A 230,686-nucleotide genomic window follows, 5' to 3' on the forward strand; every position below is an offset into this window, starting at 1 on the left:
ACTCGATTAAGCTTCCGTCTTCAATATGGGCATAGGTCTCAAGCGAGAAACACGGTGTTTCAGGTTTGATGTTTAGCAGTTCACTAATTTCTTCTTCAGGGAACCCTATTTCTAAATGCTCCACTGTCTTTTGGATTTTTAATCTGTATTGATTCTGCAGCAAATGGTATAAGGATTTTTCACAGGCCTCCCGGTTCAAGCTGGGGGTCTTTTTCCACGGCAGGAAGGCTTTTTCATATTGAATTGGTTCTTCATCAGCAAACCTGATTCGTTCGAGAACATTAACCGGGTCGCCTTCTGACAGGTCAAAGACTTCTGCTAAGAAGGAGTCGGCAGGGATGACTTCCAGGTTTATGACTTTTATGAGCGGGTTCTTTCCCTGCATCGCCATTTGCTTTGAAAAGTTTTCCACTGTAGAGGTCAGGCGCTGCTTCACTTTATTGCTTGATACAAATGTGCCTCTGCCTTGCTGGCGATAAATATGGCCTTCTATGCTCAGCTGCTGGAGTGCTGTTCTAATAGTCGTCCGGCTGACTCCGTATTTTTCACAAAACTCCGCTTCTGTCGGCAATTTGGTATCCGGTTTGTATTCACCGTTTCTGATAAGTTCAAGAATGCTTTCTTTAACCTTTAAGTGCAGGGCGCTTTCCTCGGCAAAACCGTCTTTCATTCCCGTTCCTCCTACTCTGTTCTTCTATCTATTATTCCATAGAATATATTGTCATATCAATTATAAAATAATTTGTAATAACAAATTTTAAAAATGTATTGAAAAATAGAATATTTGTAATTACAATTAATTTCAAGCATAAGGTATTAAAAGGAGGTGATGACTTCAAAAAAGAAATATCTTTGAATTAAATTGACTGAATAATCTGTTTTATTGATGGTACTATTAAGTTAAGCAATTATTTTATTTTTTTGAGATCGCTTACAGAAAAAAAAAGGGGGGTAATCATGAATATTTTGTTGTGCTGTTCGGCTGGAATGTCTACAAGTCTCCTGGTGACAAAGATGAAAGCTAGCGCTGAAAGCCAGGGGATCGACTGTAAAATCTGGGCTGTTGGCAACGGGGAGGTTCGAAGCCATATTGATTCGGCAGATGTCCTGCTGCTGGGACCGCAGATTCGATTTATGACCGAGCAATTAAAGAAGGAGGCAGGAGGCAGAATTTCGGTAGCTCCCATAAACCCGATGCATTATGGCTTATGTAATGGCGAGGAAGTATTAAAGCAGGCTATCTCATTGATAAAGGGTGAATAGTGATGATGACATTTATTGAGAAATATATCATGCCTTATGCTGTGAAATTCGGCAATAACAGGCATTTGCTTGCTATCCGGGATGCCTTGATCGGGATGATCGCCATCACAATGGTGGGATCGTTTGCTGTTCTATTTAATAATTTGGGGGAAATCATTAAGCCGTACGGCAGACTCATGGAAAGTATTTTCGGCGAATCCTGGAAAACACTTGGCGGAGATATCTGGTGGGGCACCTTTGCCTTCTTAACCATATTCGCTGTATTTGGCATATCCCACAGGCTTGCCAAATCGTATGGGGATGATGGATTCGAGGCGATGCTGGTTGCCGCAGCCTGCTTCTTCCTCTTAATCCCTCAGGTAGGCCAGGTGCCGGATGCGGAAGGTGCCTGGGGCTTCATTGGCTATGGATACTTTAATGCAACGGCTTTATTTACTGGAATTGTGGTGGCACTTCTTGCGACCGAATTATTTATCCGTCTGACCAGGGTAAAAGCCTTCATTATCAAACTGCCGGACGGAGTTCCACCAGCCGTTGCAGGGGCTTTTGCCAAACTGGTGCCGGGCATGCTGACGATTTTCCTATTTGGAGTGGCAGGCCTTCTGTTCAGAAAAATGACAAATGGTGAATTTTTGAATGACTGGCTGAATACAACCCTTGTAGCACCTTTGACAAATGCTGCCGATTCACTGCCATTTGCGATCCTTATAGTCTTTCTGGTACATGGTTTTTGGTCGGTTGGCCTTCATGGACCAAATATTCTTGGGGGTGTTACAACGCCTTTATTTACATCTCTTGGAACCAAAAATACAGATTTATATGCTCAGGGAGTGACGGATCTTGATAAGTATGCCATTCTCGCAGGGCCATTTCTGGATGCCTTCGTATATCTGGGCGGCTCAGGAGCAACTCTCGGACTTATCATTTCCATGTTTATTGCAGGACGTAAGCGGCATAAGCAGCTGCTTGCATTAGGAACGCCGCCTGGTATTTTTCAAATCAATGAACCATTATTATTCGGGCTTCCAATTGTGTTAAATCCAATCTGGCTGATTCCGTTTATTTCAGCACCAGTCATCATGACGGCAGTAGCGTATCTGGCTATTAAATGGGGCCTTGTTTATCCAGTGGTTGTGGCAAGCATCCCTTGGGTGACGCCTGCAGGAATTGGCGGCTATCTTGCAACAGGAGGACATATCTCCGGTGCAGTGCTGGCACTTGTGAATTTAGCCATTTCCATTGTCATTTACCTGCCATTTGTCTATATAACAGGGAAAATGGATGAAAAGAAACTGAAGCAGGTGCAGCCGGAACAAACACCAACAATTCAAGGTTAGGCGGGTTAAAGAATGGATAAAGAAAAGCTTTATCAAATTTCATTTCAGCTTATTTTGCACAGCGGGAATGCCAGAAGTCTCGCTATGGAATCCATCCGGGAAGCAAAGGCAGGCAAGTTCGATGCGGCGGAAGCTAAAATCCGGGAAGCCGAGGAGGAATTTGTGCTGGCACACAGACATCAAACGGAGTTAATTCAGGGCGAAGCTTCCGGAGCTCAATTCGATCTGCCCATCATTCTTGTCCATGCCCAGGATCATTTGATGAATGCACTCACTGTCAAAGACATGGCACAGGAATTCATCGACCTATACAAGAAACTAGACTAAGAGAGGTAACAGAATGGCACAGCAACCAGATAGTATAAAGATTGCCGTGATCGGCGGAGGTTCAAGCTATACACCTGAATTAATTGAAGGATTTATCAAAAGACATCAGGAATTGCCTGTCAGGGAAATTTGGCTTGTGGATGTGGAGGAAGGACGAAATAAGCTCGAGATTGTAGGGCAATTAGCGAAACGGATGGTTGAAAAAGCCGGTGTTCCCATAGAGATTCAGCTTACATTGGATAGGAAAAAAGCGCTTAAGGGTGCCGACTTTGTTACAACCCAATTCCGTGTAGGACTTTTGGCTGCAAGAGCGAAGGACGAGAGAATTCCGCTGAAATATGGAGTGCTGGGCCAGGAAACCAATGGACCGGGGGGGTTTTTCAAGGCCCTCCGAACCATTCCAGTCATTATGGAGATCTGCCGTGAAATGGAAGAGTTGTGTCCAAATGCATGGCTCATCAATTTTACCAATCCAGCAGGGATAATTACAGAAGCAGTCATGCGATACAGCAGCATCAAAAAAGTGGTTGGTTTATGCAATGTGCCGATTGGAATGGAGATGGGGGCAGCACAGTTAATGAATGTGGACCACAGCAGAGTAAGGATTGATTTTGCCGGACTCAATCACCTTGTCTATGGACTTGATGTCTATGTCGATGGAGTGAGCGTCAAGGAAGAGCTGCTGAAAAAGCTTACAGACAAAGAAAAATCAATCACAATGAAGAACATCCATGCGATGGGATGGGAACCGGAATTCCTGCAGGCATTAAATGTGCTTCCTTGTCCTTACCATAATTACTACTATAAGACCCGTGAAATGGTGGAAAAAGAAATTAAATCAGCTTCAGAAGGCGGTACACGGGCTGAAGTGGTTAAAATGCTGGAGGATGAGCTGTTTCAGTTATATCAGAATCCAGATCTTGCTGAAAAGCCTTCCCAGCTTGAAAAAAGGGGAGGCGCTTATTATAGTGATGCGGCATGCAGACTCATTCATTCGATATATACAGATAAAAGGGATATACAGCCGGTTAACACCCGGAATAGTGGTGCTATTGCAGGCCTTCCGTCAGATTCAGCCGTGGAAGTCAGCTGCATTATAACGAAGGATGGGCCAAAGCCGTTAGCGATCGGAGAACTTCCAGTTTCAGTCAGGGGACTGGTTCAATCTATTAAATCCTTTGAAAGGGTGACCATAGAAGCGGCCTTGACTGGTGATTATAATACTGCTCTGCTCGCACTGACAATAAATCCGCTGGTGAGTTCCGACAAAATAGCGAAAAAAATACTTGATGAAATGCTCGAAGCCCATCGTTGCTATTTGCCGCAATTTCAATAAAATTTTGCAGGGCAGCATTATTTTCAGGCTGCCTTGCATCTATTTAACCGGAGGCCTCTAAATATGATAAAACTCATCGTCAATGCAGATGATTTTGGATATAGTCCCGGCGTGAATTATGGAATTTTGCACAGCTATTTATATGGAATTGTCAATTCCGCCACCATGATGATGAATATGGCCGGAACCAGGCAGGCCCTGGCTATGGCTAAACAATATCCGGGGTTACGAACTGGCGTTCATTTAGTCCTCACAAGCGGGAAGCCGTTATTAACAGATTTAGTGACCTTAACTAATAAAGATGGGTACTTTAGATCTCAGGGGGATTTAGAGGGAATCTCTCTTGAAGAATTGGAACTGGAGTGGTCTGCACAAATTGACCGTTTTATCGGGGCTGGTCTTACGCCTTCCCATTTGGATAGCCATCATCACGTTCATACACGCGAAGAGTTTCTCCCAGTAGTTCAGAGCCTGTCCAATAAATACGGTCTCCCCTTCAGAGTCAATGGCAATTTTGCGCTTGAAGGGGTCAAAAGCCATACGGACAGGTGCTTATTCGATTTTTACGGAGATGGCATTCAGGAAGACTATTTCAGCACGCTGGCAGAAAAGGCTGAAGACGGGGAAACAGTGGAAGTCATGTGCCATCCGGCATTTGCAGATCAATTGCTTATGGAGGGGTCTTCTTATAATTTAATGCGCTTAAAGGAACTCAGAATACTATGCTCTGCAAAACTTCCGTCTAATATAAAACTGATATATTAAAAAAACAGTGTCCGTCTCGGGACACTGTTTTTTAGTCAATTACTTCTTTATTTTCTTCATCTCATCTGCAACAAACTCAACGTCTGTTCCAACAATGATCTGCAGGTTCGTTTTGCTTAATTTCATGATTCCTTTAGCACCATGTGCCTTCAGTGCGCTTTCCTTCACTTTTTCCATATCCGCAATGTTTAAGCGCAGGCGTGTCGCACAGTTATCAATAGAAGTAATGTTGTCAGCACCGCCAATATCTTTAATAAAATGGCTTGCCATAACTTCATACTTGCTGTTGCCCGTTGAGACTGGTTCATCTTCATCTTCCACGATATCTTCGTCCTCTTCACGCCCTGGCGTTTTCAGGTCTAATGCTTTAATTAGTGCATAGAAGATAACGAAGTACAGAATAGCGTAGATGACGCCAATTCCCAACAGCAGCAGCGGCTTTTCAGCGATATTAAAGTTCAGTGCAAAATCGAGTGCTCCTGCTGAGAATGTGAAGCCATCTCGTATGCCCAGTAAGGATGTTACCCACATGGAAACCCCGGTTAAGATGGCATGCACTCCATATAAAAGAGGTGCGATGAACATAAAGGAGAACTCGATCGGCTCTGTAATACCAGTCAGGAATGAAGTCAGCGCAAGACCGATGAACATTCCGGATACCGCTTTTCTTTTTTCAGGCTTAGCAGTTGCAATGATCGCAAAAGCTGCAGCCGGCAGACCGAACATCATCACAGGGAAGAATCCAGTCATGTAAGCTCCTGCTGAGGGATCTCCTGCAAAGAAGCGGGCAATATCTCCATTAACTCCTTCAAATTCGCCGAACTGGAACCAGAATAAACTGTTCAATACATGGTGCAGACCCAAAGGTATTAAAAGACGGTTCATAAAGCCGAATAGTCCTGAACCTAAAGCGCCAAGACCAATAATCCAATTGCCCAGTGCATCGATTGCGCCCTGGATAGGAGGCCAGGCAAAACCAGCAATTGCAGCCAGAAGAATCATAGTGACGGAAGTGATAATCGGAACGAAGCGTCGTCCGCTAAAGAATCCGAGCCAGTCCGGAAGCTTAATATCATGGAAGCGGTTATACAATAAACCAGCAATAATACCAGCAATAATTCCGCCCAGTACTCCCATATTTATATTTTCATCGATGGCAATTGCACCCTCGGTCAGCACCAGAAAACCGATGGCGCCGGAAAGGGCAGCAGCCCCGTTATTATCCTTCGCAAATCCCATCGCAACCCCAATGGCAAAAATAAGTGCCAGGTTCGCGAAAATAGCATTGCCGGCATTCGCGATGAACGGAATACCCAATAAATCATCCTGTCCAAAGCGGAGCAATAGACCAGCGGCAGGCAGGACGGCAATCGGAAGCATTAATGCCTTACCAATTCTCTGTAGAAATCCTAACATATTGATCTCTCCTTAATAAAAATAATGAATAAGAAAGCGTTTTACTAAACTGTCGTAATCATACCAAAATATAAATATAGTTGTCTATACCATTTTTAAAAGAAAAAATTTATATACTTTTTAAAATTAGGTTTAACAGTGACTAAATTGGTATAGACAACTATACTTTAAGGTGTTACGATATAATGTATAAATGGGTTTATTTTATTCCAATATTTTGCCTTCTATAGTGCAAATATATACTTAATCAGCTTATTGCAGGGAGGAACTCATGATGGAGATTATTAAAGTAAACAACTATGAAGAAATGAGTAAAACCGCAGCAGAATACATCACCAGGAAGGTATGCCAATTTCCTGAAGCTACACTCGGATTGGCAACCGGGAGTACACCTGTGGGAACATATAAACGTTTGATTGAAGATCACCGGGATAACGGAACATCATATAAAAAGGTGACAACCTTTAATTTGGATGAGTATATCGGCCTTTCTGGAGAAAACCCGCAAAGCTACCGATATTTTATGGATTCTCAATTGTTTAACCATCTCGATATTCTTAAGAAAAACACTTTTGTCCCAAGCGGTACGGCCGAGGATATGGAAGCAGAATGCCGAAATTATGAAAGTAAGCTTAAAAACCATGGCGGCATTGATCTGCAAATTTTGGGCATCGGCAATAATGGGCACATTGGCTTTAATGAGCCAGGCACGCCGTTTTCATCTAAAACTCATATTGTTGATTTAGCAGATTCCACTATTAAAGCCAATGCAAGGTTTTTTAATACGATCGGAGAGGTGCCGACCCAAGCCATTACCATGGGAATCGCTACGATCTTACAGAGCAGGGAGATCCTCCTGCTTGCTTCAGGTGAAGCTAAAGCCGATGCGATTGGGCAGCTTCTTGGAAATGGACTTAATGAGCAGTTTCCTGCATCAGTATTAAGGAATCATCCGAATGTAAAAGTGATTGCAGATAAAGCAGCACTAAGCGCATCCAAAGTCAGGGTATAAATGGGGTAGGAAGTATGCTGGAGAATTATCTGAATGACATAAAAGATTTATTGTCCCTTGTGGAAAAAGAGGAGGGACAAAAACTGAAGAAAGCAGCCCGTGCAGTGGCTGAATGTATCCAAAACCATGGAATTATTCACGTGTTTGGCTGCGGGCATTCTCATATGCTCGGAGAAGAGCTGTTTTACCGTGCAGGGGGTCTTGCCCCCATTAAACCCATTTTTGTGGAGGACTTAATGCTGCATAAGGGTGCAGTCCGTTCTTCTTCCTTGGAAAAGGAAAATGATTATGCCGGGGGATTTATGGAGAATGCTGATATCCGGCCGAATGATGTTGTGATTGTGGCATCCACTTCAGGCCGGAATCCAGTACCGGTGGATGTAGCTGAAATTTCAAAAGCCAGCGGGGCATTCGTGATAGGAATTACTTCCCCGCGCTATGCTGAAACTCAATTCTCCCGCCATAAACACGGAAAGTATCTGTTTTCATCAGTGGACCTGACGATTGACAACCATATCGAGCCAGGAGACGCATTGATGCAGCATTCATCAATGGGGATTAGTTTCGGCTCCGCCTCATCTATTATTGGCTTTGCGATTGTAAACAGCCTAATGGTGGAAGCAGTGGAAGTGATGGTTGAAAACGGGTTCGAACCGCCTATTTTTAAAAGTGGAAATGTAGATGGAGCAGATCAGCATAACCGTGAGCTGGTGAAAAAATATAAATCCCGAATTCCGCTTCTGGAAGGATAACGGAATGGATTTATCAAAGGCGATTGAACTGACCAGGCAGGCAATGATTGAAAGCATATATTCTAAGGGGCTAACAGATGTAGAGACCTTGAAATTAAGCCAGGAACTGGATAAGTTAATTGTTGAATCACAGCGATTGAAACGAGAGGCTAAAAAATTGGACCCTTATGAGGTTATTTGCAAATAGGTATGAAGAAATTGCAAATAAATAAGATAATTTGCAAATAGCGTGAGTAAACCTGCAAATAAATTGGAAAACTTGCAAATAGAATGGGAAGACTGCAAATAAAAAGAAATTCTAAAAACAAGGAGAGACCATTTTGCAACTAAATGCTGTAATTTGCAAATAAACTAGGAAAACTTGCAAATAGACGCAGAAAACCCGCAAATAGCCTCTGCCAATCGATAACGAAGCCAAATTCCAACACATAAAAACCGCTCAGGCCATCATACCTGAGCGGTTTTTCCGTCCTATAGTGCATCTTTTATCACTTTTTTCGAATAGATCACAGAGAGTATTCCGAAAATCGAATAAAGCACCGTATAAAGCGCCATTACCAGGATCATCGGCATCCAAAGCTCGCTGCCGAAGAAGAACCATCCGGATTTTACAGCAAAATAGCTGTGGATAAGGCCGACCACCAGCGGAATTCCAAAGTTGAATGCCATTTTGGATCGTATTCCGCGCAGCAGGTCTCCTTGTGTAAAACCTAGTTTCCGCAGGATTTTGTAATTTGGCTTTTCATCCTCACTCTGATCCATTTGCTTGAAATAAAGGATGCAGCCCGAAGTGACCAGGAAGGTCAAGCCAAGAAAACCGACAATAAACATACCAAGCCCCATATTCATTTTCTGCCTTTTGCTCATTTCCATCTGGGACTCGGCACCTACGCTGAATTCCATATCCTTAAAAAGTGCATTCGCCTTTTCGACATCGCTGTCCTTTTTCATATCCACACCGATGAAAAGTGAATGCACCAGCTGGATCTCTGGATCAAGGTCAGCTTTCAGCTCGCCATATACCTTTTCATCCACAATGGCCACTGGCAGTCCGCCAGATGTAAAATAAAACGGAATGACAAAGTCTTTATTCAATCCTAAATATTTTTGTTCAATGGCTTTTGTTTTTCCTTTGAACTCAAGCTTTCCTGAGTCCTTGAGCGTCATGAACTTCTCCAGTGCATCGTTATATCCTGTCAGAACAGTTTCTTTCGGAGAAACCTCCACGCCGGAAATGGACTTTTCGCTTACAACAGGCAGGTGCATGCTTGGCGAATCAAAACCCATTTCGTCCAGATTAACATCCAGGATGTCCTTCATATCGGCTTCCACCTGTAATACTTCAATGGTTTGATCCTTATAGTCTAATCCATTTTCTTCAAGCCTATCCGCAAACTTATCTGCATCCTCCCGGCTTGTGAATGAAAAGTGGGAAGGAAGACTGTCCTGGGCTGATTTTTCCGCTGAGTAGTAGGAAATATAGCTTAATGACAGCAGCCCGATCGCAAGGGCGGACACAGTTGTAATGATCGTTAAAAGCAGGGCACTCGACTTCATGCGGAACATGATGGAGGACAATGAAAGAACTTCATTAACATTCAGGTATCCATCTTTCCTTTTGCGGATCAGGCTCGCGATAAAACTTACCGATCCTTTGTAGAAAAGATAGGTTCCAATGATAACGGAAGCAAGAATGACGACCATCGCGAAGAACAGCTCGTTCATGGATGTGAAATCCCCGCCAAATAATAGGGAAGAGATGTAATAGCCGGCAATGATCAAGGCTAAACCAAGCACCCCCATGATCATTTCCCAAATGGACAGCTTTTTCACTTTTCCCTCGGCAACGGAAACCACCCTGAATAAAGATAGAATGGTTTGCCTCTTGATAAAAACAAAGTTCATCAGCATGATGAAAATATAAATAACCGTAAAGACGATGACAGTCTGCAAAAGTGCCTCACTTGAAAAGTGCAAGGAAGCAATTCCTTCAACACCTGTCAATTTAAAAAGGACCATCAGTATTAACTTTGAAACTGAAAAGCCAACAAAGATCCCAATGATCAAGGACCCAAAATACAGCATAAGATTTTCCAGGCTAAGCAATCTGAAAATCTCATTCTTGGTCATTCCGATCAGCTGAAACAGCCCGATTTCCTTGCTTCGCCTTTTGATAAAAATCGTGTTGGCGTACAGAAGAAAGATTGAAACAATCGCAACGAGCAGAATGGAGGCCGTTTTGATGGCAGCCGCGCCTTTAATCGAACCCTTTGCTTCAGACATGGAGGGATCATATTGCAGGGTGACAAAGGCAAAATAGAGCGCGACACTGAAAATGAGCGCGAAAACATAGAGATAATAATGTTTCAGGTTCTTTTTCAGATTTCGGAGGATGATGGTATTAATGCTCATGCTGCACACCGCCCAAAACGCCTTGTGTCTTCATAATATCATTGAAAAAAGCCTGTCTTGATTGATCACCTTTATTCAGCTGCGTATAAACCTGACCATCCTTGATGAAAATAACCCGGCTGCAGAAGCTTGCCGCCACAGGATCATGGGTAACCATGATGATGGTTGCTTTCCTTTTCTGATTTAAATCACTTAACTTATTTAACAAGTCTGAGGCTGACTTCGAATCCAGCGCACCTGTCGGCTCGTCAGCGAAAATAATGCTTGGCTCATGAATAAACGCACGAGCTGCAGAAGTGCGCTGCTTTTGCCCGCCGGAAATTTCGTTCGGATATTTATCTTTTAATTCTAAAATCCCAAGCTCAGCCGCAACAGCTGCAAACTTCTCATCTGCCTCTTTTTTTGGTGTTTTGCTGATGGAAAGCGGAAGAAGGATATTTTCCTTCACTGTCAATGTATCCAGGAGATTATATTCCTGAAAAATAAATCCGAGATGCCTCTTGCGGAACTCAGCGAGCTGTTTTTCCTTCAGTCTTGTCATTTCCTTTCCTTCAATGTTGATTTGCCCGCCGCTTACACTGTCAATAGACGAGAGCACATTGAGAAGTGTGGTCTTCCCTGAACCGGAAGCGCCCATAATGCTTACAAATTCACCCGTTTCAATTTTCATATCAATTCCTTTTAATACTTCCTGCCTATTAAATTTATTGCCGTAGCTTTTATGAATCTTTTTGGCTTCAAGTACAGTCATGTGTAACCATCCTTTCTTTTATAGCTTAATTATAGAAGGGTACGTCTATGTAAATCCTTCGATTGGACGAACAAACAGCAAAAGCATGTGACATTTTTGTCACATGCCTGTTATGCTGACGAAATCATTTCTGGTAGGGAAGACAAGGGTCATGATGGTGCCTTTGCCTAAAACAGACTCCACAAGGATTTTTATTTTTAGCTGGTCTGCGGCTTTTTTGGCTAAATACAACCCCATGCCTGTTGCTGCGTTTTCATGATGATTTGCAGTAGATGTGAACCCCTTCTCAAAGATCCGCGTCAGATCTCTCTGATCAATTCCTCTGCCAAAATCTTGAATCCTTAAGGATATTTTACCGTCATGTGTGGAGCTTGAAATCAAAATGTCAGATTCCTCACTATATTTCACAGCATTAGTTAAAAGCTGGCGTATGATAAAGCTGAACCATTTGGCATCGCTCAAAGCCTCTGTTTCTTCCATTTCCATTTCAAAGCCAATGCCTTTTTGCATGCACCAGGACTGCAGAGATTTGATTTCACTGAACAGTATATCTTCGAGATGAATCATTTCAATATACAAGTCATTTTCCATCGAAGGAATTCGCTTTTGATGCAGCTGCTGATCAAGAAGAAGGTGGATGCGCAGCCATTCATATGTAAGGGCAGATTTAAGATTTTGATCCTCGATCCGGTCAATCATAAGATGCATGGCCGTCAAGGGTGTCTTGACTTCATGAATCCAGGAGAGCAATTCATCTTTTTCCTGCTCGAGCTGTGTCCAGTTCCGGGTGTACTCCTGTTTAAACCGCTCGGTTTGGCTGACCAGGCCTGACTCTATTATTTTTTCAAAAGGACTTTCAGATTCCGGTATGCTCGACAGATCTAAATTATCTTCCCGCTCAGCTATTTCTCTGTAAAACTTTGTTTCCTTTTGATAACGAATTAAAAAGAATCCAGTAAAAATGATTGAAGATAAAAAGACGTAATAAAGGAAGGGTTTAAGGGATAGGGCTGAATCGATATATACTACAAAGGCAGCAAGCACCTGAAGGAAACCAAACAGCAGGATCCAGCTTAACCGTTCCCTGATATATTTCCTAAACATGCGAGGCATCCTCTTCAATTGCTATATATCCCTGGCCGACCTTTGTTTCAATCCTTGCGCCAAGCCCAAGTTCATCAAGCTTTTTCCGCAGTCTGTTAACATTGACCGTCAGAGTATTGTCACTAATGAACCGTTTGTCATCCCATAGGCTATTAATGATCTCATCCCTGCTGACTATTTGATTTTTTCTTTCTATCAGAAGCTTTAATATGTAGATTTCATTTTTCGTTAATTCTATAGAACCACTCTCATTTGAAACGGTATTCTTTTCGAAATCAACCGCCGCACCGCACCAGGTCTTGAGATTATTCTGAACGGCACTATAGTTATAGACACGCCTGAGGATTGCCTGTATTTTGGCAATCAGGACTTCGAAGTGAAAGGGTTTTTGGACAAAATCGTCAGCGCCAAGCTGCATGGACATGACCTGGTCTGTGGGGTGATCGCGCGATGACAGGAAAATGATCGGCACATTCGAGTGTGAACGGATCATCCGGCACCAATGAAACCCGTCGAACTTAGGAAGCTGGATATCAATAATGACCAAATCTGGCTGAATGCCGGCAAACTCCTTCATAACATCACTGAAATCCTGAATTCCATGAACTTCATATGACCACTGGGAAAGCCGGTCTTTGATTTCAGTAAAAAGGGAGGCATCATCCTCAATTAAAAGCACTTTAAACAATTTGCTCACCACACTTTTGCATATTCCTTCCATTATTGTATAGGAAAAGCCCAAAGTCTGCCAGAATGTTTCGTGGCTGTGTTAAAATAAGGTAAAAAGCAGGTTTTTTGCATGGAAATCTTTATCTACATCCTTATTATTTTAATTGCATCCATCTTACAGACAAGCACGGGATTTGGCTTCTCAATCCTGGCCACGCCGTTTTTGCTGCTTCTTTTTGAACCTAAAGAAGCCATTCAAATCAATTTGATTTTATCTTTAATTATTTCTGCTGCCTTATTTTCAACAATCAAGAAGGATACAGACTTTGGAGTTCTGAAAAGGTTCGCAATTGGCAGTGCAGCCGGGCTGCCTATCGGTATGGGAATTTTTTTGTTTTTGGACATTTCCCGGCTGAAATTAGCTGTCAGTTTCATTATTTTGCTTTTAACACTCCTTTTGATGGCGAATTTCCGTGTGAAAGAAACAAGCCGGAGGGATTATTCAGTGGGCGGATTGTCAGGATTCATGACAACCAGCATTGGCATGCCCGGTCCTCCGCTTCTGTTGTATTTTTCAGGAACGGATACTGAAAAAGAGCGGCTTAGGGGAACTACTTTGGCTTTTTACTTGTTTATCTACTCGGCCAGTCTGGTATTTCAGATTATCTTTGCAGGGACCAATAAGACGATTTGGCTTTCAAGCTTGTATGCTTTGCCGCTGGTTCTGCTGGGTCTATATCTGGGACAAATTTTATTTGTTAAAATCAATCAGCGTTTTTTTAAGCTTTTTACATATATTATATTGATTTTCACGGGGGTTTACCTGCTGGCAGCGAGTGTGGAGTAGGAAGTAAACATGAAAAAAAGTCAGGCTAATTAGTATTAATCAAATCACGAAAAGGGTGTCTGCTCTTGAGTAAAAAAATGATCTTTTGGATTCTGTGCTTCCTGTTTTCATTCTTTGGTTTTTACCTTATAGAACATGTTTTTACGGTAAAGCCGCATGTGATTTCCGGCAATGGAAATTTAGGCATCCTCGTAATTTTACTTTTTACACCTGTCTTTATTTTCAGTTGGATCTATACTTTTAAACTGGTAAAAGCAAAAATTGTGATAGATAGTAAAATGACTATAGGTATTTTACTTTTTGCATTTGCCGGCTGTGCTTTGCTGATTTTTGCAATTAATCATTACACAAATGAGCTGATCATGGCTCTTGGAGGTACGCCTGATAAGCCTGCCTCAAGAATTTACCGTTTTGGCTGGTTCAATCAATACACGAATAGTCTTTATTTTAATGTTTATACCTTTTTCTTATCGCATATCATAACCGTCATTTTAGGTATCCTGTCAGCTATGAAGAGGACAAAGAAATATTAAAAAAACTCGCCACAGCAGTCATGTGGCGAGTTTCTCTTTATTTTAGAAGGTCATTTTATTGAACACCAACAGCATCATATGCTGCCATGACGGCCTTTACCTCAGCTGAAGTCTGTCCGTTCCGATCCGGATGCAGGTCTCTTGCTGCCTGGATTGCTGCCTGGCGCATTTGGCTGAAGTCGGAGCTTGCTGTAAGGTAATGAGTAAGAGCTCTGAAGAAAATCTTCTCGGCTTTTGTTTTTCCGATGCCTGTAACCGAAACACCGTAATGAGTGCCTCCATCTGTAATCAGGTGGGCAGCTTTGTTGTTGATGCTGCTGTTGATATGGACACCGCCTTTATCAAGCTCTCCTATATAACGTTTGCTGTAGTGATCAGGGTAGTAGCCTGATTCTGTATAGCCGCCAATATAGACGGAACCCGGGTCACTCATAGAACGAAGACCGTCACCTGGTGTATTTGGCGTCCAAATATCTTCACCTAATAACCAAAGATCTTCGCCTGTTTTATTTTCAGCGAAAGCCCCTAAAATATCTGCAATGGATTCATTGATCGCACCGGATTCATTTTCATAAATTAAATCTGCCGTATTGGTGATCACACCGTGTGTCATTTCATGCCCAATCACATCAAGACCGCCAGAGAGCGATATCATGCGAGTCCCGTCACCATCACCGTATAGCATCTGCTTGCCATTCCATGCAGCATTATTCCACTTCGAACCGATATGGACAGTTGAAACTAATTTCATCCCTTCGCCATCAAGGGAATCCCGGCCATGAACCTTTTTATAATAGTCATAAACTTTTCCTGCGTTCACATGGGCAGACACTGCAGAAGGATCATAGAAGAAGTTATTTCTGCTTTCCACCTCGAATCCGGTCATTCCAAGCAGTCCTGAAAGGATAATAAACGCGTTTTCAGGCATGCGGTTCGCTTTGAATGTATGGACACCTTCAGATCTTGTCCCATCGAATAAATAGTGCGTTCCTGTTTCCGGGTCTTTAACCGCCTGGAATGATTGCAGTGTCCCGAAAATATCCACTCCTCTTGCCTGAACAGGTTCTGAAACATTCGGAAGTGCTTTCGGTGCAGGCTGGGAAGAAGCCGTCTGCTGTGCCTCAGGTTGTTCAGGTGAAGATGGAGTCAGTTCTGCGATGGCATTATAGCTATGAATAATGTTTCCAGTTGCAGCATCTACAAAATAATGCCAATACCCCGGTGCAGGTGCTGAGGTGGATGCTGTTACATAATAAGCCAGAAGCTTTTGCCCATTATGCGGATAAATAACAAGTTCTCCTTCTATACCATCATAGCTCTTTACTTCTCCGATTTTATCTTCAATGCTTTCCTTTACCTTTTCCAGTGCTTCATCTTCGGCCAGTTTTGCATCAGTTGGAATAATGGAACGTGCCAGATTTGGTGTAACCTTACCGAAGAAGGCTGTCACATTATTACTTTCGTCCAAAGCAGTGGTCTGCTGTGATCCGTATACAGGTATTCCGTTGTATTGCTCTACTGTTCTGAAATGGTGTGTGTTCGTTTGCTTATCATTAAATTGATCAATGATTTTGAATTGGTCCTTGGCCTCGTAGCCCGCATTTTTAAATAAGTTTGCCTTTGATTGAAGGAACTCATATACAGCTTCTTCCTTACTCAGTCCTTCAGGAGCTTGCCAGGTCCCAATTATGTAGGAAGGCGTCTTTAATTCCTGATGATACTTAACGATTTCTTCATTTGCCAGCACATTTTTGGCTGGCAGTGATAGTCCCGAGATGGAAAACGAAGCTGCCAGAACCGCAGGGAGGACTTTCTTTTTCAGCTGATTTCTTTTCAAACTGATCACCTCTTAGTTTGGATTGGTATTTCAAGGTCCATTATTCTGAAAATTCCACAAATGGTCAATTGGGATATAGGGATCAGCGATATGGCTGTCTTTCGTGAATTCGGAAATCAAAATAGCCTGTATTTTAACCTTGGAATAGCGCAAAATAACCCAATTTACTTTGTACATGGCCTCTCGTATGCTTGTTCCACAGACACCTTTTCGAGAGGAGAGCAGGAGATGAAGAAGGGATTGAATAAACTCATTTTGCCTTGTCTATGCTGTCTGAGTTTTTATACGGGCACTCAGCTTGTCGGGAAAACAGAAGCTGCCTTTACAAGCCAGGCAGAGGCAAAGCCTATTATAATCTCCACTGCTTTTGTTTTCCCATCATATATTCACGGGCTTGAGGAGAAAGCGAGGATAAGCAGTGAACAAATAGTAAAAGAGCAGGCGGATTTAGAAACATCTGTGAAGAACGGGCTCTTAAATGGGACCGCAGATCCGCCCTCTGAATTTTTGAGAAAAAAAGAACAGATCACAGCCAGCTTGGAGGAGCTTCATAGAATAAGAGATGAACTGGAAAAACTGGACCGGCAAGCAGATAAAAAGGAAGGATATGAGTTTGTAAGTGAAGGTTTTCTAAAAGTAGACAAGCTTCTTATGAGAATGAATGATTCTCTTTATCTTCAGGAGCTGGAACAGCTTTTTAACCAAAAATGGCAAGAGCAGAAAAAAGAGCAGCAAGAAGAGGATAATAAAACAAACAAAATGGGTGAGGGTGGAAAAATAGAAATGACTATCAGCGAGTTGGAAAAACAGAAAATTGAACACAAACAGCCATTGGAGGAAAAAGCCAATCCAGTGGAAGAACAAGCCAATCCAGCGGAAGAACAGACTGTCAGCAAGGACAAAACGCTGAAGGTTGATGAGGAGGAAACCGCCATTGAAGAAAACCCTGAAAATACTGAGTAAATGTATCAGTGCAGCAGGATTAATGCTCCTGTGCCTGCTTGCTGTTTGGGTAATATCCTCAAAAGCATCCGGAGGAGAACCGTCCCTTATAGGTTATCAGGCAAAAGCTGTTTTATCGGGATCGATGGAACCGACTTTCATGACAGGATCCATCATTGTAGTGAAACAGCCGGACAGTAAAGAACATTTAAAAACGGAAGATATTATTACATTTAAATCAGGAGATAAATTAATTACCCATAGAATTGTCGAAGTAAAGAAAACGAAAGCCGGGGTTTTATATCAAACGAAAGGCGACAACAATGACGCACCGGATATGGAATATGTGCAGCCTGAAAATATAACCGGTAAATATGCGGGTTTTACCATCCCATATGCAGGCTATGCGGCTGAGTTTGCAGCATCCAAGGAAGGAGCCGCACTCCTGCTGTTTATCCCGGGACTGCTCCTGCTGCTATCTGCAGGGAGGACTATTTTTCTGGCTCTTAAAGAATACGAAACTAAAAACGCTTAATATTTCGGTTATGCCTCTTATCTGCCACAGGTAAATAAGAGTTAAATAAATTTATAGTATTCAAAGGAGGAAGTAACACATGGGATTTGCAAAAAAGGTAAGTAAAGGACTTTTGACAGCTGCTTTAGGTTTTTCATTAATGGGTGGGGGTACATACGCTTATTTCAGCGATACCGAGGTTACAAATAACACGTTTGCAGCAGGTACACTCGATTTGGCGGTAAATCCTGAAACAATCGTCAATATTGGCGATTTAAAACCTGGTGACGAGGTTTCACGTGAATTTACCATTACAAATAGCGGTACTCTTGATATTTCCAAGATTTTGCTGCATACAAACTATCAGGTGGAGGATGCAAAATTAAATGGGGCTGCAAATGCAGATGATTTCGGCAAGCATATTAAAGTCACAATCCTATACAATCAGGCTAACGCAACCGTACAGGTTGCAGAGACGACTTTACATGACCTTCAGACACAAACTCCGGATTTAACAGCCATTGATAATTTTGTAGGCGGTGGAACAGTGCCGGATGGCCTGGCCCCTGGGGAAACCGATAAAATTATAGTGCTGTTCGAATTTGTGGATAACGGAGAGGACCAAAACGAATTCCAGGGAGATGCACTGCAGGTGGAATGGAAATTCAATGCAGAACAGGCTGAAGGAACAGTAAAATAGAAAGGACGGAAAATCCCTTGAAGGAAGATTCAAGGGATTTTTCTACACATTAATTAATTCTTTGCCTTCAAGCTGCCTGTTCAGATGAATGGCTTTTTCATGATTTCCTGTCTCGATGTAATATTCATAAAGCTTTTTACCATACCTGCGCATGAGAATCATATGCTTAATTTTAATAAATTCAGGAAAGGCCTTTTCTTCCAAATACTTAAAATATTTCTCGCGCTGGTGGTAAAGCTGATACTTAGAAAGTTTAAATAATGATAAGTATAAAGTGCTTTTAAGCTCCTTTGACACCTGAATTCCTTCACAAGCTTTTTTAAGAAGGGCTGTTTTACCGGATAATTTGCCTTCTATACAGGAATTAAGGTAAGAAAATAATCGCTGAAGATAAATGATTGTATTCCTGTCAGCTAAACGCAGGGCCTGTTTATAGCAATCCTTTGCCTCAGCATATTGTTCCCTATTGAAATACTCAAATCCTAAATTATTGTATAACAGGCCTTTATAGTCTTGAAATCCAATACGTTCACAGTCCCAAATTAAATGATGATAACGTTCTGCCAGTTTATCCATGTCGGTTAAGATATCACTGCTGATCTGCAGGAGGATAATGGATTCCGCTTTTATCGCCATCGTGTAGTTGTTCGTGTTTTTGAAATGCTGCAATGATTTTTCCGCAAACATGTAAGCCATTATTTTTGAATCGATATAATGATAGGCAATTGCCAGGTGATAAAAGTATTCTTCATTGCCATATTCATCAATATCGATGTTTTTTAATACCTGAAGCGCTTTTTGCTGATCCGGATTATCAGGTTTTATTGCTTGGTTAATATAATACATCCCTTGAACATGGTAAAATAAATTTCTCTCAAAAGGGGAGAGGTTTGGAAACTCATTGCTAATTTTCTTAATGATCCGGGATGTTTCCTCTAATTCCTGATGCAGTAAATGATGTCTTGCCTTTAAAAGAAGATAGTGGGCTGCATATTTAGAAGATTGAATAAAAGGCGAGCTTTCCAATTCATTTTTGATTTCCTTCGCCCTGGCTACTCTATACATGATGATGGCTTTATGCCATTCCTGCAGGCGCTTTTCCAGATCCCGGAAGTATTCAATTTCCTTTTGAATGTCAATATTTAAAACGGCAGAGAAAAGTGAAATAATTTCCGGTGAATACGCAGTTTTCCCTCTTTCAATTTTGCTTACATGGGTAGGAGTACAAATTCCTTCACCTAACATGGCTTGTGTGAGCCCGGATTTTTCCCGGTAGTATCTAATAATTTCCCCTTCAAGCATGTGATCCTCTCCTTATCTATTAATAATCCAGGTGAATATGCCAGGCAGCTGTCTCTTGAATACTTAATTGTCTTTAATCTAAGATTTTCCTTTTTGGGGGAATTTTTAGGGTCAGAAGACATAGCTCCTTTTGGGGGGTGAACCAAAAATAAGGCCAAAAGGCTTAACTGGGAGAGAGTGGAGAAATAGGACAAAAAGAAAAATCTTCTATGGGATTATAGAAGATTTTCTTCTCGCAATAATGTTTAATGAACTTGGGGTTCGAAGTATTTGGCTGCAAGCCCGCTTGCTTTTTCATGCTGTGACGACTTCCTGTAATAATGAAACAGTTCTTTTTCATAGAGAGTGATTAATGTGCTATTCCCTAATTCATAAAGGTGGGGAAGGAATATGTTTTCTAAAAAGAAATAGTAATCATTTATGTCTTTATCTTCTAAAGGGTATCGAGCATATAAAAAACATATTGATAGGTTTTATTTTGAAATTGTTCAGCTAGCCTGCGGCCATCGACCAGCAAGGATCTGAGATTTTGTTTATTATAATGTCCAGATTAAGGCAGCAATGAACATAACCTCTTATAGCGCTTAATTTTAAAGGCGGGTTTGGATTAACCTCGCATTGTTCCAATAGCTTTTTGTATACTTCGCTTGCTTCTGAATAAAAGCCTTTTGCAAAGTATTCAACGGCAAGATTATGCCAAAGGTTTATTTCCCTGGCTTCTTCTTTATGAGTCCGGCAGGATTTGATTAATGTATGATACTGCTTTACGGTTTCTTCAAATTGGCAAAGGTCGTATGTACCCATTTGTATCTGTAAAACGGTTTCTGTATCAAGAATTCTTTTAAAATTATTGGTTTCCCGAAAATGGGATAGTGCAAGAGTACCATAATGATAGGCTTTTACTTTGTCATTCCTCAAATGGGAAGAGGTTGCGAGGTGAAAATAAAATTCATGGTTATTATAATCTTCAGGATTAATATTCTTTAAATGGGCGATAGCTTCTTTGCAATTCTGTAAGTTAAGAAAATAAATGCTCCAAGTATGTTCGAGAAGATTCCGTTCAAAACGATCAAGAGTGTTCCAAGCTTTTTGGCAGCTGTCTAACAGCGATTTTCCTTTATCTTGCTCTCCTTGCATGAGGTGGTAGCGAGCCAAAAGGATTGAATGAAAATATTTTGTTTCCGAAAAATGCAGGTAAGGATTTTGGGCTAATTCCTCTTTAATCAATTCTATATCTTCTTTTTGCTGTTTAACCATGGCATCCAGCCATTCATGAAGTTTAGTCTCCAGCATATTAAACTTTTCAAGCTCTCTTATAAGATCTATATTCAGCCGTTTACAGATCAGATTTGTGATTTCAGACGAATATTGTGTATGCCCCCGCTCTATTTTGCTTATATGAGTCACTGAACAAATGCCTTCGCCCCGCTGCGTTTGGGTCAATCCAGCCCGTTCCCGGTAATATTTTATATTAAACCTTCCTTCAAAACAGCATCCCCCCTGTGGTTCTGAATAGTATCGTAGCATACCTTATCAGTTAGAAACAGATAGCCAGGAAATGTCAGATGTCTGTTTTTTCCAATGTCTAATGAGATTTTATTCCTAAAAGGTTTTTAAAGATTTCAATTTGGGGTAATTCGAAAAAGCCTTTTTTACCAGAAAGTGAGAAAGCTAATAGAAAATAGGTTAGGGAACGTGTCTTTTATACTATTTTAATAGGTGAAGATCCTGAGATCTGAATATAAAGTTCTGAAATTAAACAGATGCCTCCTTTTAAATTCCCCCAATATACATCTCTCAGCCCCGGTCCTACAATTAATTATGTGAAAAGTTAAAAAATATAGATTTTTCATTGGGAAAGGGCGGGAGAGAGAAATGAAAGTGAAAAAAGGGGTACCCTATAAGGTGCTGGCTTCTGCATTGGCAGCAGCAATGCTATTCGGGGGAACTGTCTCGGCACAAGGAGCTCAGGATGATGAGATCAAGACTCCAAGTGTTGAGGACATTGTCAAACAGGGGCAGAAAATATTTTTGGACCAGCAATACCAGGCTGAAGCAAATGCAGTGGACAAGCTGGGCTATAAAGATCTGAAAGAAAAAGGGTTAACGAAACCATATGAGCCTAATGAAGTTTTACGTGTAATTGTTGAAGTCGAACAGCCGGATGATATTGAAAAAACGAAACAAAGCAAAAAAAGTAAAATGAAAGCAAAACAAGACGAGGTAATTTCAGCCCTTACCAAGAAAAAATCCTTCAAGAAAGTGAAGCATCGCTTTTTTGAAGGGTTTAATGGGTTCAGTTTGGAAACCGAGTTTCGCAATGTAAAAGAAATTCAGGATATTCCTGGTGTCACCAACGTACATATCGCGAGAACATTCCAGCCATCCATGGGTGCCAGCAAGGAATTAGTACAGGCACAGAAAGTCTGGGAGCGGCATGGCTATGAAGGAGAAGGGCTGCTTGTTGCTGTGGTTGACTCAGGATTGGATTATACTCACCGGGATATGACGTTAACGGATGAAGGGAAAGACAAGCAGAAATGGTCTGAGGGAGGAATCCAGGCAAAACTCTCTGAAACGGCTATTAATGATGTCTGGTATAGTGACAAAGTGCCGACAGGCTATGACTGGGCCGATGAGGATACGGATGTCATCCCCCGCGGACAATATGGAAGTCCGCATGGCATGCATGTCGCCGGTACAGTAGGTGCTAATGGCAATGAAGAAAAGGATGGGGTCAAGGGGATTGCTCCCGGAGTCCAGTTATTAGCTGAAAAAGTCTTTTCTGATAACGGCGGGGGAGCTTATGAAGATGATATTATTGCCGGAATTGAACACGCTGTTACTATGGGGGCAGATGTCATTAACATGAGTCTTGGGTCAGATGCCGGCTTTGTTGGAGAAGAAAATGACCCCATCCAAAAGTCAATCCGGGAAGCAACTGAGCAGGGTACCCTGGTAGTAGTGGCTGGAGGCAATTCATCTTACAGCACAAAAAATAATATTATGGAGGCCTCTGCCAAGCCTTATGCAGAAAATCCGGATATCGGCACAGTCGGGGAACCTTCTGTCAGTCCATTTGCGCTATCAGTAGCATCCTATGAAAATACTAAATTGCATATGAATGCACTTAGTGGTGAAGAAGGTTTGCAGCTTCCATACCAGGATCAGACCCATGTTAACCTCAAACTCTCAAATGTGTTAACAGCAGGTGAAAGCTATGAAATGGTATATGTAGGGGAAGGGAAGACGGCTGATTTTGCCGGGAAAGATGTTGCAGGCAAAATAGTCGTAGCAAAACCAAACCAAAAATATGGTTTATATACCTATGTCCAATCGGAAGCCAGAAAAAATGGTGCCAAGGCGGTTATCCTTGTACCGCCTCATGATGAAGCGGATTTTCCTTTCTTGTATTTTAGTCCATACTTAACCCCTGCAGCTACTACCAGCAAAGAGGATGGGAATTCCTTAATTTCACAGCTGTCCAAGGGACAAACAGTGAAAATGCAGATGAGCAAAGGTGTTTGGGTCGATAATGCTGATAAAGATAACATGTCAGACTTTTCTTCTTTTGGAACGCCGCACACGCTTGACTTCAAGCCTGAGCTATCAGCACCGGGCGGAGGAATCTATTCCACTGTTCCCGGCAATGATTATGAAATTATGAGCGGTACGTCCATGGCAGCGCCTCATGTCGCAGGCGGATCAGCTTTGCTGCTGCAGGCTTTATATGAAAAAGGATTGCCGCAATCCAAAGAAACGGCATTAAAAGCGAAGATCGCATTAATGAATACGTCGAAAATCATTCAGGATCCGCGTTCTAGCAGTCAAGTCCCTTACTCACCACGCGTTCAGGGATCCGGATTAATGCAAATACAAAATGCCATCAAAACTCCTGTACTTGTGACTAATAAAAACGCTCCTTTGGAACAGGCAGGAGCAGTTGCACTTAAGGAGATTAATGAGAAAGCACACTTCAAACTGAATGTTGAAGCACTTCGGGATGCAGATGTGAAAGATTTGGAATATAAAGTGTTCGTTGATGTTTTAACAGACGAAACAGAAACAAAAGAGTTTGACCTGGACAACGACGGTAAGTTGGATGCCAAGGAATATTTAACAATGGCCAGCAAGCGGATTTCAGGTGCTTCCGCCATCGTAAATGGTGAAAAAGTGACAGATGAAAAAGGAAAAACACTTAAAATTAAGCCGGGACAAAACAAAAGTCTGGATGTACAGATTCAATTGCCGGATAGCCTAAAAAAGGACACATTTGTCGAAGGATATGTCCGTCTTGTGCCAACAGGAAAAAACAGTGATGACGCTGTGCCGCTGACAATTCCATATATGGGCTACTTTGGTGAATGGGACAAGCCGCAAAACCTCGACCCGGCTGCATGGGAAAAAGATGCCTTCCTGGGATATACAGTCCTATGGAACGATGAAGGAGCACAGTTCCCAATGGGTTATGACCCGTATACCGGAACCTTTAATATGGACCGTATCGTCATTTCGCCGAATGCTGTTTTGCCGGGTGTTTTCCCAACTTTTACAGCTCTCCGCAATTTACAAAAGACTGAAATGTACGTGGAGAATGATAAAGGGGACATGATCAATTATTTAGGCGACTTCAGTGAATTTACAGGCAAGCCTTGGAAGTTCCGCAAAAATATCATGGCTTTCCGTGACTATATGATTAACGGCTATTTATGGGACGTTAAGGATCAAAACGGGAATTTCGTTAAAGATGGCACTTATCAATATGTGATCAAGACAACACTTGATTACAAGGATGCCAAGCCTCAGGAAGTAAGGCTTCCGGTTCACGTAGATTCTGTTGCACCAATCGTCTCGGATATTCAAGTACAGCCAAAAGACGGGCAATATGAAATTTCCTTCAAGTCAGAAGATAACGAAGGGGGAAGCGGCTATAATGGTGCAATCATCTGGTATAACGGGAAATATATGCCGCTCGAACCTGGAAAAACGTCAGCCCTTGTAAAAGAAGAACCGAAGAGCGTTGTTGTATTGGGCATCGACCATGCATTTAACCAAAGCTATGCCGTATGGGGGGATCCTTCCTATATTAATGAAGGAATGCTGGTGAGCTACTTCAGTGTTTATCCTAATAAAAATGTGAATGCAAACACACCTGCCGGTATAAATGCATTTGCAAATAACCGCGTTAACTGGACAGTGAACATTAAAGATGAAGCAGGAAAAATCGTTGACACAATCAATGTGGAAAACGAACATGAAATTCATCTGAAATGGACTCCAGACGCAGATCTTCCGAACGGGACTTACACCATTAGTGCGGATGTATCAAACAAACAGGGCTTTAAAGTGACTACGAGTCCTAAAACGGTTACTGTATTTCAGAACTGAAACATCAAAAGCCATGGGCGGTAAAAAGGTCCATGGCTTTTTAATATTTTGCAATGCCTTAGGTTCAAGCTGAAACAGATGTGTTCAATTTTTTTAGGGCTGCAGATTCCTTCTTCCCATGAAGGAAATAATATAAAATGGCTGATAATAAAACAAAGATTGCCATCATTCCATATAATCTGCCATAGCCTGTAATCGGAATAATGAATCCCAGCAAATAGGGGCCAAATCCCAAGCCTGCATCAAGAAAGATAAAGAACGTTGATGTCGCCAATCCCATCCGATGTGCCGGTGTCAGCTTGACGGCCACGGCCTGGGTGCAGGACTGCATATTTCCAAAGCCCAGCCCAATTAACGCTCCAGCCATTAGCAAGGTGAAACTGCTGGTTGCTGTACTGAGTACAAACATGCCTGCCGCAAATAAGAGAAAAGCGGGGTACATCACATAATTTGCTCCTTTAAGATCCATCAGCCTCCCGGTAAATGGACGTGAAACCAGGACAGCGGCCGAGTAGATCAGAAAGAAAAAGCTCGCAGCCTTGACTAAATCGATTTCTATCGCATAAAAGTTGATAAAAGAAAGGACGCCGGAATAAGCAAATGCAATCGCCAGGGTGATAATTGCTATTTTAATCGCTTTTGGCTCGATAAAGCTGGAAATCTGTATTCCTGGCTTATTCACATCTGAGATTTCAACGGCGGGAACATATAAAAAGAAGGATGTAATCAGGGCAATGATGCCGATGGCCAGACAGAAGGCAAAAATCAGTTGGAAAGAAACCTTTTGCATCATCAATAAGCCAATAAATGGCCCAACAGCTGTTGCCAGTGTTGTACTCATGCTGAAGTAGCCAATTCCTTCCCCCTTGCGTGCTGCAGGAATAATTTGTGCCGCGATGGTTCCAGTCGCTGTGCTTGCCACTCCTAAAGCAATGCCGTGTATAAACCTGGTAATCAGCAGAAAAGCAATTCCAATGTTTACGAAATACAAAAGAGTCGTCAGCGTAAAAAAGATCAACCCGATAAAAAGTGTTTTCTTGCGTCCAATTTTATCAATGGCCCGCCCGATATAAAGCCTGCCAATGAGCGTTCCAATAATAAAGATGCCCGTAACAAGCCCGGCCTGGCTGGTTGTGGCACTATAGTAATCCACTGCAAAGACAGCAATGGTCACCATCAGCAAATAGAATATCAATGTTAATAAAAAATTAACCGATGAAACAATAATAAAATCCTTTGTCCAAAGCTTCGAATTCAATTTATAACTCTCCCTGCATTAAATTTTTGCGGATTAGGCTCATCATACGAATTCCCTCCAGCTGTTCCTCCTCTGAAATTCCTTCTAAAATTTCCTGTTCGAATTCATCGATTGTGACTCGGACTTCCTGATAAACCTTTCTGCCGGCATCGGTCAGATGCATTCTTTTTTCCCGTTTGTCTTTAGTCGGAACAGGTTCTAAATAGCCCATTTCCTCCAATTTTGCAATCGTCCTTGTCACCGTTGGTTTTTCAACACCAAGGTAATGGGAAAGCTCAACCAATGTAACGGAACCATCATTATACATGTAATACATGATGGACCATTGAGCCCGGTATAATTGATGCTTGCTTAACTCAGTATTCAGCCTATTTTCAAATGGTCGATACAATAGCACGAGCTGATGAAAAAAACGCTGGAATGTTTCGATCTTAATAACCTCCTAAATGGTTACTTTGAGTAATAGTTATCTAGAGTAACTAATTATCTATCCATTATACATCTCTAATCGGGGACATGTAAACAGGCCAAATCTTTATTTACAGACAGCTATTCATTCAATAAAAGAAGGCAGATTTGTGACATCGTGTCATATTCAGTTGACGTGTGACACGATGTCATATACAATTCAATTGTAAGGATGACACAGTGTCACATAGAGGTGAAAGCATTGACTAACATTCATTTGCTAATTTCTAAATTGCGGGAACAGGGAGTAAATGCAGCAATCTGCAAAAAACCATCAAATTATAGACCACCCAAAAATAAGGCTAAACTTCAAAGGAGTCCATATGTCCACAAATACGCCTGAGCAAATTACACTGAGGGAACTAAGGACTGATCTAGTGCGTTTTATGATGTCCTACAAGTTCGCATTGGAAGAAATAAACACCAAAATAAATATCCTGAAAGAAGAATTTCAGTATGTGCATGACTATAATCCGATTGAGCATATAAAATCACGAATTAAATCTCCAGAAAGTATATTTAAAAAGCTGCAAAGAAAAAAATTGGAGATTTCCTTAGAATCCATTAAGCAAAATATCAGGGATATTGCGGGCGTCCGCATTACATGTTCCTTTGTTTCCGATATCTACAAGATCAAAGACATGCTTGAAAGCCAGAAAGATATAACCGTGCTCGAATGCAGGGATTATATTCAGCATCCCAAGCCAAATGGCTACCAAAGCCTTCATCTGATTGTCCAGATCCCCATTTTTATGTCTGACAGGGAAGAGCTGGTTCCTGTGGAGATTCAAATACGGACGATTGCAATGGATTTCTGGGCGAGCCTGGAGCACAAGATTTACTACAAGTACAATAAAGAAATTCCGCAAAGAATAGTGAAAGAACTGAAAGAGGCAGCTGACACAGCTTCACGCCTCGATCGGAAAATGGAGAATCTCCATGATGAAATGATTGCTTTAAAACAGCTGGATGATGATGAAGCCATAACTTTTTCGCCTGAAAGCCTGCAATTTCTGCTGGGCCATAAAGGGATTAAAACTTAAAGGAGACGAAATAAATGCAAGTGTGGACAGATATGCCGAATTTCGTAAAAAGAGAGCTTGAGCAGCTTGAAAAAATAGTATCTCCCATCATGAAAAAAGCTTCCAGATATATTTTTTGGTCTACACCCTTGATTATTCTGTCACTAATCAATCTCATGACCTTGTTTTTCACCGTTCAGGATGAGAAAACATCGCCGGCAGCCATTCTGATTTACGCGATTATTGGTGCGCTCGGTTTCGCACTTTCTAAAGAAGGGAAGCATCAGCAGCTGGAAATTCAAAAACTGAGCTCTCAGTACATGAAAGAACGGATTTCTAAAAGCCAATGGGCTTCTGACCCTATTAAAACGAGGTATCAAGCATTGATCAATGAGAACCCCAGAAAGGCTGTCCCTTATTTTATCCAATTCTTAAAGGAGGAAAAAAGAGACTGGCAATAAGGAGGAACAAAATTTGCCGAAAATTACTTTTTTCAATTTGCCTGAAGACAAACGGGAAAACTTAGTCCATGCGGCCAAAAAGGAATTTGCCCGCGTCCCGCTTTATCAGGCATCCATATCCAATATCATAAAAGATGCCAAAATCCCGCGCGGCAGCTTTTACCAGTATTTTGACGACAAAGAAGATGCGTTTTTCTACTTATTAAATAGCCATGTGTCTGCTTATAAGATGCACTTTCTTGAAACGCTCCAAAAAAATAATGGTGATATTTTTGATGCGATGATTGATTTTTATACAGCCATCATTACAGAAGAAAAAGAAAATCTGCAGTTTTTGAGGAATTTGTTTCTTAATATGACGCACCGGATCGAAAATGTTATGGCAAGAAGCTTCGGGGAAAATGACCTGAATGAAAATTTTAAGAAAATCAGCAATCTGATTAATAAGGATCGGCTGAATATTCAGGACGAGCAGGAGCTTTTTCATATGATGCAGATTATTTCTTCTGTAACGTTTCATAATATCGTTAAAAAATTTGCGGGGGAGCTGCCATTCGACGAAGCTGTCCATAATTACAAAAAAGAAATCTATTTACTGAAAAAAGGGTTCGTATCAGAATGATTTTCAGAAAGCCTGTCTCTAAAAGGATTAGAGACAGGCTTTTTTGGGAAGGTAAAAAATAGCATGGAGCTTATTCCTTATTAGGGGAATAAATAAAACAATATTCAGGGAAAGGGGTTATTTATGACGAACAAGAACAGATGGCTGATTGCCCTTTCAGCCGTCGCCATTCATTTATCAATTGGTTCGGTCTATGCATACAGCGTTTATCAAAATCCATTGAAAGAAACGCTAGGCTGGGAAAAGACCGATGTCTCACTGGCATTTACCATTGCCATTTTTATTCTGGGAATTGCGGCAGCCTTTTTTGGCCGGTTTGTAGAAAAGCGGGGGCCAAGAGTGTCAGCCATGATTGCTGCTGTCTTCTTTGGAATTGGGATTATTGGATCCGGGTTTGCCATTCAATTGGAGAACTATATCCTGTTCCTGATTTTCTTCGGTGTCATTGGGGGGCTGGGTCTGGGCTTTGGCTATATTGCACCTGTCTCCACACTGGTAAAATGGTTTCCTGACAGAAGGGGACTTGCCACAGGGATGGCAGTTATGGGCTTCGGTGCAGGGGCCCTCATTACAAGCCCGATTGCCAGCAGATTAATGATTGCCACATCGATTCCGACAACCTTCTACATCCTTGGAATCAGTTATTTTGTACTGATGATTTTGGGAGCGCTTTACATCGCTAAGCCGCCTGAAGGATGGGCACCTGAAGGAATGGAAGAGAACAAGGAAGAGAGGCCGGTAAAAGCGGACCTGGCACAGATGACTGCCAATGAAGCAATTAAGACGAAGCGTTTCTGGCTGCTTTGGTTTATGATGTTCATCAATATTTCTGCAGGCATCATGATTCTCTCCGTTGCCGCACCAATGGCACAGGAAATCACTGGAGCCAGCGCAATCACCGCAGCAAGCATCGTTGGCATAATGGGTCTCTTTAATGGAGGCGGAAGAATTGGCTGGGCATCTGCATCCGATTATCTTGGAAGAGGAAATACATATATGACCTTCTTCCTGATCCAGGTGGCAGCATTCTTCATTCTTCCATTCATCACAAACTCGTTTATCTTTTCTGTTTTCCTCTATATCATTGTTTCATGCTATGGGGGCGGATTTGCATCGCTTCCGGCCTTTATCGGAGACCTGTTTGGAACGAAACAGCTTGGCGCGATTCATGGCTATCTGCTTACATCGTGGTCGATCGCCGGTGTGGTCGGACCTATGCTTGTCTCGAGCATCTATGAAAATACGCAAAGCTATACGATTACCTTCTATGTATTTGGCACCATGCTTGCTATCGGTTTCATTGTCTCCCTGCTGATGAAGCGCGATATCAAGAAAATCAGAACGGCGAAGAAAGAAAAAAGAACAAGCGGCCAGCTTGTGACTGAATAAAGAGAAAAGCTCCTGCCGGGTCAGCTGGCAGGAGTTCTTTTTTATTTTTCGAATGAAAATGGATGAACGCGGTCATTAGAACAATCCGGGCAGATAACCAGCATATCAAGATTGTATTCCTCTTCTTCCGTTTCCTCTAGGTGCCCGCAGATTTCACAGACCTTTGCCAAAGTAAAACCCCCTTAATCATCACTTGATAGAATATTATATCCGCAGTCTTTAATAGCCTGTTCAAAATCTATGAAGGAAGCAGCATCTTCATCAAATGAAATAACTGCTTCACCACTCATGGAATTCAGCTTAATCTTCCGTACACCCCAGACATCATACAGGGCTTTGCTTAGTTTTTCTTCATCCGTCTGATTCATGTTTTCAATAGATACTGTTCGAGTAATCATTAAAAATCACTCTCCTGTTTTATAATGACTGTGCTCTTTGCCCATTTCCCTGCCCATCCCTTTGAGAAAACCGAGCATAGAATTGATGGCCAGATTAATATCAGGATCACGCAGTGCTTTCATAAGCCCGAGCACACCGGTCTTTTTGTTCCTTTTCATCACTTCTGCCGATTCATCAAGGCCTTTTGTGACAGCACTCATCATGATATTCATCTGCTGGGGATCGAGGGAGCCCAGAAAATCGACGGTATTAAAACCGTTGCGGATGATATTGTGCATGTTCGGCTGGTTAACCTGGTCAATCGCAATGGCAGCCACTTTTTCTTTCGAATGCAGAAATCCCTGGATAATATCAAGTATTCCAGACTTTTGCAGCTGTCCGATGATATCGATGGCACTTGAGAGGGCCTCACGATTCTGGCTGAGCTGGGTTAAAAGACCCGCTATATCCTGTGCTTGCTCTTCCTCGGCTGAAGGCTGAACCAGTTCAATTTGCTTGATCGCTTTCGCCATCGTAGATACCCTCCTTTTTCAGCATTTGCGGAATGGAGATGAAGTCGTCCCGGCTCCATTTTTTCTCTGTTTCGACTCCAATATGCGGCTGCGGGTTGCCAAACCGGAAGTTGTGATGAGGAAGCGGTGAATCGCCGTCCCGTTCCAGCACTTCCATTTTCACCTGCATTTCCTTGTAGTTCGGCGTATGGGTAATTTTGTCATGATAGCTGCTGGTCAGCTTATTGACTGCTCCCATTCCTTCAGTTGTATGCATCGGCAAATACAGTTCTTTCCCCTTAACCTGATCTGTCACCCATACTTTTACTTTGACATGGCCGTAAGGGGAGGAGAGTCGCACAAGACTGCCGGTTCTGATGTTCCGCTCGTCTGCCAGTTCAGGAGAAACCTCCAGCCATAGCTCCGGCACCTTATAGGAAATTCCTTCGGATTGATAGGTCATATTGCCTTCATGGAAATGCTCCAGGATTCTTCCATTGTTCAAATGAAGGTCATATTCCTCTCCGGCTTCAAAAGGAGGAGTCCAATCCACAGAAATTAAGCGGGCTTTTCCATCCGGAAAATGAAATTGATCCTTGTAGAGTAAAGGTGTATCCGTTCCATCCGGAGCAACAGGCCAAACAAGACTATCCCAGTTTTCAAGTCGCTTGTAGCTGACACCGGCAAAAACAGGCGAAAGCTTAGCGGCTTCATCCATAATTTCACCTGGATCGTTATAATGCCAGTTTGTCCCAAGCTTGTTGGCCAGCTCCTGAAAGATGAGCCAATCCGGTTTACTGTCCCCGAGCGGCTCGAAAACTTTATTAAATCGCTGGATCCGCCGCTCTGTATTCGTGAAGGTGCCGTCTTTTTCAAGGCTTGGCGCTGCCGGCAGAATCACATCTGCAAATTGGGCCGTCTTGGAAAAGAAAATATCCTGCACGACAAAGAAATCCAGTTTTTCAAAGGCTTCGTGAACATAATTGATATTCGAATCCACAAGGCCCATTTCTTCGCCAAAAAGATACATGGCCTTTACTTTGCCAGCCTGGATGGCTTCTACAATCTGATGATTGTTGAGACCAGGGTTTATTGGAAGTTCTGTGCCCCAGGCTTGTTCAAAGCGGGTGCGTATTTCGTCATTTTCTATTGGCTGATATCCCGGAAGCCAGGTAGGCATTGTCCCAAAATCACTCGCACCCTGCACGTTATTGTGGCCGCGCAGAGGGTAGGCGCCCGCACCCGGCTTGCCAAAATTGCCTGTAACTAAAAGCAGGTTGCAAATTGCGGTGCTTGTATCCGTGCCGCCTAAGTGCTGGGTAACACCCATGGCCCATAAAATGCATGTGCCTTTAGCATCATGAATCATTTCAGCCATTTTGATCAGTGTTTCTTTTGCCATCCCGGTTGTTTCTTCCGCATAATCCAGCGTGAATTTTTCAAGGGACTTTTTGTATTCATCCACTTGATTCACACGCGTGTTAAGAAATTCTCGGTCTTCCCATCCCTGGTCAAAAAAGTATTTCGTTACAGCTGAAAGCCATACAAGATCCGTGCCCGGTTTCGGATGGATATGTAAATCAGCCCGGTCCGCCAGATCATTTTTCCGAAGGTCAGCAACAATCAGCTTCTGGTCTGCCAATTTATGCGACCGTTTGATTCGGGTTGCGAGAACAGGATGTGATTCTGCAGGGTTCGCTCCGACAACAATGATTAATTCAGAGCTTGCAATATCCTTCATCGTACCGGAGTCTCCGCCAATGCCGACTGTGCGGATAAGACCCATGGAGGCAGGTGTCTGACAGTATCTGGAACAATTATCAATATTGTTCGTTTTAAAAATAGCCCTGGCAAGCTTCTGGAACAGATAGTTTTCTTCGTTGGAACACTTGGAAGATGCGATAAAGCCGAGGGCATCCGGCCCATTTTCTTCTTTAATGCCAGTGAATTTCTCTGCAATCAAAGAAAGGGCCTCATCCCATGTCGCTTCATAAAATTTTTCTCCCTTTCTGATTAGGGGCTTGGTGAGGCGCTCTTTGCTGTTCACAAAGCTCCAGCCGAATTTTCCTTTTACACAAGTTGAAATCCCATTAACAGGGGCTTCAGGTGACGGCTGGATTTTGAGAATTTCCCGGTCTTTCGTCCAAACTTCAAAGCTGCATCCGACTCCGCAATAGGTGCAGACCGTTTTGGTGCGCTTAATACGGGCTTCCCGCATTGCTGCCTCTACATTGGATATAGCAAAAATCTCTTTATAGCCTGGCTCAACTTCTTTTGTTAAATCAATCATCGGCTCAAGAAGCGGCTTTGGAATATTCGTAAGATAGCCTGCTTTGCCGAGCATCGATTTCTCCATTAATGCATTGCATGGGCACACCGTCACACAATGCCCGCAGGATACACAAGAGGATTCATTAATCGGCACATCATTATCCCAAATCACACGCGGCTGCTCCCGGTCCCAGGCAATGCTCAGCACCTCGCTCACCTGCAGATCCTGGCACGCTTCCACACAAAGACCGCAAAGGATACACTGATCCGGTTCATACCGGTAAAAGGGATTTGAGTTATCCTGAGGGTAGGGCTTTGGCTTAAATTCATACTTCTGATGCTCAATCTTAAAATGCTCGGCAGTATTATGCACCACACAGTTTCCATTATTGTTATCACAAACCGTGCAGTATAGCTCATGATTTTTTAAGATGCGGGACATTCCTTCAAGCTGTGCTTCCTTTGCCAGCTCCGACAATGAACTTACTTTTAGATCCGGCTCGGCTTTAGTCGCACAGGACCTTTTCAATTCGCCATCAATCTCCACGTAGCAGGTATCGCACGTCTGAATGACGCCAACCCCTAAATCCGGCTGGGAAGAACAAATCCCCGGGAGAAAGTGTTTATGATCCCGCGCCGCCTCAAAAATCGACTGTCCCAGCTTTGCTTGGATTTCTTTTTCATCCAGGTAAAAGGTGAATTTTTTTTCGTCCACCATACACCACCGCCTATTCATTTCATTCTATTTAAAAAGTATTTGTTAAAAGTGGGAAATGTATTACAAAATGGGCTGAATTGGCAGTGGGATCTGAGGAGAGAAATGGCTGCTAATGAGGAGCGCTTATTTTCTTTGTAAACCATTTTTCGCACTTTAAAAAAACCTGAGCATGCCCATTGAAAAATTACTCCGTATCCTTTAATATATAAATACAAGCTGCATTGTGCGTAATCATAATAAAGTTTTAACCTTTAAGCTGTAATAGGGAGTTTTACATTGAAACGGGAATGACAGGCCTCCGTCTATATGACAAGGAGGACAGGCAGGAATGTTTCTGCGAACACCCACTTTGAGGAGTGGTGGTTTAAAACTTTCTTATCATTATTTACGGCAATGGCGGCTGTACATACTGTAATCAAACCAGTTCCTGATGGGAGCTGGTTTTTTTGCGTTTAGAAATTAAAATTATGGTTAAACCAAGATAAAGTGAAACTTCACTCAGTGGGGGTTTCCTTATTCCCCACTGAGTGTTAGTCGCGTTCTAGTGTCGCTAAGATCTCCGCTAGCGCTTCGATCAATCGACACTACAAACCCGATTGGTTCAACTAAGCCTCTGCCTGCGCGTCAGCAAGTTTCACTGTATCTCACCAATCGGGCCTTTACGGGCAGTTGACCCCCACTTATCCTCTTTTAATTCCTCTGAGTCTTGAAGTGGGGGTCTTACTGCCCGTTAGACTGCGATAAACGACACATGAACAGGAGATGGAATAATGAAGGAAGTTACGGAAAAGAGATATTGCGAAGTCTGCGGAAAAGAAACGGTCCACATCGCCAGGGAAGATGCACTGGAAATTGAATACATCTGCAAGGAATGCAATCATGAGGAAGACATTATTAAATCCTTTTTCTAGGACCCCGGGTAATATTGACACCAGCAAGATACCGTGATAAAGTAAAATTATCTCGAATTAAAGATATTTTATTTTAAGATAGATAACAAAGGGGAGGAAGTACACTTGAATCAATTAAAAGGCATTCACCATGTTACAGCCATCACCAGCAGTGCGGAAAAAAATTATGAGTTTTTCACATATACATTAGGAATGCGTTTAGTAAAGAAGACCGTCAATCAGGATGACATTCAAACCTATCACTTATTTTTTGCAGATGATACAGGAAGTCCAGGAACGGATATGACATTTTTTGATTTTCCCGGTATTCCGAAGGGCACTCACGGAACAGATGAAATATCGAAAACGTCCTTCCGGGTTCCGACAGATGAAGCGCTCGATTATTGGGTAAAGCGGTTTGACCGCTTAGAGGTTCCCCATTCCGGCATCCAGGAGCAGTTCGGCAAGAAGACTCTGTCATTCACAGATTTCGATGATCAAAAATACCAATTGATCTCGGATGAAGCCAATAAAGGAGTACCATCAGGAACACCTTGGCAAAAGGGGCCAATCCCGCTCGAATATGCAATCACGGGTTTGGGGCCGCTATTTGTAAGGGTTGCTCAATTTGATTATTTTAAGGAAATGATGGAAAAAGTGCTGCACTTTAAGGAAATCGCTCAAGAAGGAGATTTCCACTTATTCGAAGTGGGTGAAGGCGGAAATGGTGCACAGGTGGTTGTGGAATATAATCCATCTCTTCCGCAGGCGCGCCAGGGTTACGGAACCGTCCACCATGCTGCATTCCGCGTGGAAGATAAATCTGTTCTTGACGAATGGGATCAGCATTTGAGAGGCTTTGGTTTCCAGACTTCAGGTTTTGTCGACCGCTTCTTCTTCGGTTCTTTATATTCCCGGGTTGCTCCGCAGATTTTATTTGAATTCGCAACAGATGGACCTGGGTTCATGGGTGACGAGCCTTATGAAACACTTGGGGAAAAACTGTCACTGCCGCCATTCCTTGAGCCGAAAAGGGACCAGATCGAAAGCTATGTCCGTCCGATCGATACAGTAAGAAGCACGAAGGATCTTGTAAAAGAATAACCAGGCCAAAGGCCTCTGTTATTCCACTGCTTGAACGCATTGGAGGACAGAGGCCTTTTTTTGCGTTATAATGGAGGGTATTATTTTTAGAAATAGGAGCAGAGAGCAGTGGAGAAACATAACAGCAAATACAGGTGGCTCGTCTTTGGCGCGGTTTTATTTGCTTACTTTTTGATCGTGAGCCAAAGGACAGCCCCTGGTTTAATTACAGATCAATTAATGAAGGATTTCGGCGTGACAGCTGCGGCCATTGGGCTTCTGACGAGCATCCAATTTTTTGCCTATGCCAGCCTTCAGGTTCCGATTGGAATATTATCCGACCGTTTTGGCCCTAATGTATTCTTAATCGCCGGAACTCTTCTGAATGGAATAGGGACGTTATTATTCAGTTTTGCTGCGAATGAATACATTCTTTTCGCGGCAAGGATGCTGGTTGGAATAGGGGATGCAACGATTTGGATAAATGTTGTCATCATTTTGGGCAGATGGTTTAAAGTAAATGAATTTGTAAAGCTGCTTGGCTTTGCGGGCATGTCCGGGAGTTTTGGATTTTTGCTCGCGACTGTCCCATTTTCCATTTGGATTTCCATATGGGGCTGGCGCATTCCGTTTTTGGCAGTCGGCATTATTTTGACCATCCTTGCCGTATTGCTGTATATCATATTAATCTGGCAGCCTTCGCGATTGGGCGTAGAGCCTAAAAAAACGAAAGGTAAGAAAGAGCCAAAAGAAAAAACAGCAAGCATATTAAAAAGAATTTTTTCTGACCGCCAGGCATGGGCCACGTTCTTCTGTCATTTCGGCCTGGTCGGCACTTATGTCGGTTTCATCGGCTCGTGGGCTGTTCCGTATGGCATGGATATGTATGATCTGAGCCGTTCCGATTCCAGCCAGCTTGTCATGATCGGATTGTTTGGTGCCATCATTGGTGCTCCGTTAATGAGTTTTATATCAGGCCGGATGGGCAGCATCAAACGCCCTTATCTTTTTGCCCACTCAATCGCCGTCCTTGGCTGGGCAACTTTTCTGTTATTTCAGGGTAAGCCTCCATATCCGCTCCTGATCGTTCTTTTCCTGATTATGGGTTATGGTAATGGGGCAAGTACGCTGACGTTTGCGATTGTCAGAAAATCATTTGACATTCGGGATGTAGGTGTCGTTTCAGGATTTGCCAACACCGGCGGATTTCTGAGCGCAGTTCTGCTGCCATTTATCTTCGGAAAGGTTTTGGATACATTTGAAGCAGGCTACCAGTATGGATTTATTATACCGGTCATCTTCTCACTGATGGGACTGATGGGCGCTGGGTTAATAAAGGAAAAAATACGCGCACGGGCTGTAAATTAGCAATAAAGTAGGCTGACAATTGCGTCAGCCTACTTTTTTTATTTCAAAAACGGTTTCATATTTGATTTCTTCGGATCAATGGTAAAACGGTATATCGGCAATTCCTTCCCAACTTCAGAAGGGATATAGCCAAATGTCGTATAACTGTCTACAAAATTGCTATGCGAATTGGTGTGTTAAAAACGGTAAAGAGGTTTCTGGATATTTGTGTTGAAATGATAGAGAGGCTTATTTAGCGAACGAGTAGTAATGTTGAATAAGATAGGTATTTAGGCTTGTGCTAGTAAAATTCTTTTTCAGAATGGGGCGGTGTCCAAATGAATATTGCAGAGGAAATCATAATTTCTCCATTAAAGGATGAATTAATTGAGGACATCAATAAAACAAATGATTATTTTAAAGTGTTTGGTAAGGTTGTACCCAGTTTTCAATCAGGAAAATGGTCTTTTGAAGAGAATCTATTTGATGAAACTAAAGAAATTCGGTTCCCAGATGATCAACTTGATTGGAGCCTTTATATAAACCGTGAAGATAAAGCTCTATTTCTAGCTTATAAGAATAATAATTGCATTGGGCAAATTAGAATAATTAAGGATTGGAATCGCTTCTGTTATATTGAAAATATCGCTGCAAAAAAAGAATTTAGAGGATATGGAATCGGGAAACTGCTCTTAACTAAAGCGGAAGAGTGGGCAAAACAAAGAAAACTTATCGGTATGTCTCTAGAGGCTCAAGATAATAATCTTGGAGCTTGCAGGTTTTATGTGAAACAAGGATTCATACTAGGTGGAGTTGACACATTGAAGCAGTCATATAATCCAAATATAGAAACCACTTTGTATTGGTATAAGTTATTCAAGTAAACGTGTGCTAATCTTCAACAAAGTAATACGATAAAAAAGCTCGAAGCATAATGCTCCGAGCTTTTTTGCGTGCTAATCTCACTGCTAAAGTGTCTGCTAATTCAACTGCGAAAAGTATTGATATTTCGAATTTTGCACTTCAAAACCGAACCCGTTAGTTTGAGGCTGAGCTGTTAAAATAAATAAATTCCTTCCTGCTTCCTTCATAAAAACAGTACTACTTTGGATGGTGAAAAAAATAGATAAAAATATAAATTTTCAGAAAATTAGTTGATTAATTTCAGAGATTGTTTATACTAAACTTGTAACATACCGACCGGTCAGTTAGTGGAGGAGGGACAGGAATTTGGATTTCTCATACTCACCAAAAGTGCAGCAGCTCATAAGGAAATTAAATGTGTTTATGGAAGAAAACGTTTATCCGAACGAAGCTTTATATGAACAGCAATTGAATGAACAGGAAAATCGATGGTGTGCTATTCCGCCGATTATGGAAGAGCTGAAACGCAAGGCGAAAGCTGCAGGGTTATGGAACTTATTTTTACCGGAGAGCGAGTATGGCGCAGGACTCACGAACGTGGAATATGCCCCGCTTTGTGAGATTATGGGGCGATCAATGATTGCACCGGAAATCTTCAACTGCAATGCACCTGATACCGGCAACATGGAAGTGCTCGCAAGATACGGCACGGAGCAGCAGAAGAATGATTGGTTAAAGCCGCTGTTAGAAGGGGACATCCGATCCTGCTTTTCGATGACAGAGCCGGATGTGGCCTCCTCTGATGCCACAAATATTGAAGCGCGGATTGAAAAGCAGGGTACAGAATATGTCATCAATGGACGGAAGTGGTGGTCTTCAGGTGCGGGAGATCCGAGGTGCCGTATAGCGATCTTTATGGGAAAAACCGATCCGGACGCAAACCGTCATGAACAGCAATCCATGATTCTTGTTCCTATGGATACCCCCGGAGTAAAAATAGAGAGGATGCTTCCGGTGTTTGGCTATGATCACGCTCCACATGGCCATGCTGAAATTACATACGACAATGTCAGAGTTCCTGCTGAAAATATCATTTGGGGTGAAGGGAAAGGGTTCGCCATTGCACAGGGCAGGCTGGGTCCGGGACGCATCCATCATTGCATGAGGCTGATCGGGGCAGCAGAGCGCGCTCTTGAGGAATTATGTAAGCGTGTACAAAATCGAACTGCTTTTGGCAAAACGCTCGCAAGCCAGGGTGTCATCCGTGAATGGATAGCGGATTCCCGGATTGAAATTGAGCAGGCAAGACTATTAACGCTTAAAGCTGCCCATATGATGGATACTGCCGGCAACAAAGTGGCGAAAACCGAGATTGCTATGATCAAGGTCGTGGCGCCATCCATGGCCCTTAAGGTAATTGACCGGTCAATCCAGGCGTTTGGAGCAGCTGGAGTGAGTGAGGATGTACCGCTTGCCGCACTGTGGGCAAATGCCAGAACGCTGAGATTGGCAGACGGTCCAGATGAAGTCCACCGGGCACAGATTGCTAAGCTTGAATTGAAAAATTACCAATAGGAGCTGAAAAATCATGAAGGTAATGGAACTATTTGACCTAACCGGAAAGACTGCACTGATTACTGGAGGCGGGCGAGGGCTGGGTGCTCAGATTGCCGAAGGATTAGCCGAAGCAGGGGCAAATGTCGTGCTTTGTTCAAGAAAAGTGGAGGCATGTCAGGAAACCGCTGACCGCCTTGCAGCACTTGGTGTGAACACATTAGCGCTTTCCTGTGACATCAGTAAACAGGAGGATGTCCAAAAAGTGGTTGAAGAGACGGTTCAGGAATTTGGGGCTATCGATATTCTGGTCAACAACAGCGGGGCTACCTGGGGAGCTCCCGCTGAGGAGATGCCGCTTGAAGCATGGCAAAAGGTCATCAATGTAAATGTGACAGGGACATTTTTAATGAGTCAGGCTGCAGGCAAGGTCATGATCGAACAGGGATCAGGAAAAATCATTAATATTGCCTCTGTTGCCGGCCTTGGAGGCACGGACCCCAGGGTGATGGATACAATCGGCTATAACACCAGCAAAGGGGCAGTCATTACGATGACAAAGGACCTGGCTGTAAAATGGGGCAGGTATGGCATCAATGTGAATGCCATTGCTCCAGGTTTTTTCCCTACAAAAATGTCTTCGGCGATTATGGAGCAGGGACGAAACCCCATTCTGGATGCAACACCGCTCAGACGCTTCGGTTCTGAGGATGATTTGAAAGGGGCCGCTTTGTTCTTGGCTTCCAATGCTTCAAATTATGTGACGGGAGACGTATTAATTGTTGATGGCGGAACACATGCAATGTAAAACGGCAAATTATATTGGAGGGATTTCAAATGACAGATAAAAAAACCTGGCATGCACACTATCCTGAATCCATTGCAGCTGAAGTAACCATTCCAAGTAAGTCGATGCCTGAGATGCTTCAGGAAGTGACAGCGATGTATCCGCAGAATATGGCACTATCTTTTTATGGACGAAAGATGAATTACGCGGAACTTCAAAAAGCCGTCTATGGATTTGCCGCATCCCTGCAGAAAAATGGTGTTCAAAAAGGCGACCGTGTTGCCATCATGCTTCCTAATTGCCCGCAATATGTGATTGCTTATTATGGAATACTTGCAGCAGGCGCGATTGTTACTCAAGTAAACCCGATGCTGGTTGAGCGCGAGATAGAGCATATCATGAATGACTCTGGTTCTGAAACTCTTGTCGTGTTTGATGCCCTATATCCCCGGGTTAAGGGTGTTCAAGACAGAACGAAGGTTAGAAATATAGTCATTGTCAGTCTGCAGCCAACAGAAGCAGATTTTTCACCTGACAAAACATTCGAAGGTTTTATACAGGAAGCCAGTGGACAATACACCCCGGTCAACATTGAGCCCCAGCAGGATATTGCCGTTCTTCAATATACGGGCGGAACAACTGGACGGTCAAAAGGAGCCATGCTGACTCATTACAATGTTCTCGCAAATGTGGTACAGTCTTATGAATTTTTTAAAGATAGAACGGAAATAGGCGGGGAAAAATTCTTAACCGTCATTCCGCTGTTCCATGTTTTTGGCATGACTGCCTGCATGAACTTTGCCATTTATACGGCCAATGAATCGATTTTATTGCCGCGCTTTGATGTGGAGGAAGTGTTAAATACAATTAAAAATGAGCAGCCATCTGTATTTCCTGGTGTTCCAACTATGTATGTGGCCATCACCAATCATCCGCATGCAGAGGAATATGGCATTGACAGCATTGATACTTGCAATAGCGGCAGCGCGCCTATGCCTGTCGAACTGCTGCGGGATTTTGAAAAAAAGACGGGAGCAAAAATTCTTGAAGGTTATGGTTTATCAGAAGCTTCCCCGGTAACACACTGCAATCCGCCATTTTCAGAAAGAAAGCCTGGAAGCGTTGGAATCGGTTTTCCTTCAACTGATTATAAAGTAGTCGATTTGGCCGCAGGTACTGAAGAGGTCCCGAATGGAGAACTGGGTGAGGTCATCATCAAGGGCCCGCAGATTATGAAAGGCTATTGGAATATGCCTGAGGAGACGGCAGTTACATTACGGGATGGATGGCTCTACACCGGTGATATTGCGAGAATGGACGAAGATGGGTTTCTATACATTGTCGACCGCAAGAAAGACCTGATCATTGCCAGCGGCTATAATATTTACCCGCGCGATATTGAGGAAATGCTCTATGAGCATCCTGCAGTTCAGGAGGCTGTCGTCATTGGTGTCCCGGATCCTTACCGGGGTGAAACAGTTAAAGCTTTCGTCGTGCTGAAAGCCGGTAAAACGGCGACCCAAGAAGAAATCATTTCATACTGCAGGCAGAACCTGGCTGCCTATAAAATTCCATCGGCCGTAGAATTCCGAGAGGAGCTTCCAAAGACCAATGTCGGAAAAATCCTTCGAAGAGCTCTGAGGGATGAAGTCCGGAGTTAATCGTTTTGTGATATAATGCTGTCGATATTTTCTAACAGAAGCGGGGACTGACATTGAAAGAAAAAATTACTGAAAAGAGCATCCGGCTATTTGATCAGAAAGGTTTCAGCGAAACATCAATTCAGGATATCGTCGACAGCCTCGGTGTCACGAAAGGCACGTTTTATTACTATTTCTCGAGCAAAGAACAACTGCTGATGGACATCCATCTTCGCTATATAGATGATATGCTGGCCAATCAGCACGAAATCCTCGGGGATGAGTCCAAATCCAGTAAAGACAAACTTCTAGAGATTGTTCAAATGCTGCTGGGCAATATCAAAACCCAGGGAGCAAGCGCAAAAGTCTTTTTCAGGGAAATGCGCAACCTTAGTGAAGAAAGCTTATCGAAAATCATTCCAAAAAGGGATCAGTTCAGGCTGAATATCGAAAAATTAATAGAAGAAGGCAAGCAGAACGGAGAGTTCCGAGCTAACCTCAACTCTCCGATTATCGCTTTTGGCATCTTAGGCGTCACCAACTGGAGCTATCAGTGGTTCAATCCGGAGGGAAGCATATCCGACCGGGAAGTGGCAGAGATCTTTACAGAAATGATATTAAAGGGGATAGAGATGTAGCTAGAAATTGGTGAGTTTTTCAATTTATCGGCGAAATTTAAATTTTATCAGCGAATTCTTGAGAAACCTGAGAAATTTTGATTTCCCGCAAAACATACCAACTGGTCAGTATAAGGAGGATAACCGATGAATGCAAAGGATGTTAAGCAAATTACCGTTATAGGTGCCGGACAAATGGGCCACCAGATCGGAATGCTCTGTGCTCTTGGAGGCTATGAGACGATTATCCAGGATTTGAGCGAAGCCGCATTGCAGGATGCCGAGGCTAAGCTGCAGATGATTATGTCAAAATGGGTTGCCAAGGGGAAGCTGGATGAAGATGCGAAAGCCGCTGCTTTCGGAAAGCTTCGTTTCTCCAGCAGCCTTCAGGAAAGTGTCCGAAGCTCCGACTTAATCATTGAAGCTGTAACGGAAAAGCTTGGTGTGAAAAAAGAGGTATTCAAGAAACTGGAAGAGTTCGCGCCTCCTCATGCCATCTTCGCAACCAATAGCTCTACAATCGTTAATAGTTTAATAGCCGGTGAAACTGAGCGGCCTGAAAAAGTCGTTAATATGCATTTCTTCTTTCCGCCTCTTGTGATGGAATGTGTGGAAGTAGTCATGAGTGAACAGACGTCTGAAGAAACCGCACAAATTGCGATGGAAGTCTGTGAAAAGATTAATAGAACAGCTGTCCTTTTGAAAAAAGAAATTTCCGGCTTCGTCGCAAACCGCATTCTCGGTGCACTCCAAAAAGAGGCAGTGGCTCTGTATGAACAGGGGATTGCCGACTATAAAGATATCGATATCATCTGCCGGAAAGCCTTGAACCACCCAATCGGCCCGTTTGAACTCATGGATTTATCCGGACTTGATGTGGCCTATTATGTAATGGATCAGCGTTATCGGGAGACAGGAGATCCTGCAGATAAGCCATTTGACTGTGTTGCCGAAAAAGTGGCAAAGGGAGAATTGGGGAGAAAGACAGGTAAGGGCTGGTATGAGTATTCTTCCAATAAGGTGAAGAGTTAAGGGGTGCCATCATGCATGAAATGCAGGTAACAGTAAGGTTTTGCGAAACTGATGCTCTTGGCCATATCAACAATACAAGTTATTTTATTTACCTTGAAGAAGCACGGGTGAAATACTTCGAGACACTTGGCTACAGCATGGATGTGAAAAAATGGAGTTTTATCCTGGCCTCCACAAAATGCGACTTTCTAAGCCAGGGATATTTTAACCAAATCCTAACGGTGAAAACCTGGGTATCAAGGATTGGCAGCAAAAGCTTTCAGCTCGATCATGAAATTGTATGCACTCAGACAGGAAACCTTATTGCCAAAGGGAGCGCCGTAATCGTCTATTTTAATTTCGCCAAACAGGAAAGTGCTGTTATACCTGATCTTCTAAGGGAAGGTCTAAACCAAAATGTAAGAGAAACATAATTTAATTTTCCTATAAAAAGGAGGACCACATGCCGAAGCAAATGAGCCAGGATACCATTCCCGTTAGAAAAGGAGAGCAATTGAATACCGCTGAATTGGAAAAATTCCTGCGGAACGAGCTGGCTAATCTTCCAAATCAACCGCTTGAGATTCTTCAGTTCCATGCTGGGCACTCCAATCTTACCTATCAGCTGAAAATGGGAGAGTGGGAAGCCGTGCTGCGCCGGCCTCCGCTTGGACCTGTCGCACCGAAAGCTCATGACATGGAGAGGGAATACAGGGTGATTTCTGAGATACATCCCTTTTTCAAAGAAGCCCCGAAGCCGATCCTGTTTACGAATAATAGTGAAATCACAGGAGCACCATTTTTCATTATGGAACGGCGGCATGGAATTGTTTTAGATACCTCATTCCCTGAAGGAATGGAACCGGACGAGGAAATTTGCAGAAGACTGTCTCAAATTATGGTTGATAAGCTGGCAGAACTTCATTCCATTGACTATAAAAGGACAGGTCTAGCGGAAATCAGCAATCCCGATGGATTTATGGAAAGGCAGGTGCATGGCTGGATTGGCCGGTATGAGCTGGCAAAGACAGATGAAGTTTCTGAAGCGGATACGCTGAAAAAGTGGATGACCCATCATATCCCGGTTAGTCCTGAGCCATCCGTCATCCATTATGATTACAAGCTGAACAATGCAATGTTCAATGAGGACTTAACAGAAATGACGGGCCTTTTCGACTGGGAGATGGCAACGGCAGGCGATCCGCTGGCAGATCTTGGTGCCGCGATGAGCTATTGGATTCAGGGAGACGATCCCGATCTGCTCAAGTTTGGATTAGGAAAACCCCCGGTAACCGTTCTAAATGGCTTTTACTCCCGCAGAGAATTTATGGAGGCCTATGCTGGAAAAACAGGCCGTGATCTCAGCAGTATGAATTTTTATTTAACATTTGCTTACTTCAAACTGGCCGTCATTTGCCAGCAAATCTATTACCGTTACAAGAAAGGTCAGACAGCAGATCCGCGTTTTTCACAATTCAATAGATTCGTTAAAGTACTCCTGAAACATGCTGTACAGGCGGCAGATGAAAAAATTTAAGATGAAGAGATGCTGAGGAGAGTGAATCCGTACATGGAAAAAGTAAATACAGCCAATACTGGTGCGAACTTTTTGTTCACAAAGCTTGATCCTGAAACACTTTTCACACCCGAGGAATTTACAGATGAGCATATCTTAATAGGAAGAACAGCTAAACAATTTACTGAAAAAATGGTTCACCCTGAAAAGGACCGGATCGAAAACCAGGAATTCGAGCTGGTAACGGATTTACTGAGGAAGGCAGGCGAACTTGGCCTGCTTGCCCATAGCATCCCCGAAAAATACGGCGGTCTTGGCCTGGATAAAATCAGCAAGGGGATCGTCGGAGAAAACATTGCCTCATCAGGCGGTTACGGGGTAGCCCACTCAAACCATACCTGTATTGCAACCCTGCCGATCACTTACTTCGGAACTCCTGAGCAAAAAGAAAAGTACTTGCCGAAGCTTGCTTCAGGGGAGTACATAGGCGCTTACTGCCTGACAGAGCCGAACGCAGGATCTGATGCTCTATCCTCCCAGACTACCGCCGTTTTGAATGAGGATGGGACCCATTACATTTTAAATGGCACGAAAATTTATATTACGAATGCTGTATTTTCAGATACATTTATTGTATATGCCAAAGTGGACGGCCGGCATTTTACCGCATTTATCGTCGAACGGGACACACCAGGATTATCCCTTGGCCCGGAAGAAAATAAGATGGGCATTAAAGGATCTTCAACCAGATCGGTCATTTTTGAGGATTGTCCTGTGCCAGCAGAAAATCTGCTTGGGGAAGTGGGCAAAGGCCATATCATTGCTTTGAACGTCTTGAATTTGGGCCGTTTCAATTTAGGTTCAGCCTGCATGGGGGCAGCAAAAACCGGCTTGAAGAAAACACTCCAATTTACAGGGGAAAGAAAGCAGTTTGGGAAGTCGATCGCTGATTTTCCGGCTACCAAGGAAAAAACGGCGAAGATGGCAGGAAGAATCTACGCCGCTGAATCACTGCAATACCGCACCGCAAGCCTGCTGGAGGAATCATTGGGAGACTTATATGAATCAACTGATGTAAAACTTATTGGAAAAAGAATGAGCGAATATGCCACAGAATGTGCGATCTGCAAGGTGTTTGGCTCGGAAACACTTGATTATACGGCAGATGAATCACTGCAGCTTCATGGCGGAGCGGGATTCATCAAGGAATACGGTGTGGAACAAATGTATCGGGATTCCCGCATTAACCGTATTTTTGAAGGTACAAATGAGATTAATAGATTGCTGATTCCTACTCACCTTTTCCGAAAAGCGCTGAAGGGTGAAATCGATTTAGCAGCAAGAGTGGAGGAAGCGATTGTTCGCTTGAGCAAACCGGCACCAATCGGAGAGGCGATTTTTGAGAAAGAGAGAGCAGCGGTTGATACTATAAGAAACCTATTCATGCTGAATGCCGGACTCGCCTATGAAGCATTTGGCGATACCCTTGTTCATGAACAGGAAGCCCTAATGAAGCTTGCGGATCTCGCCATTGCCCTGTATGCAGCAGAAACAGCAGTTTATCGGACATACAAAGCCATTCAGAAAAATGGTGAAGAAAAAGAAGAATTGAAGATTCAACTGACCAGGACTTTTCTGGAAGGTGCAATATGGGAAGCTGAAAGGCTATCCCGCCAACTAGTGTCCGAATTGTCATCAGATGAGAAAAAGGATGCGCTGATCGGATTAATCATCCGGGAATGCAGCAGGTTCAGCTCCTTTGGGAAAGAAAATGCAAGGAACCGGAGAATAGCTGAGCTCATTTATGAAAAAGGCGAATATTGCTGCTAGAAATATAGAAAAGGAGTGTTTGAAAATGAAAGCCATTCAATTCAAAGAATATGGGGGACCTGAAGTCCTTGATGTAATCGAACTGGATCGGCCGCAGCCGGCCGGACGGGAAGTTTTAATCGAAGTACATGCGATCGGAGTGAACTATGCCGATACCGCAAGAAGAGAAGGGCAATATGTTGTGCCGACACCTCTGCCGTTCATTCCCGGTGCAGAGGTGGCAGGTGTTGTCGCAGCCGCAGGTGAAGAGGCGAGTATTCCAGTTGGCACAAGAGTGGTGACGCTAATAGAATCAGGCGGCTACTCAGAGTATGTCACAGCCGATGAAAGGGGTTTGATTCCGCTGCCGGAAGGACTGGATTTCAATCTTGCTGCGGCACTGCCCCTGCAAGGACTGAGTGCCTATCATATTTTGAAAACGATGGGCCGGCTTGAAGCTGGTGAAAGCGTCCTAGTCCATGCAGCTGCGGGAGGAGTGGGAACAATTGCCGTTCAGCTTGCAAAATTATTCGGGGCCGGGACTGTCATTGCTACCGCCAGCACTGATGAAAAACTGCAGCTTGCAAAAGAAATGGGAGCCGATGTCCTAGTCAACTATACAAATGAAGGCTGGGAAAATGAAGTACTCGAAGCAACAGGCGGAAAAGGTGTGAATGTGGCACTCGAAATGGCAGGCGGCGAAATTTTTAATAAAACCCTGAAATGCCTTGCCACCTTTGGCCGCCTTGTTATTTATGGTGTGGCAAGCGGGGAGCAGAGCCGGTTTTATCCTTCTTCCTTAATGGGGCGGAATCAATCGGTCATCGGATTTTTCCTGCCGCAAATAATGAGGAAACCGGAATTGCTGCAGCCGAGCATGAAGGAATTATTATCCTATACAGCCCAAGGGAAGCTGAAGCTGACTATTGGTGAAGTCCATCCTCTTGAGGACGCTGCCAAAGTACATGAGCGAATGCAGTCTAGGCAAACAAAAGGGAAGCTAATTCTTGTGCCTGCCAGATAAACAGCAGCCTGCCATTTCACCAAGTGGCAGGCTCTTTTTCTATTAATCTGACAGGATTATAGGGATTTGTATAGAAACTAAATAGTATAGGTGAATTTTTGATGGTGGTGATTACATATGGAAAAGGAAGAGATAAAGAAAAAGGTACAAAAAACATTCGGTAAAAACGCAGAAAAATATGTGACAAGCAAAATTCATGGAGATGCGGCAGAATTACATCAGCTCGTTCAAACCCTGAATCCGCAGAAGGATTGGGTGGTGCTGGATATTGCGACAGGCGGCGGGCATGTGGCCAAAAGTCTGGCACCCTCTGTTTCCCAGGTCTTCGCAGCTGATTTAACAAAAGAGATGCTGGCAAATACCGCACGCCATCTGGAAAGCTATAAAAATATCTGGTATATCGTTGCAGATGCGGAAACTTTGCCATTTCTGGATGGGTCCTTTGATGCTGTCACCTGCCGGATTGCGCCCCACCATTTTCCCCATCCGGAAAAATTCATTGCTGAAACTGGCAGGGTTTTAAAATCAGGGGGGAGATTCCTGTTAGTTGATAATGTATCACCCGATGAAAAAGAGCTAGCAGACTATATGAACACAGTTGAGAAAATGCGGGATGACAGCCATTACCGGTGTTTGTCAACGGCAGAGTGGAGAAAGCTGTTTGTCGCTTCCGGACTAAATGAAACAAACGCAAAGAGCAGGAAGAAAACCTTTGAATTTCCTTCCTGGGTGAGGCGAACGGCTGAAAGTGAAGAACAGATTAAGGCAGTCGAAGAGTATATTCTGCAGGCTGATCAGGCTGCTGCGGATTATTTTCAAATTGAACTACATGAAGGCAAGGTCCAATCCTTTAAAGTGGATGAATGGATGGCACTTTGCGTTAAAAAATAGGAGGAAACGATCATGGATTTAAACCTGAAAAATAAAAAAGCGCTTGTCGTGGCTTCAAGCCAGGGCCTCGGAAAAGCCATTGCAGCACAGCTTGCAAAAGAAGGAACCAAGGTCATGATAACAAGCAGGGACGAAGCAAAACTAAAGAGCGTTCAAGAGGAATTCCGTGACCAATTCAATGCCGATGTTGAGTATTGCCGCGCAGATGTTACGGACCCTGAGGATATAAAGAACCTGATTCAGCATACAGCTGAAACCCTTGGGGGAATTGATATATTAATCAATAATGCCGGAGGGCCTCCCGGAGGCACGTTTGAAAACCTAAAAGATGAAGACTGGGAAAAAGCATTTCAGCTAAATCTATTAAGCCATGTCAGGCTGATCCGCGAGGCACTTCCTGAATTAAAGAAAAATGGCGGCAGGATCATTAATATAGCATCATCAAGCATTAAGCAGCCGATACCGGGCCTGCTCTTATCCAATACATTCCGTCTTGGGATTGTCGGACTGACCAAAACACTCTCAGAGGAATTGGCAGCTTATAATATCTTAATTAATACAGTAGCTCCGGGAAGAATTGCAACCGACCGCGTTGATTATCTGGATCAGCATAACGCGGACCGGCAGAATATCACCAAAGAAGAAGTCGCAGAAAGAGCCAAAAGCAAAATTCCGCTGGGCAGATACGGGACCCCGGAAGAATTTGCGAACGTCGTCACCTTCCTTGCATCTGATGCCAGCAGCTACGTGACCGGAAGCTCCATTTTAGTCGATGGCGGGATGGTGAAAGCTTTATAAGAGGAATTACTGTTCCGGCAGTTAGAGTATGAGATCGAATTTGGTGCAGCTTCGGACAGAGAAATTGGAAAAACTAAAGTGTAAGGCCGAAACTGGCGCAGCTTCGGACAGAGAAGTCGGAAAACCAGGAGTGTAAGTCCGAATCTGGTGCAACTTCGGACACAAAAAGCAGAGAAACCATGATCTGAGTCCGAATCCGGTGCAACTTCGGACAGAGAAAGCAGAGAAACCATGATTTGAGTCCGAATACGGGTCAACTTCGGACAGAGAAAGCAGAGAAACCATGATTTGAGTCCGAATACGGGTCAACTTCGGACACAGAAGTCGGAAAACCAGTACTGTAAGTCCGAACCTGGTGTAACTTCGGACACAAAAAGCAGAGAAACCATGATCTGAGTCCGAACTCAGCCCAACTTCGGACACTGACCGCGAAAGTCACAAGCTCAAAGTCCGAACCCACCGCACCACCTGAAAACTCACCCAAAATAAAAAGACGATTTTCCGCATCTCCCGGAAAATCGTCTTTCGCATTAACCCCTTTTTGTCACCAGAATCCAGATATACAGTAGAATTGAAATCACTACCGATCCGGCTGCTGTCAAATAAATGGTGCTATACCCAAACAAATGAGCGATTTGCCCAAACACGATGGCGCCAATCCCTACTCCAAGGTCAAAGAAGGAAAAGAACGTAGCATTGGCCATCCCGCGCCGATTAGCAGGCGCTTCTTTTACAGACCAGGCTTGAAGAGCAGGCTGGACTGATCCAAATCCGAGACCATAAAGAATCGCAGCTATATACATAATCAAGCTGCTAGGAAGCCACGCCAGCAGGAACATGGCTGCCAAAATCAGCACTGCTCCTGGTAAGAATACAGCCTGGTGACCTCTTTGATCATATAATCTGCCGGCAAAAGTCCGGGAAAGCATTAAGGCTATGGCAAACAGCAGGAAGTACCAGTGGATGCCGCCTATCCCTTTTTGGGCTGAGTAAATAGGCAGAAATGATGCAATGCCCCCGAAGGTAACGGTGATGAAAAATAAAAGAAATGAAGGCCTTAAAGCACTTTTTTCATAGATGTCCCAGCGCTTCTGGGGAACAGTTTGTTTTTCAGCCTGCTTGTAGTTGATCCTCGATGACAACACCAGTGCAGCTAAACCCAGCAAAGCACAAATTAAGAATAAGAGTTTGAAAGAGATGACCCCGGCGAGCGCCAGTCCGAGGGTGGGGCCGAATGCCAGGGCAATGTTCCCGGAAAGCCCGAAGTATCCCATTCCTTCTCCCCGCCGCTTTGCAGGAATTAAATCCGTGGCAATGGTTCCCGAGGCTGTAGTGGAGAAACCCCAGCCAAATCCCTGGATAATCCTTAAAACAAATAAGAAGATTAAACTATTAATAAAACCAAATGACCCAACCGAGAGCACGAAAATTGCCAGGCCAGTTAAATAGACAAAGCGCCTGCCTTTGGTCTCCAGCGTATGCCCTGCATAAGGACGCAATAGCAGAGCCGAAAATGTAAAGATCCCGACTACTATCCCGATCAGCTGGTCATTCCCGCCCAATTTTTCCACAAAAAGAGGGATAGTGGGCAATGTCATTTGAAATCCGAGAAAAATAAAAAAGTTGGACATCAAGATCAGAACAAAATCCCTTGACCAAATCTTTTCGGAACCTGCAGTCTGTTTTTTTGCTTCTCCTGATAAAGTATCAGCCATATAATTCCTCCCGCAATGGTGTAAAATGATTAGGTAATCTAAATATTTTACTATTATAAAGGAAAACAAAGGGAAATTCTATTTTAAGGAGCGCCAAGATGAAGATTAGAGAAAGAGGAGTAACAATTGGAACACTGAGACCTGGAAAAAAGAATTGCATTACAGATATAGATGGAGTCATGGCAGGCCACATCACTCTGGACTATCCTCTGGATGATGACCAATATGTCTGTACGGGCGTAACGGCCGTTTTGCCGCATGGAGGAAATCTCTTTCGTGAAAAAGTCCCGGCAGCCTCCTATGTCATCAATGGCTTTGGTAAAACGACGGGTCTGGTGCAGGTGGAAGAACTGGGTGTGATTGAATCTCCGATTATGCTGACAAATACATTTGGGGTGCCGGCAGTCACACAGGGAACGCTGGAATACATGCTAAAAACCACGCCGGAAATTGGAGACACAACCGGAACTGTTAATATCGTCACAGGAGAATGCAACGACGGATATTTAAATTCAATTCGGACACTCCCTGTAAAACCGGAACATGCAATAGAAGCCATTCAAAATGCCAAACCGGTAAAAGTGGAAGAAGGTGCGGTCGGAGCTGGTACAGGCATGGTGTGTTTTGGGTACAAAGGCGGCGTGGGTGCTTCTTCACGAGTAATCACTGAGGAACAAAGCACAAATGAATACAAAATCGGATGTCTGGTGGTCACGAACTTTGGCAATCGAGACGAATTTCCGTTCATTAAATACGGACTGTCAGAAATTCAGCCGAAAACAAAGGACACGCCTGATGGCTCAATCATGATTATCCTGGCTACAGACGCACCTGTCAGTGACAGGCAGCTGAAAAGGCTTGCGAAGAGATGCGGCATAGGCCTAGGACGAACAGGAAGCCATTTCAGCAACGGCAGCGGTGACATTGTTATCGCTTTTTCCACCGCAAACAAGAGCATTCATGAAAGCAGCAATATGATTGAAACTGCCTATTTTATCAGAGATGATCATCCCATCATGAATCAGCTTTTTCAAGGTGCGGCCGAGGCAGCGGAGGAAGCGATTCTTAATTCGCTGTCACAGGCAAAGACCACAAATGGGCGGAACGGAAGAGTGGTGGAGGGGATGTTTTCCCAGTAATAGTTTAAATTGTCTCTTGATCGGGTACATTGTAGTTAACAAGCTTAGCAGCTGCTAACAAAATTTCCAGCAAATAATGATTTGAATAATCTGAAAATTTCTGTTACAATAGAAAAAAGGTCAAGGGGTTGATTGCAAATGGAAAAACGTCTACTTAACTCGCCGCAACAGTCTGAGGAAAACGTGTCATTGTTAGCAGAACAAGTCCTAAATCAAGCTCTTAAGGAATACCGAATTGAAAAGCTTCGCGAAAAAATTGATGAAGCTCTCACTAGCCGGAACCAAAAAGAATTCATGCGCCTTACGGATGAATTAAAGAAAATCTCTTAAGCAAAGCAAATAATACTTATGTTAAAAAGGCAGCCTGTTCGAAAGAACGGGGCTGTCTTTTGTTGTTTCTTGATTTTTGAAGTAACTAATTATTGCGAAAGTGATTGAAAAACTGCAGCATATTTGCTCACAAAATCAAGTCCAGGAAGGAAACAATAGCAGTCAACCACTCTAACTAAAGTCGAAAAAAAGAGCTGTAATGGCAGTTAATCTGATGGAATAACGGCGAAATGGAGTGCAGTAAAGCGAAAATGTAGTTAATCGCACAGAATAACGCCGAAATGGAGAGCAGTAGAGCGAAAATGGTAGTCAATCGCATGGAATAACGGCGAAATGGAGTGCGGTAAAGCAAAATGGTAGTTAATCGCACAGAATACAGACGAAATGGAGAGCAGTAGAGCGAAAATGGTAGTTAATCGCATGGAATACCGCCGAAATGGAGAGCAGTAAAGCGAAAATGGTAGTTAATCGCACAGAATAACGCCGAAATGAAGAACTTAAAGTGAAAATGGTAGTTAATCGCACAGAATAGTGCCGAAAGCTGTAAAGAGAAAAAGGTTATAGTCACATAAATCAACACCTGAATAGAAGACAGATAAAAAATCATTCATTAAAACCGCTGCCAAAAATCCGAAATCGATTATATCCCCAAAAAACCATCTTCATTACCCACCCTCCCAAAAGAAGAAGAACCCATTTCATCACATGAAAATTTTCTCACACCGCCAGCTGTTCCACCCATCTGTTCCACATCGTTCCAAAACGAAACACTGAAACACTCCCCAAACAACAAAACCTTTGTACAAAAGGCAATCAACCTTGGCACAAAAATTGCAAAATAATTCATTAGCAAGATATAAATCGAAACGATAAGGGGAGGAAGCTATGTTTGAAGAAAAATTGGATTTAAGATTGCCGGGGCCAGTTCAGGTTCCAAAAGAAATACAGCGTGCCATGCTAAGGAGTTTCGATCATCCCATGATGGATTACCGGAATCCAGCCTTCCAGGATGTACTTCAGGAAACGACTGAAAAGTCTAAAATGATATTCCAGACTGAAAACCTGGTGATCCCGCTTACCTCTAGCGGAGCATCCGCTCTTGAAACAGCTATTATTAATACGGTTGGTCCCAACGATACGATCATTCTTTGTGTAGTCGGCTATTTTGGTGAGTACCTTCAGGGAATTACAGACCATATCGGCTGCAAAACCGTCCGGATCGATGCTGATTGGGGAAATATTGTCGATCCTGAAGATGTGAGAAAAGCATTGAAGGAAAATCCTGAGGCAAAAGCTGTTTTTGCGACACACTGTGAAACATCCACCTCTGCAATCAACAACATTCAAGAGATTGCAGCAGTTGTAAAAGAATCAGATGCCATATTCCTCGTTGATGCGGTCAGCTCGATTGTCGGCACGCCTCTATACATGGACGAATGGGGCATTGATATTGTGGCAACTGGAGGTCAGAAAGCATTAATGCTGCCGCCTGGCCTTGCGTTAATTACATTAAGTGAAAAAGCCTGGAACACTGTGAATAAGCATCAGTGCCCATCCTTTTACTTTGACCTTAAGCTCTATAAAAAAGGATTGGAATCAGGTGCCGGCACACCTTATACACCGAATATATCACTTGTTTGCGGGCTTCTTGAAGCCTGCAATATGATAGAAAAAAGCGGAGGAATAGAAGCTGAATACAAAAGGCATGCTGCACTTCGGGATATGACTAGAGCTGGAGTGCGGGCATTAGGTCTTGAATTGCTGGTGGATGATTCGGCAGCCAGCCCAACCCTGACAGCTGTAAAATTAAAAAATGCAGATGAATTCAGAAGGATTTTGCGGGAAGAATTTCATATCGCATTGGGAGGCGGTCTCGGAAAGGTGAAGAATCAGATTCTGCGCCTGGGACATATGGGATATACAGATGCTGCTGACATGCTGAAAATGTTTGCTGCGATGGAGCTTGCTTTAAAGAAGACCGGATACGAAGTGGAACTAGGTGCTGGAGTTTCTGCGGCACAGCGGCATTGGCTCGAAAATCCGAACTGTTAAATTACTGGTTCAAAGGAGACGTGAGCCAGAGTGAATATTATTGAAAAGCGAATCGCCGAACTGGCAAATCTTCCTTCAGTTTCTCCTGGAGATAAAATTGAATTGACACCGGATTGGAAACTCATCAGCGGGAAAAGTTCACATTCTGTCTTTAAAGCATATTGGAACCAAGGCTATGAAAAAGTGACAAATCCAGCCAAAACCTTCTTTTCAGTTACGGGAACAGAAGAGGAAACCACCCTTAAATTCTGTAAAGAAAAAGGCATCAAGTTAATAGATTGTGAGCCTGAAGATTATTTTCGAAAAGAAGGCTTCAAGCAGAATGGTACAGTACTTGCGGGGATTGACCAGCAAATTAAGTGCATGGGAGGAAATGGAGCCATCGCAATTGTGATTTCACCAGCTGCGATGGCGGATTGTCTGGCAACTTCATCATTTAGCCTGGTTATACCCGACACCATGTATATTGAAATTAACGGACCATTAAGTAAGCAATATACCGGGGAAACACTCTGCAGTTATCTGCTCGATTCATTTAATGACAGCTTAATAGGCAATGCAGTGATTTTAGGAGGAGTGGTTCTGGATCAGTTAAATATTCAGGATCGAAAGAATCTATCATACTTTTTTCAGCTGTCCGGCGCTGCAGTTGGGTTAATCTCGGCAGAAGGGCCATTGGGCCAGGTTGAAAGCGTGATTAAAATAAAATTGTAACCAGGACCAAAAAAACTGATGATTATGAAAATTCACCGAAATTTCTCTTGGCATTTGTTAAGATTAATTTAAAATAAAATTAAAATTGTCCAAGAGAAAAAGCTATATGAGGTGATGTGATGTCTGAAATTGCAATTCTGACTCCAATTGACGGGCTGATACAGGTTTCAAGGGAAGCCGCGAAAAAAACAGGAGAAGAAGTTACAGTAAAGAAAGTGAGTTTTCGGAATGCGGTCGAAGCGGCAAAGGAATTTGAAAAAAACGGTACAGAAGTAATCATTAGCAGAGGGACCTTGGGATTAAAGCTGTTAGAATCTGACATCAATTTACCTGTTGTACAGATTCCCATAACTGGATATGACTTGCTTCGAACAATCAAGGAAGCACAGAAGCTCGGAGAAAAAATTGGGATAGCAGACAACGAAGAAATCTTACAGGGAATCGAAACAATTGAATCTGTGCTGGGCTTATCGATTGAAAAGCACTGTGTATCAATGCCGGAGGAAGCTGAAGCAGCTGTGGAGTCACTCTGCAAAAAACAAATAGATGTGCTGATAGGCAAAAGCATTTTTACCAACAAAGTAAAAAAAGAAACGATTAGAACAGTCATATTAACGTCCGGTGTGGAATCGGTCATTCAGGCAATCAACGAGGCAAGAAGCCTAATCAATGTGAGGCGCTCGGAAATAAAAAGAACAAAGGAACTTCAGGCAATTCTTGATTTTATTGCAGATGGTGTGATAGCAGTGGATGAAAAAGGGGTGATCACAGTTTGCAATCCTTCCGTCTACAGCATACTAAACCTTCCCTATGATTCAGTAATCGGCAAGTCCATAGATGATATTCTCGTGCATTCGCGAATGAGCAAAGTTCTTTCGACTGGCAAGGAAGAGCTGAACCGCATCCAGGATGAAAATGGGGTGAAAGTAGTCGCAAACCGAATTCCCATTCGGCACGAGCAAAAGGTGCTTGGAGCAGTCTGTACATTTCAAGAGATTAATAGAATTCAGCAGCAGGAACAGGAGATCCGCAAAAAGCTGCTTCACCGAGGCCATGTAACGAAATATAGTTTACATAATATCGTCGGTGAGAGTGAAATGTACAAAAAAGCGATTCAAAAGGTGAAGAAATACTCACAAGTGGATTCGACCATTCTCCTTACAGGGGAAACGGGTGTGGGAAAAGAGGTGTTTGCCCATTTGATCCACAGCTTCAGCAAGCGGTCGGAAGGGCCATTTGTTGCAGTGAACTGTGCAGCTATCCCTGAAAACTTACTGGAAAGCGAATTATTCGGGTATGTTGAAGGAGCCTTCACCGGGGCGAAAAAGGGCGGGAAAACGGGTTTGTTCGAATTAGCACACCAGGGGACCATTTTCCTGGATGAAATCGGCGAACTGGCTGAATCTCTTCAGGCTCAGCTTCTGAGGGTCCTTCAGGAGGGAGAGGTGATGCGGCTCGGAGATGAAAGGGTCATCCCTATTAATATACGTGTGATCGCTGCTTCAAACCGGGATTTCGAAAAGATGGTAGAAGAAGGACGTTTCCGGGCCGATTTGTACTATCGCCTTAATATCCTTGATATTCCTATCCCATCATTGCGTGAACGGATTGCTGATATACCGCTGTTATGCAATTTTTTTATAGAAGAACTGGAGCCTGGAATCCGGAGAAATATTAGAGGATTTACTGCTGATGCGATGAAAATCCTGCAAAACTATCATTGGCCAGGAAATATCCGTCAGCTCAGAAACATTGTTGAAAGAGCTATGATTCTTTCTCCCGATAAGGTGATTGATTCTGATACTGTTTTAGCTGCTGGGGGAAAAGACTTTCTAGGTATGCAAGAACTCAAGGCACATCATGAAAAAGATGATGAAGGTGATGAAACAAAGCTTTATCACCTTGAGAAAGAATATATTTTGAATGTGCTCAGACAGGTAAACGGCAATAAAACAGAAGCGGCAAAGATACTTGGGATCGGCAGGACGACCCTATGGCGAAAAATTAATAGTATGTGAGGAGGAGATAGAATGAATGAAACAAAGGCGCCCCCTCCGTTGGATGAAAACATCATATCTCAATTAAGGGATATCTTCGGAGAAGACCGGATTTTAACCAATAACACCGACATGATGACATATTCTTATGATGCTTCCTTTGAAACACAGATTAGTCCAAAACAGCCTCAAGTGGCTGTCATTGCCTTATCCACTGAAGAGGTAAGTTCTTGTGTTAAGCTTGCCAATAAATACAGCATCCCTTTATATCCAAGAGGAGCAGCAACTGGCCAGACAGGCGGAGCTGTTCCGGTTAAAGGCGGCATCATGATGGATTTATCAAAAATGAACCGAATCCTGGATATTGACCATCGGAATATGCAGGTAATTATAGAGCCCGGTGTAATCCAAAATGATCTAAATGAGGCTCTAAAACCATATGGATTGAGGTTTCCGCCTGATCCTGGCAGCGCAAATATGTGTACAGTTGGAGGAATGGTATCGAACAATTCGAGCGGTCTAAGGGCAGTCAAATATGGAGTCACCCGCCATTATGTACTCGGCATGGAAGTTGTGCTCCCTACTGGTGAAGTAATCGTTACTGGCGGAGCTAAATCGAAAGCGCTTAAGTCGGTTTCTGGCTATGATCTCGCTCATTTAATGATTGGGTCTGAGGGTACCCTTGGTATTATCACCCGTCTTCGCCTGAAATTATTGCCTCTGCCAGTTACAAGAGGGATTGTTCTATGTTCATTTGAACGGCTGGAAGAAGCCGGTGAGGCTGTTAATGCAGTTTTCTCTTCAGGCCTGCAGCCATCTGCCATCGAAATTATGGACTTTAACTGTACAAAAGCTGTCAATATGATGAAGCCCGAGCTTAGTCTTCCGCTGGATAATGAAGCTATTCTCGTGTTTGAAGTGGATGGAGCCAAGGAGGAGGTTACCTCACAAGTTAACCGATTAAAAACTGTGGTTGAAAAGTATACAAATTATATAAAGTTTAGCGATGAACCGGAGGAATGCGAAAAGCTCTGGCAGGCCAGAAAGCTTGTTGGTGCAGCTGTTGGCCTATTAAAACCTGGCGGGTTCAGGGTATATGGCGGAGAAGATATATGTGTGCCAATTTCAAGGCTCCCGGAAACTTTGCGGGAAATTCATAATATTGCTGATCGATATAACATCATCTGCGGAATATATGGCCATGTGGGCGATGGGAATATGCACACAGGTCCAGTAGTTAATATGAATAATCAAATTGAAATGGAAAATGTGCAAAAAATGATCGACGATATCCATGAGCTTGCAATCAAAATGGAAGGAACAACGACAGCGGAACATGGAGTAGGAATTGTCAGGGCAAAGTATATGGATGTTGAACACGGACCCGCAATGGAAGTAATGAGGGCGATTAAACGGACTCTGGATCCAAACAATATATTGAATCCAGGCAAAATGGCACTGCCAAACTAGGATGGAGGTGACGAGTAGTTGAAACTTCTTACCGCGGAAGAATCTATGCGAACATGTGTGCGATGCGGAGCCTGCCGCAATGTATGCCCAACCTTAAATATCACGGGAAGGGAAGCTGACGGTCCAAGGGGAAGAGTATTAATGGCAAGGAGTCTGCTTGAAGGAGATATTCCTGTAAACCAGGAGATTAAAGATCAGCTGGATCGATGCCTGCTTTGCTCTGCATGTGTGGATGCATGCCCTATAGATGTTCAGGTCCCGGATATTGTCATGCTCGCCAAGGAGCGAATAGCAGCAGCTGTTGAAACACCTGTGCAGGCTGCGCCGCCTGTTCAAACGGATATTAAAAAACAAGCCTATACGGCACGCACTTTTAAGGACTACTTTTTTGATCATATTCTCGCGAATCAAAAAAGGCTTAATTCGGTGGGCAATCTACTTTGGTTTTATCAAAAAAGCGGACTTCAATCCCTTACAAGGGGGCTGGGCATATTAAAATTTTTCCCTGAACAGATGAGCCAGATGGAACGAATTACACCTGCGATTTTGCCTCCTTCAAAGCGTAAATATCATCAGGAGTTTACACCAAGCGCATATGAAGAAAAGAAGGCCAAAGGACGGGTAGCCTTTTTCCATGGATGCATCATGGATGTTATGTTCAGAGAAACCAATGATAATTCTATTAAACTGCTGTCAAAGGCCGGGTTTGATGTTGTCACTCCCAGAGCTCAGATGTGCTGCGGAGCCCTGCATCATCATAGCGGGAAAAAAGACAAAACCATCGAATTGGCAAAGGCGAATATACAGGCTTTTGAAGAAGCAGCTGTGGACTATATTATTACAAATGCGGGCGGCTGCGGTGCTGCACTTGCTGAATATGCAGACTTGTTTCGTGATGATCCAGATTGGCTGGAACGGGCAAAAACCTTCTCCGCCAAAATAAAAGATATCAGTGAAATCATTTATGAAAAAGGTGAAATGCCTGCCGTGTCAGGAAGAGGAGAAAGAGTAACCTATCAGCCTTCCTGCCATCTGCAATATGTGATGAAAGTTAAGGATGCACCTGCGAAATTGGTTAAACAAATTCCGAACTCGGAATATGTAGAGCTTCCTGAGAAAAAATATTGCTGCGGTTCTGCCGGTATTTATAATTTATTGCAGCCAAAGCTTGCTAATGAAATATTGGATAAAAAAATGAAGAAAGTGAAAGAAACTGAATCAGCTGTGCTAATTACAGCCAATCCAGGATGCTATCTTCAAATGAAACTTGGTGTTTACCGGGAAGGCATGGAAGAAGAGATTGAAACAAAACATGTGGTTGACTACCTGATGGAATCCATTGAAAGGGCAGAAGCTGAAGCTGCAAATAAATAGTTTCAAAATGGAACGGGATAGAGGGATACTTTGTTTCAAAAAAGAACTAAAAACAAATGAATGACAATTCAAAATGTAATGGTGTTCCAGACCAAATAAAACTATGTATGTACGAGTTTCTTTGAAAAGGCTTACATTCAATCAGATTTAAAAAGAAAATTTCACAATTTCTTAGTGCATTTTTAGCCTTTCGGCACAAAAATTGCATCTTTGAAATATGAAACATGACACATACAGGGGGGTGACAATACTGCTGCAGCGGTGTAAGAGAATAGGAAGGGTTCCATAACCTATTTGTTGTGTAAAAGTGAATACTTACAAGTAAGATTAATTTTCAGGATTTTAAAATTTTTCTTAATATGGGGGAAAATTAAGATGAAATTAAAGAGGTTTTCGTTTTTGTCTCTTGTAATTGCATTAGTATTCATTTTGCAGGCATGTAGTTCTTCACCTCAAGAAGCAAGCTCGGAAGAAAAGAAAAGCGGCAGTAATTATCCTGAAAGGCAAATTGAAATTGTTGTAGGATTTGGTGCAGGCGGAGGCAGTGATAATTTTGCAAGAGCCATAGCCAAAGAGCTTAAAGACATACTAGGCGTGAATATTAATGTTGTGAACATGCCTGGAGCATCTGGGATCAACTCTGCTGACCATGTAGCAAGACAGCCGGCTGATGGCTACACAATATGGTCTGCTACATCCAATCACCCGGTAAATATTGCGGCAGGTGCTGAAAAAAATGACTTGAGCAAATTAACTGCGGTTGGCAGGGTTCAAAATGACACCATGACGCTTCAAGTTAAAAGCGACGGGAAGTTTAAAGACATTGAAGACTTAATTGCGCAGGCGAAAGAAAAGCCTGGAGAAATAACGATTGGCGGTACAGGTTCTGCAGGCTTTGATGAACTGGTGATCAAACAATTTGAAAAAGCAACTGGAACCAAATTCAATTATATCTCTTTTGAAGGTTCCGGGGAAATGACAGCAGCCCTTCTCGGTGGACATATTGATGTAATTGCAGAGGAGCCGGGACCTTCCATTGCCCAGCTGGAGAGCGGAGATATCAAGATGCTTATTGCATTTACCGAAGAAAAGATGGAAGGTTTTGAAGATGTTCCAATTTCAACTGAGATGGGAATCGATGTAACGGATGGCCAGGGAAGGGGATTCATGGTTCATGCGGATACGCCTCCTGAAATAATAGAGGTGCTAGAAAATGCGCTTAAAGAGGCAAAAGACCAGGCAGGTTATAAAGAATATGAAAAAGCAAGTTACTTGCATCTGCGTGATGGCTGGTTAAATGCGGAGGACTATAATGCTGAATTTGAAAATCTGATTGATACTTACGGTACTCTTTTAAACGATATGAAGTAATCATAAAAGCAGAAAGGCAGGAAATTTTGCCTTTCTGTCTATTTTTATTGGAAGTTACATGCTTAGGCTGAACGGCCTTGTGTCGAATTTTGACTAGTTTTACATAACTGTGAAAAATTTATTTAAAATATTGACACTTTTCAGAATATTAATTATTATCAACATAGACGCTGTATACTGGATACAGCATTCAGCATTCAACCCCGTTGTGATATTTACGGAGTTAGAAAGGAGGAAAAGAATTATGGTGCAAAGCCTGCAATTTTCACAGCCGCTTTATCAGCAAATATATGACATTATCAAAAGTTCAATCCTGGCAGGTGAATTGAAACCAGGAGAGAAAGTCAATGTTTCACAGTTAGCAGAGAAGTATAACATCAGCCGGACCCCGTTAAGAGAAGCTCTGCGCCAGCTGCAAATTGAGGGGTTACTGGTCCAGGATCATCTGGGGCTAAGTGTCGTCAAGCTGGAAGAAACAGATTTTAAGGATTTATACGAATGCCGGCTGATGCTGGAGCCCAAAATCATGGGCCTAATTTTGAAAACGGTTGCAAATGAGGAATTGGAGGAGATTGAGAAGGTACTCCTGAATGCAGAGAGCGCATTTAAAGAGGGAAATCTTCTGCAATTATTAGAGCTTAATGCACAATTCCATGATTGGCTCTTGGAAGCCAGTCCGAATAAACGGGCATTACACTTGCTTCAGCAGGTACGTTCATTTCTATTGCTTTACAGGGCCAATATCCTGAAAAATAATGAGCATAACAGAGAGATCCTTAAGGAACATCGCCAAATCCTTAATGCTCTAAAAGCTCGCGACGAGGCAGCGGTTATACAAAACGTGGAAAATCATCTTCGGAATGATTTGGAACGTGGAACCAATATGATTCGTGAATAAAAAAAGGGGAACATCTCCACTCGCCAAAATAGAAATGTTCCACCCTTAATAAATAAATCGACCTTAATTATACCATATAAAAATAAAAATTGTATAGAAATGAACAACTGCCGGTATGATCGGGCTCGCTTCTGACACACAAATTTTAGATGGGGTGTTTGAAATGGGACCTTTACAAGGAATGAAAGTCCTTGATGCTTCTCAAATAATGGCTGGGCCATATTGTACGATGGTTTTAGCTGATTTAGGCGCAGATGTAATGAAAGTTGAAAAAGCCAACGGCGGTGATGACTCCCGGCAAATGGGACCATATGTGAATGGGGAATCCACTTGTTTCTTTCAAATTAACCGAAACAAACAAAGCATTGCCCTTAATCTTAAAAATGAAGAAGGCAAGGAGATTTTCTATAAGCTCGCAAAGGAAGCGGATGTAGTTGTAGAGAACTACCGCCCCGGGGTGACTAAATCGCTCGGGATCGATTATGAAAGCTTAAAGAAAATCAATCCTGGTCTTGTCTATTGTTCAATATCAGGCTATGGACAGACTGGTCCGTATTCTCATAAAGGCGGTTTCGACCTTGTTGCCCAGGGGATGACAGGTTTAATGAGCATGACAGGGGAAAAAGGAATGAGGCCAATGAAATCTGGCATTGCAGTTTATGATATTGGTGCAGGCATCACAGCTGCATACTCTATTCTTGCTGCCTATATTCATAAAATGAAAACTGGTGATGGACAGCATCTGGATATCGCTCTTGCTGAAATAGGACTGCCTTGGTTTACATGGGAAGCAGGTGCCTATTTTGCAGAAGGGACGATTCCGCAGGCAACTGGCTGGCGCCATAGAGTTTCCGCTCCCTATCAGGCTGTTAAAACAAAATCAGGTTATATGATGCTCGGATGCGCAAATCAAAGAACATGGGAAAGGTTTTGCACTGAGGTTATCGAAAAGCCTGAATGGATTACTGATCCGCGATATGAAACAAACTTATTAAGAAATAAGCATGTTATTGAACTCGAAGAAGATATTGAAGATGTATTAATGCTTCACGAAACAAAGTTTTGGATTGATCGCTGCGAAAAAGCAGGAGTTCCTGCCGGGCCAATCAATAATTTTGCGGAAGCTGTGCAGGACCCACACTATCAGGCAAGAGGGATGATCGAAGAAGTTGAGCATCCTGTTATTGGAAAAATGAAAATGATCGGCATACCAACTAAATTCTCTAAAACACCAGGTAAAGTAAGAACTGCCTCTCCGCTTTTCGGACAGGATACCGCGGCCGTGCTGAAAAACCTGGGCTACGATCAAGAATATATTGCAAAGCTTTCAGAATCAGGTGCGGTGAAAGCTTTGGAAGAAAGTAATTTATTGAAGAAAAATTAAGAGAAAGGTTGAGAAATAATGTCTAAAAACCTTGAAGCAATAAATGATGAAAAAACTTGCCGCGATCCGGTTTTTTTGGAAAGAGCAGGTGAAATCGCATACATTTGCTTTAACCGTCCGGAAAAACGGAATGCCCTAAGCTATGATATTTGGACGAAAATTCCTGAACTAATAGAAGAATGTGAACTCGACTCCAAAATAAAAGTGATCATCTTTAAAGGGGAAGGATCAGTTGCCTTTTCTGCAGGAGCAGATATCAGTGAATTTAAGACGCTTAGATATACCGCTGAAGGTGCCGAAAAATACAACGAAGCTACAATGGTAGCAGAAAAAGCCATAATGAACGCCTCCAAGCCAACTATTGCCATGATTCAAGGATTTTGTGTAGGTGGAGGCTGTGAAATTGCTGTTGCCTGTGATTTCAGATTCTCAGATGAGAATGGGAAGTTTGGAATTACCCCTGCGAAGCTCGGACTTGTATACAATACACCAGGAACCAAAAATGTTGTAGACCTATTAGGACCATCTAAAGCAAAGGATATTCTTTTTACCGGACGATTGCTGGATACTGAAGAAGCTTTTCGGATCGGTCTCATTGACCGGATTATCCCGGCGGTTTCCATTAAAGAAGAAACTCTGGCGTATGCTGAGTTAATTTGCAAGAATGCTCAAGCCTCAGTCAGAGGATCCAAGAAAATTATAAATGAAGTACTGTCAGGGGCCGAGGAGGATTCACCCGAAGCATCAAAGATTATCATCGAATCCTTCCTCTCAGACGATTATAAAGAAGGTGTCCATTCTTTCCTGGAAAAACGGAAACCAAATTTCAAATATTCATAGAAAAGCAACCCTTTACTTTCTGTGAGGTGCATCAAGTCATAAGGGCGGCGTAAGACATTTATTGAGGAACTACCATTGTTTCCTACTAATAAAAAAGGACGGAGAATAAATGAAATTTAACAAGTTCTCACTATTATCGCTGCTAATCATACTGCTTTTGGTCCTGCAAGGCTGCAGTTCCGGTACAAGTGCAAAATCAGATTCAAAGAATGGCGCAGGCAATTATCCCGAAAGAGATATTGAAATCGTTGTTGGATGGGGTGCTGGAGGAGGTACAGATACCTTTGCCCGTTCAATCGCCAAAGAAATGAGCGATACATTAGGTGTTAACATTAATGTGATCAATTTACCTGGTGCCTCCGGTGCAAATGCAGGAGACCATACAGCCAGACAGCCTGCAGATGGTTATACGATCTGGGCGATTTCATCTAACTATCCAATTAACGTTGCACGTAATACCACTCCGCATGATTTGAGCAAATATACAGCGATTGGAAGGGTGCAGCAGGATACCATGTCCCTTCAAGTTCTTAAAGGGAAAAAATTCACTGACTATGAAGATTTTATAAAACAGGCTAAAGATAACCCAGGCAAAATATCTGTAGGAGGCACTGGGGCTGTAGGCTTTGATGAATTAGTCCTCCGACAATTTGAAGAAAAGGCCGGAATCAAGCTTAATTATATTTCCTATGAAGATGCCGGTGAAATGCATGCAGCCCTGTTAGGCGGACATATTGATGGCATGCTAGAAGAAATCGGTCCTAGCATTGCCCAAATTGAAGACGGCTCCGTTGAGATGCTCCTGGCATTCACAGACAAGAAATTGGAAGGTTTCGAAGAGACTCCGATTTCAACTGAAGAAGGAATTGATCTGACGGATGGACAGGAACGAGGATTGCTGGTGCACGCCGACACACCTGATGAAATCGTTGAGACTCTCCAGAAGGCATTGGAGAAAGCGAAAGACAGTGAAGAGTATAAGAAGTATGAGAAAGACAGTTATCTTCATTTACGTGACGGCTGGCTGAGCGGGGAGGACTTCAAAAAGAATCTTGAGAAGAACATTAAAACGTACCAATCAATTGTTGAAGGCCTTTAGTATAACAAGTCATCGGGAGAATGCTTTCTCTCGATGATTTTATAAAAGTCAGGGGGGTAAAAGATGCTTCTGGAACGTAATCTTTCGATCATAATGATTGTATTTTCTTCTTTTTTTCTGGTCATGTCCTTACAAATTGAAAATAGGACAGGAAATATTATTGCACCGGGAACCTGGCCTGCTGCTCTTATGATATTAATGCTCATTTTATCTGTCTTCTTATTGATTAGGACATTTAAGAACAAAAATAGTCAGAATTTACAGAATAAAGGGCCGGAAAGTGATGCAAGTGAAGCGGATGAGGAAAAACTGGTTTACCCAAAAAGGTTTATCCTGCTGCTGGGGACTTTAGCCATCTATACATTCATTCTGGGATATGTTGGTTTTATTGCTGCTACTATTCTCGGGATTTTTGTTCTGGCATTTCTCTTTGGCATGAAGAGCTGGGTGCGTGCACTTTTAACTGGCGTATTATCAACAGCCGGGTCTATTGTATTATTCCCTATTCTGTTGAACTTGCCCTTCCCAAGGGGAGTAGGAATTTTCCAGATGTTCAGTTTACTGTTTTATTAATAGCCAATTCTAATAAAAGAGGTGAAACACATTGATTGAAGGACTTTTCGGCGGTTTTGGGAATCTTTTTGAACCATTCAATATGTTCGTATTATTGGTCGGTGTCCTGCTTGGATTTATTGGCGGAGGTATACCGGGAATAAGCGGAACCATGCTGGTCATTATTCTTCTGCCGGTTAGCTATGCGATGGACCCGACAGCTGCCTTCTTGCTGTTAACTTCCATATATGCTACCTCGGTATTTTCCGGTTCCATCAGCGCCATTTTATTTCGGACCCCTGGGACACCTGAAGCTGTGGCCACCATATTTGACGGATATCCCATGGCCAGAAAAGGGGAAGGGGGAAAAGCACTCGGTATATCCATATTCAGCTCTGCTACTGGAGGTGTATTTGGAACTATTGTCTTAATTTTTTTAACACCTCTTCTCGCATCTTTTGCGCTTAAGTTCTCTTCTCCCGAGTACTTTGCTCTGGCGCTTATGGGGCTTACCGTTGTGGCTTCGCTGAGTGCTGGAAATCTTGTAAAAGGGTTCATTGGCGTTTCATTTGGTTTATTTATTGCTACGATCGGAATCGATACAATGACAGGGGTTCCGCGATTTACCTTCGGCTCAGGCCAATTAATGTCAGGAATAGATTTCATTCCTGTCCTGATAGGATTATTCGCCATTTCTGAAGTATTGCGACGGGTTCAGCAAGTCCACAAGGTGAATTCAAAACAAAAAGTAAGGTCTGAGCTGCCAAACTGGAATGTTATGAAACGAATTTCAGGTGTCATTGGCCGTTCATCATTATTAGGTGTATTCATCGGAATATTGCCGGGTATTGGTGCAACAACTGCTGCCATGCTCAGCTACAGTGAAGCTGCACGCTGGTCAAAAAATTCCAAGGAATTTGGAACTGGCATTCCAGAGGGGATTGCAGCACCTGAATCAGCCAATAATGCAGCTGCTATGGGCGCCATGGTTCCATTGCTGTCTCTTGGTATCCCTGGGAGTGCTACAACCGCCATCTTGCTGGGTGCTTTTATTCTTCACGGAATACAGCCAGGACCTCTAATGTTCTCGACGCAGGGATCCCTGATTTACACGATTTTAATGGGACTTCTTGTCGCCAATCTATTAATCATTGTTATTGCAAAACCGTTTATATCTGTCTTCTCTAAGATTCTCCAGGTTCCATATACAGTGATTGGCCCGTTAATTGTGCTCTTTTGTATTGTGGGAACCTTTGCTGTTCGAAACTCCATCTTTGATGTTGGCATGATGCTTTTGTTTGGCATTATTGGCTACTACTTGGAAAATGCTAAATTCCCTTTGGCTCCAATTGTTTTAGGAGTGGTACTTGGCCCGATTGCCGAAGATCAATTTAGAAGAGCGATGCAAATGTCCAACAATGATATTTCGATCTTCTTCACAAGGCCTATCGCATTAACCTTTATCATCCTGTCAATCATCAGTATTTTGTACCCGCTTCTAAATAAATGGATTAAGAACAGGAAAAACCGATTAAATAACTCCGGCAATACAATCGCCTCATAAATAGAATAGGAGATGTTCTAATTGATATATGATTTTGAAGGCATGACGCCTGCTGTCCATGAATCGGTATTTTTAGCACCAAATACGTATGTGATTGGAAATGTTAAGCTGGAAGCTGATGTATCCATATGGTTCAATACAGTACTTAGAGGGGATAATGACTCTATTAAAATTGGAAGCGGTACAAATGTTCAGGAGGGAACCATGATTCATGTTGATGAAGGATATCCCGTCAGCATAGGCAAAAACGTAACGATCGGACATAACTGTGTTATTCATGGGTGCACAATTGACGATGGAGCTCTTATAGGCATGGGAGCCATTGTCTTAAACGGAGCACATATTAAAGAAGGTGCTGTTGTCGCAGCTGGTGCTGTTGTAGGAGAAAATAAAGTAATCGAAAAAAATACACTTGCTGCGGGTGTCCCTGCAAAGCCATTAAAACCAGTTAATGAGGAACTGAAAGTACGCATCATGGAAGGGGCAAAATTTTACCAGAAAAACGGGGTAAAATTCCGCCGAAACGGCATCGTTTCTGAGCTCACCAGCTCTGTTTAGACAGATAATTCGCTGAAATCTGAAAATATTGAGCTGAGACACAGGATTTCCTTCATCCTTTATGGAAATCAATTTATAGTGTCTTCAGCTCTCTTTTGATTTAAGACTATTAGATAGATCCATTTTATAACAAAAGGAGAATCATGATGAGTCATATACAATGCAGCAGTGTCATCTCTCTGGATCAAATTATCTGGAAAAGGAATGGAAAGAAAATTCTGGATCATGTATCCTGGGATGTACAAAAAGGGGAGCATTGGGCCCTCCTAGGATTAAACGGATCTGGAAAAACAACAATTCTTAATATGATTACCGGCTATAAATGGCCTAACGGGGGACATGTTTCGGTATTGGGAAATGTCTTCGGCAAAACCAATATTCCTGATCTTAGAAGGTCTATTGGATGGGTCAGCACCTCCCTGGATGATAAATTTCAGTTCCGTCCTGCTGATACGGCGCTTGAGATTGTATTAAGCGGTAAATTTGCATCTATTGGTTTGTACGAGAACATTACGCAGCATGATTTAGATCACGCAAAAGACTTAATGAAGCAATTTGGCATCAGCCATGTAGAAAACCAGACACTTACATCGCTTTCTCAGGGCGAGAAACGAAAGGCAATGATTGCGAGGGCGCTAATGTCTTCACCGCGGCTACTAATATTGGATGAACCATGTAATGGACTTGACATATTTTCCAAAGAAGAATTGCTGGCAGCTATTGAAAAGATGATGGCCATTCCAGATGGTCCTACCATCATATATGTGACCCATCATATTGAAGAAATTGTTCCATCCATTTCCCATGTAATGCTTCTGAAGTCCGGAAAAGTTGTTGCACAAGGAGAGAAAAATACAATTGTTACAGACAGGAGACTGGAAGAAACATTTTGTGTTCCTTTGTCTGTGGAGTGGGAAAATAGCCGTCCCTGGATTCGCGTAAAATCAACGCAATCAATCATAGGCGCAGGCAAGTAATCAGCATAAGGAGGAAATATACCTTGGAAATCAAATTGGCATATGGGAAAGAAGGACTTCTTGTCAATCTTCCCGATCATACAGCAGTCATAGAACCTGTCCATATTCCTGGCCTGGATGACGAAAAGCAAAAAGCATTTGAAGCCATGAGGAATCCAATTGGGACAAAGCCATTAAAAGAAATGGTGAAAAGCACGGATACTGTTTCGATTGTCATTAGCGATATGACAAGACCCACCCCAAATCATAAGTTGGTTCCATGGATTATGGAGGAGTTAAAACATGTTCCGGCAGAGCAATTTATCATCATTAATGGCACTGGCAGCCACCGTGATAACACGAGAGAAGAGCTTATTCAAATGCTTGGAGAGGACATTGTAAACCAAGTCCGGGTCATTAATAATAATGCATTTGACCAATCCACTCAGACCTACTTGGGGACAACCTCGTATGGGGGTGAGGTTTACCTTAATAAGGAATATTGCCAAAGTGATTTTAAAATTGTTACAGGATTTATTGAACCGCACTTTTTTGCAGGGTTCAGCGGCGGACCCAAGGGAATCATGCCTGGAATAGCCGGGATTGATACAATAATGCATTTTCATAATGCCAGAATGATTGGAGATAAAGACAGTACATGGGGAAAAATTGAAGGCAACCCGGTTCAGGGAGAAGCTACAGAAGCAGCTCTTATGGCAAAACCGGATTTTATGCTGAATGTAACTCTTAACGGAGACAAAGAGATTACAAACTTTTTTGCAGGCGATGTCATTTTGGCGCACAGAACTGGTTGTGAATATGTCAGAGAACATTCGATGGTCGCGTGTGAAGAGCCATTCGATATAGTTATTACAAGCAACAGCGGATATCCTTTAGACCAGAATCTGTATCAGGCTGTTAAGGGGATGAGCGCTGCACAAAAAATTGTGAAAAAAGGCGGTGCCATTATTTGCGCGTCAGAATGCAGTGACGGCCTGCCCAACCATGGCAATTACGCTGAAATACTAAAAATGAAAGCAACACCGCAAGAAATATTAGACATGATCGAGGATCCCGCCTTTTCCATTTTTGATCAATGGCAAGTACAAAAACAGGCAATCATTCAGGTATGGGCTGACGTATATGTATATTCAAGCCTAGCGGACGAAGACGTTAAAAATGCCATGTTCCTTCCTTCTTCCTCTATCGAAAAAACAGTGGAAGAGCTGCAGCAAAAGCACGGAAGAGATTTAAGGATTGCCGTTATGCCTCTTGGGCCATTAACCATCCCATACACTAAGGAATCTGTTAAAAGCTGAATTTGAAAAATTATTAAACAAACCTAGGGGAGACAAAATGATTCTAATTGCAGATGTTTTTAAGAGAGCAAAAACTGATAGACATCTTTTATTCACTCATCCAAATAAAAGAATATCATCATTCAGCTATTAGTTATCGTATTAATGAACGAAATATAATATTTCAAGCAGAAGAAAATCAGGACGAGCAGCTGGATGATGAATGGGTGCAGGGCTTATTATTGGACGACTAATTTGCAGGCAACTGGGAAGAACTCTTGGCTGCGACCTCAATTGTTTCTTGGCTTAATCATCACCATTCGATAAAATTGTAGAGTTTTCCTCATGAGGTTCCACTCACGGTTTTAAAGGAGAACCTACGATTAGATTCGCTGGAGCGGTCATTTACAAATGAACCATACGAAATAGAAAGAGCTTCATTAATATTCTAAATTCACTAATATGAATCAATTAATCAAATACATAGAGTAACAATGGAAGTCAGGGAAATTACAGACTTCCATTTTTATTTCTTGCTTTTTCTTTCATTTTCCTTAAAAATGAGAGAATAATTATCCCACAATAGAAACTGGAGGAAATGATTTTGGTTCGTTTTGGCGTTGTAGGCACTAACTGGATTACAGAAAGATTTTTAAAAGCAGCACTGCAGGCTGAAGATTTTCAGCTGACGGCTGTTTATTCCCGCACCGAGGAAAAAGCAAAAGAATTTGCAGGCAAATATGGTGTGAAGAGGACTTTTACTGATTTACAGATGATGGCCGCAAGCGGCGAAATCGACGCTGTTTATATTGCAAGCCCGAATTCCCTGCATGCAGAGCAGTCCATCCTTTTTATGAAAAATAATGTTCATGTTTTATGCGAAAAGCCTATTGCTTCTAATACAAAGGAGCTTACATCTATGATAGCTGCGGCCAGGGAAAACAATGTTCTTCTTATGGAAGCCCTTAAGTCTCCTTTTATGCCTAATTTTTTGGCTGTAAAAGAAAACCTTCATAAAATTGGAAAGGTGCGCAGATATTTTGCAAGCTATTGCCAATACTCTTCCCGTTATGATGCCTACAGGCAGGGAACCGTGCTGAATGCATTCAATCCGGATTTTTCGAATGGTTCACTAATGGATATCGGAATTTACTGTGTTTATCCGCTTGTGGCCCTATTCGGTAAACCTGAGGAGATTAAAGCAGCAGGCTATATGCTGGAATCAGGAGTTGATGGGGAAGGAAGCATGGTCCTTAAATACCCTGACATGGATGCGGTCATCATGTACAGTAAAATAACCGATTCCAGTCTTCCTGCAGAAATTCAAGGGGAAGAGGGAAATATCGTTATAGATAGAATAAGTGCACCTGAGAAAGTTGAATTGCATTATCGGAACGGGGAGAGGGAGGACCTCACTCAGGACCAATTAAGTGATTCTATGTATTACGAAGCCAAAGAATTCATCCGTTTGGTTCAGGCTGGAAAAACTGAATCTGATATCAACTCCCACGCTAACTCGATGATAACAATGGAAATCATTGAAGAAGCCCGAAGGCAAATAGGTGTAATCTACCCGGCAGACCTGAATTAGAACGAAGGATCGGACATTTTATATCCGATCCTTTTTAGTTCTTTTTACACCTGAAAAAGGGATTTTTTGTAACCCTGTATCTGAAGTGGTAATTTTGGATTATTTTTACACGATAAATCATTAGTAAACTCCTCTATTTATACTTATTTCGGTATGCGAAATTTGTCAAAAGAATAGGTATCATACTCTATTATCACTCTTAAATTAATTCACTAGAATTAATAGTGAAAGATAAGTATTAATATGGGGGTATGAATTTTATGACATTGAAGAAAAAAGTTCTATCAGTATCACTGACAGGTTTGATGGCTTTAGGTGCTGTTACAGCAGTTGGTATGCCTGCAGGTGCCGTAGGGAATGGGCCTGGCACAGGAAATGGATCCATTCAGACTTCCATTCTGCATACATATGCCAGTTTAACAGATTATTTGAAAACACAGGATGCCAAACAGGAGGCTATGCAGCTTGAAGTCATCGGCCAGACGGTAAAAGGCCGTGATATTCACATGGCAAAATACATATCCAATCCTGACAATCCAACGGTTCTATTTCTGACTCAGCAGCACGGGAATGAGCAGCTGACAACTGAGGGAGCCTTGGAGTTTATCAAGCACCTTGGTACCGGCAAAACAAGCGGAGTCCTTAAAGATGTCAACATTCTCGTCATCCCGATGCTTAACGCAGATGGAGCAATGGGGGATGTGGACTTCTCACTTGATGATTATCTAGCCGATGGCGATCGCCATTTAACCCGCTATAATGCCAATCGTGTGGATTTGAATCGGGAACATGCTAAAGAAACAAGCGAAATGGAGCCGGAAGCGCGTGCTCTCCATGAAAACGTGTTCAAGAAATACAATATCGATTACATGATTGATCTTCATCATCAGGGCACATTAAGTGAAACTGAAGGAAAGCTTGTGTCAGGAAGCATTCTGTATCCGACAAACAGCAAAGTAAAGCCTGAGGTTCTTGAAAAATCCAAAAAGCTTGGATCAATTGTGTTTAACTCGCTTCACCATACTGGCTGGGGCCATATTGGAAAATATGTCGGCGGCACAGGTGAAAACATTGGCCGGAACGGCGCTGCTGTCCGCTACGACATTTCCACGCTTCTATTTGAAATGCGCGGAATGTCCGACCACAATTATGAGCCATACGCCCTTGGACAAAAGAGCAACGGCTATCTCATCAAACAGACAATCACAACGCTTGATGCGACAGTAAAAGCAATAGCAGACGGTTCAATCAATTCTGCTGACACCAGCTTCTGGGATACACTGCCTGAACAGACAACAAGGCAAAACGAAGAAGCGGACGAATAAAAGTAATGCACCTCCGGTAGTTGCCGGGGGTGTTTTTTATGCCAAAAAACCTAAGCGTCAAAGGCTGGATGTCATATCTCTCGACAAAGCAATAGCAACCAGTGTCAACCTAAATCATCTCTATTAAAAGGTAAAAAAAGCTGCATCAATCCCCTTGATAGTCACCATATCTTTAGCAAAAGGAAAAGAAGCTGCATCAATCCGCATGTTAGATACCGCATCTTCAGCAAAAGGTAAAAGAAGCTGCATCAATTTGCATGTTAGATACCGCATCTTCAGCAAAAGGTAAAAGAAGCTGCATCAATCCGCATGTTAGACACCACATCTTTAGCAAAAGTCAAAAGAAGCTGCACCAACCCCATCATGAACACCACATCACTAACAAAAACCAAAAGATCTTGCATAATACCCAATTACAAAACCTAATATCCTCAAAAAATCTCAGGGGAATTCAACGTGAATAGGTACATAAAAAAACTGGTACTTTACCAAAAAACCAAGTAAGGTTAACGGTTTTCAGTGAAGATAAGCCCATTTATCAGATTTTTAAAATTTTCTTTAAATAAGTTGTTGACAATTCCTATGTGTATGGTAGGATTAATCTCAACATCACAAAAAACAAACTAAAAAACGTATCCTTTCCTCAACAAAAAAAAGGAGGCGAGCCTCACTGAAACAGGCAGACTGGGAAGAGTTATCTGCTCATTTGATGCAGATGCTTCAGAGCATTAAATTCGGATCGATCACGCTGGTCGTCCAGGATGGCAAGGTCATACAACTCGAGAAGAACGAAAAGGTTCGTCTTCAACCAAATAAGCGCGCTGACTAGACAAACTAGAGGCGGTTTTTCCTACTGAAGTTTTTTCAGGCGGGAAGACTGCCTTTTTTGATTTTAAAAGATTTCAAGAATATGAAAGGAGTACTGCAAGATGAGCAATGCAGTAACATATGAAAACTGGAATCAAATCTCAGATTCGTTCCCAATTGATGACAAATTAAAAGGCGCAAGCACAGTGTTGAAATGGGCTTATGAGAATTATCCTGAAGACAAAATTGTCTATGCATCGAGCTTCGGAGCGGAAGCCATCGTGCTGATTGACCTTATTCAGGAAATTAAGGCAGATGCCCATATTGTCTTTTTGGACACCGGGCTTCATTTTCCGGAAACCTATGAAGTGATTGATAAAATCGAAGCGCGTTTTCCAAGCCTCAGGATTGAGCGGAAAGAGCCCAAGCTGACATTGGACCAGCAAGCGGCAGAATACGGTTCGGCACTTTGGAAAAGGGAACCCAATTCGTGCTGCCAGATCCGCAAAGTGATTCCATTAAGAGAAGCGTTAACACCAAAGCAGGCCTGGGTCTCCGGCCTTCGGCGGGAGCAGTCGCCCACAAGAGCGAATACTCAATTCCTAAACAGGGATGAAAAATTCAAGAATATCAAAATTTGCCCGCTGATTCACTGGACATGGGATGAAGTTTGGGCCTACATCAAGGAAAAAGACCTGCCTTACAACACTTTGCATGACCATGGCTATCCAAGCATTGGCTGCTTTCCCTGTACACAGGCAGTCGATGAAAATGGCGATTCCCGTGCGGGCCGATGGTCTGGCACAGGCAAAACTGAATGCGGCCTTCATACGAGCTAGAAGGAGGGTGATACCATGCTTACGATCATAGCGGTCACAGTCGGTTTATTTTTCGCCATGAATATAGGGGCAAGTGGAGCAGCAGCGTCCATGGGGATCGCGTATGGCTCAGGTGTCCTGAAAAACCGTATGATAGCTCTTATTCTTTGCGGCTTGGCCGTATTCTTCGGAGCATGGCTTGGCGGAGGAGAAGTGGTAAAGACGATGGGAAGCGGTATTGTTCCTAAAGAGACCTTCACGGTTGCCATCGCGCTGATTGTGATTGCATCTGCAGCATTATCGCTGTTTCTGGCGAATGTATTCGGCATCCCGCTGTCTACCAGTGAGGTGACAGTAGGTTCTGTTGTTGGTGCCGGAATCGTCTACCAATCCTTATTTGCCGGAAAGCTTGCCTGGATCGTTATGTTCTGGCTGCTTACTCCATTTGCCGCATTTTTAATTGCCATAGCGGCAGCCGCTTTTTTAAAGAGAAAGTTCATACAGAACCTGATTAAAAAGCCTAAAGCAACTCCGATCTTAGCCATACTCGTCGTCTTCATGGGTGTGTTTGAAGCATTCTCGGCAGGCATGAATAATGTTGCCAATGCAGTCGGCCCGCTTGTTGGTGCAGGCATTATGAGCACAGGCAGCGGAATCTTCTGGGGCGGCCTGTTTGTCGCTATAGGAGCCGTTCTGCTGGGAAAAAAAGTCCTCGAGACGAATGGCAAAAAGATTACCAAAATCCGGCTTGAAGAAGGCTGTGTCATTTCTGGAACAGGAGCCGGAATTGTTACGATTGCTTCCGTTTTTGGAATTCCTGTTCCTTTAACACAAATCACCACTTCCTCCATCATTGGAATCGGATTTGTGAAGCAGGGACGGTCAGTCTTCAAGAAGGACATTGTCGTGCAGCTATTAGTCGTATGGGTCGTCTCACCCGTTTTATCGATGGTCCTGTCCTATACGCTCATCCAGCTGCTCATTGAACAAAATGTATATCCGGTGATTGCAATGGCCGGTGTCCTTATCTCCGTTTTCGGAGTGAAATTCTTAATGAATCAGGCACCAGCCAGTGTAAGGCCGATAACTGAAAAAAAGTAAATTTTAAAAAGAAAGGTTGATGAAAAATGGCTCTGCCGAAACCTCATGGAGGAAAATTAATTCAAAGTTACAATCCCAATTATGACCTGACAGGAATTGAAAAAGAAATCTTAATAGATGCCATCGCACTGAGTGATCTGGAACTTATAGGTGTTGGCTTATTCAGTCCTCTGACAGGTTTCCTAGCTAAAGCAGACTATGAATCTGTTGTTGAAAAAATGAGACTGGCAGACGGAACGATTTGGTCCATTCCGGTTACACTTCCTGTTCAAGCGGAAAAAGCCAAAGAGCTTGCAGCCGGTGATAAGTTTAAGCTGGTTCACGAAGGTGAAGTATACGGAGTCATCACGGTATCAGAATGGTATGAGCCGGACCTGAGCAAAGAGGCACGTGAAGTCTACAAAACGGAGGAGCAGGCACATCCCGGTGTAAAAAGGCTTTTTGAACGCGGTCCGGTTTATGTTGCCGGTGAGGTAACGCTGATTAAAAAACCTGGCAAAGGTGTAGCAGAGGATGTATGGTTCGAGCCTAAAGAAACAAGGGCACTGTTTGAAAAAAAGGGCTGGAAAACAGTGGTTGGCTTCCAGACTAGAAACCCTGTGCACAGAGCACACGAATACATTCAAAAAGCTGCGCTGGAAACGGTGGATGGGCTATTTTTGAATCCGCTTGTGGGTGAAACAAAATCAGATGACATCCCTGCAGATGTCCGTCTTAGGAGCTACCGGGTTCTCCTGGAAAATTACTATCCAAAAGAGCGCACACAGCTGGCTGTCTATCCTGCAGCCATGAGATATGCGGGGCCGCGCGAAGCGATCTTCCATGCGATTGCAAGGAAAAACTTTGGCTGCACACACTTCATCGTTGGAAGAGATCATGCCGGTGTCGGCAATTATTATGGCACATATGATGCGCAGCATATTTTCAGCCATTTCACAGAAGAAGAGCTAGGCATCAAACCGCTGTTCTTCGAGCATAGCTTCTACTGCAATAAGTGCGAAGGCATGGCATCAGACAAAACCTGCCCGCACAGCAAAGAAGACCGCGTCATTCTATCCGGCACAAAGGTAAGGGAAATGCTCCGGAACGGAGAACTGCCGCCATCCACTTTCAGCCGCAAAGAGGTTGTCGAAGTGTTAATAGAAGGCATGAGAGAAAAAGAAACGGTATAAGGGGAGGGTAAACATGACAAAGGCAACCAACATCACCTGGCATGACGCTGCAATTACGAAGGAAGACAGACGGGCACAGAACGGCCACGGAAGTGTGGTCCTCTGGTTTACCGGCCTATCAGGCTCAGGCAAATCAACGATTGCAAATGCAGTATCTCACGAACTATTCCGCCAGGGCATCAATGAATACGTCCTGGACGGTGACAATGTCAGACACGGCTTAAATAAAGATCTTGGCTTTTCAGAGGAAGACAGAAATGAAAATATCAGGCGCATTGGGGAAGTCGCGAAGCTGTTTGTGGACAGCGGCAAGATCGTTACAACAGCGTTCATTTCTCCTTTCCGGTCGGATAGAGAAACTGTCAGGGCCCTGTTTGAAGAAGGGGAATTTATTGAAGTCTTCATCGACTGTCCTCTCGAAGAATGCGAACGGCGGGATCCAAAGCAATTATACGCAAAAGCCAGACGCGGGGAAATTAAGGACTTTACAGGAATCGATTCCCCGTACGAAGCACCTGAAAGCCCTGAAATTACGGTCCGATCCGACCAGTACACAGTAGAAGAAGCAGTCGGGCAGATAGTAACACATTTACGGGAAAAGAATATTTTATAAAAAACCGGGAGTCTCTTATAATAGGAGACTCCTTTTCTGAAAAAATAATTCCTACTATTTCACCCCGAAAAATGGTATTATAGAATACAATTAGATTATCAGCCTAGGAAAAGCGTTAAAGTGCATATATTATAAGACAATACAGAAAGGGCGGGCATGAGTATGACAGGAAAAGTTTATTTAGTAGGTGCCGGACCGGGCGACCCGGACCTGATGACCGTTAAGGGAATGCGATGCCTGCAGGAGGCAGATGTTGTTCTGTATGATCGGCTCGTAAATCGTGAACTATTAAACTTTGCGAAAAAAGAAGCCCAGCTGGTATATTGCGGCAAGCTCCCCAATCATCATGTGATGAAACAGGAAACCATTAATCATCTGCTGGTCAAATATGCGAAAAAAGGTCATCAGGTCTGCCGGCTGAAAGGCGGAGATCCATTTGTATTCGGCAGAGGCGGGGAAGAGGCAGAAGAGTGTGCCAATCATGATGTGCCATTTGAAATTGTGCCTGGAGTCACTGCAGGGATTGCGGCATCTGCTTATGCGGGGATTCCGGTCACACACCGAACCTTAAGCAAAAGTTTCGCCTTTGTCACAGGACACCAGGCAGGAAACGAAGAAGCTGAGCACCAGTGGGCCCATCTGGCGCATGCAGTAGACACGATTTGTGTTTATATGGGTGTGTCCCATTTGCCGAATATTGTGAAAAACCTTATTCAAAATGGGAAATCACCTCAAACACCGATTGCCCTCGTTCACTGGGCCACCCTTTCAGAGCAGCGGACCGTTGCTGGCACGCTTGCTACTATTGGGAACAAAGTGAAAGAATCCAACATCACAAATCCAAGCATGATCGTCATTGGAAATGTAGTCTCCATGCACCATAAAATTAATTGGTTTGAAGAAGAAATTGTACCAAATCTGCCTGCTGTGCAGGGATAAACGTCGGTTTTATAAAAGGAGGGAGCCTGACTAATGAAAGCAGTCCTATACATCGGCCATGGCACACGTTCCAAAAAAGGAGCTGCCGAAGCAAACCTTTTTATCGAAAGTGTTATGAAAAAAGTCGATGCTCCCATTCAAAAGCTCTGTTTTCTGGAATTAACAGAGCCAGATATTGAAACCGGCTTTGAATACTGTGTGCGGAAAGGCGCCTCCGAAATTGTCATTGTGCCTTTATTTTTACTTGCAGCCGGCCATATCAAGCAGGATATTCCTGAACAACTTGCCCCTTTACTTAAAAAATACTCCGGCATCAATGTAAAGATGGCAGATCCATTTGGAGTCCAGGATAGTATACTTGACGCCATTGCAGAGCTAATTACTGCAGAAGCGGAACCAATCAGTACTGATGATTCTGTTTTAATTGTGGGAAGAGGCAGCAGTGATCCTTCCATTCTTAGAGCTTTTGACTCTATCAAAAACGGAATCAGCAATCGTCTCCGTGTGAAAAATGTGCAGGTCTGCTATCTGGCAGCCGCTTCTCCGTCCTTCCAGGATGGTCTTGACTCCATATGCCAAAAGGCAAGCGGCAATGTGACTGTCATCCCATATCTACTATTCTCGGGGCTTCTGCTAAGTGAGGTAATAAGAGAGGTAAATAAGAAAGTAAAGGCAGGATATTCTGTGAATCTTACTGATACGCTGGGGAAACATGCGGCAATTCAAAACCTGGTCGCTAAAAAAGCGAATGGAGAGGTGAATGAGAATGCAGCCGTTATTCATTGATCTAACCAACAAGAGAATCGTTATTGCTGGCGGAGGCAGAATTGCTTTTCGAAAGGCGAAAACACTAGATGGAGAAAATGCCCATATCACATTTGTTGCTCCTGATTTTACAGATGAGCTTCTTCATTTAGCCCATCAAAGAGGCTATGAACTCATTCAGCGGGAAGCTTCCGCAGATGATTTTAAAGATGCTTTTTTATCGATTCTGGCCACAAATGAACGTGATGCTAACCATGCACTGGCTAAATCGCTGGATTCAGGTCAGCTTGTTTGCGTGGTCGATAAAGCAGGAGAAGGAAATGTAATCTTCCCGGCAGCTGTAAGGCGCGGTCCTCTTCAAATTGCTGTCACTTCCAATGGGGCAAGCCCAAAGCTGACCCGGATGCTCAAAAAACAGCTGGATGAACAATTTGATGAAAGCTGGACGGGATATTCAGAATTCCTTGGAAACTGCCGCGATTATATTAAAAAGCTTTCTATCCCTCCGTCGGAAAAAAATGAGCTGCTTGCCGAACTGCTGGATGAGCGTTACCGCCTTTCAGAGGATGAGCGGGAGCACAAATGGGCATACCTGCAGTCATTAGCATAAACCACTACTTAACCGTGTCCTGTCACACGGTTTTTATTTTGAAATAAGAAAGTATATCTTTGAACTTCGATAACTGTCTAGCTTCAGCGCCTACCCCCTCGAGGTCACAAGCCAAGCCTCCCAAAAAGGCAAAGAACGCCTTTCCGGGAGGCTAGACTTGTGTTTGAGGCCCCCAGGACAAGGAAGGCTTCGTCAGCATAAACATCGCACGACCAAAGGCGACAGCTTTTGGGAGGATGGGGGTCATGCAGACGTTGCCACAGGACAAGGAAAGCTACGGCAGCGATACATCGCACGACTGAAAGCGGCAGCTTTTGGGAGGACGTGGTGTTCTTAGTCTGCGTTCCTTCGTGGGCAAGGCGCTTGCGCTTTTATTTTGTTTATTGTGCAAATTCACTATGATACATTGTAAGTAATCAATCAGGAAGGCGGAGTGAATGGTGCAATTTTTATCCTATGAACTCGCTCAGGAAATAGTGGAGCGTACGATGAAAATTCTTAATAAAAACATAAATGTTATGAATGAGGATGGCATTATAATCGGATCAGGTGAGAAGGAAAGGATCAACCAGGTTCATGACGGCGCTTTATTGGTCCTTAAAAAAGGCAAAAGTGTGGTAATTGATGAAAAAAGTGCTGCCGGACTGAAAGGAGCCAAGCCGGGAATCAATTTGCCCATCCAGTTTAACAATCAAATTATTGGTGTAGTTGGCATCACGGGGGAACCCGAGCAAATCCAGAATTATGCGGAGCTTGTTAAAATGGCAGCAGAACTCGTTCTGGAGCAGTCTTTTTTGCTGGAAAGAGTACAGTGGAAGCAGCGTCTCCAGGGCGAGATTGTAAACCTGCTTATTTCTGGAGAACCTTTAAATGAAGCCTGGCTGGAAGAGAGGGCCGGGTTTTTGGGATACGATCTTAAAATCCCGCGGACAGCCATTGTGCTGAAGCTGCCGGAAGAGCTGGGTACTGAGAATCAAAAGCTTATTAATGCCATTCATTTTGAATTGGGAAACCAGGATTTAACAGGGGTAACGTTCGACAATGAAATTGTGATTTTAAAGGCAGGGGGACAGTCTGAACAGATCTCCGCTTTAAAGAGGATTGACAGCCTTTCAAAAAGGAAAGCGGTTATTGGGATAGGGAATACTTCTGAGAAGATGAACGGCTTAAAATCGTCTTTTCGGCATGCACGGCTGCTTACTGAACTTGGACCCAGGATTCACCCCGACGCAGGCTATTACAGTTATGATAAATACTGGCTCGAAGCTGAGATATGCACGCTAGGTCTAAAGGACACTGAGGCAATCTCTTTCTATGACCGGCTCATGGAGCAGGATAAAAAAGGAGAGCTGGCTCAAACTCTTGATGTTTTTATGAAGGAAGGCGGAGACCTTGGCAAAACAGCAGACCGCTTATTTATCCACCGTAATACTCTGAGATATCGCCTGGATAAGATAACAGAAGTAACTGGAAAAGACCCGCGGAATATGAAGATGATGCTTGAACTGTATGTAGCGAAATTAATCAAATTGCATCAATAATTGTGCATGTGCACAATAATATTAGAATTCTAACCGCTTCTTTTCATCAGCATACACAATGAAACAATACGCGCAAACGCTTACAATGGGTACATAAGCAAATCATCACAGGAGGGCTCATAAAGGATGTAACTGTAAGCGCTTTAGGCGCGATTTCAGCTATAGTCATTGCCATACTATTAATCTTGAAAAAAGTTCCGCCTGCTTATGGAATGGTCGCAGGTGCTTGAATTGGCGGCTTAGTCGGCGGTGCGGATATCACAAACACAGTTAATCTTATGATGTAAGGAGCTAAGAACATCATACCGGCTGTGCTCAGAATCCTGGCAGCCGGCATATTACCCGGTGTCCTGATAGAATCTGGCGCCGCTTCCTCCATTGCTGAAACCATCGTAAAAAGATTTGGAGAAACCCGGGCGCACCTTGCCTTAGGGGTGGCAACGATGATCCTGACAACGGTCGGTGTATTTGTTGATGTGGCAGTCATAACCGTATCACCAATCGCCCTGACAATCGCGAGAAGAGCGAAACTGTCCAGAACAGCCATTTTGCTGGCGATGATTGGCGGAGGGAAAGCAGGAAACATCATGTCCCCAAATCCGAATGCCATTGCCGCTTCAGATGCATTTGGCGTACTCCTTACTTCGGTTATGGCGGCAAGGATCATCCCGGCCATATTTGGACTTGCTGTCACGTATCTTATTGAAAAAAAATTAGTAAATAAGGGATCTATGATTTCAGATGGAGAAGTCGAAGCAAAGAGCGATACTAAGCTGCCATTATTTTTAACGGCGATGATTGCTCCTCTCGTTACCATAATACTATTGGCACTACGCCCGCTATTTGAAATCAATATTGATCCGATGGTGGCACTGCCGGCCGGAGGAATCATCGGGGCCATTGCCATGAAAAAGACCAGAAAAATCAATGAATACGCTATTTCCGGCTTGAATAAAATGTCAGGCGTTGCCATCATGCTTCTTGGTACAGGGACCCTGGCTGGAATCATCGCAAACTCAAGCCTAAAAGATGTGATCATTAATGCGTTAACATCCTCAGGTCTTCCAGCGTATCTGCTGGCGCCTGTGTCAGGTATTTTCATGTCAGCTGCAACGGCATCCACAACAGCCGGGACAGCGGTGGCAAGCGGTGTCTTCGGCAGCACGATTTTAGGATTGGGAATATCAGCTTTAGCAGGAGCAGCCATGATACATGCGGGGGCTACCGTACTGGACCATTTGCCGCATGGAAGTTTTTTTCACGCAACCGCAGGAAGCGTCAATATGGATATGAAAGACCGATTGAAGCTAATGCCATATGAGTCGCTTATCGGTTTAACTCTTGCTGTTATTTCAACTCTGATATTTGGAGTCTTTAAGCTTTTTGGCTAATTACATACAAGATAGATACCTTTTATATGGACCAAAGTGGTAATAAGCCGCCTCTAAATACAAGATAGGCACCTCTTATTGAGCAAAAGTGAAAATAAGCTGCGCCTAAACACAAGATAGATACCTCTTATGGGGCCAAAGTGAAAGCATAAGATAGAACCCTTATATTGGGCCAAAGTGAAATAAACTGCGTCTAAATACAAGATAGGCACCTCTTATTGAGCAAAAGTGAATATAAACTGCACCTTAACACAAGATAGATACCTCTTATTTGTACAAAGTGAAATTAAGTAGCGTCAAAGCATAAGATAGAACCCTTATATTGGGCCAAAGTGAAAATAAACTGCGTCTAAATATAAAAAAGACACAGTTTATGGAGCATACAAAAACCAAACTGCGTCCAAGTCCAAAATGATACCACTTATACAACAAAAGCAATTTGAATTTTAGTGAAAACAGGAAAGGAGAGATCAAGTATGAAAATCGTTATTGCGCCGGATTCTTTTAAGGAGAGTTTATCGGCACTTGAGGCAGCGAATGCCATTGAGCGAGGGTTTAAATCGATTTTTCCCCATGCCCAATACAAAAAAATGCCGATGGCGGATGGCGGTGAGGGAACGGTGCAATCGCTGGCTGATGCAACAGACGGAAGAATTATTGAGTGTACTGTCACGGGTCCGCTGGGAGAACCGGTGCAGTCTTTCTTTGGCTTAATGGGGGACGGAAAGACAGCTGTCATTGAGATGGCAGCTGCATCCGGCTTGCATCTGGTTTCTACTGAAAAACGGAATCCCTTACTGACATCAACAAGGGGAACTGGTGAATTGATCACTGCCGCAGTGGACACAGGAGTTCAGCACATCATAATTGGTATCGGCGGAAGTGCGACAAATGATGCGGGAGCGGGAATGATACAGGCATTAGGCGGAAAGCTTTATGATAAAACGGGCAGGGATATCGGTCCGGGTGGAGGGGCGCTTGCTGAGCTATCAGCCATCGACATGTCAAACCTCGACCCACGGCTTCGAGACATCCATATTGAAGTAGCATGTGATGTTGATAACCCATTAACTGGTCCAAGAGGTGCTTCCGCTATCTTTGGGCCGCAAAAAGGGGCGACACCAGAAATGGTACAGCTGCTGGATCGGAATCTGGGCCATTTTGCAGATATTGTTGAACATGCACTCGGCAAACCATTTCGCGATATAGAGGGGGCAGGTGCGGCCGGAGGGATAGGCGGAAGTCTGCTTGCATTTTTAAATGCTGACTTAAAAAGAGGAATTGATATTGTCCTTGACGCGGTTAACTTTGAGGAGGAAGTAAAAGGTGCTGACCTTGTCATTACAGGCGAAGGCAGGATTGACAGCCAGACAATTTATGGAAAAACGCCAATTGGGGTGGCAAAAGCGGCAAAGAAGCACGGAATACCAGTAATCGGTTTTGCAGGTTCCTTATCAGACGACAGCCAAATCGTCCATGACCATGGTATTGATGCGCTTTTCAGTATAGTTCCAGGCGTGATAACCCTTCCGGATGCTTTTGAGAAAGCAGCACTTTATATGGAAAGAACAGCGAGGAACATAGCGGCCATTATGAAAATGAATAGGATATGAAAATTGGAAGCTGTGAGATGCAGCTTCCTTTTAGTAAAAAAATAATAATGTTATGTAAACAAAATAAGATAAATAAAAAAGGACTGCACGCAGCCCTTTTAATTCCCACTGAATAAAATAAGCACAAAATATCCAATCATCGTGACCAATCCAAAAGGCACTCCGAATACGGCCCACTCTTTACTCGTAATCTGCAGTTTACCGGCAGCAATAATATTGGGAATATTTCCGGGGATCAGCATTCCGCCGCTGATCAGGAGTCCCAGAAGAATCGATTGAACGGTGAAATGGTCCATAGATGGACTGATTTCAGCTGCAGCAAGGGTAGCATTGTCAAGTACAGCAGAAATCATATTGATCCAATATAACAGAAGCGGATTTAAACCGATTAAAAAGTGATTGATCAGCGGTTCAAAACCGGCCCCAAGCATCGTCAGGCCCATGACAAAAAAGTAAATCTTCAAAGCCCTGACAAAGATTTCTTCATAGTTTTCACTGGCAGGCTTTTTGGTAAAGGAAGCTTTGCCAGAACTAGGCGGTTTAACAGCTATCGCTGCCATGATGCCGAAAAACACGAGGGCAATAATAATTTGCGGTCCAACCAAATCCATCAAAAAGAAAAAGTCTTCTTTCATTTTACTGATGGCAATGGTGGAAAGCGGTTCGCCAATTGGCGTCAGTGCTGCGCCAAGACCAATCGAGAAACAGGCGAGTACTGTCAGCCTGACTTCTGAGGTTCTATCAAGCCTTAGGGCACTAATAATTAACACAAGAACCAGTGCAGCAATAATAGCGGTAATAACACTTGAAATTAATCCAAGGAAAATGACCATCAATGCTGCAAATAATCGAAACGGCATGCGCCGGCTTACTGAAAGGATGCTTTTTTCCAGATTTGCCTGAAACCACTTAAACAAGAGGCCCGCAATAAAGACAGCGAGTGTAATTTTTACAGGCTCCTGTGCCGCTTGTACAAAAAGACCGCTGTTTAGAACTCCGCTTGCGAGTGCTGCGGAAAGCCCCATTACAAATAAAAACATCTCCAGATTTTTTTCCACAAACTCAGATAGAAACGGCATGACAAGAACAATTATGAAAATAACCACTAATAAATAAATCATAATCCTGCTCCATTTGGTTATTTTCCCAGCTTAATCACAAGGAATATTACATGCATATGCATCCCCTCGGACAAACTTTCCATAAAGTGAAACTTCAATCAGTGGGATTTTCCTTATCTCCACTGATTGTTAGTTGAGGCCCACGGAAGGTGGGTCACAAAGACGTTGCCACAGGACAAGGAAAGCTGCGGCAGCGATACATCGCACGACCGAAAGCGGCAGCTTTTGGGAGGAGGTGGCGTTCTTAGTCTTTGTTCTTCTTTTCGGGCCTTTACATTATAAAGCGAGGCGACTTACCCAGGGGTGACAAGCGAGCCCCCAGGAGCCGCAGCTAGATTGGGCAGTTTGGCCCCCACCTATCCTCCTTTATTTCCTCTGAGTCTTGAAGTGGGGGTCTTACTGCCCGTTAGACTGCGATAAAAAAATCCCTGCTGGAGACCCGCAGGGATTGTCGCTTAATTATAGTCGTTTAAAACGGTTCCAGTCAGATCGAATTCAGGTTCCATGCTTTTGATGGCATTTGTGTCAATAGGAGTTGTACCGGCCGGCTGTATTTCTTCTATTCCAGGTGGGGTCAGAGGGGATAATGTATGACCTTTCTTTGCTTGATTGTCCAACAAATGAATCAACTCCTTTACAGTATTTGTTAATTACATTCCTATTTTACTGTTATATTCAAACATGTAATTTATGGAAGTTGTCTTAAGGAAGTATTTTTATTTTTTCCCAAAAAATGATTTTTATTTACAATAACGCACTTTTTATTTTTAGATTATTCTATCCTTTGAGCTTGCACGGTCAGGTATGTTAAGATGTTATTTTATTGAAATGAAGATAATCGCTAGGATAATAGAGAGGAAGTTCAGCTTGGATAAACGCATCTATTTATTGGCAATCATATCATTTGTCGTTGGAATGGTGGAATTAATTATCGGCGGTCTGCTGGATCTTGTCGCTTCAGATCTGGGTGTCAGCTTGGGGCAGGCGGGCCTGTTAATTACGGTATTTTCGCTTGCCTTTGCCATCGCAGCGCCTGTCCTGCTCACAATGACAGTTAAAATGGAACGCAGCCGTTTAATGATGATATCATTGGCTGTATTTTTGGCCGGGAACATTGTGGCTGTATTCAGTCCGTTTTACGGTGTTTTATTAGTCGGCCGAATTCTGGCGGCAGCAAGCGGCTCACTGCTCATTGCCTTGTGCATGACAATGGCATCATACATCGTTTCAGAAGAATTTCGTGCACGTGCGATCGGAATCGTGTTTATGGGAATCAGTGCATCCCTTGTACTTGGTGTTCCCATTGGATTAATGCTTGGAAATGCTTTTGGCTGGCGGGCCCCATTTGTACTGATATCAGCACTTACACTCTTATCAATGGCCGGGGTGTACTTCTTTCTTGGAAAGGTTGCTCCAAAGCCTGCTGTGCCGATTGGCGTACAGCTTAAAACACTAAAAAGCAGGAAAATAGCGCTCATACAGATAACATCCTTTTTACTAATGACAGGCCACTTAGCTTTTTACGGATACCTGACACCTTTCCTGAAAATGAATATGGGTCTTGATGGAAGCTGGGTCAGTATTGTCTACCTGATTTTCGGGATTGCGGCGGTAATCGGTGGCGGCCTTGGCGGCCATCTGGCAGACCGTTTCGGTGCAAAATCGGTTATTTTAACGCTCGTTGCCATGTTCGGAATTACACTTTTTGCCTTGCCTTTTGCAGCTTTTTCCCTGCCGGTATTCCTTTTCACAGTAGTCATTTGGAGTATGCTCAGCTGGGCGATAACACCTGCCATACACAGCTACTTAATTGAAGTAACACCGGAAACTTCGGATATTCAGCAGACATTGAACAATTCTGCAGTTCACATGGGAATGGCATTCGGCAGCATGATCGGCGGAATCATGATTGAGACAACCTCAGTTGAATACAACGCAGCTGCAGGAAGTATTTTTATCATTATTGCTCTTGGCACAGCAGCTCTTTCCATGGCGAAAAAAGGGACAAGGACTGCTGCAGCAGAATAATCTGGTGGAAATGCCGGCTTCTTTGGAGGCTGGCATTTTTTTTAACAAAAAGTGACAAACTATTTCAATTATTTAAAAATAATTCTACAAAATATATTGATATATCTTCCTTTTATCTACTATAATCAAATAGTCTATTGGTATAACATGAGATTATAGGGGGAATTTGGAATTTATTTTAGTGAAATAATAATAAAGGAGTCTGTTACATGAGCCAGCTTAACTATATTCTCCGTACTTTATTCGTCATTATTCCTACTGTATTGATCATCAGCATTGCAGTATGTGTTGGTAACGGGCTTGAAGGCAGTGCTTTTTGGTTGACCATCGGGTTTATTGCCATCCTTGGAACACTGGCGGGAATATTATCCGCATTTATAAACTACCGCAAGTTTATTGCACCTATCAGCAAAATTAATGCCTACATTGAAGAACTTGCAGAAGGAAACATGTCCACAAGACTGGACGAGAAATCTGTTGGCCAGCTTGGGTCCATTGCTGCTGCATTGAATCATACAGCCTCCGCCTGGCAGGATGTGCTCAATAAAGTGGTTCTGGCTTCGGACGAAGTCACACATTATGCCCAGCAGCTATCATCCGGTGCACAGCAGACAAATATGGCAACAAGCCACATTGCTGAGGTGATTGAAGAGATTGCTGCAGGCGCCGATAATCAGGTCCACGGTGTTGGAACGGCCTCCAATGTGATTATGCAAATGTCTGAAACACTGACACAGGTGGCGGCAAATTCAGAACAAGTTACAGAACAAATCAATGATTCACTGGAAAAAGCAAATCATGGCGATGCATCCATTTCAACAGCAGGCTGCCAGATGAATTCCATTCATGTGAATGTTCAGGACTTATCCAAGGTGGTAAAAGGTCTTGGACAGCGTTCACAGGAGATCGGAAAGATTATCGAAGTGATTACCGGCATTGCTGCTCAAACGAATCTTCTGGCATTGAATGCTGCCATTGAAGCGGCCCGGGCAGGAGAACAGGGCAAGGGCTTTGCCGTTGTAGCGAACGAGGTCCGAAATCTCGCTGAAAAATCGGCGGAATCCACTCTGCAAATCAGCCAGCTGATCTCAAAAATCCAGGAAGAAACCCATCAGGTTGTCCAAACCATGGATACGGTCAATCATGAAGTAACAGAAGGCATGGAAGTCATGAAGGGTGCAGGGGATTCATTCAAACAAATCCGCCAGTCTGTCAGCAAGGTAACCAATCAAATGCAGGAAGTCGCTTCAGCCATTCAGCAAATGTCTGCCGGTTCCCGGCAAATGGTCCAGTCCATGGATGAGATAACCCACGTGGCAAATGAATCCGCCATGGCTACACAAAGTGTATTGGCATCAACTGAAGAACAAGCTGCATCCATGGAGGAAATATCCCTTTCCGCTGACCACCTTACGGGCATGGCGGAAGATTTGAAAGAGTTGATCAGCAGGTTTAAGTTATAGAGTTTAGGTCTAGAAGCCTAGACTCTTTTTAATAAAAGGAGAGGAGTGATGCAGTTTGATAAAAAAGGAAAGACAAGTATCCGGCTTCATCGTTAAACTTGAAGCGTTAGTAAGGAGACTGCCTGAAATGGAACCTGGAAGGGAGAGGGCAATCTCCCAATTGAACAAACGCAGAGCTGGATATTCAGGGGAACAAAAACTTGATTATTATTTAAGTTTTTTGGACGAGAAAGAGTATTGGCTATATCATGGACTCCGGCTTTCAAATGGTAGTCAATTTTTCCAACTTGATACCCTGCTTCTAACGAAAGGAACCGCCATAATCCTAGAAGTGAAAAACTGGAACGGAACCCTCATCTTCGAACCCGAATTCCACCAGGTCATCCGAATCCATAACGAAAAAGAGGAAGCTTTCCACAACCCCATTTCCCAGGCTGAACACCAAAGCAGACAATTAAAAAAGTGGATGGCAATACATGGCTTCCCGGATATCCCCGTTGAATTTGCCGTTGTGATCAGCAGCCCTTCCACCATCATCAAATCCCCATCGGAACAAACCTCAAAAAAAGTTATGCATGCCCACCGCTTGTTAAGCAAACTTAACTCCATTAAAAAATCATATCCGACTGAGAGATTAAACGAAAAACAATTAAAAAAAATGAACCAGACACTTTTGAAAAAACATGTCGACCATGAAATTGATGTAATGAAATTTATAAAAGTAAATCCAGATGTCATCCTTACCGGTGTGCATTGCCCAAAGTGCGGCTCGCTGCCAATGATTTACCATTGGGGAAAATGGAGATGTACTGTATGTAAAACTACTTCGGATACGGCACATCATCAAGCAGTAGAGGATTATTTTTATCTCATTAAACCGTCAATAACAAATGCTGAATTTCGCAAATTTACCCATTTAACATCTGTTTTTTCTGCCTCAAGATTACTTGGCCAGATGAATCTTCATCTAGGTGGTGAAAAGAAGAATAGATTTTATATAAAACCTTCTTAATTGTGAACTTTGCAAATAAAACAGTAATCTTGCAAACAAATCTAAAAATATGCAAAGAAAAACACCAAACTAGCAAACAAACCTAAAATTCTGCAAACAAATCATTAAAATCTGCAAACAAAACCTCCATCCGCCAATTTTCCCACAAAAAAAGCCATCCCACAGATGGCTTTCCCTCAATTTAAGCTATTCCTGCTTTCATTAACATCCCATCCAGCGGCCGTTCCATCACTGTTTCCATCCACTTGGCTGTTTCGAGGACAGAAGGAAGATCTGTCCCTGTATCCACACCCATACCGTGGAACATATTGATCATATCTTCTGTACAAACATTCCCGACTGCTTTTGGTGCGAAAGGACATCCGCCTAATCCGGCGATGGATGAATCAAAGCGGCGGACTCCCGCATGATATCCCGCCAATACATTAGCCAGTCCCAAACCGCGCGTATTATGGAAGTGAAGTCCAAGCGAAAGATCCATTCCAAAAGTATCAAAGAATATTTCTGCCACTTTTTGGACCTGGACAGGATTGGCCATACCTGTTGTATCAGCCAGAGTGATTTCAGTACAGCCGGCTTCTATAAATCTTTCTGCCGCTTTCAGCACGTTTTCTAATGGAACTTTTCCTTCAAACGGACATCCAAATGAGGTGCCCAATACTCCAGATACACCTTTGCCTGAAGAGGCACTGTCTTTAATTACCAGACTAAGTTCTTCAACAGCCTGCTCAACAGTCCTTTTCGCATTCCGTAAATTAAACGAATCACTTGTCGTGGTTACAACATGAAGAAAATCCACATCGGTCTTAAGTGCACGTTCAAGCCCGGACCGGCTTAAAACCAGGCCGCCATAGCGGACCCCATTTCTTTTAGGCAGTGATTTCAGAACTTCTTCTGCATCGGCCATCTGAGGAACAACCTTCGGATTGACAAAAGAGACGGCTTCTATATTGCGGATGCCGGAATCAAGTAATCTTGTAATCAGTTCAACTTTGGATTCCGTTGAGACCATTTTGCACTCGTTCTGCAACCCATCCCGGGGGCCAACTTCACAGATTTCAATCATTTTCCTTCCTCCTTCAGCAGATGAATGTTTTTGATTTGCTCCAGATGCTTCAAAACATGATCACGGCCCTGGTAAATATGTTCGTGCATCGCAATGCGGGCACGTTCGGGCTCCCGATTTTTGATCGCTTCCAGGATGGTTTTATGTACCTCAAGTGATTGCTTTAGCTGAAAGCTGTTATACCAATAGAAGGACCGGAACACAATTGGAACGACGACAACCTTGGAAATGTGGAAATGAATATGCTCATTTTTGGAAGCTGCGACAATCGCTTCATGAAATTTCTGGTTTACCTGAACAATATCTTTCAGGCTTTCCATATTGGATTCCACATGCCGGCTAATTGCTTCTTCATATAAAATATTGGCACTTTCCATTTTAAGAAGGTCACTTTCTGTCCGATGTATCGCCGCCTGGCTGGCAGCGTATCCTTCGAGCAGAGTGCGCAGGTCATAAATTTGCCGAATATCATCTTTTGTAAAATGTCTTACGCTGACCCCGCGCTTTAAAGGAATAACTAGTCCTTCTGCTTCAAGCTGCCTAATTGCTTCTCTAATAGGAGTGCGGCTAATATTCATCTTTTTAGCCAATGACTCTTCAGCGAGCCGCATACCAGGGACAAATTTCCCTTCAATAATGGCATCTTTTATATACTCGTATGCATCCATAACAACACCTCAACTGTATTGTATACAAACGGGAAAATTATTACAACAAATATTCTGAAAATTTATATTAAACTTAATTAAATCAATGTTTATGAAGAGATTTCAGAAAATTTTAAAATTGTTATTGACTTATTGTATACAAACAATTAAATTTGTATACAAGATTGAGAAAATTTAAACATAAAAGCGCATTCAAGAAATAACAGGAGGGAATTACATGTCAGAAAAACAGCTTCCACTGCAAGATATAAGAGTTCTTGAGCTTGGAACACTATTAGCTGGACCATTTTCAGGACGTCTTCTTGGGGACTTTGGTGCTGAAATCATTAAGGTTGAACCCCCGGGAAAATCAGATCCCATGAGAAACTGGGGAAAGTCAAAGGATGGAGTTGGGCTATGGTGGCCGATTCAATCGCGAAATAAAAAATCAATCACATTAAACCTGCGTGAAGAAGAAGGGCAGCAGGTTTTAAGAGAACTTGTTAAAGAAGCCGATGTTGTCATTGAGAATTTCCGCCCGGGCACAATGGAAAAATGGAATCTTTCCTACGAAACATTGTCGGAGATTAACCCCAGATTAATTATGGTCCGGACTTCCGGATATGGACAGACTGGGCCGTATAAGCATCGTGCCGGCTTCGGCAGTGTCGGTGAAGCAATGGGGGGGCTAAGAAATGTAACCGGTTTCCCTGACAGGCCGCCATCGCGAATAGGTGTATCCATTGGCGATACATTGGCAGCACTTTTTGCCACAATCGGCTGCCTGGTTGCTTTACATGAGAGGGAGCGTTCAGGAAAGGGGCAGGTAGTTGATACCGCCCTCTATGAATCTGTATTTTCTGTGATGGAAAGCATTATTCCGGATTATCTTTTAGCAGGATACATAAGGGAAAGAATGGGCAATATTCTGCCAGGTGTTGCGCCATCCAATATTTATTTTACAAAGGATAAAACATATATCGTGATCGGCGCCAATGCGGATGGGGTGTTCAGCAGATTATGTGAGGCAATGGAGCAGCCGGAATTGGCGAAGGACCCAAGATTTTCAACACATCATGCAAGAGGGGAGAACATGAAGCTGCTTGACTCCATGATCGAAGAATGGACTAAGACTCTCCCTGCTAAAGAAGCGCTAAAAATCCTTGAAGATAAAGGAGTGCCTTCTGGGCTCATCTATTCAGCTAAAGATATTCTGGAAGATCCCCATTATAAAGAACGGGACATGATCATCAAAGTTGATCATCCGCAGCTGGGGGAGTTCCCAATGCCTGGCATTGTTCCAAAATTAAGCAGGACACCAGGAGAAGTGAAGCATGCCGGCCCTGAAGCGATGGGCAAGCATAATAACGATATTTACTCAGAACTCCTTGGGTATTCTGAAAGCAGATTAGAAGAATTGAAGAAAAAAAATATCATTTAGGAGGGTTTCAACATGGGGCGGACTCTATATGAAAAAATTTGGGATAAACATGCAGTGCTTGAGCAGCAGAATCAGCCTTCCCTTTTGTACATTGATCTTCATTTAGTTCATGAAGTCACATCCCCGCAGGCTTTTGAAGGCTTAAGAATCCATAATCGCAGAGTAAGAAAGCCTGAGCTGACGGTTGCAACCATGGACCATAGCATCCCAACAACAGATCGTACATTGCCCTTCAGGGATGAAATCGCAAAGAAGCAAGTTGATGCATTAGAAAAAAACTGCAGGGATTTCGAAATACAGCTTTTTGACTTGAACAGCAGGAATCAGGGAATCGTACACGTCATTGCTCCTGAACTGGGATTAACCCAGCCAGGGATGACCATTGTATGCGGCGACAGTCATACATCTACACATGGTGCGTTCGGAGCACTTGCCTTTGGCATTGGTACAAGCGAAGTTGAACATGTTCTTGCCACCCAGACATTAAAGCAATTTAAATCAAAAACACTGGCAATAAATATACATGGACAATTGCCGCCGGGGACTACTGCCAAGGATCTGATTCTTTCAATCATTGGAAAATATGGACATGATTTTGCAACAGGATATGTGGTTGAATATCGCGGCGAAGCCATCCGGAAATTAACGATGGAAGAGCGCATGACCGTCTGTAATATGAGCATCGAAATGGGAGCGAGGGCTGGACTAATTGAGCCTGACAGCAAAACCTTTGAGTTTTTGAAAGGAAAACAGGCGGTTCCTGAAGGAGATCTATGGGAAGAAGCTCTTGAAGAGTGGAAGCAATATTATACAGATGAGGATGCGAAATTTGATTTGACCGCTGATTTCAATGCTGCTGAAGTCATCCCGCAGGTTACCTGGGGGACGAATCCAGGCCAGGTTGCCGGCATTACAGAAACTATCCCGACACTTGAAGATATGTCTGAAGATCACGTGCGGCCGGCAATAAAGGCACTGCAGTATATGGGTCTGGAACCGGGAACACCGATCACCGAAATAGGAATCGACAAAGTCTTTATCGGCTCCTGTACAAACAGCCGAATTGAAGATCTCCGCAAGGCTGCTAAAATCGCAAACGGGTATAAAGTTGCAGAACAGGTGGAAGCCTTAGTTGTTCCCGGTTCACAGCTAGTAAAAAAACAGGCAGAGGCTGAAGGGCTTGACCAGATTTTTATAGAGGCCGGTTTCCAATGGAGAGAAGCGGGCTGCAGCATGTGCCTGGGAATGAATGAGGATTTGGTTCTTCCTGAAGAGCGCTGTGCATCCACCTCAAACCGGAACTTTGAAGGCAGGCAGGGAAGGAATGCCAGGACCCATTTGGTCAGCCCGGAAATGGCAGCGGCTGCAGCGATTGCCGGGCGGTTTACAGATGTGAGGGAGTGGCCAGTTAAGGAAAGAAAGGAGGTCAGTTTACAATGAAATCTTTTACGAGATTTACAGGCATCGTTGCTCCGCTTGATGCGGCAAATGTTGACACAGATGCCATTATCCCGAAGCAATTTCTTAAAAGTATTGAAAGAACAGGGTTTGGCAAATTTCTTTTCTATGAATGGCGATATGAAAATGACAGGGAAAAATCGGATTTCATTCTAAATCGCGAACCTTACCGAAATGCGCCTATACTGCTGACCCGCAAAAATTTTGGATGTGGCTCATCCAGGGAGCATGCACCATGGGCGATTGCAGAATATGGAATAAAAGTAATCCTGGCTCCATCATTCGCAGATATTTTCTATAATAATTGTTTCAAAAATGGGATCCTGCCAGTCGTTTTGCCCGATCAGGATATAGAAATTCTTTTTCGGAATACCAGAGAAATACCCGGCTATCAGATTAGGGTCGATTTAGAGAATCAGAGAATAGAAGATTCTTTTGGATACATGTCAGAATTCGAGATAGGCTCCTATCGAAAAGATCAGCTGTTACAGGGATTGGATGAAATTGGAGCGACCCTTCAATCATCTCAAAATATAGACTCCTTTGAATCATCACATAAGATTTACTACAAGCTGGGTGCCAAAAATTAATAATAGGGAGGCAGTCGAATGGAAGACAGAACGATAAAAGAACCTATTCGCAAGAAATGGATTTGGGTAGTCCTCGCCATCATAACACTTGGCGTAGTACCCTGGTATTTTCCGGATGCTGCAGCAGAGCCTTATATTCTCGGGTTTCCGTTATGGGCATTTATCTCCACAGCTTTTTCCATTATCATGTGCGGGTATTTAAGCTGGCTATGTGTTAATGAGTGGAATATCGTGGAGGACCAGGAAGAAACCGAAAGAGCAAAGGGGGATAAATCATGAATGATTTAGCATTTGCAGGCACAGATGGGATCATTATTTTATCTGCCTTTGCGATAATCATGCTGCTAATTGGTTACCTGTCCGGAAGAGGCGAGAAGAACCTTCATCACAGTCTTTCAGGATATTATCTTGCCGGAAGAAACCTCGGTTTCATTGCACTCTTTTTCACCCTATATGCGACGCAATATAGCGGAAATACTATTGTCGGCTATGCACCGACAGCATATCGGACAGGCTTCTCATGGATACAGTCCATCTCGTTTATGACAATTATTATCGGAATCTATTTACTGTTTGCACCAAGGCTTTATGTCATTGCAAAAAAAAGAAATTTTGTAACACCTACTGACTGGATCGATCACCGCTTTAAATCAAAGGCAGTCACAATGCTTAGTATCTTTCTCATGCTTTGGGGGCTTGGAAACTATCTATTAGAACAGCTGGTAGCAATCGGACAGGCTGTATCCGGAATGACGGGCGGAACCATTCCATACCAGATTGCTGTTATTGTATTCGTTGCTGTCATGCTTGCCTATGAATGGATGGGCGGAATGAAGGCGGTTGCATTCACAGATGTTATGCAGGGCATTGTTCTAATGATCGGCATCATCGTCTTTCTCATTGGAGGATTGTACCTCGTCGGAGGAAATTTCTCTGATGTTACTAGGTATGTAGCAGAGATTGAGCCTGCAAAAACGGCAGTTCCTCCAATGGAAGTGAATATTAATTGGTTAAGTATGCTCCTGCTGGTTGGACTTGGAGCAAGTATTTATCCACATGCTGTTCAGAGAATATATTCTGCGCAAAGCGAGAAAACACTGAAAAAATCATTTGCCCGCATGGCATGGATGCCGCCTATTACAACAGGACTTGTATTTATGGTGGGCATCATTGGAATCATGCTTTTTCCCGGCCTTGATAAGACAGGTTCTGAGCAGCTCGTAGGTTTGATGGCGAATGAAATAGCTGCCATTAATCCATTTTACTACTGGGTAATGATCATTTTCTTTGGGGGAATAGTGGCCGCCATTATCTCAACAGCGGATTCAGTTCTGCTCAGTTTTTCATCGATGCTCTCAAATGATGTATATGGGAAATTCATCAATCCTAAGGCATCTGAACACAAGAAGGTTATGGTTGGGAAAGTATGCGGAATTATCGCCATCATCTTTCTTCTGTGGATTGCCTGGAATCCTCCGGGAACCCTTTATGAAATTTTTGTATTGAAATTCGAATTGCTGGTTCAGGTTTTCCCTGCTTTTGTACTTGGATTATATTGGAAGAGATTATCAGGCAGGGCTGTATTCTGGGGAATGCTTGCAGGCGCCATATTAGCCGGATTGCTTACATTGACAGGCTATAAGACCATCTATGGAATTCATGGCGGCGTTCTGGGACTGGGGCTGAACTTCTTAATTTGTATTGCGGGAACCCTTTTAGCTCCAGCTGTTTCAAAAAGCAAAGTGCTGGAGGAAGATTTATCAGCAATCAATTTAAAGGCCTAAGAGCCAAAAAAGAGATGATTGATTATGAGCAATTCACTGGCAAAAAAAGAGTTTGCCTTTACTGAAAATCCATGGCGAATGCTATTGTTTCTATTGATCTCACAGCTGATGGTAGCATTTGTCGGCCGCAGTATTGGTCCGCTGGGCGTATTAATAGGGGAAGATCTTTCCCTGACAAAGTCACAAATCGGCATGCTCCCGGCGGCATTGTTTTTGGGCCAGGCCATTATTTCCGTGCCTGCCGGCTTTCTGACAGACCTGGCAGGATCCCGTAAATTACTGGTGCTCGCATCAGCTTTAATGGGCTTAGGCTACCTTTTCATGACTATGCTCCATGAATTTTGGCTTGTCCTGTTATTGATTGTCATCGGAGGAATAGGGTATGGATCCATGCATCCGATAACAAACAGGGGCATCATTTATTGGTTTCCGCTTAAACAGCGGGGGACCGCGATGGGAATAAAGCAAACAGGCATCACGGCAGGATCGGCTCTGGCAAGCTTGATCCTGCTTCCTCTTAGTGTCTCTTTCGGCTGGAGATTTGTATTGCTGATCGCTTGCCTTCTATTATTGGCAGGAGGTTTTGTCTCCTATCACTTTTATCGTGATCCGCCGGAGCTGGAACAGGCAAAAAGCAGCAGGATGAGTATACTCCAATTTTACAGATCAATGTTCAAAATGTTTAAAAATAAAGCCTTGATGCTTATCAGCTTCAGTGCTCTGGGCCTAAATGGAACACAAATGTGCTTAAATACGTATATCGTTTTGTTTGCGTATGAACAGCTGAAGATTCCAATCATTTTATCTGGACTGCTATTGGTTATATCAGAAGTATTCGGAACGATCGGAAGGCTAGCATGGGGTATAATCAGTGACCGGCTGTTTGATGGCAAGCGGGTTATCATTCTAATGATCATCACTATTATTACAGCATTGGCCAGCGCGGCAGCGGCTTTCATCAGCTCAGCCCCATTTTGGGTAATCGCGCCTATAACTGCACTGTTTGGATTTGCTGCATCAGGCTTCAATGGCATTTGGATGAACCTTGCAAGTGAGCTGGTTCCAAAAGAACAAGCTGGCATCTCAAGCGGAATTAGTATAACACTGGGTTCAGCCGGGGCCATAATTATTCCCCCGCTGTTTGGCTATATCGTGGATCAGACTGGTCAATTTTCTTCAGGCTGGCTGCTAATTACGGGCATGATGGTTTTTGTGTTTACCTTGTTGACCACCTTATCTATTATGAATAAAAAGAATAACATTGTCATTTAACGGAAAAAAGGAGTGATTCCAAGTGGAATTTACACCATCAAAACTTGGAGAAAAAGATGTTTATAAATTATTAACCGGATCGGTTGTGCCAAGACCAATTGCCTGGGTATCCACTGTGTCGGCGGAAGGAGACCTGAATCTGGCACCTTTTAGTTTTTTTACCGTAGCCTCCAGGAACCCTCCAATGCTATGTATTTCAATTGGTCCTGGCGTAGGGGACCGCGAAGGGACAGAGAAGGATACACTGGTCAACATCCGGGCGACAAAGGAATTTGTCATTAATGTGGTTCCCGCACCATTAGGAAATTCTATGCAAAAAAGTGCAGAGAATCTCCCTAGAGGTGCAAATGAATTTGCTATAGCAGAACTTACGCCGGCAGAAAGTCATATCGTAGTTCCTAAAAGAGTTAAGGAAGCACCTATCCATATGGAGTGTGAACTGGAACAAATTATACAGCTTGGAAGTGACAACCTGGTTATTGGCCGAATGGTTCATTATCATATAGAAGACGAATACTACCTTGGGAACTATAAGGTGGATTTAGAGAAGCTGCAGCCGCTTGGCCGTTTGGCAGGCAACTACAGTGAAAGCAGGGATTTCTTCAAACTGCCAAGATAATCATCAAGTGCCGAAACCAGTGTTCGGCACTTTTTTTATTGAACCGCTCCGGGGATTGGGAACTTTGATTTCAGCTCTTTTCCCTTACACCGTATTTTTCGGCATATTCTGGATCCTGCTGATTATTGTCTGGTATCTGCTGGGTATACCTGTGGGGCCAGAGGGACCAATTCATTTGTAAAGCTGCCACCCGGGGAAACCCGGGTGTTTTTTACGTTGAATAACATACCTATTAGTGTATTTACACCCGCCAAAATGATACTATATCCATAAACAGAACCCCATTTGGAGGTATTCCATGGAAAATTACGGCGATCTCATACAAAAACAAAGAAGTTTCTTCACCTCAGGTAAAACAAAGGATGTCTCATTCAGACTGGAATCCCTAGCGAAGCTGCGTACAGTCATAAAGCAGCATGAGCAGGAGTTAATGGATGCGTTAAAGGCTGATCTCAATAAAAGTGAATTCGATGCCTATTTAACCGAAATCGGAATTCTGCTTGAAGAGATCCGCTTTACGATGAAGCACCTCAAAAAATGGGCGAAGCCAAGAAAGGTGAAGTCGTCGCTTGCACAGATCGGTTCAAAAAGCTATATCTATCCGGAGGCATACGGAGTTGCGCTTATCATAGCGCCCTGGAATTATCCTTTCCAGCTTGCGATCGCACCGCTGATTGGAGCGATCGCTGCAGGAAACTGCGCAATCCTGAAGCCATCGGAATTAACACCGCAAACTTCGGCATTGCTGTCAAAGTTGATCAGCAGCCATTTTCCTGAAGAATATATATCAGTTGTTGAAGGCGATGCAGAAACAAGTACAGCTCTTTTAAATGAAAAGCTGGACTATATTTTCTTCACAGGCAGTGTCCCTGTTGGAAAAATCATTATGGAAGCGGCTTCGAAAAATCTTACACCTGTTACGCTGGAACTGGGCGGGAAGAGTCCATGCATAGTGCATGAAGATGCTAATCTGAAGCTTGCTGCGAAGAGAATAGCCTGGGGAAAGTACATTAATGCCGGCCAGACATGTGTAGCTCCTGATTATCTTTATGTTCACAGCAGTGTAAAAGAAGAATTTCTTAAAGAACTAAAGCAGGCCATACAGGAGCTTTATGGAGAAAATCCGATTGCATCCGGCCGATTTACGCGAATCGTCAGTGAAAAACACTTCAGCCGGCTCGCTAAATTTTTAACCAATGGCACTGCTATTCACGGAGGCAGGCATGATTTAAGCGCTCTAAGCATCGAACCGACTGTTCTCGGCAATATTACATGGAATGATGAAGTTATGCAGGATGAAATATTTGGGCCGATTCTCCCCGTGCTTGAATATGCCGACTTGTCCAAAATGATTGGAGAAGTTACAGCACGACCGAAACCTTTGGCCCTATATATCTTTACAGAAAGTGAGAGTGTCCAAAGCCAGATTCTAAGCAGTATTTCCTTTGGAGGGGGATGCATTAATGATACTGTTTATCATTTGAGCTCACCATATCTTCCTTTCGGAGGGGTAGGGGAGAGCGGGATTGGCGCTTATCACGGAAAGGGCAGCTTTGATGTGTTTTCCCATGAAAAAAGCATACTGAAGCAAACCACCAGATTTGATCTGCCATTCCGGTATCCGACTACAAGGGATGCTTTAAAGAAGGTAAAGATGTTTATTAAATAAGCCGTCTCTCTAATGGACGGTTCTTTTTATGCATTATTCTTCGGAAGCTTTTTGCCTTTGCTTGAATCCTGGATGGCTGCTTCCGTCTTCTTGGAAAGATTTTTCGTGTAAGGGGAAAGGGAAAAGGATGGGAAGTCAATATTTTTCACTTTCTTCGTCAGCTTTTTCATTTAGATCAGCCCTTTATATAGGAGTTGTTCCTTTATTATATGTCCCGATAAAATGAACATGAATAAAGGCGTGGAAGAAAAACCTTCCACGCCATATAGTATGCTCCGTTTACTTTTTTGTATAAACGTTTATCAATCTTTTATTCTCTTTAATAATTCGTTCAGTGTGCGGGCTTACTTCAAAATCGGGAAGGTTGATTCGAGACTTTTTTTTCATTACTTTCATGGTGCTTTTTGTTTTTAATTTAGGTTTTTCACGGTCCGTGGGTTCCTTCATGGTCTTTGTCCTCCTGTTCAGCTGGGAGCATTAGATCGTATATTGAAATGAGTGAAGTGAATAGCAGATAGTCGAACTCTGTGACAAATTCTTCGGAGGAAAGTTTAATAACATAAGAGTCTTCAAGGATAGAAAAGGGAATGAGCGCCAGCTTTTCATCGGCATCATAATAAACTTCTTTCCGGTCCAGCCGACTGTAAATAAGCGCTTTATCAGGATAATGCTCAAGCAGATGATCTTTATCTTCCTGAGTTGTATATTTGCAAAGAGCAGCCTTCATATCCACCTTATCGGCATAATCAGCTAAAAGCTTTTCAATGCCGGCAATATAGGCTTCCCTGTCTCCATAATACACATCAATCGGTTCATTTTTCAATAAATATTGAAACGACTTCAGCTTATTCATCTGGGAGTTCAGCAGATCACTGTTTTCTTCAAGCAAATCCCTCGTATCCGTCGCCAGCTCATTATTCCCGACCCGTTTTAAATAGGAGCCCAGGAATACAAACGCATCGATTAATGCAAAAATGATCGCTACGATTAAATAATTCAACCAATCCGTAAAAATGGAGGCCGGCTCCTTCGTCCAGTATATCACTGCACCAAGTACATAAAGGATATACCAGGTTTTCCGGATCGCAAACATCCGTTCCTTAACTTCCTTTTCCCATCTCCAGACAGAAAAAACATAAAACCCGAGACAAGCTACAATCATCCATACCGCAATCTTAAAGAAAAGGAGCAAAAGAATCGCCTCGTCCACTTAAAATTTTAAATACGGTTCAGAAAATTTGCAATATTTTCCTTATATATACATTATAACAGAAATTATGCCAGGAAATTGTCATTAAATTTGGGCAGGAGGAAAAATGTGCGGAAATACCTATTTATCATACTTGCAGACTTGATTGTCCTTTCCATCATCAATCACAGAAGCATCGACCAAGCTGTGGAAATGGTGAGTAGGGGAAGGGGGAGACGTTTGTTGAGAAGGATTTGTTTGAGTCTGGGGTGTAAAATGTGACAATCTAATTAATCGCTAAAATACGAAGAGGAGATTTTCAAATCTCCTCAGTCAACTTTTTTAAATTACTCAAATTTCGGATGAATTCTTTCCTTAATAATTTCCATCATTTCCATTTTACTTCTATGTGCACGGCAATATCTGCTTGCTAATAGAAAATTACTCCTGTACTCATCACTTCCTTTTACATATGAACTTGGATGCCAAATATGATAAATATTGTTATTGATTCTTTTAAATCGCCCACAGATTGTGTTCATTGCTGCTGCAAAGGCATCGTCTTCACCACCCCAGCCTTTGAAACGCTCATCAAATCCTCCAACTGTAATAAAATCTTTTTTTCTGACAATATTGATACCGCCAACCGGAATGGCATCGCCTGCTTTTCTAATATTCATTTCGAGGTTGTGAGGTAAGGGCCACTGAGGCTTAGAGTTTAGTAAGGTTTTACTGCTTTCCTCAGTTAGGTCCAGTACTTTTTTAAAAGGAATTACCCAGGTGTATCTATCTAATAAATGTAGAGAAGTATAAATAGCTTCAGGACTGCAAATTATATCGGCATCTAAAATGATTAGAATTTCACCTGATGCGTTTTTTACTGCACGGTTTATGGAACTGGATTTATTAAAAGGGGCAGGAGAACTTCCTACTATAAATTCTGCATCTGGCAAAATCGTTTTATAGTAATCGATTATCCAGCGAAATGCTTTTTCTCTTGGCCCATTATCACTGCGAAATGGAATTATTAGGGATATTTGACTCATTCTGCTTCACATCCACTCTTTTCTATAAAATTTGTTTTCCTAGTTACTTCATAATATGTATTAACTTATGATAGGTTTTTATTTACTATTTAATTGGTCGTTTTATTCAAAGCTTTAGGCAATTCTTAGACCCAAAATTCCTTTTTCCTTTTTTATTGGATGTTTGTCCATTCCAATATGGTGCATTATTCATACGATAAAATATCTGAAGTCACCATAAGAAAGGAATGGTATCATGGAGCCACTAAATAAAGTACCTGATAAGATAGCAGTAATTGGCTTAGGGTTTGTTGGCCTTCCTCTTTCAATGAAATTAGTTGAAAAAGGATTTAAAGTAGTAGGCATTGATACAGATAATAAAAAAATTCAACAACTAAAAAAGGGACTCAGTCATATACCTGATATCCCACATGAACAAGTAGAGGAAGCAATCATAAATAAAAAATTTTTGCCAACTAGTGACTATGCAAGCATCAAAGAAGCAGAAGCGGTATTTATATGTGTTCCCACTCCACTGTCTAAGCATAAAACACCAGATCTAACCTACGTAATGGAAGCTGCAGCACAAATCTCCGATTATCTTCAAAAGAACCAGCTTATAGTCCTTGAAAGTTCAACCTATCCTGGTACTACCCGGGAGGTCGTACTGCCAATTCTAGAGAAAAGCGGGCTGAAAATAGAAGATGACTTTTTCCTTGGTTATTCACCTGAAAGAATTGATCCTGGAACAAAAATTGGTGTGGATGAAATTCCTAAGATAGTAAGCGGAATTTCAACTAGCTGTTTAAAGAGGATTGAAGCTCTTTATAAAAAAATTTATAAACAAGTTGTCACCGTCTCAACCCCAGAAACTGCAGAAATAACTAAGCTGCTGGAAAACACCTATCGTTTTGTTAATATATCTTTTATTAATGAATTTGCCTTTATTTGTGATAGTTTGGGCATTGATGTATGGGAAGTAATAGACGCGGCCAGTACAAAGCCATATGGTTATACTCCATTTTACCCTGGACCTGGCATTGGCGGACATTGCATTCCAATCGATCCGCTATATCTTCAATGGAAAATTTCGAATTATGAAATGTCCAGTATGTTCATTGATGCAGCAGACAATGTCAATAAGGAGACAACTCACTATTTAATAAAGAAACTGAAAGAAATCTTACCAGAGGGAAAACCGCTCAATCAGGCAAATATCCTTTTATATGGTATCACATACAAAAAGGATATTAATGATATTAGAGATTCAAAAGCTGTTGAATTATTAAGGTATTTAGCAGAAATGGGAACAGACGTGAGTTATCACGATCCATGTGTTCCATCTTTCACGCTGGACAAAAAACAGCTGGAAAGTACTCCATTAACACCTGAAACCTTAAAGGACTATGATTGTGTTTTAATCTTAACCGATCATTCAACTATTCCCCTTCAAATGATACTTGAAAATGCACCACTTGTTTTTGATACCCGAAATGCTGTGAACAGTCATAAAGGGAAAGCGAAGGTTGTAAAATTTGGAGGTGGAAGTCAGTGAAAATATTAGTGACAGGCGGAGCCGGATTCATTGGTTCGCACCTATGTGAAAGGCTTGTTGAAATGGGACATGACGTCACTGTTCTGGATGATCTCTCGAATGGAAATGGCTTATACCTTAAAGGTATTCCTCAAAATAAAGTCCGATTTATTAAGGGGACAGTTACAGATCGTTCATTAATTGATCAGTTAGTAAATGAGCATGAAGCCATTTTTCATATGGCAGCAGTGTTAGGTGTGAAAAATACAGTCGAGGATCCGTTAAAAGTCATTCATGGTAACATTGACGGAACTCGAAATGTTTTAGAAGCAGCATTTAAGTCGAAAGTTAAAGTCATATTTGCATCCACTTCCGAAGTTTACGGAAAAAATACACAACTTCCTTTTTCGGAAACATCTGACCGTGTTTTAGGTCCGGCTGAAACAAACCGCTGGTGTTATGCTACAGCAAAGTCCTTGGATGAGCACATGTGTTTTGCCTATGCCCAAAAAGGACTGCCTGTAACGATTGTTCGATATTTTAACGCATATGGACCGAGACAAACATCTTCACAGTACGGAGGAGTAGTACCCAAATTTATTGTTGCTTCCCTAAAAGGTGAACCGATGACCGTTTATGGAGATGGAGAACAAACAAGATGCTTTACCTATATTTCGGATATGGTTGATGCCACAATTGCATGTATGAACCATGAGGTCAATAATGAAGTATTTAATGTGGGAACAACTGACCAAATAACTATAAATGAACTCGCAAAAAAAATAAAAGAATTAACCAAATCTAAATCCAGGATCATTCATATTCCATATGAAGATGCATACGGAAAAGGGTATGAAGATACTCCAAATCGAGTACCTGACTTGTCCAAGTCTAATGAGCTGCTTGGTTATAAACAAAGTATTTCATTGGATGAAGGATTATTAAGGACTATTGGATGGTATGAAAATACTTTATAAAAGGGGGGAGTGTATTGTCAGAAGTTACTGTAGTAATTCCTTTATACAATAAGGAATTGTTTATTGAAAAAGCCATTAATAGTGTTTTAAACCAGACTTATGCTGATTGGAAATTATTAATTATTAACGATTGTTCTACGGACTCCTCGGTACAAAAGGTAAAACCATATCTTTCTGATCCAAGAATTAGTCTATTATCTTTGCCCCATAATATAGGTTTAAACCAAGTGCTGAATTATGCTTTGACTCTTGTAACTACACCTTATTTCGTTCAGTTAGATGCAGATGATTGGCTTGATAGTAAAACCATAGAAATCATGTTAACGACAGCAAAAAGAAATCCAAATGTTGCTTTTTTTTATGGTAATCACATTGAGTACCAAATAAAAAATGGGCAAATAAAAGAAAAGATCATTAGAAAAGAAAAACAGTATACGAATAAGTATGCTTTCTTATCAGAATTATGTTATGCGCAGGTTCCTCGTTTCTATAAAACTTCCGCTGTAAAAGATACAGGAGGTTGGTTAATCAGTCATATCGGAGATGCATTAGCAGAAGACAACCAAATGGCATTAAGATTAATAGGTAAATATAAATATTTATGGATAGATGAAATTCTATATCATCGGACCTTCTATGAAGAAAATAAAAAAAGCTTTGATAGATCTATTCCCATAAGAAGAAATTATGTGTACCTTTTATTCAATCAAGTATTAAAGGAATGGGGAAATGAATTCATTGCGGTTTGGGGAAAGTATGGCAAATTTCTGGAGTTAGAGCAGCTCAAAAAGAATCCAAGCATAAAGGAGGCTGATGAAGATTGGAATACACCATTGTAATACCAGTTTATAATAAACAGGGTTATCTAGAAAGGTGCATTAATAGTGCACTTAACCAATCAATAACTCCTACTTCAATCTTAATTATTGATGATGCTTCCACAGACAATTCAATAAATGAAATAAGGCCATTTCTTAAAAACCGAAGAATAAAATTAATCGAAATGGAAAATAACGTAGGAACTGCCAAAATTCTTAACAATGCATTAGAGTTTATTAATACCCCATACTTTTTACAATTGGATGGAGACGATTGGCTTGAACCAAACGCTGCAGAAGAACTGGTTACTGCAATTCATCTTAATCCCAAAGTAGGATTTGCCTATGGAGATCATTATTTTTATTGGTATAACCAAAAAAGTGAGTTTATGTCTGTTGAATCAATTCAATCTCCTGAGTTCCAAAATAAGTATGATATGATGTTAAAATTAGGTTATATGGTAAACCCTCGCTGTTTTAGAACAGAATCTATTAAGGCTATAGGTGGCTGGATCACAAACTACCCTTTTGATTTATGGAAGGGAAGGTACTTTGAAGATGTTCAAATTATTTTAAGATTGGCTAATAAATATTCCTGGGTACATGTCAATAAATTTCTTCATAATATTACCATGAACCTGCAAACATCCCATCATGATGGAAAAATATCGCTAAATATGTTTAACCATTTGAGAATTTCCATGTACACCTACCTCCTTAAAGAATGGGGAAATGAATATCGCCCAATATGGAAAAAGGCCCCCACTGGCAGATATATTTTAAAAGATTTAGTTCCAAGAAAATATCTAAGGGGTTAAATTTATATGTGTAACTTAATCATCTTTATATCATTGATTTTAGGGGGAGAAATTAATGTCGAGTGATATAACGATAGTATTACCGTTTTACAATAATGAAAAATATATCGAGCGAGCAGTTACTAGTGTTTTTAAACAGATATATACTAATTGGAGATTAATATTAATAGATGATGCCACAACAGATAATAGTGTTAATAAAATAATTAAGTATACGGAAGACCCAAGGGTAACTTTAATCAGAAACAAAAAAAATATCGGCATATCAAATTGTTTAAATCTTGCATTAAAACAAACTACAACCCCATTATTACTTCAGTTAGATAGTGATGATTTCTTATATCCTCATACACTAGAAGTTATTGTAAACGAATCAAAACAGCATCCTTCAAATGTAGGTGTTTTTACTGGAAATACTATGATAAATTTTGAAGATTATAATGGTACAAGGATATTAACCAGAGTTCATAAAGGCAAGGGGTTTAATGATCGTCTAGAATTAATCCTGTCAAACCATATATTCATGCCAAGGTGTTATCGCACATATGCATTACAAAATGTGGGAGGATGGCCTACTGATGACCCCTATGAAGGGAGATATCAGGAAGATAAGAGAATCATTTATAAATTAATAGATAGCTACAGCATTCATTGCATTGACCAAATGTTATATAATCACACCAGGCATGAGTTTAATGTAACAAATAGCCCCAAAGTTTATAATGAAGTATTTGAGTGGATAATTCGAAATGCTGTCAAGGGTTGGTATCCAGGTAGAGAATTTCTATTCTATAAAAATTCAAAGGGCTATAAAAAGATAAAGGGAATTGTTTAATTATCCCTTTAAACTTGAGAAAAACTAAAACAATATATTTTAAATTTATAAAACGTTAGAGTTTTTTTCTAACGTTTATTTTTTTGCCCAATTTCAATATTTGAGGACAATAATCTAAACGATTTGCTTTTTGTTTCATACCATAATAAAGACGACTATTTACTTTATAAACAGAGAATTAAATACTAACTAAAAAAAATTTTAAAAGTCCATTTCAAATAATTTTTTCCACAAGGAAATCTTCTCAAAAAAGGTCTTAATTTAATAATTACAATAAGGGATGTGATTGAATGAAAGTATTAGTTACAGGTGGTGCAGGTTTCATAGGTTCTACCATTGCTGATCTTCTTTTAGAAAAAGGATATGAGGTTGTAATAATTGATAATTTAAGTAGTGGATCAAAAAAGCTAATACCATCAAAGGCAGTTTTTTATCAGGAAGATATTACATCTAAAAGACTAGATGATATATTTCAAAAGGAAAAACCAGAGTATGTTATTCATCAAGCAGCACAAGTAGATGTTAATAGATCTATAAATGAGCCGAGTTATGATGCTGAAATAAATATAATCGGAACAACTAATCTTCTGGAAAATTGTATTAAACATAATATTAAAAAATTTATCTACTCATCATCTTGCGCAGTTTATGGAGAAACAAAACTCCAAAGTGTTAAAGAAGATTATCCTGTAAATCCAAAATCATTTTACGGTTTGTCAAAATATACTGCGGAGGTTTACATTAAAATTTTTGCTGAGCAGTTTGGTTTGGCATACACTATATTACGATATGCTAATGTTTACGGACCAAGGCAAAACGCAGGTGGAGAAGGCGGGGTAGTATCGATATTCTCAAACAAGTTAATAAGCAACCAAGAAATAACTATATTTGGCGATGGAAAACAAGGTAGAGACTTTGTATATGTAAAAGATGTAGCATATGCAAATTTTCTATCATTGAACAAAGGCAATAATGAAGTATTTAATATTGGAACCAATCAAACTTGCACAATAAATAATTTATATAATATGTTAAATGATATTATACCTAATACAAATCCTCCAAAATATGCTGCAGCCCGTCCAGGAGATATTAAACATAGCACATTAGATAATACAAAAGCATTGAAATTATTAGGATGGAGTCCTAGATTTTCATTAAATGAAGGGGTACTGCTAACCACTAAATATTACAAAAAGTTTTAAAGGACCCTTAGATAAAAGAAGAATCATTTCCTTTTTAATAAAGGAAATGATTCTTCTTTTAAATATCTCTGCATAAATACATAAATTCAAACCATTTTTGAGAAATAACTTCAGGATGATGCAGTCTGCTTTGATTTATAGCATCAGCCATTTTTGTATTATACCAACTTTTATCTGTTAAAAGATGATCTAGTGCAGCTGCATACTTTTCTAAAGACTCAATACTCCAATTTTGTGTGGATTGATCAACTTTCATATCGCTAAGTAAAATCTGAGTTGGAGCGATTTCTGGTATTGCACCAACAGATGCAGATATTACAGGAATACCAGAAGCCATTGCCTCAATAACCTGATTTGGACATGATTCCCACTTGCTTCCTGTTATTAAAACATGCCAACTTCTCATTATATTTGCCAGTTCGTGATGCGGAACCTGGTAACGAATTTTTATATTTGGTAAATTTTCTCTTAACCAATCTTTTTGATATTTAGGCTTAACACCGTGAATCATTTCAAAATTTATATGCGGAAACTTTTTGGCTAAATAAGGAATCACTTCAACACCTTTTATCCAGCGAGCACCTTCGTAAGGACCATTATCATATCCTAACCATCCTACAGTTATTTTTCTATTTTTTTCACCAGGATAGAACAAATCAGGATCGAACATATTGTGTATTGGTATAATGTATTGACCATTTAAATTCCATTTTTCTAAAATTAACTCCTTAATAGCATTAGAATATACCACAATAGGGACACCTGACACAGGTTTTTCGGAAAAATCGATATTGGGTCCAGCACTCCACTTCTTATGCCTTTCATCTGATAGCGTATTAAAAACATAATGGTTCCAATACCCTGGAGAATATTGATTTACCACCTTAACATTTTCAGTGTAAATCGGGCTTTCGCCATTTTCAGAAGCAAAAGCAATTTCAATATCATCTGGACTTAATTTAGTAAACCATTTGGCTCTTAAATTATTTTCCACAATAGGGCCATAATAATATCCTGTATTAAACCGGTCGGTAATTATCTTAAATTTAAACACCTGTTTCCTCTCCTAAATAGTATTTTTAAAAAATAAGACAACCTATTGTATTGTATGACTCAATTACATAAACGGACCGGTAGACACCTAGTTTAAGAAAAAAGTATTATATGATATTTTGAATAAGCTTGTAATGTAAAAAATACCTTTGGTCATTAAAAATGAATATTAAACTTTTCAAAAAACCAATCATCCTCATATTTGCGCTTAGAAAAAAAATGATTTCGAATATCCAGAACACCATTTTTAATCATCACAGATTCAATATTCCTCGCTTTTTTTTGTCTAATCATATTCTTGCATTTTTGAATCCGTTTAGGGTTGAAGTGCAGGTATGCCATTCTCAGCAAATTATATTTAAAATCTTCAGAAGTAACTAAATAGGGGTGAGAGATCCTGAATAGGTGAAGAATTTTAACTTTCGGCTGGACATGGCATCTGTAGCCAAATAACCATAATCTTATGGAGAATTCAATATCTTCATTACCAGATTTGGTGAAACCTCCTTCAAATCCTCCAATCTCATGAAAAGTTGATTTTTTTACCGCGAAGCAGCCTCCTGGAACAATTGCCGTTTCAAACAGATTATTTTGTTTTGGGTTCCATTTCGCTTTTAAGGTAGTAGTTAAGGTTTGCCCATACCCAATGACAGTAGGGTTCTCTGCAGATGCAATACCAGGTGTAGTAACATCTGTTTCATTATTTATCAATGGTTCTAGTAAATAATCGATCCACCAGTCTTCAAAAGATAAATGAGCATCACAAAAAATCAAATATTTTCCGCTGGAATTTTTTGCACCAAGGTTTCTCGCACTGGCAGCGCCAATTCCCGTTGTGTTAATTAGCAGAATTTTTTCCTTTTCTCTATATCCTTTTAAAAAATCGCAACAATGATCAGTAGAGCCGTCATTTACAATGATAACTTCGAAATTATATTCCGTCTTGCTTTCAAATAAAGAATCCAGCGTGGAATGAACATTATTCCCTTCATTTTTAGCTGGGAAAATAATGGATACAAGTGGAATTTTTCTCATCTAAAAAGCTCCTTTATTGTTTAGGTATCTCTTATTTAATATATTGTCATTTTTTATGTCGGTGAAAAAGGTAAGAAACTTTTCAAAAAAATAAAGTAAATAAGAAAATACGCATTTGACTACGACACTCGTCCATTCCTGTTTGTCCCCGGATACATATATATAAGTAAAGCCAAAAGAAAACAGGGCTCTATACAAGAGAGTTCATTTTCTAGGGCTAAAAAATTCAAGGAGTGGATCTTTTTATGAAGAAGAACACAGGCTGCGGCTGCGGCGGTCATGACAAATGTCCTTCAGCACCATCTTGTGACGTAGCAAAGTCTCACAGCATGTCATGCGAAGTTGAGCAATTTTCTCCGTCAGGCAATGTTGAAGAAACTGTAGTTTTAGGGGATGTATTAATCCAGACTCTTGCAGAAGCTGATATTAAACTTCCTTCTTATGCTTCTGACATTAAACACATCAAGAAGAATGTACATCTAACTCAGTGTAAAGCAATCCCGGTAGTTGGAAATCCTTTCTTCGTGAAATTGTTTGTAGAAGGATATGTTCACAAAAATATTCAGTATGCTGAAGACTGCCATGGATGCATCAAGGATTACAGTGTGAACGTACCATTCAAGTGCTATCATCAAGTAGAACTTGCTAGCCCTGTTGTATTTCCTTTCGGAACAGAATTCAGCGTTAAGAACAATATTCTTGAAAGAAGAGAAATTGCAAAAGACGGCATGAGTGCTGACAGATGCAACTTTGGTTCATTCACATTTGAAATTAATAATGAGCCAATTAAATGCAAATTGCTTGCATCAGCTGTAAACCAATGGGATATGACTCATAACTATGATAACTGGGGCCGTTTCAACAAGATTACTGAAAAGATGGAAGTAATTCTTGTTGTAAAATTAACTCAGAAGCAGCAAGATGAATTCCCATTCCCAACACTACCTCCAAATGGAGACGATGATTTAGGGGCAGCAAGCAGAGGACCTCAAAGTGTATACGGTGCTTTCAGACGTCTTATCGGCGGCTAATAATGAAATGAAGGGTGTCGAGTTATGTGACACCCTTCATTTATTTAATCATTAAGATCTACATACTGCTCCTGCAGCAAATCAATCTCCAATATCGCCCTTCCTTGAACCTCAAGACCAGGTTTTTCTGTACCTGTTATGTCATTATGCCAGACAAAGTGAATGGAGCGGATATGTGACTTGATTTTTTCTGTAAATGATTGACTGGATTCAAAATGTGAACTTAATACGTCACATCCATCACTTTTAAACATAAACTCTTTTTGAGTTTTTGCTTGTGGCATATCAGGTGGAAATAACCAGCAAACTTCAGAAGTTTTATTAAATGAAATGGGAATCTTAGCTGAATGAAGTGACGTTTTTTCTCCAGAGTTTACATATTCAATATCAGCTATTAGTGTTCCTTTAATAAAAATTATCTTAGAAGGCAGCACAGTATGTGTTTCCAGTGATTGAACGGACCATTCCACCTTGGAAATGTTTTTAATTGGTTCATCCAATGGAAAAATATCAAATATATCAAGATCGATATCCAGTTTTCCTACAAGAACAGGTATTTTTACTGTCGGCATCGGAATTTTGGATTCACAATATTTATTTTCAAATGACTCATCTTGGGAGATCTCTTCTTCAGCCAACAATTTTTGCTCAAACACATCTTGCAGGTTTGCTGATTCTTCTTCATGACTTGAGGAGGATTCTTCAAAGCTAGAACTCTCTTCAAGTATTAATAAGGAATTTTCGTTCTCATCACAGTGGTGTTCAAAATCATAAGAAGAATCCTCTGTTTCCAAAAAGCCCTTCTCGGTTATTGAAGACTCTTCTGAGCTGCATAAATTATCCATTTCAAGTGCTTCTTCTATGGTGATCTTGCTTAAACTTTCACAAATATTTGGTTCACTGGTGCAGAGATTAACAGGATCTGAAGAAGATTCAATTTCAGCAAGGCAGCAATTTTCTGCAAGAGTGGAACTTCGTTCATCAATCAGATGCTCTCGCTCATTTGAATCATTTAGCATGATGGAGAAACTCTTCAATAATTCCGAAACCTTATTTAGGCCGCTATCGCGCCAGTCAATGTCTTTTTCGACTTTATCTAAGGACTCAAACGCTGCATCAATAAGATTTGAAAAGAGATCCTGGTTAGTAGGGGGATCTTCATGAGAGCTTTCGAGTTGAATACCTTCGGGCTGACTGACCTCTAAAATAGCATACGCTTTTTCAAGCATTTTGGAAAAGTCACCTTTAAAATAGCTTATGTCTCCATCTATATTTTCGTTTTCTTGCATGTATTTATGTTTTTCCGGGCTCACTAAATCAATTGAAAGATGTTCTATAAAAGATGAAGTTTCCTCGTGATCATCATCAAAAAATTGATCAGTTTGTTCAAAAAATTCCTTGTAACCTGAAGAGGAGGAAGATTCCTCTATATTATCAATATCCTTCATCAAAGTATCATTTATTTCCTGGATTGAAGACTCTTCCTGTTCCGAATAAAATTCTGACAACACTTCAAAGGTTTCATCTTGATTTAATTTTGAATCTACATATGAATCTTCCTCTGATGAGGACTCTGTAAGCATGTGATAAAAGGTTTCTTCAAGGTACAAGGAATCATCATCAATAATAGAAAAATCATTTTGGAAAGACTCAGATTCATTATTTAATGCAGTCGAATGAGAGGATCGATTGGACTTTCGAGAGTCTTCTTTATTTTGATCTATAAATTTAGTCTGAGCGTCACCTTGCAACTGCTGTATGAAATCTTCCTCAAGGGTTATAGCATCCCCACTTGATTCAATGTCCATTATTTGTAAAGGTTCTGCAGCGCCGTTAGCAGAATACTGTTCCATCTCAAGGGGTATGTCTTTTGAGTTGTTCATATCTTTGCTTCCGTCCGTTTGAAGGGTCTTAACATCTGTCATTGTTTCACGACTGTTAACAGTTTCTTCATATATATTAGAATCTGTCTCTTCCAGCAATAAGGAATACTCATCTTGAAGGGAAGGAGTGTTCCTTAGGGGAGCGGAATCTTTATCGTCATGGGCGATTTGTTTATTCAGCTTTTTAACAGCAAAATCATATTCTTGTTCTTTCCCAAGAGAGGACACTAGACTACCCAAATAATTGAATTGTTCAAGGGTTTTCGCTGATTGATTGGCTAAAAAAAATTGTGTTCGAATACTTGGATTTTTACTGGGCAGTGATGGAGACCACTTGAGCATTGGAGAGAATGGCGTCAATAGATAGGAAGCCTTTAAATTTTCAATTCTTTGTTTTTCTGATAAAATCTTACTTTCTTTTAGCTTACTTTCTTCAGATTCATTACTTGTAATTTTTTCATTTGCAATCTTTTGAGTTTTTGAAGTTCTGAAAATCTGCCGAGCTTCTGTTACAGGCGGCGGCAAAATGAATGGTTTGGATTTGCTTTTCTTAGAACGGGTATTTGGAACAGAAAACTGTTCCCTGGTATTCCCGTCCTTATTGTTCAATGAATCCGAAGTTATTTTTATATCCTGCTTCACCTGTGAAAAATCAATTGGCACTGGATTATTATTCTGCTCAGTAATTGATAGATTGTCAATATCATTTCTTCCATGAAATTGATATATACGATTATACGCATCATTCATATTACTCATATCTCTCGGAAGGTGCTGGTTTCAAAACCATCCTCTCCAATCCCCTCCTTACATTAAGATTAGTATGGATTTAATCGCAAGGATCGCAGCAGTCATCATTTGTAGTAGAGGCAACTCGAACCTGCTGTTTTTGGAGTACTTTCAGGCAAATATCGATTACCATTTTTTCCTCCACTTTAGTAAAATAGCCTTCTCCTATTGGAGAGCAATGTGGCAGTGGTTTTCGATCGATGGCTTCATCCCATTCAATTATCTTGCTTGAAACTAACTCACAGAATGGCAACTCATTATAAAACTGAGAGCTCTCCTGGTGAAATTGCGAAAGATCGCTTGATTGGAATTCGTCTTTTTCTGGATGTCCTGACGGAAGAGGCTTAGAAATTAGGAAATCAAATTCGCAGCGGTGATTCGTCTCTGGCATAACTGGCTTCGTAATAAAATGCTTTATTTCTGTTATGCACTGAAATGGGATATCAGCAGTAAAGGAATGAATATCTGAAGCGACGGTCTTTTCTGTGCTTGGTTCAATTTCCATACATGGGCTTGCGTATTGAATGTTTTTCCTGACGAATCCTTTAACAAATAATTTATTTGTTGGCAACAAAAGTCTGCATTGAGTTAATTTAATAATTTTCTTTATATCTTTAATTTCCAAAACCGGTTCCGGAAAATTTATTAAAGCATCAACATTAATTTGAAGAGATAGTTCAGCCAAAACAACTGGAACTTTAGCGACAATTTTTCCAATGCAGACATGCGGATGATGGTGTGAGTGGCTTTCACAATCACAACTTTTAGTTGTTACAAGGCATTCATGGCCGTTATGTTCTTTATGTGTATCAGACATTTGGGCTCCTCCTGAAATCAAGATATTGCATCGTATGCATGACATTCGTCTATGTTTGGGCGCATGCCTAAGGGAATTATTCTTTTTAGCCTGTGGAGCAGATGGTGAAAAAAAGGGAGAAAAACCAATGTCATTTTATAATGGAGTGAATAGAATATATTTGACATATCTATATATTTTTATAATTAAAAAAAGGCAACATCAGGAATCCAGGAGAATTCCCAATATTGCCTTAACACAATCCTTGACTCGCCAAAGTACCAAGGGTTCGGTTCTTAAGGTAAAGCAGTAATTCTTACTTGCTGATTTTGTAAAATTTTTACTCTGAATTGTATGAACATTTTCTCAACAATTTCGTAGAAGGTTCCTTCTTCAAAAGGAGCATTGCCAGGAAGTGGTTTCCGGTCAATAGCTTCATCCCATTCCGTAATGTCACTTCTTAATAATTCACAAAATGGTAATTGATTGTAATGTTGAGTACTAATTTGATGGAACTGTGATAGGTCGCTGGAAAGAAGTTCATCTTTTTCCGGGAACCCCTTGCCTAACTCTTGTGCTCTAAAAAAGTCATATTCTGAACGTGTGTTAACGTTTGGTAATTGCACGTCGTCTACTAAAACATTAGTTACACACTCAAAAGGAACATCTACTGTCAATGAACGGATTTCAGAAGAGACGCATTTACCAGAAGAATTCGGACATGGAGTTGCATATTGAATATTTTTACGAACGAATCCTTTTATAAATAAGGGAATGGTCCTATCTTCAAAATTCAAATTAGTGCGTGCAGGAAGTAGAAGTCTGCATTGAACAATTTTCAGTCTCTTTTTAATATCCTTAATTTCTAATACTGGATCTGGAAATTTAATATTAGCTACAAGGTTTGTGCTAACGTTTATTTGTGCGAGTTCAACAGGTACTCTTATAATTCTTGGACCAGATGGAGTTACGATTGGTGTTGCAACTGTATTCTCGCAGTCTCCTACAGTTGCAGATTCATTTAAATTAATACAGCTTTTCTCTTTATCCATATCAATGTTTTCCTCCCTTAATTTAGGTTCAAGATATCCTATGCGTTTTTACAGTCATATGCAGTAGTGCAAACGTGGAATTTTGGACAATTTTTCATACATCAGTCTAAAAAAATTTAGAAAAGTACGGGCACAACTGGACTGGTGCCTAGCATAAGATTCAAAAGGAGGAGTGAGGGAAAAATGGATAGAAAAAATTTTCTTGCCGTTGATATAGGAAATAGCTGGTATAAGGCCTTAGCTTCTGATAGCGGAATGGTATCCGAGTACCAGCTTCCCAATGCGATTGCCCTTTTTGATGAGGAGTTTTACGAAATACCATACGAAGATGAAGATGTTATTTTTGAAGAGAACCTGATTGTTGAAGTGAAGAGTCAGGCCGTAAAGGATCGAAGAGAAATCTATTATCTTGGAAAAGGCGCCGCCAAACAGAAGGACGTCAGCTTAACAGCCTTTAACAACCAAAAGGTAGATGAAGATCGAACGTACCTCTTGTTATTTGGATTGGCAGCTTATCATGCAGCGCTTCAGCACACAGATGAACTGGATATTGACTATACCATCGATCAATTGGCAGTGTCACTGCCGACAACACAGTATAAAGAAAGAAAATCCAGATTAAAGGAGCGCCTGATTGGCACCCATACTATCATCTTTCATAAGGTACCAGGCCTGACAGAACCAAAGGAGCGTACAGTTAAGCTTCATATCCAGGATGTGATTGTTGGGGCAGAGGGGGCTTGTGCTTACCTTGGGCTTACCCGGGATCAAGATACGTTAGAGATTAAGAACGAAGATCTTGTGAAGGAAACAAAGAAAGGGATCATTATTGGGGATCTCGGAGGGGACTCTGTTGACTTTGTAGGAATCAAAAACAACAAACCGGTTGCGTCTGTCGAGGGTGAGTCCTTTGGAATTAATCAGTTTCTGGACAATATTATCCAAAAGGTCAGCAAGAATGAGTTATACCGGTTCGACTCCCGGGCAGAACTTGAAGAAAAGCTTGCAGCAGGACAGTCTGAATGGTACGTAGAACCATTTGCCGGTGTGAAAAAGGATATTAGCAAATATATTATCCCGCAGCTCAAATCAATGGCATTTAAATATTTAGAGCACTTTGACAGAGTAAGAAGCAGCTCGGGAGAGGTAAAAGGAGCAGTGCGCTACATTGCAGTTGGAGGAGCAGCTAAACTTGCACAAAAGCAGATCAGGGAAGCTTCTGTAAAGTGGTCTGAGAGAGGACGCCCGATTGAATTGACGTTTCCTGAGGATATGGAGAAGCTGAACGTTCTGGGATTAATGATTCTCGCCAAAATGAACCAAATTAAAAAAGAACAAGGAAATAGCCACGCCGTTTCCGTTAAAGGTTAGGGATGATGCATATGTCCAAAACATATACGGACCATTTCAATAAGACAGCAATAACATTGACTGATTCTTTTATTGATGTTAAAACCGGGAGCAGTATTCCGATATCTCCAAAAGTACATGAACAGATTCAATACCACGCAAAAAATCAAACTTTGAATCATTTAATTTTATCGGCTCTTCACAGTTACCTGCACTCCAGAACTGCAGCCGCAGGGAGCCATGATTTAATTTTACAGGAGATCTCAGAGCTTAAAATGCTGGTGCAGAGCGGCAGCTTTGCAATCCATTCTGCTCCTAAGCCAGAGACTTCAATATCTTACAGGGAAAAAGTTGCATTGGATTTAAATGAGGTAGAAAACGTGCTTGAAGCATTTGGGGGATAAAAAGAAAAAGGTGCACCTTTTTAGGTACACCTTTTTTGAGTACTTTTCGCATTCAAGCTGTAAAAACACCTTTGCCTCCGAAAAGGGCCATCATTTTATAAATGGACGGCCGGAAGGCATGTAATGGCGCAGAAACAGGAAAGATCAACATTGATGCAAATGCCAGTAGGAATTAAGTCTTTTACATTTTCACAATCAATTTGGCTGCAAGGTGAACAAAAGTCTTTGGATACACTCTTGAAAGGATCTTTTGAAGACTTACAATGTTTGAAAGCTAATAATTCTAAAACAGCGCATTTGCCATCAAAATCTTTGATTCTGAAAATAAAAGAAGTTATGCAGGCGAACTTTTTCTCCTTAGAATGATGAGAAAAAGTTGTTACTCCAGTTGCTTTAAACGGTTCGCAGCCTCCGCAATAAAGGATAAATGGAATTGTATTCTTCTTTGGTTTTTTGGAACTCACTAACAGCTCATCAATCGAATGGCTGCATGATGTTTTGCATTCGTCTTCTTTTTTGACCTTTTTCTGCGCTTTAAAAATGGCCTCCAGAACTTCTTCTACACAATTCTCGTGATGTTTGTGATGATGTTTTTTCTCTTCATACTCATCTTTCTTTGGCCAATGGCAATCGCATTCAAAGTCATGACTTTCGCATACGTCATAATGCTTTTCGTAATCCTTATGTTTTTTCTTGCTGCACATACCCACGATTTTCCCACTCCCCTTAAATATCGTTCACCATTAGCATACGGCTCAGCCTGTTTTTTGAATGAGAATCTTGCCTATTAAAAGGGAAAAAAGTTTATTTTTTTTGATTTTCATAAATGTATAATTAGCAGAAATCAAAAAAAAAGCAAGCCCTCATTGGCTTGCTTCATCTTTTTTAGATTACATACATAAACACACAAAGAAAATGAGCCATGCTTCCCATCATGATGAAAATATGAAAAATCTCATGAAAACCCATATGATTGAACTCAAGGAATTTTGGTTTAACAGCATAAATCACTCCGCCGATCGTATAAAGGATGCCTCCAAGCAAAAGAAGCAGAACGCCTGCTGAGCTTAATGATTCAGAAAGAGGTGAGAAAGCGAAAACGATAATCCATCCCATCGCAATATATAACGCTGTTGAAAGCCAGCGCGGGCAGTTGAACCAGATCATTTTAAATAGAATGCCTGACAAAGCAACAGCTGTGACAATTCCAAATAGAACCCAGCCGGTCACACCATTTAAGGTGATGAGGCAAAAAGGTGTATACGAACCTGCAATCAATACATAAATCATAGAATGATCAAGCTTTCTTAAAAAGGCAATGACTTTATCTTTAGCGATGACCATATGATAGGTAGCAGATGCTGAATAAAGGAGCATCAAACTGATTCCAAAAATAGCAACAGCCGTAATGGCAATTGGTGAAGATGTTGTCAGTGAGGCTTTGATTACCATGGCAAGTAAGCCAGCAAAGGATAAAATGGCACCTGCTAAATGGGTTAGTCCGTTGATGGGCTCCCGGATGTACGAATTCATTATATCTCCTCCTAATGTTCTTGTATATAGTTTTAATAACTACTTATTATAATATATACAAAACAACACATAGTCAATATTTACAATCTGTGTTTTTATAGGTAGAATTTATATAACGACAAATGAGGGGTTTGATGGATTGTATGGAATTGAAAAAGCTCATTGCGGATAACCAAATTCAATTGGAAGATATACCGCAGATTGACCTATACATGGATCAGGTAATCCAGCTATTTGAAAATACTTTTGGCAGCACGACGAGAAATGAAGAGGAAAAAGTGCTGACCAAGACAATGATAAATAACTATGCTAAAGGGAAATTGTTTTTTCCTGTGAAAAATAAAAAATACTCAAAGGAGCACCTTATATTAATTGCTTTTATCTATCAGCTAAAAGGGGCTCTGTCTATAAACGACATTAAATGCCTGCTGGATGGCGTCAACTCGAGGACGGCAGAAGGAAAGTTGGATCTGGACCATTTTTATCAGCTTTACCTTGATTTGGCGAAACTGAATGCCGATGCATTTATGAATGATCTGGAAAATCAGGCGGGCAGGGCGGCAGAACTAAATAAAGGGAAGCCAGCCCAGCTCGAAAAAGTCCTGCTGGCATCTTCACTGGTTCACATGAGCAACTTGTACCGCAAAGCAGCTGAACGCATTGTGGATGAGGTAAAGGAGACAGAGGATGAGGATGGCAAATAGAAAATTCATTAAAAAGAAAGAAAAACGAAAACCAGGACTGTTTCGAGAAATCATGTCCGAAATCCTCGATTCAATTGTTGTGGAATTCTTTCTTCGGATCATACTTTGGATACCACGGTTAATTATCAGCTTCTTTAAAAATGTGTTTTGATCTTGAGCTTATTGGATCGGACATAAATAGGGGAAATCCAGCCCAATGTGTCCGAACCTGAAGCAGCTTCGGATACAAAAAGCGAAAATCCGGGAGTAAGAGTCCGAACCTGAGGCAACTTCGGACACAAAAAGGGAAAATCCCGGGTTCAGAGTCCAAACGTGAGGCAACTTCGGACTCAAAAAGCCAAAATCAGTGAGTTTGAGTCTGAACCTGAGGCAACTTCTGACACAAAAATCAAAAATCAGGGAGCCTGAGTCCGAACCTGAGGCAACTTCTGACACAAAAATCAAAAATCAGGGAGCCTGAGTCCGAACCTGAGGCAACTTCGGACTCAAAAAGCCAAAATCAGTGAGTTAGAGTCCGAACCCGGTGCAACTTCGGACTCAAAAAGCCAAAATCCCGGAATCTGAATCCGAACCACCTTCCCATTATACAAATCCTCACCATAAACAAATCTGTAATCAGCGGAAATCAAACAAACAAAAACCCGGGCCGCCAAAGCCCGGGTTCATTTTTATAGAAATACAAAATAGATAACCCCCGCCAGTACAATCCTGTAAATGGCAAAAGGTATCAGTTTAATCTTGCCGATAATTTTCAAGAAGAAGCGGATCGAAACTAATGCAAAAATAAATGCACTGATGAATCCTGCAATAAAGAACGGAAGCGCTTCGACTGAGAAGTATTCAAGATTCTTTATTAATGAAAGAAAACTTGCACCGGCCATGATCGGCACAGCCATAATAAAAGTAAAATCAGCTGCAGCCCTGTGTGACAGGCCAAGCAGCACGCCCCCGGAAATGGTGGAACCCGAACGCGAGAATCCAGGCCATAGGGAGAAACACTGTATCAATCCAATAGATAAAGCCTGCTTATAGGTGATTTGATCAACAGATACAGTCTTCGGGTTTTTGCCTCCAAAAATATCAGCAAAAATCATTAGAAAAGCACCAATAACCAAACCAATCAGTACCGTTTCAGTTGAAAACAAATGTTCATCAATATAATCCTCAAACAAAACCCCAAGAATCCCTGCTGGAATTAACCCGACAATGACTTGAGATAGTTTCAGGCGGCTTTGTTTTTCTTCAGAGCTTTTACCCCGGCCCCCAAGACCGAGCATTTCAATGAATCGGTCTTTAAAAATGATCACAACCGCTAAAATGGAACCGAGCTGAATAACGACTTTAAAGGTATTGGCTTCATATTTGGATAAGAACTCTTTTGTATTAAGCCACATATCATCCACAATAATCATATGTCCTGTCGATGACACTGGGGCAAACTCAGTCATTCCTTCAACAAACCCCAATATAATTGCTTTTAAAATCATAATAAAATCCATAACTGTTACATTCTCCTTTTAATCTGATGCATACAACTCCATTTAATGATTATAAACCATTTGAGATAGATAGGAACACTATTTTACAAAGTAATATAGTTGTAAACTGTCTATTAATTCAGCGGAAAATGTCCTAAAAGTGATTTGCAGCACTGGTCAATACCAGGCAGAAATCCCCGTTCAAAATCTAATAGGATCTTAGTAAAAAATAGTTCGATCACTAATTCACAAACTCTTCACAGAATTCCAAAGTCTTGTGAGAAAAATCACCAATTTCAGAGCTGATTTACCATATGATAAAAGCAGATAAACCAATCGATTATAAGGAGGAAATCAAAATGAAAAAAGGAGTAAAATATCTGCTTACTTCCGCAATCGGCATAGGCTTGCTAACTGGATGCAGCCAGGGGGCAGCACCGGAAAATTCCCTTCAGCCTGAGGAAAAAGTCCTTGCAGCAGAAACAAACCAGCCAGAAGCAATCGCACCACACAAAGATTTAAATCAGGAACCTATTCCATTGAAGATTGAAAGAGTCGGGGCGAATGAAGTGAATGTCGAAATGACTTCCCAAATTACAGATATTGAAATTGACAAAGGTAAATTCTATAAAGCATGGACATTTAACGGGGAAGCACCGGGACCGGTAGTGGTTGTCAATGAAGGGGACACAATAAATTTCACCTTAAAAAACATGGATCCGGCAATACCGCACAGCATGGACTTTCACGCTGTACACGCAGCTCCTTCAAAAGACTTCTCGAACGTCCAGCCTGATGAAACGGGAACATTCAGTTACCCTGCCAATAAACCGGGTGTGTTTATGTATCACTGCGGAACTTCACCGGTTTTATCACATATCGCAAACGGAATGCACGGAACGATCATTGTAAAGCCAAAAGACGGCTATCCGACTGATAAAGAGATTGATAGAGAATATACAATTATTCAAAACGAATGGTATAAATACAACGACCTTGATGATTTTACAAATGGTGTTCCGAGTCATGTGGTTTTCTCAACAAAGGCGTTAAAAGAGGGAGACCCTAATACAAATGGAGATACGTTCACACTTAAGGATAATCCGCTTCTTGCTAAAGTAGGGGATAAAGTGAGGATCTATGTAAACAATGTGGGACCAAATGAAGTAAGCTCTTTCCATGTGGTTGGCACAGTGTTTGACGATGTATACATTGACGGCAACCCTTTTAACCATTACAAAGGTCTCCAGACGGTCATGCTCCCGGCGAGCGGCGGAGCTGTTGTGGAATTTACCGTTACGAAGGAAGGCAGCTACCCAATCGTGACGCATCAATTTAACCACGCACAAAAAGGAGCCGTCGCCATTCTGAAGGTAACTGAGACCGGTGAAGACGACGGCAAGGCTACAATGAGCCATTAAATATAAATAAAAACTCAACTTAAACTAAATTATACAAGAGAAAAAACAAAAATGGAATCCTTTTTCCGGCTGTCTTTTAAAAGATAGCCGGAACGCATACTTCCGGGCAGGTGATCGCTGAGTGTATAAAAAAATCGGATGGTTTCTATTATTTTTCAGTTTGATCCTGGCCGGAAAAGCTTCCGCTCAGGAATTCTCTGCAGCATCCTCAGAAGAGCTGGGAGAAGCCTTGACGGATCCGAATGCATCAGTCATTAAATTACAATCTGGGATATATGAAGGCAATTTTTTAATAGATAGAAAAGTCCATATTATCGGGGCTAAAGGAACAAGAATCATAGGATCTGAAAATGGCCATGTGCTGACAATTGCAGCGGACGATGTCATCATTGAAAATCTGGAAGTGGAAGGCGGCGGATCACAGAATGCCGGAATCTATGTGACAGGAGACCGTGCTTATCTTCACCATATTGCGCTGAGGAATGTTTTTCACGGCATATATGCAAGGAATTCATATGGGCACCGGTTTGAAAATAATCTCATTACCAGTTTCCAGGGTAAGGACCGGCACAAGGGCTTTGGCATCTATTTGGTCGAAGCCCCAAATACAGCGGTTAGAAATAATTACTTCTATCACACGCAGGACGGTGTTTATGTGTCCTATTCTGATTTTTGTGAAGTCACGGGGAACACCATGTCCAAAGCACGCTATGGCGTGCACACAATGGATTCCCGAAATGTATTAATTTCAGACAATAGGGTGACTGAAAGCATCAACGGGCTCATGATCATGCAAAGCTATGAAGTATTTATCCTAGATAATTATTTTTATAAGAACACAGAAAATGAGGGTGCCGGGATTTTTATGTATGACACATTTGATTCCAAAATTGCTTCTAATATTGTGAGGGGCAATTACAGGGGAATGATTCTTGAAAACGCGCAGCGGAACAGACTTGAATTTAATCAGGTTCAGGAGAATGATACCGGCCTGGAAATGGGGAAGAATTCAAATGATAACACCATTTATTTAAATAACTTCTCGGGGAATACAAGGCAAATCATTTCCGAAAAAGATAACAGGAATCTATTCAGTAAGGATACTTATGGCAACTATTTTGATGATCATCATTTATTGAATTTGGATCATGACCATAAAGTGGACTTTGCCTATAAAAGCGGTGATGTTTTTTATCAAATGGCAGATAAAGAACCTTTACTGCAGATCTTTTATCAAAGTCCGGCCGTAGAATTGTGGAATATGATTGAACAATATACTCCGATTCCTTCAGATGCTTTTATCATAGATGAGTCACCGCTTACTGAAGCTGCGCCTGTAAAACAGAAAGAACTCAAATCAGAAAAAAGGAATGTCTCTCCAAGCCGTGATTCTTCTTTAATCCTGTTCTTTTTCCTTATCGCTTTAACAAGTTTGCTTATCTTGAATTATGGGAGGAAGCACAATGAAACATAGACCTGTTCTCCTAATGGCTGTTCTCGCAATATTGCTGAGTGCCTGTTCTTCAGCAACATCAGAACCGGCTGAAATTACACTGAATCAGGATAACTGTGCTAACTGTAACATGGGAATCGCTGATTTGGAATCAGCTGCACAGCTCATTTTAAAAAGCGGTGGGCCTGTATTGTTCGATGATATTGGGTGTATGACACAATATTTACAGACAGAGAAGCCTGAATATGAGGCAGCCTTTGTACATGATTATCTCAGCAGGGAATGGATATTGTTTGATGCTGCTGCATTTATACAGAACAGCGATATTGATAGCCCCATGAGCTATGGAGTAGCAGCTTTTGAATCATTGAAAAAAGCCGAGGAATACCGAAAGAAGCACGGTGGAACTGTGTACTCCAAAGACGAGCTTCTGGAAGCTGATATGAAGAGCTTTAAAGGAGACGGAAAGAAGCACAGTCATTAACGAGATAAATACCTTCAGTACGAGGAGGAATCAATATGAATACCCGCCTTTTGTATTCTATGACAAAACATGAACTTCAGCTGCTTTTAAGAAGCAAATGGCTTTTTAATTTTATGATTTTATTTTTCTTTCTGGCCGTTCTCCTTTATTTGTATGGCCTTCAGTCTGTAAAATCCGATCCCGCTGAAGTAACGTATGGGCTGGAGGGTGTTCATGACAATATTGAGACAATGGGTGTGAACCCTGAATATTACGGCCTTAAAGAAATAAAGGCGGAAGAGGGCAATGCAGCCGGTTTCAGCCAGTCTGCCTACAACCGTTCGATTGCCATGCTGATCAATCTATCTCTTTGGATGATTCCGGTCATCTGCATGATTCTTGGCGGGAGTTCCATTATTGCCGATAAAGAAAATGGGAGATTATCCTTATACAGAACTTATCGGGCATCTTCAGGATATTATCTGATCAGTAAATTCCTGGCTTTAGTCCTCTCGTTATTCTTTGTAGCAGGTATTTCGTATGGGTTATTCGGCTTGATTTTCTCTTTGGCTGGAAGCTCTTTTGCAGCCCATATTTATCAGGTTTTTCTGCTGGTGAATATGCTTTTAATCCTTGTATTTTCAGCGGCATCCTTACTGATTGGAGCCCTTTCCAAAACAAGGATGCAGGGACTGTCAGCTGCCATTATATTCTGGATTCTTATGGTGTTTGTATACGAATTTATCATCTTTTCTGTCATCGGGTGGGTTCCATATGCATTCAAGCAAAACAGCCTGTTCTTGTTTATTCTTATGAACCCGGTTGAATCCGTCCGCGTTTGGTCGATCTCTAAACTGAATTCTGAATATGTATTTGGACCTGAATACCTCATAATCGAAAAGTGGGGGACAAATGGGTCTTTAGCAATTGCCCTTACAGTATCCATCTCACTCATAATTCTAATCACCATCCTATCTTCAGCCCGGCTTTTAACGAAAAGAGGTGTATAAAATGATAGTGGAATTGAAGGAGTTATCCAAAGCATATAAAAAGAAGACAGCATTAGCACCGCTGAATCTCCACATTGATCAGGGGGAATGTATCGTATTGTGCGGGGGGAATGGAGCGGGAAAAAGTACGATGATAAAAATGCTTACAGGTGTTGAAAGTCCCACTACTGGAAGTGTTTTTTTCCATTCGAAACAGCGGAAGCCATTTGCTTACATGCCTGACCAAATGATGTTCCCAGCAGAGCTTACACCCTATGAAATCCTTGATTATTATGCTCGATTCTTAAACAAAGACAAGGAAGCGATCAAATTAGTTTTAGAAAAAACAGGCTTATGGAGCGAACGGAACCAGAAAGCTGGAGGATTTTCAAAAGGGATGATTCAGCGGCTTAATCTGGCTCAGTGTCTGCTCGCCGATACGGACATCTATATCCTTGATGAACCGACAGACGGATTGGATCCCTATTGGGTTATTCAGCTTAAAAAGATAATAATGGAGTTGAAAGAGAAGAATAAAACGATCATTATCAGCAGCCACATTATGAGGGACGCCATAGAAATCGCCGACAAACTTATTATCTTATTTAACGGGAAAATAAAATTTCATGGAACGCTTGATCAAGCTTACAAAGAATATAAATGTACCTCCTTAGAGGAGGTATTCCTTACTATACACAAAATAGAACACCAAACGGACTGAAACAAAGAGCGATTCCATTTAGGAACCGCTTTTTTGACCACTGTTTTCATAAAATGAATATTGTTCAACATCCTTTGCCCATACCTTCGCATTTTTCCCACTAAGCTCAGCAACCCATATGTCTCCTTTTTGCCCGGCAAGCTTTTTTCTGACCCAAGTTAATTTGCCGGCCGTCTTTATATAAAGAGGGTTATAATCGCCAATTGAATTTTTGGGATAAGTGATTCTCGTCTGCTGGGCCTTGTTGAGCTGAATCAGACATAGTGTTGGTTCGGGCCGTCTTTGCGGATCGTTTGACCATTCACTTTCATCCACGCGTGAAGCTACGAGCCTTTCATTATCCACCCAAGTAAAGCCCATTTCCGCAAATTTAGCAGGGGTAAGGTTCAAGGTTTTAAAAGCTGGCAATTCAGCCACCTTCAATTTTTTGTTTTTGAAGCCCATGACAATTCTGCCCCCGCCCGCAATGTAGCCCAATAAATTCCTTCCCGGCGCCCACTTAGGAACGTCCAGATGAAGGATCATCTCATCAAGAACTTCAAAATTCTTCCCATCAGAAGAAATGACACAAACCATATCACTGTCCATGGCCAGTGATGCAGTTGGACTTACTATGAAAGAAATCCATTTACCGTCTGGTGAGAATTCCAATGTGGTAGCGTTTATAGACATAATGGATGCCTTGCCGTTGCCTATTTCCTTAGGTATAGTAAAGATCGGTTTCACATGCTGAGTTAAATTCATATCCCCAAGTCGTTCCGGCAGCGGAATTTTATATAGAATGGGGCTGGTCCAGCCGTCTGGCTTTAAGTCGGCGCTTGAAGATAAAATAAATCCTTTTCCGTCAGGATACCAATTATAATCATCTACTCCTAAAGCGATATTATAGAATTGATTCATATCCGATATGTTTAAGACTCCGTTGCTGGTGAAAGCTATCCTGTAATCGGAAGGTGCCCATTTGGCATTCCCGCCTCCTTGAAAAATCCTTTTATGCTTCTTTGACTTTACATTGTATACCCATATCTCTGTGCTGTTTTCCATATCAGGCGAATGTGGTTCCTGCCAATTTTTTTCATATAGGAGCCATTGGCCATCATAAGACCACTTTGGCGTATTTGTGAATTTTCCAGGTTCAGCAGTAATCTGTTCTTCAGCCGCTCCGGTCTTGATCCACAAATAGCCATTTCGTATAAAAGCTGCCTGCAAATGGTTTTCTGCCGTATCTCCCCATGCATCTGACGGGATAATAAGCAGGAAGCAGCAAAGCAGCAAAATCAGCTTGCGCATATCCTTCTCATCTTCCTTCAAGTTACTTAATCATGCTTATTATGGACAAAGAGAGTTATTTTATCGCAGTCTAACGGGCAGTAAGACCCCAACTTCAAGACTTAGTTGAATCAAAGAAGGATAAGTGGGGGTCAACTGCCCGTAAGGCCCGATTGGTTCAACTAACAATCAGCGGGGGATAAAGCCCCCACTGATTGAAGTTTCACTTTATTGAAAGCAAATGAAAAGAGCAGATTGAATAAATGCTTTAAATTTTCGATATGATTTCAATTACTTTATAATGATGGTTTAGCAGACAAAATTGCCCAGCTCCGTTTTTTCGGATGTCAATGGGGTAAAAACAATTAAAAATGGATTAATATTGGAGGAAATCAACTTTGTTCATTGCTATTTTGTTTTTTATGTTCATGTCCTTTTTCCTGTCGGGAAGTGAGACTGCCTTAACTGCTGTTAACAAAATGAAATTAAAATCCAGAGCAGATAATAATGATAAGAAAGCACAAAGAATTTTGGATGTGGTGTCAAAGCCTGATGAGATGATTACATCCATATTGATTGGCAATAATATTGCTAATATTATGCTGCCTACACTGGTTACCATAATTGCGCTTGATTATGATTTCAATGTAGGGGTGGCAACGGGAATTCTGACTGTAGCATTAATTTTATTTGCGGAAGTTCTGCCAAAGTCCATCGCAGCAAGCTTTGCCGACAAAATTGCTTATCTTGTATTTCCGGTCATTCGAATTCTTATGCTGATTTTAAAGCCGGTCACTTTTCTAATATCCAGATTCACGAGGGTAATTATTAAATTTCTTTCTAAAAATAATGTGGATTCAGTATCAGTATCTAAGGAAGAACTCATTACCATGGTTGATATAGCTACAAGCGAAGGAACCTTCCATGAAGAAGAAACACAGCGAATTAAAGGGATCATTGATTTTTATAATTTAGATGTCAGCGATGCGCTAAAAACGCCGCGAATGGAGATTGAGGGAATTCCATATGAAGCAACGATAGAAGAAGCAAAGAATATAGTGTTGGATAATCGTTTTACAAGGTATCCGGTGTATAAAGATAATATGGATAATATTGTTGGGGTTTTCCATGCTAAGGTATTGCTCTCCTGGTCCAATCAGCCTGAGAAGTCCCTAAAGGATTTCACTGATTTAGAGCCTTTATTTGTATATGAATTTCATAGCATTGACAAGGTATTCAAAATGATGATGAAAGAAAGGAAGCACCTTGCCATTGTTCTTGATGAATACGGCGGGACTAAAGGCATCATCACACATGAGGATATTCTTGAAGCGATGCTTGGCCAGGAAATTGAAGATGAAACGGATGAAAATGCGGAAGTGCTGATCGACGAATTAACGGAAAACCACATTATTGTTCACGGCAAACTGGCAATCCGCAGAATCAATGAAGTCTTTAAAACAAAAATCCCCGAAGAGGAAGACATCCTTGCAGGATTTTTACTAAAAGAACTGGGTCATTTTCCTGAAGAAGGGGAAACATTCGAATACCATCATCTGCATTTTGAAATAAAATCAATTGTAGACAACAGAATTAAGCTTGTCGAAATTAAGAAAAAAACACCTTGATATATATGAGCATTATTTCCGCGTGGGAATAATGCTTTTTTATTATCAATAAATAAACCAGGGTATATTCGGGAACAATAGGTACAGGAAAATAAATAAATAATTTTTATTTTTCTGAAAAAATAGGTCCTTTTTAGTATATAATATAATAAAAACAATAAAATTAGAGGTGACCTTAGCATGGAAAACAAACCATTTCATTATGATGGAAGCGTACAAATGAACTACGAAACAGACGGTGAAGTAACTTCAAGCATTCCTTTTGAACTAACAGATGAAATGAGAAAAAACATCGGAACCAACCCGTATTCACCTAAAGAACAAGGATAACTAAGGACCCGATTAGGGTCTTTTTTTTATGGATTATCATTCATCTCTTTTGGGTAATAAAAAATAGATGAGCAAATCATTTGAAAATCTTTTTTCTTTTGAATATGATTATCTCGGATTAAGAATAAAAATGATCATACTGCAGGATGAATACATATTTTACTTCTGATTCAAACTAAGTTGAAAACTCAAAAATGGAAAGGTGATAAAATTATGGCTCAGGTTTTATACATTACAGCACACCCTCATGATGATAAGGTGTCATACAGCATGGCAGCAGGAAAATCATTTATTGATTCATACAAGGAAGCCAATCCAAATGATGAAATTGTCCATATTGATTTATACAAGGAACATATCCCGGCAATTGATGTAGATGTATTCAGCGGATGGGGCAAGCTTCAATCAGGCAAGGGTTTTGAGGAACTGTCTGATGATGAAAAGACAAAAGTAGGCCGCTTATCCGAACTAAGCGAGCAGTTTGTTGCAGCTGATAAATATGTGTTTGTTACACCGCTTTGGAACTTCTCGTTCCCTCCAGTAATGAAGGCGTATCTTGATTCAGTGGCTGTAGCCGGCAAGACATTTAAGTATACAGCTGAAGGCCCAATCGGGTTATTAACTGACAAAAAAGCGATTCACATCCAGGCTCGTGGGGGCATCTATTCCGAAGGGCCTGCTGCAGAGATGGAAATGGGTCACCGCTACTTAACAGTATTAATGCAATTCTTCGGTGTTCCTTCATTCGAGGGTCTGTTTGTGGAAGGGCACAACGCAATGCCTGATAAAGCGGAAGAAATCAAAGCTGATGCCATTGCCCGTGCAAAAGACAAAGCGAAAACATTCTAAACAAAAGCAGCGGATTTCCGCTGCTTTTTCTTTTTGAATAGGCATATATAAGGAGAGCTCTTGTCCCGGAAGAATAGTATAATACAGGAAGTATATAAGCTGGGTACGAAAGGGGGACATTTTGTGAAAATCTCGGAATTCAGCCCCAGCCATTTAAATGAGGATGATGTTTCCAAGCTGCTATATGAGGGGATTGAGGATAATCAGCAAAAAGGTGATTTAATTTTTGTGCCTGGAAGCAGCAAAGCAGCAGAATATCGATTGCCAGAAGCGATCAGGCTTTATGAGGAAGGAAGGGCAAAAAAGCTGCTTTTGTCAGGTGGTGTAAAATGGCCGGGCAATGAAATGACTGAAGCAGAAATGTTAATGAAAAAAGCCAAATTGTACGGAATTCCTCCAAATGACCTCTTCATTGAAAATAAATCTCTTCATACAAAAGAAAATGTTCTTGCCTCCATGCTGGTTATGGACCGGATGTGCGGGCTCGAGAACATCTCCAATATCATCGTTGTAACAGCTCCATTTCATATGAGGAGACTTCACTTGACATTATTGACGTATATGCCGAATTGGATTAACTATTCTCTCGTATGTTCTAATGATGGTTCAACCGGTAAAGAGCAATGGAAGCAGCATCCTTATGCGAGAAAAAGAGCGTTTGATGAAGCAGGGAAAATAATTGATTACGTGAAAAAAGGCATTTTGAAAGATCAGGAAATATAATGACAAGAAAAATCCCCGCCAGTATCCAAATGGCAGGGATTTTTTTAAAATGTATTATAAATATTCTCGCATTCCTCCGCTGTAGGCTCGTAAAAGCAATGCAGTTTAAATCTTCCAACTAAGGGCTGATTGTACCATGTAGGCGGACATTCGCCGGGAGGCCGGAAATACCATAGTGCAAATTTGGATGGCCAGATACGCTCACCCCTTACAGCCCTTTGTGCGAGTCTTCTTTCCACTTCCCTAGCCCGCTGATAAAAATAGCCTTTTTGGACAGCTTCAAAAGCATGCGGCTGGTAAATCATTTGTGGTATAGTGCGAATTCCTTTGAAATCAGAACAATTTCCCCTGATTCGGTTAATCCCTACATTTCCCACCATCAACATGCCCTGCTGGCCTTCCCCTTCAGCCTCTGCCCGCAGAAGGCGGGCCAGTAAATCTATATCCTGTTCGCGTGCCTTCACAACTGCCATACTGTCTCACCACCGCCCCTATAAATTTTAGATAGGCTGATATAGGGTATGCACAAAAGAGGGGGATGTGCATTTAACAAGAGAAAAAGCTCCGGCAGAAGCAGGAGCTTTTAGTTGGCATAAAAATTTTCCGTATAATAAGGCTGTGATTTTGAATTAAAAGCGACACCGACACCCAAAAATTCATAATCCGCACGCAGAATATTTTTGCGGTGGCCGAGTGAATTCATTAATCCTTCGTGAGCAAATATACTGCTGAATTGACCGGAGGCAAGGTTTTCCCCGGCTAACATAAATGAAACTTCATCCGCCTGCATTCTGTCAAAAGGGGAGAGGCCCTGCAGATTGGTATGGTCAAAATAATTGTTCTCTGCCATATCGCTGCTGTGCTTACGCGCCGTTTCCTTAACAGTATCATCCCACTCCAGAACGGGCACTCCATGGTTTACTCTCTCGGCATTGGTAATATCGAAAAGCTGCCATTCAAATCCTTCTTTCAAAACACTGCTGGTATTTGCATAAAAGGATTCTTTTTGCTTTTCAAGTGATTTGCTGATTATTTGAATGGATGTGACCGTATTGTCACGATGCTTATCATAAAAAATGGTTACGTAATTCCCATCCACTTCGTATAAGTCATAATCGCGATTTTCTTCAAGCTGAAAGATGACCAAGTCTTTTCTCATTCTGTCCAGCGGCTTTCCAAGCTGCTCCGCCACGGATGACTTTGGCGTCCCGTAGGCAATCTCTTTTGTGGAAGAAATCAGATCCTGATTTGTATAGATGCCCGCTGCTTTTTCCTGCTTGTCATAAGCGACCATGACGAAATTTTGATAGTGATCATGATAGGCATGCCAGTCTGTTCCATATTCATTCGCAGAGATACGGATGGAGGGACCGAGATTCTTTTCGATTTCAGCCTTATCCTCACCTATTTCTATGTTATGAATAGAAAAGGTTTGTTCCTCAGGGGCTTCCAAAACAGGTTTTTCGGCTTTATCTTCAGGAGAATTTCTTTCCCCGGTATATTGCCCGATTGTCAGGAGTAATTGATCTGCCCAGTTTTGCGCCTCCTCCATAACTCCAATTATTACATTCTGGAGGTCCTTATTGTCTTTAAAAAGCTGAATATCTGTTTTTATATTATCCATTACAGTTCCTGACTTAGAATCATCTGCTGATTTTTCATCAGGCTGTGAAAAAGCGAAACCGAGAAATAACAGGATAAGTATAAATAAAACCTTCCTCAAATAATCTCCTCCCATGCACCTTTAAACCCAATATCAAAGGTATGCCCATTCATTATAAGATCTAAAAATCTGGAAATGCAAAACATTGCGGCTTTCCTTATTTTTCTACCCTGTTTGCCTGTCACTTTAACCGTGATTCGATATTTTCCGTTTTTAAGTGAAAAGTTTGGGTAACATAATTATAAAAATGAAAATGAACAGATGAGCTGCAAAGGGGGAAGCATGTTGAAACTAACACCGGAACAAAGAATTGAACTCCATGGATTTAATAATCTGACAAAATCACTCAGCTTTAATATGTATGATATTTGTTATACGAGGACAAGGGAAGAGCGTGAAGCCTATATAGATTATATTGATGAGGAATATAGCGCGGAGCGGCTCACAAAAATACTTACGAATGTTTCCGATATTATTGGTGCACATGTCCTGAATGTGGCACAGCAGGATTATGTGCCACAAGGTGCAAGTGTGACGGTCCTTGTATCTGAAGGGCCAGTAGTGGAGGTACCGGCTGAATCATATGATGAATCTCCCGGACCGCTGCCGGATAACGTAGTCATGCAGCTGGATAAAAGCCATATTACCGTCCATACCTATCCTGAATATCATCCTGACGAAGGAATCAGCACATTCAGGGCTGATATAGATGTATCCACCTGCGGAGAAATTTCCCCGCTAAAAGCCCTTAATTACCTGATCCATTCCTTTGATACAGACATCATGACCATTGATTACAGAGTCAGGGGATTTACACGGGACAAGGACGGGAAAAAACTCTATATCGACCATGATATCAGTTCGATTCAGAATTATATTCCTGATGAAGCAAAAGAGGATTTTGATATGATCGACGTAAATATTTATCAGGCACACACCTTTCATACCAAATGTAAAATAAGGGATTTCGATTTGGATAATTATTTATTTGGATACACCAAGGACACGCTTGATCCCAATGAGGCCGAAGAGATTACTGAGCGGCTCACAACAGAGATGGACGAGATTTTTTACGGGAAAAATATTAAACCCGGTTCTATATCAGAGTGAACATGAAGGCTCCCCAAACAGGGAGTCTTTTTTCATAATCCCCTGAAATGAGGAAATGATAAAAAGTAACGATAAATAGGGGGATTTGGATGAAAGAAAACAAGGTTCATTTGACATCAGGTGAAATGGCAGTTTTATGGACAGGTTACTTAAATGACAGCATGTCATTGCCTCTTCTGGATTATTTTGTTAAGACCGTGGAAGATAACGAAATAAAACCTGTAATTGAATTCGCCCGTCAATTATCGGATGGCCATATCAAGTTTTTGACTGACTTTTTCCAAAATGAAAAGTTTCCAATACCAAGAGGCTTTTCAGCTAATGACGTTAATCTCAATGCTCAAAAGTTATACACAGATACATTCATGCTTGAATTTATTATGCAGATGGCCAAATCCGGTCTTGTTGCGTATGGCAGCTCTTTGGGCATGTGTGCCAGGAAAGATATTAGAGCATACTTTATTAAATGCATCGATCAAACCGTCGAATTATTTGAAAAAGCAACGGATATTGCCTTAGAGAAGGGTATTTATCTGAGAAGGCCATTCATAGATATTCCGGCGGAAACAGACATGATTGATGATAAAAGCTATTTAAGCGGTTTAAATCCTTTAAAGAAGCCGCGGCCACTAAATGCGATTGAGATTGCCCATTTATCCTTTAATGTGGAAACCAACATGGTGGGAACCATGCTCGCTCTCAGCTTCTCACAGGCTGCCAAATCAAAAGAGATTATCAGCTATATGGAACGGGGCAGGGACATCTCAAAAAAACATGTGAAAGTTCTTAGTGCAACATTGCTTGATAATGATATACAAGCCCCTAATTCCGCTGATTATGCTGTAAAGGGAAGGGATGAATCACCATTCTCGGAACGGCTGATGATGCAGCTGATGGCGTTTCTGAGTACATTGGGATCAGGAAACTATGCCGCAGCAGCTTCCGCAAGCCAAAGAAGTGATTTAATCCTGAATTATGAACGTCTTTCTCTTGAAATCGCCCAGTTTGCAAAGGACGGAGCAGACATTATGATCAAACACAAGTGGCTGGAACAGCCGCCAGGTTCACCCAATAGGAAGGACCTGGCCAGAAGGCAAAACTAGAACCAGGGAATGCTGCTCTCCTGGTTCTTTTCAAATATACACCTATCCTATTTCCAAAACTTCCACCATTTTTTTTCAGATTCCTCTGCGGCGGCCGCGCTTCGGAAGGAAACAATCATATCCTGAAAAACATCTTCCCGCTGCTTTACTTCATGCCAATATTGCTCCCGCTCTTTATTAATGGTTTCGATATAAATTTCCCTGTCCGTATTTAACGTTTCGATCAGCGAGCTGATTTCGGTGCTGGTCACCTCGGCAGAAGAGGAGATGTAATGGATCATGGTTTTGAATTCTTCGGAAGATGCTTCCGAGGATTCTGTCAGTTTGTTTGTCAAATGATGAATTTGATCGGAAGTACGTTTCGAACTCTTCGCAACCCTTTTCGAAAGAGTTCCGAATGCTTCGGAAGTATCTTCTGATGTCTGCTCAATCCTCGCTGTCAGTGATTCAATTTCCGCTTTCGTTTTTTCGCCTGATTTGTAGATTGAATCCGACAGGCTTTTGACGGTATGCAAAGATCCTTTGCTAATCTCTTTTTTCACTTCTTCTAATACTTCCTTTCGAACGCCGCTGCGAATCTCATTTCTGACATCTGTAAGTAAGCTGTCTCTGAAATTTTCCATGATAGCCATGAACTGTTCAGCATCCATGACTGGCTCATGTTCTTTATGTAATGCTGTTTCCGGTTCTATTGACGCCAAAGCAGTTTCATTTGCAGGTGCAATCGTTTCTGAAGCATAATCCATATGTTTTTGCATTAATTCCCGGATCATTTCCTTGCTCAGGTTTTTATCGCGCATTTGCTTTACTTTTTCAAGCAATGCAATTTCATGGTCAGTATAAAAACGGGCTCCCTGTTTGGATCTGGGAATCAGCAAAAGTCCGTTCAAATCCTTTTCCCATTGCCTTAAGGTCCCCGGAGGCACATTCAGCATTTTCGAAACCTCTTTAATTGTATAAGCCTTCATATATTGCGTATCCATTTAACTCAGCCCTTTCCAAAAAAGATTCTGAATCATTCGGAAGCGGGTTCCGAATCAAATTCTACTTAACCTATTCAGCATGCTATCCCTCTGTTTCCTGCCGCATGACAAAAGCTATCAAAACAAGACGATATTCATCAGAAAAAAGCAAACAAGCGTCATTTTGACAAAAATCATAAAAAATTTGCCAATCATCAGGCGATTTGTCATATCCCGGCGGGTATGGCACAATGGTGGGGGAGTTTAGCAAACTAGAATATTATAAAAACAGCGAATTGAAGAGGGAGTTTAATCAATTGGGTAATAGAATTATCGCAATGTCTATAGCAGCAGGGGTTGGATTGTCTCTGACTGTGGGAAGCATAAAGATGGGGAGCAATGAACACTCAAATGAAAATGAAATTTATTATACAGCTGTTCCGCACGCGGATGCACAGCATGAACCACAAGTGAAGCAGGAAATTATGAAGAAATCGGTGCTTCTGGATGTGCCATTGTACAACCAAATGGATCACCCGCGTTTATATAATGGTTGTGAGATTACCAGTTTGGCAATGATTATAAGCTATGAAGGCATCAAAGTATCTAAAAATGACTTAGCACAGGAAGTTAATCGGGTGCCGCTCAGATATAGCGGAGGCGAATACGGAAATCCTAATGAAGGCTTTGTCGGCAATATGGAAGATGGCCCGGGACTGGGAGTTTATCAGGGGCCGATTTTCGAACTCACGAAAAAGTACTTTCCTGATCGGGCTGAGAATCTGACTGGCAAGCCGTTCGATGTGCTGCTTGAAAAAATAGCGAAAGGGTCGCCGGTCTGGATCATTACAACCGCAAGCCTGTCACCCGCCGCATCTTTCGAAACATGGAAGACTCCGGGAGGGCCGGTCGATGTGACCTTCCAGATGCATAGTGTAGCTATAACAGGGTATGATGAGGAAAATATCTATATTAACGATCCGTATGGCACTAAAAATAAAAAGGTGCCTAGACAGCAATTTATAGAAGCCTGGGAGCTAATGGGGTCACAGGCCATTGTCATTAACTAGAATAATAGAAATAAAGAAGGGGCTGCAGCTTGCAGTCCCTTCTTTATTTGCTTAATGATCCCATTCTCTTATACTTCAAAAAGATCCATTTTAAAAACGGAGGCACTACAAAGAATATAAAGAATAAGCGAAAAAGCTGATACCCTGTTACAATGGCCAGGTCGGCCCCGGTTTCATGTGCGATGATGGCCATTTGATCCATCCCTCCCGGCGCAAGGCTCAGTAATCCGGTGGCAGGGGAAAGGTGAAAAGCGTACATAACCCAAAAACTGAGCAGAACCGAACACACCATGAGAAGCAGGCCGCTTAATGCAGCAAGTGAAATCGTTTTAACCTTATTATCCAGCTTTTCAGGCTTCATCATCATGCCGATATGGGCTCCTATTAATAGCTGTGATAAATCCAAAACAGACGAGGGGAGCTGAGGCCCATTTATGCCGGAAATGACAAGGGCAGCTGTTCCCATAATTGGACCGAGAAGGTATGCGGTCGGAAGCTTCATGCGTTTGCTTAGGATAATGCCGGCAAAGGAAACAAGCGCAAAAAGAAAAATATCAGGGAATAAATCCCTCCATAAAGGAACAGCGGCTGTAAATTCAGAACTGACTTCCATGTTCATCCATGGTCCGAAAACCAGAACAGGGATAATGAAGATAATCATAGTCAGTCTAGCAACCTGCATAAAGGTAACGACTGTGATATCGATTCCTTTGACTTCCTCTGCCAGAAGAATCATTTGTGAAAGACCTCCCGGAATACTTCCAATCAGCACTGTTGGATAGTCGATGCACATTAATTTCGCAATGAGAAGCGCGGAAAGAGCACTAAAGAGAATCAGGCAAACCGTAATGAGAAAAATAAAAGGCAGCTTCTGGAGGATAAGCAAAACCGCTTCCTTTGTAAAAGAAAGGCCGATGCTGTAGCCGACAATAATGATCCCGGCGTCCCGAAAAGCGGCTGGCCAGTAAAATGGAATCCTGCTGAGCCGGCTTCCAATCATTACAGCAGTCAATGCACCAAGCAAAAAGGCGACCGGAATATGCAATAAAGAAAATAACCCTGCACCTAATACAGCAGCAGAAAAGGTGATGAAAACATTTTTTTTCACGAAAAAACCTTCTTTTAATTAGATTACCTAAAGATATTTATACCATATTTGAACTATGAATGAATTACAAGTTTTATGTAATGGAATGTTTTCATACATTTATAAAAGAGGTCGGTATTCTTAGAAGGGGGACTAACCATGCCGGAAAAATTAAGCCATCTGGTTTTCATCTTATCTTTTATATGCCTCGGTTTATTTTTACTTCTTGGTTTTTCGCCTCTGTATGATCTTTACCTGCATAATATCGGGCATCGTCCATTTTCACTCCTTCTCCTCCTGACAGTCCTTGTCTTCCTCGTGAGTGTTATAGTCTTAAAGAAAGTCCAAAATTGGCAGGCGGGCTTTCATGTCTTATTTTCCATTATCCTCACGCTTTTTCTTTCATCCGTCCTCGCGATCATTGTGTTCTTTGGGGGCCAATTCAGGTAAAAGTAAAGAGCCTGCACCATTAAAGGTACAAGCTCAGCCCATTTACTGGATTGGCATCCAGTTTACCTTCCATATTCCCTCGCTGTTTTTGCTCAGGCCAAAGCCCAGCCCATCCTCTTCCGATATGGAAATATACGCTGAAGAGTCATCGATAGTGACTTCTTCCAGGCTGGCGTTCTTCACTCGATGCAATAATGTCTGTTCTTCTGGTATAGATGCTGACTCGCTTATCGCATTGAGGTAATCATTCAGAGTTGGAAACGGTTTTTCGATACCCGGTTCATGGTTAAACAAGGCATATTGAGTATAAAAATCCTCAATTTCCTCTGCAAACAGGTACAGCTGGAATACTTCTGACGGCCTTAAACCCTTTAGGGTCTCATCTGTCCCTCTTAAAGAAAATTCTTTGTACACATGGTTTAATGGCTCTGGAAGGACCAGCTTCTTATCATTGTTCAGCATCAGCTGGAATGGCAGAGGCCCCAGCTGCAGTTCCTGTGGCATAATCACCTCAACAGCGTCAGCCTGATGGACAGTGCCTTCTGCAGCACGATATCCGCTGATAAATAAAGAAACATTTTCCTCTTTAATTGGCATTTTGACGCCAAACACCTTTTTCAGCTTCTCCTGGTCGGCCTCATTAAAAGCTATTTTTACGTTTTTGCCATCTATGAGCGGCAGCAGCTTTAAGGAATTATGATCAGGCAGAAAGTATACAATGTCATTCTTAAAATCCAGAGTGCCTGTGATTTCTGCTTGGCCTGTAAAAACTGCGGATAAGCTGCCATATGAATCCTTCTCAAACCTTTTCAATTTCCAGTTATTCAGCATAGCACCCTCTGCAAGACCAGGATAAAAACCTCTATCTGCCACGGCGGTCTCCTGTCCATTTTGCTCTGTAAAGAGATCTGTCTGAATTCCAGCAATCCCGCCAATCAATAGGACAAATCCGGCAGCTGCAGCCGCAGAAAGAAGCTTTGGAACATAGTCTTTTTTTCTGCCCTTAACAGCAGAAGAGCCGATCCGGTTTCTTACACTCTGTTTTTCCTGTTCTGTGAAAACAGAATCCTTCTTCCATGCAGCATTCACTGCTTTCTTAACTTCATGATTCAGTTCACCCATGCTGTTCACCTCTTTCTGAAGCGGATAAAATTCTCCTGACTTTTTCCTGTCCTCTGTACAGCCGAGTTTTAACGGTTGATATGGGGATATTAAGAGCTTCACTTATTTCAGCAAGACCAAAATCCTGATAATAATGGAGCAAAAAAACTTCGCGGTATTTAACTGTCAGTGATTCTATCGTTTTCAGCAATTCATGATGTTCATCCTGTTCCAGAAATGCTGCTTCAGGATCTTTTCCTCTATCCTTTTTTAGAAGAAAAATCTTTTCATTCATGATCAAATTGCGATAATGCCAGCTTTTAAGGTAGTCCTTGCTTTTATTAATAGCGATTGTGAATATCCATGTTTTAAAAGAAGATCTTTGCTGAAAATTTTCCAGCTTTTCATACACAGTAATAAAGGTGTCCTGTGTTAAATCGCTGGCAGTATTCCAGTCTTTTACATAGCTGTATATTAATCTTTTCAGAACGGTTCCATACTCATCCATGATCATTTCAAGAACGAGAGCACGGTCCACTTTATCATCGATTGACCGTTTTATATACTCATCAATGCTCACATGTCTGCCTCCTTGCTTATATGCCAAGCTGCCGATTTTGGCTGCCTTTTATCGCAGTCTAACGGGCAGTAAGACCCCCACTTCAAGACTCAGAGGAATCAAAGGAGGATAAGTGGGGGTCAAACTGCCCGTAAAGGCCAAAAAAACGAACAAAGACTAAGAACGCCACGTCCTGTGGCAACGTCTTTGTGACCCACTTCCTGTGGGCCTCAACTAACAATCAGTGGGGGATAAGGAAAACCCCCACTGATTGGAGTTTCACTTTATTTGACTGACAGTTAGACGACAGATACAAGTAAATCGCTTCATTTTTTTGGCATTTATTAAGATTATACAAAAAAGCGCAAACCATTTGGTCTGCGCCTGAATTATTTATTCACTTTTGTCCTGATTAAATAAAACCACATCAATGCATAGGTTAAGAACAGAAGGAGCAAAAATAAGAACACAGACAAATCGTTTTGAATGATCAATCAGTACACCTCACTTCATGTATGCATTTATTTTAGGCTTTCCAATGGAAACGGAAATAATAAGTAGAAAATCACCGCAGCAGGCAGAGAAATGAGCATGGCCATTGCCGGTTTTCTATAGTGGACTCTTAATACAGCAAACAAAGCGATATTCAGCCAAATATTATGCCAGCCGTTCCAGCCGTTATCGTACACAAACATCCCTTTATGGGCAAAAAGAGACTGAATGATGGTAAAAAAGCCAATCCAAACCGCAGAGTAAATGTATCCATGGTTTTTATTCTCTGGATAACGCTGCAGGTATATGATTAGAGCCATGGGAGTTATAAAATAAGTGAAAGCTAAGTTAATAATGCTATGATTAAGCCATTCGGCCGTAATGCCTCTAAAAGCCCAGAGAGTATGGTTAAAATAGAGCATGTTATAGGTAAGGTTAATCGCAATAAAGTACAGCACAGTCGGGTATTGTTTTTTCCATTGTGACCAATCAATAAAGCGGTAAGCAAACAAAATCCATACAACAAGAACGAGCATCAGATACATAGGACATCACCTTTAATATTTAATGCATACAGTTATTTCCATTTTCCAAGAAAATATTCATCTGAAAAGCACCGTCTTTGAAGGATAGCCGGGTTAACTATATAATGGCTTTATTGTGTTAAAAGAAGAAAGGGAGAGGATCATGACAAAATCAAAGATTCCACCGCAGATCAAATTAATCGCTCTCGATATGGATGGAACTTTATTAAATTCCAGAGGGGAAATTCCTGAAGAGAACCGTGCAGCCATAAAAGAGGCAAAAGAGAAAGGAATCGAAGTCATTTTGAGCACCGGAAGATCAAGGCTTACAGCAGGCGATCATGCCGATTCCCTGGAATTAAACTCCTATTTAATCACAGTTAATGGCAGTGAAATATTTGGCCCTGATGGAGAATCCATTTCAAGAGCTCCCGTTGATTCCAAAGTTATGGAATGGATGTGGAATTTATCACAGTCACATAAGACCAATTTCTGGGCCACCAGCTGCGAACAGGTATGGAACAACGAAATGCCGGAAAATATCCATGACCATGAGTGGCTCAAATTTGGATTTGATATATCAGATGATGCAGTCAGGGAACTGATCCATAAGGAGCTGCAGTCAAAAGGCGATCTGGAAATTACCAACTCAAGCTTAACCAATATTGAAGTCAATGCTCTTGGCATCAATAAAGCGAAAGGGATCCAGAAGGTAACAGAACTTCTTGGCATTTCAATGGAAAATGTAATGGCCATGGGAGACAGCTTAAACGATATTGCCATGATTGAGGAATCAGGCTGGGGAGTAGCGATGGGAAATGCCCAGGAAATCGTGAAAGAAACAGCCGATGCTGTGACGGGAACCAATGATGAAGCCGGTGTTGCACAGGCAATCAGAAAATGGGCATTTTAGTGAACGAAAACCGGCTATTAAGCCGGTTTTTTGATTCACTTCTTTGATCTAAGTACGGTTTCCTGCAACTCGACTTCCACATTCCCTTTAATTGCCCTCGAGATCATGCAGGATGCTTCGGCTTTTTGCGCCAGCTTTCGCGCAAGTGCATGGTCCTTTTCATCGGCATCTGCCTTCAGCACGATAACCGGGCGATGAATGATTTTCCTGTAGGTAATCACACCTTTGGTCACATCCACAACACCGACTGATTCCATCGTTAGGTCATCTTTCTCTAGCCGGCTGCGTTCCATCATGGCTGCCAGGGTAATAATATAACAAGTTGCCGCTGCCCCCAGCAGCATTTCATCCGGGTTGGTTCCGATTCCAGGTCCGTCCATTTCCGGAGGGATAGATACCTTTGTTCTCAGCCCGCCAGTCTCAATTTCACCCACATCATTGCGAAGGCCAGGCCAATGCGCTTTTAACTGAAAATGGTGTTCAGCCATATTTGAACCCTCCAAGTTATGTATTTCTATTTACACATTAAAGAGGAACAGGCAGAATTGCAAGACTTTACAGGTTTCACGTTTCACGCTAAGATAGAAACAGCCAACTTAATAGTTTTACTGCTAGGGGTGCCCGATGCTCGCGGGCTGAGAAAGAAACCGGACTGTTTTTTACCCTTCGGACCTGATCTGGATTATACCAGCGTAGGAAAGTAGTAATTGCGGGGAACGACGTTCTTTCTCTTAGATTATTCAGCCAGGTCCAATTTCGGATCTGGTTTTTATTTTGTTCTCAAAACAAATGAATTGGCTATCAATAAGGAGGATTTTCTATGAATCTTAACGATCAGATTGTTATTATTACAGGCAGCAGCAGAGGGTTGGGCAAAGAAACAGCAAAAGCTTTCGCAAGAGAAGGGGCGAGAATTGTCATTAACTATTTTCATAGCGAGGAAAAAGCCCATGCTCTGCAGAAGGAAATTGGCGATTCAGCCATTGCCATTCGTGCTGATGTTCGGGACAGAGTTCAAGTGAAATCCATGTATGAAAAAACGAAGGAACACTTTGGAGCCCCCATTACAACCATAGTCAATAATGCACTGGTCAATTTTCAATTTGACCCTGTTTTAAAAAAAGATGCAGAAACAATTGAATGGGACGATTACAAAAATCAGCTGGAAGGTGCAATTCTGGGAGCATTGAACACTGTTCAGGCAGGTCTTGAAGATATGAAAAAACAGGAGTTTGGCAGGATAATCTCGGTCGGCACCAACCTATTCCAGCATCCAGTTGTACCCTATCATGACTATACGACCAGCAAAGCTGCTTTATTAGGCTTCACCAGAAATATGGCAAATGAGCTGGGCCAATATGGAATTACTGCAAATATGGTATCAGGCGGTTTGTTAAAAACGACAGACGCCAGTGCTTCGACCTCTAAGGAAGTCTTTGAAATTATCGAAAACTCGACTCCATTAAGAAAAGTCACAGATCCTGCAGAAGTGGCAGATGCGATAGTCTTCTTCGCTTCTCCCTGGGCAAGGGCAGTTACAGGACAGAATTTAATTGTGGATGGCGGACTAGTTATGAATTAAAGGAGGATTCTAAATGAACATTCAGGAGATTAGCAGTCTATTAGATAAAGTAAGAGAGTCAAACCCTCTGGTACATAATATCACCAATGTGGTGGTAACCAATTTTACTGCCAATGGCCTGCTGGCAATTGGTGCATCACCTGTAATGGCATATGCGCATGAAGAGGCGGGTGATATGGCTAAAATCGCCGGGGCTCTGGTTCTCAACATGGGAACACTGACTGAAAAAGAAGTGAAAAGTATGCTTATCGCAGGAAAGTCAGCCAATCAGCATGGGGTGCCGGTAATCTTTGACCCGGTTGGTGCCGGCGCGACAGCTTATCGAACAGAAACAGCCAATAGAATAATGGAAGAATTAGATATTAGCATCATAAGAGGCAATGCTGCAGAAATTGCCAATGCAGCAGGACAGCAATGGAAAATTAAGGGCGTCGATGCCGGAGAAGCGAAAGGAAGCACTGCAGATCTTGCAAGGTTAACAGCAAATAAACTTGGTTCAGTCACCGTCATTACAGGGAAACAGGACATCGTTTCAGATGGACATTCCACTTTTTCGGTCAACAATGGCCATCCCCTGTTAACGAAAGTAACAGGTGCCGGATGTCTTTTGACTTCTGTCATTGGAGCTTTCGCTGCTGTTGAAAAGGATCCAGTAAAAGCGGCAGCTGCTTCATTGGTCGTGTATGGCTCTGCCGCCGAAATCGCTGCAGAAAAAACGGATGGCAGGGGTCCGGGCACCTTCCAAATAGAGTTCTTGAATAGCTTATATACTATTTCAGCCGCAGATGTTGAATTGCGCGGCTCTTTTAGTCAGATAGGAGGGGAATAAATATGAAGGTGAACAAAGCATTAACCATAGCAGGATCAGACTCCGGCGGCGGTGCGGGTATTCAGGCAGATTTAAAAACCTTTCAGGAACTCGGCGTTTTCGGTATGTCAGCGTTAACTGCCGTAACGGCCCAAAACACCAGGGGAGTGCAGGGAGTTTATCCAATGACCCCAGATGCTGTTGCGTCCCAATTGCAATCCATTGGAGAGGATTTAAGGCCGGATGCAGTCAAGACAGGAATGCTCTTCAGTGCAGAGATTATCGAAAGGGTTTCAAAGGAGATTGCGAAATACGGCTGGGATAATATCGTCATTGATCCGGTGATGATAGCAAAAGGTGGAGCAAGCCTTCTTCAGACTGAAGCCATTATAGCGATGAAAAAGCATCTGATTCCGCTCTCGATGGTGATTACACCCAATATACCCGAGGCAGAGGTTTTAACGGATACTATTATTCGTTCAATGGAAGATAAACGGAAGGCAGCAAAAGAACTGTATAGGCTTGGTGCGAAACATGTCATCATTAAGGGCGGTCATGAGGAGGGAAAAATGGCTGCCGATCTATTATTTGACGGTGAAGGTTTTACCGAATTCAAGAGCAATAGAATCCAAACAGCCAATACACATGGGACAGGATGCACTTTTTCTGCTGCAATCACAGCCGGCCTCGCTGACGGTGTTTCTGTGCAACAGGCTGTTGATCGCGCAAAGCAATTTATTCAGGCAGCAATTGAAAATGACTTAAGAATTGGCAGCGGTCATGGACCAACCAATCATTGGGCTTATAATTTGAAGAAAAAGGAGAGCTTCATATATGGAAGTTAATCCTAAGCAAATACGAAATTGGCTTAAAGTTTATTTCATAATGGGGAGCGTAAATTGCCGCCATAAGCCTGAAGATATTCTCCGGTCAGCGATTAATGGGGGCATATCCCTGTTTCAATACCGTGAAAAAGGTGCAGGATGCCTGCACGGCAAAGAGAAGGAATCTCTTGCAAAAAGCCTTCAGGCAATCTGCAAAGAGAGCAATATTCCCTTTATTGTAAATGATGACATTGAATTGGCACTTAGTATCAACGCAGATGGCGTCCATATAGGCCAGGAGGACGAGCCGGCAGATGTGGTCCGCAGGAAAATCGGCAGCAAAATCCTTGGCGTCTCCGTGCATAATATGCTTGAAGCAGAAGCAGCGATCCGGCAGGGGGCAGATTACCTGGGCATTGGCCCTATTTATCCGACAAGCACCAAAAAAGATGCTAAAGCCGTTCAGGGTCTTACTTTTTTAAAGGAATTGAGAGCTGCTGATATCCAGATTCCTGTGGTAGGAATTGGGGGAATTAATTTTAAAAATACACCTCCCATAATGGATGCAGGAGCAGACGGTGTTTCAGTCATTACGGCAATCAGCCAGGCAGATTCCCCGGAAAAATCAGCCAGGGAGCTAAAAGAAGCAGTAATGAGAAATATCCATTAATTTTGTGCATTTTTTAAAAAAATCAGTATTGTCGATTGCCTTTCAAGTTTCAGTGTTTATTACTATGCAATTATTGAAAAGCCATGGTAATGTTGTACTCATACAGATTTTTTCGTAAGGAGATACAATTGCAATGAAACTCGTATCATGGAATGTGAATGGCATTAGGGCCTGTGTGAAAAAAGGCTTCATCGGTTACTTCAAAGAGGTGGATGCAGACATCTTTTGTATCCAGGAGTCTAAATTACAGGAGGGGCAGATTGAGCTCGTCCTGGATGGCTATCACCAATATTGGAATTATGCTCTGAAAAAAGGGTATTCCGGGACAGCTGTTTTTACGAAAAAAGAGCCGATTTCTGTTCGCTATGGGTTAGGCAATGATGAAACAGAACCCGAGGGCAGGATTCTTACGCTTGAGTATGAAGACTTTTATCTCGTGAATGTCTATACGCCGAATTCGAAGCGTGACCTGGCCCGCCTTCCATATCGTCTGGAATGGGAAGAGCGGATTAGGGAGTATTTACTTGAGCTGGATGGAATCAAGCCTGTTATTATGTGCGGTGACTTAAATGTGGCCCATAATGAAATAGATTTAAAGAATGCAAAATCCAATCGCGAAAATTCCGGGTTTACCGATGAAGAACGCGACAGAATGACCAGATTGCTTGGTTCAGGGTTTGTTGATGCTTTCCGCTATAAATACCCGGAAGCCGAGGGAGCCTATACATGGTGGTCCTATATGGCAAAAGTAAGGGAGAGGAATATCGGCTGGCGGATTGATTATTTTATAATTTCAGAAAAGCTTCAGGAAAAAATAATAGATTCACAAATTCATTGCGACATTATGGGAAGTGACCATTGCCCGGTAGCCCTTGAAATGGATCTATAGGATGAAGCCTCTGCAATGTGCAGGGGTTTTGTTTTAGGAAAACAGGCAATAATTGAATTAAGATTATCTAAAGGATGGTTATATGAACAAAACAGAAATGCTGAAGCTTTTTGTTCTTATTGAAAGAGTGTATCCGCCTTTCCGGATCAAAAACGAAATTGTTCATCATTATTTTGATCACTGTCTGGAGTTCGACTACGAAATAGCCTTTAACAGCATAAAAGAGCATATTAGGAAAAGTCCGTATCCTCCATCCATCAGTCATATCGGGTGCTCTGCTGAAATGGCAGACTGCCGAAATTGGGAACAAGAGTATGTCCTTGCAGATCATGTGTGTTGATATTGATGGAAAATGTTTTGGAAATTTGTTATAATGCCTGTAAATCAAATAATAAAGGTTTTCTAGGGTTCCGCAGCAGATGCTGGCCTGGTCCGAGAGAAAACTCATAGCTTTTATGGCTATGCCACGGAGGGATAAAAGCCTGGGAGATACTGATCATCAGATATCTTCCGGGCTTTTTTCTTTTTCAGGGAAAATTAATAAAGGAGCTGATTTCATGCAGTGGCTAAAGGTATTTATTGCAGCATTTTTTGAAGTGTTTTGGGTCATTGGCTTAAAGCATGCGGATGATCCCTTATCATGGGCAGGGACAATCATAAGCATCGCTGTCAGTTTTTATCTGATGATCATGGCGGGCAGGGTGCTGCCGGTGGGGACGGTTTATGCTGTCTTTGTTGGCATGGGCACCGCCGGGACAGTACTATCTGAAATTATATTTTTCGGAGAGCCTTTGAAATTATCTAAAATCATTCTGGTTTTTGTTTTATTATTAGGAGTCCTTGGTTTAAAGCTGGTGACAAACGAGGACGAATCAAAAGGAGCTGAAAATTCATGAGCTGGCTGTATCTGATTCTAGCGGGAATTTTTGAAATGATCGGTGTCACCATGATTAACAGCTGGCATCAAAACAGGAACTGGCGGTCCTTACTTCTGCTTATTGGCGGCTTTGGCGCCAGCTTCCTGTTCCTGTCTTTGGCCATGAAAGAACTGCCGATGGGCACAGCTTATGCCGTCTGGACAGGAATCGGCGCCGCCGGTGGAGCGATCCTTGGCATGATCCTGTACGGAGAACCGAGAGACGCCAAACGAATATTCTTTATTGCAATGGTATTAAGTGCGGCAATTGGGTTAAAACTTGTGTCTTAGCTATGAAACCCGGTCTAACCAAGAAACGCTCGCCATCAATATCTCATAGCAGTTCACCAGCATTCCATAGTAAAAAAACAGCAGTTTGTTCATATTAAAAAGGACATGAAAAAGAGGTGACTGCTATGAATTTTGATTACACAGTTGAATCAGAGAAATCCATTGAAGAAACAATTGCAGCATTGGAAACACATTTAAAAGAAGAAATGTTTGGTGTACTCTGGACTTTTGATATTAAAGAGAAGCTGGAGGAGAAGGGCTTTCATCTGGATGAAGAATTTAAGGTCCTTGAAGTTTGTAATCCCCAGGAGGCGGAGAGAGTACTGAAAGAAGATAAAATCGTTGGCTATTTTCTCCCCTGTAAAATCGTTGTATATAAAGAAAGCGGCAAAACAAAGATAGGATTGCCAAGGCCAAGTGTGTTAATGAGCATGATGGAAAGTCAGAAACTTAAAGAAATGGCATCAGATATAGAGAAGCGCCTGATTGCCTGCCTGGATAAATCCGTTTAAGCATTTTCTATAATAAATAAACTTCCTTCCAAAGACAAACAGTAATTAACACTGTTTGTTTTTCTTTATATGTCTTACAATAGAATATGAATTTTAAATATTGTGAAGGTGAATCCATGCATACAAAATTAATTTTAATCGAGGGACTGCCGGGTTCTGGCAAATCCACTACGGCAAGATTGGCCTATGATGTGCTTAGGCAAAACGGCATCGATGCAGAAGTATATTACGAAGGTGATCTCGACCACCCGGCCGATTATGAAAGTGTCGCTTTCTTTACTAATGATGAGTGGCAGCTCTTATTAGAAGAATTCAGCCCTTTCAGAGATCAACTATCAGAGAAAAGCATTTCACAAGATAATGGCTTTTTGCTGCCTTATAAAAAGCTTGGATCTGATATGCCAGATATATTTTATGAAAAAGCATCTAAACATGATATCTATGAGCTGCAGCTGGAGCAAAATATTCAACTCATCACTCAAAAGTGGGCAACATTCGCCAGGCAAGCTGAAAACAGCAATAAAGTTCACATTTTTGAATGCTGTTTTATCCAGAATCCCGTTACGGTCGGAATGATTAAATATGGGGCTCCCCAAACAAAGCTGCTGGATTATGTTTTAGCACTGGAAAATTCGGTAAAACAGCTCAATCCGATGCTAATTTATATCAATCAGGATAACATAGACTACTCCTTCAAAAGAGCAATAAAAGAACGGCCGAAAAGCTGGTCTGAGGGCTTTATCCATTATTATACCCGGCAAGGATACGGAAAGCAGAATCATCTAAGCGGGGAAGAGGGCACTATAAAGATTCTAAAAGCTAGGAGACAGGCTGAAGAAGAGATTCTGAAAAAACTGACTATCCGAAAGACCATAATCAATAACACTGCCTATAATGAGCATTCCCACAAAATCGCTTTAGAGAATTTCCTGATCAATAACCCTGTTAGGAAAGGAAATGATTAAATGACACATCAGGAAAATTGTCCTTTTTGCAGTCCGCACAAGGATCTACGCCAGAATATCATTTTTGAAAACAGCACTTGTTATTTTCTTCAGCACGATAAAGAACAGGACGTTTTAGAGGGCTGCGGGGTCATTGTGCCAAAAGCACATCATTCAGATGCCTTTCACTTAACGGCTGAAGAGTGGAAGGATACATATGAACTTCTTCAAAAAGCGAAGGATTATTTGGAAACAAAGTATGCACCAGATGGATACACTCTTGGATGGAATGTGGGTGAAGCTTCCAATCAATCCATTCTTCACAGCCATCTGCACGTCATACCCAGATATAGTGATGAACCTCACGCAGGAAAAGGGCTCAGACATTGGCTGAAGCAGCATGAAAATAAAAGAGGCGCAGTGAATAAATAAAAAACACACAGCAGGACTGTGTGTTTTTCAAGTTACTGTATTTGAGGCGGATTGCTTTTGACTTCAAGTACATCCAAAAGAAACACAAATACCGGTATACCGACAATCAATCCCCAGACACCGAAGAAATGCTCAGAGAAAATCAGAACAATGAACGTATAAAATACCGGCAAATCCGTTTTGGAAGACATAAGCTTCGGGTTTAAAATATAGGCTTCAATTGCATGGATCACCATAATTAACAGGAGGATATAAAACACCTGGATGAAGCCGCCTAGTGAATAGGCAATTGTACATAAAGGAACCAGGGAAATAATCACGCCTGCTACCGGAATCAGACCAAGCAGGAAAATAAGTATAGACAAGCCCATCAGGTGCGGGAAGTCCATGATCCAAAGGGCAAGTGTTGTCAGGATACAATTTACTGTGGCAATAACCACCTGCGCTTCAATAACTTTTCCAAATGTTTGCACGAACTTACTTCCAAAATAGGAAATCTCATTATAAAAGGCAGCCATTTTGCTGTATTTGAACTTTAAAGTAAACTCTGTCAGTTTAGGCTTTTCAAGCAGGAAGAACAAACTCAGGATAAGCGACAGCAATACTTGAATTGCAATATGGCTAATATCGGAAAAATATTGAAGCAGGAACGCAAAGCCCTGTTCGAGATACTTCGTAACTTCATTTCTTTCAAGCATTTGCACAATGTAAGTGATGACAATATTGTCATGCTTCTGAGTATAAAAGCTTTCAACCTGCTTAAACAGCTGAGAAATTTCAGTTACTATTAAAGGAAGATACTTAATAATTCCGATAGAGAGAAGGCCGATTATTCCTATATAAAGGGTTACGACTGTCAGTTTTCTATTAAGTTTAAATCTCGATAGGACCAGTTTCACGAGCCTATCCATCAAGAAAGAAAAAATAAAAGTAATCAGGATTAAATTAATCATGCTTCTCGACAGGTAAAGAGCCAGAACTATAATGCCAAAAATGACGAATCGTTTAAAACCGTTATTATTAAAAAGTGATTTAATCGTTTCCAATTCCATTCCTCCACACTTTAGTAGGTTTCTTCAGGGTTCCATTAAATGCGGAGATAATTACTCTGAAACATGTAAGGTGTCATGTACTCGCTGCTTCTATGGAATGCAGCAGATGCAAGAGTCTGAAAATACATCTGCCGTGATTTAAAATTGTTTGTCTTTGCGGTTGTTTTTACTGCAGTTGCCAGTGTGCTGCAAAAAGCAGGGTTTTTCAGGGCTGGTGAATCGATCACAATGGCATCTCTTCCCAGGTCATTGAAATCTATCTGTTCCTGGCTTTGCTCCACTGCCGGAATCAAACCGTATAAAAGCAGGAAAATGCTGATAAATATATGAGCCAACTTGTTCATCCTCTTATTTTCAATATATTTATTATTTTATAATACTTTTACATTTAATTATATATCTATTTACATTCGAAATTAAATAATTCTGACCGGAGAGGATGAGGGTATTTGAAAAGGAAATATGCAGTCATTACTGGCTGTTCCAGCGGGTTTGGAATATTAATGGCCATTGAGCTGGCAAAGAATGATTTTCAAGTTCTTGCAACAATGAGAAACTTGGATAAAGGCAAAATTTTAATGGAGAAAGCTGATAAAGAGGGAGTACTTGCTCAGATTTCCATTCACGAATTGGATGTTACTTCATCATCTTCTATTGAAAATTTTAAAAGCAAGCTGCTCCAATTGCCTTCGGTTGATGTTTTAATCAATAATGCAGGCTATGCAGGAGCAGGATTTGCAGAAGAAATCCCGCTGGATGAGTATAGAGAACAGTTTGAAACAAATGTCTTTGGAACGATTGCCGTGACACAGGCAGTTCTGCCATTTATGAGGGAACAGCGATCAGGTACTATCATAAACATCAGCTCAATCAGCGGAAGAGTGGGTTTTCCAGGCTTATCGCCATATGCCGCCTCAAAATTTGCAGTAGAGGGCTGGAGTGAATCACTTAGGCTTGAAGTCAAACCGTTTGGAGTAAATGTGGTGGTGATTGAGCCGGGATCCTTCAGGACAGGCATTTGGACAACAGGCAAAAAGATAGCGGAACCCTCATTGAAGAACGACTCGCCTTATTACTCGTATATGACAAAAATACAGAGGTACCTTGATCAAGGGGAGCCCTTTTATGAAGATCCACTTATCGTTGCGAAAAAAGCAGTCGACATCATCAGGGAAAAAGAACCTGCACTCAGATACCCTGTAGGAAAGGGTGTCCGAACAAGAATTCGCCTGAAACACCTTCTGAGCTGGAAAGCATGGGAGAAAGTCATATTCAAGACACTTTATAAAGATTAATTAATAAACAAATATCCTGTAATGATGAATCCAACGATAAAAAAAACAAAAGTTCCAGCAAGAAATGGATTGAGATTAATGAAAAAATCTGCTCTTTCTTCTTCATTCATATGAGTCATCATATTTAATTTTGAATCGGCAATTACATTATTAGTCCAGGCATCACCCTGTGAAAAGGTAAATAAACTAAGTGCAAATAGGAGAAAGCTGCTGTAGGCAAAGGTATCAAGAAGAGGAAAGTTGAGAAGTAATGACACAACCGCTGCTAAAATGGATTCTAAAACAAAAAATAATAATGCCCAAATCCAAAACTTTCTTTGCTTAACCATAAGAGGACCTCCTTATTTCATTTCTTTTTTATACCGAATAATGGACAAAAAGGTTTCAAAATTTTCCTTTTTTTCTTCTTTTTTCTTAAGTCCCCAATCTCTGATTAATTTTCTTACATCTAGAGAAAATAAGAAAACTAATCTTTGATCGTCTGGGGGAGTTGGAATGAAAAAGGGAATGAAAAAGTATACTATCACACTGTTATCATTCATAGCCCTGCTGCTTGTCTGGAACCAGACGGAAGCTGAAGTATCCGGACCGCCAACCATCCATCTGCGCGTGATGGAAACCACTGATCTGCATGGAAATATGATTGGTTATGATTATGAAGACCGCAGGAAAACAGTAGAGTTTGGGCTTTCCAGGACGGCCAGCCTGATTAAACAGGCTAGAAAAGAGTCTCCTAACTCCCTTTTATTTGATAATGGGGACATTCTTGAAGGCAATGGGCTCGATGAATATGCCTATAGAAGCCATCCGCTTGACATGGCTAATGTCCATCCTGTTTTTAAAGCTATGAATACGCTGCTTTATGACGCTGCAACAGTGGGAAATCATGAATTTAATTACGGAATTGATTTTATGGAAGAAAGCCTCAGGGGAGCCAACTTTCCTTATGTGAATGCAAATATCTATGTGGAAGACGGCAATCAGCTTGAAGAAGATGACCTCAATTATTTTAACCCCTACACCATTATAGAGAAAGAAGTGACAGATACAGCTGGAGCAAAGCATCAGCTGAATGTCGGAGTCATCGGCTTTATTACTCCGATTGTTGCGGAGTGGAATAAAGAGTATTTTCGCGGGAACCTCAAAGTGAAAAATATAAAAGAAACGGCAGAGCACTTTATTCCTATAATGAAAAGCAAAGGGGCAGATATCATTGTGGCCCTTGCACATACCGGCCTCCAATCCGATAAAGGGCTGGAGGAGAAAAAGGGCAATTCAGTTCAGGCACTCAGCAAAGTTCAAGGAATAGATGCCATTTTATTCGGTCACAGCCATTCTGTTTTTCCTGTCAAAGATGAGCTGCAAAAGGTGCCGGGGATCGACTTGAAGACAGGAACCATTAATGGAACAGCTGCTGTACAGGCTGGATACTGGGGCAATCATCTCGGTTTAATCGATTTGAAAATAGCCTTTGAAGATAGAGAATGGAAAGTAAAAAGCAGTCTATCCTCCATCAGGCCTGTTTACCGGACTATCAAAAGTAAAAAGAAGGAAGTCATCCCGGCGGACCCGTTAATAGAGCAGATTATGAAAAAAGATCATCAAGATGCACTGGATTTTTTAAAACACAAAAAGTAAAAGGCGCCTAATGGGCGCCTTTTTCCTATAAAACCGAAAACTCTTCATTTTTTAAATCAGTAATAAACATATGTCCCGGTGCATGTGTAATCATAATTTCCGGCTTCACATGCATGGCAACTGCCTGAGGAGTGACGCCACAGGCCCAAAAAACAGGTACCTCTCCATCTTTAATCGTAACGGCATCGCCAAAATCGGGCTGATGTATATTATTTATGCCGATTGCTTCAGGGTTGCCAATATGGACAGGGGCACCATGGACAGAAGGGAATCGGCTTGTCACCTGGACAGCCCGAATAGCTTCCTTTTCTGTCATCGGCCGCATACTCACAACCATCGGCCCTTCAAACCGGCCTGCCTTCACACACTCAATATTGGTTTTAAACATCGGGACATTCCGATTTTCCTCAATATGGCGGATAGGGATATTATTTTTCAGCAATGCTTCTTCAAACGTAAAACTGCATCCGATCAGAAATGCCACCATATCATCATCCCAATAAGATGTGATGTCTGAAAGCTCCTCAGAGAGAACACCGTTTTTATAAATCCTGTATTTGGGCAAATCTGTTCTAATATCAGCATTTGGAGCTGACAGCATCGGCACAGGAGACCCAGGTTCTGTCACATCGATGATTGGGCAGGATTTTGGATTTCTTTGGCTGAAAAGGAGAAACTCAAAAGCCAACTCCTTTGGCAATATGGCAAGATTTGCCTGAATGTAGCCGTTTGCCATTCCAGCTGTCGGCTTATCCCATTCCTTGCTGCGGATTAATTTGCGCGCCTCATCAGGTTTCAATAGAGAAGGGGAGTTCATATAAAAATCTCCTTTCATGTTTATTTAAACAGCTCAGGGATACCGTTGATTAATGAGTAAACCCCCATGTAAGACATGGCAATCACGATAATGACTCCGAAAATGGTCATCCAGAGCGGATGTTTATAATCGCCGACAATTTTGGTTTTATAGGCAGCAATCAGCATTACTCCTAATGCAATTGGCAGGATTAAACCGTTTAATGAGCCCACTAAAACCAGGATTTTTACCGGCTTTCCAATTAAAACAAAAACAAATGTAGAAACGGCAATAAAACCGACAATCACCCATTTATGATATTTCTCGACAGCAGGGCTTAATGTCCGAATGAAAGAGACAGATGTATAAGCTGCACCGACTACAGATGTTATGGCAGCTGCCCACATTACGACTCCAAACATCTTATAGCCAATATTGCCCGCAGCCAGCTGGAAGACAGAAGCTGGCGGGTTGGATGGGTCCAGTGCCAAGCCTTGCGAAACTACACCAAGTGCTGCGAGGAAAAGGAAGATACGCATTATGGAAGCAATCCCGATTGCACTCACAGAGCTCTTTGTGACTTCAGGAAGAGCTTCTTTTCCTTTGACACCTGCATCAATTAGGCGATGGCCGCCAGCAAAAGTGATATAGCCGCCGACCGTACCGCCGACAAGTGTAATAATGGCCAGGATATCAATTTTGTCTGGAACAAACGTTTTGACGACAGCTTCACCAACAGGAGGCTGTGCTGTGAACATAACATAAAGAGTAAGCCCAATCATGACAAATCCTAAAATCTGTGTGAAGCGGTCCATTAATTTTCCCGCTTCTTTTACAAGAAAAATGCCGATCGCCAAAATTCCGCTTAAAAGAGCACCGAATTCAGGAGAAATGCCGAATATAACATTAGTACCTAAGCCGGCACCGGCAATATTTCCGATATTAAAAGCCAGTCCGCCCATGACAATCAGTGCAGCCAGGAAATATCCGAGGCCCGGCAGGACATCATTGGCAATATCCTGGGCCCGTTTTTCAGACACAGCAATAATTCGCCAGATATTCATCTGTGCACCAATATCGATAATAATAGAAATTAAAATGACAAACCCGAAGCTTGCAAGCAGTGTTTCTGTAAAAACGGTCGTCTGAGTCAGAAAGCCTGGTCCGATGGCAGATGTAGCCATAAGGAAGGCAGCGCCAAGTAAAAGACTGGCATTAGATTGCTTTTTCATTCATTTTCCCCCAATAAATTAATTTGTGGTTTTTTTATGCTGTTCGCGCTGGCAGATTTGCTGTGTAAGGTATCAATCCGCTCGATTAAGGTCGTTAAGCACGGGAGAATCCACCATAAACTGCACCAATCCGCTCAATAAATGCCACTTGCACAATTGTTCATTATCTCCATCTATACCAATTTTATTTCAAAAACTCACTGATTTTTGCCACCTGGATACCCGCTTCATTAAGCGCCTTCGGGATATATTGGGCAAATTCCAGGGCGCTTTCACCATCGCCGTGGATGCAGATCGTATTGGCCTCAATGGAAACATCAGTACCCTGAACAGAATGAACTTTTCCTTCTTTGACCATGCGGATTACCTGATTAACAGCAGCGCTGTGATCTGTAATTAGTGCATTGCTCTCCCTTCTTGATGTAAGCGATCCGTCCTCCTGGTAGGTCCGGTCTGAAAATACTTCATTCGCAGAACGGAGGCCAATCTTCCTGCCGGCTTTAACCAGTTCGCCCCCTGAGAGACCGAACAGAATCAGTTCTGGATCCACTTTGTAAACAGCTTCTGCGATTGCTTCCGATAACGGTGCGCTTTTTGAGGCCATGTTGAACAGTGCACCGTGCGGTTTAACATGTTGAAGCTTTCCGCCTTCTGATTTAACAAAAGCATATAAAGCGCCAATCTGATAGACCACCAGGTCATAGGCTTCCTGAGGGGTGATATTTATATCTCTCCGGCCGAAACCATGCAGATCCTGGAGTCCCGGATGGACACCCAGGCCAACATTTTTATCAAGCGCCATCCTGACTGTTTTTCTCATGGTCGCCGGGTCGCCGGCATGGAAGCCGCAGGCGATATTGGCTGAGGTAATGTGGTCCAGAATTTCCTCATCCCGCCCCATTTTGTAGGAACCAAAGCTTTCTCCCATATCACAGTTAATGTCTACAATGTGCATGTTAATTTCCTCCTCTGGTTTTTAAAAATATGCCTTGTTTTAACTCCTTTAATTTCATTTCTCTCTTAATGAGTAATTGCTGCGCCTGTTCATTTGATATCTCTGCAAACCGTAAGGCGTCTCCTGGTTTAGCTTGTGCCAGAAAGGGAAGATCGACAGCTGCAACCTGTCCAATTTTCGGATATCCGCCGGTTGTCTGCCTGTCAGCAAGCAGGACAATCGGATTCCCATCAGGCGGAACCTGAATGGACCCAAAATTGACGGCCTCAGATATTTGTTCAGCATGCTCTGACAGGGCAAGGGCAGGGCCCTTCAATCTGTATCCCATCCTGTCAGATTGCGCTGTCACCTCGAAAGCATGATTAAATAGCTGAATCCTGCTTTCATAGGTAAATAAATCAAATTGACGGCCCCTGGTGATTCTGATTTCCGGATTCCCCACAGTTTCCGGAATGAGTTTTGGAGCAATGCCCCAGTCGTTTTCAACAAAAGCTTTATCCAGGAGCTGCTTTGATAAATAGTTCTTCATTTTCAACGACTGGAGGGAAGGTTTGCCGGTTTCCAGCACATCTCCAGCCTTTAATGCTCTGCCTTTAAAGCCGCCAATCCCAGCGCGCAGGTAAGTGGATTTACTGTTCATTACTTCCGGAACGGCAAAACCGCCGGAAACAGCCAGATAGGCCCGGCACCCTTTTTGGCATCCTCCGAATTTAAGTTCACTGCCTTTTTTCGCAAAAACAGAGCGCCATGTCCGAATTGGCTGGCCATTGATTGAAGGGGAAAGGTCACCGCCGCAGATTGAAATTAATGTGTCTTCTTCAAATGTCAGGGTTGGACCCATCATCGTTATTTCCAATGCAGGATCATTTTCCTCATTGCCGGACAGCAGATTGGCCATCCGATGTGAAAAAGGATCCATGGCCCCGCTGGCTATGACGCCAAACTTCTGATAGCCGGTTCTCCCCAAATCCTGAATGCTTGAAAGGAGTCCAGGCTTTAACACTTTAATCATTGATCCGTCTCCTCCCAATGATGGTATTCTTCCAGACTGATTGGCCTGAATTTAATTTTATCGCCAGCTTTTAACAAAGTAGGGGATTCATCCATTGGGCGAAACAGCTTAACCGGAGTACGCCCGATCAGCTGCCAGCCTCCTGGCGTCTCGATGGGGTAAATCCCGGTCTGCATCCCGGCAATCCCAACTGTACGTTCGGGAATTTTTAACCGTGGTGTATCCCGTCTTGGCGCGGCAATTTGTTCTGACATTCCGCCGATAAAAGGGAAGCCTGGCGCAAAGCCGATCATATAGACCAGATAGCTGCCTGAAGAGTGAATTTCTATTACTTCATCAGGGGTAAGGCCATTATGTTCGGCAACATAATCAAGATCAGGGCCAAATTCTCCACCGTAGCAAACCGGAATTTCCACTATTCTTGCTTCCATTGCCTTATTTTCCCCCAGCTCTTCCATAAGCGGTTTTAGGAGAGAACATATGAAGTCAAATGGAAGTTCTCCATCTGAAAGCTGATAGATCTCAAATGGATTATAAAAAACAGTAACGGTTGTATAAGCGGGTATGTATTCAATCATCCAATTCGGAGGATGTTTCTCGAGAAAGGCTGTCAGTGTCTGCACTTTTTGATGTGCATCCTCACTGATTTCGTTCCCAAGTTCAATAAGAACGGCATTATCTCCTAAAGGATGTACAGTGTAATCCATTATTTCACCTGCTTTCGCACTAAATGTAAGGAGCTGAAGGTTGGAAAATATTATTCAATAATAATAAATAGCCTTTTTCACCGAGACGAAATACACATATTATTCTTTCCTAAAAAAAGGGAAATCTATGTTTATTCACGTTAGAGCGAAAAAATTTATTAGTAAACTTATATATTTATGCAATATCTTCAGCTAAACAATATAATATCATATAATAGATTGAAAATTCTATTTGTGCAAATTATTCTGCCGGAAGGCGAACCAGAATCTTCATAGTTTATTTTGTCCTCTAATATGGGAATAAAGTAGGGACATTATGAATTAGGGAGAGATTATTGTGGGTGCAGATAGAGAAATGAACTTATCAGAAAGATTTGAGGCAGCCTTTAACCGAATTCACAAGGCTTTGAAACAATCTGCTAAACAAGCCAGAACAGACAGGTTTTATAAGCTGATTGAAATACAGAAAAACCATTCGCTGATTCGATTATATGAGGATGATTTACATCAGTTTGCCAAACTGAGAAATGCTATTGTTCATGAAAAAATTGATCTGGATTATTATATAGCAGAACCGCACCTGGAAACGGTGGAAAAAATTGAACGGATTGCCGGCCATTTTGAAAAGCCCAAAACCGCGATTTCGATTGCTGCCACACCGGTATTTTATTTTTATGAAGATGGCAAGCTTTCAGATGTACTGGCCATTATCAATAAATTCTCGCATTCCCAGTTTCCCATTTATTCGCGGGAAGAGGAATATTCCTGGCTGTTAACATCAGCGGATATTGTAAAATGGATGGCAGAGCATTTTACTGAAGAAACGATCCAGCTGAAAAAGGTGAAAATCAAAGAGCTTTTCAACAAGAAATCGAAGCACCAAATAGCCTTTGCCGGAACGAATACCTCTATTTTCGATTTAGAGGATATGTTTGAGGAGAGCAGAAATAAAAATGAAAAACTTGAAGGGATCATTGTAACCGAGAATGGAAAGCCGACCGAAAAACCAAAAGGCATCATTACAGCCTGGGACCTGCTGGAGGCAGATTCAGAAAATTAGATAAAGTGAAACTTCAATCAGTGGGGGTTTTCCTCATCCCCCACTGATTGTTAGTCGCGTTCTAGTGTCGCTAAGATCTCCGCTAGCGCTTCGATCAATCGACACTACGAACCCGATTGGTTCAACTAAGCCTCTGCCTGCGCATCGGCAAGTTTCACTGTATCTCACCAATCGGGCCTTTACATTATAAAGCGAGGCGACTTGCCCAGGGGTGACAAGCATAAGACGAGTAGCTGGAGGGAAGTCCCTTTCTTCCCACCAGCTGATTGGCTTATGACCTCGAGCCCCTAGGAGCCGCAGCTAGATTGGGCAGTTTGATCCCCACTTATCCTCCTTTGATTCCTCTGAATCTTGAAGTGGGGGTCTTACTGCCCGTTAGACTGCGATAATATTTTGCATGATTTAGAATTATAAAACTTTTTATTTGAGTATAAGTAATACCTTCTAAAACTCCGGTAAAGATGATAATATAAACTGATAGTTCAATAGAAAATCCGTGTATGCGGTAGAGGTTCTAGCTACCCTCTTTAAAAAACTAAGGAAAACAGGTCTGCTTTCTTAGTGGTCCTGTTTTTTCTATGTTAAAGGAGAATTTTTTATGGAAAATGATAAAGCGCTCGTTGTATTCAGCGGCGGCCAGGATAGTACTACCTGCTTATTCTGGGCAAAGGAACGTTTTGCCGAGGTGGAAGCAGTCACTTTTAATTATAATCAGCGGCACAAGCTTGAAATTGAATGTGCCCAGCAAATAGCAAAAGATCTGGGAATCAGGCATCATATCCTTGATATGTCCCTGTTGAATCAGCTTGCCCCAAACGCACTGACCCGTGATGATATTGAAGTAAAGGATGGAGAGGAAGGCGGGCTTCCATCTACATTTGTACCCGGGAGAAACCTGTTATTCCTGTCATTTGCCGGTGTGCTTGCGAGTCAAATCAATGCAAGGCATATTATTACAGGTGTGTGTGAGACAGATTTCAGCGGCTACCCTGATTGCCGGGATATGTTTATAAAATCACTGAATGTCACACTGAATCTGTCTATGGATGGGCAGTTTGTGATCCATACACCTTTAATGTGGCTCAATAAAGCTGAGACCTGGAAGCTGGCAGATGACTTGGATGCCCTTGAGTATGTGCGTAATAATACGCTGACATGTTACAACGGCATTCCGGCAGATGGCTGCGGTGAGTGTCCTGCATGCCATTTAAGACAAAAGGGCCTTGAAGAATACCTCAATGAAAAGGGGGAGCTTTAAGCCATGTACGGATTTAGGATTGTTGATAAACTCCAAAAAATCAATGAAGACATTAAGCCGGATCAGCTGAAATACCACCATAAGCGTGTAATGGTCAGCAAGGAATTCACTTTTGATTCAGCCCATCATCTGCATTGTTATGAAGGCAAATGCAAAAACCTGCACGGCCACACCTACAAGGTGATTTTTGGCATAAGCGGATTTGTGGATGACAGAGGGTTAATGATAGATTTCGGCGACATAAAAGAAATCTGGAAAAATGAGATTGAGATATTTCTTGACCACAAGTATCTGAATGAAACGCTGCCGCCGATGAATACGACAGCTGAGAATATGGTTGTCTGGATTTATGAAAAAATGCAAGAAAGCCTGCAAAACAGAATAGAGCAATATGACGGTGCAAGAGTTGAATTTGTGCGCCTTTTTGAAACTCCAACAAGCTATGCTGAGGCAAGAAGGGAGTGGATGGAGGTTGAGTAAGATTCCTGTACTGGAAATCTTCGGGCCGACCATTCAGGGGGAAGGAATGGTGATTGGCCAGAAAACGATGTTCGTCCGTACAGCAGGATGTGATTATTCCTGCAGCTGGTGTGATTCCTCTTTTACTTGGGATGGAAGTGCGAAGGACAGCATCCGCCAAATGGAACCGGATGAAATTTGGAAGGAGCTTAAAGAACTCGGCGGGAATGGATTTTCTTTTGTAACTATCTCAGGCGGCAATCCGGCTCTTCTGAAAAATTTGGGTGAATTTATTGCTCTGTTAAAAGCTGAACGAATTAAGCTCTGCCTGGAAACACAGGGCAGCCGCTGGCAGGATTGGTTTTATGAAATTGATGAACTCACCCTGTCCCCAAAGCCGCCGAGTTCGGGCATGAATACGGACTTCGAGGTGCTTGATCTGATCGTGAATAAACTGCAGGCCGGCAGAAGGGAAGATCAGCAGTTCTCTCTGAAGATCGTTGTTTTTGATGATGCGGATTATGAATATGCGAAAGACGTTCATAAGCGTTATCCCGGGGTTCCGTTTTATCTGCAGGTTGGAAATGATGATACTGTAACAGCAGATGACCGGAATTTACTCCAGAGACTCCTTGATAAATATGACTGGCTTATTGAAAAAACGATTCATGACAATGAGCTGACAGATGTGAAAGTACTTCCGCAGCTGCATACCTATGTATGGGGCAATAAGCGGGGAGTATAGCAACCGAAATCCCGCATACAAGATGCGGGGTTATTTTTGTATAGTAATTGCAATATATGACAGATTTCGGGCAATCTATGATATTATACGTTTGAACTTAACAAGGCATACGTGCTGTAAATTTCGATAGATAGGGAGAGTTAGATGACAGATAACACCATTATCCGTTTTAATTCGGTGACAAAAAGATATGATAATGATCCGCCAGTTCTAAAAAATGTCAGCTTTGAAATTGAACGCGGGAAGTTCTATACCCTGCTGGGTCCATCGGGCTGCGGGAAAACGACGATTTTGCGGCTGATTGCCGGCTTTACTGAACCTTCTGATGGGGATATCTATTTTAATGGAAAAGTCATTAATCATGTTCCCGCCAACAAAAGGCAGGTAAACACGGTTTTTCAGGACTATGCCCTGTTTCCGCATCTGAATGTATATGAAAACATAGCATTCGGCTTAAAAATCAAAAAAATGAAGAAAGCGGAAATTGAGAAAAAAGTAAAAGAAGCACTGAAGTTTGTAAATCTTGAAGGTTATGAAAACCGGGAAATTAAAGAAATGTCAGGAGGGCAGCGCCAGCGTGTTGCCATCGCAAGGGCCATTGTTAATGAGCCTGAGGTCATTCTCCTGGATGAGCCCCTATCCGCACTTGACCTGAAGCTGCGGACCGAAATGCAGTATGAACTTAGAGAGCTGCAGAGGAATCTTGGCATCACGTTTATTTTCGTAACACATGACCAGGAAGAAGCACTTGCCATGTCAGATGAAATCTTCGTGCTTAACAGCGGAAGCATTGAACAGAGCGGTACTCCTACTGATATTTATGACGAGCCGATCAATCGCTTTGTAGCAGATTTTATTGGTGAATCCAATATTGTTGCCGGAACGATGATCAAGGATTATCAGGTCCAGTTTGCCGGAAGGTTATTTGAGTGTGTTGACGGAGGCTTTGAGCCCAATGAAGAGGTTGAGATCGTGATTCGGCCTGAAGATCTCGCTATTACAGCCCCGGATGATGGGAAGCTGAAGGTTAAAGTTGACTCCCAGCTATTCAGGGGAGTGCATTATGAGATCAGCTGCTATGACAGCGATGGCAATGAGTGGCTCGTCCATTCAACCAAAAAGGCGACCGTCGGGGATCAAATTGGCCTTCATTTCGACCCTGAAGCGATTCACGTCATGAGGCATGGGGAAACCGAAGAGGAATTTGATAAGCGTCTGGAAGCTTATGAAGAGGGAAGCCATGAAAACTAATTCCCGCAATTTTTATTTAATTCCTTATGTGCTTTGGATTGCCCTCTTTGTTGTGACGCCTTTGCTTCTTGTCCTGTATTATTCGTTCTTTGATATTGAAGGGCATTTCACATTGGAGAATTATCGCAAATTCTTTACGCCTGTTTATTTAAAAATGACGCTAAGCTCCTTTTGGTATGCCTTTTTAATAACGCTATTTTCATTGCTGATCGCTTATCCGACTGCATATTTGCTTACGAAAACGAAGCATAAGCAGCTGTGGCTGTTATTAATCATCCTGCCATCCTGGATTAATCTGCTTTTGAAAGCCTATGCTTTCCTTGGCATCTTCGGTACATACGGCGCTGCGAATAGCTTTCTGGAAGCGATGGGAATCGGCGGAAGACAAATCCTGTTTACGGATTTCAGCTTTATCTTTGTGTCGGTCTATATATTTCTTCCTTTTATGATATTGCCGATATTTAATTCTTTAGATGAATTGAATCCAACGCTTTTGGATGCTTCCAATGATTTGGGCGGTTCTTCCTGGGTAACATTCAAGCGTGTTATCTTTCCTTTGACACTGGATGGCGTGAAAGCAGGATGCCAGATTGTCTTTATCCCTGCTTTATCTTTATTCATGCTGACAAGACTGATTGCAGGAAACCGTGTCATTACTCTTGGAACCGCCATTGAGCAGCACTTTCTTGTAACACAGGATTGGGGAATGGGCTCTACCATTGCCGTCTTCCTGATTATTGCCATGGTACTCATTATGGTGCTGACAGGCAGAAGAAAGCGGGGGATCTTATAAATGAAAAAGAACAGGAAATGGCCGGCAGTTTACTTGGCTCTTATCTTTATCATCCTGTACGCCCCGATCTTTTACTTAATATTTTATTCTTTCAACAGCGGAGGAACCATGTATCAGTTCGAAGGATTTACTTTGGATTGGTATCGGGAGCTGTTTGCGGATACCCGATTGCTCATTATTGTCCTGAACACTGTGATTATTGCTCTTTTATCTGCAGCGATATCCACCATCATTGGAGTGGCCGGGGCACTTGCAATTGCTTATGCACGAAAACGCAGAGTAAAAAACACGCTGCTGTCACTGAATAATGTGCTGATTGTCAGTCCGGATGTCATTATTGGCGCGTCGTTTTTAATTCTTTTTACGATGATCGGACTTAAGCTTGGATTTGTATCTGTTTTACTGGCACACATCGCTTTCAGTGTTCCGATTGTCGTTCTGATGGTTTTGCCTAAGATTGAAGAGATGAGCACATCGATGATTTATGCTGCCATGGATCTTGGGGCCAGCAGGTTGGATGTTCTGACTAAGGTCATTCTCCCTTATATCACTCCTGGAATTTTCGCAGGCTTTTTTATGGCCCTGACCTATTCTCTGGATGATTTTGCCGTCACTTTCTTTGTTACAGGCAATGGCTTTACCACTTTGTCTGTTGAGATTTATTCCCTGGCAAGAAGAGGAGTTTCACTAAATATCAATGCTTTATCCGCTTTGCTTTTCCTATTTACCATCATTCTGGTTACAGGCTATTACTTTATTACAAAGCGCAATGAGAAGCCGAATGGAATGGGGGTAAGGCAATGAAGAAGCTTATTCAGGCGCTCGCCGCCGTATTAATCGTTTCATTCGCCTTGTTGTACATCGTTTCCGGGCTGAATTCCTCCCAGGGCTACACAAGCGGCAATACATTGACCATTTTTAACTGGGGCGATTATATTGATGCAGACCTGGTCGATAAGTTCGAACAGGAAACAGGCATTAAAGTCATCTATGAAACATTCGATTCCAATGAAGCGATGATGACGAAAATTGAACAGGGCGGCACAGCTTATGATATTGCAGTTCCATCAGAATATGCGATAGAAAAAATGAAGGAAGAAAACCTGCTGCTGCCGGTTGATCATTCTAAAATTCCAAACCTGAAATATATTGATCCGCGTTTTATGGACCTGCCTTTTGATCCTGAAAATGAGTATTCAATTCCCTATTTCTGGGGCACAGTCGGTATTCTTTATAACACCGATATTTTGGGTGATAAAGAAATCACGAGCTGGAATGATCTGTGGGACCCTGAATTAAAAAACCAGATCCTCCTGATTGATGGGGCAAGGGAAGTAATGGGCATGGGGCTCAACAGTCTTCATTATTCTCTGAATGACAAAGATAAAGACCATTTGATCGAAGCTAAAGAAAAACTCGATCGCCTTACACCTAACATTAAAGCTATTGTGGGTGATGAAATCAGAATGCTGATGGAAAATGATGAAGCCGGCATTGGCGTGGTTTGGTCCGGCACGGCACAGGAGCTTATGTGGGAGAAGGATAATCTTGAATATGTAGTTCCGGAAGAAGGCTCCAATCTCTGGTTTGATAATATGGTCATCCCTAAGACTGCTAAAAACCCGGAAGCGGCACACCAGTTTATGAATTTCATCCTTGACCCGGAAAATGCGGCGCAAAATACAGAATACGTCGGGTATTCGACGCCAAATAAAGAGGCGCTGAAATATATGGACGAAGAAACAATCTCTGACGAACGATTTTATCCGGATGAAGAAATGACAGCGCGGCTGGAGGTTTATGAGAACCTGGGAAAAAGGATGCTCGCTTATTATAATGAGCTTTTCCTTGAGTTTAAAATGCATAAGAAATAAAGTGAAACTTCAATCAGTGGGGAATGCTTTTCTCCCCGCTGATTGTTAGTTGAGGCCCACAGGAAGTGGGTCACAAAGAAGTTGCCACAGGACAAGGAAAGCTACGGCAGCGATACATCGCACGACCGAAAGCAGCAGCTTTGGGAGGACGTGGCGTTCTTAGTCTTTGTTCGCTTTTCGGCCTTTGCGGGCAGTTTGTTCCCCACTTATCTTACAATAATTCTTCTGAGTCTTGAAGTGGGGGTCTTACTGCCCGTTAGACTGCGATAAAGTACTGCCAGGATTTAAGATCCTGGCAGTTTTTGTATTGGAACGGATTTAGGGAATCAGGGAATGCTAGCGCAAAGGAGGATGGAAAAATGAAGAGATTCTTCAGCATATTTGTATTGATTTTTTCATTCGGAAGTATAGGTACTCCCATAAGTGCTGCCTCTCAAAAACCTGAATTGGCCATTGTCATTGACGATCTTGGGAACAATATGAAGGGAACAAAAGAAATGATGGAACTGCCGGTAACCTTGACGGCTGCCATCATGCCTTTTATGCCAACGACAAAAGAAGATGCAGAACTGGCAAATAAAAATGGGCATGAAGTAATTGTTCATATGCCGATGGAGCCGAAAAGAGGAAAAAGGAGCTGGCTTGGGCCGGGGGCCATCACAACAGATTTAACAGATGAAGAAATCCGCAGCAGAGTAGAGAGCGCCATTAAAGAAGTGCCCCATGCGGTCGGCATGAATCATCATATGGGTTCAAGAGCCACTGAAAATGAACGGGTCATGAGAGTTGTCCTTGAAGTATGTAAAGAACACGGATTATTTTATCTTGACAGCAAAACAACCGGAAAAAGCGTCGTCGGCAAGCTGGCAAATGAAATTGGTGTTCCTTATGTCGAAAACAATATTTTCTTCGATGATATTTACACGACAGCACATATCACAAAACAGGCTGACAGACTTGCTGAAAAACTCGTCAAAAACGAACGCATCATCGCAATCGGCCATGTCGGCATCACAGGGACAAAGATGGTTAGTGTGCTTAAAGAATATATACCTGTATATAAAGAGAAAGCCCAAATTGTGCCGCTGTCAGAACTGATTCCAGGCTACGAACTGATTGATGACGGACCTTAAAAATAAAAGCTGCAACCCCTTAGCGGTCTGCAGCTTTAATGGTGTGTGTGAAAGTGGTCCAGTGGTGGTATAGGTACCTGTCACCTATACAGGTGGCCACCCACATTCCGGTCTGGTTAGTCCCGCAACGATGGCGTTTAGAAGAGGTGGGCGGCCGTGAATATAGTATATGCAAAGACGGGGAAAGGATGCAGATACTGCTGATGAAAAATAAGGGTATTTGAAAAACTTTCAGGATTAAAATAACTATCCATTGCAAAAAATAACAATGTCAGTATTTCAGCAATTAAGGCATTATCTTGACTATAAAGGGGTATGTAAGGAATAAATCAAAAGCGAAGGGGGTGACCTGTATGCTTTGGACATTAGCTGGTATTCTGCTTGTATTATGGATTCTTGGATTAATATTTAAAGTAGCTGGAGGCATTATTCATATTCTGCTGGTAATCGCAGCAATCATCATTGTGGTTAACTTTATTAGAGGCAGAGCATCCGGCAGGGGATAGCAGGAAAAGCCTTCTATATTAGGAGGCTTTTCAAATAAACTTTACATAATATTATTATAATAGACAAAGTTTAAAAAGAAAAACCAGCCCCAAGGCAGGGGCCGGTTCCGATATCATGCTATAACCATTTCTGCCTTCAATTCTCCAGCAATCTCCTGGACTTCAATGCCTTCCAATGTTTCTTTCTCCAGAAGGGCTTCTACCAGTTTCTCAAATTGAGGCTGATGATTGGCGATAATCAATTCGCATCTTTCTAGTGCTTTTTGGAATAGATCCTGCATTTTAGCTTCTTTTTGTCCTTTGTTGAAAGTAAGCTCGAAGCCGTTATCAAGTAACCCTGTATCAACCATTTGCTCTATGATATGCTTCGCTTGTTTTACATCACCGCTTACCCCAATACTGTGCTCGCCAAGAATCATTCGTTCTGATACACCGCCAGCGAGAATCATCGCGACCTGGTCCAGCAATTCACTTGTTGTCGATAAATGAAGTTCTTTTTGGATAGGAGCTACATACCCAAGCGCTTCGCCACGCGGAATAATGGTTGCTTTCCTAACGGATCCAGGTTTTGTTAAAGCAGCCACTAATGCATGGCCAGCTTCATGGATTGCAACCCGCTGCTTCGTTCCGGCATCCTGTAAAGCACGTGTGGTGGTTCCCAGAATAGTACGGTCCAGAGCGTAATCCAAATCTTCTTTTGAGATAATTTCCTGGCCGTTTCGGACTGCTCTGCGGCTTGCCGTTTCGAATAGGGAATGAAGATCTGCACCTGAAAAACCGGAAGTGCTTTCTGCCAGATCTCCAAGAGTTGTCATTACATCTTCAGCCAGTAATCTATTTCGTGTATGAATGTTAATGATCTCTCTCCGTCCCTTTGTATCTGGAAGAGGAACGTTGAAGGAGAAGTCAATCCGTCCAGGACGCAGGAATGCTTCGTCGAGCATATCCTTCCGGTTTGTGGCGGCAATAAATAATATTCCATCATTGGAATGTCCGCCGTCCAGCTGGACCAGCAGTTCAGTTAACGTTTTTTCACTTTCTTCTCCGCCATGCTGCTTTCTTCGTCCAGCAAGTGCATCTACTTCGTCAATAAAGACGACAGCAGGAGAATGCTTTCTGGCATTCTGGAAAAGGTTTCTGACACGGGATGCACCAACACCTACGAATAATTCATTAAACCCGGAACCGCTTGTTGAAAAGAAAGTTGCTCCAAGTTCCTTGGCAATTGCCTGAGCCAGCAAGGTTTTTCCCGTTCCGGGAGGCCCGTATAAAAGAATCCCCTTCGGCGGCCTGATCCCCATTTTTAAAGAGCGCTCAGGTTCTTTTAAAATGGAAAGAGTCTGCATAATTTCCTCTTTCATTTCTTCCTGAATTCCGCCAACATCTTCAAGCGAAATAGAAGGAAGGGCTTTTGGCTTCGAGACACTTTGCTTCATAGTATTTGTAGCGCCCATGCCACCTTTTCCTGACTTAAACAGGTAAATTCCGATTGCTATGAACAAAAGGACTACACCGCCAAGAATCCATGGCGTATAAGGTCCTGTGGTTGCGAACGAATATTGTATATTATAGGTTTCTACTAATTTATCAACCATCTCGCTGTTGGGAGGCACATGGGAGATGTACTCACCATCAGGAGCTGTGATCAGCAGCTTTCCATTTTTATATTCCTGTACTGCAACAGTCTTTCCATCCTGGGAAGCTATAATTTTTTCCACAGAAGAGAACGGAACAGTCACATCCTTTTTTCCTGCTTGTACGGTCCAAATAACCGCCGCCAAAATCACCGTGACTACCAATGCAATAGAAATAATCGTCGAAGGCTTCTTAAGACGTGATTTCAACTATTTCCCTCCTCATTGAACATATCTACATTATAAGAAATTAAAATTGTTAAATACAGGGTTTTATACTTTTTAAACGTTGTAAATTATGGAAAAATAATTTTATTTTTTACAAAGTGTGCTACAACAGCGTTCAGATGCCAGTAATATGTGAAAAAAATGTGACATCGGTTAAGAAAATTAATTTTTTAGAAACTTAATAATTCACAAAACCATAAAAATGGAAACTGAAAGTGAAATAGTTAATAATAGAAACTATGAAAAAAATTAGGAAGGTGTAAAGATGGCTCAGCAGGATTTTACAAAAGGAAATATACTCAAACAGCTGCTGGTGTTCTCAACTCCCATTATGCTCACTAATTTCCTGCAGGTTTCCTATCAATTTGTAGATAGTCTGTGGGTCGGGAATTTGCTGGGGGCTGATGCATTGGGAGCTGTCGCAGTTTCAGGCACTGTAATCTTTACAGTACTTTCTTTTATCATCGGCATAAACAATGCTGCGTTAACGATTTTATCCCAGCAGAAGGGGGGAGATCACGAAGAGGGGCTGAAACGATATCTAAATGCTTTTACCGTCATTCAGACAATTTTGTCAGTTGTTCTCGGAACAGCCGGATTCCTGCTTGCCGAAAGGATTTTAACCTTAATGGGCACACCTGCGGGAATGGCCGAAGGAGCAGCATCCTATTTGCAGATTAACTTTATTGGAATTCTGTTTTTATTTGGCTACAATTTTATAGGAACTATACTCAGAGCGCTTGGAGACAGCAAAAATCCTCTGTACTTTGTCCTGATAGCAGTCGTATTAAATGCAATACTCGATCCTCTTTTTATTTCTGTATTCAAGCTTGGTATTGAGGGGGCCGCATATGCAACAATCGTATCACAGGGCGCAGCATTTATAATCGGAATGATATTCATACTCCGCAAAAAGCTGGCACCATTCACTATTCCTTCTTGGCCGCATAAAGAGGAGGCAGCATTGATATTCAAGCTTGGCATCCCTTCAGGGCTCCAAATGACTGTCATATCGGCTGGTGTTATGGCCATTATGTCTGTCGTCACATCCTTTGGCAGTGACGTGGTAGCCGGATTTGGTGCCGCACAGCGCATTGACAGCATCATTATGCTTCCTGCGATGGCATTGGGAACTGCAGTCAACAGTATGGCGGGTCAAAATATAGGGGGAAATCAATGGGAACGGGTGCATCAGATTGCGTTGTACGGAGTCATTTACAATCTTGGAATCATGTTTCTCATCGCCCTTGGGACGGTCTTATTTGCAGAACACGGGGTGCGCCTGTTTATCCAGGATAAAAAATCAGTTCACTACGGCACTGAATATTTAAAGATCATTGCCTTTTTTTATCCGCTTCTGGGTATTAATTTTGTATTGAATGGTGTGGTTAGAGCTTCTGGTGCGATGTTTCAAGTGCTGATACTGAATATCATTTCATTCTGGATCCTGCGCTATCCTTTAACATTTGCATTTTCAAAGTTTATGGGTGATAAAGGCATAGCTACTGGTATGGGTGTCAGCTTTGCAATAAGCAGTTTCATCGCCTATATGTATTACCGCATCGGAAAGTGGGATAAACAGATTATCATAAACGAGGGAAAATAAATCCTTTTCACCATCATGAATTTCATATATACTAAAAGCGGATAATTTAATAACGTACCACAAGGGGAGCATATCGCTGAGAGTGAACAGTCCGCTGTTCTGACCCTTTGAACCTGTTAGTTAATGCTAGCGCAGGAATGTGGAATGATAGGCAGATAGTTTTCTGCCTGCTTGTTCTCCCTTGGGGTATCGTCATACGATTGAAGGGGGATTTTTTTTATGAAAAAATTAAGCCTGACGGCGATGATAGAGGCTTCATTTTTTGCTGCCTTTGCTATCATTCTTGATTTTCTGCCATCCATCAAGCTGTCGCCATCCATTTCCATCTCTGCCGCGATGATTCCGATTTTCATTCTGGCTTTCAGGTGGGGCTTTAAGGTCAGCTTTATTGCAGGCCTCTTATGGGGGATTTTGCAGATTGCCATGGGGGATGCCTGGATTGCCACTCCGATACAGGCATTTATTGAGTATTTTGTGGCTTTTGCCTGTATCGGGTTTGCCGGCTTGTTTTACGGCGTCATCCAAAATCAGCTGCGGGCAGGTAACAAGAAGAAGGCATTGTCATGGGTTGTCTTAGCCGTATTTGCCGGAAGCCTTGCCCGGTATTTCTGGCATTTCATAGCAGGTGTACTTTTCTTCGGAAGCTATGCACCAGAAGGGATGTCACCGGTTCTCTTTTCCTTCCTGGCAAACGGCGCAACCATGCTCGGAGCGGCAATTCTCTGCTCAATCCTGGCCGTATTAATTATTTCATCGGCACCGAGATTAATCATAAAAAAATCGGATGAAAGACTTCAAACTCAAAAGAATGCTTCCTAATAATGTCCGCCTCTCTGAAATATTTCAGAGAGGTTTTTTATATATCGGATTTGATTGATAAAAAGTTGTTTTCAGGAAGAATTATGGGAACGTCTGGTTTGGGCGTTCCCGTTCCAATACCGTTAAAAATGAGCTATTTATTATAATCTTACCAGTGTACTTGAAGTTTATTGCCATTTGGGTCATAAAAGTGGAAAAAGGCATGACCATTATCTTCTTTTATATCCTCGACCTTAACTTGATTCTCAATTAAGTGCTGATGAAATTTAGATAATTCTGGACTTGTAAACCCAATGCTAAATTCTTGTTCATTATCAATTGTAAAATGAGCAAAAGTTTCATCTTCGGTAGGAACTAAGATCAGTAAGAAAGGTCCTTCATTTACTTTTAAAATTGCAAGTTCTCCAGTATTGTTTAGTAACTGGAGCCCTAATACATCTTTATACCATTGGGCAGACAGCTCTAAATCTTTTACAGGAATTCTAATATAATGTACTTGTTCAATAAATGATTTACTCATAGAATTCTCTCCTTTATTTAATTTGGTATATCATATATTTCATTTTTACACAGCTTTTTCCTTCCCCGTTTTTGTTTAAATGCCTTTAACGGAACAATAATCTTTCTAACCAAAGCCAATATATTAGGAAATTACTTCTGAAAAATGGGTATATTACTTAAAAAAGGGGAGTGAAGACTTTGGCCAATACATTGCAGGGAAATATTATCACAGGTGTTTTTGATGCGGAAGCCAGTGCCTTTGAAATCCAGAAAGTAAAAAGCTTCAGTACCCAGTCAGTTCTCAACAAAAATCAATGCGAAACTCTGTATAACTATCTATCCCTTCATGAAGAAGATGAGGGAGGGCAAATCATTACACTCTACGATCAAATGCCGCTCATGCTGACCCGGCAGGAAATATGCAGTCTGAAGAAAGATTTGGAGAACATTAAAAAGCTATATCAATAGAAAATCGCTTTGCAGCTTGCAGAGCTTTTTTTTTATGAAATAATTTTGACAAATTTGTGACAAAAAGTTTGACAAATTTGTGAACATAGTTAGAATATTAAATAAAAGGAGATGGGGAAATGACACTTCAACAGCAGCGCGTACTGCATTTTTTCAGGAATAGTACAGCAGCAGGTATTATATTAGGTTTCATTGTTTTTATATCAGGCTTTTTTGTAAGCGGCATCACAGGCGAGTATGTATTATCCATCGGCTTAAGCATTATGGTTTCTTCCATGCTGCTTTTCGGATTCGGATTTTTTATCAATGTAATGGAAGAAATGACAAAGGGAAGCAAGGGAATCAGACAATACAAATAAAACCGGCCTCCAATGGGGAGACCGGTTTTTTTGTGATGTCTAGCTCCAGCGCCGTAATCAAGGCGCTGGAGCTTTCCTAACTTAATGTGAAGCATGCCCAGAGGTTAACACCCAAATAGAACCAACTACAATTACAATTACCATAAATACGGCATAAATCATATTTATTAGATTCGTCTTACCGTCTTCACCTTCTCTTAAGTGCATGAACATGAACAGCTGCATGCCTGCCTGAACGACAGCCAGTGAGCCGATGATCCACATGATCACTTTAAAAGAAAGGTTCGTTTTTAAAGCAATTCCTGCTGCTGCAAAAGTCAGCACAAGGGAAACAACAAATCCAATGACATGGCTTATCGGGAAGCTTTTTGATTGATGATGTTCCATTTAAGCCACCAGTCCTTTCAGATACACAAATGTGAAGATAAAGATCCAGACTACATCAAGGAAGTGCCAGTAAAGGCCGATAATAAACGTCTTTCTTGCTGTGGTAGGGGTAAGGCCTCTTTTTAGAAGCTGAATGATGACCATAGTTGCCCAGCCGATTCCCAAAGTTACGTGAGCTCCGTGTGTCCCCAGTAAAACAAATAAGCTGGAAAGGAATGCACTTGTCTGCATCGTTGCACCTTCATGGGCATAATGGATGAATTCATTAATCTCCATGAAGAGGAAGCCTGCGCCTAGAGCGAGGGTAATCACCAGCCAGGTGATTAGCCCTTTAAGGTTATGCCGGCGCATTTCAAAAATGGCAATGCCCATTGTAAAGCTGCTTGTCAGAAGGAGAACTGTCTGAATCATGACATCCTTGATGACAAAGATATCTTTATGTGTTGGTCCTCCTGCAAAGCGTTCATATAAAACTCCATATACTCCGAACAGAGTGGCAAACAGGACGATTTCAGCGCCAAGGAAAACCCAGAAGCCGAGAATATTCATGCGGTCCTGCTCAGTTTGATATTCAAGCGGCAGAGACGTATCCACTTTAGCTGACATGATCGTGCACCTCTCCTTCTGTTTTTCTCCACGCGTTTTCAATTCGGTGAATTTCTTCTTTTGAAACATGGAATCCTTCGTTGTAATCGAATGAACGGATAATCAATCCTGCAAATATGCCAATACCGGCAACAGCCGCAGCGATGTGCCACTCAAACACAAGGAGGAAACCAGCGATGCCAAAGATAACACCCATATAAATCGGTACCCATGAGTTGCTTGGCATATGAATTTCTTCAATTTCACTGTCATGCAATGTTAAGCCTTCATTCTTTTTCTTCATGTGCCAGAATGGATCAAGAGATTTCACTTCCGGCAGCTTCGCAAAGTTATAGAACTGAACAGGTGATGCAGTAGACCATTCCAGTGTTCTTGCATCCCATGGATCGCTTGAGATGTTTCTGTCCGCATAGCGGATGCTCCAGTAAATGTTATAGCAGAAGACAGCGAATCCGGCTGCGAGAACAATTGAACCAATGGCTGAAAGCATGAATAGAGGTGCAAAGCCTGATTCGGCAGAGTAAGTGTATGCACGTCTTACAGCTCCGTTTAATCCAAGGAAGAACATAGGCATGAATGTTACGTTAAAGCCGATAACGAATAGCCAGAAATGCCATTTTCCGAGTTTTTCATTCAGCATGAAGCCGAACATTTTTGGCCACCAGTAGTACAGGCCTGCAAATACCGCAAATACAACACCCGGAATTAATACATAGTGGAAATGGGCAACCAGGAATAAGGTATTGTGATACTGATAATCCGCTGCACCCATTGCCAGCATGACGCCTGTAACCCCGCCGATGACAAAGCAAGGAACGAATGCAAGTGCCCAAAGCATCGCAGACGTAATTTTTATGCGGCCTTTCCTCATCGTAAACAGCCAGTTGAACATCTTAACTCCAGTCGGTATGGCAATCGCCATCGTCGTGATGGAGAAGAATGAGTTAACTGCAGGTCCTGAACCCATTGTATAGAAATGGTGAACCCATACAACCATACTTAGAAGTGCAATTCCAAGGATGGAAAATACCATCGATTTATATCCAAACAATGATTTTCTTGAAAAAGTTGCAATGACTTCCGAGAAAATCCCGAAAGCAGGAAGGGCAACAATATATACCTCAGGGTGGCCCCATAGCCAGAAAAGGTTAGCCCAAAGCATATCCATGCCTCCGCCGGATACGGTAAAGAAGTGCGTTCCATATAGACGGTCAAACGTCATCAATGCCAATGCGACTGTGAAAATTGGGAAAGCCGCCACAATCAAAATGGATGTTACGAAAGTAGTCCACGTAAACATCGGCATTTTCATCAGTGTCATGCCTTTTGTTCTCATTTTCAAAATCGTGACGATAAAGTTTATACCTGTCATTAATGTACCGATACCGGCAATCTGAAGGGCAACTGCATAATAGTTATTACCGATTCCCGGACTGAATTCCTTGCCTGCAAGAGGGAAGTAGGAAGTCCATCCTGCATCAGGTGACCCTCCGATAACAAAGGAAATATTGAACAGCATAGCTCCGCTGAAGAACAGCCAGAAGCTTAGAGCATTCAGCTGAGGGAAGGCAACGTCACGCGCACCGATCTGCAGCGGAATGACAACGTTCATTAAACCAATCAAAAACGGCATCGCCATGAAAAGAATCATAATCACACCGTGTGTTGTGAAAATTTCATTGTAATGCTGGGAATTCAGGAATTCCATTTCAGGACGTGATGTCTGAGCTTTCATCAGCAACCCGTCCATCCCGCCGCGGAAAAACATCAATACGGCGGAGATGATATACATAATACCGATTTTTTTATGGTCTACTGTAGTCAGCCATTCTGTCCACAGGTATTTCCATTTTTTCAGATAGGTAATCCCTGCCACTGCACCGATCATTGTCAGCAAAATGGCAATCTGGGAACCTAGTATAAGGGGATCTCCCGTAATAAAAAACTCATCCCATTTAATGCCCATGATGGTCACCTCCATGGTTTACTTCACTGTCATCATGGCCCTTATCTTCGCCATGACCTTCAATTACATTCGGTTTCTCATTTTTATAATTATCGTCTTCTTCGAATGTCTTACCCTGATATCCATGACCTCTGTAGAGTTCAGGATTTGTATATGCCTTAGAGTCAGGATCGGCATGATTCACCCATTCCAAATGAGTATTTGAATAGGTCAGCCTTCCTAGATGAGTAGGCTTCAGCAGCCCTACATATTCTTTCTCTGTCAATTTAGGCGCTGTATCCTTAACATCTTCAACCCATTGGTCAAAATCTTTCTGGGTTTGAGCGAGCACTTCAAATTTCATATCCGCATAGCCGCGGCCGTTAAAGTTCGTATTTTGACCTTCATATGATCCAGGGTTGTCTGCAAGAAGATATAATTCTGTTTCCATTTTCGGCATGGTGTACTTTTGTCCGCCAAGTGCAGGCACCCAGAAAGATTGCATGGTGCTTGCAGAAGTCATTTTGAAAAGTACAGGCCTATCCTCAGGAATATTGACATAGTTCACCGTCTCAATTCCTTCTTCTGGATAACTGAAAATCCATTTCCAGTCTGCAGATGTTACATGTATAGTAATTGGCTCTTTTTCTTCGTAGCCTTTTGGTGCTTCTTCAAGAGCATAAAGTGTTTTTACGGTCGGGATTGTTAACGCAATGACAATTAAGATAGGAATCCCGGTCCAGATAATTTCAAGGAGTGTGCTTCCATGTTCCTCAGGCGGTTCATAATCCTTATTTTCTGGTTTCTCACGATATTTCCAGACGATGTAGCCGAATAATCCAAATACGACTACTACAACAAGAAGCATCCAGATCAGGGACCAGTTAATTAATTCGGTAATGCTTCTTGCAACAGGCCCCTGCGGTTCAAACACAACCATATTGCAGCCGCTGAGAATAAGCATCGGCAATATAGCTGTTAAAGAGAGCAGCATTTTCTTCATCTGATGTTTCATCTCCTTTAAACAAAAACTATTGTTAAATAATTCACAAATAATGTGCGTATTTTCACAAAGATACCAAAAAAATATATAGCTGGGAAAAATGCACACTCTTGAAACACTTATTTAACTTAGTTATCACTGTGTAAATGATATTAACATAAGCAATTGTGAAAAGTTGTGACAAAAGTGAGAAGGAAATTTATGTAAAGTGTTTGGACAGCATTTCATTTTCTGCAAATAGCATTGTTATTGGGTTTTGCGCCTTATATTTAAATCTTGAACAAATTTTGAACTTTTGGTTTTGGTATATTTATTGCCAAGGAACTCTTTATAGGGCTCTTTCTTATTAATTGAAAAATACAGAATAGTACAGTAACATGAAGTAAAAATAATATAGATAGAGACAGGGTGAGGACATGATTGATTTAAGAAGCGATACAGTCACAAAGCCGACTGAAGCTATGAGAAAAGCGGCTTATGAAGCGGAAGTTGGAGATGATGTTTATGGAGAGGATCCTTCAATAAATCAACTGGAGGAGACAGCTGCTGAAGTGCTTGGAAAGGAAGCAGCTCTTTTTGTAACAAGCGGCACACAGGGAAACCAGATCGCCATTTTAACACATTGCCGCCCTGGCAATGAAATTATTCTCGAAGCAGAAAGCCATATTTTTTATTATGAAAGCGGAGCTCCTTCTGCTTTTGCCGGCGTCCAGACAAGAACGATAAACGGGACAAGAGGGGCTATGGATCCCTCTGATGTGGAGTATGCCATTAGGGGAGAGGATCAGCATTTTCCTGAAACAGGCTTGATTTGCCTTGAAAATACGCATAATAGAGCCGGCGGTGCCGTTATACCGATTGATAATATGAAAGACATTCATACTATCGCAAAAGTAAATAACGTTCCTGTACATATAGATGGCGCAAGAATATTCAATGCCGCAGCAGCACTGAACCTGCCGGCTTCAGAATTAGCTAAGCATTGCGACACTGTCCAGGTATGCCTATCCAAAGGGCTTGGTGCTCCCGTCGGATCCATACTGGCAGGAAATAGAGATTTCATAACAGCCGCCAGAAAGTGGCGCAAAAGACTCGGCGGGGGACTCCGCCAGGCAGGCATCCTAGCTGCACCAGGCCTTATTGCATTAATTCAAATGAGAGAACGTCTGGCAGAGGACCATGAAAATGCCCAATATCTTGCACAGCAGCTTGGCCAAATTAATGGCATTGAGATTGTAAACCAGGTGGATACGAATATAATTGTGGCAGATGTGAAAAATCTAAAGATGAATTCATCGGAATTTGTTGAAAGATTGAAAGCTGAAGGAGTCCTTTCAGGAACTTTCGGCCCTAGTTATGTGCGTTTTGTTACGCACTATGATGTGAACAGAAACCAGCTTGAACAGTCCATTACAGCGATTCAAAAAACAGCTGATCAAATCATTTAACCAGATAAAAAACGCATGTCAATCCGGCATGCGTTTTTATTTTTAGAAATAATATCTCTGCAGTAGAGCTGCAGTATAGTGCTGGGAGTGCAAATGACTCGGATGCCAAATGCTGTGATAGGGATATCCTTGTTGAATAGGCTGACACCAGGGCCCATACTGCACCTGGGAATATCCGTAATAATGGGCACCATTCATGCCGGTAATAATATATTGCCTCAAAGAGAATCCTCCTTCTCATCTTTTATAAATAAACTATGCAAAACCTTTTAAAGTGGCCTTTAAGATGAGTGCTCAATTTTCCACCTATACTTTTCGTCTTACTCGGTATGATAAAAAAGTAAAACTTACACTTTTTAAAGGAGAATAAGACCATGTTATTAAAGAAAAACTTTCTTCTTGGTGTTTTCCTTATTCTAACGCTTGCTGCATGTAATAATACTCAGCAGGGCATGGATACAGGGGAATTAACCGGTGATGACCTTAAAGAAATTAGCCAGCCTAATAATGTGAATGTGGACAGAGAAAGACGGGGAGCAGCTCCGCTTGAATTACAAAAAGTAAATAATGGGTACCTTACCATTGATCCCAACTCTTACAGCACTGCAACACCAAGTCAGGATTTCCCTCATAGCCAATTAGCTGATGATGGCGGCATGCCATTATACCAATTTGGAGAGGACAATCAGCAAAATCAGGGAATGGAAGGCGGACAGGCTGAAGGGCGTCAATTTGCTCAGCCGTTTGGACAAGAGGGCCAGCAGCCGCAAGCACCTGCACAAACCCCTCCGCAGGAAGGGGCTGGCCAGGCGCCTCAAGGACAAGGTGAACAGGCACCAGCTGCTCAAAATGATGACATAAACAACTTTGAATCTAAAGTAATCCAATTAACAAATGCAGAACGGGAGAAAAATGGGCTTAATGCATTACAATCAGATAAACCGCTAAGTGGTGTGGCACAGGCGAAATCAAATGATATGCAGCAGAAAAATTACTTTTCCATACAAGTCCAACTTATGGTTCGCCATTTGACATGATGAGGGATTTTGGAGTCAATTACAGTACCGCAGGCGAAAATATTGCCATGGGGCAGCAGACTCCTGAACAAGTGGTACAAGCATGGATGGAAAGTGAAGGTCATCGGAAAAATATATTAAACGGCACCTTTACGCATATTGGTGTAGGATATACTGATGACGGATCTTATTGGACACAAATGTTAATAGCGAAATAAAGTAAAACTTTAATCAGTGGGGCTCCCCCACTGATTGATAGTTGAGGACCACAGGAAGTGGGTCACAAAGACGTTGCCACAGGACGTGGTCTTAGTCTTTGTCCTTATTTGCCTGTTAGACTGCGAAAAAAGGAAATCGGCGCATTAGCCGATTTCCTTTTTGTTTATTAAAGGTTCAAGCTGAGTTTTTATATCATCAAGCAGTTCATGGATGGTTATTTCTGTATCTGTTTGCCCTTTATCAAGAGCAGATTCCAATAGCTTTGCAAAATCACTAAAGTTAGATTTCATAATAGACACCTTCAAACAGCAATGTATTTTATGACTCTATTCCCTGTTAAGATTTTTTAAAACTCACTATATACTATTAACCGGTAAGCTGAGGCGTGAGAAAAATGAACATTCATTCAACCTGCATTTTTGCATAAATGATTGATCTCTCGGAAAGCCGGGTATTAAATACTGATAATATTTTACGGCTGCCCCCATACCTGTCATTTGAACAGCGAATAGTATAGCAGGAAAGAGATTATAAAGATTACTGTGTTAAAATGGAGGTCTGGTTATGAGATTGGTGCAAATGGATATTGATCAGCTATTGGAATCTACATCTGAGATTGCCGAAGAAGATCTTGGCTATATGATCAGACAGGTGGAAATTGATCATTTATTAGAGCGTACCCAGGATTGGTAATATATAAAAGAAAACTCCCCTCAGCCAGAAGCTGAGGGGAGTTTTTAGGCCGAAAACGTATCTTCTTGTGAATGAGTCCTTAATCGCAAAGTTCTCCTGGAAGATAGGACTACACCGAGAATCACAATCCCCCCGCCAATTATCTGATACAAATACAATTTTTCATGTGTAAAACACAAGGCGAAGATAATAGCGAAAACAGGAAGCAGATTCAGAAAAACCCCCGCTTTGGCTGCTCCGATTATGTGAACTCCAATATTCCAGGAAAGAAAAGCCATAATGGAAGCCAAAAACCCAACATACAGCAAGATCCCTATAGAGGGAAGGGTGAAGACAGGTTTTGCTGCCTGCAGCCACAAATATTCAACCAGGCTTAAGGGTACCAATAGTAAAATGCCAAGAAAAACTGAAATATAAAAAGCAGATAGCAAAGGCAGCACGTCTGCATATTTTTTGCCAATCACAGAATACAAAGCCCACATAAAAACCGCTGCCAAAACGTAAAGATCCCCGGCATTTATTTTCCATGAAAGAAACACTTCAAACGATCCCTTTGAAATGACAAATATAATCCCAAAGACTGACAGGATGATTCCTGCTGCCTGGTGGGCCAAAAGCTTTTCTCTTAATATAAATACGGCTAGAATGGCGATAAAAAGCGGAGTTGTACTATTTACGACTGACGCATTTATAGATGTGGTGTATTGCAGTGCCACATAAATGACTGTATTGTAACCAGCAATACCAGTCACGGCCAAAAGCAAAAGAATCTTCATATGCTTCCTTATAATTTTCCAATCATTTTTTAACTGCTTTGTCATAAAAGGAGTTAAGAGAAGAAAGGCAATGATCCAGCGCATAAGGGAAAAAAGAACAGGCGGAAAATAATCAACACCAATTCTCCCTATAACAAAATTACCTCCCCATATCATATTAGCTAATATCAGCAATAAAAAGCCGTTCGTTTTGTTTCCTTCATCCTGCAATAATGAAAACCTTCTTCCTCTACTGTAATAAATAAAATTTTAACTCTAGCATCAAGAAAATTCATTAATTTCGGAAAAGTTTTTCTTGAAAATTTTGTAACTATTGGAAGATGGAGCGCGTCAACTTACTTAAAAAGGGGTGTCTATTATGAAAAATAAATGGCTTTTTCTTGGCGGTATTACATTAGTCCTTATCATACTGGCGTCTTTTTCATTCTTTAACAAACTAAAAATTGTCAGTACTCTGGCAGGAACTAATGAAGAATTAATTGTTTTAAACAATAAAGTGTGGGAGGTTACGTTTTCAAAAGAACTTAATCCGGCTAGTGTTAACAGTACCTCTGTTTATATTCTGAATGAGGAGGGAGAAAAAGAGCAGGTAAAACTCTCTCTGGGGAACAATAATAAATCCATTGAAATTCAGCCGCCCGATGAAGGGTTTAATCTGTATTCACCGCATTATACATTGGTGATCACAGATGATGTTAAAACAAAGAGAGGACAAAATCTGAATCAATCAGTAAAAACAGCCTTTAAAGTTATAAATACATTGCCGGCAATCGGCTCAAGAGAAAAATTGAACAGTTATTTTTCAAGAATGCTTAAGGAAGAAAGGACTTTCTTTTCCGGAAGGGATATAGCAGTAAGCGAGGAAAGCAGCAGTGCAAAGAGCTCAGAAGATTCTGCAGGAACAGATTTTTCGGGGACAAATGTGCAAGTATCGGGTATTGATGAAGCCGATCTGATAAAAACAGATGGAACGCACATATACAAAATCTCCGAAAATAAAGTCCAGATTATCAAGGCAGTTCCGGCAGATAAAATGGAACTGGAATCTCAATTAACTTTTAATGGAAACTTTTCTCCCTATCAGCTATTTATAGAAGGCAGCCAATTAATCATCTTAGGCCACAGTTATAAAGATGTACCTGAACACATTGGGAAGGCGTCTGCCGAAAAAAAGATTGCACCTGCATTTCAATCCGCCAAAACAATTGTTTATAATATCGAAAATAAACAAAAACCAAAAAAAATTAGAGAGGTAGACATTGAGGGCAGCCTGCTTTCTTCAAGGCTAATGGACGGAAAAGTATATTTAATAACAAGTTATCATCCCGAATATTGGATACTGGAAAAAAATGAAAATGCCGATCTGCGTCCCCGTTATTATGATACTGCCGAGAGTAAAGAGCAGCAAATTGTTGATTACAATGAAATAAAGTATTTTCCCGGTTCTCAAAATGCAAATTATATTAATATAGCTGTATTGGATTTAAATGCCGGCGGGAAGCCATTAGCTGTCACAAGCTACTTAGGCAGCGGAAATGAATTTTACATGTCCAAAAACAATTTATACCTGGCAGCCACCCAATACAATGATGAAATCATCGCAGACAGACAAATGCCGCATCCGGATACGAGCATCTTTAAGTTCAATATAAAAGACGGAAAAGTAGAATTCCAGACATCTGCAGAAATAAAAGGCACCGTTTTAAATCAGTTTTCAATGGATGAGTATAATGGAAACTTCAGAGTTGTGGCAACCAAGGGGGAAGCGTGGGATGAACGAACTCCTTCCTCCAATAGCCTTTACATTTTGGATAAGAATTTAAAACAGATTGGCCAGCTTGAAGACCTGGCAAAAGGGGAGAGGATTTACTCTGCAAGGTTTATGAATGACCGGATTTATATGGTTACTTTTAAGGAAACTGATCCTCTCTTTGTTATTGATGGCTCGAATCCAAAAAAACCTTATGTTCTCGGTGAATTAAAAATACCCGGCTTCAGCAATTACCTGCAACCATTGGATGAAAATCATCTCATTGGCTTTGGTCATGATACAAAGATTAGCGGAGGCAAAGGAGCTGGCAGCCAGCCTGTTATTACTACGGACGGTGTTAAAATATCTTTATTCGATGTAAGTGATACAAGTAATCCTGTTGAAAAGGATACAGAAATAATCGGAGGACGCGGCACCTACTCGCCTTTAAACTACGACCATAAAGCGCTTCTCGTTGATAAAAAGAAAAATCTATATGGTTTCCCCATTTCGATCTATCAGAATAAAGAAGGAAGCCAGTTTGAATCCACTTTCGACTTCCAGGGTGCGTTAGTATACAAAATTACTGTCCAAAACGGAATAGAGCTCCAAAGTGAAATTACCCATCAGACAGAAGAAGCAATCTATGAAGAATGGGAAGATGCAATTGAGAGGCTTATCTATATAGGTGATTACATTTATAGCATTTCACCTCAAAAAGTTGATGCCTATCATATAGATGGGTTCCAAAAAGCAGGAGAATTGAAGATAAATTAATATAAGAGAACTGGGCTTCTGGCTGATCCTATTTCTTAGGCTGTTTAAAGTTTGCTGCTATTAGCATATTATTTACTGAGTTGATTGGAGCGGAAGGTGCGAGACTCCTGCGGGAGTAGCGGGACAGGTGAGACCCCGCAGACGCGGAGCGTCGAGGAGGCTCACCGCCTGCCCCGCGGAAAGCGAAGCAGCCTGGAGCGGAAATCAACGGACAATATTTATGGCGTAAAACAACAATTTATATGAAGAGAACCTTACTTAAAAATCCTGAAGAATAAACATTGGAAGTGAATTTCCATATTTTTTGGATTAATCTGCTGTAAAAGGGCTAAGATAAAATATATAGTATATAAATATAATTATAAATGGCTGGTGAGAATATGAACGGCAGCAGTATTCCTAAATTAATATCGTCCGAAATGGCCATGCTCTGGAACACCTATATAGCAGATACAGCAGCAGTCTGCTGCATAAAGCACTATATAAAAACTAATGAAGATCCGGATGTTCTGCCGGTATTGAACTACGCACTTACTATCGCGGAGGATCACATAGACGAAATCGCCTCACTCTTTAATACAGAAGAATTTCCCATACCTGATGGATTTAATGAGCAAGATCTGCACATTGACGCTCCCAAATTATTTTCAGACGTGACCTATCTAAGATTCATGCATCATCTGGGAAGAACTGGATTGAATGCCTATTCACTAGCTAAATCAGTTTCTGCAAGAAAAGACGTTCGCAGCATGTTTAAAAAATACTATGAACAAACCGAAAAACTTTTTGATATGGCAGCTGAGGCCATGCAGGAAAAGGGGATTTTCATTCGATCACCCTATATTGAATATCCTAAAAAGGTAAAGTATGTATCAGACCAACGTTTCCTTGGCGGGATTGCAGGCAAAAAACGGCAGCTTCTGGCTATCGAAATTGCCCATCTGGGAACGAATATCGAGTTATCCAATATTGCCAAAACTATGCTTTTAGCATTCAGCCAGGTAGCTAAAGAAAAAATGATAAGCAATTATTTCAAAAAAGGCTATGACATGAGCCTGGAGCATGTTGAATATTTTCTCAATGTCTTAAAAAATGACGATGTAGCCTATCCAAGCACATGGGATGGGTCCATCACAGACTCAACGATCACACCCTTTTCGGATAAATTAATGATGTTTCTGATCGCAAGTATAACTGCGGTCGGCGTAATGGACTTTGGAATCGCGATCGGTGCAAGCATTAGAAAAGATTTGGCTATCCAGTATGCTAAAATGATGATCAAAGTCGGCAGTTTTGCAGACGACGGAGCAAAAATGATGATTGACAACGGCTGGCTGGAAACGCCGCCTCAATCACTTGATAGAGATGAACTCAGAAAAAAATAGCGGTGAAGCATTCTTTTATAGGGGATGCTTCATTTTTTATGAGTGCCACTTAATAATTGGGGTAATAGAATACTAGCTTACAAAATAAGAAGGAGATGAGACCGAATGCATAAATGGATTCTTTCTTTTACCGCATGCGTAATGCTATCAGCCTGCAGCGCGGGTGAAGAGAAAAAAGAGGAAGCCGCAAAGAATGAAAACAGTAGCCAGGAATACAATGAAGCCACAAACACAGAAGGGGAAAAGAAGCCGCTCTCTATTGCCGAGCTGGATGACCGGATTGATGAGGGTATGAATATTGATACGTACTCTGCCGAAGTGCAGTCATGGGCTGAAAAGGGTCAGCTGGAAATGGAAGAAACAGTGGTCGTTGAAGATGAAAAAACCTCATCAGCTGATATTCTTCAGCTTGCTGATGGATTTTTAGGAGTGGCATATGACGAGAAAGAAGTTACAGAAGTAAAAATGTTCCAGTCTGCAGAGCATGCAAAAGAATATTTTGAATCACTTTAATGAACACTGGACCTTCTCCAAAGGAAGGTCCAGTTTCATTCTGGGCTGTTTACCATAATCGCTGCAACCTGCATTAATCGATCATAGAAAAGGACAGATGCAGGATTTTGTTCAAGCCCTGTCTCCTGAAAGGCCTCCTTCATACAGGCAAGCCATCTTTGCGCTCTTAATGGTGTAATTTCAAATGGAAGATGTCTTTGTTTCATTGCCGGCGGGCCAAACTCCTGGCTGTAGAGAGGCGGTCCTCCAAGAAATTGTGTAAGAAACATTCTTTGTTTTCGCTTAATATCCTCTATGTCTCCTTCAAAAAGGGGACTTAAAACTGGATCTGCATACACACGCGGATAGAACGCCTCGACAAGTTTTTCAATTGGTTCAGTTCCGCCTATTTCTTCAAAAAGTGTTCTAAAATCGTGCATGATTCTTCACCTGCTTGTAATTCATTATTTTATCGCAGTCTAACGGGCAGTAAGACCCCCACTTCAAGACTCAGAGGAATCAAAGGAGGTTAAGCGGGGATCAAACTGCCCGTAAAGGCCCGATTGGTGAGATACAGTGAAACTTGCCGATGCGCAGGCAGAGGCTTAGTTGAACCAATCGGGTTCGTAGTGTCGATTGATCGAAGCGTTAGCGGAGATCTTAGCGAAACTAGAACGCGACTAACAATCAGTGGGGGATAAGGAACACCCTCACTGATTGAAGTTTCACTTTATTGTCATTATATAGAAGATATTCTAGCTGAAATGTGATATAAATCACAGTATAAAATTATTCTTAGACAACCATCCGCCAAAACTTTCATGTTCAAGCATAAAATTTTGATAACTGAAAAGAATGTGAGAAAATTATCCAGTAATCCAATAGTTAAAATGAGGTGAAAGAATGGAAAATTTACAATCAGCTGTATCATTACATAACGGTGTCAAAATGCCTTGGCTTGGTCTTGGTGTTTTCAAAGTTAAGGACGGGGACGAAGTTGTCCATTCAGTTAAATCAGCCCTGAAAGCAGGATATAAAAGCATTGATACAGCAGCAGTCTATCAGAATGAAGAAGGTGTAGGCCAGGCAATCAAGGAAGCAGGCGTACCTCGGGAAGAGCTATTTATTACAACGAAAGTCTGGAATTCTAACCAGGGCTATGATTCTGCAATCAAGGCATTTGAAACCAGTCTTGAAAAGCTTGGTCTTGATTATATTGACCTTTACCTTATTCACTGGCCAGTGAAAGGGAAGTATAAAGAAACATGGAAAGCACTCGAAACTCTTTATAAAGAGAAGAAAGTAAAAGCAATTGGTGTGAGCAACTTCCAGATTCATCACTTGGAAGATCTAATGAAGGATGCCGAGATAAAGCCGATGGTCAATCAGGTGGAGCTTCATCCTTTACTCAGCCAGTCTGAGCTTAGAGACTTCTGCAGAAATCAGGAAATTCAGATAGAAGCATGGTCACCACTCGCACAAGGAGAGCTTCTTGAAAACGCAGTATTGAAGGAAATTGCCCAAAAGTACGGCAAATCGGTTGCACAAGTTATCTTAAGATGGGATCTTCAGAACGGAATTGTTACTATTCCAAAGTCAGTAAAAGAACATCGCATTATTGAAAATGCTGATGTATTTGACTTTGAACTTTCTTCAGATGATATGGACAAAATCAGCAGCTTAAATGAAAATAGACGAGTAGGTCCCGACCCTGACAATTTTGATTTCTAAATAATACAGCAAACCGGCAGGCAAATAGCCTGCCGGTTTCCTTTTACTCCTCAAAATAATCCCGAAATTCTTCTGTATCCGTTTCCATTTTATTCTTGTAGTAAGGATTATCTTCAGTCGAATTTTTCGGATCAAGATTGGTCTTTATCACAAGTGTCGGCCCCGAAGTATGCCCGGCAATCATCCTATCATCCAATTCTTCGAAGTCCGGCATCTTTTTGCTTCCTGGTTTTATTGGATCCATGGCTGCACCTCCCATTCCATAGCGTGCAATGAGCAGGTACAATTTATTCATTATAGCCTCTTAAGTACGAAAGAATGTTTGCACCTGCGGAAAAAAGGATATTAGTGAAGAAAACTATCTTTGTGTTACATAAAGTGAAACTTCAATCAGTGGGGAGTGCTTTTCTCCCTGCTGATTGTTAGTTGAGGCCCACAGGACAAGGAAGGCTTCGGAGCATGAGCATCGCACGACCAAATGCGACAGCTTTTGGGAGGACGTGGCGTTCTTAGTCTTTGTTCGCTTTTCGGCCTTTATGGGCAGTTTGACACCCACTTATCCTCCATTGATTCATCAGAATCTTGATGTGGGGGTCATACTGCCCGTTAGACTGCGATAAACCTACCCTGGTTTTTGAAGTGGAGGAAGATAAATGAGTATTTTCGAGAATATTTTAGATATCCTGGAGAAAAAGGGGGCTATATCCATTCCTTCTCTGCTGGATGAAATGAATAGGCCAAGCAATTTTCAGAGAACCGGCGCAAAACCTGTTGAATTAGCACATGTGAAGTCAGTCATCAGCAGGAAAAGAGAGCTTTTCCATATAAAAAACAATATTGTCACGATTGATCCTGATAAAGATCCCATCCTTTTGAGCGTCAGCCTCGGCGGTTATCCGGGGCCATGGTACAAAATTGAAGTGGATTTCATCAATGGGCGTTTTGTTTATTTTGAATGGCATTTAAGTAATTTTTCATCAAGAAATGAGCTGCCGACAAAGTCAGGAAGCATTGAAGAATTTAAAAAAGAATTATACCGGCTGAAACTTTGGAAGTGGCAGAAAGAATACAAAAATCCGGGGATGTTAATGGATAGTGTGACATGGTCCATAAAGCTGGTCACGAAGGAAAATAGTTTTGAGAGTCAGGGGATACAGTCTTTCCCTAATGGCTGGGAAAAGTTTTGCATGGCACTAACGAATCTGACAGGAAAATATATTTGTTAAAAAGCTGCTGCTGAAAAACTGGCTGCAGCTTTTTAGTTTTCTGAAATCATCTTTAGAACAAAATTCTTATCTTCCTCATCAATATACAGGCAATATTCTTCTTCCTCTGTTATATCCAGCAGCTGCTGAAGTTCTTTGGGGATATGGATGGAGCCATTTTCCGAAATAAGTCTTTTATTGTGGGTTGATTCCAAATTGGCTCTTTCAATAATTATCTGATCATGATCGAAGCGAAGATCAGCCAGTTTTCCCGGCAAAAGACCAAATTGGCTGCGCCACTTGCTGGGAAGAAGAATTTTACCCGTTTTATTGAAATTCTTGCACTTGTACATTGTCAGCATGCTGATCAGCTCCTTCTATGCTTGTTAATCTATTGCACATATTGGAACTTTCAAAACACGAATTTCACGCAATATCGAAAAAAATTCATTGGCTCCCGTAAATAGGATGAATAAAATTCCTCTAAATACAAAACCTTTAAAAAAAGGTGGGGTAAGATGAAAAAGAAGCTATATTTGGTGCTGATAATTATCCTTTCCTGGCTGACTGTTCCATTTATAGGCAAAAAAGATTTTAAGCGATTTTATCCTTCTGCTCTATTTATGGGGTTTTATGTATTAATAGAAGGGATTATAGCTGAAAAAAACAAATGGTGGACGATTAAGGCAAGATTTCATCCCAAGCTTAGTGGTGAACTGCCATTAGTATTAGGACCTTTTTTTGCAGGGTCTATATGGATATTAAAATTAACCTATAGTAAGCCGTTACTGTATTTACTTCTAAATGGGGTGGTCGATGCCTTTTTCGCCTATCCTTTTTATACTTGGTTCAAAAAGATCGGAATATGGAAACTTCGGCGCTTTTCACAGATGAAGCTGTTTATGCTGTTTTTGCTGAAGTCAATCTTCATGTATGTTTTCCACCTCATCTTTGTGGATAAAAAAACAATATCCAGGTTTGCGAATGGATCTAAAAAAACCATTATGAACAAGGGAGAGGAGAGATGAAAATGCAAAAAAGAAAAGACGTTTCCTGTACGGATGATAAGGATATTCTCCATCATCTAATGGAAGAACAAATTGCTTATATATGTGTAGAAGAAGAGGAAGAACGGATGAAGGAAGAAACGATGAATAGCGTCAATAGCGATTAGGATACTTACCGGAAAGAGGTTTAAGATGAAGAAATTAATGATCAGCCTTATGGTATTGATGTTCTTATCAGAATACATTCCCATTCGGGCAATCACTGTAGAAGCCTATGCAGAGAGACCGGAACCAGCCTATGCAAAATGGGGCAGACTTGCTATGCAGACAGCAAAAGAGAAATACCCAAGAGCTAAAATCCTTGACTACCTGCATATCGGCAGAGAAAAGAGACAAACCACAGAAATCGAAAGGTTTAAGCTATGGATAGAGGATGGCGGCAAAGAGTTCGGTTTATACATTGATATTGAGTTTGATTCACAAACGGACAGAGTTGTCAGGATCAATACGCGGAAATCAGCTAATTAGCTCGCTCAGAAGCAAAGTGGGACTTCACCAAGGTGAAGTCCTGTTTCCTTTTATCGCAGTCTAACGGGCAGTAAGACCCCCACTTCAAAACTCAGAGGAGCCAAAGGAGGATAAGTGGGAGTCAAACTTCCCAATCTAGCTGCGGCTCCTAGGGGCTCGCTTTATAATGTAAAGGCCCGATTGGTGAGATACAGTGAAACTTGCCGGCGCGAAGGCGGAGGCTTAGTTGAACCAATCGGGTTCGTAGTGTCGATTGATCGAAGCGCTAGCGGAGATCTTAGCGACACTTGAACGCGACTAACAATCAGTGGGGGATAAGGAACACCCCCACTGATTGAAGTTTCACTTTATCGCAATCTCAAATTTTGAATAACAATCAATCGAGAAGTCTGCATAGGGATTAGTGCTGCGAAACGCACAGGTGCTGATGCCGATCTGTCTGGCAGGCATTAAATCTGTATCCTGGTCGCCAATGGCCAAATCAATATGATATCGACGGTGCAGATATTCATAGGACTCCGGATGCGGCTTTAAAGAGAAACCATCAAATTCCGGGCAGATAACTTCTTCAAAATAGGAAGTAAGTTTCCAATACTCCAGCAGTTCCTCCGTTGATTGCCGGTTACGGTGGGTGACAAGCACGTTAACATTATTTCGCTCTAATATTCCCCTTACATATGGAAACAATGGCTTTTCATCATGCATAAAAGTTGCTTCCATTTGACGGAAATCAGCAATTTTTTCTGGAGGAACATCAAATTTCTGATAGGCTGTCCCGTTTTTCAGGGGCGTGAGCACTTCCTGAGGATCCAGCTCTTTGCCGGATATGCGAATAAAAGACCGAACCAAAGTGGGCCAAGTATCCAGAATCGTGCCATCTAAATCCCAGAGAACATTCATAATAATCTCCCTCCTTGCTATGTATTCATTGTATAGGCTGTGAGGAGGCAAAGGCAAATACCCGGCCATTTTACCTGCCGGGTATCTATTATCTCAATACATTAAAGTATCTGGCTTCAGGATGGGCAAACACCATTGCAGATACAGAAGCCTCAGGTTCCATCATGCATTCTTCAGTAAGGTGAACACCGATATCCTCTGGCTGTATAAGCTTAAACAGCTTTTTCTGGTCCTCCAGATCAGGGCACGCAGGATAGCCATATGAAAAGCGCTGCCCCTGGTATTTCGCCGCAAAACGGTCCTTCATCGTCATTTCAACCGGATCAGGGAACCCCCAGCGATCGCGGATCTGGCGGTGGATCAGCTCAGCAAGGCCTTCAGCCGTCTCCAAGGCCAGCGACTGCAGGGCATGGCTTTCCAGGAATCTGCCTTCGGCTTTTAAACGATCTGCAATAGCGCGTATTCCTTTCCCGGCTGTCACAGTAAAGAAGGATACATAATCCATTTGACCGCTTTCTTTTGATTTAAGGAAATCTGCCAGACATAAGAATGGCTCTGTTTCCTGTCGAGGAAACTCAAATGTCTCGATGACCGTTTTTTCGTCTTCAGCATAGATAAACACCTTATCGCCGTCTGACTGGGCAGGGAAGAATTGATAAACTGCTTTTGGCTCAATCCAGTTTTTCTCTTTTGCTTCAGAAATCAGTTCATCAACCATAGCGTTAATTTTAATGGCTTTTTCATCTTTTTCCGCAAGCAGCTTTTGCAGGTTTCCTTTTAAGCCAAGGTGATGGCCAATAAGCATCTGCTTGTTAATATAGGGTTCAATATGTGATAGGGAATAGGTTTTCAGCAAATGCCTTTTTAAATCTTTTGGAACAAAAACTGGCACCTTTGTGCTGACGGTCGGTTTTGGCTTTACTGCAACCGCCACTGATCCGCGGTCATATGGTACCGCATTAAGCGCTGCTGCCTGTTTTTCTTCCTGCTGGATTCGCAGCCTCTCAGCCTCTTCAGGCTCCTGAAGCTGATTGGCTAAAGAGAGACCGTTCATAGCATCCTTGGCATACAGCACGAGACCGTCATATTCCTTTGAAATTTTAGTATCCGTGAATTTCCTTGAAAGGGCTGCGCCGCCAACTAAAATCGGAATATCAATTCCAGCCTGTTTCATGTCGTGTGCGGTTATGACCATCTGCTGTGCAGATTTAACAAGCAGACCTGAAAGGCCAACCATATCCGGATTCTCACGCCTGATGTTTTCAATCAGTTCAGCAGGGGAGACTTTGATTCCCAAATCTATCACTTCATATCCATTATTGCTTAAAATAATATCCACAAGATTTTTCCCTATATCATGAACATCACCTTTAACGGTTGCCAGGATGATTTTCCCCTTGGATGAAGATTGGGCTTCATCTTTTTCCATATGCGGTTCAAGATAAGCGACAGATGCTTTCATAACCTCGGCGCTCTGCAGAACCTCTGCGACAATCAGCTGATTATCATTGAACAATCTCCCGACTTCCTTCATTCCGTTCATTAAAGGCCCGTTAATGATATCAAGCGGAGCAGGGTATGCCTGGAGAGCAAGTTCGAGATCCGGCAGCAGCCCTTCTTTTGTTCCTTCAAGTATATAATAGGCGAGGCGTTCTTCAAGTGTCATATCCGGAAGAACACTTTTGCTTTCTTTTTTCTTATCCCGGTAAAAATCAGTGAAAATGGCAAGTGATTCATCAGTAGTTTCAAATAGCAGCTTTTCAGCCATTAAAACCTCTTCCTTAGATATGGAAGCAAATCTTTCGAGTTTTTCTGTGTTCACTATCGCATAATCCAGGCCTGCCTGGGTGCAGTGATAAAGAAATACAGAATTTAAAATTTCCCTGCCAACAGGAGGGAGGCCGAAGGAAACGTTACTGATTCCCAAAATGGTTTGAACCTCCGGCAGAGCCTCTTTAATAAGTCTGATTCCATCTACCGTTGCCTTTGCAGACCCGATGTATTGCTCATCCCCTGTCCCGACAGGGAAGACGAGGGGGTCAAAAATAAGATCCTGAGGCGGGATATGATATTTATTTACAAGCAAATCATGAGAACGCTTTGCAATCTCAAGTTTACGTTCAGCCGTAACACCCATTCCTTCTTCGTCAATCGTTCCGACAACCACTGCAGCACCATAGCGGTGAACGAGAGGGGCAATCGCCTCAAAGCGTTCTTCTCCATCTTCCAGATTAATCGAATTTATGATGGCTTTACCCTGTGAATAGGTGAGAGCTTTTTCAATCACTTTTTCATCTGTTGAATCGATCACGAGCGGAACTTTTATTTTTTTCACTAATTCCTTGATGAAATTCTCAACATCCTGCATTTCTTCACGATCTGGATCTGCCAGGCAAATATCAATAACATGGGCACCGCCTTTTACCTGGGCACGGCCTATCTCAGCAGCCTCCTCGAACTTTCCTTCTGCAATCAGTCTTTTAAACTTGCGGGAACCAATTACATTTGTTCGTTCACCGACCATTATGGGTCTTAAAGTTGGATCATCATAAATCAGAGGTTCAATTCCGGAAACTTTATGCAGGGAGTTCCCCTCATAATTCCTTGGTTTATAATCTTTAACAGACTCAGCAATTGCCTGGATATGCTCAGGTGTGGTTCCGCAGCAGCCGCCTACAATATTCAGCCAGCCTTCTTTGGCAAAACCCTCAAGCTTGCTCGCCAATGATTCGGGAGTTTCATGATACTGTCCTTCTTCATCAGGCAATCCTGCATTGGGATAGCAGCTGACTGCTGTGGATGCCAATCCTGACAAAGAACGGATATGGTCCTGCATGAATTCGGGACCTGTCGCACAGTTGAGTCCAACTGCCAGAGGCTTCATATGTTCAAGCGAAATATAAAAGGCTTCAATCGATTGGCCTGCAAGGGTCGTGCCCATCGGTTCAATTGTTCCGGAAACAATGAGCGGCAGTTTTATTCCCGTCTTTTTTGATGCCTTTTCAATGCCGATAAAACCAGCCTTCACATTCAGCATATCCTGACTGGTTTCGAGGAGAAGAAGATCCGCTCCCCCGTCTATTAACCCTCTGGCCTGCTCTTCATAAGCAGCTATCATGTCTTCAAATGTAGACCCGCCGGTAACACTCAGTGTCTTCGTCGTTGGTCCCATAGCGCCTGCCACATATCTCGGCCATTCAGGAGTTGATATACGGTCTGCAGCTTCTCTGGCAATTTCAACAGCAATTTTATTCAATTCATAAGCTTTTTCTTCCAGATCGTAATCTGCGAGAACAATGCTGGTTGCACCAAAGGTATTGGTTTCAATAATGTCTGCACCGGCTTTTAAATATTCAAGGTGAATATGTTCAATAACAGATGGAGCTGTAATATTTAGATTTTCGTTGCAGCCTTCATATTCTTCGCCGCCAAAATCATCCGCTGAAAGATTGGCTCTCTGAAGCATGGTGCCCATTGCTCCGTCCATGATCAGAATCTTCTTTTTTAGCTGTTCCTGCAGTGATGGTTTATACATGCTGTTTCCTCCTTGAAAGCCGTTCGGTTGTCTCACGGGCATAGTTTGATAGCTCGACAGTCATTTCATAGCGCATAAATGGAGTGATAAGGTAAATGCCATTAAACAGCTCTGCCGCTGCATCAATCAGCGACTTGGCAATGGCAATGCCTTCAGCGCCAGCTCGTGCTGGATCATCCTTTAATGAAGCCATCCTGCTTCTAATACTGTCGGAAATTTTGATTCCCGGAACTTCATTATGGAGAAACTCTGCATTCCGGCTGCCGGTAAGAGGCATCAAGCCTATATAGACAGGTGCTTTTAAATCCTTCACAGCCTCATGAACCTCAAGCAGTTTTTCTTCAGAGAAAACAGGCTGCGAGATGAAATAATCCGCACCGTGCTCCAGTTTCTTTTCGAGCCGCCCAACCGCTTTTTCCAATGAGCGGACATTGGGATTAAAAGCGCCTGCCACTGAAAAGGCAGCTTTCTGGCCCAGGTCTTTCCCTGAAAACGATAATCCTTCATTTAACTGCTTGATCATACTGATCAATTCAAATGAAGAAACATCATACACAGAAGAGGCGCCAGGAAAATCACCGACACGGGCAGGGTCTCCTGTTACGGCAAGAATATCATTTAAACCGAGGGCATGAAGACCCATTAAATGGGATTGAAGACCAATTATATTTCGATCCCTGCAGGTTACATGCACAAGTGGACGCAATCCAGTCTGCTGTTTGACAAGATAGCCAAGTGCAGAGTTGCATACCCTTGGTGAAGCAAGAGAGTTATCTGCAAGAGTAATAGAATCGATTCCAGCACCCTTCAATGCCTTTGCACCTTCGAAAAAGCGGGCAGTATCAAGCTTCCTTGGCGGATCCAGCTCAACAATTACCGATGGCCTTTCTCTGACAATATCCTGAAGAGGAGGGAGCTCTCTGGATGATTCCGGTTTCTCTGAAACTATAATTTTATTAACTGCCTTTATTTCTTTTTCCTCGATTGGCGGAAGTCCTTTTAATACATCAGCAAACGCCTTGATATGGTCAGGTGTTGTTCCGCAGCACCCTCCAAGAAGGCGGACACCCTGATTCCGGAATTCTATTGCGGACTGCCGGAAATATTCCGCATCACCTTCATAATGGAATTTGCCGTCCGTATAAGCTGGAATACTGGCATTTGGATATGCAGATAAATGGGCATGTTTTGGCAAAGGTACACTTTCGAGCGTTTTCAGCATATGATGGGGGCCAAGCCTGCAATTGATTCCCACCACATCTGCGCCCATGCCGTCAAGCTTTGTTAATGCCTCTGCTATAGGAGTCTGGTTCTGAAGAACTCCAGCTTCCTGAAGTGAAACCTGTGCGATAATCGGCAGATCGGTTTCTTTTCTGGCTATAGCCAGAACCGTCTCAAGTTCTTCTAGATCATAATAGGTTTCAAGCAAAATACCATCTACATCCTCAAGCAGCAGACAATAAAGCTGCTCACGGAAGCTTCTTTTAATTTCCTCCAATGTAATCATGTTCGGCTTGAATCCTCTGATCCCGCCGATTGTACCTGCAACATATGCGCGTCCCGCGGCAGCTTTTTTGGCAATCCGGGCTGCCGCACTATTAATCTCTTTCACAGAGTCTTCAAGCCCATACCGCTGCAGTTTCAGATAATTCGCCGCATACGTATTGGTTTGGATCAATTCAGCCCCTGCGCCTATGTACGCTTCATGGATGTGCTGGATCTGCTCAGATTGCGATAGATTTAATTCCTCAAAACAGCTGTCGGTGCCATAGGAGTAAAGAAGAGTTCCCATCGCGCCATCTGCTATGATGATTTCATTCTTTAATTTATCCAGGAAACTCAAAGTATCACCCCCGCTGTAAAATGGATTGCTTTGTTTGTTCGACTGCAGATAAAGCTGCATTAAAATCTTTTATAATATCGTCTGCGTTCTCCAGGCCAACAGAAAGACGGAGAAGACTGTCTGTAATTCCGCGCTGTTCTCTTTCAGATGCAGGCATGGCTGCATGCGACATTTTGGCAGGGTAGGAGAGGATGGATTCAACTGCTCCCAGACTTACTGCAAAAACAGGAATTTTCGCATTTTCCACAAATACTCTCATCGACTTTTCATCTTCAAGTTCAAAAGACAAGACGGCACCTGCATTCACAGCCTGCTTTTTCTGAATTTCATAGCCGGGATGTTCTGCAAAACCGGGATAATGAACTTTGTTTACTGCTGGGTGATCATGAAGGAAACGAGCAATCTTCTCAGCTGATTTCACAGACTGATCCAGCCTTACTTGCAGCGTTTTAATGCCTCTAAGAACAAGCCAGGCATCCTGAACACCCAGAACAGCTCCAAAGGAATTTTGGAGAAAAGCCAATCTTGCACCTAACTCCGGATCCTTCACAACAGCTAAGCCGGCTACGACGTCACTGTGTCCGGATAAGAATTTGGTTGCGCTGTGCAGCACGATATCCGCCCCTAAAGAGAGCGGTTTTTGAAGGGCAGGGGTAAGGAATGTATTATCCACAAATGTCAGGGCTCCATGCTGTCTTGCCAGTGAACTGATGGCCTGTATATCTGTCACCTTCAGCAGCGGGTTGGAAGGAGTCTCTACATAAAAAACTTTTGTGTTTGGACGGATTGCTTCTTTTACTTCCTCTAGATTAGTCATATCAACAAATGTGTGCTCAATGCCAAAACGGGACAGGACTTCTGTTGTCATGCGATAGGTTCCGCCATATACGTCTTCTGTAATGACCACATGATCTCCCTGTGACAAGAGGAGGAATGCTGTGGAAATGGCAGCCATTCCAGAAGAAAAGGCAAACCCTCTAATCCCTTCTTCAAGCTCGGCGATGACTTCTTCAAGTGCTTCCCTTGTTGGATTCAGGCTGCGGCTGTAATCATATTTTCCGAATGCATCTATATCTTTTTGATGGAAAGTGGAGGCATGCTGGATCGGTACACTGACAGCTCCTGTTTCCGGGTCGAACTTTTGATTATTGTGAAGTAATTTCGTTTGAAATGTGTAATTCGTACTCATCGTACTGCCTCCTTTAAAACCTTTGCAAAAGCATGTTGAAGATCCGCCTTCAAATCTTCTGCATTTTCGATTCCAACCGAGAAACGCAGAAGCCTGTTACAGACACCTGTTTCAATGCGGATCTCTTCTGGGATGTCCGCATGCGTTTGTGTTGCGGGATATGTTATAAAACTCTCGACTCCGCCAAGGCTTTCAGCAAAGGAGATGAGGGAGAGGCTCTGCAGAAAAGGATTCACCCAGGATTCATCCTGGACCCGGAAAGATATCATTCCTCCTTTGCCTGGATAAAGAACTTCCGTTACGGCAGCGTGGTCTGATAAGAAAGCCGCTAATTCCCGGGCATTTTTTTCATGACGTTCCATGCGAAGAGAGAGTGTCTTCATGCCTCTGATCAAAAGCCAGGAATCAAATGGGCTAAGGACTGCACCGGCAGCATTGTGGTTCATGGCAAGATCCTCACATAACTGTTTGCCTTTTGCGACAACTAAACCGGCAAGTACATCATTATGTCCTCCAAGATACTTTGTCGCACTATGGATGACAATATCAGCACCAAGCTTTAGAGGCTGCTGAAGAAGGGGGGTGTAAAATGTGTTATCAACGATCAGGAGAATATTATGCCGTTTCGCGATATCAGCTATTAACTGAATATCTGTCTCTTCCATGAGCGGATTAGTGGGAGTCTCCAGAAAAATAGCTTTCGTATTTTCGGTGATTAGCTCTTCAACATTTTCCGGAGTGCTCGTATTCACATATTTGCTCTGCAGTCCCCATTTTTTGAAGCCCTGTTCAAGCAGACGGTAGGTTCCGCCGTATAAATCCTTGGAAACAATCCACTCATCTCCTGATTTAAAGAGGGAAAGAATCGTAAGGATGGCAGCCATTCCAGAACTGCAGGCATAGCCTTGATCGCCTTCTTCAAGATCGGCGATCGCCTTTTCAAGCAGCTGGCGGGTAGGATTGCCTGTTCGGCTATAGTCAAAGCCAGTTGACTGTCCAATGCCTTCATGCCGGTAGGCGGTTGAAAAGTATACAGGCGGATTCACTGCTCCTGTTGCTGATTCGCTCCTGTTTCCGATTTGCGCTAATTTGGTGTCAATATTGTACATACTGGTAAACACTCCTTCTTTAAAATAAAAAAAGCCTTCTATAAGAAGAAGACTTTTTAATGTGAACAGCCATTCTTCTTATCTTTCAAGTTTCTAAAAAACTTGCAGGAATTAGCACCTTTTCAATCAAAATACGATTGCTGGTTGCTGAGGCGTCGTCGGGCCTTACCCTCGACCTCTCTGGATAAGAAATCAAATATTAAATTTTCTCTAAACTTTACTACAGTAAACCGTTAATAGTCAACACTTTTTTGAATATTTCATGTTATAAAAAATATCGGGCCAGGCATCTTGAGTCCTTCTGCCTAAAATATGATCTTGAACCAAAAAAACTTTCCATTACATTCTGGAAAGTTTTTTTAGGGTATTCATTCTTCAATCAAATCGTTAACCGACACATTCATTTCTTTTTCAGAATTTGCTTTTGTGTAAATGCGTGCTGTCTTAGTCTGCTCATCTACATGCTGAATGATGATCGGTATGCCATTTAAAGTAACACTGTGCATTTCAGCAGACTCAGCAATCTCTTTTGCTCTGCCTATATTCATGGAAAAACCTCCTGAATTTGAATAATTTTAATGTGCCTTAAAAAGACACATATTATTCTTTTAAAATGAGCCTGGCATAAACTGTTATAGGTAGATCGCTTTAAAGTTCAGAATATTTCCTTTATAATAATGAGGAAAATAATATTTCTTGGAGGGAAGCTATTATGCAAGAACATAGTCACTGCCGTCACAGATTTGCTGAAACAGATGGGCCAGCCGTTTTCCGGACAATTGATGGCATTGAAGTGAATGTTGCCGGCAGCTTATTCCAAAAATGTACAACATGCGGTCATTTTGATTTTCCCGTAGATACCAGAGAAGCCATTGAATCTTCCCTTAAAGAAAACAGAAAAAATACCAATGAATCGAAACAAATCTATATTAACCTGGTAGAAACTTTTTAAAGCCGAAACTTTTCGGCTTTTTTTATATGTTCAGTTATTTCTTATTTATAAATGTTTACCCATTTACAAATCATTTTATTAGAATAAGTAATTATTAAAAAATTTTTTTAATAGTTTTCCACTATATTCATGTTTTTATCTTTGTACAACTAGATTTTACGTGTTAGAATAGCTGTGGAAACGTTTTATCCTCTGAAAAATATTATTATTCGTAAAAATGAATTGTTAATCCCTTCTTATGATGGGTATTGTACTTTTAGAGAGAAAAAACGTATTGAATTATTCACTTACAAAACAGTTATGGAGGTAATTTTCCATGAAAAAGCCATTGAATGGTGAGGGACCTTTTGAACAGGGATTTCATGGCCCAAACCTTGGCTACGTTATTGAACTTTATGAAAGATATTTAGAGGATCCATCCTCGATTGATCCTGAAATGAAAGAGTACTTTGAAAAAAATGGTTCCCCTCTTACGAGTGAAGGAACGGTGCAAATGGCTTCATCTGCAAATCAGCCAATGAATGCCGGACAGCTTGAGAAAACACTTGCTGCTATTCGCCTGGCAGATAATATCCGCACATATGGCCACTTGGCTGCCGATATTTATCCACTGGGTAACAATAAATCGGAAATTGCTTTATTTGAACTGAGCAAATATGGCTTAACTGAAAATGACTTAAAAGAGATCCCTGCTGGTGTCATTACCAAAGATGCCACATATCCTTTACGCAACGGACTTGAAGCAATTGAATTCCTGAAGAGCGCTTATATGGGACCCATTGCTTTTGAATTCCAGCATATATTTGATGAAAACGAAAAAGACTGGCTTCGCCGTAAAATAGGGGCCAACAGCCACAAGCTGTCAATGCAAAAAGCGGAAAGACTGAAAGTTTTAAGAAGACTGACTGAAGTTGAGGAATTTGAAAAGTTCCTTCATAAAACTTTCGTCGGACAAAAGAGATTCTCCATTGAGGGTCTGGATACAATGGTCCCGTTACTGGATGAAATTGTTTCTGAATCCGTTTCTGATGGAGCAAAAACGATTAACATCGGAATGGCCCACCGTGGAAGGTTAAATGTGCTTGCTCATGTGCTTGGAAAGCCATATGAGATGATCTTCGCAGAATTCCAGCATGCCCCGAATAAAGAACTGGTTCCTTCTGAGGGATCCATCGGGATCAATTACGGCTGGACAGGTGACGTTAAATATCATCTTGGTCTTGATAAACAAATCAAAGATGAGAATACGACAATAGCCAGACTGACATTAGCTAACAATCCGAGCCACCTGGAATTTGTTGGTTCACTAGTGGAGGGCTACACGCGAGCTTCACAGGACAACAGAACAAAGGCCGGTTATCCTGAAGTAGATCCAAAAGCTGCTCTAGCCATTATCATTCATGGAGACGCAGCATTCCCTGGTCAGGGCATTGTAGCAGAAACACTTAATCTCGGACAGCTGACTGGCTATAATACTGGCGGTTCAATCCATATCATTGCCAATAATACAATTGGTTTCACAACCGAATCACATGATTCACGCTCTACCAGATATGCAAGTGATCTGGCCAAAGGGTATGAAATGCCAATTATGCATGTTAATGCGGACGAACCTGAAGCAGTAGTTGCAGCGGCAAGAATTGCCTGTGAGTATCGTGCTAAATTCCAGAAGGATATCCTCATCGATTTAATCGGGTATCGCCGTTTTGGACATAACGAGATGGACGAGCCTATGACGACGAATCCTCTTATGTATAATATTGTACGCAATCGCCCAACCGTGAAAGCGCTGTATGCTGAAAAGCTTTTAAATGAAAAGATCATCAGTAAAGAGGAAGCTGAAGGAGTCCATAATGAAGTGCTGGAAAAAATGAAGGCAGCCTATGAAAAAGTGCCAAAAGAAAAGAAGGAAGCTGAATTAACCGATCCTCCTGAAACTGTCGAAAAGGGTCTGCCAAAAATTAATACAGCCGTTTCAATTGATAAACTAAAACAAATCAATGAAGAATTATTAAAATGGCCGGAGGATTTCAAGGTATTTGATAAACTCGGCAAAATTTTACAGCGCAGATTGGAAGCGCTTGAAGGGGACGGCAAAATTGATTGGGGCCTCGCAGAAACACTGGCATTTGCAACCATCCTATCTGATGGCACACCTGTCAGACTGACTGGCCAGGATTCAGAGAGAGGAACATTTGCTCAAAGAAACGTTGTCCTGCATGATCATACAACTGGAAAAGCGTATTCACCTTTGCATAAGCTCTCAACTGCCAAGGCATCATTCGCTGTCCATAATAGTCCATTATCAGAAGCCGCTGTTGTAGGCTTTGAATATGGATATAATGTATTTGCTCCGGAAACCCTTGTTTTATGGGAAGCTCAATATGGTGATTTTGCCAATGCAGCACAGGTAATGTTTGACCAGTTTATTGCTGCCGGCCGAGCAAAATGGGGCCAAAAATCAGGTCTTGTCATGCTCCTTCCGCACGGTTATGAAGGACAAGGACCAGAACATTCAAGTGCGCGCCTGGAAAGATTCCTGACTCTTGCAGCTGAAAATAACTGGACAGTTGCCAATCTTTCTTCATCAGCACAGTACTTCCATATTTTAAGAAGACAGGCTGCCATACTCGGAAAAGAGGAAGTTCGCCCGTTAGTGATCATGTCTCCGAAGAGTCTGCTGCGCAATCCGACTGTCGCATCAAATGGAATTGAATTGAGCGAAGGAGAATTCCGATCCGTTATCGAACAGCCTGGTTTAGGTCAAAATCATGAAAAAGTGAAACGCATCATTCTTGGAACAGGAAAGATCACAATTGATTTAGCCGAAAACCTGAAAAACTATCCGGATCAGGATTGGTTCCATATTTTACGTGTGGAAGAAATCTATCCGTTCCCAATGAATCAGATCAAAGACATTTTAACCCGTTATCCAAATGTGGATGAAATTGTCTGGATTCAGGAAGAACCTAAAAATATGGGTGCATGGAATTTCGTTGAACCTAGACTGAAAGAAATCGCAGGCAGCGAAATCGAAGTCAGCTACATCGGAAGAAGACGCAGATCAAGCCCGGCAGAAGGTGACCCGACTGTTCATAAGAAAGAACAAGCACGCATAATAGAAGAAACCCTAACACGCAAGCAAGAAGGAGGAAATTAAGGTGGCAGAAATCAAAGTTCCAGAATTGGCGGAATCCATTACAGAAGGTACGGTGGCACAGTGGCTGAAACAGCCTGGTGACACTGTCAATAAAGGTGACTATGTTGTCGAACTTGAAACGGACAAAGTAAATGTTGAAATTATTTCTGAACATAGCGGAGTTTTACAGGAAATCAAAGCACAGGAAGGCGACACGGTTAATGTAGGTGAAACCATTGCTGTCGTTAATGAAAGCGGACAAGCTGCACCTGCTCCGGAAAAAGCGGAAGAAAAGCCTGAAGCAGCAAAAGCGGAAGAGCCTAAGGCAGAGGAGCAGCCAGCACAGCCTGCTGCTGAAGAAAAAACTGGCGGACAGCGTCCAATCGCTTCACCGGCAGCACGAAAACTGGCAAGAGAAAAAGGCATTGACCTGAGCCAGGTGCCGACAGCCGATCCACTGGGCCGAATCAGAACACAGGATGTTGAATCCTTTAAACCTAACCAGGCAAAACAGCAGGCTCAAACATCAAAACCTGCAGCAGCTTCCAAACCGGCTGAACAGGCATCAGGCGGAAAAGAAGTGGAACGGATTAAAATGTCCCGCCGCCGCCAGACAATTGCAAATCGCCTTGTAGAAGTACAGCAAACAGCAGCCATGCTGACCACATTCAATGAAGTGGACATGACAAATGTAATGAACCTTCGCAAGAAGCGGAAAGATAAATTCTTTGAAGAAAACGATGTTAAGCTTGGCTTCATGTCATTTTTCACAAAAGCGGTCGTTGCAGCACTTAAGAAGAATCCTTACTTAAATGCTGAAATTCAAGGCAATGAAATCGTTCTGAAAAAATTCTATGATATTGGTATCGCTGTTTCAGCTCCTGAAGGTCTTGTCGTTCCGGTTGTCCGTGATGCAGACCGCAAAAACTTTGCGGAAATCGAAAAGGATATCATGGACCTTGCAGTGAAGGCAAGAGACAATAAGCTCGCTCTTTCAGATCTGCAGGGAGGAAGCTTCACCATCACAAATGGCGGTGTATTTGGCAGCATGATGTCTACGCCAATTCTGAACGGACCTCAGGTTGGTATCCTTGGAATGCACTCCATCCAGCTGCGCCCGGTTGCGATAGATGCTGAAAGAATGGAAAACCGTCCAATGATGTACATCGCACTATCTTATGACCACCGCATTGTTGACGGAAAGGAAGCTGTAACATTCCTGAAACGCGTCAAGGAACTGATTGAAGATCCGGAAAGCCTTCTTTTTGAAGCCTAATAACTAATGAAACCAGAGTGGAGTTCCGCTCTGGTTTTTTTAGGAGCATACGAAACTATAAAAATGAACGTTATTAATAACTCTGTGAAGAGTGTCTGCATCCAGCTCCAGCGCCTACCCCTCGAGGTGTCGGGGGTGAGCAAGGCGCTTCCGCTTTCTTTATGGAAAATTATTTGCATTAAGGAAACAAAGTACAGGTTATGAATAGTATATTAAAAAGCAGGTGATAACCTTGAAAAGAAGGCAAATGAAAATTCTGCAGTATAGTGCGGTGTTAAAGAAATTAGGGGTTATAAGTGAAGAGGAATTTGAAAATATAAAAAAAGCAAACAAACTTACAGCATACGTCCGAAGATAATAAAAAAAGCGGGAATAGCTCCCGCTCTACATATTCACTAAGTATTTGGCTAACTAATATGGATTTTGAAATTTACTCTTTAAACGGTCTTAAGCCCCGTTTTTGAATCTCCGTTTTTAATATCCTAATCCATTCCTTTTCAGACCCTGACTTTAATGCATCACGATACGAGACGACCAGCTGCTCATTACTCATAATTTTCATTATGCATACCTCCTGGTTAAATGGATTGAATATTCTATTTTTTATTATTGTAAAGGTTTTTTAAGATTTTGTGAACCCTTTATAAAGAAAAGATTTATTACATTCTGGTGACATTTTTCTGCATATTCATTTCACACTATCAGACAGTAGACTGTGTTATACAGAAAAAGGTAAAATTTATATAACTACTGAATAAAGGGAGAATCTGCATATGAATGTGACGCTTGATCATATTGTCCACTTTATAAAGGCTGAGCCGGATGCTGCTGCTGCAAAATGGAGGGATCAAGGATATATGGCAATATCAGGGGGGAGCCATGAAAATTGGGGAACATATAACAGCCTCTTGTACATTGGGCATTCATACCTTGAGTTTTTATCGATTGAAAAGAATCATATTGCCTCAATGAGCGATAATCCGCTCATTAAACAGCTAACAGAAGAAATAAGAAGTGGAGAAGGAATCGGACAGCTTTGCTTCCGAACTAATAATATTGAAGAGCTGCAGGGTGAATTAACGGCAAAGGGCTTTGAGACCCTCCCAATCTTTGATGGAAGCAGAAAGAGGGCGGACGGAAGCATCCTTTCCTGGAAAATGCTCTTCTTAAAGGAAAATTACGACTATCAATACCCTTTCTTTATTGACTGGGGCAAGGAAGATGATAAAAGATTTGCGGAACTGAGACAACTCGGCCTAATTGATGAAAAGCTGGCTGCTAAAAAAATAGAAGCAGTCTATATAGCTTCTAAAGACTGTGAAAAATCTGCGGCAGCATGGCAGGAGATCATTCCAGCTTCCCGGGCTGATATTTACATAAGCAGTGACGGAAAAGACAAAAGAGCAGCCATTCTGATTGGTTCAGTTAATATCATCTTTTGCCAGCCATTATACGAGAATGGAATGGCAATGGAAGTTCTTCGTAAGAGGGGTGAGAAACCCTTTGCTGTTCAAGTAGCGCCAGGCTTTAACAAAGAACTATCACTATTTGAAGGTCTTTATTTTTAACGAGAGAGAAGTTTCAACTTAAACCTGCTGCCCTTTTTTAGGGCAGTTTTTTTATCTTATGAAAATTTATAAACTATTACTATATGAAAATATTGAATATTCAGCAATATGTGTTAACATAAAATGTAAGCGTTTTAAATCAGCATCTTAGAGAAATCTTTTGCATAATAATTAGATCATATACCAAGGAGGATTTCTGGATGACGGAATTATTGAATCTAACAGTAGGGAAGCTCCTGGAGGAGAAAGCCGGCCTTCACCCTGATCATGAAGCTGTAGTTTATGCAGATCGCGGGCTCCGAATGAGTTATAAGGAGTTTAATGATTATTGCAGGCTTGCTGCCAAAGGGTTAATGAAGCTGGGCCTTGAAAAAGGTGAGCATATTGCCGCATGGTCAACAAATACGCCGGAATGGCTTACGTGCCAGTTTTCAACAGGCAAGATGGGGGCTGTCCTTGTAACCGTTAATACAAACTATCAAGCTGCTGAACTCGAGTATCTATTAAAGCAATCTGACAGTACAACGATTGTACTAATGGAGAAGTTCAGAGACACCTCTTACATAGAAATGCTGTACAGCATCGTTCCGGAACTGAAAGATTCCGAGCCGGGGCAGCTGAAAAGCAAAACACTTCCTTTCTTAAAAAACGTTATCGTCATGGGAGAAAAGCGCTTCCCTGGTACCTATAGCTGGGAAGATATCATCAGGATGGGCGAATCGGTCACAGACAGTGAACTCGATGAGCGGATGCAAAGCCTTGACCCTGATGATGCCATTAATATGCAATATACATCCGGAACGACAGGCTTTCCGAAAGGGGTTATGCTAACCCACAATAACATAGTTAACAATGGATACAATATTGCAAATTGTATGCGATTAACTACAGATGACCGCTTATGCATTCCTGTTCCATTTTTTCATTGTTTCGGCTGTGTGCTTGGAACGATGGCATGCATATCCGTCGGCGCCACCATTGTTCCTGTTCAGGAATTCAGTCCTAAAGCTGTTCTGCAGACGGTCCAGGATGAGAAATGTACAGGCCTCCATGGGGTCCCGACAATGTTTATCGCAGAACTGAATGATCCTGATTTCAGCAAATATGATCTATCGACCCTCCGTACCGGCATAATGGCTGGCTCCAATTGCCCGATTGAGGTCATGAAAGGCGTAATCGAAAAGATGGGTGCCAGAGAAATAACCATTGCCTATGGCCAAACAGAGTCATCGCCAGTCATAACCCAGACTAGGACAGATGATCCTATTGAACTGAGAGTAGAGTCAGTCGGAAGGGCTTTGCCGAATGTGGAAGTGAAAATTGTAGAACCGGGCACAAATAATGAAGTCCCTGCCGGCGCTCAGGGGGAATTGTGCACAAGAGGATACCATGTCATGAAGGGATATTATAAAAACCCGGATGCTACAAAAGAGGCCATTGATGAAGATGGATGGCTCCATACCGGGGATCTAGCTGTAATGGAAGAGAACGGATACTGTAAAATCACAGGCAGATTAAAGGATATGATCATCCGCGGCGGAGAAAATATATATCCGCGTGAAATAGAAGAATTCCTGTATACTCATCCTCAGATTCTGGACGTTCAGGTGGTTGGGGTTCCTGATGCTGTATATGGTGAAGAAGTGGTCGCCTGGGTAATAGCTAAGGAGGGCTCTGACTTAACTGCAGAAGAACTTCGCGATTATTGCAAAGGGAAGATTTCACGCCATAAAATCCCCCGCTATATCGAATTTATAAATGAATATCCAATGACAGCTTCAGGAAAAATTCAGAAATTCAGATTGCGTGAACAAGCAAAAGAAGTCATTGAAAATGCTAATACATTAAAACAATAGGCATATGAAGCCTGCGGGAGAACTTCCCGCAGGTTTTTTCAATTTCCATCTTCTTTCGTTCAAAAGGCTTAAAATATCTCCTCCTCATAGCCAATGTGATAAAGCTTTTAAGAAATTAAAATGGTATTAAAGATATGGGAAAAGGAGCGAGAGCATATGTATGATGAAATGTATGTAATGGAAGCTTTAATGAAGACAAAACAAAAAGAAATGGATTTATTAACACCACACCATAAAAGCTCAAATAACAAATTAATTTGCAGGCTTCCGGTAATTAAAAATTTGGATGCCTGCCAATGCCAGGAATGACGGAGATGTTTCTCCGTCTTCTTTTTTTGAAAAGAATCTTCAGAAAATGATACTATAGTAAACAAAAGAGAGAACCAAGGGGGAATGTTTGCTTATGACTACGCAGAAATTGTTTGTATATGGAACCTTAAGAATGCATGAAACCAATCACTTTGTTTTAAAAGGAAGCCCCTGCATTGCCGAGCAGGCATGGGTATACGGGGAATTATTTGATACTGGGCTTGGCTATCCCTCTATGAAACCATCGCTTGACCAAAAAGTGTATGGGGAACTTTATGAAGTGCATTTGGATCATTTTTCCGATCTGGATGAACTGGAGGATTATATCCCGGGCAGAAAAGACAATTTATACGATAGGGTGGAACAGACTGTCCATACGGATAAGGGGGAAGTAAATGCACTAGTATATGTATCCTCCAGGGATGACCTGCTGGCAGAACCAATTCTTCACGGTGATTGGAAGCTTTACCAGCTTATGAAGGATAAGCCGGAGAAGACCTATTATTTTGCTTACGGATCCTGTATGGATGATGAACGATTTTGCGTGGCCAAGGTAGATCACCATTTCAAAACGATTGTCGGCGGGGGAATATTGGCCGGTTATTCGATGCAATACCTGTTTTCCAGGGATGATGGAGGAAGGGCAGATATTATAGAAAATGGCGGTGTCACTGAAGGGGTTCTATATGAACTTCCCTATGAAGCTGTTGAATATCTGTTCCAAAGGGAAGGTTTTTACGGACAATGGTACCGTCCTGCCTTTGTAAATGTTCAGGCAGAGGATAAATTGTACAAAAATGTCCTGACTTTTCATGTCTATAATAAAAAAGGGGAGCTGCCCCCGCCTGACCATTACGCTCTTGAAATTCTCCGCGGTGCAAGAGGAAGAGTAAGTGATGATTATTACAAAAAGCTTGAACAGCAGCTGGAAAAACTGGGAGTTAAGATTCGATTGGATGCATGATAACATACGACTAAAGGATGAACACAAGTTCATCCTTTTTTCTGTATGGCATGGTTATCGCTTTTTATACAATAAAAACAGATAAAAAATGAATTGGAGGACCTTACCATGCAGGGAGCAAAATTATATGAAGCACATCTAAACTCAAGCAATTTGGAAAGAAGCATCAAATTTTATGAAAACCTCGGCTTTAAAGTAGCTTACACGACAGAAGACAGAAAAGCAGCATTTTTCTTTCTGGGCGAAAATAAAGAGAACATGCTGGGCATCTGGGAAACAAAAGACACCCCTATAAGGAAAAATCATATAGCCTTTTCTGTTTCGCCTGAGAAGCTCCGGGGAATTATTCCGTTTTTAACCGAAAAAGAGATCGAGGTCAGGGAAAGCTTTGGCCTATCACCGGCAGAACCGATTGTCCATACATGGATGCCGGCTGCTTCAATCTATTTTTATGATCCGGACGGCCACTCATTAGAATATATCGCTGTTTTAGAGGGGGAGGCAAAACCTCATCTAAATCCAATGCACCTAAGCGAGTGGGAAAAACTAAGCTAAACCCTGCAAAATTTCATTTGGTGGTTTGAAACAGGCTAAGCGGGTGGTATATAACCTTTGCCATCATCTTAGAAAGAGGGTCATCAAAATGGAAATTTTAGCAGATAATGGCTTTTATGAAGTGGTATATGATAAGGAACATTATGATCATTTAGAATTTGTACGAATAGACCAGATCTGTGAAATTAACTATATAACAATGAAAAACACGTTAACTGGAGAAGTTTATACATTTGAGGCAGATAAAATCAGGCAGTTTCGGAAAATAATGAAGCTAATGCCAGCTGCTAAAGAGAATCTGGTTGCAGACAACCGTTCCTATTCATTATAATAAAGTGAAACTTCAAGCAGTAGGGGTTCTCTTTCCCACTGATTGTTAGTTAACCAATCGGGCCTTTACAGGCAGTAAGACTGCGATAAAAACTAAACATAGAAAATAATGCAGACTTTGAAGGAGTGGCAATAGTGATTCATTTAAACTGGCATGAACGCGAAACATTGAAAAAAGTAAAATGTGTGCACACAGACGCAGCAAAATACATTGTAAACCGGGCTTTAACAGCAGGGAATATCTATGATGTAAAAAATGAAACGGAAGAATTTTATTTCATTGTAGACAATTCCGGAAAAGTAAGCGGATTTTATAAAGACTACTTCCAGGATGCTTAAACCCACAAAGAAAACGGCCTGTTATGGGCCGTTTTCTTTTTACCTTTGTGTCGGGAAAATTCTGCGCACAGTTTGTGTAAATTCATCAAAAAATCCTTCTACTGGATGACCTGCCCGAATATCCTCTGAATATCCTGTCATTCGATCATAAAAGTCAGGGTTAACAGACACATATACATTATCGATATCCTGATCGACGGCTCTCACCTGATCTGAAATCTTACCCTCAACATCCTTAGTCAATTCTCCATTTCCATCATTTAAGCGTGCGGCCACATAGGCATTATTGTCAGTTACGATGACATTTGCTGATTCAACCTCTGGTATAGAGGTAATTTTATCGGCAGCTTTATCAGCAACCTTCATTCTCGGGGAATCATTTTGATTGTCATTGTCCGTTCCCGTGCGGGTAAGATCAATCCCCGGCTCAGTGGTGCGTCCATTTTCGCCATAGTTGCTGTCGTTCACTTTAGTCGGCTCTGTCAAGTCTCTGTTTCTCTGAGCTGTTTCATTCATATCATTATTATTCGTTGCACAGCCTGCAAGTAATGCTGCTGACAGTGCTCCTGCCATCATTAATTTACGCTTAATCATACACTTTCCTCCTTTTGATTTTCCCCCTTATCTTTCCAAGAATAGATACTGTTATTCAAATTTCTTTAAACAAAAAGAGGAGCATGGCATTAAGCCTGCTCCCCATGTCATTACGATTCTGACATAAACTGCACATGATCAGTTTTATCTTTTGTATATAATCTTCTTCCAAGCCATGATTGAAAAACTAAAAACAATCCGCCTGCAGTCCAATATAGCGGCAAAGCTGCAGGAGCATTTAAAGAAACCAGCATAATCATTACAGGAGACAATAAACCCATGAATTTTATTTGCTTTGGCGTTTGCGCAGTCATATTGCTAAGAGTGAACCGGTACTGAAGATAGTACACTATTCCTGCAATGATCGTGATCCAAATGTCAGAATGACCCAGATTAAACCAGAGAAATGAATGTGCCGCAATTTCCTGATTTCCTCTTATGGCATAATAGAACCCCATTAAAATGGGCATTTGAATCATGATTGGAAGGCATCCCGCCGCATTCAAAGGATTCACTCCATGCGATTGATACAAACCGAACATTTCCTGCTGCAGCTTTTGCTGCTCTTCCGGTTTTTTCGCTATTTTCAGCTTTTGCTGGATTTTATCAAGTTCAGGTTTTAACTTATCCATTTTTTCTTTCATCAAGCTTTGATTTTTATATTGTTTAAGCATTAAAGGCATTAATATCAGCCTGATCACGATAGTAATGAAGATTATGGCCAGTCCGAAATTGCCATGAAAGAAAACAGCCGTTCCATGTATGGCCAATGCAAATGGATTGACAAAATATTGATGGAAAAAGCTTGTTCCTTGTCCTCCTTGAGCCTGACAGGCAGATAAGAATATTGGCAATACGGTGATCATAGTAATGGCCAGCAACCGTTTTATTTTTCTCATTCAGGTCAAACCTCCCGCTATATTTTTTTATAAAATAGGGGAGAGGCCTTCCGGCTCATCGCTTTGATCGCCTTTTTTCAGGATCAGTTTTGCCATCCACGACTGAATCGAATCGCAAATAAAGGTCCGATCCATGCAAAACTCTGGAAGGTTTTCATATTCATTTTGTTCATTCCAGATATTTCCAGTACTATAAAAAGCATGCTTTATTTTCCAAATGATTAACAGCTTAGCAGCTAATCCAATGATATATGTTAAATAAAGAGTATATTCTGATGAAATAAAAGACGATTCAATTAATAGTTCAAAGATGTCAGTTCACCTCTATTCACATATTTAAGTATAATTGAATGCTGTATTGATAACAATTGCAGATATTGAACCATTTGCAAAAACTTATTTCTTGTCCATTCTATTGTCACTAAATAGGAATATAATAGGAAAAAGTATATATATATTAAGCTTTTATGATACACTCTATCAGGGAGATTAAATTATCTCTAGTTCTCTAAATGAATGGTGGGGTATTTTGTCCTTGTTAAAACAAAAAACAATTATTACGCTTGCCAAACTCCTTGTACCCTTATTCATTTTGCTGTTTGTCATGCTTGAAGCAAAAGGGATATTCACTGATTTTAATTGGGCTCTCCTTGAGCTTTATGTTGACCGGCTAACTGTCCGCCGAATATTTTTTATCCTTTTATTGGGACTGGCTGCCCTTTTTCCAATGTATTTTTATGATGAAATATTGCAAAGGCTTTTCAGAATTAGGGTTCCTAAAAAAAAGCTTTTATTTTATTCTTTATCTGCTAACGCATTCTCGAACTTTATTGGACTGGGAGGTGTGGCAGGGGCTACACTCAGGTCCTATTTTTATAAAGATTACCTGACAGGCAGTACACCGTATATTAAAATAATTGCCAAACTGTCACTTTTTTACCTTACAGGCTTGTCTATATTGTCATGGGTCGTCCTATTTACCGATTTACATTTGTATGATGATGTAAAGCTTATAAAACTCGCAGTCTGGGCTGTCGCCGCTTACACACCGCTGCTGCTGGGCGTTTACTTTTTTAAGTCGTCATTTTGGAATACAAAGCACATCAAAAAGGGGTTTGCAGGGGAACTGCTGACGGTTTCATTACTTGAGTGGCTATTTATTATTATATGTATCTGGGGAATTGCCAGAGCCCTTGAAGTATCGATTCCATTTTTTGTTTTGTTTCCGATTGTCATCATCTCTGCTTGTGCCGGTATTGCGAGTATGATACCAGGCGGAATAGGATCCTTTGACTTTGTATTTTTGATCGGACTGGAATCACAGGGTGTCCCATCAGAACTGGGGCTTTTGATTCTCATGTTCTACCGTCTCAGCTATTATATCGTTCCTGTGTTTATCGGCACACCGTTTATCATGAATCAGTTTTGGAATAACGGGATGCCAAAGAACAGCTTTAAAATGTAAAAGAGCCTTTAGGGGCTCTTTATTTTTGCTGTCTAGCTCCAGCGGCTACCCCCTCGAGGTCACAAGCCAATCCTCCCAAAAAGGCAAAGGACGCCTTTCCGTGAGGCTCGACTTGTGCTTGAGGCCCCCAGGATGGGGGTCATGCAGACGTTGCCACAGGACGTGGCGTTCTTAGTCTGCGTTCCTTCGTGGGCAAGGCGCTTCCGCTTTTCTTATTTACCAAAAAACATCCAGAATGTCTTTGTTAAATAAGTTCGTATCTATATTACATGCCTCCGCATCAATTCCATACTGCCAGCCTGCAATCAGTGAGTTATCCGGAGCTTCAGGTTTATATTCAGGAGCTTGTGCCTCAGCGGTGATTCCTTTATTCGGCGCTGCAGTCCATATATATGTGTTTTCAAGAAGGAGAGTGTTTTCGGCTGCAGCCTGATCGAAAGCTTTCCTCAGGGCCTTTTCCTTATCAAAAATTCCATAAATACCAGGTTCATAGGGTGATTCTGACATGGCTTGATACCAGCCTTTTATAAAAGAAGAGTCGACAGGATAATTAGGCTCGATATCCGCAAAAACCGCGACACCCTCGGGTATTCCCAGCTCCTTTGCCAATTGAACAGCTGCTCTTGCTTCACTCTGTCCATTTTCAAGGCCTGTTGCATCATTAAATCGATTCCATATCACGAGTAATTTAATATCATTGCCCTGCAGCAGTTCGGCTTCTTCTGGTGTAATGCCTGCTGATACACCTTCTTTTTCACCTAAATACCGTCCCCATACTTTAGGAGATCCAAAGTTTTCACGAACACAAGAAATCAAGTCGCTTGAAGTGAGACTTGCCGAGTCTACACCCCAAACGACTTCATCATCCCCAGATTGGCCGTCCTGGTCATTTCCCTTATCCTTATCGCCGCTGCTGTTTTCCTTTTCATTATCTTTTTGACCGGAGTCCTGATTTTTATCAGCCTTATTTTTTATCGTATTTGTTACATTCACATCCACATTTACTTCTATATCATTCGTAACATTATTATCAATTTGACTATCTTCACCATTATTTAAATTGTTGTCGATTGAATTATTCACATTGGCTTTATTGCCTTTGATATTATTTTTTACTTCATTCGAGATATCACTTTCATGGCTTTTACTATGGCCATCTGGAACGGTCTCTGTTTTTGGCGGCTCGGCATCCTTTGAATCCATAAGCGAAAAAGTAAAGAGCGAAATCATTACGGCAAAAAATGCGGTCACAACGAAAGGCAAAAGACCCCGTCTATCCATATCTCACAGCCCTCCTTGTCAGTTCATGACATCTTATGCTGAGGGCGGAAGGTTGGTGATTCCAGCAAAAGGGGAGCGAAGAATGGTTTCTTATTTTAAAATAATATCGCAGCTGCTGATATTCGGGAAATAACCTTGAAGCGTTATAACAGGATAGTATCGCTTGTTCAAAATAACGAACAAGCGCTTGAGAATGTGTAAAAAAGTCTTAAATGGGTAAATATCCGTATATATTCAGGCTGAAAAATTTGCTTAAGGCTTTGAACTTCACTACTATTAAAATAATAGGCAAATTTTTCATCCATTTAAGTTGAGAAAGATGGGAATGGGGGATACTAGCCAATAAAAGAAATACATAAGGAAGATTTGTCACAGGAGGTTGCGATTATGCACAGGGAATTTGCGGATGATAGTATAGCTTTGCATACTGATTTGTACCAGATAAATATGGCGCAGACTTATTGGGAAGACAATATACATAATCGAAAAGCGGTCTTTGAAGTATATTTTAGGAAGCTCCCTTTTGGGAATGGATATGGTGTTTTTGCAGGGCTCGAAAGAGTGATCGAGTATATTGAGAATTTCAGATTCACCGAGAGTGACCTGCAGTACTTAAAAAACGAATTGAATTATGCGGACGATTTCCTCGAATATCTTAAAAACATGACTTTTTCAGGAACCATTAAATCAATGGAAGAAGGAGAGCTTGTGTTTGGCAATGAGCCGATTATGCGTGTAGAAGCTCCGCTGGCAGAAGCCCAGATCGTAGAAACAGCACTATTAAATATTATAAATTACCAAACCTTGATTGCGACAAAAGCTACACGAATCAAAGAAGTCATTGGGGATGGGACAGCTATGGAATTTGGTTCCAGAAGGGCACAGGAAATGGACGCTGCCATCTGGGGAACAAGAGCAGCATATATAGGAGGTTTTGATGCGACATCTAACGTTAGAGCCGGCAAGAAATTTGGCATTCCAGCTGCAGGAACCCATGCCCATTCTTTTGTACAGGCATATCAGGATGAGTATACCGCTTTTAAGAAATATGCCCAGACTCATAAAGACTGTGTTTTTCTCGTAGATACCTATGACACGCTGAAATCCGGAGTCCCGAACGCCATTAAAGTCGCCCGGGAAATGGAAAGTCAAATCAACTTTAAAGGAATTAGACTGGATAGCGGGGACTTGGCGTATCTGTCCAAAGAAGCAAGGAAAATGCTGGATAAAGCCGGTTTTCATGACACTAAGATTATTGCATCAAATGATCTGGATGAATACACCATCATTAACCTAAAAGCTCAAGGAGCGAAAATCGATATTTGGGGCATTGGCACAAAATTGATCACGGCTTATGAGCAGCCAGCATTAGGAGCTGTTTATAAACTCGTTTCAATAGAAAATGAAGATGGCAAGATGACTGACACAATAAAAATTAGCGGCAATCCGGAAAAAGTAACCACTCCCGGCCTAAAGAAAGTATATCGGATTATTAACAAAGACAACCATAAATCAGAGGGAGACTATATTGCACTGGATCATGAGAATCCTCAAGCAGAACCTAGGCTTAAGATGTTCCATCCAGTTCACACGTTCGTAAGCAAATTCGTTACCAATTTCGAAGCGAGAGAATTGCATAAAGTGATTTTTCAGGAAGGGAAGCTTACCTATAAAGTTCCATCCTTAAAAGAGATGCAGAGCTTTGCAAAGGAAAATCTCAACGTATTATGGGATGAGTACCGCCGTTCTTTAAATCCGGAGGAATACCCGGTCGACCTGAGCCAGGAGTGCTGGGATAATAAAATGAACATGATCAGCCAGGTTAAACAAAATATAAAGAGCTGAAGCTATAGGAAGAGGGAGGAACCTGCAATGAATAGGCAAAAAGAAATTATGGAAAATTTAAATGTGAATCCAGCAATTGATCCAAAAAAAGAAATAAAAAACAGAATCCAGTTTTTAAAGGATTACCTTGTTAAAACGAATGCCAAAGGGTATGTACTGGGCATAAGCGGCGGCCAGGATTCCACTCTCGCCGGAAGACTTGCCCAGCTCGCTGTTGAAGAATTGCGAAAAGAAGGCAAGGAGGCAACATTCATGGCAGTCCGCCTGCCATATGGTGTACAGCAGGATGAAAAGGATGCCCAGCTGGCGCTTTCCTTTATCCAGGCTGACCGTGAGGTTGTATTTAATATTAAAAATGCAGTTGATGAAGTAAAAACCGAATATGATCGTATATTGCCGGAGGAACCGTTAAAGGATTATCACAAAGGCAATGTGAAAGCCCGCATGAGAATGATCGCCCAATATGCAATTGGCGGCCAATTTGGCTTGCTGGTTATCGGAACAGATCACGCAGCAGAAGCAGTGACAGGATTTTACACAAAATATGGTGATGGCGGAGCAGATATCCTGCCATTATCCGGACTGACTAAAAGACAGGGAAAGGCACTGCTTAAAGAGCTTGGAGCAGAAGAAAGACTTTACTTAAAAGTGCCGACTGCCGATCTTCTGGACCAGAAACCGGGACAGGCTGATGAAACAGAACTGGGTATTTCATATGATGAATTGGACGATTACCTGGAAGGAAAATCAGTAAGTCCGGAAGCAGCAGAAAAGATTGAAAACCGTTACTTCGTTTCCGAACATAAGCGCCAGATGCCTGCATCCATGCACGATAATTGGTGGAAATAAGCCCACACAAAAAAGGAAAATCCCTCGGGATTTTCCTTTACTTTTGAGCTAATTTGTTTGAAACTTCCTGTAAAGTGAAACTTCAATCAGTGGGGGTGTACTCTATCCCCAATGATTGTTAGTCCCGTTCTAGTGTCGCTAAGATCTCCGCTAGCGCTTCGATCAATCGACACTACGAACCCGATTGGTTCAACTAAGCCTCTGCCTGCGCGTCGGCAAGTTTCACTGTATCTCACCAATCGGGCCTTACGGGCAGTTTGACCCCCGCTTATTATCCTCCATGGATTCCTCTGAGTCTTGAAGCGGGGTCTTACTGCCCGTTAGACTGCGATAAAATCTCTCCGGTTCATCCACATTCAGAACGATGCGGCTTGCTTTTCTTTTCATACCGTACATAAGCTCATAAACTGCCGGCTCCTTAAGTATAATTTCGAACATCGGCTTTTCCTGGATAAGATCAGGCAATCTGGCATCAAATATATCATTCATTTCTTTTCTGCTCAACTTTTCGGGACCATCATAATAGTTGATTTCTTTAACATCTTCCAATGGAAGGTACATGCTTTTTGAGAATCCTGACTGCAGCAGCAAATGAGAATCAGTAAGGACGAAAGGGGTTAAGCGGGTGGCGTTGATCTCGGCCAGAAAGTATATAATGCCATATATATTTGCTATTAAGATGATATATGCCACAATAGCATTCCATGAATGAAGCCAATAATGAAGTCCGATCGATTCAATGGCTATCGCATGGATCAGCATAATATAAACAGCATTTACACTTGTTTTTTGATGGTATGTGAAACTATCTCCATGCTTTATGGAGGGCTTCTTTTTCCATGAAAACAGGGCATAATTAAACATAGCGAATTCAGTCATAAATACAGTTCCTAACCTATTATTCGGCAAATGCGTTTCAGCCGCCCTTTTAACATTAAAGAGAAATAGAGAATTAATACCGTTTAGCCTGCGGTATTCTTTTAAAAGTACAGGCAGCTTAGTAAGAATCTTATAGGCAATAAACAACTCCAGCCCTATAAAAAGCGCTTGGGAAAAAACAATTACATAAGGTAAAAAGGCAAACTGCGAAAATTGGCTGGCAGGGATAATAAAATAGGCAGCTCCGTATCCTGCTAAAATAACTGCTCCTAAATACTTCAGCGAATACCTTTTCCGAAGGATAAGGAAATACGCCAATAAGGGTACAACAACCAGCAAGTCAAACAGGGAGCCAACCGCCGCACCGTCTGGAACCGGACCAAAAAGCGTGGTCCTGTAAAGAAAGTAGTTGGAAAACAGAATCATAGATAACAGCACACCAAACATCAGCCAATTAGGCCTTTTTAATGCATTTGTCATAATTATCCACCTCACTTTAATTATAGTTTATTTGAGGGGTAAATAATATTGAAGTTTTGGTGAACTCGGTATATCTGTTTGCGATGTTGAGTCCGACCCCGTGCGACTTCGGACTCAACGTGTACCAGTTCGCAGTTTTGAGTCCGAACCTCCGGCAACTTCGGACTCTGCGTGCACCAGTTTGCGATTTTGAGTCCGAACTCCGGGTAACTTCGGACTCAGCCGGCATCCGTTCGCGGTTTTGTGTCCGAACCCCAGCCATCTTCGGACTCAGCCGGCATCCGTTTGCATTTTTGGGTCCGAACTCCAGCCAACTTCGGACTCAGCCGGCATCCGTTCGCAGTTTTATGTCCGAACTCCAGCTAACTTCGAACTCAGCGAGCATCTGTTCGCGGTTTTGTGTCCGAACCCCAGCCATCTTCGGACTCTGCGTGCAACAGTTCGCGGTTTTGTGTCCGAACCCCAGCCATCTTCGAACTCTGCGTGCAACAGTTCGCGGTTTTGTGTCCGAACTCAGGCCAACTTCGGACTCAGCCGGCATCCGTTCGCGGTTTTGTGTCCGAACCCCAGCCAGCTTCGGACTCAGCCGGCATCTGTTCGCGGTTTTGTGTCCGAACTCCAGCCATCTTCGGACTCAGCCGGCATCCGTTCGCGGTTTTGTGTCCGAACTCCAGTCAACTTCAGACTCAGCCGGCATCATTTTTGCGTCCTAACCCGACACCCAAAAGAACAACTACAAGACACAAACAAAGCCCCAATCGAAATTGGGGCAAACCACATAAAACGCTGCAACTAAAATCCTAAATCAAAAACAACTTTTATAACCCAGCCAAAAGCCGATAGGCCCATTCAGTTTTTTCCTCACTCGGCGGATCAATATCCTTCAGCGGATATTCCAATCCAAGCGCTTCCCATTTATATACACCAAGCTTGTGATAGGGGAGAACCTCAATTTTTTCCACATTGTTCAACTCTTTTATAAAACGGCCCAATCGTTCCAGATCCCGTTCATCATCAGACCTTGTTGGCACCAGCACATGGCGGATCCATACAGGCACCTGATGATCAGACAGAAACCGCGCAAATTGAAGGATGTGCTCATTTGTAAGTCCTGTCAGTTTTTTATGTTTCTCCCTATCAATATGCTTCAAATCCAGCAGTACCAGGTCCGTATAGTTCATAAGCTCTTTCAGCCGTGTCTGAAAAAGCGGGGAGCTGGAATAGCAGCCCCCTGATGAATCTATGGCAGTGTGAATGCCAAGTTTCTTGCATTCTTTAAAAAGCCCTATAAGAAATGGAATCTGCAGCAAAGGTTCACCGCCGCTGACTGTGATGCCGCCTCCGGAAGCCTCGAAGAAGGGGAGATAGGATTGCAGGTCATTCATGATTTCTGAAACGGACATTTGCTTCCCTGTTCCAATTTCCCAAGTATCTGCATTATGGCAAAATTGACAGCGAAGGAGGCACCCCTGTGTAAAAATAACATACCGGATGCCTGGTCCGTCTACTGTACCGAATGTCTCTATTGAATGAATGTTGCCGTGCATGATCATCTTCCTTTCCATAAGCACCGGGGCAGCCGAAACTGCACCTTGCTAAAGCTTTTTGAACAAGGGGGCCGATTAAAATGGCGCGCCATCCGATTGGTTACATGGATTCATGGAATGTTCGATTTATTACATCAAGCTGCTGCTCTTTAGTCAGCTTAATGAAGTTTACTGCATAGCCTGAAACCCTGATGGTCAGCTGCGGATATTCCTCCGGATGTTCCATGGCATCCATAAGTGTTTCTTTATTGAATACATTGACATTTAAGTGATGCCCGGATTTTATGGCATAACCGTCGAGTATGGATACCAGATTGCGAACACGGCTTTCATCATCCTTTCCAAGTGCTTTAGGAACAATGGAGAAGGTGTTGCTGATGCCATCGAGCGCCTGTTTGTACGGTAATTTTGCAACAGAGGACAGGGAAGCAAGCGTTCCTTTCGTATCTCTTCCGTGCATTGGATTTGCACCTGGGGCAAATGGCTCTCCGGCACGCCGTCCATCAGGTGTATTGCCAGTTTTCTTGCCATATACCACATTTGATGTAATGGTTAATATCGACATCGTGTGCATAGAGTTTCTGTAAGTCTGATGCTTTCGCAGCTTCTTCATAAACCGTTCCACCAGGTCTATAGCGATGCTGTCGACGCGATCATCATTATTTCCGTATTTTGGAAAATCTCCTTCTGTTATAAAATCAATCACTATCCCGTTCTCATCACGAATTGCCTTAACGGTTGCATATTTGATGGCACTTAGCGAATCGGCCGCAACACTCAGACCCGCAATGCCAGTGGCCATTGTTCTGAGAATTTCGGAGTCATGCAAAGCCATTTCGATTCGTTCGTAGCTATATTTATCATGCATGTAATGAATGATATTCAGAGTATTAATATATAGGTCTGCCAGCCATTCCATCATGAAATCAAACTTCTCCATCACTTCCTCATATTGAAGGATGTCTGATGTTATTGGGGCATAGGCCGGGCCGACCTGAATGCCCAGTTTTTCATCCTTGCCGCCATTAATGCTATATAAGAGGGCCTTTGCAAGGTTGGCTCTTGCTCCGAAAAATTGCATTTGTTTTCCTAGTTCCATGGCAGAAACACAGCAGGCGATTCCATAATCATCGCCATACTCGGGAAGCATGATATCGTCGTTTTCGTATTGGATTGAACTTGTTTCGATTGACATCCTGGCACAATATTTTTTAAAGTTCTCAGGAAGCTTGGAGGACCATAATACCGTTAAGTTCGGTTCCGGAGCAGGACCAAGATTTCTAAGGGTATGAAGGAAGCGGAAAGAATTCTTTGTTACAAGCGGGCGGCCATCAAGCGCCATCCCGCCAATGGACTCTGTAACCCACGTAGGGTCACCGCTGAATAATTCATTATAATCAGGCGTTCTGGCGAATTTTACGAGACGCAGCTTCATGACAAAGTGATCAACCAGCTCCTGAGCTTCCGTCTCGGTAAGTACCCCGTTCTTAATGTCTCTTTCTATGAAAATATCAAGAAAAGTGGAAACACGGCCAAGACTCATAGCGGCACCATTTTGTTCCTTGATGGCAGCAAGATAAGCGAAATACAGCCACTGGAAAGCTTCAAGAGCATTTCCTGCAGGCTTTGATATATCAAAACCGTAGCTGTTTGCCAGCTGCTTCAGTTCCTTCAGAGCCCTGATCTGTTCTGAAATTTCTTCCCTCAATCGAATATTTTCTTCCGTCATTACACTTGAGGTCGATTTCATATCAGCTTTTTTCGCTTCAATCAAGCGGTCAGCCCCATAAAGGGCAACCCTGCGGTAATCTCCGATAATCCTGCCCCGGCCATATGCATCAGGCAGTCCGGTAATAATGCCAGCTTTACGGGCAAGCTTCATTTCATCCGTATAGGCATCAAACACGCCCTGGTTATGTGTTTTGCGATAGTCCGTAAATATCTTTTCAATGTCTTTGCTGGCTTCATAGCCGTATGCTTCACAGGCAGCCACAGCCATGCGGACTCCGCCAAATGGCTGAAGAGAGCGCTTAAACGGCTGATCAGTCTGGACACCTACAATTTTTTCTTTATCCTGAACGAGATAACCAGGTCCATGTGAGGTAATAGTGGAGACGATTTCTGTGTCCATATCGAGCACGCCGCCTTGTTCCCGCTCCTTTTTGGTGAGAGCCATTACTTTTTCCCATAATAATGATGTAGCTTCTGTAGGACCTTTCAAAAATGATTCATCCCCGGAAAAAGGTGTAAAGTTCTTTAATATAAAATCTCTAACATCAATTTCACGTGTCCAAATGCCTTCTTTAAAGCCGTTCCATCTTTCCATGCCAGTTCACCTCAAAGAGATTATTTGTATAACAGTTGTTACAACTTTACTATACTATCAATATAACAGATTTAATGTGAAATAAATCACAAACATTTTGAACGTATTGTGAAATATAGTTATTATGCAACTTCAGACAAAAAGTGTATTACAAAACCATCCAGAGTCTGTGAACTGTTATACACAGATGAAAATCCGACCATAAAAACTGATAGAAATTATATGAAATTCTTACATTCGGCGCCAACAATTACCTGTTTATTAGAGTAGAAGTTTTTGATTAAATATAAATATGAAAACACTATCAAAACTTTCATTCATTTTAATGTTGTCTGTCGCACTTGTCTTTGGATTCAATTTTGATGCAAAAGCATCAACAGTACATACCGTTCAGCCAGGGGATACGATGTGGAAGATTGCCATGAAGTATCATGTGGGTGTTCCTGAAATCATTAATGCCAACGGGCAGATTTCAAACCCGAACTTCATTTATCCCGGACAAAAGGTGAATATCCCTACTCTTTCAAAAGCCACAACAGGCGTTGAAGAACAAGTAGTTCAGCTTGTTAACCAGGAAAGGGCAAAGTACGGATTAAAGCCGCTGAAATCAAATTGGGAGCTTGCGAGAGTAGCAAGGTACAAATCTCAGGATATGATTAATAAGAGATATTTCGATCATAACTCACCTACATACGGAAGCCCGTTTGATATGATGAAGAGCTTCGGAATTACCTACAGAACTGCTGGGGAAAACATTGCTGCCGGGCAAAGAACTCCTCAGGAAGTGGTAACAGCGTGGATGAACAGTGAGGGTCACCGCAAAAATATCCTATCTGCGAACTTCACAGAAATCGGAGTAGGTTACGCACAGGGCGGAACTTACGGACACTATTGGACACAAATGTTTATTGGGAGATAAGAGGAAAAGCTCCAGCGCCTTGCCCACCCCCGACACCTCGAGGGGGCAAGCTGCTTGCGCTAGACAGTAAAGAAAAGCACCGGAATAATCCGGTGCTTTTGCTTTGCCCATTAATCTACTACAATATAAGCAATCATAGGTCCGCTATTATCCTTATCCGGATGAGTAAGACAAATAAGACGGTATACGCCTTCTTTATCAAATTGAAGAGGGACCACTGTTTCTTCGGCTTTCTTTACAACACCCTTAATATCGGTTCCTTCGATGATATAAGGATGTTCCATTCCGTTGACTCCCCAAATCTTCAGGTTAACCTTTTCATCTTTTTCCAGAAAAATGGTTCCCGGATCCCAGCGATATGCTTCGATTTCCTTGCCATCAGGCAGCTTGGCTTTAAATTCTCCTGTAACCATATGGATTTCCCGGACTTTTTCGCCTTCGTTCTGGTTTAATACCGCCAAACTGTCAGACTTTGAAAAAAACCATACAGATGCAGAAACAATGACTGAAAATATGATGACAAAGACAATGATGCTGCGTTTCTTTAATACAAGAAAAGGCATGGTCATACTCCTTCCAAAATTAGTTGTCCATATATAGATATGCTTTAAGGGCATCATAACTTGTCTACTATTTGCGGGATTTTTCCGATTTTTCTTTACAGCTGCTGAAAAATTATTTCATAATAGATTTAAGAAAGGAAGTGGCAGCATGTACAAGGTACTTGTGGCCAATCGGGATGAGTACGATACAAAGGGTATAGAGTGGCTGTTGAAATCTTCCATGAACGCATGGGATGTGGAGTCTGCTGAAGATGAGGCAGGGCTTATTAAAAAGCTTGAGACTTTTCAGCCCGATCTGCTGATTTTTGAACTTGATCTGATAAAGGAAGATAGATACAGCTCTTTCTTAAAAACCATTCAAATTATAGGGCCGGATCTTATTGCACTTACAATGGAAGCGACCTTTGCACAGGCAAAGCGAGCCATTGACATGGGTGTAGCCGATTTGATACTTAAGCCCATTTCAGCTGATATTTTATTGAAATCTGCACGAAACATTCAGAGGCGACAAAAGCTGAAAGCTCCAGCTGCTGAAAAAAGCTCCAGCATAAAAGCAGATAAAAATTTCAATTACCAGGATATATTTTTAGAAACGAAAGATCCGGCAGAGCCTTTTCTTTCCATTGGCATAAAAACTGAAAATGTGCTCGAGCTTCCAATTTTATATGAATTTCTGGAAAGCTATGCGTTCCAGAAACGAGTCGATTATTTTATTTTAAGTGACATGGTATTGATAATTGCTGAAAAATCGGGCGTATCGTGGAAAGAGGAAAGCGTCAAATTTATGAGGAATTGGCAGGAAACCTCACCTGAACCAATTGCCATCAGCATTCATACTGGCCAGGAAGGTCAGAATACTCTCAAAAGCCATTATGATGCGAATAGAAAACTGATGGAGTTAACATTTTTCAGGGGGTTTAATCAGGTAATTGAGGAAGCATCGCTGCCTAAATGGCTTTCAATTGATCCGTTCTTAACTCCCGAGGAACAGAGCAGCTGGATTGATTTCCTGAATCAGGCTGATTTAGAAGGGATCAAATCATGGTTTTCCAAAGAATTTCTTATATTGGAAGATCCATATCCGGAACCCGGCCTAATCAGAATCCGGCTGACCAGTATTCTTGCGCAAATCCGCAGGCATATGAAGACATTCCGCCTTGCGGACGGAGAAATGGAGAAGGAATACCTTCGTTTATTCCAGACGATCCTATATTCGCCATTGATCTACCGGATTATTAACAAAATGATCAGCTTCATTTCATATGTGTTTGAGACCATTCGATCTGATAAGAAACTGAAGCTGGATCTTACAGACAGAGTCCAATTCTTTATAGAAACAAATTACTGGGACTCTTCAATTACGCTTGAAAGGGCAGCTGAATATGCAGATCGAAATCCAAACTATATTAGCTCCATGCTGGCAAAAAAATGCGGCAAATCATTTCGGGAGCTCCTTAATGAAACCCGGATCAGGCAATCTGCCAAGCTGCTGCTGGAATCAGAAATGAGCATAAAAGAAATCTCATCTGTCTGCGGTTTTCGAAATCAGCAATACTTCAATAAAGTGTTCAGTAAAATTAAAGGTATACCACCTAATCAATTTAGAAAAAGTATGCACAAAACCTCCTTTTAAATGGGGGTTTTATTTTTGTTGTTTTTTATAAAAACACCAATATTAATATAAAAATAGACATAATTCAAGAATATAATCTTATATTTTTACAAAAAACCAAACCTAATTATTCTACTTTTCAGACATTTCTCATTATAAAATTTAAATATGAGATAACATTGGAGGGATAACAATGAAAGCGGAAACAAAAAGGGAAATTAAAAATTATCAAGGCAGTGAGCTCCACGCAAAGGGCTGGATTCAGGAAGCGGCACTTCGTATGCTTATGAATAATTTAGACAAAGAGGTTGCAGAGATTCCGGAAGAACTGGTTGTTTACGGCGGCATAGGGAAGGCTGCCCGAAATTGGGATTGCTATGATGCAATTGTAAAAACACTGCATGAATTAGAAGACGATGAAACACTACTTGTTCAATCCGGAAAGCCGGTTGCGGTATTTAAATCACATAAAGATGCACCAAAGGTATTGATCGCCAACTCGAATCTGGTGCCGGCCTGGGCAAACTGGGATACGTTCCATGAGCTTGATAAGAAAGGCCTGATGATGTATGGCCAAATGACAGCGGGAAGCTGGATTTACATCGGAAGCCAAGGAATCGTCCAAGGAACCTATGAAACATTTGCCGAGCTTGGCAGGCAGCACTTCTCCGGCTCACTGAAACAGACGATTACGTTAACAGCAGGCCTTGGCGGAATGGGTGGCGCTCAGCCGCTCGCCGTAACCATGAATGATGGTGTCTGCATTGCCATTGATGTGGATGAACACCGCATTGACCGCAGGCTTGAAACGAAATACCTGGATACAAAGGTTTATTCAATTGAAGAGGCTATTGAGTTGGCAACAGAGGCAAAACAGGAAGGCCGTCCGCTTTCTATCGGGCTATTAGGCAATGCAGCTGAAATTCTGCCAAAAATGCTTGAGATGAATTTCACCCCGGATGTACTGACTGATCAGACTTCTGCACATGATCCTTTAAATGGCTATGTTCCAATCGGCTATTCTTTAGAAGAAGCAGCTGTTCTGCGAAAGGAAGAAACTGCGGAATATGTTCAGAAATCAAAGGCAAGCATGGCTGTCCATGTTCAGGCTATGCTGGACATGCAAAAGAAGGGCGCAGTTACATTTGATTACGGAAACAATATCCGTCAGGTTGCGAAAGATGAGGGTGTTGAGAATGCGTTTGATTTCCCTGGATTCGTGCCTGCCTACATCCGTCCGTTATTCTGTGAAGGGAAAGGGCCTTTCCGCTGGGTAGCATTATCAGGAGACCCCGAAGATATCTATAAAACAGATGAAGTGATCCTGCGCGAATTTGCAGATAACGAACATCTTTGCAAATGGATTAAGATGGCACGTGAGAAAATTCAATTCCAGGGACTGCCTTCAAGAATTTGCTGGCTTGGTTATGGGGAGCGCGCAAAATTTGGAAAAATCATCAATGATATGGTTGCCCGCGGAGAACTTAAAGCACCGATCGTTATCGGCCGTGACCATCTGGATTCCGGTTCAGTTGCATCTCCAAACCGCGAGACAGAAGCCATGAAGGACGGCAGTGATGCAGTGGCAGACTGGCCAATCCTGAATGCACTGATCAATGCTGTCGGAGGAGCAAGCTGGGTTTCCGTCCACCATGGAGGCGGAGTAGGAATGGGATACTCCTTACATGCTGGAATGGTCATCGTTGCGGATGGCACGAAGGAAGCAGAACAGCGCCTTGAACGTGTCCTCACATCTGATCCTGGAATGGGAATTGTACGCCATGTAGATGCAGGCTATGACCTTGCTATCAAAACAGCAAAAGAAAAAGGCGTAAACATTCCAATGATGAAATAAAGAAATTTTATGAAATTAGCAAATAGAAGTGAAAAATCTGCAAATAAACCATGCTAATTTGCAAATAGGTCAGTCAAATCTGCAAATAAAACTCTTAAACTTGCAAATAACCATTAATATTTTCAATGAGGAAGCCCTCCAATCCGTGATTCCTTCGGATTGGAACTTCCATTTTTTAAGGAGGAGCACAAAATGCACTCAAAACCTATTTTTATCAAACATGCAAATCAAATGATTACCTTAAAGGGCAGCTCCAAACAGCCGCTGACAAAAGAAAAAATGAGCGAGCTTCACATCATTGAAGACGGGGCAGTATGGATTGAAGAGGACAGAATTAAAGCAGCAGGGACAACAGCGGAACTCCAAGCTGAATATCAAAGCCGGCTTCAGGAAGCTGAAATCATTGATGCGACAGGAAAAATCCTTCTTCCAGGACTGGTTGATCCGCATACACACCTTGTTTATGCAGGCAGCAGGGAAGAGGAATTCAATATGCGCCTGAACGGGGCGACGTATATGGAAATCATGAACAATGGCGGCGGAATTCACGCTACCACTTCTATGACCAGAAACGCCTCTGAAGAGGAATTGACAGATGCGAGCCTTGTCCGTCTTGATCGCTTCCTTAAACACGGAGTAACCACGATAGAGGCAAAAAGCGGATATGGACTGGATTGGGAAACAGAGCGAAAGCAGCTGACGGCAGCCCGGAAAGCGGATGAACTGCATCCGGTGGATGTTGTCCGCACCTTTATGGGGGCACATGCAGTTCCTGCCGAATACAAAGAGAATCCAGATGCATTTATAGATTTGGTTATTGAAGAAATGCTGCCGAAAGTAGCTGAAGAAAAGCTTGCCGAATTCAATGATATTTTCTGCGAAAGAGGGGTATTCACACCGGAGCAGTCCAGAAAACTTCTTGAAGCAGGGAAGAAACATGGCCTTATTCCTAAGATCCATGCTGACGAAATCGAACCTTATGAGGGGGCCGAGCTTGCTGCAGAAGTTGGTGCCATCTCTGCAGATCATCTGCTTAGAGCATCTGATAAAGGCATGGAAATGATGGCTGAAAAGGGAGTAATCGGTGTGCTTCTTCCAGGCACAGCATTCTTCCTGATGGCTGAAGCAGCCAGAGGCCGCCGCATGATTGATAAGGGTGTTCCAGTTGCTTTATCAACCGATTGCAACCCCGGATCTT

General features: G+C 41.9%; 227 protein-coding genes, 1 other RNA gene, 3 pseudogenes and 5 riboswitches (2 of these 236 cut by a window edge). Of the genes and pseudogenes, 156 read left to right on the plus strand and 75 right to left on the minus strand.

What is annotated here, in order from left to right; translation table 11 throughout:
* Nucleotides 1-670, minus strand: the 5' portion of a protein-coding gene (locus AC3WTL_RS04155) for a GntR family transcriptional regulator (RefSeq protein WP_492369074.1). 62 nt of this gene lie to the left of the window's left edge; the window shows 670 of its 732 coding nt (coding positions 1-670); it begins with the start codon at nucleotides 668-670; its stop codon lies beyond the left edge, outside the window.
* Between the two features lie 287 nt (nucleotides 671-957).
* Here AC3WTL_RS04155 and AC3WTL_RS04160 point away from each other — a divergent pair, with 287 nt between their 5' ends.
* The 5 genes from AC3WTL_RS04160 to chbG all read left to right on the plus strand — a co-directional run bounded on the left by AC3WTL_RS04160 (nucleotide 958) and on the right by chbG (nucleotide 5,028).
* The gene (locus AC3WTL_RS04160) at nucleotides 958-1,263 is read left to right on the plus strand and encodes a PTS sugar transporter subunit IIB (RefSeq protein ID WP_492369075.1); all 306 of its coding nucleotides are present in this window, start codon (nucleotides 958-960) and stop codon (nucleotides 1,261-1,263) included.
* Between the two features lie 2 nt (nucleotides 1,264-1,265).
* Nucleotides 1,266-2,600 carry a PTS sugar transporter subunit IIC gene (locus AC3WTL_RS04165; RefSeq protein ID WP_492369076.1) on the plus strand — a complete coding sequence of 445 codons (1,335 nt, stop codon included), beginning with the start codon at nucleotides 1,266-1,268 and terminating at the stop codon, nucleotides 2,598-2,600.
* Nucleotides 2,601-2,612: 12 nt separating this feature from the next.
* Nucleotides 2,613-2,927, plus strand: a complete 315-nt coding sequence (locus AC3WTL_RS04170; RefSeq protein ID WP_163145215.1) for a PTS sugar transporter subunit IIA — start codon at nucleotides 2,613-2,615, stop codon at nucleotides 2,925-2,927.
* Nucleotides 2,928-2,940: 13 nt separating this feature from the next.
* Nucleotides 2,941-4,263, plus strand: coding sequence for a 6-phospho-beta-glucosidase (locus AC3WTL_RS04175; RefSeq protein ID WP_492369077.1), 1,323 nt, complete (start codon nucleotides 2,941-2,943; stop codon nucleotides 4,261-4,263).
* Nucleotides 4,264-4,326: 63 nt separating this feature from the next.
* The gene (gene chbG / locus AC3WTL_RS04180; protein WP_492369078.1) at nucleotides 4,327-5,028 is read left to right on the plus strand and encodes a chitin disaccharide deacetylase; all 702 of its coding nucleotides are present in this window, start codon (nucleotides 4,327-4,329) and stop codon (nucleotides 5,026-5,028) included.
* 39 nt (nucleotides 5,029-5,067) lie between these two features.
* Here chbG and nagE read toward each other — a convergent pair whose 3' ends face one another.
* Complete coding sequence (gene nagE / locus AC3WTL_RS04185; RefSeq protein ID WP_163145218.1) at nucleotides 5,068-6,444, minus strand: N-acetylglucosamine-specific PTS transporter subunit IIBC; 1,377 nt, start codon at nucleotides 6,442-6,444, stop codon at nucleotides 5,068-5,070.
* Between the two features lie 274 nt (nucleotides 6,445-6,718).
* Here nagE and nagB point away from each other — a divergent pair, with 274 nt between their 5' ends.
* From nagB to AC3WTL_RS04200, 3 genes are read left to right on the plus strand one after another with little or no spacing between them, the layout of a single operon-like run.
* Nucleotides 6,719-7,456, plus strand: a complete 738-nt coding sequence (nagB, locus tag AC3WTL_RS04190) for a glucosamine-6-phosphate deaminase (protein WP_492369377.1) — start codon at nucleotides 6,719-6,721, stop codon at nucleotides 7,454-7,456.
* 14 nt (nucleotides 7,457-7,470) lie between these two features.
* Nucleotides 7,471-8,208 (plus strand): SIS domain-containing protein, encoded by a 738-nt coding sequence (locus AC3WTL_RS04195; protein ID WP_197249812.1) that lies wholly within the window; start codon nucleotides 7,471-7,473, stop codon nucleotides 8,206-8,208.
* A 4-nt stretch (nucleotides 8,209-8,212) separates the two neighbouring features.
* Nucleotides 8,213-8,395, plus strand: a complete 183-nt coding sequence (locus tag AC3WTL_RS04200; protein WP_241746691.1) for an aspartyl-phosphate phosphatase Spo0E family protein — start codon at nucleotides 8,213-8,215, stop codon at nucleotides 8,393-8,395.
* Nucleotides 8,396-8,679: 284 nt separating this feature from the next.
* Here AC3WTL_RS04200 and AC3WTL_RS04205 read toward each other — a convergent pair whose 3' ends face one another.
* The 4 genes from AC3WTL_RS04205 to AC3WTL_RS04220 form a co-directional block, all read right to left on the minus strand.
* A complete protein-coding gene (locus tag AC3WTL_RS04205) occupies nucleotides 8,680-10,620 on the minus strand; it encodes an FtsX-like permease family protein (protein ID WP_492369079.1) in 1,941 nt (646 codons plus the stop codon).
* Entirely contained in the window at nucleotides 10,610-11,371 is a 762-nt protein-coding gene (locus AC3WTL_RS04210; protein WP_197249814.1) for an ABC transporter ATP-binding protein, read from the minus strand. The genes AC3WTL_RS04205 and AC3WTL_RS04210 overlap by 11 nt, the downstream gene beginning before the upstream one ends.
* A 99-nt stretch (nucleotides 11,372-11,470) precedes the next feature.
* The gene (locus AC3WTL_RS04215; RefSeq protein ID WP_197249815.1) at nucleotides 11,471-12,475 is read right to left on the minus strand and encodes a sensor histidine kinase; all 1,005 of its coding nucleotides are present in this window, start codon (nucleotides 12,473-12,475) and stop codon (nucleotides 11,471-11,473) included.
* Nucleotides 12,468-13,163, minus strand: coding sequence for a response regulator transcription factor (locus AC3WTL_RS04220; protein WP_222500573.1), 696 nt, complete (start codon nucleotides 13,161-13,163; stop codon nucleotides 12,468-12,470). Before AC3WTL_RS04220 ends, AC3WTL_RS04215 begins: the two co-directional genes overlap by 8 nt.
* A 111-nt stretch (nucleotides 13,164-13,274) precedes the next feature.
* Between AC3WTL_RS04220 and AC3WTL_RS04225 the strand changes: the two genes are divergently transcribed.
* Together AC3WTL_RS04225 and AC3WTL_RS04230 are read left to right on the plus strand one after the other, a co-directional pair.
* Nucleotides 13,275-13,991, plus strand: coding sequence for a sulfite exporter TauE/SafE family protein (locus AC3WTL_RS04225; RefSeq protein ID WP_492369080.1), 717 nt, complete (start codon nucleotides 13,275-13,277; stop codon nucleotides 13,989-13,991).
* 65 nt (nucleotides 13,992-14,056) lie between these two features.
* Nucleotides 14,057-14,524, plus strand: a complete 468-nt coding sequence (locus AC3WTL_RS04230; protein ID WP_197249818.1) for a hypothetical protein — start codon at nucleotides 14,057-14,059, stop codon at nucleotides 14,522-14,524.
* 55 nt (nucleotides 14,525-14,579) lie between these two features.
* On the opposite strand, the gene AC3WTL_RS04235 is transcribed toward AC3WTL_RS04230, so the two are convergent.
* Nucleotides 14,580-16,346 (minus strand): M4 family metallopeptidase, encoded by a 1,767-nt coding sequence (locus AC3WTL_RS04235; RefSeq protein WP_492369378.1) that lies wholly within the window; start codon nucleotides 16,344-16,346, stop codon nucleotides 14,580-14,582.
* Nucleotides 16,347-16,589: 243 nt separating this feature from the next.
* Between AC3WTL_RS04235 and AC3WTL_RS04240 the strand changes: the two genes are divergently transcribed.
* From AC3WTL_RS04240 to AC3WTL_RS04250, 3 genes are all read left to right on the plus strand, one after another.
* Nucleotides 16,590-17,324, plus strand: coding sequence for a DUF4047 domain-containing protein (locus AC3WTL_RS04240; RefSeq protein ID WP_492369081.1), 735 nt, complete (start codon nucleotides 16,590-16,592; stop codon nucleotides 17,322-17,324).
* A complete protein-coding gene (gene sipW / locus AC3WTL_RS04245) occupies nucleotides 17,296-17,838 on the plus strand; it encodes a signal peptidase I SipW (protein WP_197249821.1) in 543 nt (180 codons plus the stop codon). Before AC3WTL_RS04240 ends, sipW begins: the two co-directional genes overlap by 29 nt.
* A 79-nt stretch (nucleotides 17,839-17,917) precedes the next feature.
* Complete coding sequence (locus tag AC3WTL_RS04250) at nucleotides 17,918-18,517, plus strand: TasA family protein (RefSeq protein WP_197215521.1); 600 nt, start codon at nucleotides 17,918-17,920, stop codon at nucleotides 18,515-18,517.
* A gap of 42 nt (nucleotides 18,518-18,559) precedes the next feature.
* Here AC3WTL_RS04250 and AC3WTL_RS04255 read toward each other — a convergent pair whose 3' ends face one another.
* Nucleotides 18,560-19,819 (minus strand): helix-turn-helix domain-containing protein, encoded by a 1,260-nt coding sequence (locus AC3WTL_RS04255; RefSeq protein ID WP_197249822.1) that lies wholly within the window; start codon nucleotides 19,817-19,819, stop codon nucleotides 18,560-18,562.
* Between the two features lie 492 nt (nucleotides 19,820-20,311).
* Entirely contained in the window at nucleotides 20,312-21,346 is a 1,035-nt protein-coding gene (locus tag AC3WTL_RS04260; RefSeq protein ID WP_492369082.1) for a helix-turn-helix domain-containing protein, read from the minus strand.
* Nucleotides 21,347-21,694: 348 nt separating this feature from the next.
* Between AC3WTL_RS04260 and AC3WTL_RS04265 the strand changes: the two genes are divergently transcribed.
* Nucleotides 21,695-25,207: a S8 family serine peptidase gene (locus AC3WTL_RS04265; RefSeq protein WP_492369083.1), complete on the plus strand. Its 3,513-nt coding sequence runs from the start codon at nucleotides 21,695-21,697 to the stop codon at nucleotides 25,205-25,207.
* Between the two features lie 64 nt (nucleotides 25,208-25,271).
* Here AC3WTL_RS04265 and AC3WTL_RS04270 read toward each other — a convergent pair whose 3' ends face one another.
* Nucleotides 25,272-26,465, minus strand: a complete 1,194-nt coding sequence (locus AC3WTL_RS04270) for an MFS transporter (RefSeq protein ID WP_492369084.1) — start codon at nucleotides 26,463-26,465, stop codon at nucleotides 25,272-25,274.
* A 1-nt stretch (nucleotide 26,466) separates the two neighbouring features.
* Nucleotides 26,467-26,862 (minus strand): MarR family winged helix-turn-helix transcriptional regulator, encoded by a 396-nt coding sequence (locus tag AC3WTL_RS04275; protein WP_315900336.1) that lies wholly within the window; start codon nucleotides 26,860-26,862, stop codon nucleotides 26,467-26,469.
* A gap of 394 nt (nucleotides 26,863-27,256) precedes the next feature.
* Here AC3WTL_RS04275 and AC3WTL_RS04280 point away from each other — a divergent pair, with 394 nt between their 5' ends.
* From AC3WTL_RS04280 to AC3WTL_RS04295, 4 genes are all read left to right on the plus strand, one after another.
* Nucleotides 27,257-27,976: a GTP pyrophosphokinase gene (locus tag AC3WTL_RS04280; RefSeq protein WP_248347519.1), complete on the plus strand. Its 720-nt coding sequence runs from the start codon at nucleotides 27,257-27,259 to the stop codon at nucleotides 27,974-27,976.
* Nucleotides 27,977-27,990: 14 nt separating this feature from the next.
* Nucleotides 27,991-28,416: a DUF5392 family protein gene (locus tag AC3WTL_RS04285; RefSeq protein ID WP_197249826.1), complete on the plus strand. Its 426-nt coding sequence runs from the start codon at nucleotides 27,991-27,993 to the stop codon at nucleotides 28,414-28,416.
* 13 nt (nucleotides 28,417-28,429) lie between these two features.
* Nucleotides 28,430-29,038: a TetR/AcrR family transcriptional regulator gene (locus AC3WTL_RS04290; protein WP_226618150.1), complete on the plus strand. Its 609-nt coding sequence runs from the start codon at nucleotides 28,430-28,432 to the stop codon at nucleotides 29,036-29,038.
* A gap of 123 nt (nucleotides 29,039-29,161) precedes the next feature.
* A complete protein-coding gene (locus tag AC3WTL_RS04295; RefSeq protein WP_492369085.1) occupies nucleotides 29,162-30,427 on the plus strand; it encodes an L-lactate MFS transporter in 1,266 nt (421 codons plus the stop codon).
* A gap of 41 nt (nucleotides 30,428-30,468) precedes the next feature.
* On the opposite strand, the gene AC3WTL_RS04300 is transcribed toward AC3WTL_RS04295, so the two are convergent.
* From AC3WTL_RS04300 to fdhF, 4 genes are read right to left on the minus strand one after another with little or no spacing between them, the layout of a single operon-like run.
* The gene (locus AC3WTL_RS04300; protein ID WP_492369086.1) at nucleotides 30,469-30,597 is read right to left on the minus strand and encodes a hypothetical protein; all 129 of its coding nucleotides are present in this window, start codon (nucleotides 30,595-30,597) and stop codon (nucleotides 30,469-30,471) included.
* Between the two features lie 12 nt (nucleotides 30,598-30,609).
* On the minus strand, nucleotides 30,610-30,825 hold the full coding sequence (locus AC3WTL_RS04305; RefSeq protein WP_492369087.1) for a heavy-metal-associated domain-containing protein: 216 nt from the start codon (nucleotides 30,823-30,825) through the stop codon (nucleotides 30,610-30,612).
* 6 nt (nucleotides 30,826-30,831) lie between these two features.
* Nucleotides 30,832-31,338, minus strand: a complete 507-nt coding sequence (locus AC3WTL_RS04310) for a helical membrane plugin domain-containing protein (RefSeq protein WP_492369088.1) — start codon at nucleotides 31,336-31,338, stop codon at nucleotides 30,832-30,834.
* A complete protein-coding gene (gene fdhF, locus AC3WTL_RS04315; protein WP_492369089.1) occupies nucleotides 31,313-34,306 on the minus strand; it encodes a formate dehydrogenase subunit alpha in 2,994 nt (997 codons plus the stop codon). The genes AC3WTL_RS04310 and fdhF overlap by 26 nt, the downstream gene beginning before the upstream one ends.
* 210 nt (nucleotides 34,307-34,516) lie before the next feature.
* Here fdhF and ssrS point away from each other — a divergent pair.
* The 16 genes from ssrS (at nucleotide 34,517) to AC3WTL_RS04395 (ending at nucleotide 50,137) form a co-directional block, all read left to right on the plus strand.
* Nucleotides 34,517-34,713: non-coding RNA, 6S RNA (gene ssrS, locus AC3WTL_RS04320), on the plus strand.
* Nucleotides 34,714-35,076: 363 nt separating this feature from the next.
* On the plus strand, nucleotides 35,077-35,217 hold the full coding sequence (locus AC3WTL_RS04325; protein ID WP_175609081.1) for a hypothetical protein: 141 nt from the start codon (nucleotides 35,077-35,079) through the stop codon (nucleotides 35,215-35,217).
* Between the two features lie 105 nt (nucleotides 35,218-35,322).
* A complete protein-coding gene (locus AC3WTL_RS04330) occupies nucleotides 35,323-36,300 on the plus strand; it encodes a ring-cleaving dioxygenase (protein WP_248347511.1) in 978 nt (325 codons plus the stop codon).
* Between the two features lie 108 nt (nucleotides 36,301-36,408).
* Entirely contained in the window at nucleotides 36,409-37,647 is a 1,239-nt protein-coding gene (locus AC3WTL_RS04335) for an MFS transporter (RefSeq protein WP_197249832.1), read from the plus strand.
* Nucleotides 37,648-37,964: 317 nt separating this feature from the next.
* Entirely contained in the window at nucleotides 37,965-38,510 is a 546-nt protein-coding gene (locus AC3WTL_RS04340; RefSeq protein WP_163144779.1) for a GNAT family N-acetyltransferase, read from the plus strand.
* A 346-nt stretch (nucleotides 38,511-38,856) separates the two neighbouring features.
* Nucleotides 38,857-40,065, plus strand: coding sequence for an acyl-CoA dehydrogenase (locus AC3WTL_RS04345; protein WP_492369090.1), 1,209 nt, complete (start codon nucleotides 38,857-38,859; stop codon nucleotides 40,063-40,065).
* Between the two features lie 13 nt (nucleotides 40,066-40,078).
* Nucleotides 40,079-40,852, plus strand: a complete 774-nt coding sequence (locus AC3WTL_RS04350; protein WP_163144777.1) for an SDR family oxidoreductase — start codon at nucleotides 40,079-40,081, stop codon at nucleotides 40,850-40,852.
* Between the two features lie 29 nt (nucleotides 40,853-40,881).
* Nucleotides 40,882-42,492 carry a long-chain-fatty-acid--CoA ligase gene (locus AC3WTL_RS04355; RefSeq protein ID WP_492369091.1) on the plus strand — a complete coding sequence of 537 codons (1,611 nt, stop codon included), beginning with the start codon at nucleotides 40,882-40,884 and terminating at the stop codon, nucleotides 42,490-42,492.
* 53 nt (nucleotides 42,493-42,545) lie between these two features.
* A complete protein-coding gene (locus AC3WTL_RS04360) occupies nucleotides 42,546-43,109 on the plus strand; it encodes a TetR/AcrR family transcriptional regulator (protein WP_492369092.1) in 564 nt (187 codons plus the stop codon).
* 126 nt (nucleotides 43,110-43,235) lie between these two features.
* Complete coding sequence (locus AC3WTL_RS04365; protein WP_492369093.1) at nucleotides 43,236-44,120, plus strand: 3-hydroxyacyl-CoA dehydrogenase family protein; 885 nt, start codon at nucleotides 43,236-43,238, stop codon at nucleotides 44,118-44,120.
* Nucleotides 44,121-44,131: 11 nt separating this feature from the next.
* The gene (locus AC3WTL_RS04370; RefSeq protein ID WP_197249837.1) at nucleotides 44,132-44,533 is read left to right on the plus strand and encodes an acyl-CoA thioesterase; all 402 of its coding nucleotides are present in this window, start codon (nucleotides 44,132-44,134) and stop codon (nucleotides 44,531-44,533) included.
* Between the two features lie 29 nt (nucleotides 44,534-44,562).
* Nucleotides 44,563-45,636: a phosphotransferase family protein gene (locus AC3WTL_RS04375; RefSeq protein ID WP_248347504.1), complete on the plus strand. Its 1,074-nt coding sequence runs from the start codon at nucleotides 44,563-44,565 to the stop codon at nucleotides 45,634-45,636.
* A 33-nt stretch (nucleotides 45,637-45,669) separates the two neighbouring features.
* Nucleotides 45,670-47,445 (plus strand): acyl-CoA dehydrogenase FadE, encoded by a 1,776-nt coding sequence (locus tag AC3WTL_RS04380; protein ID WP_252222220.1) that lies wholly within the window; start codon nucleotides 45,670-45,672, stop codon nucleotides 47,443-47,445.
* Nucleotides 47,446-47,470: 25 nt separating this feature from the next.
* Nucleotides 47,471-48,448, plus strand: a complete 978-nt coding sequence (locus AC3WTL_RS04385; protein WP_252222218.1) for a quinone oxidoreductase family protein — start codon at nucleotides 47,471-47,473, stop codon at nucleotides 48,446-48,448.
* Between the two features lie 117 nt (nucleotides 48,449-48,565).
* Nucleotides 48,566-49,339 carry a class I SAM-dependent methyltransferase gene (locus AC3WTL_RS04390; RefSeq protein ID WP_492369094.1) on the plus strand — a complete coding sequence of 258 codons (774 nt, stop codon included), beginning with the start codon at nucleotides 48,566-48,568 and terminating at the stop codon, nucleotides 49,337-49,339.
* A gap of 12 nt (nucleotides 49,340-49,351) precedes the next feature.
* The gene (locus AC3WTL_RS04395) at nucleotides 49,352-50,137 is read left to right on the plus strand and encodes an SDR family oxidoreductase (RefSeq protein ID WP_248347501.1); all 786 of its coding nucleotides are present in this window, start codon (nucleotides 49,352-49,354) and stop codon (nucleotides 50,135-50,137) included.
* Between the two features lie 530 nt (nucleotides 50,138-50,667).
* On the opposite strand, the gene AC3WTL_RS04400 is transcribed toward AC3WTL_RS04395, so the two are convergent.
* Nucleotides 50,668-51,852: an MFS transporter gene (locus tag AC3WTL_RS04400; RefSeq protein WP_048011273.1), complete on the minus strand. Its 1,185-nt coding sequence runs from the start codon at nucleotides 51,850-51,852 to the stop codon at nucleotides 50,668-50,670.
* Between the two features lie 98 nt (nucleotides 51,853-51,950).
* On the opposite strand from AC3WTL_RS04400, the gene AC3WTL_RS04405 reads away from it, so the two are divergent.
* The 31 genes and pseudogenes from AC3WTL_RS04405 (at nucleotide 51,951) to AC3WTL_RS04555 (ending at nucleotide 85,734) form a co-directional block, all read left to right on the plus strand.
* The gene (locus AC3WTL_RS04405; RefSeq protein WP_492369095.1) at nucleotides 51,951-52,991 is read left to right on the plus strand and encodes a DmpA family aminopeptidase; all 1,041 of its coding nucleotides are present in this window, start codon (nucleotides 51,951-51,953) and stop codon (nucleotides 52,989-52,991) included.
* 138 nt (nucleotides 52,992-53,129) lie between these two features.
* A complete protein-coding gene (locus AC3WTL_RS04410; protein ID WP_048011255.1) occupies nucleotides 53,130-53,321 on the plus strand; it encodes an IDEAL domain-containing protein in 192 nt (63 codons plus the stop codon).
* A gap of 885 nt (nucleotides 53,322-54,206) precedes the next feature.
* A complete protein-coding gene (locus tag AC3WTL_RS04415; RefSeq protein WP_252222210.1) occupies nucleotides 54,207-55,373 on the plus strand; it encodes a pyridoxal-phosphate-dependent aminotransferase family protein in 1,167 nt (388 codons plus the stop codon).
* Nucleotides 55,374-55,403: 30 nt separating this feature from the next.
* The gene (locus tag AC3WTL_RS04420; RefSeq protein WP_226620367.1) at nucleotides 55,404-56,087 is read left to right on the plus strand and encodes a hypothetical protein; all 684 of its coding nucleotides are present in this window, start codon (nucleotides 55,404-55,406) and stop codon (nucleotides 56,085-56,087) included.
* A 119-nt stretch (nucleotides 56,088-56,206) separates the two neighbouring features.
* A complete protein-coding gene (locus AC3WTL_RS04425; RefSeq protein WP_252222207.1) occupies nucleotides 56,207-58,105 on the plus strand; it encodes a sigma 54-interacting transcriptional regulator in 1,899 nt (632 codons plus the stop codon).
* A gap of 12 nt (nucleotides 58,106-58,117) precedes the next feature.
* Complete coding sequence (locus AC3WTL_RS04430; protein WP_048011251.1) at nucleotides 58,118-59,554, plus strand: FAD-binding oxidoreductase; 1,437 nt, start codon at nucleotides 58,118-58,120, stop codon at nucleotides 59,552-59,554.
* An 18-nt stretch (nucleotides 59,555-59,572) separates the two neighbouring features.
* A complete protein-coding gene (locus AC3WTL_RS04435) occupies nucleotides 59,573-60,928 on the plus strand; it encodes a (Fe-S)-binding protein (RefSeq protein WP_252222205.1) in 1,356 nt (451 codons plus the stop codon).
* A gap of 375 nt (nucleotides 60,929-61,303) precedes the next feature.
* Entirely contained in the window at nucleotides 61,304-62,299 is a 996-nt protein-coding gene (locus AC3WTL_RS04440; RefSeq protein WP_197249848.1) for a tripartite tricarboxylate transporter substrate binding protein, read from the plus strand.
* A 244-nt stretch (nucleotides 62,300-62,543) separates the two neighbouring features.
* On the plus strand, nucleotides 62,544-63,197 hold the full coding sequence (locus AC3WTL_RS04445; protein WP_197249849.1) for a GntR family transcriptional regulator: 654 nt from the start codon (nucleotides 62,544-62,546) through the stop codon (nucleotides 63,195-63,197).
* 163 nt (nucleotides 63,198-63,360) lie between these two features.
* On the plus strand, nucleotides 63,361-64,581 hold the full coding sequence (locus AC3WTL_RS04450) for a CaiB/BaiF CoA transferase family protein (protein WP_492369096.1): 1,221 nt from the start codon (nucleotides 63,361-63,363) through the stop codon (nucleotides 64,579-64,581).
* Between the two features lie 18 nt (nucleotides 64,582-64,599).
* Nucleotides 64,600-65,421, plus strand: a complete 822-nt coding sequence (locus tag AC3WTL_RS04455) for an enoyl-CoA hydratase-related protein (protein ID WP_222501855.1) — start codon at nucleotides 64,600-64,602, stop codon at nucleotides 65,419-65,421.
* A 109-nt stretch (nucleotides 65,422-65,530) separates the two neighbouring features.
* Nucleotides 65,531-66,520 carry a tripartite tricarboxylate transporter substrate binding protein gene (locus tag AC3WTL_RS04460; RefSeq protein WP_252222200.1) on the plus strand — a complete coding sequence of 330 codons (990 nt, stop codon included), beginning with the start codon at nucleotides 65,531-65,533 and terminating at the stop codon, nucleotides 66,518-66,520.
* Nucleotides 66,521-66,583: 63 nt separating this feature from the next.
* Nucleotides 66,584-67,093: a tripartite tricarboxylate transporter TctB family protein gene (locus tag AC3WTL_RS04465; RefSeq protein WP_252222197.1), complete on the plus strand. Its 510-nt coding sequence runs from the start codon at nucleotides 66,584-66,586 to the stop codon at nucleotides 67,091-67,093.
* Nucleotides 67,094-67,124: 31 nt separating this feature from the next.
* Nucleotides 67,125-68,636, plus strand: a complete 1,512-nt coding sequence (locus tag AC3WTL_RS04470; protein WP_048011243.1) for a tripartite tricarboxylate transporter permease — start codon at nucleotides 67,125-67,127, stop codon at nucleotides 68,634-68,636.
* 21 nt (nucleotides 68,637-68,657) lie between these two features.
* On the plus strand, nucleotides 68,658-69,194 hold the full coding sequence (locus AC3WTL_RS04475; protein WP_053071393.1) for a gamma carbonic anhydrase family protein: 537 nt from the start codon (nucleotides 68,658-68,660) through the stop codon (nucleotides 69,192-69,194).
* A 146-nt stretch (nucleotides 69,195-69,340) separates the two neighbouring features.
* A complete protein-coding gene (locus tag AC3WTL_RS04480; RefSeq protein WP_492369097.1) occupies nucleotides 69,341-70,171 on the plus strand; it encodes an ABC transporter ATP-binding protein in 831 nt (276 codons plus the stop codon).
* A 23-nt stretch (nucleotides 70,172-70,194) separates the two neighbouring features.
* Entirely contained in the window at nucleotides 70,195-71,469 is a 1,275-nt protein-coding gene (gene larA, locus AC3WTL_RS04485) for a nickel-dependent lactate racemase (protein ID WP_492369098.1), read from the plus strand.
* Between the two features lie 47 nt (nucleotides 71,470-71,516).
* Entirely contained in the window at nucleotides 71,517-71,702 is a 186-nt protein-coding gene (locus tag AC3WTL_RS04490; protein WP_226620359.1) for a hypothetical protein, read from the plus strand.
* A gap of 350 nt (nucleotides 71,703-72,052) precedes the next feature.
* Nucleotides 72,053-73,039 (plus strand): Gfo/Idh/MocA family protein, encoded by a 987-nt coding sequence (locus tag AC3WTL_RS04495; RefSeq protein ID WP_248347491.1) that lies wholly within the window; start codon nucleotides 72,053-72,055, stop codon nucleotides 73,037-73,039.
* 260 nt (nucleotides 73,040-73,299) lie between these two features.
* On the plus strand, nucleotides 73,300-74,364 hold the full coding sequence (locus tag AC3WTL_RS04500) for a M14 family zinc carboxypeptidase (protein ID WP_492369099.1): 1,065 nt from the start codon (nucleotides 73,300-73,302) through the stop codon (nucleotides 74,362-74,364).
* Between the two features lie 709 nt (nucleotides 74,365-75,073).
* Nucleotides 75,074-75,193 (plus strand): YezD family protein, encoded by a 120-nt coding sequence (locus AC3WTL_RS04505; RefSeq protein ID WP_492369379.1) that lies wholly within the window; start codon nucleotides 75,074-75,076, stop codon nucleotides 75,191-75,193.
* A 100-nt stretch (nucleotides 75,194-75,293) separates the two neighbouring features.
* Entirely contained in the window at nucleotides 75,294-76,010 is a 717-nt protein-coding gene (locus AC3WTL_RS04510) for a phosphoadenylyl-sulfate reductase (protein WP_252222185.1), read from the plus strand.
* A 15-nt stretch (nucleotides 76,011-76,025) separates the two neighbouring features.
* Entirely contained in the window at nucleotides 76,026-77,090 is a 1,065-nt protein-coding gene (gene cysP / locus AC3WTL_RS04515; protein ID WP_197215366.1) for a sulfate permease, read from the plus strand.
* 26 nt (nucleotides 77,091-77,116) lie between these two features.
* Nucleotides 77,117-78,262, plus strand: a complete 1,146-nt coding sequence (sat, locus tag AC3WTL_RS04520; RefSeq protein WP_252222183.1) for a sulfate adenylyltransferase — start codon at nucleotides 77,117-77,119, stop codon at nucleotides 78,260-78,262.
* A gap of 13 nt (nucleotides 78,263-78,275) precedes the next feature.
* A complete protein-coding gene (gene cysC, locus AC3WTL_RS04525; protein ID WP_492369100.1) occupies nucleotides 78,276-78,875 on the plus strand; it encodes an adenylyl-sulfate kinase in 600 nt (199 codons plus the stop codon).
* 162 nt (nucleotides 78,876-79,037) lie between these two features.
* On the plus strand, nucleotides 79,038-79,814 hold the full coding sequence (gene cobA / locus AC3WTL_RS04530; protein ID WP_492369101.1) for a uroporphyrinogen-III C-methyltransferase: 777 nt from the start codon (nucleotides 79,038-79,040) through the stop codon (nucleotides 79,812-79,814).
* A 33-nt stretch (nucleotides 79,815-79,847) separates the two neighbouring features.
* Nucleotides 79,848-80,600, plus strand: a complete 753-nt coding sequence (locus AC3WTL_RS04535) for a sirohydrochlorin chelatase (RefSeq protein ID WP_492369102.1) — start codon at nucleotides 79,848-79,850, stop codon at nucleotides 80,598-80,600.
* Nucleotides 80,581-81,189: an NAD(P)-dependent oxidoreductase gene (locus AC3WTL_RS04540; RefSeq protein ID WP_492369103.1), complete on the plus strand. Its 609-nt coding sequence runs from the start codon at nucleotides 80,581-80,583 to the stop codon at nucleotides 81,187-81,189. Before AC3WTL_RS04535 ends, AC3WTL_RS04540 begins: the two co-directional genes overlap by 20 nt.
* A gap of 440 nt (nucleotides 81,190-81,629) precedes the next feature.
* The gene (locus AC3WTL_RS04545; RefSeq protein WP_492369380.1) at nucleotides 81,630-82,730 is read left to right on the plus strand and encodes a CdaR family transcriptional regulator; all 1,101 of its coding nucleotides are present in this window, start codon (nucleotides 81,630-81,632) and stop codon (nucleotides 82,728-82,730) included.
* A gap of 119 nt (nucleotides 82,731-82,849) precedes the next feature.
* A pseudogene (locus AC3WTL_RS04550) lies at nucleotides 82,850-84,121 on the plus strand (GntP family permease).
* Nucleotides 84,122-84,597: 476 nt separating this feature from the next.
* Complete coding sequence (locus AC3WTL_RS04555) at nucleotides 84,598-85,734, plus strand: glycerate kinase (RefSeq protein ID WP_492369104.1); 1,137 nt, start codon at nucleotides 84,598-84,600, stop codon at nucleotides 85,732-85,734.
* Nucleotides 85,735-85,832: 98 nt separating this feature from the next.
* Here AC3WTL_RS04555 and AC3WTL_RS04560 read toward each other — a convergent pair whose 3' ends face one another.
* Both AC3WTL_RS04560 and AC3WTL_RS04565 read right to left on the minus strand, forming a co-directional pair.
* Nucleotides 85,833-86,855 carry a DUF1646 family protein gene (locus AC3WTL_RS04560; protein WP_222500249.1) on the minus strand — a complete coding sequence of 341 codons (1,023 nt, stop codon included), beginning with the start codon at nucleotides 86,853-86,855 and terminating at the stop codon, nucleotides 85,833-85,835.
* 455 nt (nucleotides 86,856-87,310) lie between these two features.
* Nucleotides 87,311-87,475 (minus strand): hypothetical protein, encoded by a 165-nt coding sequence (locus tag AC3WTL_RS04565; RefSeq protein ID WP_197087787.1) that lies wholly within the window; start codon nucleotides 87,473-87,475, stop codon nucleotides 87,311-87,313.
* Nucleotides 87,476-87,722: 247 nt separating this feature from the next.
* On the opposite strand from AC3WTL_RS04565, the gene AC3WTL_RS04570 reads away from it, so the two are divergent.
* From AC3WTL_RS04570 to AC3WTL_RS04580, 3 genes are all read left to right on the plus strand, one after another.
* Nucleotides 87,723-88,883, plus strand: a complete 1,161-nt coding sequence (locus tag AC3WTL_RS04570; RefSeq protein ID WP_404359328.1) for an MFS transporter — start codon at nucleotides 87,723-87,725, stop codon at nucleotides 88,881-88,883.
* Between the two features lie 209 nt (nucleotides 88,884-89,092).
* Nucleotides 89,093-90,346 carry a methyl-accepting chemotaxis protein gene (locus AC3WTL_RS04575; RefSeq protein WP_248347473.1) on the plus strand — a complete coding sequence of 418 codons (1,254 nt, stop codon included), beginning with the start codon at nucleotides 89,093-89,095 and terminating at the stop codon, nucleotides 90,344-90,346.
* A 55-nt stretch (nucleotides 90,347-90,401) separates the two neighbouring features.
* Complete coding sequence (locus tag AC3WTL_RS04580; RefSeq protein WP_492369105.1) at nucleotides 90,402-91,358, plus strand: nuclease-related domain-containing protein; 957 nt, start codon at nucleotides 90,402-90,404, stop codon at nucleotides 91,356-91,358.
* 181 nt (nucleotides 91,359-91,539) lie between these two features.
* Here AC3WTL_RS04580 and AC3WTL_RS04585 read toward each other — a convergent pair whose 3' ends face one another.
* The gene (locus tag AC3WTL_RS04585) at nucleotides 91,540-92,424 is read right to left on the minus strand and encodes a hydroxymethylglutaryl-CoA lyase (protein ID WP_492369106.1); all 885 of its coding nucleotides are present in this window, start codon (nucleotides 92,422-92,424) and stop codon (nucleotides 91,540-91,542) included.
* The gene (locus AC3WTL_RS04590; protein WP_197206862.1) at nucleotides 92,421-93,092 is read right to left on the minus strand and encodes a GntR family transcriptional regulator; all 672 of its coding nucleotides are present in this window, start codon (nucleotides 93,090-93,092) and stop codon (nucleotides 92,421-92,423) included. Before AC3WTL_RS04590 ends, AC3WTL_RS04585 begins: the two co-directional genes overlap by 4 nt.
* A 217-nt stretch (nucleotides 93,093-93,309) precedes the next feature.
* Between AC3WTL_RS04590 and AC3WTL_RS04595 the strand changes: the two genes are divergently transcribed.
* From AC3WTL_RS04595 to AC3WTL_RS04635, 9 genes and pseudogenes are all read left to right on the plus strand, one after another.
* Nucleotides 93,310-94,512 carry a CaiB/BaiF CoA transferase family protein gene (locus AC3WTL_RS04595; RefSeq protein WP_197249870.1) on the plus strand — a complete coding sequence of 401 codons (1,203 nt, stop codon included), beginning with the start codon at nucleotides 93,310-93,312 and terminating at the stop codon, nucleotides 94,510-94,512.
* 12 nt (nucleotides 94,513-94,524) lie between these two features.
* A complete protein-coding gene (gene leuC / locus AC3WTL_RS04600) occupies nucleotides 94,525-95,952 on the plus strand; it encodes a 3-isopropylmalate dehydratase large subunit (protein WP_492369107.1) in 1,428 nt (475 codons plus the stop codon).
* Entirely contained in the window at nucleotides 95,949-96,560 is a 612-nt protein-coding gene (gene leuD, locus AC3WTL_RS04605; protein ID WP_492369108.1) for a 3-isopropylmalate dehydratase small subunit, read from the plus strand. The genes leuC and leuD overlap by 4 nt, the downstream gene beginning before the upstream one ends.
* Nucleotides 96,561-96,578: 18 nt before the next feature.
* Complete coding sequence (locus AC3WTL_RS04610) at nucleotides 96,579-96,839, plus strand: hypothetical protein (protein WP_282171239.1); 261 nt, start codon at nucleotides 96,579-96,581, stop codon at nucleotides 96,837-96,839.
* Complete coding sequence (locus tag AC3WTL_RS04615; protein ID WP_492369109.1) at nucleotides 96,836-98,344, plus strand: sodium:solute symporter family protein; 1,509 nt, start codon at nucleotides 96,836-96,838, stop codon at nucleotides 98,342-98,344. The genes AC3WTL_RS04610 and AC3WTL_RS04615 overlap by 4 nt, the downstream gene beginning before the upstream one ends.
* 24 nt (nucleotides 98,345-98,368) lie before the next feature.
* On the plus strand, nucleotides 98,369-99,616 hold the full coding sequence (locus tag AC3WTL_RS04620) for an MFS transporter (protein WP_492369110.1): 1,248 nt from the start codon (nucleotides 98,369-98,371) through the stop codon (nucleotides 99,614-99,616).
* 22 nt (nucleotides 99,617-99,638) lie between these two features.
* A complete protein-coding gene (locus AC3WTL_RS04625) occupies nucleotides 99,639-100,235 on the plus strand; it encodes a flavin reductase family protein (RefSeq protein ID WP_492369111.1) in 597 nt (198 codons plus the stop codon).
* Nucleotides 100,236-100,287: 52 nt separating this feature from the next.
* Nucleotides 100,288-100,416, plus strand: a pseudogene (locus AC3WTL_RS04630) (AbgT family transporter); the annotation flags it as partial.
* 117 nt (nucleotides 100,417-100,533) lie between these two features.
* Entirely contained in the window at nucleotides 100,534-101,904 is a 1,371-nt protein-coding gene (locus AC3WTL_RS04635) for an aldehyde dehydrogenase (RefSeq protein ID WP_492369112.1), read from the plus strand.
* 26 nt (nucleotides 101,905-101,930) lie between these two features.
* Here AC3WTL_RS04635 and AC3WTL_RS04640 read toward each other — a convergent pair whose 3' ends face one another.
* The 4 genes from AC3WTL_RS04640 to AC3WTL_RS04655 all read right to left on the minus strand — a co-directional run bounded on the left by AC3WTL_RS04640 (nucleotide 101,931) and on the right by AC3WTL_RS04655 (nucleotide 104,139).
* The gene (locus AC3WTL_RS04640; RefSeq protein ID WP_341077045.1) at nucleotides 101,931-102,074 is read right to left on the minus strand and encodes a hypothetical protein; all 144 of its coding nucleotides are present in this window, start codon (nucleotides 102,072-102,074) and stop codon (nucleotides 101,931-101,933) included.
* A gap of 109 nt (nucleotides 102,075-102,183) precedes the next feature.
* Nucleotides 102,184-102,351 (minus strand): type II toxin-antitoxin system SpoIISB family antitoxin, encoded by a 168-nt coding sequence (locus AC3WTL_RS04645; RefSeq protein WP_492369113.1) that lies wholly within the window; start codon nucleotides 102,349-102,351, stop codon nucleotides 102,184-102,186.
* Nucleotides 102,329-103,096: a type II toxin-antitoxin system SpoIISA family toxin gene (locus AC3WTL_RS04650; RefSeq protein WP_492369114.1), complete on the minus strand. Its 768-nt coding sequence runs from the start codon at nucleotides 103,094-103,096 to the stop codon at nucleotides 102,329-102,331. Before AC3WTL_RS04650 ends, AC3WTL_RS04645 begins: the two co-directional genes overlap by 23 nt.
* A gap of 344 nt (nucleotides 103,097-103,440) precedes the next feature.
* On the minus strand, nucleotides 103,441-104,139 hold the full coding sequence (locus tag AC3WTL_RS04655) for a galactosyltransferase-related protein (RefSeq protein WP_492369115.1): 699 nt from the start codon (nucleotides 104,137-104,139) through the stop codon (nucleotides 103,441-103,443).
* Nucleotides 104,140-104,374: 235 nt separating this feature from the next.
* Between AC3WTL_RS04655 and AC3WTL_RS04660 the strand changes: the two genes are divergently transcribed.
* The 6 genes from AC3WTL_RS04660 (at nucleotide 104,375) to AC3WTL_RS04685 (ending at nucleotide 110,305) form a co-directional block, all read left to right on the plus strand.
* Complete coding sequence (locus AC3WTL_RS04660) at nucleotides 104,375-105,673, plus strand: nucleotide sugar dehydrogenase (RefSeq protein WP_492369116.1); 1,299 nt, start codon at nucleotides 104,375-104,377, stop codon at nucleotides 105,671-105,673.
* Nucleotides 105,670-106,629 (plus strand): SDR family NAD(P)-dependent oxidoreductase, encoded by a 960-nt coding sequence (locus AC3WTL_RS04665; protein WP_492369117.1) that lies wholly within the window; start codon nucleotides 105,670-105,672, stop codon nucleotides 106,627-106,629. Before AC3WTL_RS04660 ends, AC3WTL_RS04665 begins: the two co-directional genes overlap by 4 nt.
* 14 nt (nucleotides 106,630-106,643) lie before the next feature.
* Nucleotides 106,644-107,468, plus strand: coding sequence for a glycosyltransferase family 2 protein (locus AC3WTL_RS04670; protein ID WP_248347451.1), 825 nt, complete (start codon nucleotides 106,644-106,646; stop codon nucleotides 107,466-107,468).
* The gene (locus tag AC3WTL_RS04675) at nucleotides 107,450-108,265 is read left to right on the plus strand and encodes a glycosyltransferase family 2 protein (protein WP_492369118.1); all 816 of its coding nucleotides are present in this window, start codon (nucleotides 107,450-107,452) and stop codon (nucleotides 108,263-108,265) included. Before AC3WTL_RS04670 ends, AC3WTL_RS04675 begins: the two co-directional genes overlap by 19 nt.
* Before the next feature lie 55 nt (nucleotides 108,266-108,320).
* Nucleotides 108,321-109,100 carry a glycosyltransferase family 2 protein gene (locus AC3WTL_RS04680; RefSeq protein ID WP_492369119.1) on the plus strand — a complete coding sequence of 260 codons (780 nt, stop codon included), beginning with the start codon at nucleotides 108,321-108,323 and terminating at the stop codon, nucleotides 109,098-109,100.
* Nucleotides 109,101-109,390: 290 nt separating this feature from the next.
* Nucleotides 109,391-110,305 carry an NAD-dependent epimerase/dehydratase family protein gene (locus AC3WTL_RS04685; protein WP_248347449.1) on the plus strand — a complete coding sequence of 305 codons (915 nt, stop codon included), beginning with the start codon at nucleotides 109,391-109,393 and terminating at the stop codon, nucleotides 110,303-110,305.
* A 58-nt stretch (nucleotides 110,306-110,363) separates the two neighbouring features.
* Here AC3WTL_RS04685 and AC3WTL_RS04690 read toward each other — a convergent pair whose 3' ends face one another.
* The gene (locus AC3WTL_RS04690) at nucleotides 110,364-111,359 is read right to left on the minus strand and encodes a glycosyltransferase family 4 protein (protein ID WP_248347448.1); all 996 of its coding nucleotides are present in this window, start codon (nucleotides 111,357-111,359) and stop codon (nucleotides 110,364-110,366) included.
* Between the two features lie 155 nt (nucleotides 111,360-111,514).
* Nucleotides 111,515-112,393 carry a glycosyltransferase family 2 protein gene (locus AC3WTL_RS04695; RefSeq protein WP_492369120.1) on the minus strand — a complete coding sequence of 293 codons (879 nt, stop codon included), beginning with the start codon at nucleotides 112,391-112,393 and terminating at the stop codon, nucleotides 111,515-111,517.
* A 245-nt stretch (nucleotides 112,394-112,638) separates the two neighbouring features.
* On the opposite strand from AC3WTL_RS04695, the gene AC3WTL_RS04700 reads away from it, so the two are divergent.
* A complete protein-coding gene (locus tag AC3WTL_RS04700) occupies nucleotides 112,639-113,424 on the plus strand; it encodes a CsxC family protein (protein ID WP_248347446.1) in 786 nt (261 codons plus the stop codon).
* A gap of 44 nt (nucleotides 113,425-113,468) precedes the next feature.
* Here AC3WTL_RS04700 and AC3WTL_RS04705 read toward each other — a convergent pair whose 3' ends face one another.
* From AC3WTL_RS04705 to AC3WTL_RS04715, 3 genes are all read right to left on the minus strand, one after another.
* The gene (locus tag AC3WTL_RS04705) at nucleotides 113,469-116,057 is read right to left on the minus strand and encodes a hypothetical protein (protein WP_492369121.1); all 2,589 of its coding nucleotides are present in this window, start codon (nucleotides 116,055-116,057) and stop codon (nucleotides 113,469-113,471) included.
* Nucleotides 116,058-116,136: 79 nt separating this feature from the next.
* On the minus strand, nucleotides 116,137-116,913 hold the full coding sequence (locus AC3WTL_RS04710; protein ID WP_248347443.1) for a CsxC family protein: 777 nt from the start codon (nucleotides 116,911-116,913) through the stop codon (nucleotides 116,137-116,139).
* 275 nt (nucleotides 116,914-117,188) lie between these two features.
* Nucleotides 117,189-117,944: a CsxC family protein gene (locus AC3WTL_RS04715; protein WP_248347442.1), complete on the minus strand. Its 756-nt coding sequence runs from the start codon at nucleotides 117,942-117,944 to the stop codon at nucleotides 117,189-117,191.
* A 183-nt stretch (nucleotides 117,945-118,127) separates the two neighbouring features.
* Here AC3WTL_RS04715 and AC3WTL_RS04720 point away from each other — a divergent pair, with 183 nt between their 5' ends.
* Complete coding sequence (locus AC3WTL_RS04720; protein WP_248347441.1) at nucleotides 118,128-119,315, plus strand: ParM/StbA family protein; 1,188 nt, start codon at nucleotides 118,128-118,130, stop codon at nucleotides 119,313-119,315.
* Nucleotides 119,316-119,326: 11 nt separating this feature from the next.
* Nucleotides 119,327-119,698: a hypothetical protein gene (locus AC3WTL_RS04725; RefSeq protein WP_248347440.1), complete on the plus strand. Its 372-nt coding sequence runs from the start codon at nucleotides 119,327-119,329 to the stop codon at nucleotides 119,696-119,698.
* Nucleotides 119,699-119,793: 95 nt separating this feature from the next.
* On the opposite strand, the gene AC3WTL_RS04730 is transcribed toward AC3WTL_RS04725, so the two are convergent.
* The 3 genes from AC3WTL_RS04730 to trhA all read right to left on the minus strand — a co-directional run bounded on the left by AC3WTL_RS04730 (nucleotide 119,794) and on the right by trhA (nucleotide 121,231).
* Complete coding sequence (locus AC3WTL_RS04730) at nucleotides 119,794-120,249, minus strand: CotY/CotZ family spore coat protein (RefSeq protein ID WP_492369381.1); 456 nt, start codon at nucleotides 120,247-120,249, stop codon at nucleotides 119,794-119,796.
* An 8-nt stretch (nucleotides 120,250-120,257) separates the two neighbouring features.
* On the minus strand, nucleotides 120,258-120,419 hold the full coding sequence (locus AC3WTL_RS04735) for a hypothetical protein (protein WP_248348202.1): 162 nt from the start codon (nucleotides 120,417-120,419) through the stop codon (nucleotides 120,258-120,260).
* Nucleotides 120,420-120,583: 164 nt separating this feature from the next.
* Nucleotides 120,584-121,231 carry a PAQR family membrane homeostasis protein TrhA gene (gene trhA, locus AC3WTL_RS04740; protein WP_035330923.1) on the minus strand — a complete coding sequence of 216 codons (648 nt, stop codon included), beginning with the start codon at nucleotides 121,229-121,231 and terminating at the stop codon, nucleotides 120,584-120,586.
* Between the two features lie 143 nt (nucleotides 121,232-121,374).
* On the opposite strand from trhA, the gene AC3WTL_RS04745 reads away from it, so the two are divergent.
* The gene (locus AC3WTL_RS04745; RefSeq protein ID WP_252222136.1) at nucleotides 121,375-121,935 is read left to right on the plus strand and encodes a DUF1836 domain-containing protein; all 561 of its coding nucleotides are present in this window, start codon (nucleotides 121,375-121,377) and stop codon (nucleotides 121,933-121,935) included.
* A 668-nt stretch (nucleotides 121,936-122,603) separates the two neighbouring features.
* On the opposite strand, the gene AC3WTL_RS04750 is transcribed toward AC3WTL_RS04745, so the two are convergent.
* Nucleotides 122,604-123,434, minus strand: a complete 831-nt coding sequence (locus AC3WTL_RS04750) for an undecaprenyl-diphosphate phosphatase (protein ID WP_222500323.1) — start codon at nucleotides 123,432-123,434, stop codon at nucleotides 122,604-122,606.
* 338 nt (nucleotides 123,435-123,772) lie between these two features.
* Here AC3WTL_RS04750 and AC3WTL_RS04755 point away from each other — a divergent pair, with 338 nt between their 5' ends.
* The 5 genes from AC3WTL_RS04755 to AC3WTL_RS04775 all read left to right on the plus strand — a co-directional run bounded on the left by AC3WTL_RS04755 (nucleotide 123,773) and on the right by AC3WTL_RS04775 (nucleotide 128,460).
* Complete coding sequence (locus AC3WTL_RS04755) at nucleotides 123,773-124,834, plus strand: multicopper oxidase domain-containing protein (RefSeq protein WP_197245709.1); 1,062 nt, start codon at nucleotides 123,773-123,775, stop codon at nucleotides 124,832-124,834.
* Between the two features lie 121 nt (nucleotides 124,835-124,955).
* Nucleotides 124,956-126,308 (plus strand): right-handed parallel beta-helix repeat-containing protein, encoded by a 1,353-nt coding sequence (locus tag AC3WTL_RS04760; protein ID WP_492369122.1) that lies wholly within the window; start codon nucleotides 124,956-124,958, stop codon nucleotides 126,306-126,308.
* A complete protein-coding gene (locus AC3WTL_RS04765; RefSeq protein WP_492369123.1) occupies nucleotides 126,298-126,771 on the plus strand; it encodes a nitrous oxide reductase accessory protein NosL in 474 nt (157 codons plus the stop codon). The genes AC3WTL_RS04760 and AC3WTL_RS04765 overlap by 11 nt, the downstream gene beginning before the upstream one ends.
* Nucleotides 126,772-126,806: 35 nt before the next feature.
* Entirely contained in the window at nucleotides 126,807-127,760 is a 954-nt protein-coding gene (locus AC3WTL_RS04770; protein WP_492369124.1) for an ABC transporter permease, read from the plus strand.
* A 1-nt stretch (nucleotide 127,761) separates the two neighbouring features.
* Nucleotides 127,762-128,460 (plus strand): ABC transporter ATP-binding protein, encoded by a 699-nt coding sequence (locus AC3WTL_RS04775; protein ID WP_492369125.1) that lies wholly within the window; start codon nucleotides 127,762-127,764, stop codon nucleotides 128,458-128,460.
* Nucleotides 128,461-128,478: 18 nt separating this feature from the next.
* On the opposite strand, the gene AC3WTL_RS04780 is transcribed toward AC3WTL_RS04775, so the two are convergent.
* Nucleotides 128,479-129,750: a TolB family protein gene (locus tag AC3WTL_RS04780; protein WP_492369126.1), complete on the minus strand. Its 1,272-nt coding sequence runs from the start codon at nucleotides 129,748-129,750 to the stop codon at nucleotides 128,479-128,481.
* A gap of 377 nt (nucleotides 129,751-130,127) precedes the next feature.
* Here AC3WTL_RS04780 and AC3WTL_RS04785 point away from each other — a divergent pair, with 377 nt between their 5' ends.
* The 4 genes from AC3WTL_RS04785 (at nucleotide 130,128) to AC3WTL_RS04800 (ending at nucleotide 133,259) form a co-directional block, all read left to right on the plus strand.
* On the plus strand, nucleotides 130,128-131,357 hold the full coding sequence (locus AC3WTL_RS04785; protein ID WP_492369127.1) for a CNNM domain-containing protein: 1,230 nt from the start codon (nucleotides 130,128-130,130) through the stop codon (nucleotides 131,355-131,357).
* A gap of 180 nt (nucleotides 131,358-131,537) precedes the next feature.
* Nucleotides 131,538-131,687, plus strand: a complete 150-nt coding sequence (locus tag AC3WTL_RS04790) for a hypothetical protein (RefSeq protein ID WP_492369128.1) — start codon at nucleotides 131,538-131,540, stop codon at nucleotides 131,685-131,687.
* A gap of 213 nt (nucleotides 131,688-131,900) precedes the next feature.
* A complete protein-coding gene (locus AC3WTL_RS04795; RefSeq protein ID WP_492369129.1) occupies nucleotides 131,901-132,536 on the plus strand; it encodes an FMN-dependent NADH-azoreductase in 636 nt (211 codons plus the stop codon).
* Between the two features lie 123 nt (nucleotides 132,537-132,659).
* Complete coding sequence (locus tag AC3WTL_RS04800; RefSeq protein ID WP_492369130.1) at nucleotides 132,660-133,259, plus strand: YdcF family protein; 600 nt, start codon at nucleotides 132,660-132,662, stop codon at nucleotides 133,257-133,259.
* A gap of 44 nt (nucleotides 133,260-133,303) precedes the next feature.
* Here the strand turns inward: AC3WTL_RS04800 and AC3WTL_RS04805 are convergent, their stop codons facing one another.
* Nucleotides 133,304-133,732 carry a cell wall hydrolase gene (locus AC3WTL_RS04805; protein ID WP_404359289.1) on the minus strand — a complete coding sequence of 143 codons (429 nt, stop codon included), beginning with the start codon at nucleotides 133,730-133,732 and terminating at the stop codon, nucleotides 133,304-133,306.
* Nucleotides 133,733-133,842: 110 nt separating this feature from the next.
* Nucleotides 133,843-134,982 carry a CAP domain-containing protein gene (locus AC3WTL_RS04810; RefSeq protein WP_492369131.1) on the minus strand — a complete coding sequence of 380 codons (1,140 nt, stop codon included), beginning with the start codon at nucleotides 134,980-134,982 and terminating at the stop codon, nucleotides 133,843-133,845.
* A gap of 225 nt (nucleotides 134,983-135,207) precedes the next feature.
* Here AC3WTL_RS04810 and speD point away from each other — a divergent pair, with 225 nt between their 5' ends.
* Complete coding sequence (gene speD / locus AC3WTL_RS04815; RefSeq protein ID WP_346769931.1) at nucleotides 135,208-136,032, plus strand: adenosylmethionine decarboxylase; 825 nt, start codon at nucleotides 135,208-135,210, stop codon at nucleotides 136,030-136,032.
* An 89-nt stretch (nucleotides 136,033-136,121) separates the two neighbouring features.
* Entirely contained in the window at nucleotides 136,122-137,135 is a 1,014-nt protein-coding gene (locus AC3WTL_RS04820; RefSeq protein ID WP_492369132.1) for a DUF3231 family protein, read from the plus strand.
* A 47-nt stretch (nucleotides 137,136-137,182) separates the two neighbouring features.
* Here the strand turns inward: AC3WTL_RS04820 and AC3WTL_RS04825 are convergent, their stop codons facing one another.
* Nucleotides 137,183-138,118: a MerR family transcriptional regulator gene (locus tag AC3WTL_RS04825; protein ID WP_492369133.1), complete on the minus strand. Its 936-nt coding sequence runs from the start codon at nucleotides 138,116-138,118 to the stop codon at nucleotides 137,183-137,185.
* 296 nt (nucleotides 138,119-138,414) lie between these two features.
* Here AC3WTL_RS04825 and AC3WTL_RS04830 point away from each other — a divergent pair, with 296 nt between their 5' ends.
* Entirely contained in the window at nucleotides 138,415-139,167 is a 753-nt protein-coding gene (locus AC3WTL_RS04830; RefSeq protein ID WP_492369134.1) for a C39 family peptidase, read from the plus strand.
* 43 nt (nucleotides 139,168-139,210) lie between these two features.
* Here the strand turns inward: AC3WTL_RS04830 and AC3WTL_RS04835 are convergent, their stop codons facing one another.
* Nucleotides 139,211-140,275, minus strand: coding sequence for an AbrB family transcriptional regulator (locus AC3WTL_RS04835; protein WP_492369135.1), 1,065 nt, complete (start codon nucleotides 140,273-140,275; stop codon nucleotides 139,211-139,213).
* 138 nt (nucleotides 140,276-140,413) lie between these two features.
* On the opposite strand from AC3WTL_RS04835, the gene AC3WTL_RS04840 reads away from it, so the two are divergent.
* On the plus strand, nucleotides 140,414-140,704 hold the full coding sequence (locus AC3WTL_RS04840; RefSeq protein WP_048012061.1) for a hypothetical protein: 291 nt from the start codon (nucleotides 140,414-140,416) through the stop codon (nucleotides 140,702-140,704).
* A 42-nt stretch (nucleotides 140,705-140,746) separates the two neighbouring features.
* Here the strand turns inward: AC3WTL_RS04840 and AC3WTL_RS04845 are convergent, their stop codons facing one another.
* The 3 genes from AC3WTL_RS04845 to AC3WTL_RS04855 all read right to left on the minus strand — a co-directional run bounded on the left by AC3WTL_RS04845 (nucleotide 140,747) and on the right by AC3WTL_RS04855 (nucleotide 143,401).
* Nucleotides 140,747-141,826, minus strand: coding sequence for a hypothetical protein (locus tag AC3WTL_RS04845; RefSeq protein WP_492369136.1), 1,080 nt, complete (start codon nucleotides 141,824-141,826; stop codon nucleotides 140,747-140,749).
* Nucleotides 141,819-142,385 carry a sigma-70 family RNA polymerase sigma factor gene (locus tag AC3WTL_RS04850; protein ID WP_226620088.1) on the minus strand — a complete coding sequence of 189 codons (567 nt, stop codon included), beginning with the start codon at nucleotides 142,383-142,385 and terminating at the stop codon, nucleotides 141,819-141,821. The genes AC3WTL_RS04845 and AC3WTL_RS04850 overlap by 8 nt, the downstream gene beginning before the upstream one ends.
* Nucleotides 142,386-142,885: 500 nt before the next feature.
* Nucleotides 142,886-143,401 carry a CBO0543 family protein gene (locus AC3WTL_RS04855; RefSeq protein ID WP_197245748.1) on the minus strand — a complete coding sequence of 172 codons (516 nt, stop codon included), beginning with the start codon at nucleotides 143,399-143,401 and terminating at the stop codon, nucleotides 142,886-142,888.
* Nucleotides 143,402-143,543: 142 nt separating this feature from the next.
* Between AC3WTL_RS04855 and AC3WTL_RS04860 the strand changes: the two genes are divergently transcribed.
* Nucleotides 143,544-144,293 carry a Cof-type HAD-IIB family hydrolase gene (locus AC3WTL_RS04860; protein WP_197215273.1) on the plus strand — a complete coding sequence of 250 codons (750 nt, stop codon included), beginning with the start codon at nucleotides 143,544-143,546 and terminating at the stop codon, nucleotides 144,291-144,293.
* 35 nt (nucleotides 144,294-144,328) lie between these two features.
* Here the strand turns inward: AC3WTL_RS04860 and AC3WTL_RS04865 are convergent, their stop codons facing one another.
* Nucleotides 144,329-144,781 carry an OsmC family protein gene (locus tag AC3WTL_RS04865; protein ID WP_492369137.1) on the minus strand — a complete coding sequence of 151 codons (453 nt, stop codon included), beginning with the start codon at nucleotides 144,779-144,781 and terminating at the stop codon, nucleotides 144,329-144,331.
* 115 nt (nucleotides 144,782-144,896) lie between these two features.
* Nucleotides 144,897-145,009, plus strand: a riboswitch (TPP riboswitch).
* Between the two features lie 104 nt (nucleotides 145,010-145,113).
* Here AC3WTL_RS04865 and AC3WTL_RS04870 point away from each other — a divergent pair.
* The 11 genes from AC3WTL_RS04870 (at nucleotide 145,114) to AC3WTL_RS04920 (ending at nucleotide 152,161) form a co-directional block, all read left to right on the plus strand.
* Entirely contained in the window at nucleotides 145,114-145,875 is a 762-nt protein-coding gene (locus tag AC3WTL_RS04870; protein ID WP_492369138.1) for a 3-oxoacyl-ACP reductase, read from the plus strand.
* A 13-nt stretch (nucleotides 145,876-145,888) separates the two neighbouring features.
* Nucleotides 145,889-146,704: a hydroxyethylthiazole kinase gene (thiM, locus tag AC3WTL_RS04875; RefSeq protein ID WP_197245753.1), complete on the plus strand. Its 816-nt coding sequence runs from the start codon at nucleotides 145,889-145,891 to the stop codon at nucleotides 146,702-146,704.
* A 2-nt stretch (nucleotides 146,705-146,706) separates the two neighbouring features.
* On the plus strand, nucleotides 146,707-147,528 hold the full coding sequence (gene thiD / locus AC3WTL_RS04880; RefSeq protein WP_492369139.1) for a bifunctional hydroxymethylpyrimidine kinase/phosphomethylpyrimidine kinase: 822 nt from the start codon (nucleotides 146,707-146,709) through the stop codon (nucleotides 147,526-147,528).
* Entirely contained in the window at nucleotides 147,518-148,177 is a 660-nt protein-coding gene (gene thiE / locus AC3WTL_RS04885) for a thiamine phosphate synthase (protein ID WP_197245757.1), read from the plus strand. Before thiD ends, thiE begins: the two co-directional genes overlap by 11 nt.
* Before the next feature lie 133 nt (nucleotides 148,178-148,310).
* On the plus strand, nucleotides 148,311-149,066 hold the full coding sequence (gene xth, locus AC3WTL_RS04890; protein ID WP_492369140.1) for an exodeoxyribonuclease III: 756 nt from the start codon (nucleotides 148,311-148,313) through the stop codon (nucleotides 149,064-149,066).
* An 82-nt stretch (nucleotides 149,067-149,148) separates the two neighbouring features.
* A complete protein-coding gene (locus AC3WTL_RS04895; RefSeq protein WP_048011402.1) occupies nucleotides 149,149-149,406 on the plus strand; it encodes a replicative helicase loader/inhibitor in 258 nt (85 codons plus the stop codon).
* Nucleotides 149,407-149,457: 51 nt separating this feature from the next.
* A riboswitch (guanidine-I (ykkC/yxkD leader) is annotated at nucleotides 149,458-149,557 on the plus strand.
* 66 nt (nucleotides 149,558-149,623) lie between these two features.
* Nucleotides 149,624-149,962 (plus strand): DMT family transporter, encoded by a 339-nt coding sequence (locus tag AC3WTL_RS04900; RefSeq protein ID WP_197245760.1) that lies wholly within the window; start codon nucleotides 149,624-149,626, stop codon nucleotides 149,960-149,962.
* Nucleotides 149,959-150,273 (plus strand): DMT family transporter, encoded by a 315-nt coding sequence (locus tag AC3WTL_RS04905; protein ID WP_226620081.1) that lies wholly within the window; start codon nucleotides 149,959-149,961, stop codon nucleotides 150,271-150,273. The genes AC3WTL_RS04900 and AC3WTL_RS04905 overlap by 4 nt, the downstream gene beginning before the upstream one ends.
* 125 nt (nucleotides 150,274-150,398) lie before the next feature.
* Nucleotides 150,399-150,785: a DUF302 domain-containing protein gene (locus AC3WTL_RS04910; protein ID WP_197215264.1), complete on the plus strand. Its 387-nt coding sequence runs from the start codon at nucleotides 150,399-150,401 to the stop codon at nucleotides 150,783-150,785.
* 116 nt (nucleotides 150,786-150,901) lie between these two features.
* The gene (locus AC3WTL_RS04915; RefSeq protein ID WP_248347414.1) at nucleotides 150,902-151,750 is read left to right on the plus strand and encodes a P-loop NTPase family protein; all 849 of its coding nucleotides are present in this window, start codon (nucleotides 150,902-150,904) and stop codon (nucleotides 151,748-151,750) included.
* Entirely contained in the window at nucleotides 151,751-152,161 is a 411-nt protein-coding gene (locus tag AC3WTL_RS04920; protein ID WP_492369141.1) for an HIT family protein, read from the plus strand.
* A 32-nt stretch (nucleotides 152,162-152,193) separates the two neighbouring features.
* Here AC3WTL_RS04920 and AC3WTL_RS04925 read toward each other — a convergent pair whose 3' ends face one another.
* Both AC3WTL_RS04925 and AC3WTL_RS04930 read right to left on the minus strand, forming a co-directional pair.
* Complete coding sequence (locus AC3WTL_RS04925) at nucleotides 152,194-153,207, minus strand: AI-2E family transporter (RefSeq protein ID WP_404324249.1); 1,014 nt, start codon at nucleotides 153,205-153,207, stop codon at nucleotides 152,194-152,196.
* Between the two features lie 41 nt (nucleotides 153,208-153,248).
* Nucleotides 153,249-153,557, minus strand: a complete 309-nt coding sequence (locus AC3WTL_RS04930; protein ID WP_492369142.1) for a hypothetical protein — start codon at nucleotides 153,555-153,557, stop codon at nucleotides 153,249-153,251.
* A 105-nt stretch (nucleotides 153,558-153,662) separates the two neighbouring features.
* Between AC3WTL_RS04930 and AC3WTL_RS04935 the strand changes: the two genes are divergently transcribed.
* Nucleotides 153,663-154,508: an SDR family oxidoreductase gene (locus AC3WTL_RS04935; RefSeq protein ID WP_492369143.1), complete on the plus strand. Its 846-nt coding sequence runs from the start codon at nucleotides 153,663-153,665 to the stop codon at nucleotides 154,506-154,508.
* On the opposite strand, the gene AC3WTL_RS04940 is transcribed toward AC3WTL_RS04935, so the two are convergent.
* Nucleotides 154,505-154,837, minus strand: a complete 333-nt coding sequence (locus AC3WTL_RS04940; RefSeq protein ID WP_241746523.1) for a hypothetical protein — start codon at nucleotides 154,835-154,837, stop codon at nucleotides 154,505-154,507. The two genes, AC3WTL_RS04935 and AC3WTL_RS04940, sit on opposite strands and share 4 nt — an antisense overlap.
* Nucleotides 154,838-155,003: 166 nt before the next feature.
* Between AC3WTL_RS04940 and AC3WTL_RS04945 the strand changes: the two genes are divergently transcribed.
* Complete coding sequence (locus AC3WTL_RS04945; RefSeq protein WP_197245775.1) at nucleotides 155,004-156,146, plus strand: metallophosphoesterase; 1,143 nt, start codon at nucleotides 155,004-155,006, stop codon at nucleotides 156,144-156,146.
* Between the two features lie 25 nt (nucleotides 156,147-156,171).
* Here AC3WTL_RS04945 and AC3WTL_RS04950 read toward each other — a convergent pair whose 3' ends face one another.
* The 5 genes from AC3WTL_RS04950 to pxpB form a co-directional block, all read right to left on the minus strand.
* On the minus strand, nucleotides 156,172-156,963 hold the full coding sequence (locus AC3WTL_RS04950) for a putative hydro-lyase (protein WP_492369144.1): 792 nt from the start codon (nucleotides 156,961-156,963) through the stop codon (nucleotides 156,172-156,174).
* A gap of 20 nt (nucleotides 156,964-156,983) precedes the next feature.
* A complete protein-coding gene (locus tag AC3WTL_RS04955) occupies nucleotides 156,984-158,174 on the minus strand; it encodes an NRAMP family divalent metal transporter (RefSeq protein ID WP_222500373.1) in 1,191 nt (396 codons plus the stop codon).
* Nucleotides 158,175-158,358: 184 nt separating this feature from the next.
* A complete protein-coding gene (locus AC3WTL_RS04960) occupies nucleotides 158,359-159,129 on the minus strand; it encodes a LamB/YcsF family protein (RefSeq protein ID WP_048011390.1) in 771 nt (256 codons plus the stop codon).
* Between the two features lies 1 nt (nucleotide 159,130).
* On the minus strand, nucleotides 159,131-160,141 hold the full coding sequence (locus tag AC3WTL_RS04965; RefSeq protein WP_492369145.1) for a 5-oxoprolinase subunit C family protein: 1,011 nt from the start codon (nucleotides 160,139-160,141) through the stop codon (nucleotides 159,131-159,133).
* A complete protein-coding gene (pxpB, locus tag AC3WTL_RS04970; RefSeq protein ID WP_492369146.1) occupies nucleotides 160,138-160,848 on the minus strand; it encodes a 5-oxoprolinase subunit PxpB in 711 nt (236 codons plus the stop codon). The genes AC3WTL_RS04965 and pxpB overlap by 4 nt, the downstream gene beginning before the upstream one ends.
* Before the next feature lie 337 nt (nucleotides 160,849-161,185).
* Here pxpB and AC3WTL_RS04975 point away from each other — a divergent pair, with 337 nt between their 5' ends.
* The 10 genes from AC3WTL_RS04975 (at nucleotide 161,186) to AC3WTL_RS05020 (ending at nucleotide 169,927) form a co-directional block, all read left to right on the plus strand.
* A complete protein-coding gene (locus AC3WTL_RS04975; protein ID WP_492369147.1) occupies nucleotides 161,186-161,908 on the plus strand; it encodes a CBS domain-containing protein in 723 nt (240 codons plus the stop codon).
* A gap of 502 nt (nucleotides 161,909-162,410) precedes the next feature.
* A riboswitch (PreQ1 riboswitch) is annotated at nucleotides 162,411-162,453 on the plus strand.
* Between the two features lie 53 nt (nucleotides 162,454-162,506).
* Complete coding sequence (gene queC / locus AC3WTL_RS04980) at nucleotides 162,507-163,166, plus strand: 7-cyano-7-deazaguanine synthase QueC (protein ID WP_492369148.1); 660 nt, start codon at nucleotides 162,507-162,509, stop codon at nucleotides 163,164-163,166.
* Nucleotides 163,167-163,169: 3 nt separating this feature from the next.
* The gene (gene queD, locus AC3WTL_RS04985; RefSeq protein ID WP_163145070.1) at nucleotides 163,170-163,646 is read left to right on the plus strand and encodes a 6-carboxytetrahydropterin synthase QueD; all 477 of its coding nucleotides are present in this window, start codon (nucleotides 163,170-163,172) and stop codon (nucleotides 163,644-163,646) included.
* Entirely contained in the window at nucleotides 163,639-164,370 is a 732-nt protein-coding gene (queE, locus tag AC3WTL_RS04990) for a 7-carboxy-7-deazaguanine synthase QueE (RefSeq protein WP_197215254.1), read from the plus strand. The genes queD and queE overlap by 8 nt, the downstream gene beginning before the upstream one ends.
* A gap of 144 nt (nucleotides 164,371-164,514) precedes the next feature.
* Nucleotides 164,515-165,621, plus strand: coding sequence for an ABC transporter ATP-binding protein (locus tag AC3WTL_RS04995; RefSeq protein ID WP_076262260.1), 1,107 nt, complete (start codon nucleotides 164,515-164,517; stop codon nucleotides 165,619-165,621).
* On the plus strand, nucleotides 165,611-166,414 hold the full coding sequence (locus AC3WTL_RS05000) for an ABC transporter permease (protein WP_248347397.1): 804 nt from the start codon (nucleotides 165,611-165,613) through the stop codon (nucleotides 166,412-166,414). Before AC3WTL_RS04995 ends, AC3WTL_RS05000 begins: the two co-directional genes overlap by 11 nt.
* Nucleotides 166,415-167,218 (plus strand): ABC transporter permease, encoded by an 804-nt coding sequence (locus tag AC3WTL_RS05005; RefSeq protein WP_061791717.1) that lies wholly within the window; start codon nucleotides 166,415-166,417, stop codon nucleotides 167,216-167,218.
* Entirely contained in the window at nucleotides 167,215-168,288 is a 1,074-nt protein-coding gene (locus AC3WTL_RS05010) for an ABC transporter substrate-binding protein (RefSeq protein WP_197245796.1), read from the plus strand. The genes AC3WTL_RS05005 and AC3WTL_RS05010 overlap by 4 nt, the downstream gene beginning before the upstream one ends.
* 359 nt (nucleotides 168,289-168,647) lie before the next feature.
* On the plus strand, nucleotides 168,648-169,421 hold the full coding sequence (locus tag AC3WTL_RS05015; RefSeq protein ID WP_197245798.1) for a divergent polysaccharide deacetylase family protein: 774 nt from the start codon (nucleotides 168,648-168,650) through the stop codon (nucleotides 169,419-169,421).
* Between the two features lie 353 nt (nucleotides 169,422-169,774).
* Entirely contained in the window at nucleotides 169,775-169,927 is a 153-nt protein-coding gene (locus tag AC3WTL_RS05020; protein ID WP_113880971.1) for a lmo0937 family membrane protein, read from the plus strand.
* Nucleotides 169,928-170,040: 113 nt separating this feature from the next.
* Here the strand turns inward: AC3WTL_RS05020 and AC3WTL_RS05025 are convergent, their stop codons facing one another.
* Nucleotides 170,041-171,771, minus strand: a complete 1,731-nt coding sequence (locus tag AC3WTL_RS05025) for an AAA family ATPase (protein ID WP_248347395.1) — start codon at nucleotides 171,769-171,771, stop codon at nucleotides 170,041-170,043.
* A gap of 283 nt (nucleotides 171,772-172,054) precedes the next feature.
* Here AC3WTL_RS05025 and AC3WTL_RS05030 point away from each other — a divergent pair, with 283 nt between their 5' ends.
* Together AC3WTL_RS05030 and thiT are read left to right on the plus strand one after the other, a co-directional pair.
* The gene (locus AC3WTL_RS05030; protein WP_492369149.1) at nucleotides 172,055-173,395 is read left to right on the plus strand and encodes an MATE family efflux transporter; all 1,341 of its coding nucleotides are present in this window, start codon (nucleotides 172,055-172,057) and stop codon (nucleotides 173,393-173,395) included.
* 52 nt (nucleotides 173,396-173,447) lie between these two features.
* Nucleotides 173,448-173,550: riboswitch (TPP riboswitch) on the plus strand.
* A gap of 64 nt (nucleotides 173,551-173,614) precedes the next feature.
* A complete protein-coding gene (gene thiT / locus AC3WTL_RS05035; protein WP_048011945.1) occupies nucleotides 173,615-174,214 on the plus strand; it encodes an energy-coupled thiamine transporter ThiT in 600 nt (199 codons plus the stop codon).
* 148 nt (nucleotides 174,215-174,362) lie between these two features.
* Here thiT and AC3WTL_RS05040 read toward each other — a convergent pair whose 3' ends face one another.
* Complete coding sequence (locus tag AC3WTL_RS05040) at nucleotides 174,363-174,734, minus strand: VOC family protein (protein ID WP_248347392.1); 372 nt, start codon at nucleotides 174,732-174,734, stop codon at nucleotides 174,363-174,365.
* Nucleotides 174,735-174,904: 170 nt separating this feature from the next.
* Here AC3WTL_RS05040 and AC3WTL_RS05045 point away from each other — a divergent pair, with 170 nt between their 5' ends.
* Complete coding sequence (locus AC3WTL_RS05045) at nucleotides 174,905-175,183, plus strand: hypothetical protein (RefSeq protein ID WP_492369150.1); 279 nt, start codon at nucleotides 174,905-174,907, stop codon at nucleotides 175,181-175,183.
* Between the two features lie 119 nt (nucleotides 175,184-175,302).
* Nucleotides 175,303-175,542 carry a hypothetical protein gene (locus AC3WTL_RS05050; RefSeq protein ID WP_048011948.1) on the plus strand — a complete coding sequence of 80 codons (240 nt, stop codon included), beginning with the start codon at nucleotides 175,303-175,305 and terminating at the stop codon, nucleotides 175,540-175,542.
* 81 nt (nucleotides 175,543-175,623) lie between these two features.
* Here AC3WTL_RS05050 and qoxD read toward each other — a convergent pair whose 3' ends face one another.
* Genes qoxD through qoxA form a run of 4 tightly spaced genes read right to left on the minus strand, consistent with a single transcriptional unit; the run spans nucleotide 175,624 to nucleotide 179,483 of the window.
* Nucleotides 175,624-175,929, minus strand: coding sequence for a cytochrome aa3 quinol oxidase subunit IV (gene qoxD / locus AC3WTL_RS05055; protein WP_048011949.1), 306 nt, complete (start codon nucleotides 175,927-175,929; stop codon nucleotides 175,624-175,626).
* Nucleotides 175,930-176,535, minus strand: a complete 606-nt coding sequence (gene qoxC / locus AC3WTL_RS05060) for a cytochrome aa3 quinol oxidase subunit III (protein WP_009334518.1) — start codon at nucleotides 176,533-176,535, stop codon at nucleotides 175,930-175,932.
* Nucleotides 176,525-178,501: a cytochrome aa3 quinol oxidase subunit I gene (qoxB, locus tag AC3WTL_RS05065; RefSeq protein WP_048011950.1), complete on the minus strand. Its 1,977-nt coding sequence runs from the start codon at nucleotides 178,499-178,501 to the stop codon at nucleotides 176,525-176,527. The genes qoxC and qoxB overlap by 11 nt, the downstream gene beginning before the upstream one ends.
* Complete coding sequence (qoxA, locus tag AC3WTL_RS05070) at nucleotides 178,491-179,483, minus strand: cytochrome aa3 quinol oxidase subunit II (protein WP_248347388.1); 993 nt, start codon at nucleotides 179,481-179,483, stop codon at nucleotides 178,491-178,493. Before qoxA ends, qoxB begins: the two co-directional genes overlap by 11 nt.
* A 416-nt stretch (nucleotides 179,484-179,899) precedes the next feature.
* On the opposite strand from qoxA, the gene ltaE reads away from it, so the two are divergent.
* Nucleotides 179,900-180,931, plus strand: coding sequence for a low-specificity L-threonine aldolase (gene ltaE / locus AC3WTL_RS05075; RefSeq protein ID WP_492369151.1), 1,032 nt, complete (start codon nucleotides 179,900-179,902; stop codon nucleotides 180,929-180,931).
* Nucleotides 180,932-181,800: 869 nt separating this feature from the next.
* A pseudogene (locus AC3WTL_RS05080) lies at nucleotides 181,801-182,165 on the plus strand (CAP domain-containing protein); the annotation flags it as partial.
* Between the two features lie 144 nt (nucleotides 182,166-182,309).
* On the opposite strand, the gene AC3WTL_RS05085 reads toward AC3WTL_RS05080, so the two are convergent.
* A complete protein-coding gene (locus AC3WTL_RS05085; protein WP_197087797.1) occupies nucleotides 182,310-182,456 on the minus strand; it encodes a YwzD family small protein in 147 nt (48 codons plus the stop codon).
* 274 nt (nucleotides 182,457-182,730) lie between these two features.
* Between AC3WTL_RS05085 and AC3WTL_RS05090 the strand changes: the two genes are divergently transcribed.
* Complete coding sequence (locus AC3WTL_RS05090; protein ID WP_258750318.1) at nucleotides 182,731-182,859, plus strand: hypothetical protein; 129 nt, start codon at nucleotides 182,731-182,733, stop codon at nucleotides 182,857-182,859.
* 44 nt (nucleotides 182,860-182,903) lie between these two features.
* Here the strand turns inward: AC3WTL_RS05090 and AC3WTL_RS05095 are convergent, their stop codons facing one another.
* Nucleotides 182,904-183,845, minus strand: a complete 942-nt coding sequence (locus AC3WTL_RS05095) for a DMT family transporter (RefSeq protein WP_250802342.1) — start codon at nucleotides 183,843-183,845, stop codon at nucleotides 182,904-182,906.
* 148 nt (nucleotides 183,846-183,993) lie between these two features.
* Between AC3WTL_RS05095 and AC3WTL_RS05100 the strand changes: the two genes are divergently transcribed.
* From AC3WTL_RS05100 to AC3WTL_RS05110, 3 genes are all read left to right on the plus strand, one after another.
* Complete coding sequence (locus AC3WTL_RS05100; RefSeq protein ID WP_492369152.1) at nucleotides 183,994-186,162, plus strand: beta-propeller domain-containing protein; 2,169 nt, start codon at nucleotides 183,994-183,996, stop codon at nucleotides 186,160-186,162.
* Nucleotides 186,163-186,542: 380 nt separating this feature from the next.
* Nucleotides 186,543-187,547, plus strand: a complete 1,005-nt coding sequence (locus tag AC3WTL_RS05105; protein ID WP_048011955.1) for a DUF3231 family protein — start codon at nucleotides 186,543-186,545, stop codon at nucleotides 187,545-187,547.
* Between the two features lie 105 nt (nucleotides 187,548-187,652).
* On the plus strand, nucleotides 187,653-188,060 hold the full coding sequence (locus AC3WTL_RS05110; protein ID WP_048011956.1) for a hypothetical protein: 408 nt from the start codon (nucleotides 187,653-187,655) through the stop codon (nucleotides 188,058-188,060).
* A 35-nt stretch (nucleotides 188,061-188,095) separates the two neighbouring features.
* On the opposite strand, the gene AC3WTL_RS05115 is transcribed toward AC3WTL_RS05110, so the two are convergent.
* Complete coding sequence (locus AC3WTL_RS05115) at nucleotides 188,096-188,479, minus strand: globin domain-containing protein (RefSeq protein WP_048011957.1); 384 nt, start codon at nucleotides 188,477-188,479, stop codon at nucleotides 188,096-188,098.
* A gap of 463 nt (nucleotides 188,480-188,942) precedes the next feature.
* Here AC3WTL_RS05115 and AC3WTL_RS05120 point away from each other — a divergent pair, with 463 nt between their 5' ends.
* Nucleotides 188,943-189,770: an aldo/keto reductase gene (locus AC3WTL_RS05120; RefSeq protein ID WP_492369153.1), complete on the plus strand. Its 828-nt coding sequence runs from the start codon at nucleotides 188,943-188,945 to the stop codon at nucleotides 189,768-189,770.
* A 43-nt stretch (nucleotides 189,771-189,813) separates the two neighbouring features.
* On the opposite strand, the gene AC3WTL_RS05125 is transcribed toward AC3WTL_RS05120, so the two are convergent.
* Complete coding sequence (locus AC3WTL_RS05125) at nucleotides 189,814-190,065, minus strand: hypothetical protein (RefSeq protein WP_492369154.1); 252 nt, start codon at nucleotides 190,063-190,065, stop codon at nucleotides 189,814-189,816.
* Nucleotides 190,066-190,423: 358 nt separating this feature from the next.
* Here AC3WTL_RS05125 and AC3WTL_RS05130 point away from each other — a divergent pair, with 358 nt between their 5' ends.
* Complete coding sequence (locus tag AC3WTL_RS05130) at nucleotides 190,424-190,996, plus strand: hypothetical protein (RefSeq protein ID WP_048008295.1); 573 nt, start codon at nucleotides 190,424-190,426, stop codon at nucleotides 190,994-190,996.
* A 32-nt stretch (nucleotides 190,997-191,028) separates the two neighbouring features.
* Here the strand turns inward: AC3WTL_RS05130 and AC3WTL_RS05135 are convergent, their stop codons facing one another.
* Nucleotides 191,029-191,337, minus strand: a complete 309-nt coding sequence (locus AC3WTL_RS05135; protein WP_048008296.1) for a hypothetical protein — start codon at nucleotides 191,335-191,337, stop codon at nucleotides 191,029-191,031.
* A 156-nt stretch (nucleotides 191,338-191,493) separates the two neighbouring features.
* On the opposite strand from AC3WTL_RS05135, the gene AC3WTL_RS05140 reads away from it, so the two are divergent.
* From AC3WTL_RS05140 to AC3WTL_RS05150, 3 genes are read left to right on the plus strand one after another with little or no spacing between them, the layout of a single operon-like run.
* Nucleotides 191,494-192,003, plus strand: a complete 510-nt coding sequence (locus tag AC3WTL_RS05140; RefSeq protein WP_048008297.1) for a hypothetical protein — start codon at nucleotides 191,494-191,496, stop codon at nucleotides 192,001-192,003.
* A gap of 2 nt (nucleotides 192,004-192,005) precedes the next feature.
* Nucleotides 192,006-192,149: a hypothetical protein gene (locus AC3WTL_RS05145; protein WP_048008298.1), complete on the plus strand. Its 144-nt coding sequence runs from the start codon at nucleotides 192,006-192,008 to the stop codon at nucleotides 192,147-192,149.
* A 25-nt stretch (nucleotides 192,150-192,174) separates the two neighbouring features.
* Nucleotides 192,175-192,510 (plus strand): DUF3889 domain-containing protein, encoded by a 336-nt coding sequence (locus AC3WTL_RS05150; protein WP_492369155.1) that lies wholly within the window; start codon nucleotides 192,175-192,177, stop codon nucleotides 192,508-192,510.
* A 342-nt stretch (nucleotides 192,511-192,852) separates the two neighbouring features.
* Here the strand turns inward: AC3WTL_RS05150 and AC3WTL_RS05155 are convergent, their stop codons facing one another.
* The 6 genes from AC3WTL_RS05155 to AC3WTL_RS05180 form a co-directional block, all read right to left on the minus strand.
* Nucleotides 192,853-193,410 carry an HAD hydrolase-like protein gene (locus AC3WTL_RS05155; RefSeq protein WP_048011621.1) on the minus strand — a complete coding sequence of 186 codons (558 nt, stop codon included), beginning with the start codon at nucleotides 193,408-193,410 and terminating at the stop codon, nucleotides 192,853-192,855.
* 88 nt (nucleotides 193,411-193,498) lie between these two features.
* On the minus strand, nucleotides 193,499-196,945 hold the full coding sequence (gene metH, locus AC3WTL_RS05160; RefSeq protein ID WP_492369156.1) for a methionine synthase: 3,447 nt from the start codon (nucleotides 196,943-196,945) through the stop codon (nucleotides 193,499-193,501).
* Nucleotides 196,938-198,788, minus strand: coding sequence for a bifunctional homocysteine S-methyltransferase/methylenetetrahydrofolate reductase (locus tag AC3WTL_RS05165; protein WP_048011623.1), 1,851 nt, complete (start codon nucleotides 198,786-198,788; stop codon nucleotides 196,938-196,940). The genes metH and AC3WTL_RS05165 overlap by 8 nt, the downstream gene beginning before the upstream one ends.
* Nucleotides 198,789-198,792: 4 nt before the next feature.
* The gene (gene metC / locus AC3WTL_RS05170) at nucleotides 198,793-199,977 is read right to left on the minus strand and encodes a cystathionine beta-lyase (protein WP_048011624.1); all 1,185 of its coding nucleotides are present in this window, start codon (nucleotides 199,975-199,977) and stop codon (nucleotides 198,793-198,795) included.
* Nucleotides 199,974-201,086 carry a methionine biosynthesis PLP-dependent protein gene (locus AC3WTL_RS05175; RefSeq protein WP_197245832.1) on the minus strand — a complete coding sequence of 371 codons (1,113 nt, stop codon included), beginning with the start codon at nucleotides 201,084-201,086 and terminating at the stop codon, nucleotides 199,974-199,976. The genes metC and AC3WTL_RS05175 overlap by 4 nt, the downstream gene beginning before the upstream one ends.
* Before the next feature lie 75 nt (nucleotides 201,087-201,161).
* Nucleotides 201,162-201,277: riboswitch (SAM riboswitch) on the minus strand.
* Between the two features lie 177 nt (nucleotides 201,278-201,454).
* The gene (locus tag AC3WTL_RS05180) at nucleotides 201,455-201,634 is read right to left on the minus strand and encodes an H-type small acid-soluble spore protein (RefSeq protein ID WP_163145131.1); all 180 of its coding nucleotides are present in this window, start codon (nucleotides 201,632-201,634) and stop codon (nucleotides 201,455-201,457) included.
* A gap of 164 nt (nucleotides 201,635-201,798) precedes the next feature.
* Between AC3WTL_RS05180 and AC3WTL_RS05185 the strand changes: the two genes are divergently transcribed.
* From AC3WTL_RS05185 to odhB, 3 genes are all read left to right on the plus strand, one after another.
* Nucleotides 201,799-202,038, plus strand: a complete 240-nt coding sequence (locus tag AC3WTL_RS05185) for a hypothetical protein (RefSeq protein ID WP_048011627.1) — start codon at nucleotides 201,799-201,801, stop codon at nucleotides 202,036-202,038.
* A 316-nt stretch (nucleotides 202,039-202,354) separates the two neighbouring features.
* Nucleotides 202,355-205,198, plus strand: coding sequence for a 2-oxoglutarate dehydrogenase E1 component (locus AC3WTL_RS05190; RefSeq protein ID WP_250802334.1), 2,844 nt, complete (start codon nucleotides 202,355-202,357; stop codon nucleotides 205,196-205,198).
* Nucleotide 205,199: 1 nt separating this feature from the next.
* Entirely contained in the window at nucleotides 205,200-206,453 is a 1,254-nt protein-coding gene (gene odhB, locus AC3WTL_RS05195; RefSeq protein WP_048012047.1) for a 2-oxoglutarate dehydrogenase complex dihydrolipoyllysine-residue succinyltransferase, read from the plus strand.
* Nucleotides 206,454-206,883: 430 nt separating this feature from the next.
* Here the strand turns inward: odhB and sda are convergent, their stop codons facing one another.
* Complete coding sequence (sda, locus tag AC3WTL_RS05200) at nucleotides 206,884-207,015, minus strand: sporulation histidine kinase inhibitor Sda (protein WP_035330849.1); 132 nt, start codon at nucleotides 207,013-207,015, stop codon at nucleotides 206,884-206,886.
* A gap of 211 nt (nucleotides 207,016-207,226) precedes the next feature.
* Here sda and AC3WTL_RS05205 point away from each other — a divergent pair, with 211 nt between their 5' ends.
* The 7 genes from AC3WTL_RS05205 to AC3WTL_RS05235 all read left to right on the plus strand — a co-directional run bounded on the left by AC3WTL_RS05205 (nucleotide 207,227) and on the right by AC3WTL_RS05235 (nucleotide 212,374).
* Entirely contained in the window at nucleotides 207,227-208,021 is a 795-nt protein-coding gene (locus AC3WTL_RS05205; protein WP_492369157.1) for a VOC family protein, read from the plus strand.
* A gap of 200 nt (nucleotides 208,022-208,221) precedes the next feature.
* A complete protein-coding gene (locus AC3WTL_RS05210) occupies nucleotides 208,222-209,877 on the plus strand; it encodes an AMP-binding protein (protein ID WP_492369158.1) in 1,656 nt (551 codons plus the stop codon).
* Between the two features lie 156 nt (nucleotides 209,878-210,033).
* Entirely contained in the window at nucleotides 210,034-210,186 is a 153-nt protein-coding gene (locus AC3WTL_RS05215; RefSeq protein WP_492369159.1) for a hypothetical protein, read from the plus strand.
* Nucleotides 210,187-210,280: 94 nt separating this feature from the next.
* A complete protein-coding gene (locus AC3WTL_RS05220) occupies nucleotides 210,281-211,150 on the plus strand; it encodes a gamma-glutamylcyclotransferase family protein (protein WP_048012044.1) in 870 nt (289 codons plus the stop codon).
* A gap of 108 nt (nucleotides 211,151-211,258) precedes the next feature.
* Complete coding sequence (locus AC3WTL_RS05225) at nucleotides 211,259-211,705, plus strand: VOC family protein (protein ID WP_163145129.1); 447 nt, start codon at nucleotides 211,259-211,261, stop codon at nucleotides 211,703-211,705.
* Between the two features lie 88 nt (nucleotides 211,706-211,793).
* Nucleotides 211,794-212,036: a hypothetical protein gene (locus tag AC3WTL_RS05230; RefSeq protein WP_492369160.1), complete on the plus strand. Its 243-nt coding sequence runs from the start codon at nucleotides 211,794-211,796 to the stop codon at nucleotides 212,034-212,036.
* Nucleotides 212,037-212,170: 134 nt separating this feature from the next.
* Nucleotides 212,171-212,374: a DUF6501 family protein gene (locus tag AC3WTL_RS05235; protein ID WP_048011117.1), complete on the plus strand. Its 204-nt coding sequence runs from the start codon at nucleotides 212,171-212,173 to the stop codon at nucleotides 212,372-212,374.
* A 39-nt stretch (nucleotides 212,375-212,413) separates the two neighbouring features.
* On the opposite strand, the gene AC3WTL_RS05240 is transcribed toward AC3WTL_RS05235, so the two are convergent.
* Both AC3WTL_RS05240 and yidC read right to left on the minus strand, forming a co-directional pair.
* Nucleotides 212,414-212,968 (minus strand): YhcN/YlaJ family sporulation lipoprotein, encoded by a 555-nt coding sequence (locus AC3WTL_RS05240; RefSeq protein ID WP_048011116.1) that lies wholly within the window; start codon nucleotides 212,966-212,968, stop codon nucleotides 212,414-212,416.
* 110 nt (nucleotides 212,969-213,078) lie between these two features.
* Complete coding sequence (gene yidC / locus AC3WTL_RS05245; RefSeq protein WP_222500788.1) at nucleotides 213,079-213,867, minus strand: membrane protein insertase YidC; 789 nt, start codon at nucleotides 213,865-213,867, stop codon at nucleotides 213,079-213,081.
* A gap of 535 nt (nucleotides 213,868-214,402) precedes the next feature.
* Here yidC and AC3WTL_RS05250 point away from each other — a divergent pair.
* Nucleotides 214,403-215,332 (plus strand): lysylphosphatidylglycerol synthase domain-containing protein, encoded by a 930-nt coding sequence (locus AC3WTL_RS05250; RefSeq protein WP_492369161.1) that lies wholly within the window; start codon nucleotides 214,403-214,405, stop codon nucleotides 215,330-215,332.
* Nucleotides 215,333-215,548: 216 nt separating this feature from the next.
* Here AC3WTL_RS05250 and AC3WTL_RS05255 read toward each other — a convergent pair whose 3' ends face one another.
* Entirely contained in the window at nucleotides 215,549-216,613 is a 1,065-nt protein-coding gene (locus tag AC3WTL_RS05255) for a glycoside hydrolase domain-containing protein (RefSeq protein ID WP_492369162.1), read from the minus strand.
* A 387-nt stretch (nucleotides 216,614-217,000) separates the two neighbouring features.
* Here AC3WTL_RS05255 and AC3WTL_RS05260 point away from each other — a divergent pair, with 387 nt between their 5' ends.
* Entirely contained in the window at nucleotides 217,001-218,458 is a 1,458-nt protein-coding gene (locus tag AC3WTL_RS05260) for a nicotinate phosphoribosyltransferase (RefSeq protein WP_248347328.1), read from the plus strand.
* Nucleotides 218,459-218,485: 27 nt separating this feature from the next.
* A complete protein-coding gene (gene nadE / locus AC3WTL_RS05265; RefSeq protein WP_222500779.1) occupies nucleotides 218,486-219,307 on the plus strand; it encodes an NAD(+) synthase in 822 nt (273 codons plus the stop codon).
* 246 nt (nucleotides 219,308-219,553) lie between these two features.
* Here nadE and AC3WTL_RS05270 read toward each other — a convergent pair whose 3' ends face one another.
* From AC3WTL_RS05270 to pflB, 3 genes are all read right to left on the minus strand, one after another.
* Nucleotides 219,554-220,666 carry a hypothetical protein gene (locus AC3WTL_RS05270; RefSeq protein WP_492369163.1) on the minus strand — a complete coding sequence of 371 codons (1,113 nt, stop codon included), beginning with the start codon at nucleotides 220,664-220,666 and terminating at the stop codon, nucleotides 219,554-219,556.
* A gap of 818 nt (nucleotides 220,667-221,484) precedes the next feature.
* Nucleotides 221,485-222,213 (minus strand): pyruvate formate-lyase-activating protein, encoded by a 729-nt coding sequence (pflA, locus tag AC3WTL_RS05275; RefSeq protein ID WP_492369164.1) that lies wholly within the window; start codon nucleotides 222,211-222,213, stop codon nucleotides 221,485-221,487.
* A 100-nt stretch (nucleotides 222,214-222,313) separates the two neighbouring features.
* Entirely contained in the window at nucleotides 222,314-224,539 is a 2,226-nt protein-coding gene (gene pflB / locus AC3WTL_RS05280; RefSeq protein WP_248347319.1) for a formate C-acetyltransferase, read from the minus strand.
* Nucleotides 224,540-224,831: 292 nt separating this feature from the next.
* On the opposite strand from pflB, the gene safA reads away from it, so the two are divergent.
* Nucleotides 224,832-225,458, plus strand: a complete 627-nt coding sequence (gene safA, locus AC3WTL_RS05285; protein WP_222500773.1) for a SafA/ExsA family spore coat assembly protein — start codon at nucleotides 224,832-224,834, stop codon at nucleotides 225,456-225,458.
* Between the two features lie 110 nt (nucleotides 225,459-225,568).
* Here safA and AC3WTL_RS05290 read toward each other — a convergent pair whose 3' ends face one another.
* Nucleotides 225,569-226,021 carry a cupredoxin domain-containing protein gene (locus AC3WTL_RS05290; protein ID WP_222500771.1) on the minus strand — a complete coding sequence of 151 codons (453 nt, stop codon included), beginning with the start codon at nucleotides 226,019-226,021 and terminating at the stop codon, nucleotides 225,569-225,571.
* 148 nt (nucleotides 226,022-226,169) lie between these two features.
* On the opposite strand from AC3WTL_RS05290, the gene AC3WTL_RS05295 reads away from it, so the two are divergent.
* From AC3WTL_RS05295 to hutI, 3 genes are all read left to right on the plus strand, one after another.
* Nucleotides 226,170-227,654, plus strand: a complete 1,485-nt coding sequence (locus AC3WTL_RS05295) for a response regulator transcription factor (RefSeq protein WP_248347317.1) — start codon at nucleotides 226,170-226,172, stop codon at nucleotides 227,652-227,654.
* 172 nt (nucleotides 227,655-227,826) lie between these two features.
* Nucleotides 227,827-229,488 (plus strand): urocanate hydratase, encoded by a 1,662-nt coding sequence (gene hutU, locus AC3WTL_RS05300; RefSeq protein WP_248347314.1) that lies wholly within the window; start codon nucleotides 227,827-227,829, stop codon nucleotides 229,486-229,488.
* 192 nt (nucleotides 229,489-229,680) lie between these two features.
* Nucleotides 229,681-230,686, plus strand: the 5' portion of a protein-coding gene (hutI, locus tag AC3WTL_RS05305; RefSeq protein ID WP_248347311.1) for an imidazolonepropionase. Its footprint extends 281 nt past the window's final position; only the first 1,006 of its 1,287 coding nucleotides appear in the window; its start codon is at nucleotides 229,681-229,683; its stop codon lies beyond the right edge, outside the window.

Source organism: Cytobacillus sp. EB106-05-05-XG126 (assembly GCF_058791715.1).

Coding starts and splice junctions, on each gene's coding strand:
- AC3WTL_RS04160 (WP_492369075.1), top strand. CDS start 958: ATGAATATTTTGTTGTGCTGTTCGGCTGGAATGTCTACAAGTCTCCTG.
- AC3WTL_RS04165 (WP_492369076.1), top strand. CDS start 1,266: ATGATGACATTTATTGAGAAATATATCATGCCTTATGCTGTGAAATTC.
- AC3WTL_RS04170 (WP_163145215.1), top strand. CDS start 2,613: ATGGATAAAGAAAAGCTTTATCAAATTTCATTTCAGCTTATTTTGCAC.
- AC3WTL_RS04175 (WP_492369077.1), top strand. CDS start 2,941: ATGGCACAGCAACCAGATAGTATAAAGATTGCCGTGATCGGCGGAGGT.
- chbG (WP_492369078.1), top strand. CDS start 4,327: ATGATAAAACTCATCGTCAATGCAGATGATTTTGGATATAGTCCCGGC.
- nagE (WP_163145218.1), bottom strand. CDS start 6,444: ATGTTAGGATTTCTACAGAGAATTGGTAAGGCATTAATGCTTCCGATT.
- nagB (WP_492369377.1), top strand. CDS start 6,719: ATGGAGATTATTAAAGTAAACAACTATGAAGAAATGAGTAAAACCGCA.
- AC3WTL_RS04195 (WP_197249812.1), top strand. CDS start 7,471: ATGCTGGAGAATTATCTGAATGACATAAAAGATTTATTGTCCCTTGTG.
- AC3WTL_RS04200 (WP_241746691.1), top strand. CDS start 8,213: ATGGATTTATCAAAGGCGATTGAACTGACCAGGCAGGCAATGATTGAA.
- AC3WTL_RS04205 (WP_492369079.1), bottom strand. CDS start 10,620: ATGAGCATTAATACCATCATCCTCCGAAATCTGAAAAAGAACCTGAAA.
- AC3WTL_RS04210 (WP_197249814.1), bottom strand. CDS start 11,371: ATGACTGTACTTGAAGCCAAAAAGATTCATAAAAGCTACGGCAATAAA.
- AC3WTL_RS04215 (WP_197249815.1), bottom strand. CDS start 12,475: ATGTTTAGGAAATATATCAGGGAACGGTTAAGCTGGATCCTGCTGTTT.
- AC3WTL_RS04225 (WP_492369080.1), top strand. CDS start 13,275: ATGGAAATCTTTATCTACATCCTTATTATTTTAATTGCATCCATCTTA.
- AC3WTL_RS04240 (WP_492369081.1), top strand. CDS start 16,590: ATGAAGAAGGGATTGAATAAACTCATTTTGCCTTGTCTATGCTGTCTG.
- AC3WTL_RS04250 (WP_197215521.1), top strand. CDS start 17,918: ATGGGATTTGCAAAAAAGGTAAGTAAAGGACTTTTGACAGCTGCTTTA.
- AC3WTL_RS04255 (WP_197249822.1), bottom strand. CDS start 19,819: ATGCTTGAAGGGGAAATTATTAGATACTACCGGGAAAAATCCGGGCTC.
- AC3WTL_RS04260 (WP_492369082.1), bottom strand. CDS start 21,346: ATGCTACGATACTATTCAGAACCACAGGGGGGATGCTGTTTTGAAGGA.
- AC3WTL_RS04265 (WP_492369083.1), top strand. CDS start 21,695: ATGAAAGTGAAAAAAGGGGTACCCTATAAGGTGCTGGCTTCTGCATTG.
- AC3WTL_RS04280 (WP_248347519.1), top strand. CDS start 27,257: ATGTCCACAAATACGCCTGAGCAAATTACACTGAGGGAACTAAGGACT.
- AC3WTL_RS04285 (WP_197249826.1), top strand. CDS start 27,991: ATGCAAGTGTGGACAGATATGCCGAATTTCGTAAAAAGAGAGCTTGAG.
- AC3WTL_RS04295 (WP_492369085.1), top strand. CDS start 29,162: ATGACGAACAAGAACAGATGGCTGATTGCCCTTTCAGCCGTCGCCATT.
- AC3WTL_RS04305 (WP_492369087.1), bottom strand. CDS start 30,825: ATGATTACTCGAACAGTATCTATTGAAAACATGAATCAGACGGATGAA.
- AC3WTL_RS04310 (WP_492369088.1), bottom strand. CDS start 31,338: ATGGCGAAAGCGATCAAGCAAATTGAACTGGTTCAGCCTTCAGCCGAG.
- fdhF (WP_492369089.1), bottom strand. CDS start 34,306: ATGGTGGACGAAAAAAAATTCACCTTTTACCTGGATGAAAAAGAAATC.
- AC3WTL_RS04325 (WP_175609081.1), top strand. CDS start 35,077: ATGAAGGAAGTTACGGAAAAGAGATATTGCGAAGTCTGCGGAAAAGAA.
- AC3WTL_RS04340 (WP_163144779.1), top strand. CDS start 37,965: ATGAATATTGCAGAGGAAATCATAATTTCTCCATTAAAGGATGAATTA.
- AC3WTL_RS04350 (WP_163144777.1), top strand. CDS start 40,079: ATGAAGGTAATGGAACTATTTGACCTAACCGGAAAGACTGCACTGATT.
- AC3WTL_RS04355 (WP_492369091.1), top strand. CDS start 40,882: ATGACAGATAAAAAAACCTGGCATGCACACTATCCTGAATCCATTGCA.
- AC3WTL_RS04365 (WP_492369093.1), top strand. CDS start 43,236: ATGAATGCAAAGGATGTTAAGCAAATTACCGTTATAGGTGCCGGACAA.
- AC3WTL_RS04370 (WP_197249837.1), top strand. CDS start 44,132: ATGCATGAAATGCAGGTAACAGTAAGGTTTTGCGAAACTGATGCTCTT.
- AC3WTL_RS04375 (WP_248347504.1), top strand. CDS start 44,563: ATGCCGAAGCAAATGAGCCAGGATACCATTCCCGTTAGAAAAGGAGAG.
- AC3WTL_RS04380 (WP_252222220.1), top strand. CDS start 45,670: ATGGAAAAAGTAAATACAGCCAATACTGGTGCGAACTTTTTGTTCACA.
- AC3WTL_RS04385 (WP_252222218.1), top strand. CDS start 47,471: ATGAAAGCCATTCAATTCAAAGAATATGGGGGACCTGAAGTCCTTGAT.
- AC3WTL_RS04390 (WP_492369094.1), top strand. CDS start 48,566: ATGGAAAAGGAAGAGATAAAGAAAAAGGTACAAAAAACATTCGGTAAA.
- AC3WTL_RS04395 (WP_248347501.1), top strand. CDS start 49,352: ATGGATTTAAACCTGAAAAATAAAAAAGCGCTTGTCGTGGCTTCAAGC.
- AC3WTL_RS04400 (WP_048011273.1), bottom strand. CDS start 51,852: ATGGCTGATACTTTATCAGGAGAAGCAAAAAAACAGACTGCAGGTTCC.
- AC3WTL_RS04405 (WP_492369095.1), top strand. CDS start 51,951: ATGAAGATTAGAGAAAGAGGAGTAACAATTGGAACACTGAGACCTGGA.
- AC3WTL_RS04410 (WP_048011255.1), top strand. CDS start 53,130: ATGGAAAAACGTCTACTTAACTCGCCGCAACAGTCTGAGGAAAACGTG.
- AC3WTL_RS04415 (WP_252222210.1), top strand. CDS start 54,207: ATGTTTGAAGAAAAATTGGATTTAAGATTGCCGGGGCCAGTTCAGGTT.
- AC3WTL_RS04425 (WP_252222207.1), top strand. CDS start 56,207: ATGTCTGAAATTGCAATTCTGACTCCAATTGACGGGCTGATACAGGTT.
- AC3WTL_RS04430 (WP_048011251.1), top strand. CDS start 58,118: ATGAATGAAACAAAGGCGCCCCCTCCGTTGGATGAAAACATCATATCT.
- AC3WTL_RS04440 (WP_197249848.1), top strand. CDS start 61,304: ATGAAATTAAAGAGGTTTTCGTTTTTGTCTCTTGTAATTGCATTAGTA.
- AC3WTL_RS04445 (WP_197249849.1), top strand. CDS start 62,544: ATGGTGCAAAGCCTGCAATTTTCACAGCCGCTTTATCAGCAAATATAT.
- AC3WTL_RS04450 (WP_492369096.1), top strand. CDS start 63,361: ATGGGACCTTTACAAGGAATGAAAGTCCTTGATGCTTCTCAAATAATG.
- AC3WTL_RS04455 (WP_222501855.1), top strand. CDS start 64,600: ATGTCTAAAAACCTTGAAGCAATAAATGATGAAAAAACTTGCCGCGAT.
- AC3WTL_RS04460 (WP_252222200.1), top strand. CDS start 65,531: ATGAAATTTAACAAGTTCTCACTATTATCGCTGCTAATCATACTGCTT.
- AC3WTL_RS04465 (WP_252222197.1), top strand. CDS start 66,584: ATGCTTCTGGAACGTAATCTTTCGATCATAATGATTGTATTTTCTTCT.
- AC3WTL_RS04480 (WP_492369097.1), top strand. CDS start 69,341: ATGAGTCATATACAATGCAGCAGTGTCATCTCTCTGGATCAAATTATC.
- AC3WTL_RS04500 (WP_492369099.1), top strand. CDS start 73,300: ATGACATTGAAGAAAAAAGTTCTATCAGTATCACTGACAGGTTTGATG.
- AC3WTL_RS04505 (WP_492369379.1), top strand. CDS start 75,074: ATGCAGATGCTTCAGAGCATTAAATTCGGATCGATCACGCTGGTCGTC.
- AC3WTL_RS04510 (WP_252222185.1), top strand. CDS start 75,294: ATGAGCAATGCAGTAACATATGAAAACTGGAATCAAATCTCAGATTCG.
- cysP (WP_197215366.1), top strand. CDS start 76,026: ATGCTTACGATCATAGCGGTCACAGTCGGTTTATTTTTCGCCATGAAT.
- sat (WP_252222183.1), top strand. CDS start 77,117: ATGGCTCTGCCGAAACCTCATGGAGGAAAATTAATTCAAAGTTACAAT.
- cysC (WP_492369100.1), top strand. CDS start 78,276: ATGACAAAGGCAACCAACATCACCTGGCATGACGCTGCAATTACGAAG.
- cobA (WP_492369101.1), top strand. CDS start 79,038: ATGACAGGAAAAGTTTATTTAGTAGGTGCCGGACCGGGCGACCCGGAC.
- AC3WTL_RS04535 (WP_492369102.1), top strand. CDS start 79,848: ATGAAAGCAGTCCTATACATCGGCCATGGCACACGTTCCAAAAAAGGA.
- AC3WTL_RS04540 (WP_492369103.1), top strand. CDS start 80,581: ATGCAGCCGTTATTCATTGATCTAACCAACAAGAGAATCGTTATTGCT.
- AC3WTL_RS04555 (WP_492369104.1), top strand. CDS start 84,598: ATGAAAATCGTTATTGCGCCGGATTCTTTTAAGGAGAGTTTATCGGCA.
- AC3WTL_RS04560 (WP_222500249.1), bottom strand. CDS start 86,855: ATGATTTATTTATTAGTGGTTATTTTCATAATTGTTCTTGTCATGCCG.
- AC3WTL_RS04575 (WP_248347473.1), top strand. CDS start 89,093: ATGAGCCAGCTTAACTATATTCTCCGTACTTTATTCGTCATTATTCCT.
- AC3WTL_RS04585 (WP_492369106.1), bottom strand. CDS start 92,424: ATGATTGAAATCTGTGAAGTTGGCCCCCGGGATGGGTTGCAGAACGAG.
- AC3WTL_RS04590 (WP_197206862.1), bottom strand. CDS start 93,092: ATGGATGCATACGAGTATATAAAAGATGCCATTATTGAAGGGAAATTT.
- AC3WTL_RS04595 (WP_197249870.1), top strand. CDS start 93,310: ATGTCAGAAAAACAGCTTCCACTGCAAGATATAAGAGTTCTTGAGCTT.
- leuC (WP_492369107.1), top strand. CDS start 94,525: ATGGGGCGGACTCTATATGAAAAAATTTGGGATAAACATGCAGTGCTT.
- leuD (WP_492369108.1), top strand. CDS start 95,949: ATGAAATCTTTTACGAGATTTACAGGCATCGTTGCTCCGCTTGATGCG.
- AC3WTL_RS04610 (WP_282171239.1), top strand. CDS start 96,579: ATGGAAGACAGAACGATAAAAGAACCTATTCGCAAGAAATGGATTTGG.
- AC3WTL_RS04615 (WP_492369109.1), top strand. CDS start 96,836: ATGAATGATTTAGCATTTGCAGGCACAGATGGGATCATTATTTTATCT.
- AC3WTL_RS04620 (WP_492369110.1), top strand. CDS start 98,369: ATGAGCAATTCACTGGCAAAAAAAGAGTTTGCCTTTACTGAAAATCCA.
- AC3WTL_RS04635 (WP_492369112.1), top strand. CDS start 100,534: ATGGAAAATTACGGCGATCTCATACAAAAACAAAGAAGTTTCTTCACC.
- AC3WTL_RS04640 (WP_341077045.1), bottom strand. CDS start 102,074: ATGAAAAAGCTGACGAAGAAAGTGAAAAATATTGACTTCCCATCCTTT.
- AC3WTL_RS04645 (WP_492369113.1), bottom strand. CDS start 102,351: ATGAAGGAACCCACGGACCGTGAAAAACCTAAATTAAAAACAAAAAGC.
- AC3WTL_RS04655 (WP_492369115.1), bottom strand. CDS start 104,139: ATGAGTCAAATATCCCTAATAATTCCATTTCGCAGTGATAATGGGCCA.
- AC3WTL_RS04660 (WP_492369116.1), top strand. CDS start 104,375: ATGGAGCCACTAAATAAAGTACCTGATAAGATAGCAGTAATTGGCTTA.
- AC3WTL_RS04680 (WP_492369119.1), top strand. CDS start 108,321: ATGTCGAGTGATATAACGATAGTATTACCGTTTTACAATAATGAAAAA.
- AC3WTL_RS04685 (WP_248347449.1), top strand. CDS start 109,391: ATGAAAGTATTAGTTACAGGTGGTGCAGGTTTCATAGGTTCTACCATT.
- AC3WTL_RS04695 (WP_492369120.1), bottom strand. CDS start 112,393: ATGAGAAAAATTCCACTTGTATCCATTATTTTCCCAGCTAAAAATGAA.
- AC3WTL_RS04700 (WP_248347446.1), top strand. CDS start 112,639: ATGAAGAAGAACACAGGCTGCGGCTGCGGCGGTCATGACAAATGTCCT.
- AC3WTL_RS04705 (WP_492369121.1), bottom strand. CDS start 116,057: ATGAATGATGCGTATAATCGTATATATCAATTTCATGGAAGAAATGAT.
- AC3WTL_RS04710 (WP_248347443.1), bottom strand. CDS start 116,913: ATGTCTGATACACATAAAGAACATAACGGCCATGAATGCCTTGTAACA.
- AC3WTL_RS04715 (WP_248347442.1), bottom strand. CDS start 117,944: ATGGATAAAGAGAAAAGCTGTATTAATTTAAATGAATCTGCAACTGTA.
- AC3WTL_RS04720 (WP_248347441.1), top strand. CDS start 118,128: ATGGATAGAAAAAATTTTCTTGCCGTTGATATAGGAAATAGCTGGTAT.
- AC3WTL_RS04725 (WP_248347440.1), top strand. CDS start 119,327: ATGTCCAAAACATATACGGACCATTTCAATAAGACAGCAATAACATTG.
- trhA (WP_035330923.1), bottom strand. CDS start 121,231: ATGAATTCGTACATCCGGGAGCCCATCAACGGACTAACCCATTTAGCA.
- AC3WTL_RS04745 (WP_252222136.1), top strand. CDS start 121,375: ATGGAATTGAAAAAGCTCATTGCGGATAACCAAATTCAATTGGAAGAT.
- AC3WTL_RS04750 (WP_222500323.1), bottom strand. CDS start 123,434: ATGGATTTTATTATGATTTTAAAAGCAATTATATTGGGGTTTGTTGAA.
- AC3WTL_RS04755 (WP_197245709.1), top strand. CDS start 123,773: ATGAAAAAAGGAGTAAAATATCTGCTTACTTCCGCAATCGGCATAGGC.
- AC3WTL_RS04765 (WP_492369123.1), top strand. CDS start 126,298: ATGAAACATAGACCTGTTCTCCTAATGGCTGTTCTCGCAATATTGCTG.
- AC3WTL_RS04770 (WP_492369124.1), top strand. CDS start 126,807: ATGAATACCCGCCTTTTGTATTCTATGACAAAACATGAACTTCAGCTG.
- AC3WTL_RS04775 (WP_492369125.1), top strand. CDS start 127,762: ATGATAGTGGAATTGAAGGAGTTATCCAAAGCATATAAAAAGAAGACA.
- AC3WTL_RS04780 (WP_492369126.1), bottom strand. CDS start 129,750: ATGCGCAAGCTGATTTTGCTGCTTTGCTGCTTCCTGCTTATTATCCCG.
- AC3WTL_RS04790 (WP_492369128.1), top strand. CDS start 131,538: ATGGAAAACAAACCATTTCATTATGATGGAAGCGTACAAATGAACTAC.
- AC3WTL_RS04795 (WP_492369129.1), top strand. CDS start 131,901: ATGGCTCAGGTTTTATACATTACAGCACACCCTCATGATGATAAGGTG.
- AC3WTL_RS04805 (WP_404359289.1), bottom strand. CDS start 133,732: ATGGCAGTTGTGAAGGCACGCGAACAGGATATAGATTTACTGGCCCGC.
- AC3WTL_RS04820 (WP_492369132.1), top strand. CDS start 136,122: ATGAAAGAAAACAAGGTTCATTTGACATCAGGTGAAATGGCAGTTTTA.
- AC3WTL_RS04825 (WP_492369133.1), bottom strand. CDS start 138,118: ATGGATACGCAATATATGAAGGCTTATACAATTAAAGAGGTTTCGAAA.
- AC3WTL_RS04840 (WP_048012061.1), top strand. CDS start 140,414: ATGCCGGAAAAATTAAGCCATCTGGTTTTCATCTTATCTTTTATATGC.
- AC3WTL_RS04845 (WP_492369136.1), bottom strand. CDS start 141,826: ATGGGTGAACTGAATCATGAAGTTAAGAAAGCAGTGAATGCTGCATGG.
- AC3WTL_RS04855 (WP_197245748.1), bottom strand. CDS start 143,401: ATGTATCTGATGCTCGTTCTTGTTGTATGGATTTTGTTTGCTTACCGC.
- AC3WTL_RS04860 (WP_197215273.1), top strand. CDS start 143,544: ATGACAAAATCAAAGATTCCACCGCAGATCAAATTAATCGCTCTCGAT.
- AC3WTL_RS04865 (WP_492369137.1), bottom strand. CDS start 144,781: ATGGCTGAACACCATTTTCAGTTAAAAGCGCATTGGCCTGGCCTTCGC.
- AC3WTL_RS04870 (WP_492369138.1), top strand. CDS start 145,114: ATGAATCTTAACGATCAGATTGTTATTATTACAGGCAGCAGCAGAGGG.
- thiM (WP_197245753.1), top strand. CDS start 145,889: ATGAACATTCAGGAGATTAGCAGTCTATTAGATAAAGTAAGAGAGTCA.
- thiD (WP_492369139.1), top strand. CDS start 146,707: ATGAAGGTGAACAAAGCATTAACCATAGCAGGATCAGACTCCGGCGGC.
- thiE (WP_197245757.1), top strand. CDS start 147,518: ATGGAAGTTAATCCTAAGCAAATACGAAATTGGCTTAAAGTTTATTTC.
- xth (WP_492369140.1), top strand. CDS start 148,311: ATGAAACTCGTATCATGGAATGTGAATGGCATTAGGGCCTGTGTGAAA.
- AC3WTL_RS04895 (WP_048011402.1), top strand. CDS start 149,149: ATGAACAAAACAGAAATGCTGAAGCTTTTTGTTCTTATTGAAAGAGTG.
- AC3WTL_RS04900 (WP_197245760.1), top strand. CDS start 149,624: ATGCAGTGGCTAAAGGTATTTATTGCAGCATTTTTTGAAGTGTTTTGG.
- AC3WTL_RS04905 (WP_226620081.1), top strand. CDS start 149,959: ATGAGCTGGCTGTATCTGATTCTAGCGGGAATTTTTGAAATGATCGGT.
- AC3WTL_RS04910 (WP_197215264.1), top strand. CDS start 150,399: ATGAATTTTGATTACACAGTTGAATCAGAGAAATCCATTGAAGAAACA.
- AC3WTL_RS04915 (WP_248347414.1), top strand. CDS start 150,902: ATGCATACAAAATTAATTTTAATCGAGGGACTGCCGGGTTCTGGCAAA.
- AC3WTL_RS04920 (WP_492369141.1), top strand. CDS start 151,751: ATGACACATCAGGAAAATTGTCCTTTTTGCAGTCCGCACAAGGATCTA.
- AC3WTL_RS04930 (WP_492369142.1), bottom strand. CDS start 153,557: ATGAACAAGTTGGCTCATATATTTATCAGCATTTTCCTGCTTTTATAC.
- AC3WTL_RS04940 (WP_241746523.1), bottom strand. CDS start 154,837: ATGGTTAAGCAAAGAAAGTTTTGGATTTGGGCATTATTATTTTTTGTT.
- AC3WTL_RS04945 (WP_197245775.1), top strand. CDS start 155,004: ATGAAAAAGGGAATGAAAAAGTATACTATCACACTGTTATCATTCATA.
- AC3WTL_RS04950 (WP_492369144.1), bottom strand. CDS start 156,963: ATGAACTCCCCTTCTCTATTGAAACCTGATGAGGCGCGCAAATTAATC.
- AC3WTL_RS04955 (WP_222500373.1), bottom strand. CDS start 158,174: ATGAAAAAGCAATCTAATGCCAGTCTTTTACTTGGCGCTGCCTTCCTT.
- AC3WTL_RS04960 (WP_048011390.1), bottom strand. CDS start 159,129: ATGCACATTGTAGACATTAACTGTGATATGGGAGAAAGCTTTGGTTCC.
- AC3WTL_RS04965 (WP_492369145.1), bottom strand. CDS start 160,141: ATGATTAAAGTGTTAAAGCCTGGACTCCTTTCAAGCATTCAGGATTTG.
- pxpB (WP_492369146.1), bottom strand. CDS start 160,848: ATGGATTACACTGTACATCCTTTAGGAGATAATGCCGTTCTTATTGAA.
- queC (WP_492369148.1), top strand. CDS start 162,507: ATGGAAAATGATAAAGCGCTCGTTGTATTCAGCGGCGGCCAGGATAGT.
- queD (WP_163145070.1), top strand. CDS start 163,170: ATGTACGGATTTAGGATTGTTGATAAACTCCAAAAAATCAATGAAGAC.
- AC3WTL_RS04995 (WP_076262260.1), top strand. CDS start 164,515: ATGACAGATAACACCATTATCCGTTTTAATTCGGTGACAAAAAGATAT.
- AC3WTL_RS05000 (WP_248347397.1), top strand. CDS start 165,611: ATGAAAACTAATTCCCGCAATTTTTATTTAATTCCTTATGTGCTTTGG.
- AC3WTL_RS05005 (WP_061791717.1), top strand. CDS start 166,415: ATGAAAAAGAACAGGAAATGGCCGGCAGTTTACTTGGCTCTTATCTTT.
- AC3WTL_RS05010 (WP_197245796.1), top strand. CDS start 167,215: ATGAAGAAGCTTATTCAGGCGCTCGCCGCCGTATTAATCGTTTCATTC.
- AC3WTL_RS05015 (WP_197245798.1), top strand. CDS start 168,648: ATGAAGAGATTCTTCAGCATATTTGTATTGATTTTTTCATTCGGAAGT.
- AC3WTL_RS05020 (WP_113880971.1), top strand. CDS start 169,775: ATGCTTTGGACATTAGCTGGTATTCTGCTTGTATTATGGATTCTTGGA.
- AC3WTL_RS05030 (WP_492369149.1), top strand. CDS start 172,055: ATGGCTCAGCAGGATTTTACAAAAGGAAATATACTCAAACAGCTGCTG.
- thiT (WP_048011945.1), top strand. CDS start 173,615: ATGAAAAAATTAAGCCTGACGGCGATGATAGAGGCTTCATTTTTTGCT.
- AC3WTL_RS05040 (WP_248347392.1), bottom strand. CDS start 174,734: ATGAGTAAATCATTTATTGAACAAGTACATTATATTAGAATTCCTGTA.
- AC3WTL_RS05050 (WP_048011948.1), top strand. CDS start 175,303: ATGACACTTCAACAGCAGCGCGTACTGCATTTTTTCAGGAATAGTACA.
- qoxD (WP_048011949.1), bottom strand. CDS start 175,929: ATGGAACATCATCAATCAAAAAGCTTCCCGATAAGCCATGTCATTGGA.
- qoxC (WP_009334518.1), bottom strand. CDS start 176,535: ATGTCAGCTAAAGTGGATACGTCTCTGCCGCTTGAATATCAAACTGAG.
- qoxB (WP_048011950.1), bottom strand. CDS start 178,501: ATGGGCATTAAATGGGATGAGTTTTTTATTACGGGAGATCCCCTTATA.
- qoxA (WP_248347388.1), bottom strand. CDS start 179,483: ATGAAGAAAATGCTGCTCTCTTTAACAGCTATATTGCCGATGCTTATT.
- ltaE (WP_492369151.1), top strand. CDS start 179,900: ATGATTGATTTAAGAAGCGATACAGTCACAAAGCCGACTGAAGCTATG.
- AC3WTL_RS05085 (WP_197087797.1), bottom strand. CDS start 182,456: ATGAAATCTAACTTTAGTGATTTTGCAAAGCTATTGGAATCTGCTCTT.
- AC3WTL_RS05090 (WP_258750318.1), top strand. CDS start 182,731: ATGAGATTGGTGCAAATGGATATTGATCAGCTATTGGAATCTACATCT.
- AC3WTL_RS05100 (WP_492369152.1), top strand. CDS start 183,994: ATGAAAAATAAATGGCTTTTTCTTGGCGGTATTACATTAGTCCTTATC.
- AC3WTL_RS05105 (WP_048011955.1), top strand. CDS start 186,543: ATGAACGGCAGCAGTATTCCTAAATTAATATCGTCCGAAATGGCCATG.
- AC3WTL_RS05110 (WP_048011956.1), top strand. CDS start 187,653: ATGCATAAATGGATTCTTTCTTTTACCGCATGCGTAATGCTATCAGCC.
- AC3WTL_RS05115 (WP_048011957.1), bottom strand. CDS start 188,479: ATGCACGATTTTAGAACACTTTTTGAAGAAATAGGCGGAACTGAACCA.
- AC3WTL_RS05120 (WP_492369153.1), top strand. CDS start 188,943: ATGGAAAATTTACAATCAGCTGTATCATTACATAACGGTGTCAAAATG.
- AC3WTL_RS05125 (WP_492369154.1), bottom strand. CDS start 190,065: ATGAATAAATTGTACCTGCTCATTGCACGCTATGGAATGGGAGGTGCA.
- AC3WTL_RS05130 (WP_048008295.1), top strand. CDS start 190,424: ATGAGTATTTTCGAGAATATTTTAGATATCCTGGAGAAAAAGGGGGCT.
- AC3WTL_RS05135 (WP_048008296.1), bottom strand. CDS start 191,337: ATGCTGACAATGTACAAGTGCAAGAATTTCAATAAAACGGGTAAAATT.
- AC3WTL_RS05140 (WP_048008297.1), top strand. CDS start 191,494: ATGAAAAAGAAGCTATATTTGGTGCTGATAATTATCCTTTCCTGGCTG.
- AC3WTL_RS05145 (WP_048008298.1), top strand. CDS start 192,006: ATGCAAAAAAGAAAAGACGTTTCCTGTACGGATGATAAGGATATTCTC.
- AC3WTL_RS05150 (WP_492369155.1), top strand. CDS start 192,175: ATGAAGAAATTAATGATCAGCCTTATGGTATTGATGTTCTTATCAGAA.
- AC3WTL_RS05155 (WP_048011621.1), bottom strand. CDS start 193,410: ATGAATGTTCTCTGGGATTTAGATGGCACGATTCTGGATACTTGGCCC.
- metH (WP_492369156.1), bottom strand. CDS start 196,945: ATGTATAAACCATCACTGCAGGAACAGCTAAAAAAGAAGATTCTGATC.
- metC (WP_048011624.1), bottom strand. CDS start 199,977: ATGAGTACGAATTACACATTTCAAACGAAATTACTTCACAATAATCAA.
- AC3WTL_RS05175 (WP_197245832.1), bottom strand. CDS start 201,086: ATGTACAATATTGACACCAAATTAGCGCAAATCGGAAACAGGAGCGAA.
- AC3WTL_RS05180 (WP_163145131.1), bottom strand. CDS start 201,634: ATGAATATAGGCAGAGCAAAAGAGATTGCTGAGTCTGCTGAAATGCAC.
- AC3WTL_RS05185 (WP_048011627.1), top strand. CDS start 201,799: ATGCAAGAACATAGTCACTGCCGTCACAGATTTGCTGAAACAGATGGG.
- AC3WTL_RS05190 (WP_250802334.1), top strand. CDS start 202,355: ATGAAAAAGCCATTGAATGGTGAGGGACCTTTTGAACAGGGATTTCAT.
- sda (WP_035330849.1), bottom strand. CDS start 207,015: ATGAAAATTATGAGTAATGAGCAGCTGGTCGTCTCGTATCGTGATGCA.
- AC3WTL_RS05205 (WP_492369157.1), top strand. CDS start 207,227: ATGAATGTGACGCTTGATCATATTGTCCACTTTATAAAGGCTGAGCCG.
- AC3WTL_RS05210 (WP_492369158.1), top strand. CDS start 208,222: ATGACGGAATTATTGAATCTAACAGTAGGGAAGCTCCTGGAGGAGAAA.
- AC3WTL_RS05215 (WP_492369159.1), top strand. CDS start 210,034: ATGTATGATGAAATGTATGTAATGGAAGCTTTAATGAAGACAAAACAA.
- AC3WTL_RS05220 (WP_048012044.1), top strand. CDS start 210,281: ATGACTACGCAGAAATTGTTTGTATATGGAACCTTAAGAATGCATGAA.
- AC3WTL_RS05225 (WP_163145129.1), top strand. CDS start 211,259: ATGCAGGGAGCAAAATTATATGAAGCACATCTAAACTCAAGCAATTTG.
- AC3WTL_RS05230 (WP_492369160.1), top strand. CDS start 211,794: ATGGAAATTTTAGCAGATAATGGCTTTTATGAAGTGGTATATGATAAG.
- AC3WTL_RS05240 (WP_048011116.1), bottom strand. CDS start 212,968: ATGATTAAGCGTAAATTAATGATGGCAGGAGCACTGTCAGCAGCATTA.
- yidC (WP_222500788.1), bottom strand. CDS start 213,867: ATGAGAAAAATAAAACGGTTGCTGGCCATTACTATGATCACCGTATTG.
- AC3WTL_RS05255 (WP_492369162.1), bottom strand. CDS start 216,613: ATGGATAGACGGGGTCTTTTGCCTTTCGTTGTGACCGCATTTTTTGCC.
- AC3WTL_RS05260 (WP_248347328.1), top strand. CDS start 217,001: ATGCACAGGGAATTTGCGGATGATAGTATAGCTTTGCATACTGATTTG.
- nadE (WP_222500779.1), top strand. CDS start 218,486: ATGAATAGGCAAAAAGAAATTATGGAAAATTTAAATGTGAATCCAGCA.
- AC3WTL_RS05270 (WP_492369163.1), bottom strand. CDS start 220,666: ATGACAAATGCATTAAAAAGGCCTAATTGGCTGATGTTTGGTGTGCTG.
- pflA (WP_492369164.1), bottom strand. CDS start 222,213: ATGCACGGCAACATTCATTCAATAGAGACATTCGGTACAGTAGACGGA.
- pflB (WP_248347319.1), bottom strand. CDS start 224,539: ATGGAAAGATGGAACGGCTTTAAAGAAGGCATTTGGACACGTGAAATT.
- safA (WP_222500773.1), top strand. CDS start 224,832: ATGAAAACACTATCAAAACTTTCATTCATTTTAATGTTGTCTGTCGCA.
- AC3WTL_RS05290 (WP_222500771.1), bottom strand. CDS start 226,021: ATGCCTTTTCTTGTATTAAAGAAACGCAGCATCATTGTCTTTGTCATC.
- AC3WTL_RS05295 (WP_248347317.1), top strand. CDS start 226,170: ATGTACAAGGTACTTGTGGCCAATCGGGATGAGTACGATACAAAGGGT.
- hutU (WP_248347314.1), top strand. CDS start 227,827: ATGAAAGCGGAAACAAAAAGGGAAATTAAAAATTATCAAGGCAGTGAG.